Here is a 230,686-nt window from a genome sequence, read left to right as displayed (position 1 = left end):
TATTCGGCTTCGCCGGGGCAGCCCAGCTTGCGGAACTCGGCGCCGGTCGCCACGATGACGACCTTGGCCTTGTAATCGCCCTTGCTGGTGCTAACGACCTTGAACTTGCCGTCTTCCTTGATGCTGTTGACGGTGCAGTCGATCATCTCGGCGTTGAAAGCCTTGGCGTGCTCGACGAACATCTTGCCGATCTCGGGGCCGCTGCTGTGCTTGATGGCGGGATAGTTCTCGATCTCCTCGGTGCGGTTGATCGCGCCGCCCCAGTTGCCCCGCTCCAGCACGACCGTTTTCAGTCCGGCGCGCCGGCAGTAAACGGCCGCAGCCATTCCGGCAGGGCCTCCGCCAATGATGACAACATCTCTTTCTTCCATCTAAAATCTTCCTCTCTGCACGGAGATTTTCCGCTGACGTCAGCGGGTGTAAACAAGAAACATATTCGAGATTATATCAAAGTCAAGAAACGTTTCATTGCGGCAAAACATCGGCAAAACGCCACCCGATCACTCTATCACAACCGGCAATATCGCGCAAGAGAACCGTTTCACGAAAAGCTTTCGGCGCGAGCGCGCGCAGCGCTGCCGTCTGCGCGCCGCCGCCGTACTCGACGCAGAAGAAGCCGCCCGGGCGCAGCACGCGCCCGCAGAGCTCAAAAAGCCAGCGGTACGGCTCCAGCCCGTCGGGACCGCCGTCAAGGGCCAGCCGCGGCTCGTAACGCGAGACTTCGGGCATCAAACGCTCGATTTCGCCGGAAGGGACGTAGGGGGGATTGGACACCACGAGCGAGACCTCGCAACCGGGAATGTCTTCGGGCGCCTCGCTGGCGATCAGGCGGGCGCGAGGAGAGAAGCCGAACTTTTCCAGATTGCGTCGCGCGCAGTGCAGGTCGGCGGGATTTTTTTCCACCATCAGCGCCCGCGCGTTCGGAAAGCGGTTCAGCAGCGCCAGCGCCACGCAGCCGGTGCCTGTGCCCCAGTCGAGGAACGCGCCGCCGTCGAAATTTGCCGCCGCGCATTCCACCAGCAGCTCCGTTTCGGGGCGCGGCACGAGGCAGCCCGCCTCGACGAGCAGCGAAAGGCCGTCGAAATCGCAGCAGCCCAAAATGTATTGCAGCGGCTCGCGCGTCTTGCGCCGGTCGCAGGCCGACAGCGCCGCTTCCGCCACGGCGGCGGGCGCGGCGTCGGGCAGATGAGCGTGGACCCAGGCGCGCCCTTTGCCGGCATAATGAGCGAGGATCAGGTCGGCTTCGAGAAGCGGCGAATCGAGTTCCTTCAGCTCGGCGGCCAAAAGCGCGCGCAGTTCGCCCAGCGTGCCGGGCTTATACACCATCGAGCGCTTCGAGCTTGGCGGCCTGCTCGGCCATGACGAGGGCTTTGATCATCTCGTAAAGGTCGCCGTCCATCATGTATTCGAGCTTGTAAAGCGTCAGGCCGATGCGGTGATCGGTGACGCGGTTCTGCGGATAGTTGTAGGTGCGGATGCGCTCGGAACGGTCGCCGGAGCCGATCATGCCCTTGCGCTCGGCCGATTCGGCGCTGCGCTGCTTCTCCACTTCGGCGTCGTAGAGGCGGGTCTTGAGCACCTGCAGGGCCTTGGCGCGGTTTTTGATCTGCGAGCGCTCGTCCTGGCAGGTGACCACCAGCCCGGTGGGCAGGTGCGTGATGCGCACGGCCGAGTCGGTCATGTTGACGTGCTGGCCGCCGGCGCCGCTGGAACGGTAGGTGTCGATCTTCAGGTCTTCGGGACGGATCTCGATGTCGATGTCGTCGGCGACGGGCATGACGACGACGGTCGCTGCCGAGGTGTGGATGCGTCCGCCCGCTTCGGTGGCGGGGACGCGCTGCACGCGGTGCACGCCGCTCTCGTACTTGAGCTGGCTGTACACGCCGTGGCCGTGGATCTGCAGCACGATCTCCTTGTAGCCGCCGACTTCGGTCTCGTTCTCGTCGACGATCTCGAGCTTCCAGCCCTCGCGCTCGGCATAGCGCGAGTACATGCGGAACAGGTCGGCCGCGAACAGACTGGCTTCGTCGCCGCCGGTGCCGGCGCGGATCTCCATGATGACGTCTTTCTCGTCGTTGGGATCCTTGGGCAGCAGGGCGACGCGCAGCTGCTCCTCGATCTCGGCGAGCAGAGGCTCCTTTTCTTCCAGCTCCATCTTGGCCAGCTCGGCCAGCTCGCGGTCGCCGCCGCCGGCCAGTTCTCTGGCCTCGGCGATCTCATCCCGGACCCGACGGTAGCGGCGATAATCGCCGACGACTTCTTCCAGTTCGGCGTGCTTCTTGCCGAGGTTCTGCATCTCCTTGAGATCGGAGACGACGGCGGGATCGGCCATCTTCCTTTCAAGTTCGACGTAAAGCGCTTCCAGTTCGCGCAGTTTCGGTTCCAGGTTCATTCAGACGGCCTCCGTGCGGTCAGAATCGAATTTCAGATCGAGAGCTTCTTCGAGGGAGCGGATGCCCACTTCCACCTGATCGGCCCCCGGCTCTCTCGTGGTCAGATACTGGAGCGACATGGCCGGCGCCATGAGGCAGCGCCCGGCGCGCCCCAGCCGCGACATGGCGCGGATGAACTCGTAGGACACGCCGACGACCACGGGGATCAGGCAGACGCGCGAGCCGACGCGCCAGACGATGCCGCCGGGGCCCGCCAGGGAAAAGACGACGATGCTGACGATCACGACGATGAGCAGAAACGACGTGCCGCAGCGGGGGTGCAGGCGCGAGCAGCGGCTCACGGACTCCACCGTCATGGGGCGGCAGGACTCGTAGGCGTTGATAGTCTTGTGTTCGGCGCCGTGGTAAGCGAGCACGCGGGCCATGTCCTTCCACAGGCCGATCATGCCCAGATAGGCGACGAACACTCCCCCGCGCACGCAGCCTTCGATCAGGTGGCCGCTCCAGGCCGACAATCCGGCGGCGCGGCGGATCCAGTCGGCGGCGTAAACCGGCAGCACGATGAAGAGCCCGATCACCATAATCGCCGCTACGAGTCCCGTCAGAAACACGTCGCGGGTCGTCATCTCGTCGTCCTCGCCGAGGGAGAGGCTGGCGGACTTGGACAAGGCCCTGAAGCCTTCGCGCAGCATCTCGATCATGTTGAGAAAACCGCGGACGACGGGGATCTTGCCCCAGCCGGTCTTGCTCCAGTTTTTGGCGGGCCAGTGCTCGGTGACGATCTCGCCGTCGGCGCGGCGCACCGCCAATCCCCAGCGGGTGTAGCCCTTCATGAGCACGCCTTCGATGACGGCTTGCCCGCCCACGGGCATGGGAGCGGGACGTCCGTCCTCCGTTTCCGCGGCAAGGGCCGCCATCGAGACGGTCAGCGCCGCGGAAAATTTTTTCGCCGCAGAAAAGGTCACTTTGGCGAGACTCCTTCGAAAACGCCGGCCAGCCACGGTTCCTTCTCCACCAGCAGTTCGGCCATGCGGCGCACCATCTCGCGCACTTCCCACTGCGCGCCGGAGACGAGCACGCGCTTTTCGTAGATGTCGAGCAGCGAACGCAGGTTCAGCGTGGTGACGAAGTTCGTGCAGATGCCGCCGGGCAGCGCGAAGCGCGCGTCTTCCATGGGCGCGCCGGCGGCGACCAGTTCGTCGTAGCCCTTCTGAGCGGCGGCCATGGCGGCCTGGTAAGCGGACAGTCTCGCCGGATCGGCGGCGATCGTGGGCGGCGTGACGTACTCGAACGTCTGCCCGCGCTTCTCCGTGCCTTCGGAGACGTAACGCTGACTCTGCACCGACAGGGAAACGCCGATGCGGTGGCGGCTGTACTGCGCCAGCAGCGTGCGCGACACGCCCGCCACGGCGTAGGTCACGGAGCAGTGCTCCAGCGTGCTGAGATGGCGGGCTTTCAGCAGAAAGTTCACCAGCTTGAGCATTTTGCCCTCGCTCTCGTCGAGTTCGAAAAGCTCCTGCGGCGCCATGGTGCTGTGGCAGGTGCGTCCGGCCGTCCAGATCGTGCGCAGGAAATCGGGCGTCTTGTTGATAATTTTGATCTCCATCGTTCAAAACCTCCTTTGAACGCCGGGCACGAAACGGATGCTCGAACGCCCGGCATATTTATGCGGCAACGCCCCGGCGGGGCGCAAAACGCAGTTGAAAAAAAAACGGGGCGCAGGCCCCGTCTTTTTAGTCCGAACTCTCTTCTCTCTGGCCGTAGTTCATGCCGGCGTACTTTCTGTTGAACTTCTCGAGGCGGCCGGCTTCGGAAACGACGCGGCTCTTCTTGCCCGTGAAGAAGGGATGACAGGCCGAACACACGCCGACCTTGATCTCCGGGACCGTGGCGCGGGTCACGAAATGGTTGCCGCAGGCGCAGGTCACCTGGCATTCAACGTAATTGGGATGGATGTCCTTTTTCATACTTTGTGCACCTCCTAGCGTACAAAGATCTTCCATTTACATTGGTAGAATTTAACACAACTTGAGCTTTCGCGCAAGAGTTGAAAAGTCTCCTCACGGAGGCCGCACCGCGCGAAACGACTCAAATGTGCATGACGCCGACGCTGACGCGCTCGTGGTGGGCGATGGCATGAAAGGCCGCATCGCCGGCGACGGCCACGGCCAGCCATTGAGCATTGCGCACGATGGCGATCTTGGCGCCGACGCTCGTTTCGAGCAGGCCGCAGGGAATGAAAGATTTGAAGGCTTCCTGCGCCGCGTGCATGAGCGCGTGCATTTCCGCGCCGTCCTTGCGCACGACGCCGCTGTTCAGCGCCGCGCCGACCAGAGCACGGCTGGCCTTCGCGGCAAGCTCGCCGGAAATGCCGCCCACTTCGGTGGCCACGCCGCGCCACCCGCAGGCGCTCAGCGCTTCCTTGATGCGGCGCTCTTCGCCGATCCCGTCCGAAAGCGCCAGATAAAGCGCCGCTTTGGCGACGTCGCCCGTACCGTTGATGCGCATGCGCACCGTCACGTCGCAAAGAGGGAGCTCCGGCGCGGCAGAGACCGTTTTATTCTCCGCCGCGCCGCCGCGGCCTTCCGCTTCGGTCTCGGCAGCCCGGCAGCCGACTTCGCCGTCGGCGGGAACCGCCGTTTTCTCGCCGACCACCGCGGTCTCCGCGGAAAAATCCATGGGGGCTTTTTCATCCGGTGTCCTCTTCCCCGTGAAAATCCCGCTCCATTTCATCCATACCCACCCCCTTTCTCGATCCTCTCGAAAAAACGCCGCCGCCCTTTTTCACCGCCGGGAATCCATACGCCGTTTCACCGGCGGAACGCTATTCGGTCTTGAATTCCTTCTCGAACGACTGCCCGGAACTCATCAGCACGCCGACCATCTTCAACTGGTCGACGTTGTCGCAGATGATCTTGATGATACCGGCGATCGGCATGGAAAGCAGCGCCCCCGCCACGCCCCAGAGCCAGCCCCAGAGCAGCAGCGAAACCAGGATCATGACCGGACTGAGATTCATGCTGTCGCCCATCACCTTGGGCGTGATGATGTTGCCGATCGTCACCTGTACCGACAGAATCACGCCGATCGTCATGAAGACCTGCGGCGGGATGCCGAACACAGCGCCGGCCGCCGCAGGATAAAACTGTACGATCGAAATCAGGATCGGCGGCACCGAAGCGACGATCGAACCGACCGTGGGAATGAAGTTCAGGAAGAACGCCAGCACGCCCCACGTCGGCGCGAAATCGACGCCGATCCAGCTCAGCCCCAGCCAGATCAGGATCCCCGTCGCGCCGCTGATCAGCGTCATCACCGAAAGGAAACGACCGATCTGCGTCGAGATCGAATCGAGGATGTTCATGACCTGTCCGCTCTTCTGCGGAAACGCCTTGCGCATTTTATACTCCACGTAGGGACTGCCGAAGAGGATGAACATCAGAAAGACGATCACCATCACCGTTTTGGACAGGATCGTGACGATCGACCCCGACAGCGCGATGATATAGGAACGCAGCGCCCCGCCCCAGTCCACGCCCCGCAGGTAGGTGGCGGTGATGTTGTATTTGGCCGAGAACTGGTTCCAGATGGCGACGAGCTGTTCGTAATAGTTCATGAACTTGTCGGTCGAACCGACGAACAGCTGGCTCAGGAAGCTGCCCGCCTGCGACGTGATGTACAGCAGCAGCGCCAGCAGCAGGAACGTGGTGATTTCGACCGGCACTTTCAGACGCGTCATGAAACGCACTCCCGGCGCCATGATATATGAAATGATCCAGGCGATCACCAGAGGCAAAAAGACGTTCTGCGCCGCCTGCAGGACGACTCCCACGGCGATCACCGTCAGCACGGCGACACAGCCTGTTAAAATCTTCAGGTCTTTCAACTTTCGCACTCCTTCTCAGAAAATCAAAAATCTCCAATCTTTTTCTTATTATATCCACATTCCCCATAAAAAAAAGGACGCCTTTGCGAAAAAGGCGTCCTTTTGAGATTTCCGGAGATATTTCCGGAATCGTCGGGACGAGATTAATCTTCCGTGAAAACGGTCTGCTCGGTCACCGGGGTCTGCAGAGCCTTGAGGGCGCGGGTGACCAGGCGGTAACGGAGCGCGAACTCCTCCTCGGGCTTCAGCGCGGGGTTGCCGAGGGGGTGAGGAATGGCGACCGTGGGGATCAGACGGTTGGCGCCGACGCTCAGGGAGATCGGGACGATCGTCAGCATATGGACCACGGGGACGTCGGCGTTTTCCTCAATAGCTTTGACCATCGTTGCACCGCAACGAGTGCAGGTGCCTCAGGTGGAGGTGAGGATGACCGCGTCGACCTTGCCGTGCAGCTTCTTGCCGATTTCCGTGCCGAAACGCTTGGCGTTGGCGACGCCGGTGCCGTTGCCGACGGTGGTGTAGAAGAAATCGTAGAGCTTGCCGATCTTGTGTTCCTTCTCCAGCTTGCGCATCACGTCGACGGGCAGCACGCGGTCGGGATCCTCGTTGGCGTAGGTCTGATCGTAACCGCCGTGAGCGGTCTGATACTCGCCCTGCTTCAGGTCCTCGACGCCGGCGATGTTGTACTCGCCGTAGTTCTGGGCGCTGGAAGCGGCGATGTGGTCGGGATTGCCAAAGGGCACGATGCCGCCGGAAGTGACGAGCGCGATCGTGGCCTTGCTGACGTCATTGAGGGCCGGCCGGGGCTCGACGCGGTCGAACACGGGCATGGCGTACTCGGTCTCGAACTTCTCGCCCTTGAGTTTGCTGATCAGCATCTTCACGGCGCGCTCGGCGCCGACTTCGTCGTAGAACTTGTTGACGCGCACGCCGCGCTCGATATAGCCCTCTTCCTTGGGCGTGCCGAGCTTTTCGCCCTTCATCTGGCGCAGGATGATGCTGGCCATGACGGGCACGGCCTTGCCCATGCCGCGGGCGCTGTCGGCGGCGCTGACGATGTAGGTGTACTTCTTGTACAGGTCGACGCCGGGGTTCTCGACGTACATGGCGGAAACGGTGGGAATGCCCAGCTTCTCGCCCACGGCCTTGCAGACGGCGCCGCAGGCGGTGCCGTAGCGGCCGGCGTTGAAAGCGGGACCGGCGACGAAGCCGTCGGCGTTGTACTTCTTCATGGCCTCGACCACGAAGTCGGAAGCGGCGTCCATGTTCTCGGCGAAGTAGGAGTCGCCGCAGATGATGGTGGCGACGATTTCGGCGCCGTCCTTCTTGAGGAAATTGTTCAGCGCCATACCGGGGCCGACGACGCCTTCGCGCACTTCAGGCGCGATGTCGGCCTTTTCTTCTCCGCCGATGCCGGCGAAGAACTGGTTGATATAATGAACTACTTTATAAGTCATAAGTTCCCCTCCTTAAGAGTCTGTCCTTGGAAAAAGGGATTCGCGCGTCTTGGCCGCGAACTAGATCGTGTAAGCGCCGTTTTTGGTGAAGCCGACTTCGCTGGTGGCGCCGGTGATGATCTGGATCTCGGCGAAGATGCTGCCGTCCTTCTTCAGCGAGCCGAAGAAACCGCCGGCCATGACGTCGGCGAACTGGGTGTCGCCGATGATTCTGTCCATCGGAGGCAGGGTGATGGTGGCGTTGGCGTTGCCGGCGGTGACGCAGGCGTCGCCTTCGGGGCAGGTGTCGGCCAGAGACTGGGAGGCGCCGTCGCGGTTGGCGTACTCGTCGGTGACGAGGACCGTCTTGATGCCCTTGCGCTCGCACTTCCAGCAGTTCATGACCAGATCGGCGTCGGGGTTGCCGAAGCCTTCCTCGGAAATGACGGCCGCGTCGGCGCCAAGAGTCTGGGCCAGCTTGACGGCGTAGGAGCTGCTGCGCTTCTTGTCGGCCAGCGTCACGTTCTCGTTGGTGATGACGACGCCAATGAAGTTCAGATCCTTGCCGTGGTGCTCGTAAAGGCTCTTGATGATGGGGTTGTTCAGATGCACGTAAGTGCTGTTCTTGTCGCAGGCGGACACGCAGTTGCCGGAGCAGATGGCGCCGTCCATGACTTCGGTGGCGTTGATCACCGAGGGGATGATCTTCTTGGCGTCGACGCCGTAGACGTAGGTGTCGTGAAGCAGTCCCTGGGTCTGCAGCATGTAGATGTAGGCGACCTTGGGCAGTCCGGGATAGGCGGCCAGGGCATCCTTGTAGCAGGGAGCCTCGAACGTCTCGACCTTGTCGGCCTTGAATCCGGCCTTCTTGATCTGCTGGGCGATGAAGACGGCGGCCTTCAGGCCGGCCATGCGGCAGCTCGTCTCGCGGTTGTGGTTCTCGAGCCCCTCGACGGGGTTCAGGACCAGAACGATGTTCTTGGTCTTGGAGAACGGCGTGAATTCGGCGCCGGGGCCGGACATGTCGACGATGCCCTCCTGCGGGGCGATGAGGCGGCCGGTGGTGACCACGGCGGCGCCGTCGAGGACCAGAGTGGAACCTTCGCCGACGGTGTCGACGTCGCCGATCATGCCGGGGAACACCTCATTGGTGCCCTCGATCTTGCAGCGGGGCTCGACAACGTCCTTCACGGGCATGATGCGGGTCTTTTCGCCCGGATGGGCCAGTTCCACATCGACACTGGCGAGACGATCGTCATCCATCAGATGGTCGATGATGGCCTTCTTGTTGATGGTGAGCACTCCGCCTTTGACGGAGAATTCGTCCCCAAACGCGATCTTGTCAATCTTTACCTTATGGAGTTCAAGCTTCAAGATAACTCCTCCCTTCTGAATGTTACCCATGCCCCTCGTCGGGGCACTGATGCCGGAAAAATCCGGCGGCGCGCGGTACCTGTATCGTTAGATCATGGCCAGAAGAGATTCCACGCTCTGCCCAGCGGAGGGAACCGCTCCGTGCCCGGATAAAACGCTAGCGGATCAGATCGTTCTTGAGAAGCGTCTCCTTCATCAGCTCGAAGTCGATCTCGGAACAGTCGGCCGACATCCGGGGCGGCGTCTGCGCCGGAGTCAGCGGGTGGGGATCGTTCGCGTAGACGAGCCCGGCCTCTTCGATCAGGTTGAGGCCGTATTCGTCGAAGCCCGATTTTTCGTCTTTTTTGAGCAACAACGTGCGAAAGGGCTGCTGATGCGGACGAAAGTTGCCGTACAGCGGATGGTTCTGCAGAACCCATCCCTTGTGGATCAGGTCGCGCCCGGCTGCGATGACGTCTCTCCCGGCGCCGGCGACGAACTGCACGGGCAAATCGGCGCGGTCCTTGTAGCGCGGGTTGTTCGTAAGCAAAATAAAGCGACAGGACATCACGCTCACCTCTCTGGTGGTCATGAGTCTCTGTCGTACGATTCGCACGTATATTCAGAGCGGCGTCCGCTCGGGATCCTTTGTGCCTGAGAGTTTCCGCAATGAAAAAACGTTTTGCGTTGCCCCTTCGGCGTCCGACGCTCACAAAACAGGTCGGAATCTCTCTCCCGAATTTCTCTCGCCACGTTCATTTTACAACCAACGAGAAAAATATCAAGTTTTTTACGATCGCTCAGTAATGTTTTTTATGAAAGAACAGTCGATCCAAAAGTACGAGGAATACACCAAAACCGCAAAAAGGCAAATTTATTTTGTGCATTTTAAACAAACGCCTCGAAGAAAGAAATATTCTTACGACATTCTGTCACAACATAAAGATTTACGGCCTTTATTTTTCATTTAAAAATACAAACCCATTCACGACAAAAAACATCCCGCCGCGCCCTCCTCCCCGCGCCGATTTCCACTCCGGAACTCACGCGGCGTCCGATGCAAAAAGCCCGCGCGAAACGCGCGGGCTTTTTCGTTGGGCGAGGTTATTCGCAGAGCTTCTTGACGTTCTCTTCGATCTGCTCGATGGTGACCGTGTCACCGCTGAGACGGGCCACTTCGGCGCCGTTCTTGAAGAACAGGAAGGAAGGAAGGCTCATGACCTTGAGGGCCATGGCGACGCGGCGGCCGCCGGCGATGTTGACCTTGCACAGGTCGACCTTGTCGGCATACTTCTCGGCGAGAGCTTCGACGCTGGGCATCAGGGCAAGGCAATGAGTGCACTTGGGGCCCCAGAAATCCATAAACATGGGTTTGTTTTTGCTGGCTTCGATCGCCGCTTCATACGTCTCTTTCGTAAGTTCGACTGCCATAGTGAATCCACTCCTTGAAAGGTGTTTTTGTCCGCGCAGTTCGTGCGGCTTGTACCGTTTCATTTTAACGCCAGAATCGGTTACGTCAATGACGCAAAATGAATAAGATATAAACGCCTCAAAGTTCAAACATGCAACAAATTGGAAAAACGTTTCGGGCGGGATGCAACTGCCGTGCGGCGAAAGCGTTTCGCCGTTGTATAATTAACGAAGGGTTTTCGAAAAAAAAGGGGGCGGACAGATGTGTCTCGCAGTGCCTCACAGAATTGAAGAGCTTTGCGGCGACGGCAGCGCGATCGCTTCGGCCGGCCCGATCCGCCGTTCGATCCGCGTCGACCTGCTGGACGCGCCGGCCGTGGGGGATCTCGTGCTGGTGCATGCCGGTTTTGCCATCGAAAAAGTCGACGAACGCGACGGCGTGGAACTGGAAGCGCTCTGGGCCGAAATCCGGGAAGGCGCCGGCGATGCGGGGCAGCTTCCTTTCTAGCGCCGCGCGGACGTTGGCGGAGCTGGCCCGGCGCACGGGACCGGTCACGCTAATGGAAGTCTGCGGCACTCATACGGTGTCGATCTTCCGCAGCGGCCTGCGCTCGCTGCTGCCGGAAAACGTCGCGCTGCTTTCCGGCCCCGGCTGCCCGGTCTGCGTCACCGATCAGGCCGACGTCGACCAGGCCATCGCGGCGGCTTCGCTGCCCGGCGTGGCGTTGTGCAGCTACGGCGACATGATCCGCGTGCCGGGACGAGGCGGCTCGCTGCGCGAAGCGGCGGCCCGCGGCGGCGACGTGCGCGTGGTCATGAGCGCCTTGGACGTGATCCCGCTGGCTCTGCGCGAGCCGCAGCGGGAGTTCGTTTTTTTCGCCGTCGGCTTCGAGACGACGACGCCGCAGACGGCCCTGTTTCTTCAAGAAGCGAGGCGTCTCGGCGTCGGCAACGTTTCCGTGCTGGTCGAGCATAAGCGGGTCCTCCCGGCGCTCGAGCTGCTGGCGCAGGATCCGCGGACCGGCGTGAAGGGTTTTCTGCTGCCGGGGCACGTCTCGAGCATCATCGGGCTGGAGCCTTACGGGATCCTGGCCGAAAAGTACCGCCTCGCCTGCGCCGTGGGCGGCTTCGAGGGAGAGCAGATCCTGCTGGCGTTGTGCGCGCTGCTGTCGCAGATCGCGCGCCGGAAGCCGCAGGTCGTCAACGCCTATCCGAGCGGCGTGCGCGATCACGGCAATCCGCGCGCCCGGGCGCTGATCGACGAGTGTTTCACGCCCTGCGACAGCGTCTGGCGCGGCCTGGGCACGATCGGGATGTCGGGGCTGAAACTGCGCGCCCCGTACTCCCGCTGCGACGCCCGCGCCAAGCTGGAGCTGCCGCCCGCCGTCAGCGCGCCCATTCCCGGCTGCCGCTGCGGCGAGGTGCTGCGCGGCCGACTCGCGCCGCCGCAGTGCGCTCTTTTTGGAAAGGCCTGCACGCCGCAGGAGCCCGTCGGCCCCTGCATGGTCTCGTCGGAAGGAAGCTGCGGCGCGTGGTACCGTTACGGCCGCCGGGGAGGAAGACTATGAGCGAACTGATCTCGTTGGGCGAAGGAAGCGGCGGCCGCCTCACGGCCGATCTCATCGCCTCCGTCATAAAGAACTTCGCCGCCTGCGACGGCCAGAAAGGCGGCTGCGAAGACTGCACGTTTATAGAAGGGGACCTGGCCGTCACCACCGACGGCTTCACGGTCTCGCCGCGGTTTTTCCCCGGCGGCGACATGGGGCACCTGGCCGTCTGCGGCGCCACGAACGACCTGGCGGTGCGCGGCGTCAGGCCGCAGTGGCTGACGCTGGGCATGATCATCGAGGAAGGGCTGCCGCGCGCGGAATTGCTGCGCCTCGTGCGGAGCGCCGCCCTCCAGTGCGAAGCCCTCGGCGCCACGCTGGCGGCCGGCGACACGAAAGTGGTGCCTCGCGGCGCCTGTGAAGGCGCGTTTTTCAACGTCACCGCCCTCGGCCATGCCGTCACGCCCCGGCCGCTGGGCATGAACCGCCTGCGTCCCGGCGACGCGCTGATTCTCTCCACCACGCCGGGACGCCACGGCGCGGTCATCGCCGCGCTGCGCTACGGACTCGACCGCGGCGGCCTGGAAAGCGACTGCGCCGCCCTCTGGCCCCTGCTGGCGCCGTTGTTGCCGCTCGAGGGCCTGCGCTGCATGCGCGACTGCACGCGCGGCGGCCTCGGCACCGTGCTCTGCGAGTGGGCCGAAGCCGCGGGCCTCGGCATGGAGATCGAAGAGGAACGCCTCGCGCTCCATCCCTCCGTCGCCGCCATCTGCGACATCCTCGGTTTCGATCCGCTCTACCTCGCCAGCGAAGGCTGCGCCCTGATCGCCTGCGCCCCGGCAGAAACGGAAAATGCGCTCGCGCGGCTCCGCCGCCATCCGCTGGGGCGCGACGCCGCCCTTATCGGCACCGTCACGGCGGAACACGCCGGGCTCGTGGGCATGAAGACCCGGCTCGGCGGCTCCCGCATCGTCGACATGCCCGTCGGCGAGATCCTGCCGCGGATCTGCTGACGAAATTCCCTCCGACGCGCGCCAAAATGAAAAGCGGGCGCCTCCCGAGAAGGCTCCGTCGCGCGGGACGATCTCCGACCGCCGCGCGGCCTGCGCCACCCGCTTTGCGGATCTCTCGAAGTCGTATGAGCAAAAAGACGGCAGATCAGCAAAATTTCAGCGCAATATTTTTGCTGAAATTTTGCTGATCTGTTTGTTTATTTGGCGATTCTATCAGCTAAAACACAATTTTTCTTTGTTTATTCACTTCTATTCGTTGATTTTGTTTGTTCATTTATGATATGATATGTTCATCGGGAGGTGACGTTTCATGTTAAGCGAAGAATTAGTCCAGCTGATCCAGTCGCTCCGCCAACAAAAGGCGGAATCCCGGACCATCGAGGTCAAGGCAGCTCACGACGGCTGTCCGCAAAAACTGTACGGCACGCTGTCCAGCTTCTCCAATCAAGACAGCGGCGGCGTTATCCTTTTCGGACTTGACGAAGCCAAAGAGTTCGCTCCTGTGGGAGTGTACGACCCCCAGGACTTGCAAAAAAAAGTGACCGAACAGTGCCAACAGATGGAACCGCCGGTACGGGCCGTCTTCACCTTCGCCGAAATGGACGGCCTGCCGGTCTGTGCGGCGGAAATCCCCGCCGTCGATCTTTCGGAACGCCCTTGCTATTACAAAGGCACGGGAAGCTTGAAAGGCTCCTTCGTTCGCGTCGGCGACGCAGACCTGCCGATGACGGACTACGAACTGTACAGCTACGAAGCGTTCCGCCGCCGTCTGCATGACGACGAACGCCCCGTCGAACGCGCCACGTTGCAGATGCTGGATCAAAACCAACTCCATCGATATCTTTCACAAAAGCGTTTTGAACGTCCCGGCTTCAGCCAGCTTTCCGAAGCGCAGGCCTATGAAATGCTGAACATCACCCGTGGCGGAGCTCTCACTCTGGCCGCCGTGATGACGTTCGGCCTGTATCCGCAGGGATTCTTCCCTCAACTGGCGATCACCGCTGTGGTCGTTCCCGGTACGCGCATCGGCGACGTCGACGCCGGGCGCGCCCGTTTCATCGACAATAAAAGGATCGAAGGGTCTCTGTCCGCCATGGCGGAAGAAGCTCTCGCTTTCTGCAGCCGCAACATGAAGGTGCGGACCGTCGTCGACGCGCAGACAGGAGAACGGCGCGACGTCCCAGAATACCCGCTCATCGCGATCCGCGAAGCCATCCTCAACGCGCTGATCCACCGCGACTACAGCCTCCATACCGAAGGGACGCCCATACAGATCGACTTTTTCACCGATCGGCTCGAAATCCACAGCCCCGGCGCGCTCTATGGCCGCATGACCGTCGAACAGCTGGGACAGGGGCGGCCCGATCTGCGCAACTCCACGCTGGCAGTCATGGCCGAGACGCTGACGCAGGCCGAGAATCGTTATTCCGGCATCCCCACCATGCGCCGCGAAATGGCGGCCATGGGGCTGCCCGAGCCGGTTTTCGAAAATCGCCGCAACGAATTCGTCGTCACGTTCTACAACCGCAGCCGGAACGATCGGCCTGTCGGCGTAGACGAACTGCCCGACAGCGCGGCGCGCCTGCTCGAATTCTGCCGGATCCCGCGTACCCGTCGCGAGATCGCCGATTTTTTAGGCATAAAAACCGTGTTCTACGTCACGCAGCGTTACATCACGCCGCTGCTTGATGCCCGGCTTCTCGCCATGACGCTTCCCGAAACTCCGAAGAGCCGGAAGCAGAAATTCCGCGCCGCCGTACAAAGATAAATCTCGAGAAACATTAACAAAGAGGACTTCCCGCGCGCGGGGAGTCCTCTTTGTTTGTTACATCAGTCCCTGGATCAGGATCGCCAGGATCAGCAGCGGCAGCACGAACTGAAAATATGGCTTGAAGCGGCGGCTCATCTTGATGCCCGCGCCTTTGTTGCACTCCGCCAGGTATTTGTCGAAGCCCCAGCCCCATTTCGTCACGCAGAACAGCAGATAGATCAGCGACCCCAGCGGCAGCAGCAGATTGCTGACGATAAAGTCCTCGCTGTCGAGCACGTCGCGCGAACCGAGGATGCGCACGTCGCTCCACAGATTGTAGCCCAGCACGCAGGGCACGCTGGTCACGAGCACGAAGGCGCAGTTGAACCACACGGACTTGGTACGCGACCAGCCGAAGTTGTCCATGCAGGCGGCCAGGATGTTTTCGAACACGGTGATCACCGTCGAGAAGCTGGCGAAGGTCATGAACAGGAAGAACAGCGAGCCCCACAAACGGCCCGCCTCCATGTTGATGAAGACCTTGGGCAGCGTGAGGAAGATCAGCGACGGGCCGGCGTCGGGCTGCACGCCGAAGCTGAAGCAGGCGGGAAAGATGATCAGTCCGGCCATGAACGCCACGAAGGTGTCGAGCGCAACGATGCGCACGGCCTCGCCGGTCAGCGTGAACTGATCCGACATGTAGCTGCCGAAGATCTCCATCGAGGCGATGCCGAGGCTGAGCGTGAAGAACGACTGGTTCATGGCCGCCATGATCACGGTGCCGAGCCCGGAAGCCTTCATGCGCTCCACGCTGGGCAACAGATAAAAGCGCGCCCCTTCCCCAGCCCCGGCAGCAGCAGACTGTGCACCGCCAGCACCACGATCAGCGCCAGCAGGCCGAGCATCATCCACTTGGTGACCTTCTCCAGCCCCTTCTGCATCCCCATGGAACAGACCAGAAAGCCGCCGATCACCGTCAGCGCCATGCACAGCGCCATCTCCTCGGGATTGCCGAGCATGCCGCCGAAGACGCCGTTCACCTTCTCGGCCGCCATGCCGTCGAACGTGCCGAAAGTGAACTTGAAGAAGTACGACAGCATCCAGCCGGAAACCGTCGTGTAGTACATCATCAGCAGATAGTTGCCCGCCACGCAGAACCAGCCGTGCACGTGCCATTTGCTGCCGGCCGGCTCCAGCGTCTCGTAGCCCTTGACGGCGCTCTTGCGGCTGCCGCGTCCCACCGCCAGCTCCATCGTCAGCACGGGAATGCCCATACAGATCAAAAACAGCAGGTAGAACAGCACGAAAATGCCGCCGCCGTTCTGCCCCACCAGCCAGGGATACTTCCACACGTTGCCGATGCCGATCGCGCACCCGGCGCTGACCAGGATGAAACCGATCCGCGACTTGAAACTCTCTCGTTCCATACCCTTCACTCCTCAAACGACAAGATCTTCAGAACAGGCGAAAAATTCCGTCTCGCCGTTTTTCTGAAAAGTTAGCGGCATTATAGCACATGTGCCACGTTTTGAGGGGCATTTTTTTCATAATTCAGCACATTGCGAGAATACGACGAAAAAACAGCGGCGATGAACGCCTGCGGAAGGCGGCGCGGTCGGGGCCGTCGGGGGGGCCCCTGGCAAACGCATCCGCAGCCCACGAGGATTTCGCGGGGGGCGAATCCAGCGCCGGCCAAAACCGACCTCAACAAACCTGCCGCCCGCCGTCGGCCTAGAGCTTCGCCGCAGGCCGTCATTTGCTCAGCAGGGCGGCTCCGATAGCGCCGGCAAAGCGGGCGTCCGGGGCCGTCCTCACATCCGCCCGCAACGCCGCGGACAGTTTGCGCACCATCAAAGGGCTTTCGCAGAAGCCGCCCGTGAGGAAGTAAACGCCGGATGCCGCCTTCCGCCCCGCCAGAGTCGCGACCTTGGCGACGACGGAACGGACGGCCCCGCAGGCAATGTCTTCCCGCGGCGTCCCCAAGCCCATCAGGCTGACGATCTCCGACTCCGCGAAGACCGTACACATGGAGGAGATGGTGATTTCCCGCCCGTGTTCCGCCAAGTCGAACAGTTCCGGCATGGTGAGCCCCAGACGGTTGGCCATGATCTCCAGAAATTTTCCCGTCCCAGCGGAGCATTTGTCATTCATGATGAAGTCCGTCACCCGTCCGCCCCGCGTGAGGATAACTTTGGTGTCCTGACCGCCGATGTCGATGACAGCGAGATCCTTTCCGCCAAGGAAACAGGCTCCCCTGCCGTGGCAGGTGATCTCCGTCAGCGTCTCGTCGGCATAGGGGACCGAAACGCGCCCGTACCCCGTGGCCGTAATACGGAGTTCCTCCCGCGCGTAGCCAAGAGAGCGCAGCCAATCCAGGAACTCCGCCGCGGTCTCGCGGCCGTTCCAGCCACTGGGCATGATTTTCCGTTCCAGAATCCGTTCCTTCGCCTCATCCATCACCACGGCCTTGCTGGCCGTGGAGCCGATGTCAATGCCCGCATAACGCACTGCCGTCATCTCCCTTTCACGGCCGGCTCGCCAAGACGACGAGAGACGCCGCCGAACAGACGTCCCGTCATCTTTCCGGCTCTCAATTCGTCATCATCTCGATGAAGGCGCCCAGACGAGTCTCGATCTGACCGCCGTCCGACCGGGAGAAATCGGTATCGACGCGGAGATAGGGAAGTCCAAGCTGCTCGTTGATCGTCCTCCACGTGTGATACGCTTCCACGGCGAAAGTATGGCAGCCCTGGAGGACGATCTCGAGAACCCCGTCGACCTGGTACTCCGAGACCAGATGTTTCAGGTCGTCGAAGCGCCCTTCGTTGGGAGACATCACGGAACAGTTGATCTTCAGATACCGCTCGGCCAGAGCCTCGTAAGGGTCCTTTTCCTCGTCCACCATAAAGCGAAGCGTCCGCGGCCCGGCGCAATGGTCAGAGCAGACGTAGTCCGCCCCCAGATCCTCCAGCCTGCGAATCAGCTTCTCACGCACTCCCGTGTTGGGGCAGCCGGTGACGAGAACGCGCGGACGGTTTTCGGCCCCCTCGCGGATGCGCGACCGGAACTCACGGGTCTTGGCCTCCAGCTTTTCGATAAGGCTGTCATCCGTAAAGTGGAAGTCGGCGGACTCGGAAACCGTAGTCAGTTCATACCCGGAGACCGGGGACGGCTTTACCTTGGCGACCTCGTAAAGGCCGATGAGGGCCTTTCTGACCCGATTGCGGTACACGATGGCGTCGTGCAGCTTCTCCTCGGTGATCCTGACGCCGAAAAGCTTTTCCAGAAAGGAGGCGGTCAGACGAATCTCCTCGGTCCAGGACTCCAGAGCGAGAGCGTGATCCTTGCCCTGCGGCAGCTTCATGACGTGAACGGGTTTGATCTCGCCCAGAAGCTCGTACGTCTTCTTTTTGCCGTCGCAAGTCGTCTCAGCCAGTACGCCGTCGGAAAAATAGAAGAACGGGCATTGCTCGGTCATGGCCAGCCCATAGCTGGACTTGATCAGGGGACACAGTGTTTTTGGTAGCCGCGTTTCCGCCTCCATGATGCCCTGCTCGCTGTTCCCGCAGAGCCCGACCGGAATGGCTCCGACCGCGTGAATCAGCTCGGTCGGCGTATAGGAACAGAACGTTCCCACGACCTTTTTCCCTTTCTTCTTCTCCTCGTAGAGCGCCAAAAACGCGTTTCTCCGCTTTTCATCATAGGTTTCGAAATCTTTCGGCAGCGTCAGCATGCCTCGTGCCCCCCTTGAAATGATTCGGATTCTTGGATTTCCTTACAACAGAACCGGCGCGTTTTTTCCTCACGTTCGCGGCAGACGCCGATTTTCCCCGATGCGGGGCGTCACTCCGTGAACCAGTTGCGCCACCTTCGCATCTCGTATTCCTGCACGTTCCCGCGGCTCAGACGCTCGATGGCCCAGTCCATCCGGCGCAGCAGGAGCGCTTTGTGCTCCGGCAGACGCCCTTTCAGCGGAAAGGCGTTGGTCTTGTGGGTCCCGTCGTAGACGGTCGGTATCTCCAGCAGCGAGAGAAGACGCCGCCCCTCGCCCAGAGCCTCGAGCGGCCGAAGCCGCTTGAACTCGCCCGCGCGCACGCGCTCCGCCAGACGGGCTCCCCTGAACAGTACCAGGTTCACCACCGTCAACTCGAAGGGATGCGCTCCGTTCAGCAGGCTTGCCGTCTCGGCGATGTGCTCGTCGGAAAGAGCCCGTCCCCCCAGCCCCAGGATGACGTAGACTGAATAGCTTATCCCGGCGGCGTCGAGCTTCCTCATGGCCTCGGCGTTCCCGGCACGCCCCACGCCCTTCTCGTGATAGCGGAGCACCCGCTCCGACCCCGACTCGATCCCCAGGCACAGGCGGTCGTATCCGGCCGCGCGCAGGATCTCAAGCTCCTCCGCCGACTTTTTCATCACGTCGTCCGCCCGTGCGAAGCAGGAGACGGACTCGCACTCGGGAAAGGCGCCGCGCAGCTCCCCGGCGATCCACAGCAGTTTCTCCGCGGGCAAACAAAACGGGTTCCCTCCAGACAAAAGACAGCGCCGCACGGGCCGGCGGTCGTATTTGTGGAGAAAACGCAATTTCCCGACCTTGTCCCGTATCTCCGGGCAGGAAAGCTCCCGGTAGGCCAGCCCGTGATTCAGGTCGCAGAAGAGGCAGCGGCCATAGCTGCACCCCACGGTGACGGGAAGCTGCACGGCTCGGGATTCCGCCATCGGCACGTAGTAAAAGGCGCCGTATTCTTCGTAAAGCTCTTTTCTGAACCGCGCCGCAGTCTCGACGAAATCGCGGTCCACGCCGTCAGGCCCCGTGCCCCGGCGGAAGCGATCCGGCATTTGCGCTGCGCTTGACACCGGCGCGCCTCAGGCCACGGAGCCTACGAACTTGCGCACTCTCGGGTTATCGCTGCCGAAGATCTCCCGCGGAGCTCCTTCGAGGGCGATTCCCCCGTTGTCTATGAACAGGACGCGGTCCGAGATCTCCTGCGCGAAACGCATCTCGTGCGTCACGATGAGCATCGTCATGCGATGCTCCGAGGCCAGCTTCCGGATGACTTCCAGCACCTCGTTGACCAATTCGGGATCGAGGGAGGAAGTGGGCTCGTCGAAGAGCATGACCCTAGGCTTGACGGCCATGGCCCTGCCGATGCCGATCCGCTGCTGCTGCCCGCCCGACAGGTGGGCCGGATAGACGTCGCGCTTGTCGAACAGTCCGATGACCTTCAGAATCCTCTCGGCCTCTTCCCTGGCCTCGCCGCAGGGGATCTTCTGCACCTGCGTCATGGGCTCCATGATGTTTTCAAGCGCCGTCTTGTTCCGGAACAGGTTGTAGTTCTGGAAGACCATGGCGGCCTTCCTGCGCAGCGCGTAAACGTCCCTGCGGCGGCTCCGGGCAGCGTCCACGCTGACGCCGTCGATGGCGATCACTCCCGCGGTGGGACGTTCCAGATAGTTGATGCACCGCAGCAGGGTGGATTTGCCCGTTCCCGAAGGGCCGATGATCGAGATGATCTCGCCCTCTGCGACCGAAAGACTGATGTCCTTCAGGACCTCGAGCGCGCCGAAGCTTTTTTTCAGCCCGGAGACCGTCAATATGGGCAGCCGGCTCATCTACCGCCCCTCCTGCACATAGGGCCTGTTCATATGGCGTTCCAGCAGCGACTGCACGTAAGAGACGACGGCGAGGATGACCCAGTAGATGAGCAGCAGGGCAATGAACCCTTCCAGATAACGATAGGTCAGGTTGACCTCGTTTTTGGCACAGGACGTCATGTCCATGACGCCCACGGTGAAGGCCAGCGACGTGGACTTGAACAGGTTGGCGAACGAATTGACCATGCCGGGGACGGCGACGCGCGCCGCCTGAGGCACTACGATGCGGCGGATCGTCTGCCACGGCGTCATGCCGATGGAGATCCCCGCCTCGAACTGCCCTTTGTCGACCGAACTGATGGCACCGCGGATGTTCTCGCCCATATAGGCCGCGAAACTGAGCGAAAGCACGATGACGACTGCCCAGAAGCTGGACAGACTCCTGACGGTCATGGAGATCTGCGCGAAACCGTAATAAAAGACGAAGAGTTGCGCGATAAAGGGCGTGCTGCGAAAAAACGACGTGAACACGACGGAAAACTGCTTCATCACGGGAACGTTGTAGTATCGGACCGCGGCCAGAAAAAAGCCGATCAGCACGGCGAAGATCAGCGAGATGAAGGCCATCGAAACCGTGTTCTTGAATCCCGAAAAGATGATCGTGAACATCCTCAAAAAATAGTCGAACTGGAAAATCATACGCGCTTTCCCTCTTTTCAATCAGCCGACACGATGCGGCAGGCGTCCTTTTTCGGGATGCCTGCCGCATCGTCCGGGAACAATCTTTTACGAAAACGCTACTTCGAATGAGCGGCCTGGTAGTCCCTGGCCGGTTTCGTTTCCATCACGTCCACGCCGAACCACTTCTTGCACAGCTCGGCATAGCTGCCGTCGTCGATCATCTGAGTCAGAGCTTCGTCCGTCAGCTTCAGAAGCGACCGTCCCCGCTCGGTGCGGGCGAACGGATAGGCGTTGACTTCGGTGTAGATAGGATTGTCGAGGTCAACGAACTTCAGCTTGAGCGCGGGATTCCGCTTCAGTTCGTAAGGCAGCTCGATAAACGCGCTGGGGCAGGCGTCGATACGTCCGACCGACACTTCGGAGAAAATGTTCTTATCGGACTCGTACACAAATTTTTTCACCTTGTTGTCGGGATCCAGCGCCGCGACAAACTCGTTCATAGCGCTTCCCTCAGCCAGCGCGATCGTTTTCCCCGCCATATCCTTCCACGATTTGATCTCTTCATTGGATTCGGCCACGGTCAGAAAGTATGGGCTGAAGAAAAACGGCCGCGAAAAGTCATATTTCTGCTGGCGCGCCGGCGTGATGCTGATCTGTTTGGCAACCGTATCGACCCGGCCGAGATCGAGCTCGGCAAAGGTCGCGGGGATGTCGAATCTTAAAAACTCAACCTGATAGCCAAATTTCTTTCCGATCGCTCGCCACAGCTCGATTTCGAAACCAGACCATTCTTTCGCGGCGGCGTCGTACATGGTAAAAGGCGCGTAAGTTCCCGGAGTCGCCACGCGAATTACCTTGTCTCCCGCGGCGAAGGCGGCGTCAAAAGTCATCAGTACGGCAGCCAGCAGGATAGCCAGCAATCTCTTGTTCATAAAAATCATTTCCCTTCTCTGATGTTTATAAAATCCCTGTAATCTTACTGCGCGCGTTTCTGCCGGTATTCCTTCGCCGGCTTCGTCTCCATAACGTCCATCCCGAACCACTTCTTGCACAGCTCGGCATGACTGCCGTCGACGATCATCTGCGAAAGCGCTTCGTCCGTCAGCTTCAAGAGCGCCTGCCCTCGCTCGGTGCGGGCAAACGGGTAGGCGTTGACCTCGGTGTAGATGGGATTGTCGAGATCGACGCTCTTCAGTTTCAAAGCGGGATTTCTCTTCAAATGATAAGGAAGCGTCAGGAACGGATATGGTGTCGCCGTCACGCGCCCCATGGAAACGTCCTGAAGCATGCTGCCGCTGGTCTCGTAAACGGCGCGGCGTACTTTGTTCTCAGGATCGCGTGCGGCGATAAACTCGATCATGGCGTCGCCTTCGCGCAGGGCGATGCTTTTGCCCTCCAGATCCTTCCACGTTTTGACTTCGTCGTTGGATTCGGCCACCGTCAGCGAATACGGACTGAAGAAGTACGGCTGCGTGAAGTCGTATTTCTGCTGCCGCGCCGGCGTGATGCTGACCTGTTTGGCGACGGTGTCCACATGGCCGAGATCCATTTCCGCAAAGCAGGCGGGCATGTCGATGCGCACAAAATCAACCTTGTATCCGATCCGCGCGCCGATGGCGTTCCACATGTCGATCTCAAAGCCCGACAACGTTTTGGTCAGTTCCTCATACATCGTAAACGGCTGATAGGTGCCAGGCGACGCCACGCGGATCACCCGATCCTCCGCAGCGAAGGCGGACGCGCCGAAAAACGTCATAAGAGCGACCGTCAAAACAGCGCTCAGTTTCTTGTTCATGGATATCATTTCCTTTCTTACGACAATAAAACAGCGGCGGTCTTACCGCGCGTTTTTCTGCCGGTACGCCTTCGCCGGCTTCGTCTCCATCACGTCGAGGTCGAACCATTTTTTGCAGAGTTCGGAATAGCTGCCGTCGGCAAGCATTTCCGTCAAAACCTCGTCCGTCAGCTTCAGAAGCGCCTGCCCCCGCTCGGTACGGGCGAACGGATAGGCGTTGACCTCAGTGTAGATGGGGTTGTCGACGTCCACGGACTTGAGCTTCAGCTCGGGATTCTTCTTCAGACGGTAAGGCAGGATCAGGTACGCGAACGGATATGCGTCCACGCGCCCCGTCGCGGTTTCGTGCAGCGCGCTGTTACCCGACTCGTAGATGGCCTTCTTCACTTTATTGTCGGGATCGAGCAGCGCCACAAACTCGTTCATGGCGCTGCCTTCCCGAAGCGCGAGCGTCTTGCCTTCCATATCCTTCCAGGAGGCGATCTCGTCGTTGTCTTCCCTCACAGTCAGGCAGTAAGGACTGAAGAAGAAAGGCTGCGTGAAGTCGTATTTCTGCCGGCGGGCCGGTGTGATGCTGATCTGTTTGGCCACGGTATCCGCTCGTCCCAAGTCCACCTCGGCGAAGGCGGCCGGCGTGTCGATGTGGATAAACTGGATCTGATACCCTATTTTCTCGCCAATCGTTCGCCACAGCTCGATTTCAAAGCCAGACCATTCTCGAGTCAACTCTTCGTACATAGTGAAAGGCGCGTAGTTGCCGGGCGTAGCGACGCGAATCACCCGATCCTCCACGCCGTTTTCCGCGGCGAAGGCCTCCAGCGAAACGCCAAGGACAGAAAACAACATGACGAACACGATTGAAGCGAACTTTTTTTTCACGATCTTTTCCCCTTTATTAATTCATGATATTTATTCCTAACAGGAATTTTAGTTTAAAGCCGTTGGCGTGTCAAGGACGGCGTGGGAAATGTCGGTCCTTTTCAAAACAAAAGACGGCAAGATACGGAAATGCGGGCGAAAGCCGATGGTCCGGCTTTCGCCCGCATTCACGCCGCCAAAAACAAAAAAACGGGCTTTCAGCGCGACTATGCTGAAAGCCCGTGAACATTCTGGCTCCTCGAGCAGGACTTGAACCTGCGACCTAGTGATTAACAGTCACCCGCTCTGCCGACTGAGCTATCGAGGAATTTTATGGAGGCGGCACCCAGATTCGAACTGGGGATAAAGGATTTGCAGTCCTCTGCCTTACCACTTGGCTATGCCGCCGGTCTCTTAACGTCAAAATGGAGCGGAAGACGGGATTTGAACCCGCGACCCCAACCTTGGCAAGGTTGTGCTCTACCCCTGAGCTACTTCCGCATCGGATGGTGGCGAGACCCAGAATCGGACTGGGGACACGGGGATTTTCAGTCCCCTGCTCTACCAACTGAGCTATCTCGCCGTGCAATGGCGGGGCTGAAGAGACTCGAACTCTCGACCTTCGGCGTGACAGGCCGACGCTCTAACCGACTGAGCTACAACCCCTATTGGATGGTGGGCGATACAGGGATCGAACCTGTGACCACCTGCTTGTAAGGCAGGCGCTCTTCCGCTGAGCTAACCGCCCCTGTATGCCGCCTCGCTAGCACGAGGAAGATTCTATCATCATGCTTTGGACCTGTCAAGTTCGGTTTCGCAAAAACCTCGCGCCGCCCGAGCGCGCTCAGCGCTCTCTTTCAGCCAGCAGACGCGCCGCCGCGCCGCCCATGAACGCCTCTTTTTCCCGCTCGTCCAGGCCGCAGCCCCGCAGCCGCGACGCGAAGCGCTCGCGGTCCAGGATCGGCCAGTCGGTGCCGTACAGCATCTTGTCCAGCGCGCCGGCGGCCTTCGCCGCGGCGAGCACGCGCGCGTCGTACAGGAACGGCCAGGCGGCCGTGTCGTACCGGGCGTTTTTGAGCGCAAGTTTCATCTCCGGCATGGTCTCGTACAGCCAGAGGCCGCCGCCGAAGTGGGCGAAGATCACCCTGACGCCGGGATGGTTCAGGCAGAACGCCGCGGCTTCCTTGGGCCCGACGTTGCCCTTGCCGTCGTAGTCGTGCCCCACCGGCTCGGCCGTATGCACGTTGAGCAGCAGCCGGCGCTCCTCCAGCACGGCGGCCAGGCGCCACGTCTGGCGCCGGTCGCCGAGATCGAAGTTCTGCCCCTGCGGAAACAGCTCGCCGATGCCGATCAGCCCGGCGTCGGCGCAGCGCTCCGCCTCGGCGGCAAACCCCCGCGTCAGCGGCGAGACCGAGGCGAAGCCCTTCAACCGCCCCGGATAACGCCGCACGGCGTCGATCACGTAGTCGTTGCAGATCGCGCACAGCCCGGGATCGCGGAACGCGAAGCCGAAGATCCACGACTGCTCGACGCCCGTCTCGTCCATGCGGCGGATCAGCTGATCCGCCGTGCCCCATTTATGGACCCTGTTGTGCGTGAGCAGATCGAAATGCGGCTCCCTTTTCGAAATCAACTCCTGATCCCTGACGAACTGTTCGGGATACACGTGGACGTGCACGTCGATTACCGGTGTCATGACCATTCCTCCTCGCCGTCTCGCCCGCATCATAACAAAAAAAAGGGGATCCCGCCAGCGACGGGGTCCCCTTTTTCAGGCACATTTTTTCGTATCGGGCGATTAAGCGAGCACGACGGTCGCGCCGGTGCCCTCGAACTGCTTGACGAGAGCTTCGGCGTCTTCCTTGGACAGGCCTTCCTTGATCGGTTTGCCGGGGTTCTCGACAAAGTCCTTGGCGTCCTTGAGGCCAAGGCCGGTGACTTCGCGGACGACCTTGATGACCTGGAGTTTCTGGGCGCCGACTTCCTTCAGCACCACGTCGAACTCGGTCTTCTCCTCGGCGGCGGGAGCGGCAGCGCCGGCAGCGGCGCCGCCCGCGGCCATCATCACGGGCGCGGCGGCGGAAACGCCGAACTTCTCTTCAAGGGCCTTCACCAGGTCGGCCAGGTCAAGAACGGACATGCTTTCAATCGCGGAAATGATCTCATCTTTGGTCATAGTAATTTTCCTCCTCGGGAAATTTGTTCAGGCGGCCTCAGGCCGCCGGATTCTCGGATGTGCGCTCTCGGAGCGCGGTCACGCTGCTTTTACGCAGCTTCTTTCTTCTTGTCGGCGATCGCGGACAGCGCGGTCACAAGGCCGCGGGGCAGGCCGGACAGAACCGTAACGAGGCCGCGGAGCGGGCTGGCGATGGAGCCGACCGCCTTGGCGATGAGCTCGTCGCGGGAGGGCATGGCGGCCAGAGCTTTGACGTTGTTGAGGTCCAGCAGTTCCTTCCCCATCACGCCGCCCTTGATGACGAACGCGGCGTTTTCCTTCACTTCGCTGAAATCCTTGATGGCCTTGGCCACGGCGGGGCTGTTGTCGGCGGCGACGACGTAGAGGTTGGGCCCCTTCATCATCTTCACGTCCTTGGCCAGTCCCACTTCGTCGAGAGCGATCTCGGCAAGCCGGTTACGGGCCACTTTCGCCTTGCCGCCGGCAGAGCGGATCGCCTTGCGCAGCGCGGAAGCCTGAGCCACGGTCAGACCGCGGTATTCGGCGACGAAAATCGCCTCGGCGCCGCTGAACAGATCTTTCAGTTCGGCAACCTGATCAACTTTATACTGTGCGGGCAAATCGATTCACCTCCTCAAATAAAAATCTTCCCCGCCTCCGCAGGCAGGGAAGATTGAACGCCACAATACGCGCGCACGGCGCAGCATGAAGTCGTTTTACATTCCGAACCTCGGTGGGCGGCAAACCTTTGTACCCGAAGGTACCCACTGTCTTAAGTTCACAGTTGTGGATTATACCCGAAGGGATAAAAAAAATCAACCCTCGCTTGCGCGAGAGGTTGACGAAGGGCGAAACCTTATTCGGCGGCAGCCGCGCAGATTTTTTCCGCGTCGGCGGCGTCGATGCGCACGCCTACGCCCATGGTCGTGGACAACGTCAGGGACTTCACGTAAGCGCCCTTGACGGCGACGGGGCGGGACTTGAGCACCGCGGCGTAATAGGCCTTGATGTTCTCGAGGATCTTGTCCTTGCCGAAGCTGGCCTTGCCGATGGCGTTGTGCAGGATGCCGAACTTATCGACGCGGTACTCGACGCGGCCGGCCTTGATCTCCTTGACGGTCGAGCCGACGTTGGCCGTGACCGTACCGGCTTTGGCGCTGGGCATCAGCCCGCGGGGGCCGAGCACCTTGCCGAGAGGGCCGATGAACTTCATCATTTCCGGCGTGGCGACGACGGCTTCGAAGTCCATCCAGCCGCCCTTGATCTTGTCGACCAGATCGGTGCTGCCGACGTAATCGGCGCCCGCTTCCTGAGCTTCCACGTTTTTGTCGGTGGAAGTCAGGACGACGACGCGCTTCGTCTTGCCGGTGCCGTTGGGCAGGCCAACGGTGCTGCGCACCTGCTGATCCGCCTGACGGGGATCGACGTTCAGACGGACGTGGATCTCCACGCTCTCGTCGAACTTCGCGTTCGCGGCCGAAAGGGCCAATTCGATGCCCTCTTCGAGGCCGTACGCCTTGAGGGGCTCCAGCTTCTTGAGAAGCTCGGCGCGTCTCTTGCCAATTTTTGCCATTGTTTTTTCCTCCTTGTGGTGATGACGGCTTTCGCCTTCCACGGTACGCCTTGCGGCGGCTACTCGGTGACGTCGACGCCCATCGAACGGGCGGTGCCGGCCACCATCGCGGCGGCGGCGTCCACGTCGTTGGCGTTCATGTCGGGCAGCTTGACCTTGGCGATCTCCATGACCTGGGCCATCGTCAGCTTCGCGACTTTGCTCTTGTTCGGCGCGCCCGATCCTTTTTCGATTCCCGCAGCCTTACGAATCAGCACGCTTGCAGGCGGTGTCTTGAGGATGAAGGAGAAGCTTCTGTCCGCGTAAACGGTCAGCACGGCGGGGATGATCATCCCCGGCTGAGACGCCGTTTTCGCGTTGAACTGCTTCACGAACTCCATGATGTTCACACCGTACTGGCCAAGCGCGGGTCCCACGGGCGGCGCAGGTGTGGCTTTGCCAGCGGGCAGCTGGAGTTTGACCACGCCAATGACTTTCTTTGCCATACTTAAAGACTCCTCTCGCTAATGCGCAGATTTAGTGAAGCCCGCTCCCATCGTACAAGAGACGGCGGCGGACTTATTTATCAGAGCTTTTCCAGCTCTGCATAATCCACTTCGATCTCAGTGTCGTGTCCGAAGACGTTGGCGCTGAATTTTACCTTGCCCTTGCCGGGCGAGATCTCCGTCACGGGGCCCTCCATGCCGGCGAGGGGACCGGCCGACACGCGGACGCGGTCGCCGATCTCGCAGTCGATCTCGACCTTGGGCGCCGGGGCGGCTTCCTTCTCGCCGATCTTGACGAGGATCTCGTCGATCTCGCTGTCGGTGATCGGCAGCGGATGGTTGCCGGCGCCGATGAACCCCGTCACGCCGGGCGTATGACGCACGACATACCACGACTGCTCGTCCATGATCATCTCCACCAGCACGTAACTGGGGAAGAGCTTGTGGGAAATGCGTCGCGACTTTCCATCCTTGACAACGACTCGTTCTTCCGTCGGCACGAGAACGCGGAAGATCTTGTTCTCCATGCCCATCGAAGCAATCCGCTGATCCAGGTTGGCTTTGACCTTGTTTTCATATCCAGAATAGGTCTGGACAGTGAACCATTCATGTTTTTTTCGGTCATAGTAAAAAAGGGACCCGAAAAACATCGGCCCCCTGAACCTCCCTGCAATGGAATTGGATGCCCGGCAAAAAGATCCTATCCAAGAATCTTTGAAAAAACTCCCGTCAGGACCAGATCGACGATTCCGAGATACGTCGCCACAAGGAGCGTTACAAAGATCACGACCAGAGTAGAATACCAGACTTGCTGTTTGCCAGGCCAAGTGATCTTGTTGAGTTCGGCGCGCGCTTCGCGGAGCGTGCTTTTGAGCTTATCCACAACCTTGGCCCCCTATTCTTTTTGTTTTGGTCACAACATAATGGCAGGCCCGGAAGGATTCGAACCTTCAACCCTCGGTTTTGGAGACCGACGCTCTACCAATTGGAGCTACGGACCTGCGACAATCAGGGATTATACACTACTTGCTCTCTTTGTGCAAGGTGTGTTTTCTGCAGTGCTTGCAGTACTTGTTCAGCTGAAGTTTGCCGTTCATGTTCTTCTTGTTGATGAAGGTCACGTAGTTGCGGTTCTTGCATTCAGTGCATGTAAGGCCGATCTCGTCTGCCATGACGTGCACCTCCTCTCAGTGAAAAAAAATTCCGGGAAAAATCCTCCCGCCGCCAGAGCAGGAGGATTTTTTCTTTCAAAGTCCTTTCCTTATAAAAGGCCCAGGGAGATCTACTCGAGGATCTGGGAGACGACGCCGGCGCCGACGGTGTGGCCGCCTTCGCGGATGGCGAAACGAAGGCCTTCGTTCATCGCCACGGGCGCGATCAGGTCCACTTCGAAGGTGCTGTTGTCTCCCGGCATCACCATTTCCACTCCGTCCGGAAGTTTGATGGAGCCGGTCACGTCGGTGGTGCGCACGTAGAACTGGGGTTTGTAGCCGTTGAAGAAGGGGGTGTGACGGCCGCCTTCTTCTTTCTTCAGCACGTACACTTCCGCTTTGAATTTCTTGTGGGGCTGGATGCTCCCGGGTTTCGCCAATACCTGTCCGCGTTCGACTTCGCTCTTGTCGATGCCGCGCAGCAGCGCTCCGACGTTGTCGCCGGCTTCGGCGTCGTCGAGCATTTTGCGGAACATTTCCAAGCTGGTGATGACGACTTTGCGGGTGTCTTTGATGCCGACGATCTCGGCTTCGTCGCCGGGTTTGATCACTCCGCGTTCGACTCGCCCGGTCACGACGGTGCCGCGCCCGGTGATGGTGAAGACGTCTTCGATGGGCATCAGGAAGGGTTTGTCCATTTCACGCACGGGTTCGGGGAGGTAGCTGTCGCACGCGTCAAGGAGGTCCCAGATGGGTTTGCTCCACTTGTCGTCGCGCGCTCCGGTCCCTTCTTCCAGCGCTTTCAGCGCGCTGCCGCGGATGATGGGGATGTCGTCGCCGGGGAAGCCGTATTTGCTCAGCAGTTCGCGCACTTCCATTTCCACGAGGTCGAGGAGTTCGGGGTCGTCGACGAGGTCGATTTTGTTCATGAAGACGATCAGCGCGGGGACGTTGACTTGGCGGGCGAGCAGGACGTGTTCGCGGGTCTGGGGCATGGGCCCGTCGGTGGCCGCGACGACGAGGATGGCTCCGTCCATCTGCGCCGCTCCGGTGATCATGTTCTTGATGTAGTCGGCGTGCCCGGGGCAGTCGATGTGGGCGTAGTGGCGTTTGTCGGTGGTGTACTCGATGTGGGAGATGTTGATGGTGATGCCGCGTTCTTTCTCTTCCGGCGCTTTGTCGATCTGGTCGAATTTGGTCTCTTCCGCGTAGCCTGTCTTCGACAGAACGTGAGAGATCGCCGCCGTCAGCGTCGTCTTGCCGTGGTCGATGTGCCCGATCGTTCCGATGTTCAGATGGGGCTTGCTGCGCTCAAATTTCTCTTTTGCCATTGATGTGGCCTCCCTAAAACTGAAAATTTTCGGGCCCTGCAGGGGCCGCTTATCGAAAATCAAGCCTGCGTCATCTCTCCTGCGACCGCGTCACAAAGGACCGTCGCCGACAGCTTCTTTCTCCGTTCCAGCAGACGACTCCACCGCGATGCGGGCGGAGAGGCCGCAGACGAACGTTCTGCTTTTCGCTCGTCCATACAAGAGTGAACAGGTTCTCTGGAATTTTATCAAAGTGCGCCCGTCTTGTCCACGGCCCAATCTAAAAAAACAGCGTGTCTCACCTGAAGCCTCGCCCCGCGGATCGAATTAAATTCATCATTTTGGCAGAATATTTGATCTTTCATTAAAAATTCATGCGCACTTCACAGCAAAAGATTCTCGCCCAACAAAATTTGACCTTCCCGTCATCGCCGATAAATCAATTAAAAAAAACGAACGGGCCGTTTTCCGCGCACAGCGGCGCCGCGATCCCGGCACAACAGAGGGCGGATTTCGCCGGCGCGTTTCCGCATCGCGATCGAACCGTCCGGAGGACGCGACGGAGAATCGGCCGTCGGGCTCTCTTCATGCAAAATGTTCCACGTGGAACGCACCATCGAAGGCGACCGGCTCTTTCCCGCCGCCTTCATTCCCCTCTTTTTCGCCGCAGCGCCAGCGCCAACAGCGCCCGCGGCCGCCAGACCGGCGGCACCGAATCGAAGAAACCCAGCCTTTCGCCGCCCAGGTAGTAGGCCGCTGCCAGCAGCCCGCCGGCCAGGACCGCCGCGATCCCGTTTTCCCGCAGCGGCCAGAGCGCCACGCACGACAGCGCGAAGGCGAGCGACGGCTTCCACACCGCGCGGGCCGCGTGCTTCAACGCTCCCGGCGCCAACAGCGCCGCATAGACCAGCGCCGAGCCGCCCCACGTCAGCCCCGTCGCCACGCAGAGCCCCGGCGCGCCCCACCGCGGCGCCAGCATCCAGTCCAGAAACGCGTTCAGCGCCAGCGCTCCGTAACTCACGGACAGGATCGTCTTCAGCCTGCCCGCCGCCTGCGCGTAGCGCGACAAGAACTGCCCCCACAGCATCAGCGGCAGACTCCACGCCGCCGCGGCCATGCACGGCGCCGTCAGCGCCACCGCCGCCGCGTCGAAGGCGCCGTAGCCCAGAAAGATCCTCACCAGCGGCCGGCTCAGCGCCGACATCAGCGCCGCCGGCGGAAACATGTAAAGCCAGCCCGTGCACATCACCGCTTTGAGCTGCGCTTGCGGCGTTTCGGGACAAGCCATCAGCGCGCTGACGCGATGCAGATAGATCATCAGCGCCGGCGCGAGCACGCTCTGCGGCAGCGTGTAGATCAGCCCCGCGTAGCTGAGCGCGGAAATGTTTCCCGCCGGCAGCCCCGAGGCGAAATAGCGATCCACCAGCTGATACAGCCCGCTGGCGCCGACGATGCCGACGCAGAGCAGACAATCCGCGCGCAGTTCGCGCAGCGCTTCTTTGCGCGCCGCGCCCGCAGCCCGCCAGGGGAAATCCCCCGTGGCCCGGAACGTGCCCCAGGCCAGAAGCGCCACCACCAAACTGTACATCGCCGGCACGGCGTACACGCCCCAGAAAAAAGACGCCGCCCAGATCGCCGGGATCAGCAGCGCATGCCCCAGCGCCGAGAGAGAGACCGAAAGACTGTACCTCCCCTTGAAATTGTTCCAGACCTCGAAAAAGGGCATCAGCGTCCACGCGCCCCCCCAAGGGATCAGGATCACCAGCATTCGGGCAGCCGTCTTCAGCCGCGGCGGATCGAAACGCCGCGCGAAAAACGCCGCCAGCGGCGACGAAAAAGCCGCCGTCAGCGCCGCCAGCAGCAGCGCGCCGATCAACGCCAGACGAAAGACGCGCGCCATCAGCGCCGCCGCATCCGCCTCCGTCTGCTGCCGCACCAGCCGCGGCAGCAGCGCCGATTCCGTCACATTCTGCACGATCTGGCACAGCAGCGAAAGGATCCCCATGCTGACGTAAAAAGCGTCCATGCCCGCCGATGCGCCGAACAGCCACGCCAGCATCAGCGTGCGCAGATACCCGACCGGTTTCGACAGCGCCCCCACCGTCACCGAAACCAGCGCCCCGGCGCGCGCCTCCTGCGCGCCGCAGAAAAAATCGCGAATCTTGTGCCGCACGGCCATCGTTTCACCTCGCCCGCATCTTCCATTTCAGTAAGCATAACACAAAAAACGACATGGCGCGAAACACAGTTCATCGGCCGGTCGGGATATTCGTTGACGCCGCACGTCAAAGACACTACAATAGACGTACAAAAAAGGAGACGGTCACATGCCCAGACAAAGGCCCGACGTCTCCCTTCACGAAGAAAATCCGAAAAGACCCCGCAGAGCCCAAGGTATAAGGCGGGGCTTTCCGGCAAAAACGACGAAACGACTTCCGAAGCCGGAGGCACAACGCCGATAAGGAGGAATCCCCATGACAACCACCGACAAAATCTTCGATAAAACCCTTTCGCGCCGTTACAAGGCGGGAATCGTCGCTCAGCGGGACAGCAAACTGGACGACGAAAAACGCGCGATTCTTCACAGCATTATAACCGAACGCAAAGACGCTCTCGATGCCCTTGCCAAATATTGAGTGGCTCTCGCCCGAAAGCATCGACGACGTGATCGAATCCCTGCGTTGTCGATACGCAGACGACCCGATCTCCATTATCAATGAAGAACCTATCGAATACGTTCTTCATCTCGAAGCTTTATCGTGCTACTACGATGACGACGTGTACCGTTTGGCAGCGGTGATTTTTCGCTCCATCATACAAGGACACCCGCTGCAGGACGGAAACAAGCGAATGGGAATGTTGCTCGGCACGTACTTTTTAAAGATCAACGGTTATACGCTTACAGCCGGCAACGACGAATTTTTGAACACGGCGCTCGAAATCGCCAGAGGCGAACTTCATCTTCAAGGCATTTATCAATGGCTTCTCAAGCGCGCCCAACCAGGTTAAACGTTCCGACGCGTCACAAAAGCGCGCACAAGATTCCCCATAATGTAAAGAAGCGCTGAAAAAAGACTTCCAGCGCTTCTTTTCATAGGGAGCAGGAGGATAAAAAAGCGGAGCTGCCGAGGCAGCCCCGCTTTTCGCGTTTGCGGAGATTCGACTAGAAAGCAAGGAACGTACGGAAGCGGATCTGGTTGTCGTCGTACTTGAAACCCCACCCGGCATCGTCGCTCACATCGATGTCGTTATAGGCAAGTTCGAAGCGAAGGTTGGGGCTGTACTGGTAGCCGACGCCCACCGTCCACTCCTTAGCATCGCCAACTTTATCCATGTCGTACTTGGCGTAACGCTCAAAGGTATGCCACTTGTCGTTCCACTTCTGCTTAGCGCCGACAAAGATAACGTTCATATCCTGAAGGACAGGATTGGCTTCCAGCATATCCTTTACCCCGGGCGCGACAAACACTTCGTCATTGAAAGCATAAGGCGTATTCTGAAGGACAAAGCCTTCGTCGAACTTGGCGTATTCAACCCACAGAGAGGTGAACTTGAGCGCGTCCTGGCTGACGTCGAGGGCAACCTTCCACGCCTTGGGATCATCAGCATCAGCGTGCGCAGATACCCGACCGGTTTCGACAGCGCCCCCACCGTCACCGAAACCAGCGCCCCGGCGCGCGCCTCCTGCGCGTCGCAGAAAAAAAATCGCGAATCTTGTGCCGCACGGCCATCGTTTCACCTCGCCCGCATCTTCCATTTCGGTAAGCATAACACAAAAAACGACATGGCGCGAAACACAGTTCATCGGCCGGTCGGGATATTCGTTGACGCCGCACGTCAAAGACACTACAAGAGACGTACAAAAAAGGAAACACTATATGCTCCGGACATCTTTCATGCCGACTTTCAATTCAACGTCCTCACTGAAAGCCGGCATGAAAGATGCGGTAAAATGTTCTGTTCGAATGACGCCTATTTCTAATACACAGCATTACGTAGTATTGCACTGCGGTCAAAAAGTGTTATAATTTTCTCGAAAGGAGTGATCTGTATGGCACTCGCCACAATGTCCGTGCGCGTCGACGAGGACACCAAAAAGCAAGTCGAGGCGTTCTGCGCCGACGTCGGCATGAATCCGTCCACCGCCGTCAACCTCTTTTTCAAGGCCATGCTCAGAGAAAACCGCATCCCCTTCGAGATCGAAAGAGATCCCTTTTACGCCCCGGCCAACATGGCGCACCTGCGCCGCAGCGTTGCCCAGGCCGAAGCGGGACGCCTCACCCCCACGAATTGATCGAAGTCGACTGAGCATGCAGAAGACATGGACAGATGAAGCGTGGGGCGATTATCTCTGGTGGCAAAGCCGCGACCGAAAGATTGTCGGGCGCATCAATCAGTTGCTGAAAGACATCGATCGCAACCCCTACGAAGGCATCGGCAAACCGGAACCGCTGAAATACGACCTGCAAAGGTACTGGAGCCGCCGCATCACCGCCGAGCACCGGCTCGTCTACCGCGTCGAAAACGATCATATCGTCGTCATCTCCTGCCGCACGCACTATGCCTGACAATAAATCCGCGCCGTTCCGGGGCAGCGCTGCCCCGGAATGGCGCGGATTTATTGTCGGGCATCAGGCCGGGACGGCGCCGAATTCGACGCCGTCCCGGCATAGGAAAAGCGGAGCTGCCGAGGCAGCCCCGCTTTTTGAGTTTGCGGAGATTCGACTAGAAGGTGAGGTAGGTGCGGAAGCGGATCTGGTTGTTGTCGTAGTTAGGATCGTTCCAACGACCATCCATGTCGGCGTAAGCCAGTTCGAAGTACAGATTGGGGGTGTACTGGTAACCGATGGCAACGCTCCACTCTTTGGCATCGCCAACCGTATCCATATCGTACTTGACGTAACGCTCGACCGTGCTCCACTTGTCGTTCCATTTCTGTTTGGCTTTGACAAAGAGAACGTCGGTGTCCTGAGCGCTCTTGAAGCTCGTATGATCGGGCCAGACGATGTCGCTGAAGCTCCAAGGGCTATTTTCAAGGATAAAGCCCTGATCGATCTTGGCATACTCGACCCACAGAGAGGTGAACTTGAGCACGTCCTGATCGACGACAAGAGCCGCCCTCCAGGCCTTGGGATCGTCGACGCCAGCAACAAGCACACTGTCAGCCGCGATGTCTTCCATGTAGTAAGCACCGCGCAGTTCAAGGCCTTCCATGAACTTGAAACCGAGGTCAGCCCAGTAAGCCTTGTAGTTGGAGTCATCGACATTCTGCCACAGACCATTGACGCTCAACCAGAACTTCTCGCTGAAGTCGAACTTCAGGCGGGCGCCGTAGTACTCGTTGCTGTCGTTAGCAGTATAGACATTATCGCCCTTATGGGAAGCAGCAAAACCCTCGACGGTGAACATGCCGCGGCTGTACTTCAGATCGAAGCCACGATAATGGTCATCCATGAAGAACGTGCTGTTGTCCGCGCCCCAGCCGTTATCGTCTTCCCAGTTCAGCTCGAACTGACCGCCCTTGAGCGTCAGGCCTTCCATGCCCATGAAATCGCGGGCAGTAAGCCACCAGCGGTCGAACGTGTCCTTGTGCCAGCGGGCGTCAAACGTGATGCCGTCGGTCAGATCTTTGTGCAGGAACAGACGGGCGCGGTTGAACTCGAATCCGTCAGTCTTTTTGCCTTTTGTGTCCTCATCCTTATCCCAAGCATTGTAGTCGAAGCGCATCTGTCCGCTGATCTTCCATCCGCCCACGCCCTTTTCAAGAGCGCTCAGGCGGCTGTCGAAGCCGTCCACTTTCACGCCCAAGGCTTCCAGCTCGGGCTGGAATTCCACCACCAGCGCCTTCAGCTTCTCCAGGTCTTCGCCGCTCAGGCCGCCCGCGGCCATCATGCGCGCCACCATCGTCGCGATCTCGTAGCGCGTCATGGCGCGGTTGCCCTTGAACGTCCCGTTCGGATAACCTTCCAGGATGCCCTTCGCGCTCAGCTGCTCCACGGCGTCGTACGCCCAGTGGTTCATCGGCACGTCGCTGAACGGGTTCGCGGCGAACGCGGGCGCGGCTGCGGCCGCCAGCGACGCGGCGGCCACTACGGCGAGCATTTTCTTCATACTCATTCTCAAAACTCCTCCTCGAACGATTTTTTGCGCGCTTCTCGAATTCGGCTTCGCGAGCGGGGAGAAGTCTCTTCGGGAGTTTCCTCGTTGCCTCGCCGCTTCTTCTTCGGCCCGTTTCGCCCAGCTTTTTTCGAGCGATCCTGTTTTCGTCGCAGGATCCTTCCTGCACGCGCCTTAATATTAGCAAAAATTTTTTGTTTTGCAACCCCTCGCCCAACGCCGACGATTTTAGATTTCGATCGTTGATTTTACTGGTATCTTATTACGTTCACCGCAGAGCGTCCGCATTTACAACGTAAACAATACAAAAAACTTCGACAATGTTCTATTTTTTATATCCAATCAAGTAATTACAATGGATTTTATCTCTATGACCTGAACAAAAAAATCCCTTTCGCAAAAATTCTTCACCAAAAATTTTCAGCGACTGGTCCGTATTTTTTTCAGTATTTTGTCCATGGACTGCGGAGAGCTCGTCTCCCGTAATTCCGTTTCTTGATAAAAAGCGTTAACATAGTTTGCAGGGCGCTGCGGGGAGTTCGGCCGCTCAGGACTGCCTCGACCGCTGCGCGGCCCGCGCAGCCCGCTTTGCGAATCTCCCTCGCAGCGCCCTTGCGTTCACCCTTTTAATTGAGAAACAGTATAAAAAAGCCGCCGTCGCGCTCCTCAGCGCGGCGGCGGCTTTTTCCTCTTCAATTGACGCGCCGGTTAAAAGCTCAGCATGGTGCGGAAGCGCACCTGCTTGTTGTCGTAATCCTTCATGTTGACGGCGCCGTCCTGATCGTTGTAGGCCAGTTCAAAATACAGGCCGGGGCTGTATTGGTAGCCGACGCCGACGGTCCACTCGCGCGGCGCCGGCGACAGGCTGTCGACGTCGTAACGGGCATACCGTTCGAACGTGCTCCAGCGCTCGTTCCACTGCTGACGCGCGCCCACGAACCACACGCCGGTATCGCCCGCGAGCGAGAAATTGCGTCTCGCGCCGCGGCGCGGCCAGTCGACGTCGTCGTTGAACGACCAAGGAACGTTGTCGAGGCGGAAGCCCGCGTCGATCTGGGCGTATTCCAGCCAGATGCTGGTGAAGCGCAGTTTTTCCTGGCCGAGGTCGAGAATCACCTTCCAGGCTTTGGGATCGTCGGCCGCCGTGGGAACGCCGTAATAGTCCGCCAGCCCGTCGTTCAGATCCTGCCGGTAATAAGCGCCGCGGAAGGCGATGCCGTCGGAAAGCGCGTATCCCAACCCGGCCCAGTACGTGTTGAAACCGGCGTCGTTCTCGTTGCGCCACAGGCCGTTCAGGCTCAGCCAGGCGCGCTCGCCCAGATTGACCTTGAGGCGGGCGCCGTAATGTTCGTCGCTCGCGTTGGCGGCGTAAACCGAATCGCCGTCGTCGGCGCGCTGCGAGGCGGCGAACGCCGCCAGCTCCACGGCGCCGGCATCTTTCTTCAGGCTGGCGCCGCGATAGGCGGAGCCCATGAAGAACCCGTGGCGGTCATGATAGAGGCGGTCCTCGTCTTCCCAGTCAAGCGCAAATTGTCCGGCCTTGAAGGTCAGCCCCCAGCCGAGGAAATCGGCCGCCGTCACCCAAAAACGGTCGAACGTGCCGTCGCTCCAACGCGCGTCGAAGCCGACCCCGCCGCCAAGATCGCGGTGCAGGTAAAGCCGGGCCTCGTCGAACGTAAAGCCGTCGCTCAGCGCGCCCGAACCGGGCAGATCGTTGTCCCAGGCGTTGTAATCGAACCGCAGGGTCCCGCCGATCTTCCAGCCGCCCAGCCCCTTTTCGAGGGCGCCCAGACGGCCGTCGAGACGGTCGGTCCTCACGCCGAGGGCTTCCAGTTCGGGACGGAATTCGGCCGCGAGATCGTTAAGACGGGCCCGGTCTTCGCCGCTCGCGCCGCCGTTGACCAGCGCGCGGGCCACCATGACGGCGATCTCGTAGCGGCTCATGGCGCGCCCGCCCTTGAACGCGCCGTCGGGATAGCCTTCGAGGATCCCCTTGGCGCCGAGTTCGGCCACGGCGTCATAAGCCCAGTGGCCGGCGGGCACGTCGCCGAACGGCTCGGCGCGCGCGGCGGAAAGCGCCGCCAACGCGAGCGCCGCCGCAAGCAAAAGAGTTCTGCGGATATTCATTTTCGCTTCACCCCGCTTTTCGAAAGACGGAAATTTCCTGCGCCGCGACGGCGGACACGGGAGAAAAAGGCCGGCGGACCGGCCGATCGACGGCATTCGTCACCGCGCGGCCACACGCTCGCGAACCGCGCGCCACTATAATACCATTTTTCGCAGCCGATGGCGAATCGTAGAATCAAAATCAATCATATTTGATTGACCGTTTTGCCAATTCCCGATATGATTGCTACAGACAAAAAATGCGTCTTGGAATAAAAATAGTCTGCAGGAGGAAAAAAGATGAGAATCAAAAGAAATCGATACCTGAACGCGCTCATCCGAAAAAAGACAACGGGCGCGTCAAAATTATTACCGGCATCAGACGCTGCGGCAAGTCTTATCTGCTTTTTGAACTCTATAAGGACTATCTGCTGGAAAACGGCGTTCGGAAAGAGCAGATCATCGAAATGCCGCTCGATGAAATCGAAAATATCCGGTTCCGAAATCCGTTCGAACTCGACGCGCATATCAAAGATAAAATTGCGGACACGTCCCGGCGGCACTACGTTTTTATTGACGAGATACAGTTATGCGCGGAGGTTCCCAATCCGTACGTGGATACCCCCGATGAAAAAGTAACGTTTATCGACACGGTGCTTGGCCTGATGAAGATCAAAAACGTGGACGTCTACGTCACCGGCAGCAACTCCAAAATGCTTTCCAAAGAGGTGCTGACGCAGTTCCGGGACAGAGGCGATGAAATACGGGTGTTTCCGCTGTCCTTTGCCGAGTTCTGTCCGGCATATGAAGAGGTCCGCTCAAGGTCTCCCATTCCGGCTTCGTCATCCTCCTCGTTCTTCGACGCCCGTACCGGGGACGCATGGAGGGATTACTGCACGTACGGCGGCATGCCTTACCTTTTGTCTCTGGAAACGCCGGAAGAAAAGAGTCAGTATCTGAAGAATTTGTTCGAAGAGACCTACATCAAAGACATTATCGAGCGGAACGACATCAGGAACGACAAGGAAATTCTTGAAATTCTGCTGGATTTCGTTTCGTCGGCGATCGGCTCGCTGACGAATCCATCCAAACTGGAAGCTCGCTTCCGTTCGGAAAAAAAGATCAAAGTTTCCCATAACACGATCGCAGGCTATCTCGACTACTTCAGGGAAGCCTACATTCTGGACAGCGCCAAGCGGTATGACATCAAAGGCGCGGGGTATTTCTCCACTCCGCTGAAATACTATTTCACGGATATTGGTCTGAGAAATGCACGGCTGAATTTCAGGCAGATCGAAGAAACTCACATTATGGAGAATATCATTTACAATGAGCTGATCCGCCGCGGATATAACGTCGACGTCGGCGTTGTACAGTATAACAGCCGCAGAAAAACCGAGAAGGGAGAAAAAAGGGCGACGATCCAGCTCGAAGTGGATTTTGTAGTAAACCAGGGGAATCGGAGATATTACATTCAATCAGCCCTCCATATCGACGAACCGCAAAAAAAGGAACAGGAAATCAACTCTCTGAACCGCATCGACGATTCTTTCAGAAAGATCGTTGTGACCAAGGACAATATCATTCCGTGGCATGACGAAAAAGGCATTCTGTACCTCGGCGTGCAGGATTTTCTGCTGAACGAACAGGCAATCGATCTGTAACAACAATTCCTGATCAAAACAATGAATTTCCAGAACGTTCCTGAACGAAAGACAAGGCGAGTGCGCCGGAAATGGCGCGCCGCCTTGTCTTTTTGTCGTCGCGTCTCCGCCCAGCGCAGATCTTCAATGAAACACCTTACACTATTTCTCAATTAAAATGCCGAACTATACTCATTCTCGATATAAAGCGTGCCGTTCCTCCGAGAACGCGAAAAGGCGGCTGCCCGAAAGCAGCCGCCTCTGTTTTTGCAGACACGAATTGGATTTAGAACGTCAGCAGGGTGCGGAAGCGGATGACTTTGTCGTCCGTGATTTTGTCGGCGCCCTTGGTCAGGCCGCTGCCGAAGTCCATGTTGTCGTAGGACAGCTCGAAGTAGAGGTTGGGGGTGTACTGATAGCCGACGCCGACCGCCCACTCTTTGACCTTGTCGCCCGCATCGGGCTTGTACTGGCCGTAACGTCCGAAGGTGCTCCACTTGTCGTTCCACTCCTGCTTGGCGGCGACCAGCCACGCTTCGACGTCGCCCGTGCCGTTCCAGGCATATTCTTCGAAGTAATCGCCCAGCTTGCTGAATGCGTAGGGAAGATTCTGAGCCATAAAGCCGTCGTCGAACTTGACGTACTCGGCCCACAGAGACGTGAACTTGAGCACGTCCTGGCTGACGTCGAGGGCGACCTTCCACGCCTTGGGATCGTCGATGGCGGCGCCGTCGATATCCTGCATGTAATAAGCGCCCTTCAGTTCGAAGCCTTCGGCGAACTTGAAACCGAGGCCGGCCCAGTAGGTTTTGTATTTATCCGTGTCGTCGTTCATCCACAGGCCGTTGACGCTCAGCCAAAGCTTCTCGTTGAAGTTCAGCTTCAGGCGGGCGCCGTAGTACTCGTTGCTGGCGTTGGCATCGTAGATGCTGACGCCGTCATCGCCTATGTTGGAAGCGGCGAAGCCGCTCACCTCGGCCAGGCCGAACGTCTTGCTGAGGCCGAAGCCGCGATAGGGTACCCCATGAACAGGCCGCTGTCTTCGTGTTCGCCGTAGTACAGGCCGTCGTCGTCTTCCCAGTCGATGTCGAACTGACCGGCCTTAAGAGTAAGACCTTCCCAGCCGAGGAAGTCCTCGGCGGTCAGCCAGAAGCGGTCAAAGACGCCGTCGCCGTATTCGGCGTCGAAGCTCAGGCCGTCGGCCAGATCCTTGTGCAGGAACAGGCGCGCGCTGTCGAACTCGAAGCCGTGCTTATTGAGCGTCAGATCGTTGTCGCCGGATACGAAGTCGAACTGCATTTCGCCGCTGATCTTCCATCCGCCCACGCCCTTTTCAAGAGCGCTCAGGCGGCTGTCGAAGCCGTCCACTTTCACGCCCAAGGCTTCCAGCTCGGGCTGGAACTCCACCACCAGCGCCTTCAGCTTCTCCAGGTCTTCGCCGCTCAGGCCGCCCGCGGCCATCATGCGCGCCACCATCGTCGCGATCTCGTAGCGCGTCATGGCGCGGTTGCCCTTGAACGTCCCGTTCGGATAACCTTCCAGGATGCCCTTCGCGCTCAGCTGCTCCACGGCGTCGTACGCCCAGTGGTTCATCGGCACGTCGCTGAACGGATTCGCGGCGAACGCGGGCGCGGCTACGGCCGCCAGCGACGCGGCGGCCACTACGGCGAGCATTTTCTTCATACTCATTCTCAAAACTCCTCCTCGAACGATTTTTTGCGCGCTTCTCGAATTCGGCTTCGCGAGCGGGGGAGAAGTCTCTTCGGGAGTTTCCTCGTTGCCTCGCCGCTTCTTCTTCGGCCCTGTCGCCGCCTCTTTGAAAAGCGAATCCCGTCGCAAAAACAGGATCTAACGCATGATCATTATAGTTAGTCTGTCATAACTAATCAATGCTCGAGAACTTTAAATCCCCTTTTCAAAATAAAGCCATTTCGGCGCAATCAAACAAAAACCACTACGGAGGCCCGTGTCTCCGTAGTGGTTTTGTTTCAAAACATGAAGTTATGAATTAAGCACGCCTCGATAGGATTCGGGAATACACGACAAACAGCTTAAATCGCTTAGATTTCTTTGCGGAGTTCTCAGTTATTCGGCAGTATCACGGAAGGTCCTTTTCGTCTAAGATATTCTTTATGGTTGTATAGATTATTTTCATTTCAAAGGAGCAGATGAAAAAACATGAATATGAAAAAGATTTTCCTTTCCGCCACGCTCGCGCTCGCTCTCGCCGCAGCTTCGGCGGCGGCCGCGCCGCTGGACGCCTTCAAGGGCATGTCCGGTACGATGGACATCGCCGGCGGGACGGCGCACATCCCCGTGATGAAGGAAGCGGCCAAGCGCATCATGGGCGTCAATCCCGAGATCCGCATCACCGTGGCCGGCGGCGGCTCGGGCGTGGGCGTCAAGCAGGCGGGCGAAGGTCTGGTCGCCATCGGCAACACGGGCCGCCCTCTGAAAGAAAAGGAAATCGCCCAGTACGGGCTGAAGACGTTCCCCTTCGCCATCGACGGCGTGGCGGTCGTGATCAATCCCGCCAATCCCGTCGGCGCGCTGACGAAGGAACAGGTGGCGGCGATCTACGCCGGTACGGTCAAGGACTGGTCGGAAGTGGGCGGCACGGCGGGCGCCATCAACGTGTTCGGGCGCGAAGACGGTTCGGGCACGCGCGAAGTGTTCACCGACAAGGTGATCAACAAGGGCGAGCTGGCCCCCGGCGTGAACGTGGTCAACTCCAACGGCGCGATGAAGACGGCCGTCGGCGGCGACGAGCGCGCCATCGGCTACGTGGGCATCGGCCACATCGACGCCTCCGTGAAAGCGCCGACGCTGGACGGCATGACGGCGACGCAGGAGAACGCGGCCGACGGTTCCTACACGGTGGTGCGCGACCTGTTCATGAACACGAAGGGCGAGCCGGAAGGCCTGACGAAGGCGTTCATCGACTACATCTACACCGACGAGGGCGCCGAGATCATCCGCAAAAGCGGCTACATTCCCCTGCCCCGCAAATAACGGGACGCGGGAAAAGTTCTCGCAGCGCACAATTCACGCGGGGAAAGCTTCGGCGCTTTCCCCGCGTCGTCGTATCCATATCGTGACGAGCGTTCCGCCGCTTTTCGCGTCGGGGCGATAAATATTCGGGGCAATAAATAAAGGAAGATGATTCGATGACGGAAAACGGAGCGCCGCTGTGGCTCTCGGCCGCGGCGGCCTGCGTGGGGGCGCTGATGGCGTCGGTGTTCGGCTTTATCATCGTCTGCGCGCTGCAGGCGGCGCTCGGCGGCGACGCGGCGGCGCTGATGGGCGACGCGTGGCGGCCCGACGCCGGGCAGTACGGCATCGCGCCGATGGTCTGGGCGACGCTGGTCCTGTCGCTGTCGGCGCTGGCGCTGTCGTGGTGTCTGTCGCTGGGCTGCGCCTGTTTCATGCGCGGGCTGGCGCCCCGCGGGGCGGCGCGCGCTCTCGGCGCGGTGATCCGCTTCATGACGGCGGTGCCGACGGTGGTGTACGGTTTCGTTTCGGTGTTCCTGCTCGTGCCGCTGGTGCGGCGCTCTCTGGGCGGATCGGGGCTGTGCTGGCTGTCGGCGGGGCTGGTCCTCAGCCTGCAGATCCTGCCGGCGATGACGCTGGTGATCGACGGCGCGCTCCGCGCCATGGAGGAGCGCACGGCGCTGACGACGGCGGCACTCGGGCTGTCGCCCGCGCAGTCGCTGGCGTGGATCGGGCTGCCGGCGTCGCGCCGCGCGCTGCTCAGCGCCGCGACGCTGGGATTCGGCCGGGCCGTGGGCGACACGCTGATCCCGACGATGCTGGCCGGCAACGCCGTGCAGTATGCGCGCACGCCGCTGCAGGCCATGCGGACGCTCTCCGCTCACATTGGTCTGATCACCTCGACGGACGTGACCGGACAGGCGTACCATTCGCTGTTCGCGGCCGGCGGCCTGCTGCTGTTTTTCAGCGCCGCGGCCAGTTTGACGGTGCGTCGCCTGAAGACGCAAAAGGAGAAAAGCGCATGAGGAGCCGGGCGCTGCTGATTCTTTCGTGGGGCGCGGCGCTGATCGTGCCCGCCGCCGTCGGCGCCATGCTGTGGCATCTGTGCGCCGAAGGCGCCCCGGAGCTGGGGCTGGAACTGTTCTTCGGCGACGCGCCGCCGCTAAAGGCGATACTCGGTCAGTTTCCCGTCTGGGACGGCATCTGGCCGGCGGCCGCGGGCACGCTGTCGCTGCTGGCGCTGACGATGGCGCTGGCGTTGCTCCCCGGCGTCGGCTGCGGCGCGTACCTGGCCTGCTTCGCCGGGCCGAAGGCAAAGCGCTGGCTCGGCCTGGCAGTCGATTTGCTGGCGGGCGTGCCGTCGATCGTGATGGGGCTGTTCGGTTTCATGCTGATTTTGGCGCTGCGGCGGCTGTTCGCGCCCGAGGCCACCACGTGCCTGCTGCTGTCGGCGTTCTGTCTGGCGCTGCTGGTGCTGCCGCCGCTGATCATCACGACGCGGACGGTGCTGGAAAGCCTTCCCGACGGACTGCGGCTGACGGGCGAGGCGTTGGGACTGACGCCCTGGCAGACGGCGCGCCATCTGCTGCTGCCCGCGGGCGGACGGGGCATCCTCGGCGGCGTGATGCTGGCGCTGGGACGCGCCGCCGAGGACACGGCGGTGATCATGGTCACGGGGGCGGTCGCCAACGCGGGGCTGCCCGCCGGGTTGACGGCCAAGTACGAGGCGCTGCCGTTCTTCATCTTCTACATCTCGGCGCAGTACGCCGACCAGAACGATCTGCGGCGCGGCTTCGGCGCGGCGCTGGTACTGCTGATCCTCTCGGGCGCGCTGCTGCTGTGCGCCCATGCCCTGCAAAGGAGCCTCGAACGAAAATGGAAAGGAGAGCGCCCATGAGTCTGTGCGCGCGCATCGAAAACCTGAACGTCTGCGCCGGCGCGCAGAACATTCTCAGCGGTCTGTCGCTGGAATGTCCCGACCGGGCGATCACGGTGCTGGTCGGTCGCAGCGGCTCGGGCAAGACGACGCTGCTGCGGTCGCTGAACCGGCTGAACGACTGTTTTCCGGCGCTGCGCACGTCGGGCCGCGTGGAGCTGAAAATCGGCGGCCGCCTGCGGGCCGTCGACGACGCGTCGCTGCCGCTGCCGGAGCTGCGCCGCCGCGCCGGCATGGTCTTTCAGTCGCCCAATCCGCTGCCGTTGAGCGTCGCCCGCAACGTGCTGCTGCCCTTGCAGCTGACGCTGGGGCTAAAGGGAACGGAGGCCGAGGGGCGCATGAAGCAGGCGCTCGAGCAGGTGGGGCTGTGGGAAGAGGTCGCCGGCCGCCTGCATCAGTCCGCGGCATCGCTGTCGGGCGGCCAGCAGCAGCGCCTCTGTCTGGCGCGCACGCTGGCTCTGGAACCCGACGTGCTGCTGCTGGACGAACCGACCGCGTCGCTCGACCGCCGCGCCGCCGAGGTCGTCGAAGATCTGCTGCTGTCGCTGAAAGAACGTTATCCGATCGTGATGGTCTCGCACAGCCTGCTCCAGGCGCGCCGCCTCGCCGACCGCCTCGCCGTGCTGCGCGGCGGCGCGCTGCGCCAAATTTTCGACGCCGCCGAACTGCCCGCGGGCGGCGAAGGCGAGCTGTTCATCGAACGTCTGCTGTAAACAAAAACCGCCACGGAGACACGAAGATACAAAGAAAGGCGGGAAACGGTCGCCGCGCCGCGGCAAAAACATGAGGGAAGCCGGCAGGAGAACAATTTCCTGCCGGCTTCCCTCGTATTTCTATAGTTCATGTTTTTCGCTTTTCTCAGTGTCTCCGTGGCAGCTTTTGTCTTGACCTTCGCCCCTACGCCTCTCAGCCTTCACCGCAGACGGCTTCGGCGACGCGGCGGCAGAAGAGCGCGGCCTTTTCCCGATCCGGCTGCAGCATGGTCAGCGCCGCGGCAGCCACGGGGCGCTTGCCGTCGGGACAGAGGATCCCCGCGTCGTATTCGCTGCCGGGAAACGAAGCGCCGAAATGCGCCAGGCATTTTTCTCCCACGGACGCGAACTTGTCATCGCCCCGAAATTCCGACATCAGCGCCAGCAGGCGCCGGCAACTGGCCTCCGACAGGCCTTCGCGGCCGATCAAACGGCGGAAGAACGCGGCCGCGTCCTCGGCGCAGGTGACGTTGCCCCGCAGCGATTCGTTCTCGCCCACCGGGCGACGGATCTCCGTCTGCGTCATGCCGGCGCGGCGGGCCGCGGCGTTGACCGCTTCCATGCCGAGCGCGCCGATCAGCGCGTTGGCCGCTTCCACGCTGCCGCCGCAGACGTCGCGGGCCGCGTTTTCCCAGCTCATGGAAGCGCCGGGAAGCGGTTCTTCCAGCTTGAGTCCGTCCGCCTCGACGCGCTCGAAAAGATTCCACAGCGCCGGCAGCGCCGCCATCAGCCCGGCGGGCACAAACCGGCCGCCGTTATAGACAAGCTGCAGGTCCGCCGCGCCGTCGTAAACGGCCGCCGCCGGCGCGCCGCCGTCGGCGCCGGCGATCGCCCGCAGAACGCCGCCTTTCCAGTTTTCAGGCATGAAAACTCCTCCTTATGAATGATCCTGCAAGAGTGTAAACGCTCCCGCCGCCGCTGTCAATTTTCCGCGGCGGCTTTTTGGGCTTCCCGCGGTCCTTGCAATTTTTCGCTTTGTGTGTCAAAATATTTGTAGAAGCAAAGAAGTGTTTTTTGCTCGGAATTCACCCGCTGCCGGAGAACGATGCGGCGGCCGTTAATCTTAAGGAGGTCATTCACATGCAGGAAAGAAAAGGCGTCGTCACGATGAAGGGGAATCCGCTCACGCTGGTCGGACCGGAGCTGAAAGTCGGCGACAAGGCGCCCGATTTCATCGTGGTCGACACGGCCATGGCGCCCAAATCGCTGAAGGATTACGAGGGCAAGATCAAGGTGCTCTCCGTGACGCCGTCGCTGGACACGCCCGTCTGCGATCTGCAGGCCACGTGGTTCAACGAGGACACGGCCGAGCTGGGCGACGTGTACGTGCTCAACGTTAGCATGGATCTGCCCTTCGCGTTGAAGCGCTACTGCGCCGCCAAGGGCTTCGACAAGGTGGCGACGCTCTCCGACCACCGCGAGGCGTCGTTCGGCACGGCCTACGGCGTGCTGCTCAAGGAACTGCGCCTGCTGGCCCGCGCCGTGTTCGTGGTCGACCGCGACGACGTGATCCGCTATATCGAAGTGGTGCCCGAGGCCACCAACTCCATCGACTACGACAAGCTGCTGGAGGCCGTCAAGGCGCTGGCGTAAGGACAAAACACGAATACCGCTCCACAAAAACGCCCCTCGAAAGCCGGAACGTTTCCGGCCTTCGAGGGGTATTTTCGCGGCATTTTTCGTGTGCGGCACAAGAAGAAAAGCCTGTCGTGTCACTCTGGTCGACCGAAAGAGCCGCCTTCTCCTGCGCCGCGAAGCGGAAAGCAAGACCGCCGACGACTGCGTCGACAGGACCATCATCGACCTGCTGAAAGATCTGCCGCATAAGAACATCACGCCCGACCGTGGCTGCGAGTTCTCCAACTGCGAACAGATCAACACCGGTCTTGGGGGAATCGAATTCTATTATCCCGAGCCGCATCAACCATGGCAGAGGGGAACGAACGAGAACGCCAACGGGCTTTTGAGGGAATACTTCTCAAGAGGAAGGACGTCACGGATATCCCCGACGAAATTATCCAAATGTATGTCAGCCGCTTCAACACGCGACCTCGTAAATGTCTTGGCTGGAAACCTCCTGATGAGATTTTCCACTCGACTTCGTTGCTCTTAGCTTGAATATTCGCACCGGCGCGTGATATATTTATAGTTAGCTGCAACTAATTCAAATTCGAAAAAGACGAATGGGAGGCGATCGGCACGAAAAATTACGAAGAACTTTCCCGCCGTCATTTCAACAGACAGGCCGCCGTCTACGACGAAAACACCGGCATGTACTATTCCGGCCCGGCCAGGGTCAGCGGCGCCGACGCGCTGGCGTATCTCCGGGAGATACGATACGAATCGCTGCTCGACGTCGGCTGCGGCACGGGCTTTCTTCTCGACGGACTGGCCCGGCAGCGGCGCGCCGTTTACAAGGGGCTTGACATCTCGGAAGGGATGATCGACGTCGCGCGCGGGAAAAAGATCCCCGGCGCGGAATTCGTTTTGGGAAGCGCCGACAAACTGCCCTGGAAGGACGGCGTTTTCGACGTCGTCACGTGCATCCAGAGCTTTCACCATTATCCCTACGCCGACGAGGCCGTGCGGGAAGTTTATCGCGTTTTGAGGCCGGGAGGGCTGTATCTGCTCTCCGACACGGGCGTCGGCGGACTGGGGGCGTGGCTCGACAACCGCATCATTTTCCCGCTGCTGCGAAGCGGCGACTGCCGCAGCGAAAACCGGCACGCCGCCGCGGCGCGCATGGAGCGTCACGGCTTCGCGGTGATCAGAAACGAACGGCTGCGCGGGCTGATCTATACCGTCGTCGGCCGCAAGCCGAAAGCGGATTGACAGGAAGGGGGCGCATTTGTATCATGAAAGCCGATTACAAAAATTGGGTGCCGAAGGGGCTGATCGCGGCGCTGCTGGCCGCGTCGGCGACGGGCGGGCTGTGTTTCGCCGCCTTCGGAGCCGCCGGCTGGGGCGTAGGACGGACGGCCCGGATCGCTTGGACCGTCGCCGCCGGGACGATCTGCGCGCTCTGCGGCCTTCTCGCGGCGCAGTTCATCGTCATGTACCGCGCCTTTTCCTATAATGGCAAACGGCAGCTGGCGCGCCAGATCGTGGAGGGCACGGCGCGGTACGTCGAACTGCCGCCGGGAGGCCGCGGACTGGACGTGGGCTGCGGCAGCGGCGCGCTGACGATCGCCTGCGCCAAGCGCAATCCGCAGGGTTCCATGCTGGGCATCGACCGCTGGGGACGCGAGTACGCCTCGTACAACAAGCCGCTTTGCGAGCGCAACGCGGCGGCCGAGGGCACGAGCAACGTCGGCTTCGCCCGCGGCGACGCGCTGAAGCTGGACTTTCCCGACGAAAGTTTCGACGCCGTGACCAGCAACTACGTGTATCACAACGTGCGCGGCGCCGACAAACGGGAACTGCTTCTGGAAACGCTGCGCGTGCTGAAGAAGGGCGGCGTCTTCGCCATCCACGACCTGATGACGCCGTCGCGCTACGGCGACATGCGGGAGTTCGTCCGCGAACTGAAGCGGCGGGGGTATGAAGAAGTTCAGCTGCTCGACACGACCACAGGCATGTTCATGAGCCCGGCGGAGGCCCGACGTCTGATGCTCACGGGCTCGGCGCTGCTGACGGGAAGAAAATGACGGGAGTGAAATCATCGTGACAAACGCTGTTCACGTGACCGCGGGGCTTTTGATCCCGTTTCTGGGCACGAGCCTGGGCGCGGCCTGCGTCTTCTTCATGAAGGGCAACCTGAGGGAAAACGTGCAGAAGAGCCTTACCGGCTTCGCTGCCGGCGTGATGGTGGCCGCTTCCGTGTGGAGCCTGCTGATCCCGGCCATCGATCTGGCGGCGGACTACGGCCGGGGCGCCGTCGTGCCGTCGGTCGCCGGCTTCTGGCTGGGGATCCTGTTTCTGCTGCTGCTCGACCACGCCATTCCGCACCTGCACCAGTTCAGTGAGGAGGCGGAGGGGCCGCGCAGCCGTCTGGCACGCACGACGATGATGGTTCTGGCGGTGACGATCCACAACGTGCCCGAGGGCATGGCCGTCGGCGTGGTCTACGCCGGCCTGTTGTCGGGCACGGCGAACATCACGCCGATGAGCGCGCTGGCGCTGGCTGTCGGCATCGCCATCCAGAACTTTCCGGAAGGCGCGATCATCTCCATGCCGCTCCACGCCGAAGGGCAGAACAAATGGAAAGCGTTCACGGGCGGCGTGCTCTCCGGCGCCGTCGAGCCGCTGGGCGCGGCCGGCACGCTGCTGGCCATCGGCCTTGTCGTACCGGCCATGCCCTATCTGCTCAGTTTCGCCGCCGGCGCCATGCTCTATGTCGTCGTCGAAGAACTGATCCCGGAGATGTCGCAGGGCCCCCACTCCGACTGCGGCACGCTCTCGTTCGCTCTGGGATTCAGCGTCATGATGGCGCTGGACGTGATGCTGGGGTGAGAACGGCGGCGGGACAAAAAATGCCGCGGAGACGCCAGGCCACGGAGAGACGCGGCAAACGCCGCGTCATCACGCTGATAAAAGCGGGATCGGCCAGCCCGGTTCACCGATCGCGCGTATCGTGTTTTTCCGTTTTTTTTCTGTGCCTCCGTGCTGGCCTTCGTTCCCATCCCCACGCATCGATAAACAGCTCATGATAAATTAATTCAAGAAGCCTCCGGAAAATCCCGCGTTCCTGCGGAACTTCCGGAGGCTTTTTCATGCCGCGCCGGGCGCGGACAGTCGGCTAGCGGCGCGCGGCTTCGAAGCTCAGGTCGGGATAACCGGCGGCGCGGACGGTCACGGCGCTGCGCTCCTTGAAGAGCGGCGCGGAAAGGTCGAGGCGGCCTTCGCCGTCGATGACCTTCGCTTTCTTCGGATTGACCGCTGTGCCGTCGATCGTCAGCTCGCGGACGCAGCGCAGATAGTTCTTGAAATCGTCTTCTCCGCCGACGGGGACGAGGCGTCCGCCTTCCGCGTCCCAAGCGGCGGGCAGCGCGTCGGTCGAGAGCACGAAAATCGCGGTCAGCGTCTCGTACACGCCCTTTTCGTCCGTGATTTTCATCTCGTATTCGCCGGGCTTGTTCTGCGCGGACCAAACGATGCGGCCGTCTGCGGCCGCGCCGCCGTCAAGCGCGCCGGCGTCGTACACGGGAACGTAGTCCCTGGGCAGCTCGCCTTCGATCGCAAACGCCGTGCCGCCGGCCGCGAGCGCGGCGTTCTCCGCCTTCAGACGGCAGCCGGTGAGGACGGGCAGATAAACCTGCGCGTCCACATTGTAGACGGCCTTGTCGGTGATGTAGGTCAGGCCGGTGATCGTCGTGCCGGTCAGGGTCTTGTAGTGCGCGGGGAAGGTGGGATTGACGTCCTTGATGAATTTGGTGTGGCCCACGTTCCAGCCCAGCTCGCGGCCGCCGCGCCAGATGTTCTCCAGGCGGCGCATGCCGTAGTCGCTCTGCGCCGTGCGGACGATCACGCCGTACAGCGTTTCCTTCTCGGGGTCGGTGTCGAAGCCGTCCAGCTTCATCTGGTAGTCGCCGCGCCGGGTCATGGTCCTGACGCTGCCCTTCACGTCCGCGACGGCCACTTCCGGCAGCCCCTGCACCTTGCCGAAGGCGGGCGCGCCGCCGGCAACGCTCATTTCCTTGAAGAACGCGGGAACCTGCGCCAGTTCGGTCCAGGCGTAGCTGCCGAGGGCGAACAATTCGTCGGCCGAAGCGGCGCAAGCAAATCCCTTCAGCGCCGCCTCGTCAGTCTTGACGGGGAACGTCACGCCTTCGATGACCAGCGCTTTGTCGTCGCCGGTGTGGTAGGTGCCTCCGACCAGCTTCGCGTTCCTCGCCTTGGCGACGGTCGCCGAGGTGACCGCATCCACCGGCACGGGGTTCTTCGTCAGTTCCGCCCTGTAAAAATCGTCGTAGGGAACGTTCATCAGCACGAAAACCGGCGCGCTCTCGGCGCTCCCCGCTCCGCACGCCGCCAATGCCAGCGCGGCGATTGCCGCTGTCAGTCCTTTTTTCAACATAGCTCAGCCTCCTTGGATATTGTAGTTAGATAAATCTAACATCAGCGTCATCATAGCATTTCCCGCCGCCGCGTGTCAACGAAAATCCCCATGCTGAAGCCGCCGGCAAATTTTTCTCGGGAAGCGGGCGATATTTCCCGCTCCGCCGCCGAAGACAATGTTTTTCGCGCGCGTTCGGCGGTATAATAATCGCGAAAAGATTCGCGCGCTACGCTTCAAGCGAGAGGAGGCCCGGACAATGACGTACACAAAATATTACGATTCGCCGCTCGGCAGAATGCTCATGGCCGCCGACGGCGCGGCGCTGACGGGGCTGTGGTTCGAGGGGCAGAAACATTTCGCCCGTACGCTGGCGGGACAGCACGCCGAGGGCGACCTGCCCGTGTTCGCCGAAACGGCGGCGTGGCTGGACACGTATTTCGCGGGCCAGAACCCCGGCCCCGTTCCGCCGCTGAGCCTGCACGGCAGCGAATTCCAACTGGCCGTGTGGGACGCGCTCGTGGCCATCCCCTACGGAACCGTCAGGACTTACGGCGACATCACCCGCCGGATCGCTTCGGAACGGGGACTCAGCCATATGTCGGCGCGGGCCGTCGGCGGCGCGGTCGCTCACAATCCCATCTCCGTCATCGTGCCCTGTCACCGCGTCGTCGGCGCCGGCGGCAGCCTGACCGGCTACGCCGGAGGCCTCGCCAGAAAACAGACCCTGCTGCGCCTCGAAGGCGTCGACCTGAGCCGCTTCTTCGTCCCCAAAACGGGAACGGCGCTGTAAAGAGCGATTCGCCAAAACTCGAAAAACGCCGTCAACGGCAGATTTCGCCGCAGACCGTTTCACGCAGAACGGCAAAAGATCGCGCCGCGCTCCCCTGACAAAAGGGGAACGCGGCGCGGCTTTTTGAAAAGACACCTCCGGCATGACGGAGTTCCGCCATGTCATACTATTCTTGATAGAAAGTATAAACATAGTTTTCTGGGCGCTGCGAGGGAGTTCAGTCACTCAGAACTACCTCGACTGCTGCGCAGCTCGCTTTGTGAATTTTCCCCGCAGCACCCTTATGTTCGGCTTTTTAATTGAGAAAATAATATCATTCGGAAGGCATAACGCCTCCCCATATTCGCGGCCTTGCAAAAAGTCCCGAACCTGACGCAGATCCGGGACTTCGATTCTCTCAGGACGAACGTCGTCTAGTCGGCAGCCTTCTTGGCGGCTTCGATTTCTTCGGCCGTGGCGTCGGCGTCGCGCAGATAGCGGCCGATGCCGTTCTGCATGATATCGTCATAGGAAGGCATGTTGGTGATCACGATCTTGCGCTCGCCTTCGGGGCCTTTCGCCAGCATCCGCTGCGCCTCGGCGTCGTCGATCTTCAGCGCCGCACCGGGCTTCAGTTCGCCGAGATCCTTGGGATAACCGCCGTACTCGTTGCGGGCGTCTTCGCCCAGGTCGGAGTAGATCTCCGCCAGAGACAGATCGGTGGCCACGTTGCGGCCGGTGCGCTCGTTCAGAGTGACGCCCTCGCTCTTGTAGTCGACCTTCAGCAGCTTGTCCTCGAGCAGATGGCGGTACACTTCGTCCTTGCCGTTGATGATCAGCTCTTCATAGGTGACGCCGCGGGCGGAACCCTGGCTGGGGTTGGGCGTCTCCGAAAGGAAAGCGATGGCGGGCGTGTAGTCGCCAAGCTCGCGGTGCGAAAATCCGTGCAGCGGGATGGGCGAGATTTCGACGCGCATCCTGATGTTCTGTTCCTCGAGCATCAGCGCCATCTCCGAGGTCAGGTCGATGCCTTTCTGATGCACGCAGATGGCGTTGACCAGAGGCTTTTCGGGCGGAGCTTCGTGATGGTCGATGATCATGTCGGCGCCCTCGTCCCAGCACATGCGGTTGAAAGCGTAGGCGACCTGCTGGGTCAGCAGACCGTGAGGATTGCCGGGATGGGCGCGGTCAAGGTTGCGGATCTCGTCGGCGGCCAGATTCTGCCCCGAGGGATAATGCAGGTACATGTCGGGGTCGGGGAACTGGTCGACGGGGTTGGAACCGCGGTTGCCGTAGCGGAAATAACGGACCTTGCCGCTGGGCGTGGCGATGTGGAAATAGGGCACATGGCCGAGCCCGGGCTCGCAGGTGCTGAAGCCGGAGTTGTTGGAGTGAGGCACCACCATGACCTTGCCCTCGGTGACCACGGCGTTCTCGACGAAGAGAATGGCCGCCAGCAGTCCGCCGGGCTCGGTGGGATGCGTGCCGCCCATGATGATGAAATTTCCGCCGGGCTTGCCGCTGTCGAGGACGTAGACCTTGGAGTCGCCGTTGGTCCCTTTCAGGAAAGGATTGTAATCGCTCAGCATCTTCACGCTGGTGACGCCGGGGCCTCTGTAAATGGGCTCGACGTTGAACTGATGGCGGAATTCCTTGCCGACGGTGAAGATCCCGGCGCCGAGTGCGGCCGCGAGGATCAGTCCGGTGAGGAAATTGCCGCGGCCTTTGTTCGCAGAATTGTTTTCAGACATTTTTCATTCTCCCTCTTGAACCGATCAGTGAAGCAGAAACAGACGCAGAAGGAAAGGAATAAGGAGGATGGCGCAGCCGATCTGCTTGGCAAGGCTTTTCTGGGTGAACAGGTTATAGATGAACAACACCGAGAAGAAGGCGACCATGACCAGATAGGCGTACTTCATGATAATGTACTGGATTGCCATAATGAGAAGACTCCTCTCTTACTTCAGGGGAATGCCCAGACCGCGCAGGAAGACCACGATCTCGTTGGCATAGACCATGACGACAACGCTGATGATCAACGACAGGACGGCGGGGAGAACGCATTTCTTGAGCATCTTGCCCTGATTCTCAAGCCCTACGGCGCGGGCGGCAAACTGCGCGGAAACCGAAGTCGGCGGCAGCAGCGCGCCCACGCACATGATCAGCGTCAGGGCGGAGGTGACCCAGATCGCGTTCTTGTTCGTGAAGGCCATGATCAGCGGGATGCCGAGCACGCCGGCGCAGCCGAAGGGCATCAGCAGACCGCCGACGATGGGCGCGACCACCGCGATGGACAGATAAAGCAGCGGTCCCTTCAATCCGAGGGCGCCAAGCACCGTGGCGCCGCGGGCGCCGGTCAGCCCCATGATCTGAATCATCATGCCGACGGCGGCAAAGAGCGCCATGACCTCGACGGACTCGGACATGGACTGGACGGATACCTTCCAGAAGTTGATCTTCTTTTTGCTGCACAGCAGCGCCATGACGATGCCCATGCAGAACACCAGCGGCGTGCCGGGGTCGATCTGCGGATAGTAACTCTTGACGATCATGTAGCCGATCAGGAACACCAGCGGGAACTGAGGCAGGAATCCCCTCACCGCGGGATCGCCGGGGATCTTGGCGAGAACGGCTTCCCTGTCGACCTTGCCGACCGAGCGGCGGGCGATGTACAGCACCGAGAAAACGGCCAGCGGCAGCGTCAGGATCAGCAGCGGGATCGCAAAGCCCTCGTAAGGCATGTAGACGCCCGTGCCGATCAGCATGGCGGGCACGTTGACGGGCGGCGCCACCATGCCGAACAGCGAGCCGAGAGCGATGATCGCCGCGGCGTCGTCGCGCGAAACGCCGATCTCCAGCAGAATGGGCAGCACGAGCACGCCGGTGCTCAGGACCGACGCGGGGGCCGAACCGGTGAGCATGGCCGGCAGCATGATCAGGATCATGATCAGGACCAGCAGAAGCGTAGGCGACTTGTGGAAGCCGCTGACGATCTCGCGGGTCAGCAGATTCAAGGCTCCGTTCTCCTTGAGGATGCTCATGAAGAGCATGCCGGCCGCCACCGTCAGCATCAGGTTGAGGAACAGCATGGAGCCCTCCATGAAGTGCCTCAGCAGCGACGGCACGGTCTCGCTGTTGCCGACGAAGACGCTGGCGATGGACGTGAAGTAGTCGCGTTTCAGAAGGGGATCGGTCATGCCGCCGACGACGGCCCCTGCGATCGACGCGACGACCAGCAGAACGGCGACGGGGATCTTACGCATGAACGAACCTGCCACCAGGATCGCCAGCATGACTCCCAAAACGATTAACGAATTGGTCATTCTCTTTCGTACCTCCAGAAAGGTAAAACTGTGACTTCGGCCTCGCTGCCCCACGGCAGCACTTTCACGCGCGGAACTTCGAACCGGCCGCCGCGTTCCGTCCGCGACCGCGGACGGAACGCGGCGGACCGTTATTCATTGACGGGATAAATCCTCTTTCCCGGGGAGGAACTTCGCGGGCGGATCATAGAGCCCGCCGGACCACTCCACCAGCTCCATGATGTTCTTGGCGGCCAGGCGGTCGCGGGTCGCCGTAGCCGCGTCGATGCCAAGATCGGCGGGCGTTTTGACGATGCCGAGCTCGCGCATCCGGCGGCGCTCCTCCTCGCTGCCCTGCAGCCCTACGGGGGTCTTGCCGGCGACGCTGCGGATGGCGGCCCGGCGCTCTTCGATGTCGCGGCAACGGTGCAGATACGCGATACCCTGTTCGGTGACGATGTGAGTGAGACCGTCGCCATAGATCATGACGGGCTCGATGGGCAGGTTGGCGTTTTTCATCAGTTTCTCGGCGTCAAGATGTTCCACGAACGCGGGGATTTCCTTGAACTGGCCGGGATTCTTCGTGTCCCTGATCTTGGCGACCGTGTTCAGGATCTGCACGACCAGACGGCGGCCGCGGTGCAGATCGGGCCCGATGGCAGAGGCTTGGGCGCCGACTTCGGCGCCCGCCTTGAGCCATGCGGCCGTCGAGTGACGACGGCCGCGGGAATCGCAGCCCATGTTGGGCGCGCCGCCGAAACCGGCGACCTTCGTCGCCGTGGCCGTGCTGCTGTTGCCGTAAGGATCGATCTGCAGCGTCGCGCCGACGAACGCATCGATGGCGTAATGGCCGGCGACCTGCGACATGCAGCGGTTCGACCTCATCGAGCCGTCGGGACCGATGAAGAACACGTCGGGACGGGCCGCCACGTAACGTTCCATGCCCAGTTCGCCGCCGAAACTGTGGACCGACTTGACCCAGCCCGACTCGATGGCGGGAATCAGCGTCGGATGCGGATTGAGGATCCAGTTCGTGCAGATCTTGCCCTTCAGCCCCAGTTCCTCGCCGTACGTGGGCAGCAGCAGTTCGATGGCCGCGGTGTCGTAGCCGACGCCGTGGTTCAGGTTCTGGATGCCGTATTCGGCGTAAATGCCCTTGATGGTCATCATCGCCGTCAGCACGCGGGCGTCGGTGATCTTGGCGGGATCGCGCGTGAACAGCGGCTCGATGTAGAACGGCCGGGGCGATTTGACGATGAAATCGACGAAATCGGCGGGGATGTCCACGCGCGGCAGCCGGTCCACGATCTCGTTGACCTGGACGACGACGATGCCCTGACGGAACTTGGTGGCCTCGACGATCGTCGGCGTATCTTCGGTGCTGAAACCGGTGTAGAGGTTGCCCTCTCGGTCGGCGGCATCAGCCACGACCAGCGCCACGCGGGGCGTCAGATCGAGGAAATAGCGGCCGTAAAGTTCAAGATAGGTGTGAATGGCCCCGAGATCCAGCTTGCCGGCGCCGAGCAGCTCGGCGATGCGGCCGGACTGAGGCCCGGAGAACGAGAAATCGAGCTTCTTGGCGATGCCCTTTTCGAACACGTCGAGGTGCTCGGGCAGCGTCAGGACCGACTGCACCATGTGCAGATCGTGCACTTTGGCAGGATCGACGGCACACAGGCATTGAGCCAGAAAATCAGCCTGCTTCTGATTGTCGCCTTCGATGTTGACGCGGTCGAAAGGGCGGATAACCGCTTCGAGCAGAGCGACGGCATCCTCCGCCGCGACGACCTTGCCGCTGCCGACGATCTTCGCCGCCGCGGCAAGACGCTCGTCAGTATCGCGCTTGATCGTATCCCAGGTACGGGAAGTATCGTGATTGATCATCATCTGAAGTCTCCTTGAATTTTTTACAGCCCTCCGCTTCTCTTGCGCATTTCACACACAAGAGAGGAGAGCTCGCACAGCGCCGCACTCGGACAGGACGACGGGCTGCGTGATGCGTAATTTTCGGCGTCATGTCGGCAGGAAAGCCGAAAGAGAGCGGGACAGTCTTCCAACGACGCTCGAAGAATCCGCTCCTGCCCCGTTAAAACATCATGACTCACTCCCGCGAAAGAAGAATGAGTCATGACGTTCAGATCTATGCTTCTGTATTACTTGAGCATCTCCGGCATGATCTTGCGGAGGTCGCCGGTCTTCTGAATCGTGTACATGGGAACGTTCTTCTCAGTGCTGAGGTTGGTAAAGTAACCGTCAGCATTGCCGTCCTCACGAACGATCATGAAGTTGGCGTCGCCGGCAAAAGTCAGGAAAGGGGCCGAATTCGGACCGCGGCGGTCGGGGCCGCCGATGTGGAGCGCCACGACGTACGCGTTGTTCTTCTTGGCTTCGGCGATGAGCTCGGTGCAGCGGGCCAGTTCGGAAGGAATGTCCAGACCGGCGGCGCCAAGCCCCTTGCCGCTGCCGCCGAGAACCACGAACAGCGTCTTGTACTTTGTCCAGTCAACGTCTTTGGCAAAAACCGCCATCTCGTAGTCGACCTGATACTTTTTCGTCATCAGCTTCACGGCGTTGGCGTCCTGGCTCTGACCGAAGGGGGTCAAAAGGACGGGCTGCTGAACCGTGGGAAGCGCCGGCTGATCGGCAAAAGCGGCCGCGCCGAAAGCGAGAAAGCTGGCGCAGAGAAGCGCCGCAAGCGTAAATTTCTTCATCGTTGCGAAAATCTCCTTTAACGGATAGATTTGAGCGCCAGGCAAGAGAAACTTACCAGGCGAAGGTGTAGGCGTTTCTGGTGGGATCGGCGCCGACGCTCCAGAAGCCGTTCTCGCGCACGCCAAGGCCGAGAGAACCGGTGTTGGTCACGGGGACCATCTTGTAGCCCATGGCCTTCAGCTCGTCGAGCACCTTGGGATCGACCTGGGTCGGATAGTTGACCATGTAGGAAATCTGCTTGGGATATTTGTTCAAGCTGGCCGTGTCGCCGGCGGCGTCCGTAGCGATGCGGGGAGTCTCGACGGCCGCCTGGGGGCGCATGCCGAACTCGACGACGTTCAGGAATCCCTGGACCTTCGTCTGTTCCTGACGGTCGGCGTTGGGCGTGCCGAAAGCCATGTAAGGTTCGCCGTCCTTCAGAGCGATCGAAGGCGTGATCGTCTGCACGGTGCGCTTGTGAGCCTCGAGCGCGTTGGGCAGATCCATGTCGGGCGAGTACTGGATGCGGCGGTCGTTCATCATGATGCCGTGCACCATCATGCTGGAACCGAAGAAATGGTTGATGGAGTGCGTCACGGCCACGATGTTGCCTTCGGCGTCGCAGACGAACATATGCGTCGTGTCGGGACCCTTCTTCTCGTAGTCGACGAAGTACTTCTGGTCGCCCAGCGGGATCTCGTCGACGGCCTTGTTCATGTCGATCTGCTTGGTCATTTCCTTGGCGAACTCCTTGGTCAGGAGCGCGGCGGGGAACTTGTGGAAGCGGGGATCGGCGCTGAAGCGGTTGCGGTGGTTGATGGCGATCTGCAGAGCCTGGGTGAGGACGTTGATGTAATCCTTGCTGTTGTGCCCCATGGCCTTGAGGTCATAGTTCTCGAGCATGTTGAGCGTCTCGATCAGAACGGTGCCCTGGCTGTTGGGAGGCGTGCAGTACACGTCGATGCCGCGGTAGTTGGTGGTGATGGGCGTGGTCTCCTCGGCATGGAACTCGTTGAAGTCCTCGATGGAGAAATCGCCGCCGTTTTCGTTGTTCCACTTGACGATCTCTTCGGCGACAGGGCCGCGATAGAAGTAGTCGTCGGCCGCCTTGAAGCCGTCGGCAAGCGTCTTGCCTTCGGCCGCCTTGGCCGCCACCTCGCCCATCGTCTTCATCAGATCGGCATAGTCCTTGTTCACATAGACGTCGCCGGCTTTCAGCGCTTTGCCGTTGGGGAAGAACACGGCCTTGGCCTGATCGTTCATGGGGCCGGCGTTCTTCTCGATCATGTTGGCCAGGAAGTCGTCGACGATGATGCCGTTCTCGGCCATGTCGACCACGGGCGCGAGGATGTCCTTCAGGGGCATCGTGCCGTACTTGGCCAGGAACGTCATCCAGCCCGACCACTCGCCGGGGATGTGCATGGAGAAAATGCCCTTGGCGGGAATCTCGGCGTCTCTCTCGAGCTGCTCCTTGGCCTTGTTGGGAGCCCAGCCGGTGCCGTTGAAGCTGAAAACCTTCTTGTCCTTGGCGGAATAACCGATCAGCTGCAGGTCGCCGCCGAAGATGTGACACATCATGACCTCGCTGTAGCTCTGCGCCGCAGCCATGGCCAGCGCCGCGTCGAACGCGGTGCCGCCGGCCTGCAGGATCTTCATGCCGGCCAGTGCCGCGGCGGGACTGCCCGCGTGAGCGACGGCGCGGCCGCTGATCGTGGGACGCGTCTGCTTGTACATCAGATTCGCGCTCGCGCTGCCGGCAAAAACGCTCAGGCCCAGCGCAACTGCTGCCAAAACTTTCTTGTTCATTGTACTTCCCCCTCACAAAGATGAAATACTCTCCTCTGCTCCATCCGGAGCGCCCTTGCTTAAAACTTTATATGCCACGCCCAACATTATCGGGAGGACATACCATAAGGTTATAATAACCTGACGAAATTCTAGCACAGGCCATTCGATAAAATTGTCATTGAAGCTAACTGACACGTTGAGAATCTATTTAAAATACAGCGGCAGTTTAAGAAGGACGGCTCGCTCTTCCCTATTCGCCCCGGACACGCGGTCCATTATAAGCAGACCTCCTTCATGCGTCTAATACATCAGTTATATATCGCTTATGCTTCAAATTTATGATTATGGCTTTGTTTTCGCAAGAAAGGGGCATTTGCGATCTTCGTTTGCCCGTTACAAAATTTTCACGCCGCTCCTTTCATTTACGGTGCGCCGTCAATCAAACCCCTTGATTGCGATGCGCATCACAGCATCATCGTGTTGTACGAAAAAACGTGCTCGCGCCATTCCGTGCCCATGGCGTATTCCCAGAAGAGCCTCATGCCGCCGGTGAAGGAACTGCTTTCGCGCCGCAGCATGTAGACGTAACGCGCCACCTGCAGACGGCGCACCGGCACGACCATGATGTCATGGTTTTCGCGGTTGGCCGCCAGCAGCGAGCGCGCCACAAAACCGACGCCGGCGCCGAGCGTCACCGACGACAGCACGTCGTTGTTGCCCGACACCTGCATGACGACGTTCATCTGCGCCAACGACAGGCCGACGCGGTTCAGCGCCTGGATCAGCAGGCGCATCAGATTGCCCGAGGCGTCGCGCACGATCAACGGCAGGCGTTTCAGTTCGCGCAGCGTAATCGGTCCCGACAGTCCCATGCGGACCGGAGCGATCAAAACAAGCGGATCGTAAAAGAACCGCTCGAAAACGATGCCGTCGTCCTGCGGTCGAGTGCCGGTCACGCCGAGATCGAACTCCCCCTCTTTGAGACGACGCGCCAGTTCGGTGCCTCGAAACGTTTTGACCTGTACCGTAAGCGTAGGGTTCTCCTCGCGGAATTTATTGGTCAGCACAGGCAGGAGCGAGCTGCCCGGCGTCGGCGTGACGCCGATTCTGACGGGCGTCTGCGGCGCATCCGACGACAGCGTGACGGCCGACAGCATGCCCCGATAATCGGCCAGCGCCTTTCGAGCGAACGTGGCAAAGATTTCGCCGGCCGCCGTCGGACGAACGGGACGCCGCTGCCCAGGCGTGCGTTCCAACAGCCTCTGCCCCACTTCCGCCTCCAGCACGTTCAGCGAAGCCGTGATGCTCGGCTGGCTCAGGTGCAGCAGACGGCCGGCGGCAGCAAAAGAACCGCAGCTCAAAATCGTCGCAAAAAGGTGAAGCTGTTCGAATCGCATCTGTCGGCCTCTCTTCTCTCGAAAATTTCTTATTGAAAAAACTTATAACTTCTAAAATCAAGTATACACGCACGGGACGATTTTGCCAGCCTTCAGAAAAATTAAATATATATTTTTTCGATAGGTCATTCGCAAAACGCAAAAAACAGATACCTAGCAAGTCTTTGATTTTACTGGACCGGGCTGATATATTGAGACCGTGAACGAAATGGCGTTCACACATACGAAATTATTCAACAGGGGGACGATCATGATGAAAAAGAGCATCTTAGCAAAAGTTGTGTCTGTCGCCGCGCTGTTCATCACATGCGGTGCGGCCTTCGCCGCCGGCAAATACGACAACTGGCCGGAAAAGGATATTCACATCGTCTACTACACCCGCCCCGGTTCGGGCGGCGACACGTTCCTTCGCAACATGGCCGTCGCCGTCAAGAACAAGCTGAACGGGCACAACATCGTGATCGAGAATCTCATCGATCCTTCCGGCGCCGTGCCTTGGGGGCGTGTGCAGAGAGCGCCCCAGGACGGCTACACGCTGGCCTGCCTGAGCACCACGGTGGTCACCGCCGATCTGATCGGTCATTCGCCCGTCAAATATCCCGACTTCGCCTATGTTTGCGCGCTGGGCAACGATCCTCAGTACGTCTTCACCCGTAAGGACATGCAGTTCGACACGTTGCCCGAGCTGATCGACTACGCGAAAAAGAATCCCGGCAAGCTTAACTGGGGCACCGCGGCACCAACCAGCGCCAGCACGATCTGCTCCGCCGAGATCATCCGCACGACGGGGATCGACGTGAACCGGATCGTTTTCGACACCGGCGGCGACACGCTGGTCAATATTCTCGGCGGTTTCTGCGACGTGGGCGTCGGCGAATACGTCGACATGCGTCCGCAGGTCGAAGCCGGCAACCTCAAGCTGATTGCGTTGCTTGCCAGAGACCGCAACAGCCTCAACGTGCCTACTACCACCGTCGAGAATGGTTTCAACATCGTCTTCGAGCGTCTGCGCGGTCTCGCCGCTCCCGCCGGCACCGATCCCGAACTGGTGGCCCGTATGGCCGAAGTTTTCAAGGCCGCCCTTGACGACGAGAAGTTCAAAAAGTATCTGGCCGACGAGGCTATCGAGGGCAAGTTCGTCGATGGCGCCGCGTTCCTCGCCTCCTATGACGGCGTGGCCGCAACCATCAAAGACAACGAAGCGGCTCTGCGCGGCAAGAAAAATTAGTCTTGTCGAAATTCTGGCAGATTCGCCGCCGCGGCGCGGCGAGTCTGCTCTTTCGTATCGAAATCGACGGTTCGCCGCGATTTTGGGAACTGATTTTTATTTTTCGTTCAAGGAGGAATCCCTTTGAGCAGTTTTCTCAGCAAGGATCGCCTGATCGGCCTCTTTTGCTTCGCCTTTGCCGGTTACGTCTGGTACGAAGCGGGGACGTTCCCCACATCCGACTTCGACGCGGTCGGTCCCACGCTGTATCCGCGTTTTCTCGCCACGGTCATCGGTCTGGCGGCGCTGATCATTTTCCTGAAGGCAAAGCCCGAAAACGCCGCCGGCGCTTCGCGCCCCAAGTACGGATCGTTCCTGTACGTGATCCTGCTTTCCGCCGCCTACGCTACCCTGCTGAATCCGCTCGGTTTTATCCCTACGACGATTCTGTTCCTGCTGTGCATGGTGATTTACTTCGACCCCAGCGAGATGAAGGTCCGGCTGCGCAACGCCGCGCTTTATGCGGTGCTGTTCAGCGTTTTCCTGTATCTCTTCTTCGCCAAACTGCTGGGCGTACTTTTGCCCGGCGGCGTACTTCACGGTCTGCTCGGCTGATTTCAAGGAGGTTTTTCTCATGTTGGCTCTTTTCGGTCAGGGCCTGATGCAGGCCGCGACGCCTCTCAACATCATGTACATCGCTTTCGGCGTCATCTGGGGCATCATCGGCGGCGCCATCCCCGGCATTTCCGCTTCGGTGGCTATGTCGCTGCTGCTGCCGCTTACGTTCGGCATGGACCCCGCGCATTCGCTGCCCATGCTGGCGGCTGTTTACGTGGGAGCGGAGTACGGCGGCTCGATCCCCGCCATTCTGATCAAGACGCCCGGCACGGGCGCCGCGGCGGCCACAGTGCTCGACGGTTACGAGATGCAGCGCAAGGGGCTGGGCGGCAAGGCGCTGTGCATTTCGCTGTATGCCGGTGTGCTTGGCGGCCTGGTTTCCGTCATCATCCTGGTGTTTTCCACGCTGCCGCTGGCGCGTTTCGCTCTGAAGTTCGGACCCAGCCAGTACTTCTGGATGGCCATGATGGGGCTTTCCATCGTCGGCGCCGTGTCCGGCAAGGATCCCATGAAAGGCATCATCTCCGCCGCGTTCGGCCTGTTCCTCGCCATCATCGGCATGGATAAGTTCACGTCGACGCAGCGTTTCACGTTTGGCGTGTTCCGGCTTTCCGAGGGGCTTGACCTGATTCCCGTGCTGGTCGGGCTGTTCGCCCTCAGCGAGGTGTTCCGCCAAATTTTTTCGGGCGAGATTTTCAACGTCATCAAGGACAGGATCAAGATGACCTACCCCAGCAAGAAGGAGCTCGCCGCCGTCACTCCCATCGTTCTGGCCTGCGGCGCCATGGGATCCGTGGTCGGCGCTCTGCCCGGCGCAGGGGCCACGATCGCCTCGTGGATCGGGTATTCCGAGACGAAGATGTTCTGCAAGAACAATGAGACGTTCGGCACTGGCGACATCCGCGGCGTCGCCGCTCCCGAATCGGCCAACAACGCCGTTCCCGCCGGCGGCCTGATTCCGCTGCTGGCGCTCGGCATTCCCGGCTCGAACTCGACGGCTATTCTCATGGTGGGATTCAGCCTGGCGGGCATCTCCTGCGGCCCGATGCTGTTCATCAATCAGCCGCAGGTTCCCTATGGTCTGATGGCCAGCATGTTCGTGGCGCAGATCGTGCTGCTCTTCGTGGGGCTGATGATGCTCCGTCCCTGCGTGTACATCACCTCCATCAAGAAAATTTACCTCACTTCGGCTATCATGTTGTTCGCCTTCATCGGCGCGTTCTCCACGACCAACGACATTTACTCCGTAATTCTCGTGCTGGTCTTCGGCCTGATCGGTTTCGTCATGAAGGAACTGGGGTTCGCGCCGGCGGCCACGGTGCTCGGATTCGTTCTCGGCGAACTGGTGGAGGGCAACCTGCGCCGCACCATGCAGATGTCCCGCGGCTCCATGGATATTTTCTTCGCCGGCGGTCTGAACAAGTTCTTCATCGCTCTGACGATCCTCGGCGTGCTGTTCCCCTACATCTCCAAGTGGATCAGCTCTCGCCGCAAGGCCGCGGCTTAAAGCGGAGGCTTCTACGATGGCAGATTTCGACTTCAGCCACGAAGCTTTTTATGACAATCACACGCACCGTCTGTTTATGGACAGGACATCCGTCACGGCCGAAGAGTTCGCGCTCAATTACTATCACGGCGTGCGTGATGCCGAAGACGACGCGGGGCGTCCCTGCCCGTCCGCCGCGGCGTTCAGTCACATGCCGTACCAGAGCGTCGTACGGACGCTGGTTCACGCCATGTCGCACCGCTTCGGCTGCGAGGAGTCGCTGCAAGGCGTCGTAGCCTTCCGCAACAGCCGCACGAAAACGCCGGAGGACCTGCGCCGCTACACGCGCATGCTCTACGCCGACCAAAAGGTCTGCGGCTGCACGCTCGACTGCGAGCTGCCCATGGGGCACCACGACACGATGTGCTTTCCCTGCCGCGTGAACCGCCTGTTTCAGTACGAAAATGTCTTCAGCGAACAACTTCAAACGGCGGATTCTTACAAAGCGCTGTTGGATCAAGTGCTGCAGAGCATCAACGACGCGGCTCGGCAGGGGTTTGCCGGACTCAAAGGGCATATCGGCGAAAAGTTCGGCGGCATGGCCGTGCGCGACATAACAGCGCAGGATGCGGAAAAATCCTTCGACGCCGCGAAATCCGGCAAAAAGGAAGCCGTCGACACGGTTTATCACGCTATGTTCCCTCATATTCTCACGATCTGTCAGGATTTGAACGTGCCGCTGCATCTTCATTCCGGCAGCACGGGATTCAAAAATCGTACTGACTTCTATCAGGTTGATCCGATCCTGATGGCGCCGTTCCTCAAGGAAAAACGTTTCTTCCACGCAAAAATCGTTTTCCTGCATCAGAGTTTTCCCTTCACGCGCAACGCCGCCATCATGGCCTGCAACTTCCCCAACGTGTACCTCGACCTGAGCCAGACGCTGCCCTGGCAGCCGCTGTTGTTTGCGCGCTGCCTCGAAGACGCGCTTTCGATCACGCCGCACGACAAGATCATGCTCGGCACGGGACAGCACTGGTACGCCGAAATGGTCTGGATCGCCGCTTTCATCGCCAAGAAAGCGCTGACGCGCGTCATGAGGCAGTTCACGGAAGACGGTCTGCTCTCCGAACGTCAGGCAAAAGAAAGCGCCCGCATGGTGCTGAGCGAGAACGCGCTGAAACTCTACGGGCAGAGGGACTGATCCGCGCTTTGCCGCACGCGGCGAAAAAAACAAAAGGCCCTTTCAGATTCGCGACGGAGCCTGAAAGGGCCGATTTTATTTCACATGCATCACATCTGATCGTCCAAGGAGGAATCCCTCTATGTACAGTAAAAAATCACGAGCCGCGGTCTTGCGCGATCTCTTCAGAAACAATCGGGTCGTCGTCGCACCGGCCGCAGGCGACGCGCTTGGCGCCCGCATGGTGGAGGACGCCGGCTTCGAGGCCGTGGTCGTCAGCGGGTCGTCCATGTCCAACCTCGAGCTGGGCAGCGCCGACGTGGGCATCCTCTCCTACGGCGAACTGCGCAACAACTTTCTCAACATCCTCGGCGCTACGACGATCCCGATGATCGTCGACGCCGACACGGGGTACGGCGGCACGCTGCCCATCCGCCGCATGGTGCGCGAGTACGAGGCCATGGACATCGCCGGCATCCAGATCGAGGATCAGGTTTTCCCGAAGATGTGCGCCTATTACAGCAACACGGCCGTGGTCAGCGCCGAGGAAATGGTGGAACGTCTGCGCGCCGTGTTCGCCGCGCGCCTCAATCCCGATTTCTTCGTGATCGCCCGCACCGACGCGGCCAAATCGCTCGGCTTCGACGAGGCGCTGCGCCGCGCCCAGATCTATCGTAACGCCGGAGCGGACATGATCTTCATCACCGTGCCGCCCAAGGCCGAGGACATGAAGCGCATCGCCGCCCTGCCCTTTCCCGTCTGCACGAGCATCGTCGAAGGCACCGTCAACGAGGACTTCACCGTCGACCAGCTGGCGGACATGGGGTTCAAGCTCGTCAAGTTCCCGCAGACGCTGATCCGCGCTTCCATGAAAGCCATGCACGACGCGCTCGCGAGCCTGCGCGAGACCGGCGGCACCAAAGCCTACCGCGACCGCATCGCCACGCAGAAAGAGCGCGGGCTCTACACCCATATCGGCGATTTCAGCGATTTTCAGGCGCGGATCGAGAGAAACAGCTCCTTCACAGTCGAAGAGTAGCGATCGTTCGCCAATGTTCCACGCGGAACACTCCGCATGAAAAACGCCCGACGGCTGCTGAACCGTCGGGCGTTTCGTTATGATCGCCTTGTCTCGTTTTTTTCGTTTTCGCCTTTTTCCGGCGGCCGTCTTCGGCGCGCTTCGCCTAAAAATACGCGGGCACGCTCACCATGTCGCGGCCGATCTCGGCAAGCGTCGCCGCGCCGGTCATGAGCATGGTTCCCGTCAGCTCGGACTGGATTTTTTTCAAATAGATCTCCACGCCCTCGGCTCCGCCGCCGAAGGCCGACATGGTGACGGGGCGTCCGATCAGCACGGCGTCGGCGCCCAGCGCCAGCATTTTGAAGACGTCGACGCCGCTTCTGACGCCGCCGTCGACGAAGACCTTCATGCGGCCGTTCACGGCTTGCGCGATCTCGGGCAGCACTTCCACGGTGGACTGGCCGTGATCGAGCACGCGGCCGCCGTGGTTGGAGACGACGATGCCGTAGCAGCCGGCTTCGAGCGCTTTCAGCGCGCCCTTGACGGACATGATGCCCTTGACGATGAACGGCGTTTTCCCCGCGGCCTCGACGAGAGCGTGAAGATCGGCGACGCTCTTGGGATAGACGGATTCGCCGCGCAGCTTCACGTTGACCAGGCCGGCGGCGTCCACATCCATGGCCACGGCCATCACGCCGGCGGCGACGGCGTCGGCCATGCGCGCAAGCGCCTGCTTCATGGCCCAGGGTTTGATGGTGGGCACGCCCCAGCCGTCCAGCGCCTTGATCGCCTCCAGCGGACCGTAAAAGGCCTCGTCGGGCGAATCGCCGGTGAAGGCGGCGCTGCCGGCGGCGTGCGCCCCTCTGACGACGCGTTCGCCGTTGGCGGCTTCGCCAATGTCGGAGCCGTAGTTGAGTTTCATGCCGCCGATCGGCGCGGCGAACACGGGCATGGCGAACGTGCGTCCGAAGAACTCGCAGCTCGTGTCCTGACCGCGGTCGGCGTAGAGCGTGTCGAGCACGAGCTTCACTTCCGCAAGGGCGGCGACGTTGCGCACGAACGTGGCGCCGGTTCCCTTGCCGCCCACGCCGGGCACCTCGCCGCGGCAGGCGCGCCCGTCGCACACCGGACAGACGCGGCACTTGGCCGCCAGAACTTTGCGCGCCGTTTCCAGCACTTCTTTGTAATCCATCACAAATCCCCCCGCAATCCATAAGATATTGAACAAAAATCCGTTTCCCCGCCGTCATTATACATCACGAGGCAAGCCCCCAAAGGGAGAGGCGTCCACGGTGCAGAAGCGTTCTCGGCATTGCCGGAGAAATCGTTTCCGGCGCACGTCTCCCGCCTTCTTGAAACAGCCACCGTGAAAACTTTTCGACCGCTTCGGGGGCGGTCCTCGGCAAGAGACGGCACAGGCGCTCGAAAACAAATTGAAAATGCCGTGCGCCTTTCTCCGCGCTCTGCCGCGTCAGTTTCCGTTCCGCGCAAACGCCTCTCGAAAGATACCCATTCTATTCCAAAATCATCGCCCACAGCTCGCGCAACCGCTTCTCGAAGCGGGCCGCCGCGCGGGCCGGTTCTTCCCAGCGGGTATCGACGGCACAGCGGATTTTGCGCCAGCGATCGGAAATATCCTCGGGCATGAGAACGTGAAACTCGTAGCTGAGCATGTCGTCGTCGATTTCAAAAACCAACGCCTGTTCGCTCTCGTCCGGCGCCTCGTCGAGAAATTTGCGCCAGATGACGTCGAGCAATCGGTCTTCAGCGGCGCGAAGCTGCGGCATCAGCGTCTTCACGGGGCGCGTCACGTCCGACAGATAAGCTTCGGCCGCATCGTGAAGCAGGCAGGCCAGCCGGACGCGCGCCGAAAGTCCGCGGGCTTCCGCTTCGTATGAACAAGCCAGACTGTGCTGCGCCACCGAGTAAAAGCGCCGCACGTGTCCGTTGCCGCGGCAAATCAGCGACAGGGCGTGGGCGATGTCTTCCGCCAGGATCTGCTCCGGCCGCGGCGCCAGCGGATCGAAATGGATGCCGCCGTACGTCGTTATATAGCTCATGCTTCATTCTCCTTGCACTTATCTTGTGCAGGTCAGTATAACATCTTACGCGCTCCGACTTCAACGACCGGGAGCGAAGTTCGCCGTCGGAACCGGCGACATGACGGCCACCGTCGGCCCTCGCGGGGACGACGTCGCGCTCGGCGTCATCCGCACCATGGACGACTTTCTGACGGCCGGCGCCGTCTCCAGCGGATTCCTCGCCGAAAATCACGTGGTCACGAGGGAATCGCTGCGGCGCGAGCGGCACGGACGACGGCGTTATATGCCGTATCTGTAGTCCTTTTTCCGCGCGATCGCAAAAACGGACGGCTCGGCCGCTCATGAAGAAAATTTCATGAACGGCCGAGCCGTTCTGCGTTCAAGCGTCTTTTTTCACGTCGACAACATGGCTCAGAGGTCTGCCGCGCGTCCAGGCGCGCAGGTTGTCCCCGGCGATGCGCACGATGCGGTTCAGCGTTTCGGGCAGATAAAAGAATCCGGCCACGTGCGGCGTGATGATGACGTTGTCGAACCCCCACAGCTCGTCGCCGGCGGGCAGCGGCTCCGGCTCCGTCACGTCCAAGGCCGCGCCGCCGAGATGCTTGGCGCGCAGCGCCTTTTTCAGCGCTTCCGGGTCGACGGCGCTGCCGCGGCCGACGTTGATGAGGAAAGCGCCTTTTTTCATCAGGCCGAGGCGGCGCTCGTCCATCAGGTGTTCCGTCGCGGCGCCGCCGGGCAGGACCATGGCGACGATATCGGCGCGGGGCAGCAGCCGATCGAGCTCGTCGATGGCGTGCAGTTCGTCGAGATAATCCGGCTTCTCGCCGACGCGGCGGCGCACGCCGAGGACGTGAGCGCCCAGCGCGTGCACCTTGCGCGCGTAAGAGCCGCCGATGTCGCCCAGACCGAGGACGAGGATCGTCGCCCCCTCCACGGAGATGATGCTGCCGCGCGCGCTCCATTCGCGCCGCGTCTGATTGAGGGCGTACTGCTCGAGGCGGCGCACCAGCGCGAACGTCAGCGCCAGCATGTGCTCCGACACGGTCAGCCCGTAAGCGCCCGAAGCGCTGGTGAGCCGGCAGCCCGGGGGAAGCGCGCCGGGCTGCGCGTAGGGATCGGCGCCGGCGGAATTGAGCTGCAGCCATTCGAGCTTCGGCGCGCCTTTGGCCAGTTCCGGCGGCAGGTTGCCGATGACGACGTTCACGTCTTCCAGATCGGTGGCGCTCAGACCGCCTTCCTGATAGACGAACCGGCAGTCGAAATTTCCGCCCCCGGCCCGCTCCTCCAGCCACATCTTGTGTTCTTCCGTGACGGGCATCACGGTGACGAGGATCTTTTTCGTTGTCTTGCTCATTTTGGTCACTCCCTTGATGTGTGCGTGCCGTTTTTTCACTTTGTTGAGGCCGCTGCGGCAGCGGCTTTCCTTCCGCACGCCGAAAACGCCTGCCGACGTTCCAAGATCATTTTAGCAGGAGCGCCCCGCAAAAAGAAGCGCCGCTCAAAAGACGGCAGCATGCAAAATTCCCCTCGCCATAAAGCCCAGTCCATGTGTTATAGTGATGACATCATCACAGCGGTCCATAAGGCCGCGATCCTGCGAACGAGGTGATCCCGATGAGAAAACTGATGATGGCCCTGCTGGCGTTGCTGCTCGTTGCCGCCGGCGGCGCCGCGTGGAAATGGGAGTCCGTCGTCGGCTGGCTGAACACGAGCCGCGCGCGCGTAGACGCCACCGCCGCGGAAAAAGACGTGCTCGGTTCAACCGCCAAAAACGGCAAGAAAATTCTCGTCGCGTATTTCTCCTGGGGCGGCAACACGCGCACGGCAGCCCGCGCCATTCATGAAAAAATCGGCGGCGATATCTTCGAGATCCGCACCGAAACGCCCTACCCCGCCGGTTACAGCGACACCGTGGCTCAGGCCAAAAAGGAAAAAGCCGAAAACATCCGTCCCAAATTGACCGCCTCCGTCCCCGACATCGGAGACTACGACCTGATCCTGCTGGGCTATCCGATCTGGTGGTTCGTGGAGCCGATGCCCATCCGCTCCTTCCTCGACGCCCACAACCTCGATGGCAAAACCATCCTGCCCTTTGCCACCAGCGGCGGCAGTTCGATCCAGAAGAGCGTCGAGAGCCTGCGGGCGTCAGCCCCCAAAGCCGACATCCGCGACGGTCATCTCTGCAACGTGCCAAGCTCCATCGACGCCTGGCTCGAAGACGTCGGAGCGATGACCGGCCGGCGGTAACGACGAAGGGCCGCCGTCCGCGGCAAAAACAGCGCGGACGGCGGCCTGACCTGCACCTGCCCTCGGCCCAACCTCCTGCGCGAAAAACATCCCCCAGTTCCCCGTCTGGTAATATCCAGCGCGGCGCCGCGGAGCAATTCATCAGGTCGATCGCTCGAACCTGGCGACAATCTACCGGCCCGCGTAATGCGCTGCCTCGAGCCGGAATCCCTCTTCAATACAATCTATATACTATCGACGCCTCTGCGGACGAGATCCTCGACTCCTTTGACATCCGCCGCACCAACGCGATGATTGGAGACTTGAACAGCGTCATCCAGGATATCAAGCGCTGCGCGAGGGGGATTCGGTAACCTTGAATATTTCAAGACCATGATCTACCTTGTCTGCGGCAAATTGCAGCCGAACTGCGCCGCTCTGTTTCGACTGGCGCGACGCGTGGATTTCTCAAAAAAGCAGTCTCTTGTCGCAGGAAACGTCCTTCTCGCTTTCTTCTGTTCCCCACTCTGAACCGCGAGGAACCCGCCCAAAAAGACATCGGGGTGTCCCGCACGATGACCGTGCGGACACCCCGATGTCTTTTTGTCCGCGGGATGTTCCACGTGGAACATCCCGTTCGTTCACTCGTTGAACCACTTGTCGCGCAGGGCCTGAAGTTCGCCGTTTTTGTCCATTTCCTCAATGATCCGGCTCACGGCGGCCGTCAGTTCCACATTTTCCTTGGAGATGGCGATCGCCTTGTCGGCGCCGGTAATCTGCTTGTTGAAGGCGATGGTGATCTTGCCGTCGAAATCCTTGGCCTTGACGTAGGCCTTGGCGGCGGGAATGTCCATGAAGGTCGCGTCGACACGCCCCAGCGCCACTTCGCGCACGCACTCGTCGAATTTCTGATACGTCTTGACTTCGACGTTGCCGAGAGCGCGCGCAAAGGTCTCCTGCACAGTGCCGATCTGTACGGCTACGGTCTTGCCGGCCAGATCGTCGGTGCTCTTGGGCTGATAGTCGACGCGAGTGATGAAAGCACTGTAGGAAATCTCGTAAGGCGACGAAAAGCTGACGCGCTTGGCGCGCTCCGGCGTCGCCGAAAGGCCGGCCGAGACCAGGTCGATCTTGTCGGCCATCAGCGACGGAAGCAGCGAATCAAAGGGCATATCGAGCCACTGCAATTTTTTGCCCAGCTTTTTGGCGATGGCTTCGGTCATGTCGATATCAAATCCGACCAAGTCGCCGGACTGCCCATGAAACTCATACGGCGGATAGGCGCCGGACGTGCCGACGATCAGCGTCTCCTTGTCCATTGCCGAAGCGGCGAAAGCCGCCGTGGCGGCCAGAACGGACAAAGCGGCCCCTCCAAGAATACGTTTCCACATGCTGTTACCTCCTAAAATACAGTTTATTTTATCACAGGTTATAAACTAACCTTGAATCAGATCATAATCCATCAAAGTTTATTTGTCAATAGATAATGAATAATTATTTACTTCCGTTTCGAGTCTCGGAGATTCCGGAGCAAAACGTTGAAATCTTCGGCATGAAAGGCGTATCCGTTCGCTGAAAAAAACGATGCGGCGTTGGCGTCCCGCGCTCATTGCGCATGAAACGGCGGACGATAATAAATATAAGTTCATTTATTACATCTCGATGAAAATTCGATATTGACCAGAAAATAAATTATGGTATAGTAACACACGACAATATCAACTCATATTTTAAGACCTGCGGGTCGCACGCGGTGGCCCATGCTCGGCAAAGGAAGGAGGCAAAACGGGATGACGCGTCGGCCGCGACGCAGAACGTCGTCCCGACGGCGAATCGAACGAACGAAGAAAACTGGGCGGCTGGTTCCCGTGCAGGACGGCACATTTGCGCGCCGCCCCAAAAACCACACAGATAGGGAGGAACGATCCATGAAGAAGAGCATCAGAAAAATCGTATTGGCGTACTCAGGCGGCCTCGACACCTCGATCATCATCCCCTGGCTGAAGGAGAACTACGACAATCCCGAGATCATTGCCGTTTCGGGCGACGTCGGACAGGGCGACGAGCTGGAAGGGTTGGAGGAAAAAGCCATCAAAACCGGCGCCGCCAAGTTGATCGTGGCCGACCTCGTCGACGAAATGGTGGACGGGATCATCATCCCGGCGCTGAAGATGGGGGCAAAATACGAAAAGTATCTGCTCGGCACCGCCTTCGCGCGCCCGGTGATCGGCAAGAAGCTCGCCGAGATCGCGCTGGCGGAAGGAGCCGACGCGATCTGCCACGGCGCGACGGGCAAAGGGAACGACCAGGTCCGCTTCGAGCTCGCCATCAAACGTTTCGCGCCGGACATGCCGATCATCGCGCCCTGGCGCGAGTGGGACATCAAATCCCGCGACGAGGAGATCGACTACGCCGAGGCGCATCACGTGCCGCTGCGGATCTCGCGCGAGACGAACTACTCGAAGGACAAGAACCTGTGGCACCTGAGCCACGAGGGCCTCGACCTCGAAGATCCCGCCAACGAGCCGCAATACGACAAGCCGGGGTTCCTCGAGATGAGCGTTTCGCCGATGCAGGCCCCGGACGCGCCGGAATACGTCAGCGTCGACTTCGAGGCCGGCGCGCCGACGGCGTTCAACGGCGAGAAGATGAAGGCGTCGGACATCATCAGGAAGCTGAACGAGGCCGGAGGCAAGAACGGCATCGGCATTACCGACATCGTCGAGAACCGCCTGGTCGGCATGAAGGATCGCGGCATTTACGAGACGCCGGGCGGGAGCATCCTTTATTTTGCGCACGAGCAGCTGGAAATGATCACGGTGGACAAGGACACGCTGCACGTCAAGCAGAAGCTGGCCGTCGATTTCGCCGACCTCATTTACAACGGCAAGTGGTACACGCCGCTGCAGGAGGCGCTGACGGCGTTCGCCGACGAAGCGAACAAATACGTGACCGGCTCGGTCAAACTCAAGCTGTACAAGGGCAACATCATCCCGGCCGGAACGACCTCGCCGTATTCGCTGTATTCCGAAAAGCTGGTCACCTTCGGCGAGAGCGATTACGATCAGGCACAGGCGGCCGGCTTCATCAACCTCTGGGGACTGCCCGTGAAGGTGCAGGCGCTGCGCGAACAGGGCCGTCTGTAGCGTTCCGGGGCCATTGCCGCCGGGCGCGGGGGACAAGATCCGGAGAAAACGCGGATCGGCGCCGAAAAAATTTTCGCCGCCATGTGCCGCGGGCATAGCGGCCTATTGAACAAAGACATTCGACTTCTTCGAATGGAAGCGTATGATCGACTCACGGGTCGGCAAGGCTCGAATTCAGTCGGCACAGGAGGCACCAATGAAAAAACAAACCGCCGGGCGCGGCTGGTACCAGGAGGAAGGCAAAGACCCCGCCGAACTGACGCCCGGCCAGGTCGTCGTCATCCCCCCAAACGTCAAGCACCGGCACGGCGCGGGACGGCTGGTTCTCGCACGTTTCCGTGGAAGTCCCCGGCGAGGAGACAGCCACCGAATGGCTCGAACCGGTCGAGTCGGAACTGTACCGCTCGCGGTGATTTTTTCGCAGTCTGCTTTCGGGCAGGCTGCTTTTTTTAATCCGCCGAGGCTTCTTGACTTTATCATGGTAAAGTGATAACATGCCATTCGTAAATTTTCCCGGAAGGACGGAACGGTTCCCCATGACTTACCTCAGCTCAGAACTTACCGACCGACTTGGCGCGGCTCGGGCGGGAAAAGCGGTGAAAGAATGAACATCGACTCGAATTCCCTCAAGTACGACGAGCGCGCCATTTTCGCGCTGCGCTCGCTTTACTCGAAATACGGCTACTCCTATTACAAAATGAGCAAGTTCGAGGAGTACGATCTGTACGTGCGCAACAAGGATTTCCTCGTCAGCGACAGCGTCATCACCTTTACGGACACGAACGGGCGCCTGATGGCTCTCAAACCCGACGTGACGCTCTCCATCATCCGCCACATCAAAGACGAGCCCGGCGTCGTCCAGAAACTCTTCTACAACGAGAACGTCTACCGCGTCTCGCAGAAGACCCGCACGTTCAAAGAGATCATGCAGGTCGGTCTGGAGTGCGTGGGCGCCATCGACGCGTACTGTATCGGCGAAGTGCTGACGCTCGCCGCCGAAAGTCTGCGCTGCATCTCGCCGCGCTGCGTGCTCGATGTCGCTCATCTTGGCATCATCGCCGCCATCATCGACGACTTCTCCTTTTCCGAAAACGTCCGCCGCGCCGTCCTCAAGTGCATCAACGAAAAAAACGTGCACGAGCTGAGCCTGATCTGCGCTCAGTCCGGCGTCGAGGAGAACAAGGCCGCCGCCCTCCGCCGGCTGGTGTCGCTCTGCGACCGTCCGGCCGCGGCCATGCCGAAGCTGCGCGCCCTGCTGAGCCGTTCCGGCAGCGCGCGGCTTGCCGAACAGCTGGACGAGCTGGAACGCATCGTCGTACAGTTCAAAGGGACTGACCTCGAGGACATGCTGCGCGTGGACTTCTCCGTCGCCAACGACCTCAATTACTACAACGGCATCGTCTTCCGCGGCTTCGTCGAAGGCGTGCCGACGGGCGTCCTTTCCGGCGGCCAGTACGATCGACTCATGCGCAAGATGAAGCACCAGTCGGGCGCTATCGGTTTCGCCATTTATCTGGACCTGCTCGAACGGCTCGACCACGCCGAACGCGCCTACGACGTGGACACGCTCCTTCTCTACGACCGCCGCGACGATCCCCGCGCGCTGCGCGCCGCCGCGGCCAAGCTGACGTCCGGCGGACACAGCGTCATGGCCCAAAAGGAACTGCCCGAGGGCATCAAGTTCAGGCAGCTGATGAGACTTGAAGGGAACGAGGCGAAGCTCCTTGAACATGCTTAACGTGGCACTGCCCAAGGGACGCCTGGGCGAGCGGGTCTACGCCATGTTCGCGCGGGCCGGGCTGGAATGCGGCGGCGTGCTCGAGCCGGGGCGCCGTCTGATTTTCGAAAACCCGCACAAGGGCGTGCGCTACTTCTGGGTCAAGCCCTCCGACGTCGCCATTTACGTGGAGCGGGGAGCAGCCGACCTCGGCGCGGCAGGCAAGGACATCCTGCTCGAAAACGAGCCCGACGTTTACGAGCTGCTCGACCTCCATACCGGCGTCTGCCGCATGGCCGTCGCCGCGCGGGCGGACTTCCGCGACAACCCCGACCGCACGCTGCGCGTCGCCAGCAAGTTCGTGCACATCGCCCAGAACTATTACGCCGCCAAAGGGCGCGACATCGACATCATCCGCATCAACGGCTCGGTGGAGCTGGCGCCGATCCTCGGTCTTTCCGACGTGATCGTCGACATCGTCGAAACGGGCACGACGCTGAAGGAAAACCATCTGCGCGTGCTCGACACGGTCGTGCCCATCAGCGCGCGGCTTATCGCCAACAAGGCGAGCTTCAAATTCAAAAACGGACAGATCTTGGAGATCATGCGGGCCATGACCGCCATGACGGAGGCAGAACAATGATCAGAATATTGAAATGCGGCGAGGTCGCCGACGGGGATATCCTCGCGCGCGCCATCCCCGCCGCGGACGTCGGGGACGTCGTGGCCGAGATCATCGCCGACGTGCGGGAAAACGGCGACGCGGCGCTGAAGAAATACGCCGAGAAATTCGACGGCGCCAGACTCGAGGCGTTGGCGGTGACGCCGGCGGAGATCGAGGCCGCCGTGGCGCAGGTCGCGCCGGAGTTTATCGGCATCCTCGAGAAGGCGGCAGGCAACATCCGCGCCTTTCATTCGCGCCAGCTCAGGAACGGCTTTATCATCAACGACGAGCCAGGCGTCGTCGTCGGCCAGAAGGTTATTCCCATGGACCGCGCCGGCGTTTACGTGCCCGGCGGCACGGCCGCCTACCCTTCGACGGTGCTGATGGATCTCATTCCCGCCAAGATCGCCGGCGTGCGCGAGATCATCATGACGACGCCGCCGCGCCGGGACGGTTCGGTCGATCCCGCCATCCTCGCCGCCGCCCGCGTCGCCGGAGCCGACCGAATCTTCAAGAGCGGCGGCGCTCAGGCCATCGCCGCTTTGGCTTACGGCACGGAAAGCGTGCCGCGCGTGGACAAGATCGTCGGTCCCGGCAACGCGTTCGTCGCCGAAGCGAAGAAACAGGTCTTCGGCGCCGTCTCCATCGACATGATCGCCGGCCCCAGCGAGATTCTCGTCATCGCCGACGGCCAAACCAATCCGCGCTGGTGCGCCGCCGATCTGCTCGCGCAGGCCGAGCACGACACAATGGCCAGCGCCGTGCTGATCACGGATTCCATGGCGCTGGCCCGGGCCGTTCAGGCCGAGATCGAGCGTCAGCTCCCCAAACTGGAGCGGAGCGAGATCGCCCGCGCCGCCATCGAGAACAACGGCAAGATCATCGTCGCCGACACGCTGGCGAAAGCCGTCGAGATCGCCAACGCGATCGCGCCGGAACACCTGGAGCTGTGCGTCGACGCTCCGTTCGACTATCTTGACGGCATCCGTCACGCCGGTTCGGTGTTTCTCGGCCGCCACTGTCCCGAGGCGCTGGGCGATTATTTCGCCGGCCCCAACCACACCCTGCCCACGAGCGGCACGGCGCGTTTTTCAAGCCCGCTGTCGGTGGACGACTTTGTGAAGAAATCGCAGTACATCTATTACACGCGCGACGCTCTGCGCAAAGCGGCGCCGGACGTTGCCGGCTTCGCGCGCCAGGAGGGGCTGACGGGGCACGCCCGCAGCGTCCTGTGCAGAACGGAGGAAAAACAATGAGCCGCTTTTTCAGCAGCAAATACGCCGGGCTGGTTCCCTATGTGCCGGGCGAACAGCCGCGCAGCCAGGAGTTCATCAAGCTGAACACGAACGAATCGCCTTTCCCGCCCTCTTCGCAGGCCCTCCGCGCCGCCGCGGAGGCCGCGCGCCGGCTGAACCTCTACTCCGACCCCGAGTGCCGCGCCTTGAACGCGAAACTGGCCGAGGTCTACCATCTCGCGCCCGAAGAGATCCTGTGCACCAACGGTTCCGACGAGATCCTCAACTTTGCCTTCATGGCCTTCTGCGACGCTGACCATCCCGCCGCCTTCCCCAACGTCACCTACGGTTTTTACAAGGTCTTCGCAGCGCTGAACGGCGTGCCGTACGAGGAGATCCCGCTGCGCGAAGACTTTTCCGTGAACGTGAACAACTACGTCGGTCTGAACAAAACCATCTTCATCGCCAATCCCAACGCTCCCACGGGGCTGGCCCTGCCGCTCGCCGACGTCGAGCGCCTCGTCAAGGGCAATCCCGACAGCGTCGTCGTCGTCGACGAGGCCTATGTCGACTTCGGCGGCGAAAGCGCGCTGCCGCTGATCCACAAGTACGACAATCTGCTCGTGACCATGACGTTTTCCAAGTCGCGCTCCATGGCCGGAGCCCGCCTCGGCTTCGGCGCCGCGTGCAAGGCGCTGATCGCCGACCTGAACGCGGTCAAATACGCCACCAATCCCTACAACGTCAACGGCATGACCATGGCCGCCGGCATCGGCGCGCTGGAAGACGAGGAATACACGCGCGCCAACTGCCGCGCCGTCATGGAGACACGCGAAATCGTCACCGCCGCGCTGCGCGAAATGGGTTTTGAACTCGGCGACTCGAAGGCCAATTTCGTGTTTCCCCGCCACCCCAAAATCGACGGTCGCAAGCTCTACGAGGAACTGCGCGCCCGCGGCATCCTCGTGCGCCATTTCGACGCGCCGCTGCTGGCCCGGCACAACCGCATCACCATCGGCAGCCGCGAGCAGATGAACCGTCTGCTGGACACTCTTGGGACCATTTTGGAGGAATGCTGAATGCGTCAGGCCGAAATCATCCGCCAGACAGCCGAGACCGACATCGTCCTGAGGCTGGAACTCGACGGCACGGGGCAAAGCGAGATCGACAGCGGCGTGGGCTTTCTGGACCACATGCTGACGCTGCTGGCGCGGCACGGCCGTTTCGATCTGAAGCTGACCTGCCGCGGCGACACGAGCGTAGACGACCATCACAGCGTCGAGGACATCGGCATCTGTCTCGGTCGGGCCTTCGCGCAGGCGCTTGGCGAAAAGCGCGGCATCTCGCGCTACGGGTTCTGTATCCTGCCCATGGACGAAGCTCTGATCCTCGCCGCCGTGGATTTTTCCGGGCGTGCGTGCCTCGGTTACGACCTGCCGATCCGTGCGCAAAAGGTCGGCACCTTCGACACCGAGCTGGTGCAGGAATTCTGGCAGGCTTTCGCGCGCTGCGCCGGCTGTTCCCTGCATCTGCGCCGGCTGGCCGGCGGCAACTCGCACCACATCATCGAGGGCGCCTTCAAGGCGGCGGCCCGCAGCCTGCGTCAGGCCGTCGCCATCGAAGCCGATTGCGCCGACGAGATCCCGTCCACCAAGGGGGTGCTCTGAAGTGATCGCCATCGTCGATTACGGCGTGGGCAACCTCTTTTCGCTGCGCAGTTCCTTCGCGGCTCTCGGCGCAGCGGTGACCGTCACCTCCGACGCGGCTGAACTGCGCCGCGCGGAGAAGATCATCCTGCCCGGCGTCGGCGCTTTCGGCGACGCGGCCGAAAAACTGCGCGCCTCGGGGCTCGACCGCCCTCTGCGGGACGAGGCCGCGGCCGGCAAGCCGCTTTTGGGCATCTGTCTGGGCATGCAGCTGTTGTTCGACACAGGTTTCGAGTACGGCAAACACGCCGGGCTCGGCCTGATCCCCGGCGAAGTACGCGCCATCGCCGAAGCGGTCCCGCCGGGACTGAAGATCCCCCACATCGGCTGGAACGCGCTGAGGTTCAGAAAACCGACGCCGCTGTTCAAGTACGTCACGGAAGGCGACTGCGTCTACTTCGTACACTCGTTCGCCGCGCGGGGCTGCGACGATTACGTCACGGCCGAGACCGAATACGGCGCCTGGCTGACAGCGGCGGTCGCGCGGGACAACGTGTTCGGCTGCCAGTTCCACCCCGAAAAGAGCGGCTCCGTCGGCCTCGGCATCCTGCGCGCTTTCTGCGAGCTGGGAGGCCCCTCATGCTGATCTATCCGGCCATCGACCTTTACGCCGGCAAAGCGGTGCGGCTGCAGCGCGGCGATTACGCGCGAATGACCGTCTACAGCGACCGCCCCGAAGCCGTCGCTACCGACTTCGCCGCCCAGGGGGCGAGACAGATCCATCTGGTCGACCTCGAAGGCGCCCGAAGCGGCGGCACGCCCAACCTCGAGACGATCGTCGCCGTCAAAAACGCTTCCGGCCTCTTCTGTCAGGTGGGCGGCGGCATCCGCAGCATGGACGCGATCGCCGCGTATCTGGACGCCGGCGTCGACCGCGTCATCCTCGGCACGGCCGCGGCGACGCAGGCGCATTTCGCGCCCCGGGCCGTCGCACGATACAGCGAGCGCATCGCCGTGGGCGTGGACATCAAAGACGGCTTCGCAGCCGTCAAAGGCTGGACGGAAAAATCGCCGCTGAAAGCCTTCGAGTTCTGTCGGCGCATGCAGTCCGACGGCGTTTCCACGCTGATCTGCACCGACATCTCCCGGGACGGCATGATGCAGGGGACGAACGTGGCGCTGTACAAAACTCTTTCGACCGAACTGAAAATGCGGATCATCGCCTCCGGCGGCGTCTCGTCGCTGGACGACGTCAAGCGGCTGGCCGCGCTGGGGCTGTACGGCGCGATCATCGGCAAGGCCTGTTACACGAGAGCGATTTCCATCGCGGCAGCGATCGAGGTGGCCCAATGATTACCAAACGGATCATCCCTTGTCTCGACGTCAAGGACGGGCGCGTCGTCAAGGGCGTCAACTTTGCGGGCCTTCACGACGTGTCGTCGCCGCCCGATCTGGCGCAATTCTACAGTTCCTGCGGTGCCGACGAGCTGGTGTTTTACGACATCACCGCGTCGTCGGAGGGGCGCAGGCTTTTCACGGAAATCCTGCGCGAGACGGCGCGCCGCGTTTTCATCCCGCTCACCGTCGGCGGCGGCATCAGTGACGTGGCTGACTTCGAACGCGTGCTCTCCTGCGGCGCCGACAAAGTCAGCGTCAACAGCGGCGCCATCGCGCGCCCGCAACTGATCCGCGAAGCGGCGGCACTGTACGGCGACCAGTGCGTCGTGCTCTCCGTCGACGTCAAACGCGTGGACGGCGCTTTTCACGTGTTCGCCCGCGGCGGGCGCGACGATACCGGCATGGACGCCATCGCATGGATCAAGCGCTGCGTCGGCGACGGCGCCGGCGAAGTGGTGGTCAACTCCATCGACACCGACGGCGTGAAAAAGGGATTCGATCTGGAAATGCTCGCCGCCGTCTGCGAAGCCGTATCGGTGCCCGTGATCGCTTCCGGCGGCGCCGGCAGCATCGGCGACTTCATCACGCTGTTCAAAACGTTGCCCCAGGTCGACGCCGGGCTGGCGGCGTCCATCTTCCATTTCGGCGAGGTGAAGATCGCCGACCTCAAGGCGGAAATGGCCCGAAACCGCATTCCCGTCAGGCTTTGACTGAGAAAAGGACGATTGCATGATTTCCATCGACGAACTGAAATTCGACGAAAAGGGATTGATCCCCGCCATCGTGGTCGATGCGGCCACAAAGCGCGTGCTCACGCTGGCCTACATGAACCGCGAGAGCCTGACGATCAGCATGGCCAGGGGGCTGACCTGTTTCTGGAGCCGTTCGCGCCGGCGTCTGTGGCTCAAGGGCGAAAGCAGCGGCAACTACCAGCACATCGTCTCCATCACGGCCGACTGCGACAAGGACGCGCTGCTCGTCATGGTCGATCCCGACGGGCCGGCGTGCCATCTCGGCACGACGTCGTGTTTCGCCAATCCCCTCTGGCGGAGCGAGAGCCGCGGCGAATTCTCGCTGGAAGAGCTGATGCGGCTCATTGCCGCCCGCAAAACCGAGAAGAAGGAAAATTCCTACACCACGTATCTGTTCGAGAAAGGGCTCGACAAGATCCTCAAGAAAGTCGGCGAGGAATCCACCGAGGTGATCATCGCCGCCAAAGCGGAGGACACGAAAGATACCGTCTACGAGATCGCCGACCTCGCCTACCACGTGCTGGTGCTGATGATCCAGGCCGGGATCTCGCTCGACGACGTCATGCATGAGCTCGCCTCGCGGCATGTCATCGACCGCAAGGTAAAGCAGGAGAAAATGACCTCATGATCCGCGAGGACTTTCACGTTCATACGGTTTTCTGCGACGGCGAAGACCGCGCCGAGGCCGTCGTTCAAGCCGCCATCGCCATGGGCATGACGCGGCTGGGCTTTTCCGGCCACGCGCACACGCCCTGCGACGAATCGTACTGCATGTCCGTGGCGGGGACCGCCGCCTATAAAAGCGAGATCGCGTCATTGCGCGAAAAGTACCGGCAGCGGCTGGCCATTTGCTGCGGCATCGAGCAGGATTATTTCGCCGATCTGCCCGCCGGCGACTACGACTATGTCATCGGCTCGGTGCATTATCTGAAGATCGGCGGCGATTATGTGCCCGTTGACGAGAATCCCGAAATTTTTCAGAAGGCCGTCCAAAAATATTTCGACGGCGACTTTTACGCGATGGCCGAACTGTACTATCGGCAGGAAGCCGACGTGGTCAGCCGCACTCACGCCGATTTGATCGGCCATTTCGACCTGATCGGCAAGTTCAACGAGGGCGGAAGATTTTTCGACGAAAATCATCCGCGCTATATAAAAGCCGCCTACGCTGCGCTGGACGCCCTGCTGGAAACGGGACGTCCTTTCGAGGTCAACAGCGGCGCCATCTCCCGCGGCTGGCGTACGACGCCTTATCCGTCGCCGCCGCTGCTGAAACGCATCGCCGCCAAAGGCGGCCGCGTCGTTCTGTCCAGCGACAGCCACCGCGCCGCCACGCTGTGCTACAAGTTCGACGAGTGCGAACGGCTCTGCGAATCCGTGGGACTGAAACCGGAGCGATTCCGTCTTCGGCGGTGAACGGGGAAAAGTCGGCATCGGCCGGAAACGGCTCCTGGGCGCTCCGTACGCAAACGCCGGCGGTCAGACGACCGCCGGCGTTTTTCGTGGGACACTGTTCCACGTGGAACAGCGTCGTTCATCGAATGTCCTTCACTTTTTCCGCCGCTTCCTGCCGCAGCGAAGGCACTTTTGTTTCCCTCCGCTTCTGGCAGCGCGGACAAAACACGCTGGAACGGCCGCCGACGACGGCGCGCTGCAACGCCGCGCCGCAGGCGGGGCAGGGATCGCCGTCGTGTCCGTAAACTTTCAGCAACGGCGTGTTGCGGTATTCCGTGCCGCGTCCGCGCAGAAACTCTTCCGCCGAAACGGCGGTCTGCTCCACGTGAAAACGCATCACCTCTCGGACCGCCCGCGCCAGGCGTTCCCATTCGGGACGGCTCAGCGAGGACGCGGCGCGCGTCGGCCGGATCCGCGCGGCGAAAAGGATTTCGTCGCTGTAAATGTTGCCGATGCCGGCGACGATGCTCTGATCGAGCAAACAGGTCTTGACGGCGCGGCGCGAGGCGCCCAGCCGCTCTTTCAGCCAGACGGGCGTCAAAGCGGCGTCGAAGGGCTCCAGGCCGAGATCGTTCATGCCGGTACAGTCTTTCTCGCCCTTTCGCAGCAGCCAGAAGCGGCCGAAACGGCGCACGTCGGCAAAGCGCAGCTGCAGACGTCCGCTCAGCGAAAAAACGACATGCGTGTGCTTCTCCGCGGGAAATTCCGGCGGCACGGCCAGCAGCCGCCCCGTCATGCGCAGGTGCAACACCATCTCGGCGCCGTCGTCGAGGAAGAAGCGCAGGAATTTGCCGCGCCGTCCCATCCCCGTCACCGCGCGCCCCGTCGCGAGTCTGACGAAATCGTCCGGCGCCGGATGGGCGATCACGTCGCCACGGTTCAGCGCCACTCTTTCGATGCGGCGTCCGCAAATTTGCGGCGCCGTCACGTTCTTTACCGTTTCGACCTCTGGCAGTTCAGGCACGGTCAATCCTCCCGTCCTTCTCGTTCCGGGTTTGCCAAGGCCGCCGCGAGAACGCGCCTGCGCCCTTTCCGTCCCGTTCGAGAAATCGCTGAGATTTTAACACAGATTTGATTTACAATCACTCGTGCAAGTGTTTATAATACAAGTGGGAAATAATATCAATGCCGCACTTCAGGGCTCGGAGGAGGGAACAGACATGAACTTCAAATACAACAAAGCGATATGCCAGAACCTGCGTGAATCGCTGCGCCTGGAGTGGCTGGAAACCAACGGTCTGGGAGATTACGCCTCCAGCTCTATCGTTTCGTGCAACACGCGCCGTTATCACGGGCTTTTTGTCGCCAATCTCGACCGTCCGGCAGGGCGTCACGTGCTGCTGTCGGCGCTGGAAGAATCGCTGCTGCTTGGCGGGCACGAGTTCTTCTTCTCCTGCCGCCAGCATCCCGGCAACTTTTTCCCCAAGGGGCACGAATATTTGCGCGAGGCCGAGATCGGCGCCTGGCCGTTGTTCCGCTACCGCATCGGCGATGTCGTGCTGACGCGCGAGATCGTCATGCCGCACGGCGAACACCGCGTGCTGATCCGCTATTCGCTGGAAGGCGGCGCCGCGCAGGCCAAGCTGAGAATCAAGCCGCTGCTCGCCTACCGGAATTTTCACGCGCTCACGCACGCCAACATGAATCTGCACGTGCGTACCTGGCCGGAGACAGCGGGCTTCAAGGTTGAGCCTTATGACGGGATGCCGCCGCTGTTCATGCAGACCGACGGACGTTTCACGTTTTTGCCGTCGCCCGATTGGTACTACAACGCCGAATACCTGATCGAGCGCGAGCGCGGCTTCCCCTACGCGGAAGACCTGTTTCAGCCCGGCCTGTTCGAGATCGAACTCGCGCCGCAGCGTCCTGTGATCCTCAGCGCCGCGCTGCAGCCAACCGGCAAAGCCGCACGGCTGGCGCGACTCTGGAACGACGAAACGCGGCGCCGCCTCAGCCGCGGCGAGGACAGGAGCCTGACCGCCCATCTCGAGCGGGAGGGCGAAAAATTCCTCATCGACAGCCCGCGCAACGGAAAAACCGTGATCGCCGGCTATCCATGGTTCGACGCCTGGGGGCGCGACACTTTCATCGCTCTGCCGGGGCTGACGTTCTGCGCCGGACGCAGCCAGGAGGGCGTGGACATTCTTGCGGGCGCGGGAGGAGCCATAAAGGACGGTCTGATCCCCAACTGTTACGGCGCCGACGGCGTCCATCACAGTTACAATTCCGCCGACGCCTCGCTCTGGTACGTCTGGGCCGTCCAACAGATGGCCGAGCAGGCCGCCAATGGGCTGCAGCTCGTCAAAAAGCTGTGCTGGCAGCCCATCAAAGAGATCATTGCCGCGTACGCGGACGGACGCGCTCCCCACACGCACATGGATGAAGCGGGACTGCTCCATGTCGGCGCCCCCGACACCCAGCTCACCTGGATGGACGCGTCGGTCGGCGGGCGGCCGGTGACGCCGCGCTGGGGCTGCCCGGTGGAGATCAACGCGCTGTGGTACAACGCCCTCGTTTTTGCCGGCAAGACCGCCGCCGCCCTGGGCGAAACGCCGCCGTGGGACAAAAAGCGTCTTGCGGCGCTGAAAAAGGAATTCCAGCGCCGCTTCTGGAGCGAGGAGCGCGGCTACCTGGCCGACGTGTGGCGCGCGGACGGCGCCGATTGGAGCTTCCGTCCCAACCAGCTTTTTGCCGCCTCGCTGCCCGAACCGGTGCTCGACCGGCCGCTGGCGGCGGAGATGCTGGGGCGGGTACGCACGCTGCTGCTCACGCCGTATGGACTGCGCACCCTGTCGCCCGCCGACGCCAACTACCGATCGCTTTATGAAGGGTCGCCGGAGGAACGCGATTCCGCCTACCATCAGGGCACCGTCTGGCCGTGGCTGCTGGGAGCCTACGGCGATACCCTGCTCTTCGCTTTATGGGATCGGCCGGCGGCCGCCCGGCATCTGCTGGGGACGATCACGCCGCTGTGCACCGCCCATCTGCGCGAGTACGGCGTCGGTTCAGTGGCCGAAATTTTCGACGCCGCGCCGCCGTATCGCCCCAACGGCGCCGTCGCCCAGGCCTGGAGCGTGGCGGAACTGCTGCGCGTCCTGAAAAAGATGCAGCGCGCCGCTCCGGGCGTGTATCGTCGCTGGGAGACGAACCTGCGAGAGGAGGCGAGGTAAATGCGCGTGCTCATGCTTGGCTGGGAATTTCCGCCCGACAAGAGCGGAGGCCTTGGCACCGCCTGTTACGGCATCACGCAGGCGCTGCTGCGGAAAGGCACCGACGTGCTTTTCGTCATGCCGCAGACTCGCCTGACCGAGCACCCCGAGTCGCACGTCAAACTGCGTTCCGCCTCGGGAACCCTGATCCCCGTCGTCTCGCGGAGCGAACCGGAAGCGGGGGGCGCCACGGCCGCACCGGACAGCCATTCTCAAAACGCTGCAAGGCCGCGGCAAAACTGCGGCATCGCGGAGCTTCAGCAGTTTGCCGCGCGGATGGTCGTGCGCGGCATCAGGTCGAGCCTTCGTCCCTACGACAGCGCGGCAAGTTACGAACAACGACTCGCCCGGCACGGCAAAGGCCGCCGAACCTCAAGCGCCGCCGGCGGGAAAAATGAGATCTTCCGCCGCCTCGGGCTGCCGCAGCTTGGCGGGAGCGTTTGGCCCGCCGACGCCGCAGCGGCGGCTTCACAGCCGCAGGACGCGGCCGTCCGCTGGAAGCCGGTCGAAATCCACGGCGGCTACGGGCAGGACCTGATGTCCGAAGTGTACCGCTACAGTCTCGCGGCCGCGCAGATCGCGCGCGAAGAAAAATTCGACGTGATCCACGTGCACGACTGGATGACTTACCCGGCGGGGATCCTCATCAAGCAGATCACCGGCAAGCCGCTGATCACTCACATCCACGCGCTGGAGCACGACCGCAGCGGCGAAAACGTCAATCCCGAGATCGCCCACATCGAGTGGGCCGGCATGACCGCCGCCGATCGTGTGGTCGCCGTAAGCTATTACACCAAGAACAAAGTGATGCGCCTTTACCGGATCCCCGACGAAAAAATCGACGTCGTCCACAACGCCGTCAACCGCAACGAATCGCAGTTGGGCTGGCGAAGCATCCCGCCGCACCGGGAGAAGCGCGTGCTCTTCATGGGCCGCATCACCTATCAGAAAGGGCCCGACTACTTCGTCGAAGCCGCGCGGCTCGTGCACGAGCGCATGCCCGACGTGCACTTCGTCATGGCCGGCAGCGGCGACATGTTCCACCGCATGGTGCGCCGCATCGCCCAGCTGGGGATGGGGACCGCATTCCACTTTCCCGGCTTCCAGTCCGGCGTGAACGTGGAACGGATGTATGCCAGCTGCGACCTCTACGTCATGCCCAGCGTCTCCGAACCTTTCGGCATCGCCCCGCTGGAGGCCATGATCTGCGACACGCCGGTGATCCTTTCGCGTCAGTCCGGCGTCGCCGAAGTGGTGCGCAACGCGCTGAAGGTGGACTTTTGGGACGTTCAGGAAATGGCCAACAAAATCTGCGCCGTGCTTGCCTACCCGAAACTGGCCGAAGCGATGGTGAAGAACAGCCGCGAGGATCTGCGCCGCATCCGCTGGTCTGCCGCCGCCGATCGCCTGAACGCAATGTATCGTGACTGCATCCGGAGGAGTTGAGCGCTATGCCATCGATCTGTTTCTATTTCCAGGTTCATCAGCCGTACCGGCTGCGACACTACAGCTTCTTCGACATCGGGCAGGATCATTTCTACGAGGACGCCGAAGCCAACCGCACGATCCTCGACAAGGTGGCGCAGAAATGTTATCTGCCCATGAACGAACTGCTGCTGAAAATGATCCGCCGCTGGGAAGGGCGCTTCCGCGTCGCGTTTTCGCTCTCCGGCGTGGCCATGGATCAGTTCGAGGAGTACCAGCCGGAGATTCTCGACAGCTTCCGCGCTCTTGTCGACACGGGCTGCGTCGAACTGATCTCGGAGACCTACGCCCACTCTCTGGCCGCGCTGTACGACGCCGACGAGTTCCGCGCGCAGGTCGCGCTGCACGACGAGCTGATCAAAAAGCACTTCGGCGTGACGCCGCGCGTGTTCCGCAACACCGAGCTGATCTACCGCAACGACATCGCGCGCATGGTCGAGGACATGGGCTACGAGGCGATCCTCACCGAAGGCGCCGACCACATCCTCGGCTGGCGCAGTCCCAACTACATGTACCAGCCGTCAAGCTGCACGAAGCTGAAGCTGCTGCTCAAGAACTACCGGCTGTCCGACGACATCGCCTTCCGCTTCTCCAACCGCGGCTGGGACCAGTGGCCGCTCACCGCCGAAAAGTTCGCGGACTGGGCGCACGCCGTCAACGGAGCCGGCGAGCTGATCAATCTCTTCATGGACTACGAGACGTTCGGCGAACACCAATGGGCCGAAACGGGCATCTTCGACTTCATGGAGGCGCTGCCGGCAGCCGTTTTCGCCGATCCAAACTTCGACTTCGTCACGCCCTCGCAGGCGGCCGAGCGTTACTCGCCCATCGCCCGCATCGACGTGCCCAACGCCATCTCCTGGGCCGACGTGGAACGCGACCTCACCGCCTGGATCGGCAACGACATGGAGCGCGACGCCATCGAGACCGTTTACTCGCTCAAGGAAAAAGTCCTGGCCGACGGCGGCGAAGGCATCGTGCGCACCTGGCGGCGGCTGCAGACGTCGGACCATTTCTACTACATGTGCACCAAATGGTTCTCCGACGGCGACGTGCACAAGTATTTCAATCCCTACGGCACGCCCTACGACGCCTACATCAATTACATGAACGTGCTGTCCGACTTCAAAATGACGCTGGACAGCTAAAAATCACGAGAGATCCGAGTAAAGGGGTATTTTATGACGCATAAGGATTCAGCCCAGCTTCCCGCCACGCTCTTCGAAGTCTCATGGGAAGTGTGCAACAAAGTCGGCGGCATTTACACCGTGGTCGCCACCAAGGCCCGGCAGGCCGTGGATCGCTTCGGACAGAACTATTTTCTGCTCGGTCCGGCGCGCGACAAGAACCCGGGATTCATCGAGGCTTCCGCCGAAGGCGAGGAAGGCCGCCTGTGGGAGACGTTCCGACGCGCCGCGGCGCTTCACAATCTGAAATGCCGCTTCGGGCGCTGGGACATCCCCGGTTCGCCCAAAGCGGTCCTGGTGGATTGGAAGGACCGCTACAATCAGAATCAGATCCTTTACGACCTGTGGCGCGACTTCGGCGTCGATTCGCTGACGGGCGCGTGGGACTACGTGGAGCCGGTGATGTTCAGCATGGCCTGCGGCGAGGCGATCGCGGCGTTCTCGCAGGTCATCTCCGACGAGAACGAAGGCGAACGCGCCGTCACCGCCCATTTTCACGAGTGGATGTGCGGCGCCGGCCTGCTCTATCTGAAAAAGCACGCGCCCTCCATTTCCACGGTATTCACCACCCACGCCACCGTGCTGGGACGCTCCATGGCGGGGGCGGGGCGCGACATCTACGCCGAGATGGACCAGATCAACGCAGCGCGCGAAGCCGCCAACTTCAACGTCACCGCCAAATGTTCCATGGAAACGGCCGCCGCGCGCGAAGCCGACTGTTTCACGACGGTCAGCGCCCTCACGGCTCACGAGGCGGCGGCGTTTCTCGGCCGCCGCCCCGACCTGGTGACGCCGAACGGCCTGAGCCTGAGCGCCATTCCCGATTACAGCGGCGACCGTTCCGCGCCCGCCGCCAACAAGAAGAAAATTCTCGCCGCCGTCGCCCGGCTGCTGCGCCGCCCGCTGCCGGAAAACAGCCGCCTGTTCCTTATCTCCGGGCGTTACGAGTTCCGCAACAAAGGCATCGACCTGTTTCTCGACGCCGCCGCGGCGCTGAACCGCTCGCGTTCCGCGGGCGAACCGCCCATCGTCGCCTTGTGCGCCGTCATGAACGGACACAACGGCACCGACGAACGGGCGCTCTCGGGCAATCCCGCCCAGAAACCCGACGACGCGCCCTTCTGGATCACGGCCCATCGGGTGTTCGACAAGGTTCACGACCCGATCCTGAACGCCTGCGCCCGCCTCGGGCTGGACAACCGTCCCGAAAACGCCGTGCAGGTCGTCCTCAATCCCGCCTTGCTGGACGGGCAGGACGGCCTCTTCGGCATGACCTACGACGAGGTGCTGTCGGCTTGCGACGCAGGGATCTTCCCCTCGTGGTACGAGCCGTGGGGCTATACGCCTCAGGAGGCCGCGGCCAATTCCGTGCCGACCGTCACCAGCGATCTGGCGGGCTTCGGCCTGTGGGCGCGCGAACAGGGCGAGAACGAGGGCATCGCCGTCATCGAACGCAGTCACGCGCCTTACGAGGCGACGGTGAAAAAACTGACCTTTTTGATGGGCGAGCTGGCTTCGCTGCCGGAGGAAGCGCTGCTGAAGCGCCGCGCCGCCGCCCGCGCGCTGGCCGAAAAGACCGACTGGTCCACCTTTTATCAGCATTACGACGACGCCTACGCTCTCGCCGCGAATCAGGCCCGCCAGCGCGTGGCCACGCGGCCGGTTTCGCGCATGGACGACGAGATCCTGACGCGCGTTTTCACCGGCACGCCGTCGGTGACGCCGCTGCTGCACGGTTTCACCAGCTCGGTCAAGCTGCCGGACAAGCTGAGCCGCCTCGGCGAACTGGCCCACAATCTCTGGTGGACGTGGCATCCCGAATACGAGCCGCTGTTCCGCCGCGTCGATCCGGCGCTGTGGGACAAAATCGGTCACAATGCCGTCGAACTGCTGGGGAAAACTGATCACAGCCGCTTTGTCGAGCTGGCGCAGAACGAAGGATACGTGCAGCTTTACGGCCGCGCTCTGGAACGATTCGACGCCGACATGAAGGCGCCTTTCGACACGTCGGTCCCCGAATTGACGGCCACGACGCCCGTCGCCTACTTTTCGACCGAGTACGGCATTCACGAAAGTCTGCCCATTTACTCCGGGGGGCTCGGCGTGCTTTCCGGCGATCACCTCAAATCGGCCAGCGACCTGCGCATCCCGCTGGTCGCCGTGGGGCTGCTTTACAAATGCGGTTACTTCCAGCAGAAAATCGCTGCCGACGGCCACCAGACGGCGCTTTATCCGGAGAACAATTTCCGGCTGCTGCCCATCGGCCGCGTCAAAAACGAAAAGACCGGCGAACACCTTTACGTGTCGCTTGACCTGCCGGGGCGCACGCTTTTCGCCCGCGTCTGGAAAGTCCAGGTCGGGCGCGTGCCGCTCTATCTGCTCGACACCGACACGCCCAAGAACACCGAGGAAGACCGCCGCATCACCGAGCGCCTCTACGTGGCCGACCGCGACACACGCATCCGCCAGGAGATCCTGCTCGGCATGGGCGGTCCGCGCGCGCTGGCGGCGCTGGGCTATCATCCGCGCGCCTACCACATGAACGAAGGGCACTCGGCCTTCATGATCCTGGAACGCATCCGCCACCTCTGTCTGACCCGCGGCCTCAGCTTCGCCGCCGCCCGCGAGGTGGTGCGCGGCGACAGCGTCTTCACCACTCACACGCCCGTGGACGCCGGCAACGAACGTTTCTCCGCCGAACTCATGCACCGCTATTTCGACGAGCTGGCGCGGCGCATCGGCGTCAGCCGCGACGAGCTGATGAACCTGGGCACCCGTCCGGGAACGTCCGGCGATTTCGAGCTGACGCTGCTGGCGCTGAACCACGCCATGCGCAGCAACGGCGTCAGCCGCCTCCATGGCGGCGTGTCGCGCGCCATGTGGCAGTTCAACTGGAAAGGCGTGCCCACGGAAGAAATCCCCATCGGCTACATCACAAACGGAGTGCACCTGAACAGCTTTGCGGGGCGCCCCGCGGCGGCGCTGCTCGCAACGGCGGTGGGCGCGGACTGGAGCGCGTTGCCGCCGCAGTCGCCGCAATGGCAAAAAGTGGAACAGATCGCCGACGCCGATTTCTGGCAGGCCAAGCAGGAGCAGAAAAAAGCCCTGTTGGAGCTGCTCAAGAAGACGTCGCCCAAGGCGTTCCACAAGGCCTCTTCCGAATGGCAGCAGCAGCCGCTGGTGATCGGCTTCGCGCGCCGTTTCGCGCCCTACAAACGCGCCACGCTCGTCCTCGCCGATCTGGCGCGGCTGACGAAGATCCTCTCGGATGCCCGGCGTCCCGTGATCCTCGTTTTTTCCGGCAAAGCCCATCCGGCCGACACGCAGGGCAACGACCTGATCCAGAAAGTCGTGCTCGCCAGCCGAAACGAACTCTTCGGCAAACTCTTTTTCATCCCCAACTACAACCTCGACATCGCCAGAATCATGGTGCAGGGCTGCGACGTGTGGCTGAACACGCCGCGCCGCCCCTACGAAGCCAGCGGCACCAGCGGCCAGAAAGCGGCCCCCAACGGCACGCTCAACCTGAGCGTGTCCGACGGCTGGTGGTGCGAAGGCGACAACGGCCTCAACGGCTGGACCATCGGCCCCCGCGTCACCTCCATTCACGACGCGCCCGCCGAACAAAGCGACTACGCCGACGCCGAAAGCCTCTACGCGCTGCTGGAAGACGAAGTGGCGCCGCTCTACTTCGAACGCGCCGGCGACGGCCTCCCCCACGGCTGGATCGCGCGCATGAAAAACAGCGTCGCTACGCTGAGTCCGCAGTACAGCAGCGCCCGCATGGTGCGCCAGTACTTCGAAGAATGCTACCGGCCGGCCGCGCAGCGCCACGTGAAAATGCGCGCCCAAAACCGCCTGCTGCCCCGCACGCTCGCGGCCTGGAAAGCCGACGTCGGAGCGCGCTTCGCCGGCGTGCGCATCGATCAGATCCAGGTTCAGGGCCTCGTGCAGAACGCCGTGGCCTGCACCGATCCGCTCAGCGTCACCGCGTACGTGGTGCCCGGCGCCATGAAACCCGAAGAACTGCAGCTCCAATTCGTGGCCGGACGCAGCGACGAGCGCAACTTCATCGAAAAACCCGACGTGCTCGCGCTCTCCTGCACCGGCAGCGACGACCAGGGGCGCCTCGTCTATCAAGGCGCCTACACCCCCACCCACAACGGCCGCTACCTCTACGGCCTGCGCGTCCTCGCCTACAGCCCCGATCTTGACAACCTGTTCGACACGGGCCTGATCCAGTGGGGCTAACGATCTCTCTTGCCACAGAAGTACAACGGCTGTCTCATCTTCCCATTTGAGAAGATGAGACAGCCGTTGTTGTTATGACAGGTCACGTTCTATGGGATGATATGATGTTTTTTTACAACACCTAGAATCCATAGAACTTTAATATACTGTTTTTAAAAGCCGTTTCATTGTGGCGTACATGCAACAGATTCTGCGCCGCAAGGACTTTTGTCCGGCGCAGTTCCGGCGCGCTGCGCATCTCTTCCATTGCTCTCGCATAATCATCGGCCGATGCATCCTGTCCCACGAGCCAACCGGTTTGATCGTTGATAAAATCGCTGATGCCACCGATGTCGGGCGCAATTGTGGGCAAGCCGGCTGCAGCAGCTTCGAGGAGAACATTGGGCAGGCCGTCATACGCGCTGGTGTAGAGAAAGCAGAAGCACTCTTTGACCGGCAGAGAGACAAAACCACTATATTTTCCGCCAAGAGTGACGTTCGGCAGAGATTTGAAAGAACTGTACAGGTGTCTGTCCTCTTCCGCATACGGTTCACCATAAACGAAGAAATGAGTCTCGGGCATTTTTTGACGATTTCCAGCAAAAGGATGCGCGCCAGAAGAAGCTTCTTGTCCTCGTTGAAAAATCCGTCGGCCGCGTTGCCGAGGTCGACAAAATCCACGCCCTCGGCCAACTGGTTTCGCCATGGTGACGGGCAGGGCAAAGTGCTGATCACAAGGACCTTTTTGCCTTGTCCCGCCAAAGTGTTGGCGAAGTTGATCGTCATCAGATCGGCGCCGCCGGGCACAAGCCACGGCACGAGGTACACTGCATCGTAACGTTGCCCCTTTATGGGATTGTACAAAAGAGCGAAGAGTCGGCCGAGACGGTCGTCCGAAACAAAACGGTATTCATAAAGCGGCGGGTTCACGTCAGGATGAAGCGACGAGTCGAGGCGCGAGATTCTCTTGAGCGCCGCAACGCATTCGGCCATGCTGACGGTGGGGAAAATTTCTGGCGCCGGCTTTTCTGTCTGCGGGACGGCTGGCGACGTCTGGACAGCCGGCGTCGGCCGTTTGTTTCTGACATGTTCTCTGACCGAACGGGCCAGTGCCAGAAAAGACCACGCAAAAGCCTTTGCCGGCGGCTGCAGGTCGTCGGGCAATTTGGAAATCAGTTTTTTAGCCGGCGGCTTAAGAAAAGCGTAGAGCCGTGATTTTCTTCGGGCAGTTTTTACGACATCGGCAAGATCGGCAGAAACGACCGGCTTTCGAGAGGTGTTTTCCGACAGGTTGTCTCGCAAAATGGAGGAGGACAGTTCATGCATTGGCGATTCCAGCTGATCGAACAAACGGCTCGGACGAATCAAAGACTTGCTGGCAGATTCTCTTGCAAGTACTGATCCTTGTCTTTTGCGCCGATAGAACATGAATGTATGCGGAACTGTAACGTGTTCGAATCCGGCGGCTATCGTCTCGGCATTCCAATGCCAATCCTCGTAACCAAAACCGTTTCCAGTTGGCTGGTAAGGGATCTGTATAAATACGTGTCGAGGTGCTATGGTTTGCACGCTGAGAGGATTCTGAGTGAGCAGATCGTATTTTGTGTAATCGCCGTGTCGGATATTTCCAACTCTATACATGTAATACTCGGATTCGAATCCGATATTTATCTCGGCATGCGTGATCAGGCGCGGCTGTGCTTTGCACTGCGCCACTCCTTCATAGACGAGATTTTCAGAATAATAATCATCTCCATCGTGAATGGATATGAATTCTCCCTTGGCAGCCTGTATTCCCTTATTCCGTGACATAGGGGCGCTGCGTTCATGTACGCGTAGGATCTGATCGTCCTTGCGTACGGCGAAGTGCCCGGCGACGACCGCTTCGGTCACGGCATCGGCGTTGTCGAGAACGAGCACCAGCTCGACATGGAGTCCGCGCTTTTCGGCGTAGTCCCGGCACATGCCGATCGAAGTCAGCGTACGGTGCGCCAGATAGCCCTCGCTGTGAAAGGTCACGAGGCAGCTGACGTCGTAGCGATTCTGCGGCCGTGTTTGTTTTGTCGTTTCATTCATCGTCAAGGCTCCTCCGCCGGGCGTTGCCGGCAATGTTCTTCGTGAAGTTTTTCGTACAGTGTTGCTAGTTTTGCCGCTTCAGTGGAAATGTCGTAGCCGGCGGCGGCAAAGAAGCGTCCGGTGTCGGACGTTCTTTCGTGCCGGGGCTGGATCAGGGCGGCCCACTCGGCGGGCGTTTCTTGCAGGCTGATATACTGCGCCAAGCCGGGGACGATGCGGGCTTCTTCTGTGATGTTCGCCGACAAAAGACAGGGCAAGCCCGACGCCTGAGCCTCGAGCGCGGCAAGGGGCAAACCTTCGTAAAGCGAGGGCAGGACGAAAACGTCCATCGCCTGAAGGAGCGCGGGGACGTCGTTTCGCACGCCCAGCCAGAGGACGGCTCCTTCGGGGACGAGTTCGCGGGCCTGGCGGCGAAGGGTTTCATGCAGTTCGCCGTCGCCGATCAGCATCAACACGGCGTTCTTGTGTTTGGCGTAAAACGCGGCAAAGATTTTCAGCAGAAAGGCCTGATTTTTTTGCGGGCACATGCGGCCGATGTGGCCGACCACAAGGCAGTCCGTACCGAGGCCAAGTTCGCCGCGGGCCCGTTCCCGCACCTCGGGGCGGAAACGGTACGGTCCCAGCGGCAAAGCGTTGCGGACCAAATGATAAGGACGTTTGACGCGCCCGTTGCGCGCGCCGAAAAGGAACCTGGCCGCGGCCTCCGAGCAGGCGCAGCGCACGTTGGCGCACAAGGGGATCAGCTTGAAGAGCAGGCTGTTCCTGATCCTCTTCGGGACGGTGTCGCCGCTGCGGGTGTTGTGGCAGTGAACGATGCGCACGGGCACGCCGGCCGCCCGGGCCATGCCCAGATAAAACGGCGCGGCGTTGGGCAGGTGACCGTGGACGATCGCGTACTCGGGATGCTCCGCGTAGAAGCGTCTCAGGAAGCGAAGATAGGGAACAAGCGCGGCGAGACGCAGCGGCGGGGCGACAAAGATCTTCGAGCCGTCTTTTTCGAGTCTGCGTCTGATCCAGAGGTCGGGCTCTTCATGCGCGAGAAAATCGAAGACGATTCGTTTTTTGTCTATTGCGTCGTGATAGCGCAGGACAACGCCGGCAACGCCGCTGTCGGGCGTGAGCTTGTCGACGACCTGAAGGATCCGCAGCGGCCGCGCGCGCATTTCTCCCATGGCGTTTTTCATACCCAATAAAGCGGGAATCATGGCTGAGCCTTCTTTCCGTTCATGAACGCGGCGTACCGGGCGTGGGTCTCCGCGGGGGTGCCGTCGGCCTGGACGCGTCCGCCGTCAATCCAGATGGAGCGGTCGCAGAAGGCTTCGATCTGTCCCAGCGAGTGGGAGACGATGACGATGGTGGCGCCGCGCTCCTTGATCTCGCGCAGGCGGGCGAGACATTTCTCCTGAAAGTTCATGTCGCCGACGGCAAGGATCTCGTCGATCAACAGCACGTCGGCATCGACGTTGATCGCCACGGAAAAGGCGAGGCGCATGTACATGCCCGAAGAATAGGTGCGTATGGGGTTTTCGATGAAGGGTTCCAGTTCCGAAAAGGCGATGATCCGGTCGAGGCGTTTGCCGGTTTCCTTGCGGCCGACGCCGAACATGGCGGCGTTGAGGTAGATGTTCTCGATGCCGTTCATGTCGGGATGAAAGCCGGCGCCCAGCTCGATCAGGCAGGAGACGCGGCCGTTGACGGCGATCGTGCCGCGGTCGGGAAAGAGGATGCGGGAGAGCAGCTTGAGCGTGGTGCTTTTGCCGCAGCCGTTTTCGCCGACGAGGCCGACGGCTTCCCCCTGCTCGATGTCGAACGAAACGTCTTTGAGGACCCAGCGCTCGTCGTAGCGGTTCCTTTTGCGAAAGAGCAGGCGTTCTTTCAACGTTCGATTTCGGTCGTAATAGATCTTGAATCGTTTGGCGACGTCATGGACCTGAATGGCTTTCATCGTTACAGTTCCTCCGCAAAACCGCGCTGCAGTTTTTCAAAGACGTACCAGCCGACGCCCAAAACGAGAACGCCCATCGCGAGCGAGTGCAGCAGCGTGGAGAGTTCCGGCGCTTTGGCGGCGTAAAGGATGTCGCGATAGGCCGTGATGACCGGAGTCATCGGGTTGAGCATGAAAAGCGGCAGGTACCGCCGCGGCACCATGGAGATCGGGTAGAGGACCGGAGTGAGGTACATCCACAGCATGGAAACGATGCCGAGCATGTACTCCAGGTCGCGGCAGTAAACGGTGACGGCCGACGTCAGCAGGGCGACGCCCAGGCAGATGACGTACTCGACGAGCATGACGAACGGGAGGCACAGGAGCGCGCGCAGGTTGAAGCCGACGCCCGATACGGCGACGACGGCAAACACGACGACGAAACAGTAGAGCATGTTGACGAAGCTTGTCGTGACAAAGGCGATGGGCAGGACTTCGCGCGGGAAGTAGATTTTCTTGACCATGCCGCCCTGGGCCAGGACGGAACCGCAGCCGCCGGTGAGCGAGGCGCTGAAGAAAGTCCACGGGATCAGGGCGACGAAAAGGAATAAATAAAACTTGTCGATCCCCGCGCGCATGATGGTTGAAAAGACGATCGTATAGACGATGAGCTGTAAAAGAGGATTCAAAAACGTCCAGGCAAAACCGAAGAAAGAACGTTTGTAGCGTCCGTGAAGATCCCGCCGCACGAGGTTGTAGACCATCTCGCGGTAAGCGTAGATCTCTTTGGCTCTGGCTAGGATTCTCAAATGAGGAAGCCCCTTTCCGTAAACTGATCCTGATTTTCAATTGTGCTTTTTAATTGAAAATCAGGATCGGAACAGTTCCTAATCCGGAAAATCGTTTGGTCCCATGAGCGAAAAAGCGCACGACATAATCCTTACGTTAGCTTTTACATCATAGAACGTTCAACTTGTCACACAAACGTACATTTACAAAAAAAGCCTCCGGAAGGCGGCGGAACGACCACAAAACCTGGTCGTTCCGCCGCCTTCCGGAGGCTTTTTCACTCTATCGAAGGAAACAGTTTTAGTTAGCTGTGCTGTGCTGTGCTGTGCTGTGCTGTGCTGTGCTGTGCTGTGCTGTGCTGTGCTGTGACAGCATAGTGGCCTCGGACATCGTTGTCAACCCCTCAGCGTCATATATTTTCCCGAATCCTATAACCGCGCCTATTCGAAGCTTAACGTGAATAAAGTATAACAAAAATAAACATGAATAACAACTGCCGTTATTTCAATATCAGAGAACTGTGACGTTATCACTGAAAGAAATCCGGCGAACGGTTAAAGTGGAACCACAGCGCAAAAACGCCTTGCATCCAAAGAACGCGCCGGCAGCGGCGCGGCGGATGCGGGGACATTTCCGGAGGAGGAACGAAAACATGTCTGAGAAAAAAGAAGCCGTGCGCGCAGCAAAACTCTTGATCGTCGGGGGAGGTCCCGGCGGCCGCGTGTCGTACATCACAGCCCGCCGTTTCGGCGTGGAACCGGCCGTCATGGTGATGAACGAAGAACCCACCGTCATCTGCAGCCTGCCCTACGGCGTGGGACGCCGCCTGATCCCCGACGGCCCCGAAGCGACGGTCGTCGATCTGTCGCGCGAGAAACGCCTGCCGCCCAACGCCGCGAAAGACGTCGTTTTCGGCTCCGTGACGACAATCGACGCGGCGGCGAAGACCGCGACGGTCGCAGGCCCCGCGGGCGAGACGCAGATCGCCTACGAGAACCTGATCCTCGCTCCCGGCGCCGTCCCCTGGCTGCCGCCGGCGGAAGGGATCTTAAAAGAAAAGGGGGGCGCTTCCGGCCTGATGGTCGCCGTCGGCGACCGGCTCGTCGAGCGTTCGTTCCTCGCCGACGGCGTTTACGTCCTCAGAGGCGCTCAGGACGCTCGCGCTTTGGACGAACTGGCCGCGCGCGTCCAAAAAGTGGCCGTCGTCGGCACGGGAGCCGTCGGCCTGGAGATCATCGAAGCCCTTTCCGACCGCGGCGTCGGCGTCGTCGCCGTAGAAGCTCTGCCGCACGCCGTTTCGGCGCTGGACGCCGACATGGCCGCGGCGGTAGAACGCCGCCTGCGCGAACGGGGCGTCGAACTCCATCTGAACGACGCCGTGCTGAGCTGGACGCCCGGCACGCTGACGCTGCGCAGCGGAGAACTCGCCGCCGACGCGGTCGTCTTCGCTTCGGGCGTGCGCCCGCGCCTCGATTTGGCGCGCGCCATGGGGCTGAAAATCGAGCGCGGCATCGTCGTCGACGCCGCGCAGCGCACCTCGCTGCCTTCGGTATGGGCCGTGGGAGACGCCGCGCAGGTCGCCGACGCGGCGTCGGGGCGCTCCGTTCTGCCGCTGATCGGCACGCTGGCGATGCGCCAGGCCATGACGGCCGTTATGGACATCGCCGGACTGCCCGCGCAGCTTCCGCCTGCGACGCTCTGGGGCGTGAGCGAGATCTTCGGCCTGCACTGGGGCGCCGTGGGCTGGAGCGAAGAAGCGGCCCGCCGCGCCGGATTCAATGTGATCCCGCTTTCCCTGCCGGTGCGCAGCCGAGATCCCTTCATGCCCTCGGGCAAGGACGCCGTTTGGAAGGTCGTTCTCTCCACGGGCGAAGACGAGGGATTCAAGCCCGGCCAGATCCTCGGCTTCCAGATCGTCTCGGCAGGCGACAGCCCCGTCCACCTCGCCGAACGCTTCGTGGACATCGTCGCGCGGCGCGAGACCGTACAGGACCTTTTCGGACATTATTTCATCCACTCCCCCGCGCATAACTCCGTGGACGACCCCTTCCTCGCCCTCATCGCTCTGGCGATGGAGAAAATGCCGCGCCGCTGACGCGGAAATATCCATGCCGCTTCAGTGCCTTCGAATGAAAATCGATCGAACAAAAACACTTGACGAGGGGAAGAATTCTGTTATATACTTTCGACGTAAGAAAAGTATATGAATCCATAGCATACTAAGTAAAAATCCAAAGTTTTTTGCGCCAGTAAAAGTATCTGAGTAAGCAAGTAAAAACAGGCCGCGAGGGCTTGCTTTCACTTGCTTTTATTTTTTCATCGGATGAGGAGAGTGATGCCATGGTAACGTGGGAGAATTTCATGATCCCCGACAACGAAACCGATCTTTGCCGTTTGGTGATTCTCCTTGCCATGACGCCGAATCAGGACGTCGAGAAGGAAATCATCACGCAGTATCAAAAACTTGGCCTGCGCAGCGCCGCGACGATGATTTCGGGGTTCGGCATCGACAGCCAGACGAGCATCGTGCGAAGCGTGGTCAATCTCTGTCTGAATACGAACGTGATCGAACGCAAGAGGTCCCATGTTCATCCGGTCTGCCACTGCGTCCTCGAAACGGCGCAGAGTACCCGCGCTTCCGACGCCATCGGCCAGAACTTCTGTTTCAAAGCGGCCGTCGTGCGGCGCAGGGAAGAGTTCACGCTGTGCTTCTACGGAAACCTGGCCATGCATGAGCTGTCGGGACACAAATCCATCGGCGTCGGCTATCAGATTCTCGGCAATTGATTTTTGCACACAGACAAATGAATACATTTAATACGCAAATGTTTCTTTTCAAATGGCTCTTTCCGAGCGATCGGTAGTCTCTTTATGTAACATCAATCTTTCTAGAGTAGGGGGGAACTTTTTATGTACTATAGCAATAATGTCCACTTTATGTCGGAGCAGCTTGCTACGGTGCGCAATTCGGCTATTAAGGATACGATTGGTGATATTCCAAAAAGCGGTCGCCTTGTGCTCAAAGATGGCTATGTGGTCGATCCCAAGAACAGAATCCAAGATATTCGTGATATTGTCATTGAGGGTGGAGAGGTTGTCAACATCAACGTAGATATTCCAGTCGAAAAAGGGGATATGGTACTTGACTGCGAAGGCTTGTTAGTCGTTCCTGGTTTGATCGATATGCATGTCCACCTTGGAGACTTGTTCGAAGTCTCAACCGCACCTATCTTTAATGCGGCCTGTGATGGCGTTGCTATCGGCCTTTCGCCGGGAGCCGGAAACACTTCGATGTCGCCGTCTCTACTCGGTGCTGAGATCGACAGAGGTCTTCCGATGAACCTTGGGCTCTATCTTGGAGGTGCGAACGTCGCTGGAACCATGATGTCTACGGAAGATTTGATCCGTTATTTTAAGGGTGAGTGCGATGAGGCAACTGTTTACAGTAAGTTCACCCGTAATGCCGTCTCAGGGACGACAGGCAATCTGGTCATGGGCATCAAAGATCATATGGGACACTTCATTATGTCTGACGAAAACATCGACAAGCTCTTTGAAGTCACTTCTCAGGCGCACATGATCTACATGTCTCACACTCAAGATCCTGAACATACTCTGCGCATGGTCAAGTTGTCCAAGGGACGCCCGCTTCATCTCGGGCACGCCAGCGCCCCCGGCTGTGGTACGCATATGGATGGAAAGGAAGCTATGGACATTATTGTCGGCCTCATCAAAGAGAATGAACATGTTTCCGGCGAATTCGTCACTTCCATGATGCGCCCGTCACGTGGTCATCGTGAAGGCTTGCTTATCCAACCCCAAGCTCAAAAAGTCTGTTATGAAGCTCTTGAGAAGGGTATCGTGAAAATTTTGATCTCCGATGGACAAGGCGATGGTTCTATGAAGGGATTCGGCGATACTCGCGACGATGTGCCAGCTATCCTTGAACTCGCAGAGATGGGCGTCCTTTCCCTTATGGATTCTGTTGCAACCATGACAGCCAATCCGGCCGACCAGATTGCCAAATTGACCGCCAATCCGTGGTGGAACACAAAGATCGGCAATCTTGGCGTTGGTGCGTTAGCGAACGTTACCGTCATTAGCAGAGAAAACAAACTTCCCGTGTACACGATCGTCAATGGAACTATCACTTCCTTTGAACATCGTATCGTGCGCCGCGGTAACGGAGCCGGCGGCTGGATGACTAAGTTCGGCATGCTGCGCAACACAGGCGTAGGCGATATGTGCCTCCTCAAGGGATACGGCAAGTGAACTGAAAGAAAACGGAAAGGAGGGAGTGCAGATGCCTGATGCTCCGCAAGTTGAACATCAGCCGAGATGCGGTTCTCCACTGGGGCTGATCATTGTCGTCCTGCTCGGTTTTGCACTTTATTATGGGCTGAACTCAATTCAAGGAGGAACAACGCTTCCTGACTATGACACCGTTATTAAAAATATCCATGGCAAGGGGGAACTGTACTGGTTCTTCATGAACTTTACAGAAGCTAATTTTTTCGCAGGCTTCTGTTCATCGCTCCTTATCATCATCGGAGCAGCGATTGCCTGGGGAGCGGCTCTTAGAGGCTCTGCCTTGGCTGGCTTTGAGATCTGTTATGGCAACGCACGAATTTGGCCATGGGTTTTTGCTTCACAGGTTTTGACGCTTTCGCTCGTCATGTTTGGATTCAACTACATGTCGTTGTTCAAGGAAGACGTCACCTGGATTCCAACCTTTATAGCCATCGTCAATGTTCCTCCAGCTCTAACCCTTATATACGGTCCTGGCATTGTGAGCTTACTTACAACTTCTGTATTGGGAGCTCTTATCTGCACCCCTGTTGCTGTTTGGTTAAGTAAAGTATTTGCTCCATGGAACGTTCCTGGCGTCGTTTCCAACGTTGGAGCAATGGCCATAGCAGGTACTATTGCGGCTTCTGCCTGCCAGGCACTGCCGTGGATGAAGAAAAAGGATATCAGACCAATTACCGTTCCTATCCCGATCCATAACGATACGCAGAGCGCAACTTGGTTGATCCGCCGTACTCTGGCCGACTTTACGGAACCTCTCTTTTATGGCAATGATCTGGCTGGATTTCTTCTATTAATCGGCGTATTCCTCGATACAATGCTGAATCCAGGACTTTCAGTCTACGGTGGAAAATGCATCGGTGCCATTGTCTTGTCTGAAATAATTGCGGGTAGCGTGGGTGTGTTTCTTTATGCCGGCAAGTGGAAGAAAAAAGGCTGGTATGCCACCTACGTCCCCGTCGTAAGTACAGCACCGGCCTGTGTTCTGATGTTCGGCGCCACAATACCTGTAGCGCTTTTCTCCGCAGTGTTAGGAGCAATCCTAGGAGCACCTCTGGCTGAATTTTTCGCCAACAAAATACCCGATTATGTGCCAGGTACGGTAGCAAATGTAACGTCGATGGCAATCACCACTATTATTGTAGCTGTTACGATGCAAATCTTACCGTGGTTTTAGCCAGATACTCAAATAAGACGCTTCTTAAAGACAAAGCTGCGCCTCTGTTTATGTAGAAGCGCAGCTTTGTGCCAAGAAACGGGATATTTTCTTACCCCGTAAGAGAGAGAGATTATTATGGAACCTTTCGATTTTATGGAAGCGACCGTCGCCAAAGTCCACGCCGCCTATTTGGACGATTCGCTGACCTGCCGCGCGCTGTGTGAATATTATCTGAAGCGCATTGAACAGCTGGAGCCGCGGATCAATTCCATCATCTGCGTCAATCCCAAGGCGCTGGAAGAAGCCGACCGCTTCGACGCGTATGTAAAAGAAAGACGCCGGCTTTGCGGAGCGCTTCATGGCATCCCCGTGATGCTGAAAGACAACTTCAACACGACCGACATGCCCACGACGGCGGGAAGCGTCGCGCTGAAGGGCTGGGTGCCGCAAAAAGACGCCCTCGTCACCAAAAGGCTGCGCGAAAGCGGCGCGCTGATCCTCGCCAAGACCAACTTGCACGAGTTCGCCATCTGGGGCGAAACGGTCAGCTCCATCCTCGGCCAGTCGGTCAATCCGTACGATCCGACACGCACGCCCGGCGGCTCTTCCGGCGGTACCGGCGCGACGATCGCCGCCAACATCGGCATCGTCGGCCTGGGCACCGACACGATCAACTCGGTGCGTTCGCCCGCCTCGGCCAACAGCCTTGTAGGCATCCGTCCCACGATCGGCCTGGTTTCGCGGGCCGGCATCGTGCCTTACTCGCTGACGCAGGACACGGCCGGACCGATCTGCCGCACCGTGGAGGACGCGGCGCGGTGCCTCAGCGTCATCGCCGGCTACGACCCCGACGACGCGGAAACGGCGTGGGGCGTCGGCCACGTCGTGGAAGACTACACCAAGTATCTCGACGAAAACGCGCTGCCGGGCAAACGTATCGGCGTGTTGGAAAGTCTTTTCGGCAAGGAAGCCGTCAACCGCTCCACCAACGCCGTCATGAGCGAAGCGATGAAGGTATTCGAGGCCAACGGAGCCACGCTGGTTCCCGTCAGGGACGACATCGACCAGTCATGGCTGACCAGCGAGACGTCCGTCCACCTCGACGATTTTCGCCGCGATCTGGACAGCTATCTCAGGGAACTGCCCGCCGACTGGCCCGTTCACAGCATGAAGGAAATCCTCGACAAAGGGCTGTTCCACCCTTTCTCGGAAAGCAACATGCGTGACGCGATGAAACTCGAAGTCGGTACTCCGCGTTACCTTGAAAAGATGTACAACAAGATCGGGCTCCGCACTCGCGTGCTGAAGATCATGGCCGATCTGCGGCTTGACGCGATGATCTACCCCCACCAGCAGCAGCTGGTCTGCAAATGCGGCGCCAGCCAGCGGCAGCGCAACGGCGTGCTCTGCTCGTCCACGGGGTTCCCTTCGGTCTGCGTGCCGGCGGGATTCGCTCCCGACGAAAACGCGCCGGTCGGCGTTCCCGTCGGCATGGAGATCATCGGCCGCCCATGGAGCGAAGCTCTGCTCATCGCCATCGCCTATGCCTTCGAACAGCATTCGCATTTCCGCAAGCCGCCGGCATTGTAAAGCGACTCCCGCATGTGCTCCTTCGCACGAAGCGCATCGAAAGGCCAGACGGGATTTCAATCACTCTGTAGTACGCATGGACAAAAAGAGCGGGCTTCGACTGAAAAATCAGCCGGAGCCCGCTCTTTTTGCCGCTTGGAATAAAGCGCTTTCGGACACGCTGGCCATACCGCCTCACAACTTCTCAACGGGAAACGGAGGTATCCCGCGTTTTTCTTTTGCGGTCAGCTTGTCTGCTGCTCGGGCAACAACGAAGTCCGCGTGACCAGATGATTTTTGGCAATGAAACCCGACGGGATGCATCCAGTTTCAAAATATGACCGCACCGCTTCCAGCACGCCGCGGACGATCTCGCGTCCCAGCGGCCCGACGCTGGCGGTCATGCGCCCGTCCGCGACGGCGCGGAGCGCTTCGGGGATCAGATCGACGCCGCCGACGGGAAGTTCCAGCCCGCGCGGCGCCAAAACGTCACAGGCGCCGAGCGCCATCAGGTCGTTGGCGCAGAACACGGCGTCCGGCTGCCACGGCAGCAGGCGCTCCATCGCGGCGCGTCCGCCGGCGCGGGTAAAATCGCTTTGCTCCACGCGCACCTCTTCAGCTCCTCCGGCTCGCGCTTCGGCCAGCGCTCCGGCGACGCGGCCGGCACTCTGACGCGCCGCGGCGGGACCGGACACGCAGGCAAAGCGCCGCCGTTTTTTTGCGGCGCGCGTCAGTTCGCGCGCGCAGAGCCGTCCCTGTTCCTCGAAGTCGCAGACGGTCAGGGGCCGATAACAGGCGACGCGCGACGCCAGGACGGGGTCGCTCTTCGGCCCGACGTCGAACAGCGGCGTGTCGCCGGCTTCCGCCGCCGCGGTTGCCAGCGCCGCGCCGTCAAGAGGATTGACGATCAGCGCGTCGAAACCGCGTCCCATCAAAGTTGCGCACAGGCGCGCCTGCGCGTTCGCGTCGCGCGGCGGATCGGGAAAGAAAATCTGCGTTTCGAAGGGAAATTCGGGCAGAAACATCCGATACCAACGAATCTGTTCCTGCCAGAAGGGATTGTCCTGATCGCCGAAGAGGATGCCGACGCGGCGGGACACGCTATTTCCAGCTTTCGAAATTATTGATGTTCTCCGACGTGACCAGCGTGATGGGAATGCCGAGGCGTTCCGGCACGGACAGCCCCTTGCTCAGCTTCAGCGTGTAGATCAGCGCGCCGCGCGTCCAGGCCGCCTGCGAGAACGTCGTCGAGCCCGTCAGACGTCCGGCGGCAATCGCTTCTTTTGCCTGCGGGATGAAGTCTGTGCCGTAGACCATCACGCCCTTGATTCCGGCCACTTCGAACGCGTCGACGGCAGCGAGCGCCATCACGTCGTTAGCGCAGTACAGCCCCTTCAATTCGGGATGCGCCTTGACCATATTCGTGGCGATGTTGTAAGCTTCGTTGCGGTCCCAGTTGCCGGCCTGCACGGCGACGACCTTCATGCCCGCGGCTTCGAAAGCCGCAATCGCGCCCTCGCGGCGCAGGCGGCTCTGCATGGCGCCCGGTTTGCCCTCGATCACCGCCACGGAAGAACCGGCCGGCAGTTTTTTGGCCATGTCTTCGGCGCAGAGGCGTCCCTGCTCGAGGAAGGCGGCGGAGATCCAGCCGTCCATCTTCGCGCCGGCCTGGGCCAGCCCCTCGGCGCTCACGGCAGGACCGGAGCAGACTACGGGGACCTTCTTCTCGTTGGCCTTGAGCACACCCGGTACCAGATTCATGCCGTCCAGCGGCGTGACGATAATGGCGTCGTACTGGCGGGCGATCATCGCCTCGAACAGATCGAGCTGCGCGCGCGGGTCCTTGTCGGTCGCGGGCGCCATCACCTCGACGGCGACGCCCATCTTTTCAGCCCACTCGCCGTAGCGTTCCTTCATCGTCACCCAGTAGGGGTTGGAAAGCGACGTCACCAGCACGCCGACGCGCTCCTTGCCCGTCAGTTCGGGCAGCGGCGCGAGCTGCTCTTCCAGTTTGGCGATGGAAGACAGCACCATCGGGTTCTCCGCCGCGTTCAGAGACGCGGCGAAAGCGCACAGACACAGGAACAGAACGAAAAACTTTTTCATAACGGCACATCCTTCGAAAAAAATATCACGGCGCCAAACGCCGGTAAAACACCGTCCAAAATCAGCCGCGGCGCGCCTCGGAAAGCACGATCGAGACGAGGATGATCACGCCCACCGCCAGCTCCTGATAATACGAAGAGACGCTCCACATCGTCAGCCCGTTTTTGACGAGCGCCAGCAGCACGCCCGCCAGCGCCGTGCCGAAAAGCGCCGCCCGTCCGCCCCGCGGGGCCGTTCCTCCCAACACCGACGTGGCGATGGCGTCGAGGTTCATGGCCGCGCCCGCCAGCGGCTCGGCGCAGTTCAGCCGCGCCGTGATCAGGATCGACGCCACGGCGGCGCAGAGACTGCACGCGCAGAACGTCCCGGTCCGCCAGCGCCGGTCGTTCACACCGCAACGACGCAGCGCCTCGGCGTTGACGCCCAGCGTGCTGACGTACACGCCGCACCGCGTGCCGTAATAGAGGATGAAGATCAGCGCGAACAGCGCCGCGGCAATCAGCACCGACGCCGGCATGCCGCCGATCCGCCCGCGGCCGATCCACGTGAATGCCGGCGGCAGGCCGTACACCGGCGACGCCTGCGTGATCACCAGCGCCAGTCCGGAAAAGACTGACATCGACGTCAGCGTGCCCATGAAGGGATTGACGCCCACGCGCACGATGATCAGCGAGTTCCACAGGCCGACGCCGAGGCCGCACAGCAGCGCCAGCGCGCAGCCCGCCCACGCGGGCGCTCCCGCCTTCATCGCCAGCGCCGTCAGCACGCCCGTCAGCGCCGCGGCGGAACCGACCGACAGATCGGTGACGCCGGACGTGAGGACCAGTGTCATGCCCAGACCGGCGACGACGTTCACCGTGCTCTGGTCGAGGATGTTGCGCAGATTGTCGGCGTCCCAGAAATAGGGCGACGTGGCGCAAAACAGCGCGCCGAAAAGCAGGATCACGCCGGCCAGCGCGAACTGCTGCAGATGTCTTTTCATGAAGGTCATGACAGCGCTCCCGACATCCACCCAGCCAGCTTCAGAGGATCCAGGCCGCGCGCCGGCTCCTCGCGAATCGTCACGCCGCGGCGGAGCACCGTGACGCGGTCGGCGATCTGCAAAATCTGCGGCAGGTTATGACTGATGCACAACAGCGTCAGCCCCTGCTCGCGCAGCTGCGACATGACCTCCAGCAGATGGGACGATTCGCGCAGCCCCATGGCGGCGGTCGGCTCGTCCATGATCAGGACGCGCCCCCCCTGCGCGATGGCCCGCACGACGGCCACGGCCTGGCGCTGACCGCCGGAAAGGGCGCCCACCGGCACGCCGCGCGCGGTGAGGCGGACGGACAGCCGCGCCAGCAGTTTTTCCGCGTCGGCGATCATGCGCGCACGGTCGAGAAAAAATCCCCATTTCAGCGGCTCCGCGCCCAGCCAGATGTTGGCGGCTACGTCCAGATGGTCGACCAGCGCCAGATCCTGATAGACCACGGCCACGCCGAGGGCGCGCGCCAGAGGCACCGTCAGGCGTCCGTAGCGTTTGCCGCCGGTTTCGATCGCGCCGGCGTCGGGCGTCAGCACGCCGGAAAGGCATTTGATCAGCGTCGATTTTCCCGCGCCGTTGTCGCCCACCAACGCCATGATCTCGCCGCGGCGCAGTTTCAACGAGCCGTCCGTCAGCGCCCGCACGTGGCCGAACGACTTTTTCAGCCCCGTCGCCTGCAGCACGATGTCTTCCACGGCGGCCGCCTCCCTTTCCATCGGTGATCGTTCATAAATTATATGAAAAATTTTGATGACGCGTGTCCGTTGATACGAATAATTTTTATCACGAAAAGTGCGAGCGATCCATCCTTATCGAGCAAAAGCCAACGGAGCGAGGCCGAATTTCGCTGACAGAGGAAAAGCAAGTCTCCCGCCACGAAGACGCGGCGAAAAAAAGAAAACGCTCAGCGGCCGGCGATGTTCCACGTGGAACATCGCTTACCCGACTTTTCCAAGGGGAATCGAAGCCAAGCTCAAGCAGCATCAAGAGTAAGCGCGATTTTTTTCAACCGCGAGATCTACGGATAATCCCTCCTGTCGCCTCCCGTGCAGCAAAAGGCAGTCGACAAGCGAGTTTGTTCTTGAGATCGGGATAGGCTTCCATCATATTGACGGGTGCGATTCCAAATATCTGCATCACGGCGTCGGCCGACGCGATGTCCGCGTTCTTTCTCTCCGGCGTGCTGCCGTCGTGTCCCAGTCGAAGGCTGATGGGCGTGCTCCTGGCTCTGCCGCTCAGGACGGTGACGTTCTGCTGGCGCATGAGTTCAACGAGCTTGTGAGGCGAGATGTCTCTGATGCCCTTCATGCGGATGAGGTGACAGGAAAGACGTTCCAGAACCAGCGCAAGGTAACAGACGAGGAAGTGCCCGCGGATGTGTTCCGGCGTCCAGACGAAAACCGGCCTGGCATCGAGGTTGCTCTTGAGTACTCGAAAACATTCCTCGACGCGCCAAAGCCGGCGCAGGTTCGCGAAGATCTCCTGCGGGGAGGCGTCCTTGTTGGAGGTGGCGATGACGTAGAAACCCGCCTGCTTTTTACGCTTTTCGTAGAGAGAGGTGTTCACCTCGTATTCGCCTTTCTTCCCTTTCTTGCTCTTCAGAAACTGTCTTGAGCCGTGTTTCATGGATGTCTCGACGGCTGAGGCTCCCTTCGCGACCAGTTCTTTCCCCTTCGTCCACAATTCCTCCAGAACGTCCAGGTCATGGTGGTGCCGTTTCAGCGACCAAGTGACGATGATGCCTGCGTCACGTTCGGGATCCGCTCTGGCGTCCAGACGCTTCATCTTGAACACGTCCTCGTGGAACCGTTCGCTGTGCTCCCAGTTCTCCTCGGAAAGAACCCGCTCCTTCACGTCCTTTTTCAGCCGACTGATGCTCTGGGCCACGATGTAATCAAAACCCTCTTCCGCAAGGTGCTGCAAGTTGAGCTTGCAGTTGAGCCCGCGATCCGCGACGACCGTGACTTTCCCCAGTCCGGAATTTACCTTGTGCTTCCGGACGACCTGCAGCAGGGTCTTGATCTCCGACGTGTTACCGCGGAACAGCTCATAGTCAAGAGGGATGCCGTCGGCGTCAACGAGCAGTCCCATCACCACCTGCACCTCATTCGTGCGGTTCTCCTTGGACATCCCGCGCGCGCGAAGTTCGTCGGAATCAAAACTCTCGAAGTAAAACGTGGTGCAGTCGTAAAGCGCGACAGTCATCGTTCGCTCGTAGATATCCGCGATCCCCTTGTTGACGTTACGTATCAGGACATCCTTGCTCCCGCTCAGGAGCCCGAGAGTTTCGTAAAGGTCCGCCTGGGTGAGGGAAGAGAAATCGAAGACAAAGTTCCCGCGGTATTCGTGCGTCCGTTTTTTCGAACAAGGCGCCAGAATGCGCAGTGCGGCGAGGAAGAATGCGGCAAGGTCGAAGTCGAACTTGAGTCGGTGATTGCGTCGATACTGTTTGAACCAGACGTCCAGCCCAAGGCGTTCCCATAATCTGCGGTAAAGGGCGATGCCGTAGTTATAAATGCCCGCACAGTCCGGTTTATTGTTGGGTGCACATGTTGCGACCTGATCCTTAAGCGTCTGCGCTTTGAGGCGTTCTGCAAGATCTGCGTTTGCCCTCAACTCAGCAAGATCCGCCTGAATTCTTTCGTCGATGTCCGGCTCTGTGAGGCGGCGTTTGTTCAGGTCGCCGTACGTGCGGATCGTTTTTCCGGAACTGCGTTTGATGAGAGGATTGTAAGTCTCCTCGACGATGGCCGCGTAAAGTCTGCCCTTGTTTTTCATCAGTTTGATTCGGAAACTCATGCTGACCTCCGGGAGGACGATTCCTCAAGGAGTATTATAACATATTAAGCGATTCTTAAGCGTATATTCAAAAGTCATAAAAACTCCCTGCCGAAAGAGTTATTGCAAGTCTTTGCGCTTCTTCGATTTCTAAAAGTCGGGAAAAAAGAAAACGCTCAGCGGCCGGCGATGTTCCACGTGGAACATCGCTTACGCAAAAAGCCTGGCGATCGTTCGACCGTCAGGCTTTCGGCATTGTTCAGCTTGAAGTTCCGCGAGTTCTTCCAGCTTTTTTCGTCTGCTTCGTGCCGTCTCCCCGGCGCGCTTATTTCAGCGTCCAGCAGCCGTTGCGGTCCGGCGCGGTCAGCCCGCGGGAAACGGCGAGGGGCAGTCCGGCGGCCGCGGCGTTTCGCGCGGAAGCGCCGGCGCGGGAGGAACCGAGTTTTTTCGCCGTTTCGCGCAGCAGGTCTTCCTCGGGCAGGGCGATCTGTTCGCGCAGCACTTCGCAAAGGGCGTTGGCCGCCTCCTGCGCGGGCACGTCGGCGGCGTCGCGCCTGGCGCGGCCGGCGCCGCTGACGCGGAATCCCGCGTATGTATCGGGATCCTGCCCGCTGTGCCAGTACCAGACGACGCCCTCGCGCTCGGTCGTTTGCAATTTCATCGACGTCAGCAGTTCGTCGAGGCGCTTCTGCGCGCGCGGCCCGAGGCGGCTCATGCCGAGGCTTTGCAGCAGGCGTCGTGTCAGCAGTTTTGCGGAGATAGGGGCTTCGGTGCGCACGATGGCCTCGACGCGGCCGCGCAATAATTTTTCGTTGCGCGGCTCGGCGAATTCGGCCGTCGTGAGTTTTTTCTCGGGCAACAGCGCGGGGCGGTACGGCCGGCCGGCCGTTCGCGGAGCCGTCGTCGTTTTTTCGGCAGCGGCATCTGTCTGCGGCGAAGGATCCGCCTTTCCTGTGCGCTCCGGTCCGCCGCCATCGGCCGCGACGGCACATTCTGCGGGGATCGCCGCGTCTTCTCCGTTTTCAGCGGCGCGGCGCACGGCCGCTTCGGCTTCGGCCTTCGCGGCTTCCTCCGCGGCGCGGCGTTTGGCTTCGCGCTCTTCGCGGCGGGCGGCGCGGCACGCTTCGATGCGGCGCAGCAGGCGATCGAGCTCGCGCTTCCTGTTGTCCCACCAGTCCATGGTCCAGAGGCGCTCGATCGTCCAGCCCAGGCCCTTCAGCACGCCGATCTGGGAGATCTCGCGCTCGCGCACCATGCGGGCGTCGCGGTACGCGCCGCCGTCGAGCAGAACGCCCAGCAGGTATTCGCCGGGCTGATCGGGATCGACGACGCCGATGTCGACGCGGAATTTGGAATGTCCGACCTGGCGCGCCGTCTCGTAGCCGCATTCGTTCAGCCGCGCGCAGATCTCGGCGGCGACGCCGTCGGGCTCGTGCGGCGCGGCTGTTCCAGCGGCGGAAGCTTTCAACGGCAGATAACCGCTGCGGGCGTATTGGAGGAACGCCTTCAGCGCCGCCACGCCTTCCGAGGCAGTGCGGGTCAGGTCGATCTGCTCCGGTTCCAGCGACGAGAACACCATCATCTCGGCGCGCGAGCGCGACACGGCGACGTTGAGCCGCCGCCAGCCGCCGGCCTGATTGACGGGGCCGAAGTTCATGCTCACGCGCCCTTCGCGGTCGGCGCCAAAGCCGACCGAGAACAGGATCACGTCGCGCTCGTCGCCCTGCACGTTCTCGAGGTTCTTGATGAACAGCGGCTCTTCGGACTCCTGATACCACTTTTCCAGTTCGGGATCTTGGCCGCGGGCCTCTTCGAACAGGTCGTCGACGAGGTTCTGCTGCGAGATGTTGAAGGTGACGACGCCGACGCTTTCGCGGCGCCGCGCCGGGTCCTTGGCGCGGCGGATCACTTCGGCCACGACGGCTTCGGCCTCGGCGCGGTTGGTCCTGGAACCGCCGCGGTCGAACGTGCCGCCGATCTTGACGAAGCTCACCTTCGAAACGCGGTCGTTTGCCGACGGGAACGTGCAGAGTTTGTTCTCGTAGAACCGATTGTTGCTGAAGGCGATCAGGCTTTCGTGGCGGCTGCGGTAGTGCCAGAGCAGGTGCGTTTCCGGCATGCCGAGCGCCAGACAGTCGTCGAGGATGCTGGTGAGGTCGGCCACTTCGGGGTCTTCCTCGCGGTCGTCGAGATTGGTCATGAAAAAACTGGTGGGCGGCATCTGCTTGGGATCGCCGACGATCACGGCGTTCCTTCCGCGGGCCAGCGCGCCGACGGCCTTGCTGGTGGTGAGCTGCGACGCTTCGTCGAAGACGACGAGGTCGAACATCTCGCGCCGCGGGTCGAGATACTGGGCGGCCGAGATCGGGCTCATGAGCATGCAGGGGCACAGGCGCGGCAGCAGGTTGGGCAGCTGTTCGAAGAGGCGTCGGATGCTGAGGTTGCGCCCGCCGGAGCGGATGGCGCGCTGCAAGATGCCCAGTTCGGAGTTCTGCGAGGCTTCGCGCGCGAAGTCGGGGACTCGGGCGGCCAGAACGGCGCAGGCTTCGGCGCTGGCCAGCCGCGACAGCTCGTCGATCAGTCCCTTGATCTGGGCGATTTTTTCACCGAAAACCGCGCCGGAAAAGCGGTTCAGCACGGAATCGCCGTCGACGGCGTCCTCGATGAGGTTGCGCAGGCAGGCTTTGCGGTAGGCGGGCAACGCCTTGTCATGTTCCAGCCCGTTTCGGCAGGCCGAGACGACGGGCCCCAGTCCGGCGTCTTCGGCCTCTTCGCACAGGCTGTTCCAGAGGATCCAGTCGCGCAGAGCGTCGGCGTTGTTGAGCAGGGCGGCGCAGAGGTCTTTCAGCGCCGCGAGCCAGTCGCCGCCGTCGGGAGGATCTTCCGTGCGCAGCAGTTCGTCGAGCGCGCCGCGCGACGTTTCCAGTTCCCGCCAGAGCGCCAGCAGTTCCGCGGCCGCCCGCTGCGATTCGGGATCGGCGGCGTGCCGCTGCCGCAGCGCCGCGCCGCCGTTCAATCCGTCGAGACGGAGCGCGCTTTGCTCGGCCTTTCGAGCCATATCGGCCACGCGCCGCCAGTCCGTGTCCCCGCCGCGGTCGAGCGATTCGAGGCCGGGGGCGTACTCCCGACGAAGCCGGGCGGCGCTCGCCATTTCGGCGCGGTAGGCGTTCAGCCGGTCGAGATCTCCGGGCACATCTTCTTTGCCGCGTTTGAGGAACGCATAGGACGAAATTTTTTTCACAAAGCCCGATTCGGCCAGCAGGCGCGGCAGCAGCCACTTCCGCTGGATTTCGTTCCACTCGCCGCGCAGGGCCTCGCCGTCCTGTTCGAGGAAGGCGGGGCGATACGCCTTGAGCAGTTCGCCGCCGCATTCTCCCGCCGCAAGAGCGTGCCGGGCCATTTCCTGCACGCCGCGCAGATACGCTCCGGCGTCGCCGTCCGCGGCCCAGCGGCGCGGCCATTCCCGCCACTGCGACAGTTCGGCGGCGACGTCGCGGAGTTGTTCGTATTCCTTTTTCAGACGCGGCGCGTCCCGCCCCAGTCGCGCCGCGAAAGACCGCGCCGATTCTTCCAACGCATCGAGGCGCGCCCGATAATCTTCGGCCAGCGACGGCAGTTGGCTGCGCAGGCGCTGCGAATATTCCGTCTCGCCGACGAGGCGCAGCGGATGGCCGCAGGGATGGCCGACCGCGCGCGCCGCGGCGGCAAGGCGGCCAAGCAGCGACTCGTTGCGCTGCAGATCGTTCGCCGTCCAGGCGGAGGTACGCGAATATTCGAGACGGATGCCGGCGTCGTCGGCGTCGGCCAGCGGCTCGTAGGCGTTGATCATCTCGTAAACGGAAAGGCCCGAAGCGCGCTTTTCGTGCAGACGGCGGGGATACTCCGCCAGTTCGGAGCGCAGCCGCGCGGCCTGTTCGGCTTTTTGCGCGTAGATCGGGGTTTTCTGCGCGCGTCCGGCTTCGGCCGCGGCGCGCAGCTGTTCGAGCACGTCTTTTTTGCGGGCTTTGTTGGAATGGAGTTCGAGGCAGAACGGATCGAGCCCCAATTTGCGCAGGCGTTTCTGCACGACCGACAGCGCCGCCATCTTCTCGGCGACGAAGAGCACGGTCTTGCCCTGCGCCAGCGCGTTGACGATCAGTCCCGTGATGGTCTGCGACTTGCCGGTGCCGGGCGGCCCGTGCAGCACGAAGGTCTCGCCCGCGACGGCCGACTTGATGGCGTAAAGCTGCGACGAGTCCACCGGCAGCGGCAGCAGCAGTCCGGCCTCGTCAAGCTCCCGCGGCGCCTCCATGGGCGCGGCTTCCCAGCTCAGTTTGCCGTCCATCAGGCTTCGTACGACTTTGTTCTTTTCGAGATCGTCCATGCGGTTGCGGATGTCGTTCCACATCACGAAGCGCGAGAACGAGAAAATGCCCACGAAGGCCGACTCGACCACGTCCCAGCGTTTCTGCTGCATCACGGCGCGGCGCACGGCGGTGAAGACGCGCACGACGTCGGCGCCGTGTCCGTCGGCCGGCAGCGGGTCGAGGCCGTCGATGACGATGCCGAAATTCTGCTTGAGCATCTCCAGCAGCGTCACGTTCATGACCGGCTCCTCGTCGCGCAGACGCAGGCCGTAGCCCTTGTTGGCGGCCTTGCGCACGATCTCCGCCGGCAGCAGGACCAGCGGCGCGTAACGCGGGCGTTCGCTGCGCTCGGTCTCGTACCAGCGCAGCAGCCCCAGCGATAAATACAGGCTGTTGGCGCCGTTTTCCTCGAGCGAGACTTTGGCGGCGCGGTACAGTTCTTTGACGGCGTGCTGCAGCTCGGTCTCGTTCATCAGCGAGCGCAGCCGCCCGTTCTGGTATTCCGAATGCAGCAGATCCCGGGAAAGCGGCAGCTCCGGCAGCGGTTCCAGGCTGCGCGCCGCCCCCTCGGGAAGACGCCACTCCTGCGGGCGCGGCGAGACGGTGAACTGCCGTCCGTCGGCGAGCGCGTCTTCGAGCTGCGGCAGCGACGCGGCCAGCACGGGGATCAGATTCCTGGAGGCGCGCAGGTTGAGCAGCGTGTTGCGCAGCCCCAGATCGAGCAGCTTGCGTTCCCACTGCAAGATTTTCTTTCCGCGCGCGTCCAGCGGCCGCCGTGCCGCCGGTTGTCCGGCGCTTTCGGGGACGCGCGCCACCATCTCTTCCGGCGCGGCGGTCAGCTCCGCGGCGGAACGGGATTCGGCTTCCACGCGCCAGCCCTGATCGCTCTGCACGCGCAGCGGCAGCGGGCGGATCCCCGCCAGGCGGGCGCGGTGCACGTCGACGACGAGACGCACGGGATCGTCGCCGCCCATTTCCGACGCGGCGGCGGCGCGGGCTTCGTCGAAGGTCAGGCCTTTCCCGGCGGCGGCGCCGGTGCATTCCACCACGGCGATCTCGCCGATGCCGTCGGCCATGCGCTTGCTCACCAGCGACGGATCGTCCTTGACCGCGTCCTGGAAGGTCATCTCCTCCAGCCAGACGCCAGCGAAAATATGATCGTTCTTGAGCAGGAGCAGCGGATACAATCCCGCCGCCTCGAGGCAGGCCGCGTAGAGCAGCGTCAGGTCAAGGCAGGTGCCCATCCGCGTTCCTGTCACCGCGTCGCAGAGGCGCACGCGCTGTCCCGTCGCTTCGAAACTCGACGGCGGCACGGCGTAGACGACGTTCAGCTCCTGAATCGCGCCGTACAGAGCGGCCGCCTGCCGGAGCACGCGGTTGGGATTCTGCGTCTGATACGCGTCAAACGAAGGGCTGCCCGTCCATTCTTCCAGCAGCTTCGAAGCGCGCTTCATGAGTCGGGCGATCTCGGGATGGTTGGGCGTGACGAAGGCCGCCAGCAGCTCGGGATAGTAGCCGCTTCCCTGCCACTCGTCGAAGGCCAGGAAGGTCACTTCTTTCACGACGGAAGCCAGACGGCGCTCTCCCCGCCATACTTCCGCCGTCAGCGTCGTGACGACGCGCTCCGTCAGCTGCGCGAGACGCTCGGCCCTGAGCGTGAGTTTGAGGTCGCCGATCTCCGCGGTCTCGCCGGCCGGAAGCCGCGCGACGCCGAATCTCGCCGGCTCGACGAAATCCTCCGCCGCGAAAAGGCGCACTTCCAGATCTTCCCAATCCGCCTCGCCGTCATTGCTCACGGCGACGCGGCGCACAAGGGGCAGGCCGTTCTGCTGCTGCGCGTAGTTGACGACGGGCGTCAGCTGCACGTCCAGTGTGATTGCCGCCGTTTGTTCGTCCATGGCTCTCTCCTCGTTCGTCAATGAGATGAAAAACTTTCTCTCTTTATAAGCAAAAAGCGCCGAAAAGGCAAGCGCCGCCGAGCGATTCACCCGCCCGCCGCCGAATTTTTCGGCGACGGCCGCCGGCGTCCATAAAACAAAAGAGACCGGTTCGCGCCGGTCTCTTTTGTTTTACTTGCGCCATTTTTCGTACGCCGCTTCGTGGTAGGGCACGGGCACGCCCGTTTCGCGCCCCAGCCGCACCATGCGGCCGATGATGTGATCCAGTTCGGTGCGGGCGGGATCTTTGCCGGCGCTCAGATCGCGGTACAGCGACGTGACCGTGTCGGCCGGCATTTTTTCGAAGGCGTCGGCCAGCTTGTCGGGCAGCGACGCCGGCAAATCCACGCCTTGGGCGGCCGCGACCGCCGTCATCTCGCCGATGACGGCGCGGATCACCTTTTCATGATCGGGGTCGGCCAGGACCTTGCCGGCCGGGCCGTCGTACCAGCAGAACACGCAGCTGTTGCTGCCCATGGTCACGTACTTGTTCCAGCTGGCGCGCACGATGCGATCGGTCACTTTCGTCTCGACGCCCGAGCGGTTCAGCAGCTCCGCCGCCGCGTCGAGCGCGGCCGGGCGCGAACCGTCTTTCATTCCCAGAACGACGCTGCACTGGCCCGCCGTCTGAACCACCACGCCGGGAGCTTCCAGATGGCTGAACACGCGGATCGTGCCGTCGGCCAGCAGGCACGACGGCAGAAGCGGCTCCATCTGCTCGGAAACGACGACACCGTTGAGCAGCGGGACCACCAGCGTCCGCGCCCCGACCATCGGACGCATAGCCGCGCAGGAAGCCTCCAGATCGTAGCCCTTGCAGGCGACGACCAACACGTCCATGACGCCGAGATCGGCCGCGCGCTCCGAGATCCCCGCCGGAACCGCCGTGAAATTTCCCAGCTGGACGGACTCGACTCTCAATCCGCCGCGGCGGATCGTTTCGAGATTTTCGCCGCGAGCACAAAAATACGTTTCCCCGTGGACGCGCGCCAGCGCGCCGCCCACAAAACCGCCGACGCCGCCGATGCCGAACACGCCGACTTTCATCTTCCAGCCTCCCATCTTCATGACCGGCGCGCCAGGCGCCTTTGCCGCGTTTCGGAGCGCGGAATCTCGGTCAGTTCGACGCTTCACCATTGAAAATCGGCGTCAGAACGTGCCCGCCAGTTTATAGATGCCAAACTCCCGGTGTCCCAGCGCTTCCGCTTTGGTTTGCCTGCCGTTGCAGACTTTCACCATCATCTCGAACAATTCTTCGCCGATCTGCGGCAGCGAGGCCCCCTCGGTGATGATGCGACCGGCGTTGATGTCCATGTTGTCGCGCATGCTGCGGAACGTCTCGGCGTTGCCGGTGATTTTGACGACCGGAGCGATCGGGCTCCCCGTGGGCGTGCCGCGTCCTGTGGAGAAAACGACGACCTGCGCGCCGCCGGCAACCATGCCGGTGATGGAATCGATATCCTGCCCCGGCGTATCCATGAAATACAGGCCTCCCTTTCCCTCCGGAATCCGCTCGGCATATTCCAGAGCGCCGGCAAAAGGACGGGTACCGGCCTTGTACATACATCCCAAAGACTTCTCCTCGATGGTGGAGAGTCCGCCTTCCTTGTTTCCCGGGGTAGGCTGGCCGCTGCGAAGATCTTGCCCCAACATGATGGCGCGGTCTTCCACATCCTTGACCATACGCAGGAACTTGCGCCGCTCTTCTTCGTCGGCGAAACGCGCGGCCAGCAGATGTTCGGCCCCGATAACCTCGGTCGTCTCGCTGAGGATCGAGCTGCCGCCCATGTCCACCAGCTTGTCGGAGACATAGCCGATAGAGGGGTTGGAGGCGAGCCCGCTTGTGGGATCGCTGCCTCCGCACTCCATGCCCAAGATGATCTCGCTGATGTCGAACTCCTCGCGAACGTCCGCGGAAATGGCCCGCGCCATATCGGCCGCGATGCGTCCGCCTTCGGCGATGGTCTTCAGCGTACCGCCTTCTTCCTGAATGACGATGGACTGTACGGGTTTGCCCATCGGCTCGATCATGCCGGCCAGATGGCGCGCCTGAATGCCATCGCAGCCCAGCCCCACCACAAGAACCGCCCCGACGTTGGCGTTCATGCCAAAGCCCGCCAGAGCGCGTTCGGTCAGGGCCAGATCGCTGCCGATCTGACAGCAGCCATGTTGGGTGGGGACGCTGACGGCGCCGGGAACCTGGCAGGCGATCTTCTCCGCCGTATCCGCCGCGCAGACCGAGGTCGGCAGCACCAGCAGATAATTGCGAATACCGTGCGGTCCTTGTGCGCGCCTGTATCCCATCAGCTTCATCGTTCATTCCTCCCTTCGGCGTTTCTGTCGCCGCGGCCGCGGGTGCTTTCCAGATTATGCACGTGCACGTAATCGCCCGGATGCAGATCTGTCAGCGCGGTGCCGATGATCTCGCCATATTTGTAGCAATGTTCGCCCTTCTTGATCTCGGCTACCGCCATCTTGTGAAACTGCGGAATGTCGGCCGCGGCCACGTAGGTTGTGCCCTCAAATTCGATTCGTTCGCCCTTTGCCACCGGGCGCAGGCACGTCACCAGATTGTCCCGAGGATTCACGTGAATGACTGCGTTCATGAATGTTTTCCCGCCTTTCTTCCAGAGATGCGCTGCGCGTTCTTTCCCATGCCAAGACTGCCCGGGAAAAACGTTTACCGATCTTCCTGACGGATCGTGCCGTCGGGATTGGTCCCGTATCTTTTGCGCAAACGCCGGTCCAGCAGGTTGCACAACAGCGGGCAAAGGATCGCCGTCACGATGATGGCAGCCGCCACCTGCACGGTGGAGATCGCCTCGACAGCGCCCAGCGAAGGATCGGCGGCGGCAAGGACAGCCGGCGTGCCGACGGCGTTGCCGGCCGTGGTGCCGATCGCCGCACCGCTGGCTTTGCGCTCGCCCATGGCGCGGATAACGAAATACCCCGCCATGCCGGTCAGGGCGGTGCACATCACGCCCAGGACGATGCCCGGCAAACCGCCGCGGACCAGCTGGCTAAAGCTGAGACTTGAACCGAGCGGAAAAGCGAAGAAAGGGATCAGAACCGTCGTACCGCTGGCCAGAAACTTGCGGAGATCTTCGTCAAGGTTGCCCAGGATAAAGCCCAGAACGATGGGGACCAACGCGGCGACGAAGGTCAGGAAGGGGATGTTCGCCAAGCCCGTCAGCCCGAAGGCCAGCATCGTGAAGAAGGGGCCGTCGTTCAGCGAGAGGATGGAAATAGCGCCAACGTCGGTGGAGTCTCCGTACTGCCCCGCCAAAGCGGCGTACAATCCGCCGTTGGAATTCGTGACGGCGGCGACGATGGCCAGCGGAGTCAGGCCCAAAACGCCCGCGGGCCCGGCGAATTTGCCTACGCCCCACCCGATGAACGCGCCGATAAAAAATTTGGAAGCCGTCAAAAGGATCCCCTTCGCCAAAGGCTTACCTGCCTGCCTGACGTCGATCTGCGCCGCATTGCACAGGCAGAACAGAGCGATCAGGGCCGTCGCGCCGCTCTTGAACAGCGCCGTGGTAAAGCCGCCGATCTGAATCGACCTGGGGAACACCGAGTTGACGACGACGCCCAGCAGCAGAGGAACGACCATCAAGCCCCCCGGGATCTTTTGCACTGTTTTCAAAATTTTCATGCTCTTCTCTCCTTGGTAGAAAAATGAAATGCCGAAGCCGCTTCCACGCTCGGCGCTCGAACGTTTCCGCGCCGATAAACCACACGCTCCCCTTATCCCGCAGGATGCGGCACACGCGGCATCTGCCGCCGTCGCCCATCTCCGCGCCGTGCGCGGAACTTTTTTCCGCTCGCAGCCTACGGCGTTGACGCTTCCCTCGTCCGCGCTTACGACGGCTCTTCCCGGCGCCTTTTCGCCTGAGCCAAACGGACAGCGTAGTCAATGGCGTTCACAAGGCTCAGCTCGTTGGCGACGCCCGTTCCCGCGTGACCGAAGGCGGCGCCGTGATCCACCGAGGCGCGGATGATCGGCAGTCCCAGCGTGACGTTCACGCCGGCGACAGCGTTCCACATCTTCTTTCCCCTGTCGTAGACGAAGCCGACCACTTTCAGGGGATATGCCCCTGATCGTGATACATGCAAACGACCATGTCGTACCACCCGCCCAGCGCTTTCGAGAAAACCGTGTCGGGCGGTACCGGGCCGATAGCGTCGATCCCCTCGGCCCGGGCCGACTCGATCGCGGGGATGATCTCTTCGATCTCCTCGCGCCCAAACATGCCGTTTTCTCCGGCATGAGGGTTCAGTCCGGCCACACCTACGCGAGGCTTCTCGATGCCAAGGTCTTTGCATGCCTTGTTCGCGATGCGGATCACGTCGAGGACGCGTTCTCTCTTGACTCGCTCGCAGGCTTCGCGCAACGACACGTGAGTGGAGACATGAACGACGCGCAGGTCGCCGTGAGCCAGCATCATAGTGTACTTTCTCGTGCGGGTGAATTCCGCGTAGATCTCCGTGTGTCCCGAATAATGATGTCCCGCGAGGTTGATCGCTTCCTTGCTGATCGGGTTGGTCACGGTCGCGTCGATATCCCGACTCATGGCCAGCTCGATGGCTTTTTTCACGCACTGAAAAGCGGCTTCGCCCGCCTGAGACTGGACCTTGCCGTAGACGAGGCTGTCCATATCGACTAAATCCAAGGCATGAACGTCTATCGTTCCAAACTCGTATTTTCCGTCGCGCGGCGACGAGACGGCGTTGATCTTCACCTCGGGGTGTCCGGCGATTCTCAGAGCGTCGCTCATGACTTTCACGTCGCCGATAAGCAAAGGGCGGCACCGCTCGTAAACTCGGGAATCGGCCAGGGCCTTTACGGCGATTTCCGGGCCGCAGCCGGCGGGATCGCCCATGGTAATGCCAAGCAGGGGTCTATACATGATCTCACTCCATTTTTTTCAAAGCTGTCGGAAGGGTTGCCGACAGGCCTCCCGAATGTCGTTGGGGGCACGGACGCCTCTGTCGCCGACGCCGGTGGTTCATGCTCGAAGCCACGAGGTCCTAGGACGCGCGGTGCCGCTCAATAAAGTCGGCCACGTTCACGAAGACCTCGCGAGATCCCATTCCCCCCGATTTGGAAACGATCATCACGTCGCCTTCGGGAAGGATGGCGCGGGAAAGCACCACGCCCGATTCGATCTCGCAAAGAGGGCGCATACGCGAACATTCCATGTGGGCCAGCACGCCGCTCAGGATATCCCCGCCGGTCACGGCGAAAACGCCCCTGAGACCGCGGCGGTACAGTCGCCGAACCAGCTCGCCGAGGTGACCGGCCACGGCGCGGCTCTTTTCTTCCAAAGCGACGGAACCCACCCCCTCTTCCGGCGGCGCGCCGTACAAAAGAAGCCGCTTGTTCCGCCCGTAAAGCGTCGCAATATCGTCCAATATCCTGTCGCCCTCGGGGCCTGCAGGAATCCCCTCCTGCATCTGCGACGAGGTGAGCCGATAGGCGTCGAAACCCGAACTGCGCGCGTATTCCAGCTGAGCCGTCGTGATCGGGTTCAGGCTTCCCGAAACCACCAGAAGTCCCTGCGCCTCAAGCGTCACCGGCGGAAGGGGACGACGCAGGCCAAGCAGCTGCGGCAGATGCCCCGCGAACCCGGCGCAGCCAGCCAAAACGGTGGTCTCCCTGATCTCTCCAAGCTGTCTTGCGATGGCCACGCAGGCTTCGTCCGACGAAGCGTCGAAAACGAGAATCTCCCGACGTTCCGCTGCCAAAATCGGCGCTCCCTCCGCCACCGATACCACGGGAAGGGTACTTTGAAGTCCGATGATCTTCGCCACCGACGATTCCCTTACGGGATCGAAGGGATCGCGGCCGAAAACGCTCTCGCTCACGGGGACGCCGTCAATGTACTGAATCCCTCCAAGGGTCAGGCGCTTCAATTTCGGATACGCAGGGACGAACAGAAGGCGCGTCGCTCCGCTGCCGGCCAGAGCGCCTTCCAGCTCTGCCCCGATGTTGCCGCGCAGTGCCGAGTCGGTTTTCTTGTAAATCACGGGAACGCCGCTTTTCACGGCACGTCCGGCGATGTCGCGGACGATCTCGAAGGCCCGCCGCGGATCGATGTGGCGCGATTCCGTGTCGACAACGACGACAGATTCCCTGGCGTCGTCCTTCCAAGCATCGAAGGAGACATCCAGATTGGTCGTCACGTGAGTGTGCGCTCCACATTGAGCCAGCTGTACCCCCGAATCGAGCGCCCCCGTAAAATCGTCGGCCAGTATCAGCAGTCGAAGCATATCGTCAGCTCCCTTCAACGATTCTTTCTCTTGTTTTCGTTTCCTACGCAAAAGCATAAGAAAAAAATATTTCGGAAACAAGAGCGGATATTCTTTTTTCAGTTTCATTATGAAACTCTTTTCGACGATGTGTTTTATTTTGAAACAAGAAGGAAAAACGATCACGGCCTCGCCTGGAATGCGCGCTTTCGCTCGAGCGTTCCGCGCCGCCGCTCAGCCATGCTCATAAAATCGCAGGACCGTTCCGTTTTCGTCCATTTCCGAAATTTGTGTTAGAATAAAACATACTGACCTGGGAGGTGTCGTATTTTGAAAAAGGTTCGTCTGCTCTGTATCGCCCCCTACGAAGGAATGCGCGACGTCATGATGAACATTGCCGCGCGCCGCAGCGACCTGGAGCTCGTGATCCGCGTCGGCGATCTGGCCGACGGCGTCAGAGCCGTTTCGGAGCACCTCGAATCCAGCATCGACGCCATCATCTCACGAGGAGGCACGGCCGAAGAGATCCGCAGGCATTTCTCCATTCCCGCCTGCGAGATCGATCTCTCGGTCTGCGACATCCTGCGGGCCATCCGGCTGGCCCGCAATTTCTCCGACGACTTTGCCATCATGGGCTACCCGAGCATCACAAAAAACGCCTCGTCGCTCTGCGACCTGCTTCAGTACACGACTCCCGTGATCACCATCCACAGCGCCGACGAAGCGCGAGAACAGCTCGAAAAACTCAAAAAGGAAGGGCGCCGAATCGTCGTCGGCGACACGATCACCGCCATCATCGCCCAAAAGCTCGATATGAACGGAATCCTGGTCACCTCAGGCATGGAAAGCATCGAAGACGCGTTCCAAAGGGCGCTGCACCTGCAAAGTTATTACCGCGACCTGCAGGAAAGCAAAAATCTTCTCGATTCCCTGCTCAACAGCCTCAACGACAACCTGATCGTCTTTGGCGACCGCCGGGAACTTTGCTTCTCCACACTGAAGGATATCCCGCAGAAACTTCGTTCCACCTTGGAAAAAAATGTCCCCTCGATTCTTTCCGGAGAGAACCTGCATCTCGTCCGACGCCTTGACGCGCAGCGAGTTTCCATCGAAGGCAAAGCCCTTGTCTCGAGGGAACGGAACTACTGCGTCTACACGCTGACGCGGCAGCCTTACGCGGAACCCTTTGGCAACAAGGCGCTGCGGTGTTACGATCCGGAGGAAGCCCTTCAGACGGCGCCTTTCGAAAATTTTCTCGGCGAGAGCGCGATCATGCAAAAGGTCATTCACCGCATCAACCGCTGCGCCGCCATCGACCAGCCGGTGCTTCTGGTGGGCGAACCCGGGACCGGGAAAGACCGTTTCGCTCACTATATTTACGCTCACAGCAGACGGCGCCGCAGCTCCTTGGTCCGTATCGACTGCAGGATGATGACGGAATCTCACTGGGAGTATCTGCTTGAAAACGAGAACTCCCCGCTCCGCGACAACGGTCTCACCTTTTACATCCGCTGCGTCGAACACATTCCGCCCGAACAGCGCCTGAGGCTGGAAAACTATTTCGGGAACACCGCCGTTGCGTGCCGAAACAAGTTCATCCTTTCCTGTTCTCTCGGCGACGGCTTCACCGAGCGCGACAGCTTCTTCATCTATCTCAGGGAAATCTTTTCCTGCCTTACCGTCGAAATCCCGCCTCTACGACGGCACAGCGGCGACATTCCCACCCTGGTAGGGCTTTACATCAACTCGCTGAACGCCCGGCTTGGCACCCAAGTCGTGGGGTTCACGCCCGAAGCCATGCTGCTGCTCCAAAAGTTTCCCTGGGAGCGGAACATCGACCAGCTCGTCAGAGTGGTGCGCTGTCTCGTGGTCTCCGCCAAGATGTCCTACATTTCCGCCAGCGCGACGGAAGAGGTGCTGGCGGAGGAGCGTCATCAGCTGCTCCCCACCGCTGCGGCCGCTTTTAACCTGAACCGCCCTTTGAACGAGATCGTCAGGGAGATCGTCACGGCAATTTTCGCGCAGGAGAACATGAACCAGACGAAAACCGCCAAACGCCTTGGCATCAGCAGAAGCACCCTGTGGCGGATGCTCAGGTGATCCGGCATAACGCCGCCGCGTTTTGAAGAACGCCGCGGCGGAAATCTCGGATACGATGCCTTCCAGTTTGTCATACTGGTTCTCGATTAAAATGCCAAACGCAAGGGCGCTGCGAGGGAGTTCAGTCGCTCGCAGCGCCCAGTAGACCATGTTAACGCTTTTTATCAAGAAATAGTATCAGCTGCTATATTGTGTCAGGACGGTTCGATTTCTCGAGGCACTATGGAGCACGTTTATTTCATAAGGAACACGCATGCGAAGGCCGGGTTCTTCGCGCCGCTGTTCACCAAATCCGAAGGAGATGAATTGACAATGATCATTTCAGAACGAATCAGCAGCCTGTCCGCGTCCCCCATCAGAAAGCTGACTCCCTACGCCGCCGCGGCAAAGGCCGCAGGCAAGAAAGTCTACCATCTGAACATCGGTCAGCCCGATATCGAAACACCCGCCGGCTTTCTCGAGGCAATCCACCGCTTCGACAAAAAAGTCATCGCCTACGGCGACTCGCACGGCAATCCGCGCCTGCTCGAAGCGATCCGCGCCTATTACCAGAGCTGGAGCATGGATTACGGCACCGAACAGATCACCATCACCAACGGCGGCTCGGAAGCGCTGCTGATCGCCATGATGGCGCTCTGCGATCCCGGCGACGAGATCCTCGTTTTCGAGCCCTTTTACGCCAATTACAACGCGCTTGCCCGGGCGCTCAACATCACCGTTCGTGCCATTACGACGCATGTCGAAAACGGCTATGCGCTGCCGGAAGAAGCGCACGTGGAGCGCAGCATCACGCCGCGCACCAAAGCCATTCTGCTGACCAATCCCGGCAACCCCACGGGGCGCGTCTATACGCCCGCGGAGATGGAACTGATCTCGCGCGTCGTGCGCCGCCACAATCTGGCGCTGATCGCCGACGAAGTGTACCGCGAGTTCGTTTACGGAGCTTCGTACCGCAGCTTCGGCGCCATGCCGGAGCTCGACGAGCATCTCGTGCTCGTCGATTCGCTTTCCAAGCGTTACAGCGCCTGCGGCGCGCGGATCGGCGCGCTGCTGAGCCGCAACAGAGATTTCTGCGTCCAGATCATGAAATACTGCCAGGCCCGCCTGTGCTGTCCCGAGCTGGAACAGATCGGCGCCGCCGCGCTCTACGCCACGCCGAAGAGCTATCTCGACGGCGTCAACGCCGAGTACCGCCGGCGGCGCGACACGCTCCAGCGCGAGCTCGCCAAAATCCCCGGCGTCGCCTGTTCGTCGCCGCAGGGCGCTTTCTACGTGATGATCAAAATGCCCATCGACGACGCCGAAAAGTTTGCGATCTGGCTGCTGGAACACTTCGACTCCCACGGCGAGACCGTCATGTTCGCGCCCGGCAGCGGCTTTTACGCCACGCCCGGCCTCGGCAGGGACGAAGCGCGCCTGGCCTACGTGCTCAACTGCGCCGATCTCACCCGCGCCATCGCCATCCTCGGCGAAGGGTTGAAGGCCTATCCCGGCACGAAACTGCTGGCGTAGACCGCTTCCGTGAAAAGCCGCGCCGGACGCCTGTCACACTTCCATAGAGTACCGCACCTCCCACAACGGCCGCCCGACCGTGACCTGCTGCGCGCGGCCGTCACGGACAAAACCGTTCTTTTCGTAGAATCGCCTTGCTCGGATGTTGTCGCACAGCACCCATATCGTGAGGTGCGAATAGCCAAGGGACTTTAGCCTCTTGATGCAAAATTCCAGTCCGGCCTGGGTGGCCGGAGTTCCCCAGAAATCGGGATGAAAGTAGATCGAGTATATCTCTCCGACGTGATCAGGTTCGTCATCCTCGTGACTTCGGTACAGGGAAGCGACACCGGCGGGACGGCCGTCGACCGTGAACAGATAATATTCTTCCCGCCGGGCGGCAATCGCACGGGCAAATCTCTCCGCCTGCTTGTCCGCGGTAAACGCCGCGACGATTTCGTCGGGGACGATTCCTTTGTACGCCGTCTGCCATGAGCGTGAATGGATCTTTCCCATGGTGAAAGCGTCTTCCGTTTTCGCCATGACGGCCTCGAACTTCATGCGCCTCGCCTCCATTTCATCCTCTCCGTTGCGGCCAGACAAGAGGCGGCCCGCCGACGTGTTCCGGCGGGCCGCCTCTTTGACGTTCGGCATCGAACGTTTCACGCGGGACTTCTCCTAAGAAAAACGTCCTGCGAGCTTTCTCTGCGATCCTCTTTCCGCTTTCGCGGCGTCTCTCGTTTTACCTCCTAGCGCGCCGTTTCGGCCAGGAAATCCGCCGCGAACTGAGCCATCACGGCGCTGCCGCGCTTGAGGACGCTCTCGTCCACGTCGTATTTCTCCTGGTGATTCGTGTAAACGTAGCCCTTTTCCTCGTCGCGGCTGCCGATGAAGCCGAAGATGCAGCGGCATTTTTCGCCGAACCACGAGAAATCTTCGCTGCCCATGATCGTGGGCATGTGCCCGACGCTTTCCTCGCCGTACAGTTTGACTACGGCGTCATGGGCAATGCGGTTCAGCTGTTCGTCCTCGTTGATCACGGGCAGGGTCAGATACTTGTATTCGAGCGTGCCCGCAGCGCCGAAGGCCGAGGCCGTGTCGGCAATGACGCGGCGCATGGCCTCTTCCACCGAGGTATCGGCTTTGAAAGTGCGCACCGTGCCTTCCATTTCCACCTCTCGGGGCACGCAGTTCCAGCGGTCGCCGCCGTGCACCGTGCCCACCGTCAGCACGAGGGGATTGAGCGGGTCGTTCATGCGCGACACGCACTGCTGCAGGTTATTGACGATCGCCGCCGAAACGGTGATGGCGTCGATGCCCAGATGCGGGGCCGAACCGTGGGCCGACACGCCCGTGACGGTGATTTTGAACTGGTGGCAGCAGGCCATGCGATTGCCCGGCGTCACGTCGATCAGCCCGCTCCCCAGCACGCCCCAGATGTGAGCGCCGTAAATGGCCTCGACGCCGTCCAGCGCGTCCTCGGCGAGCATGGCCTTGGCGCCGGTGGCCACTTCTTCGGCGGGCTGGATGATCAGGCGCACGTCTCCGTGCAGCTCGCCTTTCACCTCGTTGAGGATCTGCGCCGCGCCCAGCAGCATGGCCATATGGTTGTCGTGGCCGCACGCATGCATTTTGCCCTCGTTTTTCGAGGCGAACGGCAGACCGGTCTGCTCCTTTACGGGCAGCGCGTCGATGTCGCTGCGCAGCGCCACCGTTTTGCCGGGATGGCCGCCGTGGATCGTGGCCGTCAGACCGCAGCAGTTTTTCAACTCTCTGATGTCGGTGACGCCCATGGCCTCGAGGTCGCGGCGGAGTTGCGCGCGCGTCTCCTTCTCCTCGCCCGACAGTTCCGGGCAGGAATGGTAATAGCGGCGGCGTTCGACGATGTAGGATTCGTACTTGTCGGCAAGAGCTTTGATGTCCATAATACATTTCTCCTTTCAATCGCTTCCGACGCGGAAAGCTGTCAGACCATAGCCTGGCAGCTTTCCGCGCACCTATTGCACTCCGTTTAGAACAGCTTCTCGAAGATCCCAGCCACGAAGACGGACGTGATCGTAACGGTGACGAAGCCGCCGACGATCATGGCCGGCATGAGGATGCCCGACAGGTAATCGTGCTCTTCGTCGTTTTCGGCCAGAGCCCTGCAGATCGACTCGGTGATGACGGCGTTGGGGGGAAAGCCGTACAAGGCGGTCAGCGAAACGGAGAACGCCAGCGGGACGGAGAGCTTGACGATCTTCGCCGCGATGAAGGCAAACAACAGCTGGCCGGAAACGCCGGTAACGATCAGCTGCACCAGGGGCAGGATGATGGACTTGAGCATCTCGGGGGTGCAGTCCTTCAGGCCGTCGAAAATGTACATCATCAGCGCGAACATGACGATGCCGAAGGAGTTGCATTTCGTCAGCGAATTCTCGTCAAGGAAGCCGATCGACGTGAACAGCACGCCGAGCAGCAGGCACCAGATCGCGCCGCTGATCTTGCCGACGGGACCGAAGGAGACGCCGCCCATGACTGTGGCGAGATAGCCGACGATCCCCAGTTTGAGCAGCACCACCACGGCCGAATCGAATTTCTTCGGCACGGAAGGAAGCAACTTGCGGCGCACCGCGGCAGCGGCCAGAACGGCTTGCTCTTCCGTGACGCCGTTGGCGTCGGATTTGCCGGCGCGGAAGTTCCTGATCAAACGGCGCCCTTCGTTCTGGAGGAAGATCGCCGTCAGAGGATAGCCCGCGAAACCCTGTACGCAGTACATGGCGATGGCGAATACGCCGACGGCCGTCATGCCCTTGGCGATGGCCGCCTGCTGCATGATCGAAGCGGCGACGATGCCTCCCGTCAGAGGCGGCAGTCCGGCGATGACGAAGCTGCGATCCATGAACAACGGGCAGACGAAGTAACCGGCGAGGCACATGCCAGCCAGACCGGCCAGCGCCACAACGACGACCTTCCACTGCTCCATCAGCTGTTTGAAGCTGATGATCGTGCCCATGTGCACCAGCAGCAGGAAAATGCCCGTGCTCGCGCCGAAGGGGATCAGCACCGAATCGGTGACCAGATCGTGAGGCACTCCGTGCCAGTACCCCAGCAGCATCAGGCAGGCCGTGACGAAAACCGAGGGAACCCAGGCTTTTGTGATCGTGGAAACCCATTCGCCGATGACGTACATCAGACCGCAGATGGCAAACGCCGCCATGAAATTGTACTTAAAGAACTCAAGCATAATCTCTTCTCGCTCCTTCTCGACACACAAGATTTTGCCGAAAAACCTTTCCGTCCCCCCGGAACAAAAGTTTTTTTCGGAACACATCGCCACAATCAGTCCAAATGGGCCGATTGCCTGTAGATGGAAGTAAGTATACCGTCCGCGAAGAAATTTTGCAAATTTTTTCTGCGCCGCGGACCGCGCTTTTTTTAGCAAAACAAATTTCCCATTTTCCTCCGCAAAATAAAATCCCCGGCGCGAAACGCCGTCGGAACGTTTCGCCCGGGGAAAAGCGCGGCCGCGAGCCCTTCAGCTTCAGCGGAGGATCAAATGAAAAACGGAGAGCGAAGGCGCTCATACTATATTTCTTGATCAAAAAGCTGAACGGAAGGGCGCGGCGAGGGAAAACTCGCAAAGCGGGCTGCGCGGCGGCAAAGATAGTCCTGAGCGACTGAATTCCCTCGCAGCGACCGGCAAATTATGTGAGTACTTTCTACCAGGAACAGCGTATCAGTTCCTGATAACCATCTTCCAGCCCTTGTTGCCGAGCTTCTCGAACGAAAGCACCTCGTGGCCGTCCTCCTGGCAGTAGCGGGGCAAATTGGTCACCGCTTCCGGGCAGGTGAAGGCGATCTCGATCTCTTCCCCCTTCTGGCTGGCCGCGACGGCCTTTTTCAGTTCGATCAGAGGAAGAGGGCAGTCTTTTCCCATGGTGTCAAGCTTGATCATAACAAAAACCTCCCTTTATTTTTTCGTGACGATGGCGTCTTTGTAGAACAGACGCACGCCCGCCCAAATGCCGAGCGTGATGGAAGCGAACGCGACCCACGAGGTCAGCGAAAGGCGCGCCGTGCCGGAAAGCCCGTGACCGACGATGCAGCCGCCGCCGAGCACCGAACCAAAGGCCATCAGCGCTCCGCCAGCCATGGCGCGCAGCAGCGTGGCGCCGTCGGTACCCTTGAGGCTGAACTCGCCGCTGCCATACGTGCAGACAAACGACCCCAGCACGATCCCCAGCACGAAGAACTGCGCCCATTTGACCGCGCCGCCCTCGGTCATGGCCCTCAGCCAACCGGTGACGCCGCCCGTGATGCCCCACGCGCTGGGCGTCCCCGTCATCGTTTTGCTGAACGCGTAGGAGAGCCCCGCGAAAACGCCGATCAGGACAGCCGCTGCGTAGACGCTCCAGATTTTTTCAAAAAACAGATGACGAGCTCCGTGATACTGCGCCGGCAGGACAAAAGGCGGTTTGGCCGTTTTGCGGTCGTAGAAAGCCCAGCCGAGCACCAGCGCCAGACCGAGAACGGCGACCCAGAGCGGGGCGACGGGCAGGGCGGCAAGCAGGCCGTCCTGAACCTTGCCCACGGCCCGGAGTTTGGCCACCAACGGGCTGAGAAATCCCTTCTGGCTGGCCACGCCGACGATCATGAACGAAAACAGCGACATGAAACCGGCAAGACGCCCGTCGCCGACCTTGACCAGGGTCGTCGTGATACAGCCGTTCGCGATCAGGGCCCCCAGACCGAACAGCAGACCGCCGATGACCGTCGCCGCGAGGGGAAACGCCTTGGGTTCGGGCATCGCCAGCACGCCAGCGCGGATCAGCGAGAAATACACCACACTCTGAGTGAAGATGATCAGCAGCATCGAAATCAGGCCGCTGCGCCGCTTTTCCATGTACACGTCGCGCAGGCCGCCCGCAAGGCACATGCGGCTCCTTTTCAGCAGAAAGCCGAATAGAAAACCGGGAATAAGTCCCGCCCACATAAATATCACTCCTCCGATAAAATCAACTCGCGCGTTGGATCCGGCCGCACCTGCCGTTGTCAGGGCGACCACGCCAACGCAGCCCGTTCCCGCCGTTTCGACCGACGTCCCTTCAGAGCGGGAAAAAACGGAAACCGCCCGGGCGGCTTCCGCCTCTTCGGACAGCTCCAGCCTAATAATTATAATCTTTATGCATGATACCAGAGAGCGCAAAAAGTTCAAGCAACATTTTTCAGCATCCCCAACGCCCCCGCCGCCGCGCAGAATAACGGAAAAGAATGAAAACAACCCAATCCATAAACGTTTTCGGCGCAAAAGCTTCCATGCCGCGCCGTCCTTGTGGATTACGCCGTATTTTTGACAGTTTCAGTTAAATAAATCACTGTCATAGGTTTCATGAAAAACACAGCCGGCATTCCGTCGCGCAGCCTTCCCGCTCGTCAGAAAAAGAGCGCGCCCCGAATGTTCCGGGTCCTCTCCGTTCTCGATTGCGGGCTTCATGACCGGACGACAAAAAACTCCCGGCAGAAAACCTGCCGGGAGACGTTCGTTACATCGCCGATTTTAAGTGAAGTCCATCCTGAGTTTTCGTCAAAAAGGGCACAGGTCCTTCGCCCTTTTTAGAGCGTCGAAAACTGCATCAAACCGCCGCATGCTTTTCGCGGCCCGCCCGCCGACGCGGCATTTTCAACGATACTTTTTCGTTGGAAATCAGCGTCAGTTCGCGCCGCCGAGGATCGCTCCGAGCAGCAACATGGCGCCGCCTACAACGAACAGATCGTCGCGGTCGCGATGACGATGATATCTCCGGGGAGGCGGAGGGGGCGGCGGACGGTGCCCGTACGGAGGCGGGGGCGGAGGGGGCGCAGGATGGAATCCCGGACCGCCGGGACGGGGCGGCGGGGGCGCGGGACGGAAGCCCGGACCGCCGGGACGGGGCGGCGGGGGCGCGGGACGGAAGCCCGGACCGCCGGGACGGGGCGGCGGGGGCGCGGGACGGAAGCCCGGACCGCCGGGACGAGGCGGCGGAGGCGCCGGGCGGAAGCCCGGACCGCCGGGGCCTCGGCGCGGAACAGCAATCTGGGATACGGCACTTTTCTTCGAGGCGGCACCGGCTGTTCCCGCCCCGCTCAGGATGACGACAGCCGCAGCGACAAGAACGACGCCGGCCAGTCTTTTCTTATACATGGAAAAACCTCCTTGTCTGCAATAGTTCAGTGTCCGCGGGACACTGGAGAATTAGATTTCGGGAAGTATCAGTCGCCGCTGTTGGCGGCCGCGCCGATCAGCACTCCGAGAAGGAGCATGGCGCCGCCGACTTTCAGCGCGTCGTGGTCGTCGTGATGACGATCACGACGGGGCGGAGGGGAGGAGGATTATAGCCTCCGCGTGCGGGAGGCTGAGGTGCAGGTCGTCCTGGCATCGGACGGTCTGGCCCGGGATGGTTCGTTCCTGAACGATTCGGACCGGGCATCGGTCGGCTGGGAGCGGGCGTAGGACGGCGGGAGCCCGGACGATCCGGCGCAGGTCGCCGACGATCGGGCCCCGGACGGTCAGGCGCAGGCATCGGACGAGGCGGTGCCGGACGATCAGCGCCGCTCCGCGGCGACATGTTTTCTGCTGCGACGTCGCCGCGGACGGCTGCAAAAGTCGCCGCCGGGGACGAGAGGACAAAAGATCCCAAAAGCAGCGAAGCAAACAGAGCGCGTGTGGCTTTCATCAAAACTCATTCCCTTCTTCAGGCGGAGGACACGGACGGATTCTCCGCCCTTCCGTCATCAAACCCCGTCTGCGCGAGAAACGGCATCCTCGGCCGCCGGAGCTTCGGCGGCGGGCGCCGCGGGCGCGTCCTGCCGGGGCACCGGCGACACCATCGTCATGCAAGGGCAGTGGTACATCGGTGTCACGGAGTAAGGCATCATCGGCATCATATAATAATGCGGAACCACCGGCGCCGGGGCGTGCGGACCGAACCCGGGCGCGGCAGGCGCGAGACGGCCGTCGGGGCCGTGTCCCCTGAAACCGCCGCGATGCCGGCGGCCGGCGGGTTTGGGCGCGTTGCCCTCAAGGATCTGCTTCACTTCCCACTCGCGCACCTTGGCGTGCAGTTCCTCGGACTTTTTCAGCATCTCCAGCGCCTTGGCCGAGTCGGGCTTATCCTTGCCAAGCTCGAGGCGGAGGTCTTTCTTCAGGCTTTTCATCTCCGCAAAAGCGTTTTTGATTTCCTCAGGCGCCTTCTCAGAGATACGCCTGTCAGTTTCCCAGCGCTGCATCCGCAGTGGCGGGGGCATGCCGGGACCGCCGTGGATTTCCCGGCCGGGGCGAGGCGGAACAGCCCACGCCGCCGCGCTGCCAAGGATCGCGATCGCCAGACCGCCGAGAACACGATGCGTTTTTTTCATTTTGCATGGCCTCCTGTTATAAATGTCTTTTCATGGAACGCGCCGCAGGGGAACCTCTCTCGCGTTCTCCCTCGAACGTGTCCTGAGTATAATTGAAAAGCGCCCGCCGCGCATTGAAGGATTCATCAATCCTCCGCCTGCGGATTCTCACAGGAAATTTTTGCGCGCTGTCCTTGACGGTTCAAACCCGCTGTCACAAAAGATTGTACAGATTCCCATTCCCAATCCGATTTTCCGGCGATACAATAAGCGCAGTACCGGATAGCGACTCCATCATGAAACGGGAGGTTCTTTCACATGATCTCAATCGTTCTGGCCGACGACCATCCGCTCACCCGCGCCGGGCTGGCGGCGCTCATCAACGAAGAAGAAGGTCTCAATCTGCTCGGCGAGGCGTCCGACGGCAAACAGGCCTGGGAAATGATCGAAAAGCTCAAACCCGACGTGGCCTTGCTCGACATCCGCATGCCGGAAATGGACGGCATCACCGTGGCCCGCAAAGTCAAGGACGCCAAGCTGCCGACGAAGGTCATCATGCTCACGGCCTACAACGCCCAGCCGTACATCGTGGCGGCGCTTTCGGCCGGCGCGCGCGGTTTCATCGTCAAGACGTCGGCGGTCATGGAGCTGACGCAGGCGCTGCAGTCGGTGATCGGCGGCGGCATCTATCTCGATTCCGCCATCGCCAACTCCGTCGACTCCGCGTCGAACGAACTGGAACCGCTCTCGCCGCGCGAGCGTGAAGTGCTGCTGCTTTCGTCCCAGGGATTTCCCGTCAAAGAAGTGGCGGCGAAGCTGTTCATCACCGAACGCACCGTTCAGGCCCATCTCTCCTCCGTCTACGCCAAGTTCGGCGCCAAGAACAAGACCGAGGCCCTGATCATCGCCCTGAAAAACGGCGTGATCCTCGTCGATGAACTGCTTGAAGGGGAACTTCCTTCATGAAGAAACGCCGCTGGCTGCTCCCCGCCATCCTCATGATGATCCTCGTGCCGACGCTGTCCGCGCTGCTTTTTTCCGGTTTCGGCCTTTACCGGCAGCAGCGGGCCATGGCCGGCATGGCGTCGCGCTACGCCCAAAGCCTGGCGCGCAGCATCGTCCGCGAGGAAAGCGGCGCGAGCAACGAATCGCCGCTGCAGCGCCACCGGCGCATGGGGCTGTTCCTGAAAATGCTCACGCTCGGGCCGCCCGTGCCCGGCTGGATCGCCACCGTCGGACCGGGGGGATCAAGCTGCAGGGCTCGCCCGGCAGCAAGATCACGCCCGAGCTGGCGCTCGCCGTCAACCGCGCGTTCGCCAGCGGCGAGATGCAGCTGCTCTCCGTGCAGATCGATCCGCATCCGCCCTCGGCTGCGGCCGTCTATCCTTATCCCGACGGCATCCGCGCCGTCGTCGTCGTCATCTCCAAGTTCCTCGTCCCCGGGCCGATGCGCGATCTCGTCTTCCTGCAGCAGTTCATCACCATCGGCGTCAGCGCGATCGCCCTGATCGGTATCTGGCTTTTGTGGCGCTGGTGCGTGACGCCGCTGCGCCGTCTTGCCGCGCAGGTGGAAACGCTGCACTGGGGGCGGGACGTGCTGCGCGCCGGTTCCCGACCGCCGCTGCCCGAACTGCAGAACATGCAGGAAGCCCTCTCGGAACTGTCGGTCAGCGCCGTCGACCGCGAGACTTTAAAGAAGAACTACGTCGGCGACATCGTGCGCACCCAAGAAGAAGAACGCACCCGCCTCGCCCGCGAGATCCACGACAGCCCGCTGCAGACCGTGGCGTCGCTGATCCAGCGCATTCAGCTCGCGCTGCGCGGCCTGGGCAGGCCCGAGATCGACCGCGAACGCGTCGGCGGACACCTTGCCGCCGCGCAGGAAGCCGCCCTCACCGCCGTACAGGAGATGCGCGACGTCTGCGACCGGCTCTCGCCGCCGTGGCTCAGCCTTGGCGCCATGCGCGCCCTGGAGGAGATTTCCAATCGTCTCAGCCGCATCCACAACGTCGCCGTCACGGCTGCCGTCGAAGGCTGCGTCGACGCGCTCAGCGAAAAGGAGGTGCTGGCGCTGTGCCGCATCGTCCAGGAAGCCGTGGCCAACTCCGCCCGGCACGGGCACGCCGCGGCCGTGGACGTCAAGCTGACTTGCGGCGACGGCTGTCGACTCACCATCGCCGACGACGGCTCCGGCATCGACCGCGAATTCGATCCCGAAGTCCTGCGCGTGCAGGGGCACCGCGGCATCGCCAGCATGAACGAACGCGCCGCGCTGATCGGCGCGTCGTTTTCCATCCGCCCCCGCCCCGAGGGCGGCACGCTGGTCACCGTCGATATCCCCGCCGGACGATGAGCGTGTCTTCAAACAAAAGCCGTCACGGAGAAGCGGCGGAGCGGAGAAAAAATTCAAAAGAATATGATATGGAACGTCCGTACAGAACCGCCCATATGCAGAAAGCCTGCCGATCAAGCGATCGACAGGCTTTCTGCATTACTTTCATTGGAATTTTTCCGGTTCCTTCGTGACCGATCTTCGGGTTCTCCGCGGCGGCCGTCGTTCTCCGCCGCTCACGAACGTTTCTTTTTCGGTTCGAGCACGGTCAGCGGCACCTGCAGGCTGCCTTCGACCACGTAATCGGAGCGGAAGATCCGCATCGAGCCTTCGCGCATTTTGCGGCGGCGGACTTCGCCGGGGAATTCGCTGTGCGTCCCCGAATCATCCTGGCTGACCAGCTCCACGATCACCTCGCAGCTCCGTTCGCGCGTCTGCAGCTCGTACAGCAGCTGCTCGAACGACGACAGACGGCGATCGGTCACCGGCGGCTCGTCGTTCGAATCGTCCGTCGGCGCGGGATTCCCTTGCCGAAGCGCAACCGTGTAGCCGCCCGCCGCATCCTCGGGAACTTTCAGCGTGAAACTGCGGATCACCGGCTGATGACGCCACGGGCGCAGCGTCGCCGTCACCGTCACCGTATCGCCCGGAGCCGCCTCGCTGCGGTCGACGCTGAGACTCTCGATGATCAGCTTGCGGATCTGCGACGAGGCCGACAGCTTGATCTTCAGCCCCACGGGGCTGACGTTTCGATAGGGATTGCCGACCACGTTCGACACCAGCGCCGCAAGCGGCGACACGGCGTCGCTCATCACGTCCTCGTCGGCAACCACCACGTCGTTCACGCTCCAGTCGTCGGGCATGCCGTCGCCCGTGACGGTGACGTCATAACGCACGGTGCCTCCCGACTCGCGCGCCAGCTCGCGGTCCGCCAGTCCCGCAAGCAGCTCCGGCAAGAGCGAGACCACGGCGTGCTCGTCGTTGATCATCTGAAAACGGCGCACCACCGTACGGCGGCTGTCGAGATCTTCGATTTCCACCCGCACCGAGACCGCCGGCGGGAAGCGGCCCAGCCAGCCGGCGATGCCCTCCGGCCGATCCTGCGTCACCGTGCCGACGAGGCGCTGCGACGCCGTCAGCTTGAACGGCGACTCGTAGCTGCCGATGACGCCGTAGACTTCGCTTTTCGCCAACGGGTAGGCCACGGCCCCCCAGTTCTTGAAGCTGTGGCCGAAGGCAATGAAGCGTCCGTCGCGGTCCACGGCCGTCAGCGTGCCGCTGACGTCGAGCGCCACGTCGCCCCAGGCCAGCATCGCCGAAACGGCGTCGCCCGGCTTGAGCGGCTTGGCCTTTTCCGACACCGCCGTATTGTCGCCCGAACCGCCCTCGACCACGCGCATGCCGAGCCGGTCGCCGAGTTTCTTCAGCGCGCGGCGGCTGAGCCCATCCGCCGTCGCGTACATTTTCGCCGTGGTCTCGGCGACCGCCGGCTCCTTATGGGTCAGTTCTTCGGCTTCCGCGGCGGCGATATCCTGCGGCAGCGAGAACTCGAAATCGGGAACCGACTTTTCCTTCATCGCCCGGTGCGCCGGCGTCGGCGCCAAAACGCCGTCCGCTTTCTTCGCGGCGTTCCGCGCGTACTGGTCGTACAGCTCGCTGAACCGCCGTTCCAGCTCGGTATCCTTCTTTTTCGAGAGCAGCGGGCGCACGCTCGCAAGCTTTTGAGCGCGGCTCGGATAATCGAAAAGCTCCATCATCTGTTCGATCGGCGTCACCAACCCCATCTTCGGATCGCCGAAATCCCAGCCGAAGGAAAACGCGCCGATCAGCCGCCCGTTCACGTACACCGGCGAACCGCTCATGCCCGAGGCCATGCCGCCGGCCCTGTCGATGTCCGGACCGGAGGCGCGGATCAGGATCAGCTTCGAGGGGCGGTCTTTCTTGCTGACGACTCCCAGCACTTCGACCGGGAACGATTTGATCCTGCTGCCGGAAAAGACCGTTTTCGCGTACCCTTTCATGCCCGCCCGCACCTGCGCCAGCGGCATGATCGGCTCCGTCGGCGCAAAAGGCTCCGCCGCAGCCGGAACGCACAGCGCCAGCGCCGCGCCCACAACCGCCCAAAATCGTTTCATCGCGCCCACCTCAGATAGGCCAAAATAAAAGGATCGAGCCCCCCGTCGAGCACGCCGCCGACGTTGCCCGTCTCTTCGCCGGTGCGGTGATCCTTGACCAGCGTGTAGGGCTGGAGCACGTAGGAACGGATCTGGCTGCCCCACGTGCTCTCTTTCTTTTCGCCGGCGAGCGCGCTCATCTCCGCCTGCCGCTGCTCGAGCTCCCGCTGGTAAAGTTTCGACTTCAGCACCGACAGGGCCGTAGCTTTGTTCATGTGCTGGCTGCGCTCGTTCTGGCAGCTGACCACGATGCCCGTGGGCAAATGCGTGATGCGCACCGCCGAATCCGTCATGTTGACGTGCTGGCCGCCCGCGCCGCTGGAACGGTACGTGTCGATGCGCAGGTCTTCCGGCGCGATCTCCACGTCCACGTCGTCGGGCAGCTGCGGCGACACGTCCACCGACGCAAAGCTCGTGTGCCGCCGTTTGTTGGTGTCGAACGGCGAGATGCGCACGAGGCGGTGCACGCCGATCTCCGAGCGCAGATAGCCGTAGGCCGTCTCGCCCTGGATCAGCAGCGTCGCGCTCTTGATACCGGCTTCTTCGTCGTGCTGGTAATCGAGCAGCTTCGTCTTGAAACGACGTTCCTCGCACCAGCGCAGGTACATGCGGTACAGCATTTCCGCCCAGTCCTGCGAATCCAGCCCGCCCGAACCGGCGTGCACGCTCAAAATAGCGCTGCAATGGTCGTAGGGGCCCGACAACAGCAGCGCCATCTGCTCGTCTTCGATCTCGCGGCGGAACGCCGCGCTGCGTTCGCCGAACTCGCTCGTCAGTTCGGCGTCTTCGCCGTCGCCCAGCAGCTCGGCAATCGTCTGCAGATCGGCGAATTCCCGTTCGATCTTGTCCCAGCGGGCCAGATCGGCCTCGCGTCGCGACAGCCGGGCCGAAACTTTCTGCGCGTCGGCCCCCGACCAGAAATCGGGCGCGGCCGTTTGGGCGCGCAATTCTTCGCAGTCCTTCCTTATCGCAGGCAGGTCAAAGGCTTTCCTGCAGCTCGGCCTTCAGCGCCTGCAGTTCCTCCATGACCGTGGTGATCGGCATCAATGCCATCGGTTTCATTCCTCCTGAAAAACAGATTTGTCATTTATTATAGCATCCTGCGCCTCGATGCAGAATCCGTTGCCTCTCTTTTGTCTGCATTTTTTACGTATCTCTTCGCCGCGGCGCTTGCCCTTTTGCGCCGACATGGTATAAATAAAACGACGAAGATCCGCCGCCGGCTCGTCGAAGCCGCGCCGCCCCGGCGGACCTGCCCGCTTCGAAACGCGGCGCTTCCAATGATCCCGGTCAATCGAAAACGGGGACTTCACGGAAAGGAATGAAATCATGGTTCACGACATCGGCAAAACCATCATGATCATCGGTCTCGCGCTGTTCGCCGTCGGGGCCGTCGTCCACTTCGGCGGGCGCTTTCTGCCCCTCGGCCGCCTGCCCGGCGACTTTGCCTGGCAGGGCAAGAACTGGTCGATTCATTTCCCGCTCGCCAGCTCAATCGTCGTCAGCGTCGTCCTCACCGTCCTCGCCAACCTCTTCTTCCGCCGCTGAGCCGCCGGGCGACTTTTTGCCGCCGCTGCGGTATAATGGTTATTAAAGAAGTTTTACGACAGGAGCGAAACGAAAATGAGCCTTGACCAACGACTGACCCAACTTTCCCACAGCAGCGGCTGAGCCGCCAAAATAGGTCCGGAGGACCTGGCGAAAGTTTTGGCGGATCTCCCCCGTCCCCACGACGGCCGTATCCTCACCGACTGGGAAGGGGGCGAGGACGCGGCGCTGTGGAAGATCACCGAAGAGCGCGTCGGCATCCTCACGCTCGACTTCATCACGCCGGTCGTCGACGATCCTTACGTGTGGGGGCAGATCGCCGCCGCCAATTCGATCAGCGACGTCTTCGCCATGGGCGGCTCGCCGTTCGTGGCGCTCAACATCGTCGCCTTCCCGCTCAACTGTCTGCCGCTGGACATGCTCAAGCGCCTCATGGAAGGCGGCGCTTCGAAAGTGTCCGAAAGCGGCGCTTTTCTCATGGGCGGGCACAGCGTCGAGGATCAGGAGCCCAAGTACGGGCTCTGCGTCTTCGGCGAAGTGGAACGCGACGCCATGTGGCGCACCACCGGCGCGCATCCCGGCGACGCGCTCGTGCTCACCAAGCCGCTCGGCACGGGCATCATGGCCACCGCCATCAAGGCGGAAATGGCCGATCCCGCGCAGGCGGCGGAGGCCGTGCGCTGGATGACGGCGCTCAACGACCTGCCCCGCCGCATGACGGCCGAGCAGCGCCGCCGCGTCCACGCCGCCACGGACGTCACCGGCTTCGGCCTGGCCGGGCACGCGCTCGACATGGTTTCCGACCACCGCGTCGACCTCGAACTGAGCGTCGAGGCTCTGCCGCTGCTCGACGGCGCGGCCGACCTCGCCCAGATGGGATTGTTTCCCGCCGGCGGTTACCGCAACGAAAAGCTCTATGCGCCGCAGATCGACCGTCTCGAAAAAGTATCGCGCACGTACCGCGACTTCCTCTTCGACACGCAGACTTCCGGCGGCCTGATGATGGCCTGCCCGCCGGAAGACGCCGAAGAAATCGCAGCGCTCGCCAAACGGCACGGTTTCGACCGCGCCGGCGTGATCGGCCGCTTCAAGCCCGGCACGGGGCGCATCGTCTGCGTATGACCATGGGGACAAAGGCTGTCGCGGAGAAGCGGCGCAAAAACGGAGGAAAAGAGACATCGAAAACCGCGAGGGCGGATGACCGGATGTGAATCGGTCATCCGCCCTCGCGGTTTTCGATTTTCGCCGCAAAGCGGCGGCTCCATTTTTCTCTTTGCTTTTCTCCGTGTCTCCGCGGCGGCCTTTGTCCTGCCTTTTCGTTCAACGGCGGCTGAGACGGGAACCGACGTCGAGGAGGACGCGGTGCATGAAAAACAGGATGTCCTCGTTCTTCGGCGGCGCGATGTAAACGGCCCCGAGATGGGCGACCAAGGCGCGGCGGAGCTTGGGATCGGCATCGTGAGCGACGACCACGAGGCGTCCGGCGGCCAGGCCGGCGGCGAGGCTTTCGATGTATTTCGGATTGGAAGCCTGGCTGATCTGACGGATGCGCCGCATTTCCTCCTCGGTCGGAACGCTGACGGTGCAGCCGAAAGCGGCGAAGAAGAGACGATACCGTTCGCTCAGGCAGAGCACCTTCGTGCCCGTCATGAGACGGCGTCCGGTGATCAGCACGGAGCGGAGGCGCGCGTTGAACTCGCCGAGACGGCGCTGGAAGTAGGCATAGCGCGCGGGGACGAGTTCGCTGAGGGCGTTTGCGACCTGCTGCGCGGTGAACGGCATGTTGGCAGGATCGCCGTAAAAGGCGTCGACGTCGCCGCGCTTCACGCCGTCGGGATAAAGATAATGCAGATTGGCGCGGTTTTGCTCGGCGGCGGTCAGATTCTTGCCGCGGCGGCCGGCCGTCATGAACTCGCGATACTGCGCCGGGTCGAGCGCGTAAAGCGGCAGCGCCGCGTTCGCGCTGCCCATGACGGCGGCGCGGCTGACGCGCAGGCGGCCGTTGTCGTCCCAGCTCGCGCCGGATGCAGTGCTCACATAAGGGCCGCCGATAAATTGAAACAGCAGCTCGGTCATCGGATCGAGCGCCAGCACACGCGTTTTTTCCGCGGCGGCGGCCGACAGCGCGCCCAGCAACAGCGCCGCGCCGCAGAGGACGATTCGGAACCGGCGCATGGCTAGGCTTTGGCGCAGATCACGGCGACGTCCTCGCCGTCCAGCTCTTTGACGCGCACGTCCACGATCTCCTGCGACGAGGTGGGCACGGCCTTGCCGAGATAGTCGGGCTGGATCGGCAGCTCGCGATGGCCGCGGTCGATGAGGATCAGCAGCTGCACGCAGGCGGGGCGGCCGATGTCGCCGATGGCTTCCAGCGCGGCGCGGATCGTGCGTCCTGTGTACAGCACGTCGTCGACGAGGATGATGCGGCGGCCATTGACGTCGACGGGAATGGCGGTGCTGTGCACGACAGGCTGGTCGCTGAGCAGCGTGATGTCGTCACGGTACAGCGTGATGTCCAGTTCGCCCAGCGGCAGCTTGACGCCTTCGGAGGCGCGCAGGAACTCGCGCAGCCGTCCGGCCAGATAGACGCCGCGGCGCTGGATGCCGATGATGACGAGGTCGTCGGCGCCGTGGTTGCGTTCGACGATCTCGTTGCCCATGCGGCGCAAGGCGCGCTCCATGTCTTCGGCCGTCATCACGACGGCTTTTTCTTTCAGTTTCAACGCCGCGTCGCCTCCAGTCGTAAAAGGATCGTTTTTCTACTTCGCGTTGAGCCGGCTGCCGGGCTTGACGGGAGGCGTGCCCAGTTCGCGGCACAGCGGGCAGTCGTCGGCTTCCCAGGTGGGGAAAGAGACCTTGAAGAGCGAAACGAGCTCGGCCCCGAGCTGCTGCGCGCCGCCGGAGCGGTCGACGATGCAGGCAGAACCGGCCCAGACGCAGCCGCCGGCGATCATGTGCTCGGCGGTCTCCTTGACGGAGCCGCCCGTGGTGACGACATCCTCGACGGCGACGAAACGTTTGCCGACCGGCATCGGGAAGCGGCGCAGCTTCATTTTGCCTTCCTCACGTTCGCAGAACAAAAATGGAATATCCAGCGCGCGCGCCACCTCATGTCCGATGATCAGCCCCCCCAGCGCCGGCGAGACGATGAAGTCGGGCCTGAACGCGGCGATCCGTTTGGCGATCTCGCCGCCGGCGAACGCCGCGTATTTGGGAAAGCGCAGCAGCATGGCGCACTGCATGTAGTTGCCGCTGTGTCGCCCCGAGGTGAGCTTGAAATGCCCCTCAAGCCACGCTTTGCTCTCGACGAGCATCTCTTTCAGTTTTTCCTGTACCTGAGAATCCGTCATCACTTCCGACATGCCAATCCCTCCTCAATGGATCGGGCGATCTCTTCGACCGCCTTGCGAACGTCGGGCGCTTTGTAGATGGGACGCCCCATGACGATGTAATCGGCGCCGTTGCGGAACGCGTCGGCGGGCGTGGCGACGCGGCTCTGGTCGTCGCCGCCGGCGACGAGGCGCACGCCGGGCACGACCTTGAGCAGCGTCGGCGGCGTCACGGCGCGCACCTCGGGCAGATCGAGCGGCGAGCACACCAGCCCGTCCATGCCGCAGTCTCCGCACAGCCAGGCGCGCTTTTTGATGGCCACGTCCATCGGGCAGCCGGGCGCGACTTCGTCCCAGCTTTTTTCGTCGAAGCTGGTCAGCACGGTGATGCCGAGCAGCTTCATGGTCGAGCCGAGCCGATCGCGGGCGGCGACAGATTCCTCCATCATGCGGCGGCCGCCCGCGGCCTGCAGCGTCAGACAGAAGATGCCAAGGTCGGCCAGCGTCTCCACGGCCAGGCGCACGGTGTTGGGGATGTCGTGCAGCTTCAGGTCGAGAAACAGTTTGAAACCGTGGTCGACGATCTCCTTCAGAAACGGCGCGCCGCCCTGAGCGTAGAGGCGCGGGCCGATCTTGATGGCGTCCACGATTCCCGAAAGGGCGTCCATCGTGCGGCGCGCCTCGCGCAGCGTGTCGAGGTCGAGCGCCGCAAACAGCGGCAAAGATGTGTGTTCGGTCATAAAAGCACTCCTCACGTTGATAGGATCGATCCCGTTTTTTTGACAAAATTTTCGCGTGCTCACGCGCGGCGGGCGCGGCCGATCAGTTCGGCCAGGGAAGCGACGTTCCAGCGCTCCACGGCGGCGAGCAATCCCTCGTGGACGTTTTCAAGCACTTTGAAATCGCCGAACAGCGCCGCTCCGACTTCCACGGCGCTGGCTCCGGCCATGATCATGGCCAGCGCCGAATCGGGGCCGTCCACGCCGCCGCAGCCGATCACTGGAATTTTCACGGCGCCGGCCGCGTCCCAGACGACGCGCAGCGCCAGCGGAAAAACGGCCGGGCCGGAAAGTCCCGCCACACGGCGGCTGAAAACCGGCACCCCGCGCAGCGTGTCGATCGCCATGCCCAGCCAGGTGTTGGCGGTCACGACCGCGCTGGCTCCGGCCGACTCGGCGGCCTTCGCCACCGCAGGAATGTCGGGCGCCTGCGGCGTCAGCTTCACCCACAACGGGCCGTCCCAGCGCCGGCGCGCCATCTCCGTGGCCTGCGCCGTCAGCGCCGGGTCGACGCCCCAGCTCATGCAGCCGTGATCGGTGTTGGGGCAGGAAACGTTCAGTTCCACGCCGTCGACCATGTCCCCGGCTTCGGCGATGCGGTCCATCATGTAAGCCAGATCTTCGGCGCTCTGCATACAGACGTTGAGCATCACGGGCACGCCGCGTTTTTTCAGGTCGGGCAGACGGCAGTCGATGAAGCGGTCGATGCCCTCGTTCTGCAATCCGATGCTGTTGAGAACGCCCGAGGGCGTCTCCCAGATGCGGCAGCCGGGATTACCGGGGCAGGGATCCTTGGTGATGGCTTTGGAACAGATCGCGCCGACGTGGCGCGTCAGGTCGTCCGCCCACATTCCGGCTTCGTAAGCCCACGTGCCCGACGCGATCACGACGGGGACTTTCAGCTTCATGCCGCCGACGTCGAGCGCGAGCGGATCAGAGATGCAGCTCATCCCATTTCACCTCCCTGGCCTGGAACACGGGGCCGTCGATGCAGACGCGCCGCCGTCCCGTCGTGGTGTCGACCACGCAGCCGAAGCAGCCGCCCATGCCGCAGCCCATGCGGCGCTCGAGGCTGACCTGGATGTCGTCGCACTGCGCGCCGTACCGTTCGTACAGCGCTTTCATCATTGGATTGGGGCCGCAGCAGGCCAGCGACACGTCGCTCAGATCCTGCCCTTCCAGTCCGGCGATGGAAAATCCCCTGCGTCCGATCGAACCGTCGTCGCTGTACAAAACCATCTCCGGCGCGCGGGCGCGCACCCAGTCGGCGAAGCTCCGCCACGAGGCGTTGCCGACGCCGAGGAACAGACGGTCGAAACCGTTCAGCTCGCGGCACAGGAACAGCAGCGGCGCGATGCCCAGCGTGCCGGCCACGCCCCAGACTTTTTCGTGCCGGAACGGGGCGAACTGCCCGCCTACGGGCCCGCGCACGGAAAGCGACGCGCCAGGTTCGGCGGCAGCCAGCAGAGCCGTGCCCTGCCCAACGACGCGGAAAAGCGTCTCGATCGTCCCCTTTGCGGGGTCGGCATCGAGGATGCCGAGCGGCCGGCGCAGCAGCGGCGCCGTGGCGGCCGACGTTTTGAGCAGCACGAAATTCCCCGGCCGCGCGTTTTCGGCAATCTCTGGACACGCGAACGTCAAATGCCAGATGTCCGGCGAGATCCGTTCCTTTTCGAGCAGCCGCGAATCGTAATCGCGAATCAATCCAAACTCCCCTCTCGTTGGCGCTTCCCGCGCGGCCGTTTGCACGGCGCGCTTTCATCCCCCCGGCGCGCCGTGCAAACGGCCGCGCGATCGACGGATTTATTGTATCGCAACGGACCGTTTTATACAACCGATTGCACGAAAAGTTCTTCGATCGCAGACGATCCTCCCGCCCAGCACGGTCATCAGGACCGTGCCGCTCAGCGTCCAGCCGTTGAACGGACAGTTGCGCGCCTTCGATTTGAACTTCGCCGCGTCCACGCGCCAGCGGCGTTCGGGATCGAACAGCGTCAGATCGGCCGGCGAGCCGGGCTGAAGATGGACGGGCGGCAGCTTGAAAATCCGCCGCGGCGCGGAGCTCATGCGCTCCACCAGCGAGGAAAGCGAAAATCCACGCTCGCGGCACAATCCGTCGAGGCACAGCCCCAGCGACGTTTCCAGACCGATGATGCCGTTGGGGGCCTTGGCGATGCCGAGGGCTTTTTCGGCCGGCGTGTGCGGCGCGTGATCGGTGGCGACCACGTCGAGCACGCCGCTCATCAGCGCCTCGCGGATCGCCGCCGCGTCGTCGGCCGTGCGCAGCGGCGGGCTCATCTTGGCGTTGGCGCCGCATTCGAGAATCGCCGTTTCGTCGAGGAACATGTGATGCGGCGTGGCCTCGCCGGTAACGGCGACGCCGCGGGCTTTCGCCGCCGCGATGATCTCGACGCCGCGGCGCGAACTGACATGCTGCACGTGCACATGCGCGCCCGTCTTCTCGGCGAAGAACACGTCGCGCATGATCATCAGCTCCTCGGCCAGCGCCGGCGCGCCGGCGAGCCCCAGTTTTTTGGAGATCTCGCCGCGGTTCATGGAGCGGTCGCCTTCGAAGCCGGGAGCCTCGCAGTGAACGCTCACGGGCAGGCCGACGGCGGCCGCTTTTTCCATGGCTTCGTAAAACAGCGGCCCGCTGCCGACGGTGATGCCGTCGTCGGTCAGGCAGACCGCGCCGGCTTCCTTCAACGCTTCGAAGTCGGTCAGTTCTTTGCCGCCCAGCCCCTTGGTGACCGCGCCCCCCGGATAGATGCGGCAGTCCATGGTCCGGTTGCGCTTGATGCAGCTGCGGATCAGCTCGGGCGAATCGACGGCCGGTTTGGTGTTGGCCATCGTCACTACGGCCGTGAAGCCGCCGTTGGCCGCGGCGGCGCAGCCCGTCTCCAATGTTTCCTTTTCGGTCTGGCCGGGATCGCGGAAATGCACGTGCAGATCGACCAGTCCTGGGGCCAGGACTGCGCCGCCGCAGTCGATCTTTTCGGCGTCCGCGGTCGGCAGCAGCTCGGGGCCGAGGGCGGAAACGACGCCGTTTTCGACCAGCAGATCGCCCCGCATGTCCATTTTCAGATCGGGGTCGATCAGGCGCGCTTTTTGAAACAGGATCGGTTTCATGAACAGCCTCCTTATAAAAATATCCCTGGGATTCCGGAGTCTTCGTAAAAAAGTTACCGAACGATGTCTTTCACCGCCTGGAGCAGCACTTCATAGCCGGGACGCACGCGCCGCCAGTCCACCGTTTCGGCCGGGTTGTGGCTGACGCCGTCCTTGCACGGCACGAAAATCAGCGCCGAAGGGATCAGCGTGGCCATGTACATGGCGTCGTGTCCCGCGCCGCTGAGCATGCGCCGGTATTTGACCTGCAAGTCTTTGCAGACGTTTTCGAGGCGGCGCGCCAGCAGGCCGTCCATGGCGACGGGCTTGTCGGCCGAGTAGAGCGTGAAGTTCGCCCTCACGCCGCGTTCGGCGCAGACGCTTCCGACGCGCGCCTTGATCTCGTCGCAGGCGCGGCGGATGCTTTTTTCGACGATGCCGCGCACGTCCACTTTCAGAACGACTCGCCCCGGCACCACGTTCATGGCCCCGGGGAAACACTCGCACACGCCCACGGTGGCGACCGTGCCGAACTCGCTTTCCTCACGTCCGGCGCGCTCCGCGGCGAGGATTATCTCCGCCGCCGCGGCCATGGCGTCGTGGCGCAGGTTCATCGGACAAGCGCCGGAATGGGCCTGTTCGCCGATCACTTCGAGCATGAAACGCGTCGGCGCGGCGATCGCCTCGACGATGCCCACGTCCTCGCCGTTCCAGTCGAGCACCGGCCCCTGTTCGATGTGCAGTTCGAAATAAGAGTGATACGACGCCGGCGCCAGGCAGTCGCGCGGGATCCGCTCGGGCCGCCCGCCGAAATCGCGCAGCGCGTCGAGCAGCGTCACGCCCTGTTTGTCCTTGAAGCGCAGCGTGTCCATCAGCGACAGATTGCCCGTCGCCGCTTTGCTGCCGATCGTCGCCAGCGAAAAGCGGCTCGATTCCTCCGCGGTGAAGACCACCACCGACAGCGAACGCCGCGGATGCGGATTTTCGGCAAGGAGGTCGCGCGCCGCGCCCAGCCCGCAGGCCACGCCGAGCACGCCGTCGTAGCACCCGCCCTCGGGCACAGAATCCAGATGCGAGCCGATCACCACGCCCGGCTGGTCCGCGCTTCCCTCGAAACGTCCCCACAGATTGCAGCAGGCGTCGGTCGTCACCGACATGCCGAGCGATTTCATCTCTTCGATCACGATCTCGCGCGCCTGACGGTCCGCCTCGGTCAGAGCGAGGCGGGAAACGCCCCGCTCGCCGCGCCCGGTCTGCGAGATCGCCGCGACCAGTTCGCGGACGCGCTCGAAACCCGACATTCCCCGCGCTCCCTAACGGCCGTACACCAGCGCCGGCAGGAAGGTTGAAAGCGCCGGCACGTAGGAGATCACCAGCAGACCGACGATCGAGACGATGATGAACTTCGTCACCGCGCCGATGATCTTCGACATCGGCAGCCCGGTCACGCCCGCGGCCACGAACAGGTTCAGTCCGAACGGCGGAGTGAAGTTGCCCAGCGCCAGGTTGGAGACCATGATGATGCCCAGATGCAGCGGGTCGATGCCCATCTGCTGGGCGATCGGGAAGAACAGCGGCGCGAGGATGACGATGGCGGCGATGCCTTCCATGAACATGCCCACGATCAGCAGAATGACGTTGACCATGGCGATGAACGCCCAGGGCGTTTTGATGTTTTCGATGATCGCCGCCGTGACCATCTGCGGGATGCGCGCCACGGTGAGGAACCAGGCGAAGCTCGTGGCCGCGGCGACGAGGATCATCACTTGCGCGCAGGTCACGGCCGAACGCAGACACACGTCGAACAGTTTCGCCCAGGTGATCTCGCGGTAGACCGCCACGCCGACGAACAGCGCGTAAACGGCGGAGATCCCCGCCGCCTCGGTGGGCGTGAACACGCCGCAGTAAATGCCGCCGAGGATGATCACCGGCACCATCAGCGACCAGCCGGCTTCCAGCGTATTGCGGACGATCTCGCCGCGGCTGGAGGGCGCCGAGACCTTGAGATCGTGATGGCGCGCGAAGTACCAGATGTAGACGACCGTCGCCAGCCCGTAGACGATCCCGGCGCTGACGCCCGACATGAACAGCGAGCCCACCGACACGCCCGTGGCAGCCGCGTACATGATCAGCGTCACGCTGGGCGGGATGATCAGCGCCACCGATCCCGACGACGCGATCAGACCGGCGGAGAAATCCTCGGGATAGCCGCTTTCGATCAGCTCGGGATAGAGCACGCGCCCCATGGCGACCACCGTCGCCGGGCTGGAGCCGCAGAGCGCGCCGAAGATCATGCAGGTGCACTGCGTCGTGTAGGCCAGTCCGCCCTTGCGCGCCCCCACGAGGCTGCGCGTCCACTTGAGGATGCGCTTGGAGAGTCCGCCCGTGTCCATCAGATTGGCGGCGAAGATGAAAAACGGCATCGACATCAGCGAGAACTTGTCGAGTCCGCCGAACATGCGCTGCGCCAGCACCATCGGATCGAGTCCCGTGAAGAGCAGCATCGAAACCAGCACGGCCGCCGCCAGAGCGACGAAGATCGGCACGCTGCCGAACAGCAGCGCCAGCAGCGCGCACATCAGAAAGACCGTCATCTAGGCGCCCTCCTTCCCGAAAGCGGCCTGAACGAAACGCAGCGCCATCAGCGCCGATCCCAAAGGCATCGCCAGATAAGGGATCCACATGGGGATTCCCATCGCCGGCGAAGTCTGCTCGAGTTCCACGGTGAACCGCACCAGCTGATAGCTGTACCGGAACAGCGCCGCGCAGAATCCCGCCGCGATCAGATAGACCAGACGCGTCAGCGCGCCGGCCATTTTTTCGGGCAGCACGCCGAGCAGAAAGTCCATGCGGATATGCGCCCCCCGCCGCACGCAGACGCTGCCGCCGATAAAAGTGATCCAGATCATCAGATAGCGGATCAGCTCTTCGGCCCAGCTCGTGCTGGCGCTGAAAACATAGCGCAGCACCACGTTGACGAACAGCACAAGAGCCGTTGTCAGCAGAGCGGCCGCGCAGAAAATCTCCTCAATCCTGCCGAGGAACCTGAGCATTTTTCGATCTCCTCCCAGTTTCATGCAACGCATCATGAATATAAAAACGAAAGGGGCGAACCTCCTGCAGGAGCCGCCCCTTGTTTTTTCGCCGCGCCGGACGCCGCGGGTTATTTGGCCTCGTAAACCGCTTTCAGCAGCTCCGCCTTGGTCGCCGAGCCCTCGACGAACTTGTCGTGCAGCGGCTTACTGACCTCGATGAACTTGGCGCGGTTCTCGTCCGTCAGTTCGCCGACGGCGATCTTGGACTGTTTGATCTGCTCGAGGAATCTGGCCTCGCCCTCTGCCTGCGCCAGGCGTTCCGCCTCGCGGGCGCCGCGTTCGCACTCGACGATCAGCTTCCGTACGTCCTCGCCCTGCTTCTCGAACCAGCGCCTGTTGACGATGAACAGATAACCGAGGAACCCGTGATCGGAGATCGTCAGATAATCCTGCACCTCGTACAGCTTGGCCATGGCGATGGTCTGCAAAGGATTCTCCTGACCGTCGACGATGTTCTGCTGCAGCGCGTTGTACAGCTCGGCGTACTCGATCGGGATCGGATTGGCGCCCCACGACTTGTACTGCTCCACCAGCTGCGGGCTGGGCATGACGCGGATCTTCATGCCCTTCAGATCCTCGGGCGCGTTCACCGGCCTGCCCTTGGTCGTGATCTGTTTGAAACCCGAAGCCCACAAGCCCAGGGTCTTGAAGCCCTTCTTCTCGCAGAAGGCGTAGAACTTCCCGCCGACTTCGCCGTCCATGATGCGGTACAGCTCGTCCTTGTCGGCCCACAGAAACGGGAAGTCGATGACGCTCAGTTCCTCGACGAAAGGCGTCAGCACGGAAGTGGGCTGCACGGACATCTCCAGCGTGCCCATCTGCACCATTTCGGCCTGCTCGCGCATCGAGCCCAGCTGCATCTGCGGGAACACGTCCACGGTGATCCTGCCGCCCGATTTCTCTTCCATCAGCTTTTTGAACGTCTGGGCGCCGACGTCCTCCGGGCTGCCGACAGGCTGGTTGTGACTGAGGCGGACGTTCATCGCCGGGTACTCCGCCGCGGCCAGCGAGGCCGGGGCGATCAGCGCAGCGGCGAGAAACAGACTTGCCAACTTCTTCACGTGCGATCCACTCCTTTGAAGGATAACGAACTTTTCCTCCGCCGCGAAATCTCGGAGGCCGGTCCATTATAGCAAGGCGCCGCGAACCGTGCAATCGGTTTCAGGAAAGGCGAAAGACAAAATCCGCTCCGGCATCCTCCGCGCCCGGCGCTGGAAAAAAATTTCCGCCGCGGTACAATAAACCACGTCATCGCTCTTCATACAAGGAGGTTTTCGCCATGACCCGGACAAACGACGTCCGCCCCGTCGCCGCCGCCGGCGGCGAGTCGCTCGACCTGATCCGCCTGCCGCTGGACGGCCGGCCCGGCTTCGAGGAGTTCCTCGGCGCCTGGCTGCTGCGCGCTCCCGGCGAAACCGCGCTGGTCGACTGCGGCGTGGCCGGTTCCTACGCGCGTCTCAAAAAAGCGCTGGACGACCTGGAAGCCGTGCCCGACCTGCTGCTGCTCACCCACATCCACCTCGACCACTGCGGCGCGGCCGGCTGTCTGTGCCGCGATTACCCGCGGCTGAAAGTGTTCTGCTGCGAGCGCGCCGCCCAACACCTGATCTCGCCGCAAAAGCTCTGGCAGGCCACCGCCGCCACGCTCGGCGAAGCGATGGCCGCCGCTTACCGGCCGCCGCTGCCCGTGCCCGCTTCCGCTCTCGTCGCGCGCAAACAGCTGCCCCCCGCGTGGCGCGTCATCGACACGCCAGGGCACGCCGCTCACCACGTCTCCTTCCTGCGCCGCTGCGCGGGGCGACGCCTCTGCTTCGGCGGCGAAGCGCTCGGCGTCATCCCCGGCGACGGCGCCTCGAGCTGGTTCGCCGACGGCCGGCGGCGGGACGGCATCCGTCCCGCCACGCCGCCCCGCTATGTGCCGGAAATCGGCCGCGAGAGCATGAGAAAGCTCGCCGCCGCCGACTGGGACCTGTTCTGCGCCGGGCACTTCGGCGCTTCGTCCGACCGCACGCTGCCCGAACGGGCGCTGAGACAGAACCTTTTCTGGGAAGAAACGATCGCCCAGGCCCTGCGAGACGGCCTGAGCGAAGACGAAACGGTCGAATTGCTGCGGCGCGAAGACCCCGAACTGGCCAACCTCGTCGCCTATACCGAAAGCGCGCAGAGCCGCGAAGCGTACTTCCTCGGCAACAGCGTGCGCGGCTTCGCGCGCTTTCTGGGCGAGAACGCCTGACGGCCGGGGCATCCGCGGCGCCCGAGAAGACGTGCTTTGCTTTGCCAAACGCAAAAATGGACGGCACACAAAAAATCCCCGGCGGCCGAAAAAAAATGGCCGCCGGGGATTTTTTTGCGTGCCGCATGTCCCGCGCGAAACGCGGACGTCCGCTCCATGCCGACGCGGTCTTCTCCGCGTTCCGGCGCCGGGGCGCCTTTTCGCGGTCACTGTCCGCCAGTCGGCTCCGGGGCTTTGAACGTGCCTTCGGAACGGGAGACGATCAGCGCCGTGGCCGCGTCGCCGGCGATGTTGGGGATCACGCGGGCCATGTTGAGGATGCGGTCGATACCGGCCAGCAGCCCGATCGCTTCCATGGGCAGATGGACCGAGGTGAGCACGATGGTCAGCATCACCAGCCCCGAGCCGGGCACGCCGGCGGTGCCAATGGAAGCCAACGTGGCGGTGAGCATGATCATGACCTGATCGGCGACGGTGAGCGGCACGCCGAAGATCTGGGCCGTGAAGACCACGGCGATGGCTTCGTAGATGGCGGTGCCGTTCATGTTCATGACGGCACCGAAGGGGATCACGAAGTTGGCCGTCTCCTCGTCGACGCCAAGTTTCTTCGTGCATTCGAGGTTGAGCGGGATCGTGGCGACGCTGGAACAGGTGGCGAAGACGAAGGTCATCGCTTCCTTCATCGTTTTCAGGAAACGGAGCGGGCTGACGCGCCCAATCACGCCGGCCATCAGACCGGCCTGAACGACGACCAGATAGAGGAACGAGGCGATGTACATGGCCGCGATCGCCTTGATGTAAGGGATGAGGATATCCGGGCCGTTGGCTCCCACGACTTGCGCCATCAGGCCAAAAACGCCGTAAGGCGTGAACTCGAGCACGATAGTGGTGATCTTTTTCATCGCTTCCTGTCCGGCGCGGAACATGTCGAGCAACGCTTGCCCCTTGGGGCCGATCTTCATCAGCGCGAAGCCCAGCAGCAGCGCAAAGAAAATGATCTGCAGCAGGTTCTGTTTCGACAGGGCCTCGAAAGGATTTTTGGGGATAACGTTGATCAGCGTGTCGAGCATGGAGACCTGTTTCGCCGTCGTCTTCGCCGATTCCTTGGCGAGCTCGATGCTGACGCCCGTGCCGACCTTCATGAGATTGGCGAAGATCAGGCCGATGACGATGGCGAACGCAGTGCTGACAAGGAAGACGACCACCGTCTTCACGCCCATGCGTCCCAGCTTCTTGCCGTCTCCCACGTCGGCGGCCGCACAGACCAGCAGGCAGAGCACCAGCGGCGCCACCACCATGGTCAGCAGGTTGGTGAGGATTGTTCCCAGCGGTTTCAGCACCGCGGCCTGCCTGCCGAAGATCAGCCCCGCGGCGACGCCGAGCGCGAAGCCGATCATGATGCGCGTGAACAGGCTCAGTTTGTTCCACGGTTTAAAGATGAATCCCATTTCTCTTCCCCCTTTAATGAAAAATCAAACGAAGCGGCAGACGTGATCGATCGCGATGTCGGAGAAGCCGTAGGCTTCGGCCTTGGTCATCTTGCCGTTACAGACGTCTCCGATGATCTCAAGGAGCTCCCTGCCGCTTTCCCGATACGTCGTCGTGCCCTTGATGATGCCGCTCAGATCGACGTCCATGTTGTCGTCCATCATCCGATAGGTGCGGGCGTTGGCCGTCACCTTGAGTACGGGCACGATGGCGTTGCCCGTCGGCGTGCCGCGCCCCGTGGTGAAGATCACGGCATTGCAGCCGCCAGCTACCATGGAGGTGACGGAGGAGATGTCGTAACCGGCCGTGTCCATGACGATGGCGCCGTGCTTCGTGGGGCGCTCGGCCTGCGCCAGCACTTCGACGATGGGGCGGGAGCCGCCCTTGCGGATGCAGCCGAGGCTTTTCTCGTCGAGCGTGGAAAGGCCGCCTGCCTTGTTGCCGGGCGTGGGCTGACCGGCGCGGCAGTCCTGCCCCGCCGCCTTGAGGTGTTCTTCGTAACTCCGGCAGATCTCGATGATCTTGTTGTGCAGTTCCGGCGTCGCCGCACGCCGGGCGACGACGTGCTCGGCGCCGATCCATTCGATGGACTCGCTCATGATCGTCGAAGCGCCGAGATCCACGAGCAGGTCGCTGAGCTCGCCCACGGCGGGATTGCTGGCGATGCCCGAGGTAGCGTCGGAGCCGCCGCACTCGATGCCCAGAAGCAGATTCGATATGTCACACCGTTCTTTTTGCTGCATGGCGGCTTCGGCGGCCATGTCGCGCGCGGCGCGGACAGCTTTTTCGATGGTTCTGAGCGTGCCGCCCTCTTCCTGAATGCCGAAAGAAACCACGGGCTTGCTGGTCATTCCCCGGATTTTTTCGCGCAACTGCGCGTGCCCCACCGTCTCGCAGCCAAGGCCAATGATGACGACACCGTAGACGTTGGGATTGCAGGCGAAACCCGTCAGCACTTTCTGCGACATGGCCGTGTTCGCCGCCACGTCGGAACAGCCGGTGTTGAAAATGATGTTCACGGCGCCGCGCACCTGCGACGCGATGATGCGCGCGCTCTCGCTGCCGCAGGCACACGTGGGCAGGATCAACACGTGATTGCGGATGCCCGCGCGCCCCTCCTGGCGTTTGTATCCCCAAAACTGCATCGTTTCCCCCTCCTTATACCATTTCACTGGCGTAGTCTCGCGGCACGCTGAAGATGTTCTCGTGCGAGACCCAGTGCCCTTTCGCGATCGGTACCAAGGTGCGGCCGATCAGCTCGCCGTACTTGATCACTTCGTCCCCCTCGTCCAGCGGGACCAAGGCGACCTTGTGGCAATAGGGAATCGTCTCCTCCGCCGTGAGCGTGCAGAGCTCATCGCCGTGGCGATAAACGACCGGCGCCCCGGCCGGCACCTCTTCGACGCAGGTGACCACGTTGTCTTTCTCATCCATGAGCAAAGCGTTGATGTTCACATTCAATCCCCCCTTGAAAGTCGAATATCTTGCTTGACGTCATCATACGGCGGCGGTAACATAAATTCAATTACTGGAAATTTATTACACCATAAGGAGAATTTATGTTATGAGACAGGAGCTGGAGTACGTCTACGAGGTCTACAAAAGCGGCAGCCTTTCGAAAGCGGCGGAAAAACTGTATATCACGCAGCCGGCGCTGAGCATGGCGATCAAAAAATCGAGTCGTCCATCGGCATGACGCTGTTCGACCGCAAGGTGCGCCCCTTTCAGCTCACCGAAGCCGGCTGGCTTTACATCAACGCGATCACACGCATCAAAAAATCGAGGCGGAACTGACGCAGCGGATCGGCGACATCAACGACCTCCAAACCGGACACGTGCGCATCGGCGGCTCCCACTACATCAACAGCTACATCCTGCCGCCGGTGTTGTCGCGCTACAGCCAGCTTTATCCGGGCATCGCCCTGGAGCTGGTCGAGCACAGTTCGGCCGTCCTCACCAAGATGCTGGAGGAACGCGCCGTAGACCTGACGTTCAGCTGCAACCAACTCTTCATGAAGGACTTCGAGCGTTACCCCATGTTCAGCGATCGCATTCTGCTGGCAGTGCCCCGCGCCCATCCGTTCAACCGCCGATACCGAGCCTTCGCCCTGCCGCCGCGCGGCGTCATGAACGGCCATCATCTGCATGGGGATTGTCCCGCGCTGCCCGCCGAGCGCTGCGGAGAGCTTGAGTTCATCTCGCTGATGCCCGGTAACAATCTTCACGACCGTATGCTGCAAATTTTCGCCGCCGTCGGCGTCAAACCGCGCCTCAAGATTGAGCTGAGTCAGCTCGCCACCACCTATCATCTGGCGGCAGGCGGCTTCGCTGCCGCTTTTGTGAGCGACCGTATGGTCACGGCCGCGGCGACGCCGCTGTGCTTTTACAGGCTCGATTCGCCGCTGGCGACGCGGCAGTTTTACGCGCTCCTGCCCAGCCGCGACTACACAGCCAAAGCGGTGCGGCGCTTTATCCAGCTCGTCGGCGAAGTCCTGCGTCCGAAAGCGCGGGCGTAGGGGCAAAGGCGAGCTCGTTTTCGAACGGCGGAGCGCTCTCAGCGGTTCCCCTTCCGCGAAGGAATGTTCCACGTGGAACATTTTCCGCCTCTCTCCCGGCGGCGACCGCCCGAAAGCGGAAGGTAAATTTTCAGAGTAAATGCAACCTCGTCAAAGTAAATGCGACGGGGTTGCATTTACTTTGACAGGACAAAAGCAGCAAGCAGTCATTACGAACACATAATAACGATCAAGATTGCGCTAACGGAACAAATTCAAGGGGATGAAAAGCTGTTACGAGGAAATTGTCCGAAAAAAGTGCATACAAAAGTGATCCTCAACTGAAAGCAAAATTTTCAGTTCAGAGTTAATGCAATCAAGAAATTAAAAAGGAGCCGTTATTTACCGGCGAGAAGAGTCCGCTTTAAGCAGATATCCTGTGGCGGAATAAGTTCGAGTCCGAGTAAATGCAATACGTCCTCGCCATACAGGTTGATAAAGATCTCTGCAGGAGATTTTCCGTTAAATTTTTTCCTCCCGTATGAGTTTATATGAGACATCATCAGGTTGATATCAGTTTGGGATAAATTGTCGAAAGTTGTTCCCTTGGGAAGGATCCTTCGAATGAGAGTATGATTATTTTCAACCTTCGTTTTTTCCTGCGGTGCTTGTGGATTGCAATAGAACATATATGATTTTCTTTCTCCGTCCGGACCTTTTTCGATAGCCGTCGGATTGGAAAACTCTGTACCGTTGTCAGCAAGAAGGACCTGAAACATGGACTTATAGCGTTTCCTGCCCAGAAGAGTGAAGAGCATTGTAAAAATCTGCTCAACAGATTGAGCAGTATTTTTATCTCTCAAAAAAGCCAGCATAAAGTTGCAGTTTCTTAAGATGACAGTCAGAAGAACTTTTCCTCCTGCGGTGCCAACGACACTGTCGATTTCGGTAATAAGCATGTCCGGATGTTTCTCTGAAAAAGAGAGAAAATCATTGTAGGTACGGCCTTCACGACATTTTTTATCCACCTTCATGTTATTTCTTTTTCCCTTTCTCTTCTTAAAACGGACAGCTCGGGGCAAGTCTATTTTCCGTGCCTCTAAAATACCCGAAAGCAGGAGCCGTCTGGCGGTACTTTCAGAACAGGGAACAGTATCTCGATTATTACGGATAATATGATAGAGAGACTGCCCCTGTTTGATGAGAGGAGAGAAAAAAGAATCAATATCTGCAAGCTCGGCATCGGAGATATTGAAGCCTTCACGAGCCTCATGCAAAGTTTTCTCGTAAGAGTCATTTGCAGATTTAGCAGAATAGATCCGTTTTTTTAAAGTGCAGCGGTGACGGTTGGGGCAGCCGTTACAGACATACGGAGGAACCGAAAGCTGCGGGCAGACCTCCTCCTTAAAGTCAGGACACATCGTATTACATCTTGAGCACCGGAAACACAGTGAACGGCATTTCGGAGAGGTGTTACAAAGGGAAGTAACGGAGCAGTCATACCGGTGAAGGCAGCAGTTTGCTGTCCGGCCATAACAGCCTTTGAAGACAGTCTCTGCATGTTTTCTGATCTCTCTGGAGATCGTACTCGGCGACTTCAGAACTGTTGAGGCAATACTTCTGAGAGATTCTCGCCGGTTGAGGGCGCTTTCAATGGCTTTTCTTTCAGCCAGAGTCAAATGTTTGTTCATGATGATGAACTCCTTTCCGAGATCTGTTGTCTCGTAAGAAAGGTCTTTCATCAATTCAGACTGGGCTTGTTTAAAAAACGTCAAAGTTGCCTAAATCGATCCAATCGCTTAAACTTTTCTCATGGAAGAGAGAAGATATGAACTGACCTCCAGCGAGTGGAATCGAATCAAGAGAATGCTGCCGCCCGAACACCCGAAATCAGGTCAACGTGGACGCCCGGCAAAATACGATAACCGCAGGATCATCAATGGGATTCTGTGGCTTGCCAGAAGTGGAGCGCCATGGAGAGATCTTCCGGAGCGTTACGGCAAATGGCAGGCAGTTTACGCACGTTTCAGGCTGTGGAAACAGCGGGGAATATTCGAGGCGATCTTTGCCGCCCTAAGCGCTGATGCCGACATGGAAAATCTCTCTATCGACTCCACGTCCTGCAAAGTACATCAAAGTGCCAACGGGAGAGGGAAAACCCCGGAAGGGGGAAAAAAGGGGCTCAAGCGATTGGCATGTCCAGAGGCGGCAAGAATACGAAAATTCATGCGATAGTAGATGGTTTAGGCAATCCGCTGGCGCTCCTGCTCAGTCCCGGCAATGACCACGATTCCCGCCATGCCGTGTCCTTGCTCGGGCAAGCGGAAATCAGAGGGAGCAACGTCATCGGCGATAAGGCTTACGGTTCGCAAGCCATCAGAGAGTACATTACTTCTCGGGAGGGAAGTTACACTATCCCGCCGAAGAGCGATAATCCCGAACCGTGGTTTATAGATGAGCATGTTTACAAGGAACGACACTTGGTTGAATGTTTCTTTCAGAAAATCAAATGGTTCCGTAGAATTTTCACCCGCTATGACAAACTTGACGCTTCGTTTTTCGCTTTTGTTCTTGTCGCTGCCAGTGTTATTTTATTGAAATAATACAAGCTGAAATGTTTTTTAAACAAGCCCTAAATGCAAGCTCCTTTTAATTCAGATTTAATGCAACGGGGTACCGGATGTTGCGTTGCATTTACCTTGAAGAATTTCAACCGAAAGCGGAACGCGTCAATTCCGACGGTTCTTATTGACTAACACGCCGCGGTCATGACACAATGGCCGCGGCGTTTTTCCCGCGGGAAAAAGCATCTTCCGTTGTCCCGCCAACGAACATTTCACCTAAAATGTGATAGAGTAAAAACGGGAACGGAGAGGGGCTTCGCGCCTTCGCCCCGGATCCGGGGGAACAAAAACGAAGGGGGTTGCCAGCCATGCTGGAATTGAAAAATATTTCCTTCAGCGTCGCCGAGGACGTCGGCCGGAAGGAGATCATCCACGATCTGAGCCTGAAAGTGGACAACAGAAAATTCGTCGTCGTCACCGGCCCGAACGGCGGCGGCAAATCGACGCTGGCGCGCCTCATCGCCGGCATCGAAAAGCCCACGGGCGGCCGCATTTTTCTCGACGGCGAAGACGTCACCGATAAAAGCGTCACCGAGCGCGCCCGCATGGGCATCGGCTTCGCCTTTCAGCAGCCGGTGCGCTTCAAGGGCTGGAGGTCGTCGACCTGCTGCGTCTGGCCGTCGGCAGAGAACTTCTCGTCAGCGAGGCCTGCGAGTATCTGGCCGAAGTGGGACTGTGCGCGCGCGACTACATCAACCGCGAGGTGAACGCTTCCCTTTCGGGCGGCGAGCTGAAGCGCATCGAGATCGCCACGGTGCTGGCCCGCCGCGCCAAGCTCTCGGTCTTCGACGAGCCGGAAGCGGGAATCGACCTGTGGAGCTTCCAGAATCTGATCCGCATCTTCAAAAAGATGCGCGAGGACATCAAGGACAGTTCGATCGTCATCATCTCCCATCAGGAACGCATCCTCAGCATCGCCGACGAGATCGTCGTGCTGGCGGAGGGACGCATCGAGAAGCAGGGGCCGCGCGCGGAAATTTTCCCCGCGCTGGTCGGCACGGAGTCGGCCGTCGACGTGTGCCACAAGCTGAAACAGGGGGAGGCTTAACCATGGTGCAGCTGGACGAGATCCAAAAACGCCTGCTGGCGGAAGTGGCCGACCTGCACAAGGTCCCGACGGGAGCGTACAACTTCCGCGCCAACGGCCAGCTGGCCGGGCGCAGCAACACCGCCCACATCGAGATCACCTCCAAGGCCGACGGCACGGGGATCGACATCCGCATCGCTCCGGGCACGAAGAACGAGAGCGTGCACATCCCCGTCGTCGTCAGCGCCAGCGGCCTGAAGGAAACGGTCTACAACGACTTTTACGTCGGCGACGGCAGCGACGTGCTCATCGTCGCCGGCTGCGGCATCGACAACTGCGGCCGACAGGACGCCGAACACGACGGCGTGCACCGCTTTTACGTGGGCAAAAACGCCAAAGTCCGCTACGTGGAAAAGCACTACGGTTCCGGCAGCGGCGAGGGCAAGCGCATCCTCAACCCGCAGACGGAAGTTTACATGGAGGACGGCAGCTCCATGGAGATGGAGATGGTGCAGATCAAGGGCGTCGATTCGACGCAGCGCATGACGATCGCCGAGCTGAAAAAGGACGCCCGGCTCGTGGTGCGCGAGCGCCTGATGACGCACGGCGACCAGCAGGCTGTCAGCGGTTACCGAGTTGCGCTGAACGGCGAAGGTTCGAGCGCGGACGTGGTGTCGCGCTCCGTGGCGCGCGACGCGTCGTTTCAGAAGTTCGACGCCTGCATCGTCGGCAACGCGCCGTGCAGCGGGCACACCGAATGCGACTCGATCATCATGGACCGGGGCAAGATCCTCGCCGTGCCCTCGCTGGAAGCCAACAACGTCGACGCGCAGCTCGTCCACGAGGCCGCCATCGGCAAGATCGCCGGCGACCAGATCGTCAAGCTGATGACGCTGGGTCTGAGCGAACAGCAGGCGGAAGAGCAGATCATCAACGGCTTCTTGAAGTAGAACGGTTTGTCTTGACTAACACGAGACGACGGTGTCACAATAACCTCCGTGAGGGAGTAGCACGCGCTCGGGACGGAGCGCAGCACGTCAACATGCTGGCCGTAAAGGTCTGGCGTGCTTTAAACTGCGAGACTCATGTATAACTGCCAAGCTATACATGAGGACGATCGAAAAACGACATCCGGGTATAGCCGAGGCTATGCCCGGATTTTTCGTTTCCGCGGGGACGGGCGATCATTCGGAATGGGGTGGCCGAAGTGAATTTGAATTTCATGTTTGTGCTGAACTGCGCGCTGTTGGGCGTGGGGCTGTCGATGGATGCCTTTTCGGTGTCGATGGTCAACGGGCTGAATGAGCCGCGCATGAGAGCGCGCCGCGGCTGCGCCGTCGCCGGCGTATACGCGTTCTTCCAGGCGCTGATGCCGATGGCGGGCTGGGTCTGCGTGCGCACGATCGTCGAAGTTTTCTGTTCCTTCCGGAAGATCGTGCCGTGGATCGCGCTGATCCTGCTGCTTGGCATCGGCGGCAAGATGGTGTTCGAAGGGCTGCGCGGCGGTCGCGAGGATCGCGCCGCGCTTCGGCTGACGCCCGCCGTGCTGTTTTTGCAGGGGATCGCCACGTCGATCGACGCGCTCTCGGTCGGCTTCACGATCGCCAATTACGACTGCGCCGCGGCGCTGGCGGCCTCGCTGATCATCTCCGCCGTCACGTTCGTGGTCTGCGCGGCGGGACTGCTGATCGGCAAGAGGATCGGCACGGCGCTGTCCGGCCGGGCGACGATCCTCGGCGGCGCGATCCTGATCGGCATCGGCCTCGAGATCTTCGCCGACAGCGTGCTCTAGCGCCGAGACACGGGAATAAAAAATGCCGGAAGCTCGATCGCGAGCCTCCGGCATTTTTTACGGCTGAATTTTTACAGCGCGCGGTACTCCACTTTGCCGTCGATCATGGTCATGACGGGGTGGCAGCGGGTGTCGAGCGGGTTGCCGTTCCACAGCACGAGGTCGGCGTCCTTGCCGGCGTCGATGGAGCCGACGCGATCTTCGATGCCGAGGTGCTCGGCGCTGGACAGCGTGACGCAGCGCAGGGCTTCGGCTTCGGTCAGTCCGGCGCGGGCGGCCAGCGAGGCGGAGACGATCTGTCCGTAAAGCGGGATCACGGGGTGGTCGGTGAGGATGCAGATGTGCACGCCGGCGTCGCGCAGAGCGAGCAGGGTCTCCCAGCCCTGATGGCGCAGTTCGGGCTTGACGGGCACGCCGAAGGTGGGGCCGACGGCGGCCTTGACGTGGTGCGCGGCCAGCCACGGGGCGATGAACTGACCTTCGGTGCAGTGCTCGATGGTGAAGTCGAGGCCGAACTCCTCGGCGATGCGCACGGCGGTGCAGATGTCGTCGGCGCGGTGGCTGTGGACGCTGAGCTTGATCTTGCGGTCGAGCACGAGGGAAAGCGCTTCCATGTCGAGGTTGGTCTCGAAGGCTTCGCCGTCTTTGCGGCACTTTTTCTTTTCCAGATAGTTGCGGGCGTCCTGCAGGGTTTTGCGCATGATGTAGGCGTTGCCCATGCGGGTCGTGGGCGTGCGGTGGCCGTTGTCCTTGTAGACGCGGATCGGGTTTTCGCCGAGAGCGGCTTTCATGCAGGAGGGCGATTTGACGAGCATTTCCTCGACGACGCTGGCCTGCTTGAGCTTGATGATGGCGCCGGTGCCGCCGATGACGTTGGCGCTGCCGGGCAAAGTCTGCACGCAGGTGACGCCGCCTTTTTCGCGCGATTCGGCCACGTTCTTGTCGCGCACGTAGATGGAATCGAGGATGCTCAGCCCGGGCGTGACGGGGTTGGTCATCTCGTTGATGTCGCTCATGCCGTACAGTTCCATCTCTTCGGACGTGGTGATGTGGGTATGGGCGTCGACCAGGCCGGGCGTCAGCGTCAGGCCGCGGGCGTCGATGATCTCCGTGCCTTCGGGAGCGCCGAGGTGTTCGCCGACGCCGGCGATCTTCGTTCCGTCCACGAGCACCGCGCCGTTCTCGATCGGCGCGGCGGAAACGGGCAGCACGCGCGCATTGACAATAAGTTTCATACAAGGACCTCCCCTGAAATTTATAATACGCGTCCCCCTAAAGATTCCCCCAGGGAACGTTCGTCACTACGATCTGCGTCTCGTCGTCGCCGGGATGGAACGTGTCCGGCTCTTCGGCGTAGTACTCGAAAATGAATTCGCCCGAATCCCAGCGAGGGAGCACCGACCACTCTTCGGTACGGAACGCGATGGTCTCGTCGTCGATGCCGCGCAGCGCCGGCGTCATCTCCGCCAGCAAAAAGGCGAAGCGTTCCTTGAACTGGCTCCATTCGATCGTCTCTGTCTGAAGCATGGCGTCTCATCCCTCCCTGCCGGGTCGATCGTGATCCGTTAAAAGGATAGCAGATTTATACACCTTTGCAAGTGAATAAATTCGGTTATAATAGGCGATGCTGCACGAACATTTTGTGCGCTTCGCGCACAGGAAGCGATTTTTTTTAAGGAGGAATTTTTCGGATGAAAAAGTTGTTTGCCGCCGCGGCGGCGCTCTCGGTTCTTCTGGCCGGCTCGGCGTTTGCGGCCGACCAAAACTCCGGCAAAAAGGTGCTGGCCACCGTCGGCGGCGAGACGATCACGCAGGCCGACCTCGACCAGGCCATGAGCGGCTTCGACCCGCAGCAGCGCGCGGCCTATGCTTCGCCGCAGGGCCAGGCGCAGCTGTTGGACAACCTGATTGACTTCAAGGTCTTTTCGCGCTCGGGGCACGAGCAGAAGCTGCAGAACACGGCCAAGTACAAGGAGGCCATGGGCAACCTCGAACAGCGCCTGCTCTTCACTTTGGCCACGGAGAAGATTCTCGACGAAGCCGGCAAGACGCCCGCGACCGACAAGGACGCGCAGAAGTATTACGACGAGCATAAGGAGATCTTCCAGGTCCCCGCGGCGATCCGCGCCTCGCACATCCTGATCCGCGCCGACAAGAACATGCCCGAGAAAGATCGCAAGGCCGCTCAGGAAAAGGCCGCCGATCTGATCCGCGACATCAAAGCCGGCAAGATCACGTTCGAGGACGCCGCCAAGAACAACTCCGCCGACGGCACGCGCAGCCGTGGCGGCGACCTGGGCTATTTCAGCAAGGGACAGATGGTGCCCGAGTTCGAAAAGGCCGCCTTCGCCCTGAAAAAGGGCGAGATGACCGCCAAGCCCGTCAAGACCGATTTCGGCTATCACGTCATCAAGGCCACCGACAGCCGCGACGCCTCGATCCGTCCGTTCGCCGAGGTGAAGGAAGACATCAAGGCCGACCTCCTGCGCCAGAAACAGGTCAAGGCCATCCAAGACGAACGCGACGCGCTGCGCGCCCGCTACGGCGTGAAGATCGCCGCGCCCGAGGCGCCCGCCTCCGGCGACAAAAAGCCCGCCAAGTAATGCGCCTCAAAAAAAGAGAGACTCTGCGGAGCCTCTCTTTTTTTGAGGCGGCACGTTGAGATTTTCGAAAGGGCAGAGTAGAATGGATCAGTTTCCGTATAAAACCACGCTTCGGCCGCTGCGGCCGAAATCGAACGCAGGAAGGGGAGTTTTCTCATGAAGTACGATTTCACGAGCATCATCGACCGCCACGGCCGCGACGCCCTCGCCGTAGACAACCTCGGAGCCGGCATGGCCCCTAATCCGCCCAAACCGGGGTTCGACTCGATCCCGATGTGGATCGCCGACATGAACTTCGCCACCGTGCCCACCGTGCCCGAAGCGATGATCGAGCGCGCGAAACATCCGCTCTACGGTTACTTCGCGCCCAAAAAGGAATATTATCAGTCCATCATCGACTGGCAGGCGAAGCGCAACGGCGTCGCCGGGCTCGAAGCGAAGCACATCGGCTACGAGAACGGCGTGCTCGGCGGCGTGGCCAGCGCGCTGAACGTAATCTGTTCGCGGGGCGGCAACGTGCTGCTCCACTCCCCCACCTACATCGGCTTCACCAACACGCTGAACAACAACGGCTGGCGCATCGTCCACTCGCCGCTGAAGCGCGACGCACAGGGCGTGTGGCGCATGGATTACGCCGACATGGAAAAGAAGATCGTGGAAAACAAGATCCACGCCGCCATCTTCTGCTCGCCCCATAATCCCTGCGGCCGCGTTTGGGAACGCGAAGAGATCGAAAAAGCCATGGAGATCTACCGCAGACACGACGTGTTCGTGATCTCCGACGAGATCTGGTCCGATCTGACGCTCGACGGTTATAAGCACATCCCCACGCAGAGCGTCGGCGACGACGCGCGAAACCGCACCGTCGCGCTCTACGCGCCCAGCAAGACCTTCAACCTCGCCGGCCTGATCGGCAGCTACCACATCATCTACAACGACTGGCTGCGCGAGCGCATCGACAAGGAATCGTCGCTGTCGCACTACAACAGCATGAACGTGCTCTCCATGCACGCGCTGATCGGCGCCTACAAGCCCGAGGGCTACGAGTGGGTGGACGAGCTGCGCCAGGTGCTGACGGAAAACGTGAACTACGCTTACGATTACATCAAAGAGCATTTCGACGGCGTCGATCTGGCCAAACCGCAGGGCACCTACATGCTCTTCATCGACTGCGAGCAGTGGTGCAAAAAGCACGGCAAGACCATCGACGAAGTGCACCGGGCCGGTTCCGACGTGGGCGTGTCCTGGCAGGACGGGCGCATGTTCAACGGCCCGTACAGCATCCGCGTCAACCTGGCGCTGCCGCTGTCGCGCGTCAAGGAAGCCATGGCGCGCCTGGACAAGTACGTCTTCAACGCCCGATAAAACTCGAGCCCGCCTCCTTTTTGCGGAAGCGGGCTTTTTCGTCCGCGCCGGCGCAAGAGTTTTTTCTGCGCGCGGTATGATAACATTGCCTCGGGGCGGAGCTTTTACGGCGGCACATTTCATTCGCGAAAGGAGCGGCCTCCATGCTGAGAGAATTTCTGGCAATGGGCGCGGCCTTCGGTTTTCTCGTCTTCTTCCCGAAGGGGAAGCTGTGGAACGGCACCTCGCTGCTGATCACGGGGCTGATCATGGGACTCGGCGCCGGTCAGTCCCTGCGCGGTATCGCGGAAAACTTTACGAGTATCGTCACCTCGCCGCCGACGATGAAAACCATCGCCGTCATCCTGCAGATCGGCGTTCTCAGCGCGCTGATGAAGCAGTACGACATTCTCGGCCGGCTTGTGGAGGCCTTCAAGGACGTTTTTTCGTCGGCCAAAGCGGTGATCATGATCCTGCCGGCGGCGATCGGCATGGTCTCGGTGCCCGGCGGCGCGGGCATCTCCAGCCCTTTCGTCGACGAATTGGGCGACAGCCTCAGGCTGCCCGTGTTCAAGCGCGCGGCGCTCAACCTGACCTTCCGTCACTGCGCCTTCTTCCTGCTGCCGACGAGCAGCTCGATGATCGTTTTCTCCAACATGGCGCCGCACGTCAGCCTGTACAAGCTGATCGCGCTCAACGTCGTTTTTGTCGCCGGCATGGAGTTCGCGTCTTACCTGCTTTACCTGCGCGGCGCCTCGGCGCCGGTCGCTTCGCGCTCCGGCGGCGGGCATACGCTCCGCGGGCTTGTCAGCATTCTCAAATACATGTCGCCGATCTACGTCATCGTGCTGCTCAACGGTCTGTTCAAGGTGCCCATGTACCTGAGCGCCTTCGCTTCGCTGGCGCTGATTCTGGCCGGTTGGGGGCGGCGCGACGCAAAAGCCTACGCGCGCGCGTTCTGGCAGGGGCTCAGCGGCCAAACTTTCGTGACGATGCTGGGCATCTATTTCATGCAGAACACCGTGCGCGATTTGACCGGCATCATGGCCGCCTTCCAGACCATGTTCGTGCAGTCGTCGGGGTTTCGCGTGCTGTTGGTGATCGCGGCCGCGGCGCTGCTCTTCGGCCTCACCACGGGGCTCAGCTACGTGCCGCTGGGCGTTTTGGTGCCGCTGCTGACGAGCCTGCACCTGCCGCCGACGGAAGAGCTGCTCTACTGCGTTTTCATCTACACCTGGAGCTTCAACGGCTATTTCTTTTCGCCCCTGCATCTGTGCCAGACGCTCACCCTGCAGCAGATGGACTGTTCCGTTTCCGCGCTGGACAAAGGATACCTGCCGCTGATGATCGAGATGGCCGTGGCTCCGTTCGTCATTTTCGGCCTGTACAGAGCGATCCTGCTGTGACCGCCGCGCCCTGAAAGTCCTCCCCGCGGGCACAAAAACGTTCCGCCGGCGGCACAGCGCGCTTTCACGCAGCCCGGCATCTCACTTTTCCAGCCTGGATCGGTTCCCCCTCGGCGGCCGGCAGCGGATACGGCGGATTGTCGCGGCATAAAAATTTTAGAGCGATCGTTATCATCATTTCATTGCGGAGTGGAAAATCATGAACAAGAGAAAAGAAGAGCAGCTGAAACGGATCCTTCAGGCCATCAAGAGCGGAGAGATCGTCAGCGGCGGCAAGCTGCCGACGGAACGAGAACTGGAAAAGCATTTCGGCATGTCGCGGCTGCATATCCGCGAGTGTCTGAACATCCTCGAAGCTTACGGCGTGCTGGAGATTCGCGAACGTCAGGGCATTTTCGTGGAAAGCCACGACGTCAGCGGGGCCTTTCGTTCGCTGGACGACTTTCAGTCGGCCTGGCCGGTCGGACTCTATGACGAAATCTCGGAAGTGCGCAGCCTCGTCGAGGTCCCTGCCGCGCGTTTTGCCGCCCAGCGCCGCAACGAACAGGATCTGGAACATCTTCACGAGGCGCTGACCATGCTGCGCCGTGTCATCGCGCTGGCGCCCCCGGACCGAGGATTGCAGGGCGCGAAATGGAACAGCATCTTCCACAATCTGATCGCCACGGCCGCTCATAACATGGTGCTGCTGCGAATTTACGAAAGCGTCATCGCGCTCTCGCAGAGCACGCTGAACTCGCTGATCCTCGGCGACATCGCCCGCCGCCCGCAGGACATCTGGCCCGATCAGATCATCGACGAGCACGAGAAACTGGCCGATGCCATTTTCCGACAGGACGCGGAAACCGCCGGCAAAATCATGAAACTCCATCTCGAACGGACGTACACCCGCTACAAGCTCAGTTACACCGTGAACCTGGAACGCAAGGACAACGGCTAAACAAAAAATTCCATCCGCCCCGGACGCGCCAATGGCAGGAGCGTCCGGGGCGGACTTTTTTTCAAAGTAAATTGTCGACTGTCAATAGCCAATAAAAATGTCACCATAACTGCTCATTGAAAAAGTCACCCCCTCACACTCCCATCACAGCAAGACATCTCGAAAGAACTCCCCATCGTGCCGCCATAACAACGTCTACGCGAACGTACATTTATCCCGACATGTGCTATGATATCCCTGCCTTTTGACGACGCCACGCCGCCAAGGGTGGTCCGGAGCGGGCTTGTGCGCTTTCACAAGCCCGCTTTTCCGTTTCTTTGCCGATGCCTCATCGGAGTCGACTCGTTTTTGACTTTCAACCTCCTTCATCTCGATCCGTCTGCCCTTGGAAACACCCCAGATCCGCCCGGTCGACGTTTCACGCACCTCAACCGTCGTTTTGGCCATCCCGAGGCAATCGTCCGCCGCCGGAACGTACCGACGACCTCCGTAGGAGATCATGCCGCCGTGATCCGTCCTGCGAGATTCGCGACGCGCAAAGAGAAAATCCAAATCGACTTTTCCTTCCGGCTTCACATAAACGTCCTCTCCCTCAGCCGGATTGACGGCAAACTTCCGATTGTGCCTGGCGATGAGCTTGGGCAAAACCTCGTTGGCCGCCGTGATATCCGAGACGCCAAGCAGCCTCAGCTCCCCGGCAGCCTGTCCTGCATCGTGTTCCAAAGACGTTCGACACGCCCCTTCGCCTCCGGCGTCAAGGCAAAGATCTGCCCGATCCCAAGATCCTTCAGCCCCCGTCCGAAACAACTTAACGGCTCCTCCTTCCCCGCCTCATTCCCTTCATTTTCTTCATTCCCTTCGATCCGATCCTCATCATCCTGCGCCCGTGCCTTTGGAGAGCGGAAAATCGTATGCCGGTCGCTGTAAATCGCCATCGGCAGCCCATACCCCTCGATCCCCATCCCCAGCGCGGCGACATAGCCCGCCATACATTCGTTCTCAGTGAAACAGGCGCCAGTCACGATCCCCGTCGCATCGTCAATATAAGCGTGCAGCGTCGCACGCCCGTTCCCCCTGCCAAACCATTCAAACGACGTGGCGTCAGTCTGCCACAACATCCCCGCGGCCACCTTCCGCGGTCGAGAACGGTGAAGCTTCGGCCGCCGCCGCACACTCTTCTTGCTCCTGATCCCCTCGTCCTTCAGGATGCGGACGACACTCGAACGACTGATCCCGATCCCCTCCCGTTCGTTCAGGCATTCCGCAAAGTGAGAGAAGTTGAAATCGTAATAGACCTCCTCATACGCCTTCAGCACCGACTCCCGAACCTCATCTCCGATCCTGCGCCGAGACGTTCTGCCGCGGTTGCCGTGAACAAGCCCCGCCGCCCCTTGAGCGACGAACCTCTTCTTGATCCTGATGATTTGCCGTTGACAGAGCCCCAGCTTTTCCGCCGCCTCCCTGTTCGTCATGCGTCCGTCGACAAGCGCTCCGATAATCCTGATACGATCCAGTTCCTTTTGTGACAATGTCATTCGCTCCTGTTTCATGAACGGTATTATCTCAGAGTGACATTTTCTTGGAACAGTTATGGGGGACTTTATCACTGAGCAACGACAAAAAGTAAATTGTCGACTTGATTTTTAATATCCATGATGTTACACTGTTTTTGCCTCAGGTAGATCATGGTTAACCAGAAAAACTGACGCTGATTTTCAACGAAAAGCTCTCGATCGTTATTCGGCGAAAGACTGCTTCGCCTCTGAAAAATCATTCCCCGTCGCTCCGCGGGGAGGTTTAAGGCACCACGGTTCAGGTACCTATACTGTTTCTCCATTAAAAGGCCGAGCATAAGGGCGCTGCGAGGGAGAGCCACACAGCGAGCTGCGCAGCACAGTCGAGGGAGTTCTGAGCGGCTGAACTCCCCCGCAGCGCCCGGCAAACGGTGCGAACGCTTTTTATCAAGAAAACAGTATTAATACATCGTGAGGGGGAGATCTTTTGATGAGAAGTGGAAATCGCGTTTTCGGTGCAGCAGTTTTGATCGGCGCGCTGGCAGCGTCCGCTGCTTTTGCCGCTTATCCGAGCAAGCAGATCACCGTTCTGCAGGGATTCAAGGCCGGCGGCGGCAGCGATACGGTCGCTCAGCTGACTCAGCCTTACCTGGAGAAGGTCCTTGGCACGTCGTTCGTCAATCAGTACATCCCGGGAGCCACCGGGGCGATCGCCTGGACGCAGCTGGCCAAGGCGACTCGCAACGACGGTTACACGCTGAGTATCACCAACACGCCCATGCTTCTGACCAACTACATCATGACGCCCGCCATCACCTACAAGGTCGACGAGCTGACGCCCATCGCCAACGTCATCAGCGATCCCGGCATCGTCGTCGTGGCGGCCGACAGTCCCTTCAAGACTTTCGACGATTTCATCGCGGCGGTCAAAGCCAACCCCGGCAAGGTCACCGTCGGCAATTCCGGGGTCGGCGGCGACGATTTCTTCACGACGCTGATCTTCGAAAAAGCTTCAGGGCTGAAAGTCCAGATGGTCCCCTTCGAAGGGGACGGTCCCTCCTGGCAGGCGGCGATGGGCAGGAAGATCGACGTCAGCTTCAACAACATCGGCATCGTCTTCCCTCAGATCAAAGCCGGCAACCTGCGCGCGCTGGCGATCATGGCCGAGAAACGTTACGAGCTGCTCCCCGACGTGCCGACGATGAAGGAAAAAGGCATCGACGTGGTATCCGGCTCTTCGCGCGGCTACAGCGCTCCCGCCGGCATTCCCGAGGAGGCCCGCCACACGCTGATCGAAGCGTTCAAAAAGATGGCCGAGATGCCCGAATTCAAGAAAGCGTGCGCCGACCGCGCTTCCATCATCGACATGAAGTACGGCGACGACTACATGGCCATGCTGAAGAAACAGGAAAAGGATTTCACCGAAATTTGGAACGAAGTGAAGGATCAGTTTCAGAAACACTGAACTTCCACCGAAATGAACCACGAGGCGGTTTCACTTGCTGAAGCCGCCTTTTTTCAAGTGGTATCGCCGAAAAACCGGGGCTGTCCGTTTGTGCGAAGGAGTCTTTTTTCATGTCCTATTTTATGCAACACGTCCTTTTTGCGCTGTTTTCCTTCGGCGTGGGGCTGTTCTTTTTCCTTACAGCCCAGTCCATGCCTGATTCCGCTCGACTGTTTCCGCAGCTGGTGGCGGCGTTGATCTTCCTGCTCAGCTTCGCGATGGCTTTCAATGCGCGGCGCTCGGCCCCTCCATCCGGTGAGAAAGCGCGGATCAACGTCGTGCGCGTGGTCGTTTACTCGCTGATGACCGCCGCTTACATCGCCGTGACGGAAAAGGCGGGATATTTCGTCGCGACGCCTCTTTTCATGATCGTCAGCTATATCTATCTGCGCGCAGCGGGGTTCCTCAAGGCAGCCTTGATCGCCGCGCTGTTCTGCGTTTTCGTCTATCTGCTGTTCGTCCGTTTCCTGAATCTTCCCGTGCCGCTCGGCCTGCTCGAACCACTGCTCGGCGCTTAAGGGAAAAGGAGCGTGTTCGCATGTTTGACAGTATGATTCTCGGTCTGAGCAACATCCTCCAGTGGAACAACATGCTGGCCATGTGCGGCGGCACGGCGCTGGGACTTTTCGTCGGCGCCATGCCCGGCCTTTCGGCTACGATGGCGATCGCGCTGCTGGTCCCCGTGACGTTCGCCATGCCGCCGGAAACAGGCATCACCATGCTGGCGTCGCTTTATATGGGCTCGATGTACGGCGGCTCGATCGCCGCCATTCTGATCCGTACGCCGGGCACGCCTTCGGCGGCGGCCACGGTCATGGACGGCTATCCGATGGCCTCGCGCGGCGAAGCGGGGCACGCTCTCGGCATTTCGCTGTTCGCTTCCTTTGTCGGCGGCGTGGTCAGCAGTATCGCGCTGTTGACAGTAGCGCCCCTGCTGGGACGTGTGGCCGTGATGTTCGGCCCCGTCGAGCTCACTTCGGTGGCCGTGCTGGGCATGACGATCATCGCCTCGCTGTCGCAGGGATCGCCCGTCAAGGGACTGCTCTCAGGGTCGCTCGGCCTGGCGCTGTCCACGGTGGGGATGGACCCCATCACGGGGATCCCGCGCTTCACCATGAACAATATCAACCTGTTCTCGGGCATTCCCTTCACGGTCGCGTTGATCGGCTTGTTTTCCATCCCCCAGGTGCTCCGTCTGATCGAGAAGGACGAGGACAATGCCGAGCGCATCGGGACGATCGAGGACAGCGTCGTGCGTCCCTGGTTCGAGCTGAGGGCGCTGCTGCCGACAATCGTCCGTTCCGGCCTCATCGGCGTGTTCACCGGCATCATCCCCGGCACGGGCGGCGACACGGCCTGCTGGTTCGCTTACAACGAGGTCAAACGCTTTTACAAGCCCGGGCGCAGCAAACACGAATTCGGCGACGGCAACGAATACGGCATCGCCGCGCCGGAATCGGCCAACAACGCCGTGGTCGGCGGCGCTCTCGTGCCCACGATCACGCTGGGGATCCCCGGCAGCTCGGCCACGGCCGTGCTGCTCGGCGGCCTGATGATCCACGGCATCATGCCCGGTCCGACGCTGATGACCGAGTACGCCGGCGTCACCTACACGCTGCTGTGGGCCATCTTGTTTTCGTGCTTCGCCATGTTCGTGGAGGGCCTGTTCTTCACGCGCCTGTGCATCGCGGTGACGAAGATCCACAACCGCATTCTCGCCGTGGCGATCACGATTCTCTGCGTCATCGGCGCTTTCGCCATCAACAACAACTTCTTCGACGTGGGGCTGATGTTCTGTTTCGGCATCCTCGGTTACTTCATGGATAAGCTCAAAATCCCGGTCGCGCCCCTCGTGGTCGGGTTGATTCTCGGCCATATGCTCGACGTCAGCCTGCATCAGGCGCTGCTTATCAGCGGCGGCAGCTGGTCGATTTTCGTCACCAACCCGATCTCCGCCGCGCTGCTGGCGTTGGCGCTGCTTTCTTTGATCCAGTCCACGCCCTGGTATGTCAACTGGAAAAAAGCGCGTCAGAGCAAAAAGGCGGCGTAGCTCAAGACGATCGGACAGATGCGGCCGATTCGAAGTTCTGTTGGCGATGCCGCACCTTTTTTCCGAAGAAACGTTACAGCATAATTGAGGGGGAAAATTTGAAAAATGCTCAGACGCAGTTTGCAGATATCGCCCGCCGACAACGTGAAAACAGTGCTCGAAGACAGTTTCCGAGGCGATACGATCGACACGCCCGACGGACCGTTGACGCTCCTCGACGACGTGGAATTCGCCCACAAGGTGCTGATCAAAGACCTGCACGCCGGCGATCCGGTCATCAAGTACGGCGAGGAGATCGGCCGCGTGAAGGCCGACACGCCCCGCGGCACATGGATCCACACGCACAACATGTCCTGTGAGCGCGGCAGGCGATAGGGGGAACGATCATGACGATCACTTTCAATGGATACCGTCGTTCAGACGGAACGGTGGGCGTACGCAATCATCTGGCCATCATTCCCTCCGTGTTCTGCGCCAATCGCACGGTGGAGCGCATTGCCGCCCAGCTGCCCGGTTCGGTGCCAATCCGCCATGCCGTAGGCTGTTCGCAGGTCGGCCTTGATCTTGAACTGACGGCCCGTACGCTCAAAGCTCTCGGCACGCATCCCAACGTCGGCGCGGTGCTGGTGATTGGCCTCGGCTGCGAGCGTTTTCCGCCGCGCGAGCTGGAGGAAGCCGTGCGCAAGAACGGGCGCCCCGTCGCCTGTTTCGTCATCCAGGAAGAAGGCGGCACGACCAACACGATCAACCGCGCCGTCGAAGCCGGCAGAAAAATGCTCGCCGGTCTGGCCGAACAGCGGCGCGTGCCCTGCCCGCTGAGCGAGCTGTTCGTCGGCACGAAGTGCGGCGGGACCGACGCCACCAGCGGCCTGGCCGCCAATCCCGCCGTCGGCGAAATGGTGGACAAGCTGGTCGCGCAGGGCGGCAGCGCGATCCTCAGCGAGATGAACGAGCTGCTCGGCACCGAGCACATTCTCGCCCGCCGCGCCGTCAGCAAAGAGGTCGCCGATAAAGTTTACAAAGCCATTTACGAGATCGAGGACGTCTTGCGCAGCAGCATCGACATGCGGCTGGGAGCCAAACGCAACCAGCTCATCTCCCCCGGCAACGCCGACGGCGGCGTCAGTTCCATCGTCGAAAAGGCGCTGGGCGGCATGCACAAATCGGGCACCTGCCCCATTGTCGACGTGATCGACTACGCCACGCCGCCCGAGAAGGGCAAGAAAGGCCTGTTCCTGATGAAGTACGAAAGCCACGACGGCGAAGTCACCACCGGCGAGATCGGCTGCGGCGCGCAGATCGTCGCTTTTACCACGGGACGCGGCTCGCCCACGGGACACCCCATCGCCCCGGTCGTCAAGATCACCGGCAACGAAAAAACTTACAAGGCCATGAGCGAAATGTTCGACTTCGACGCGTCGGGCATCATTTCCCGCGGCGATTCGCCCGAAGACACCGGCAGAGCCCTGCTCGACCTCGTCATCCGCGTTGCGGATGGCGAGCGGACACAGGCCGAGAAGACCGGCGACGACAGCCTGATGTGCATCGCCCGTCGTCACGGCTACCACGTCAAGAGCGAAGAGGAAATCATGAATCACTGCCGGGAGGTGTAGCGCCCGTCATACTGATTCTTGATAGAAAGCGTTAACATAGTTTGCTGGGAGTTGCGAGGAAAATTCACAAAGCGAGACCGTCGCCGGCTTTATGCCGGTAGCCGTCTCGCTTTGTTGATCATGATGCGTTGGATCTGTCACAGCAGATCCGAGTGGCATATTCTTTGTGAAAGAAAGGCGGCCGCCTCTCCTCATTTTTTTCATTTCATGATATTCTATGTTAAGCCACATCTGAATATAATATTCAGACTCTATAAATTTCCCAACACTGGAGGATTTCACATGATCTTTGGTCTTCTGAGAGACATCAAGAACGGCGAATACCGCACCATCGCCACGCCCGGCGAGATCTCCACGATCGTCGCCGACGGACATGAGGCACTGGTCCAGAAGGGAGCCGGCGAGCGCGCCGGTTTTGACGATGGCGCCTACGCCAAAGCGGGAGCCGAGATCGTCGACACGATGGAAGAGATTTACGCCCGAGCCGAGTTCGTCACCAAGGTCAAGGAGTTCGAGCCCTGCGAGTACGGTTTGATCCGCGCGGACCAGATCGTCTTCACCTGCATCCATCCGGCCGCTCATCCCGAAGAAGTCGAGGCGCTGCTCAAGAGCGGGTGCATCGCGTTCACCGCCGAGGATTGCCACCGTTACGGCTCGCCCAACTGCGAGGCGGCCGGCAAACAAGGCGCTTTGTTCGGTCTCGAGTCGATGTTGTCGATCAACGGCGGCAAGGGCAAATATGTAGGCGGTCTGGCGGGCGCGCCGGGCATGAACGTCGTCATTCTCGGCGGCGGCATCGTCGGCAAGAGCGCTCTGCAGGTGCTGCACGCCCTTGGCGCCCACTGCACGGTGCTCGACATCAACATCGGCACGCTGCGGGCGATTCAGTTCGAATACGGCGATTCCGTCGACACCGCCTTCTCCACGCGCGAAAACGTCGCCAGACTGCTGCCCGGCACCGACATGATCCTCAACTGTGTCAAATGGCCCAAGGGCTGCAAGGACTATCTCGTCACTCGCGACATGCTCCGCCTCATGGAAAAGGGCTCCGTGCTGGTCGACATCAGCAACGATGACCAGGGCGCCATCGAATCGTTCCACGAGACGACGCACGAGAATCCCCGCTACGTCGAGGAAGGGATCGTTCACTTTTGCGTCAGCAACATTCCCGGCGCCATTGCTCAGTCAACGTCCATCGCCTATGCGGCCTCGGTCATCGGGCACTTCCGCAGCATTCTCAACCGCGGCGTCGCCGAGGCTTGCGCGCGCGACGGTTTCCTGCGCCGCGCCCTGACCTGCTACAAGGGGATGCTGACCCACGAGGAGACCAGCGCGCTGCAGGGCAAGCCATGGATCAGGCCGGAGGACGTCCTCGGCATCGCCGGACGCGAACTCGACCCGGCGCCTCACGCGACGGTCAGCCGCTCGAACAATTTCTACAAGAAAGCATAAGTCTGTTTTTCATTTAAGGAGGCGTTACGATGCAAAACATGGGATTTATTTCCGTCATTCCCTCGCTCCTCGCCGTGGTACTGTGCTTTGTCACGCGCAACACGGTGGTCTCGCTGATGGTCGCCTGCTTTGCCGGCACGCTGCTGGCCGGACAGGGGCTGATGGGGCTGCCCACGTTGCTGAAAACGAGCATGGGGACCACAGGCTTCGCCTGGGTCATGATGCTGAACGTCTTCATCAGTATTCTCGTCGCTTACTTCCAGAAGACGGGGGCCATTCAAGGATTTTCGCGGAAGGTGCACGATTTTCATTTGGGACGCAAGGGCGTGCAGTTGATTTCGTGGCTGCTGGGCCTTTTCGTTTATTTCAGCGATTCCTTCTCGCCGCTGTTCGTCGGCACGGTCATGCGCCGTATTTCCGACAACGCGAAAATCAGCCGCGAAAAGCTGTCCTACATCGCCGACTCCACCTCGGCGCCCGTTTCCGTGCTGGTGCCCATCACCGGCTGGGCAGCTTATTTGAGCGGTCTGGCCGTCGGCGTGGGCTGCATCGTCGACCAGGAGCAGGCCATGAGCCTGTTCGTGAAAGCCGTGCCGTTCAACTTTTACGCGCTGTTTGCCGTGGCCTTCGTATTCCTGATCGGCTCCGGTCTCGTCAAGGATTTCGGGCCGATGAAGAAAGCCGAGCGGCGCGCCATGGACGAAGGCAAGGTCCTGCGCGACGGCGCTCAGCCGCTGATCGGCAAGGAACTGACGGAGATGCCCGCGCAAGAGGGCATAAAGACGCGCGTGTTCCTCAATTTCATCCTGCCGGTGCTGATGATCGTATGCATCGCCGTGGGGACCTACGTCACGCTTCACTCCGCCAAGACCATGGAGGCGTTCCTCGCCGTCGTGATTTTCATGACCGTCAGCATGATGCTGCAGGGCATCCCTCTCAAAGATGTCATCAACACGGCCACCGACGGCGTCAAGGGGGCCGTGCCCGTCGTCATGCTGTTGGCTCTCGCCTATTCGGTCAATGCGCTGAGCAAAACCATGGGGACGGCCAACTACATCGTTTCTTTGGCCCAACAGTTCCTGTCGCCTCATCTGCTGCCCTTCATCATCTTCGTGATCGCGGCGATCATGGCCTTCGCCACGGGAACCTCATGGGGAACGTTCGCGATCTGCATGCCCATTGCGCTGCCGCTGGCCTTCAACTATACGAACAATCAGGTGACGCCGCTCGTTACCGCCTGCTTTGCGGCCGTTGCCGGCGGCGGCGTATTCGGCGATCACTGCTCGCCCCTGTCCGACACAACCGTTCTTTCCTCCGCGGGAGCGGCGGCTGATCACATCGATCACGTCAAGACCCAGCTGCCTTATGCGCTCGTCTGCGCTGCGGCGGCTTCGATCGCTTATCTTTTCGTAGGGTTCTTGATGGTATGATCCCGTCATCGCTCCGTCAAAGCGAGGCCGGTCTCTTGGCTGAGGCCGGCCTTTTTCGTGCCAAACGGTCCGCCGCGCGCAAAATGCCGCCTCTCCCCGTCACACACAACGCCGTTCCGCGCGGCGATCATGGCCGCCCGGCGAAGAAACAAAGCGGTAAATTTTCAGAGTAAATGCAACCTCGTCAAAGTAAATGCGACAGGGTTGCATTTACTTTGACAGGACAAAAGCAGCAAGCAGTCATTACGAACACATAATAACGATCAAGATTGCGCTAACGGAACAAATTCAAGGGGATGAAAAGCTGTTACGAGGAAATTGTCCGAAAAAAGTGCATACAAAAGTGATCCTCAACTGAAAGCAAAATTTTCAGTTCAGAGTTAATGCAATCAAGAAATTAAAAAGGAGCCGTTATTTACCGGCGAGAAGAGTCCGCTTTAAACAGATATCCTGTGGCGGAATAAGTTCGAGTCCGAGTAAATGCAATACATCCTCGCCATACAGGTTGATAAAGATCTCTGCAGGAGATTTTCCGTTAAATTTTTTCCTCCCGTATGAGTTTATATGAGACATCATCAGGTTGATATCAGTTTGGGATAAATTGTCGAAAGTTGTTCCCTTGGGAAGGATCCTTCGAATGAGAGTATGATTATTTTCAACCTTCGGTTTTTCCTGCGGTGCTTGTGGATTGCAATAGAACATATATGATTTTCTTTCTCCGTCCAGACCTTTTTCGATAGCCGTCGGATTGGAAAACTCTGTACCGTTGTCAGCAAGAAGGACCTGAAACATGGACTTATAGCGTTTCCTGCCCAGAAGAGTGAAGAGCATTGTAAAAATCTGCTCAACAGATTGAGCAGTATTTTTATCTCTCAAAAAAGCCAGCATAAAGTTGCAGTTTCTTAAGATGACAGTCAGAAGAACTTTTCCTCCTGTGGTGCCAACGACACTGTCGATTTCGGTAATAAGCATGTCCGGATGTTTCTCCGAAAAAGAGAGAAAATCATTGTAGGTACGGCCTTCACGACATTTTTTATCCACCTTCATGTTATTTCTTTTTCCCTTTCTCTTCTTAAAACGGACAGCTCGGGGCAAGTCTATTTTCCGTGCCTCTAAAATACCCGAAAGCAGGAGCCGTCTGGCGGTACTTTCAGAACAGGGAACAGTATCTCGATTATTACGGATAATATGATAGAGAGACTGCCCCTGTTTGATGAGAGGAGAGAAAAAAGAATCAATATCTGCAAGCTCGGCATCGGAGATATTGAAGCCTTCACGAGCCTCATGCAAAGTTTTCTCGTAAGAGTCATTTGCAGATTTAGCAGAATAGATCCGTTTTTTTAAAGTGCAGCGGTGACGGTTGGGGCAGCCGTTACAGACATACGGAGGAACCGAAAGCTGCGGGCAGACCTCCTCCTTAAAGTCAGGACACATCGTATTACATCTTGAGCACCGGAAACACAGTGAACGGCATTTCGGAGAGGTGTTACAAAGGGAAGTAACGGAGCAGTCATACCGGTGAAGGCAGCAGTTTACTGTCCGGCCATAACAGCCTTTGAAGACAGTCTCTGCATGTTTTCTGATCTCTCTGGAGATCGTACTCGGCGACTTCAGAACCGTTGAGGCAATACTTCTGAGAGATTCTCGCCGGTTGAGGGCGCTTTCAATGGCTTTTCTTTCAGCCAGAGTCAAATGTTTGTTCATGATGATGAACTCCTTTCCGAGATCTGTTGTCTCGTAAGAAAGGTCTTTCATCAATTCAGACTAAATGCAAGCTCCTTTTAATTCAGATTTAATGCAACGGGGTACCGGATGTTGCGTTGCATTTACCTTGAAGAATTTCAGAAGAAACAAAGCGGCGCCGACGTTCGGGGAAAAAGCGCTTTTTTCGCCTCGCGTGTGTTATGATATGAATGTTCTGAAAGACTTCTTGCATCTGTCTTTCATCAATCCACCATTGAGGAGTGGCTTTCATGAATGGTTCCATCGCTGCAAAATTCAAGAAGTCCATCATGTTCCTCTTCAAGATCCTGATCGTCGTCACCGCCGTCGGACTTTACATCGGCGGCTTCAAAATCTGGTACGAAGCGCCGCGCCTGATGTTCAAGGACAATTACGTCGTCGGCGTAGTCTACCTGTTGGTGTTCTATACTCTCAGTTATTCATACGGGGCTTACCGTATCGGTATCCTGCGCCTGCGCGAGCTGATCTATTCCTTCTCGCTGGCGCTGGCCATCGCCAATTTCACGGGATACTCGCAGCTGAGCCTCATGCTGCACCGTTTCATCGCGGTGGGGCCGATGATATTGCTCACGTGCGCGCAAGTTCTGGCGGGAACGCTGCTTTACGTCGCCGCCAACGCCGTTTATTTCGCCATCAATCCCGCCCGCGACGCGCTGGCCATCCTCGCCAATCCCGAAGACGACGAGCGCGTGCTGAGGAAATTCCTCAGCGAGAGCAAACGCTATCGCATCGTCCAGTACTGCCACGAGAGCGACGGGGATGCGGCGGTGCAGAGCGCCATGGACGGGCAGCCGCTGGTGCTCATGCTCGGGCACGGGCGGCCGGAGTTCCGCAGCATGGTGATCCGTCACTGCTACGAGACGGACAAACGTCTGCTCATGGTCCCCAACGTGGACGAGATCTTCGTCCACAGCGCCGTACGCTGCCAGATCGACGATATCCCCGCCTTCCTGTTCCGCGGACATCAAATGAGCAGCGAGCAGAAGCTCATCAAGCGCGCTATCGACGTCGCCGGTTCGGCCGCGGCGCTGATCGCGCTCAGCCCGCTGATGCTGATCGCCGCGCTGTCGGTCCGTCTGCACGACGGCGGTCCGGCGCTCTATCGGCAGACGCGCGTCACCGAGGGCGGGCAGCCGTTCCAGCTGTACAAGTTCCGCACTATGGTGCAGAACGCCGAGTCCAACGGCGCCGAGATGGCTTCCAACCACGACGGCCGCATCACTCCCGTGGGACGCTGGCTGCGCATGCTGCGCATCGACGAGCTGCCGCAGCTGTTCAACATCCTCAAGGGCGACATGTCTCTCGTCGGCCCGCGGCCGGAACGTCCCGAGCTGATCGAGCAGTACTGCCGCCAATACCCGGAGTTTCGCTACCGTCTCAAGGTCAAATCCGGCCTGACGGGCTATGCGCAGGTATTCGGCCGCTACAACACGCTGTTCGAGGACAAGCTCAAGCTGGATCTGCTCTACATCCAGCATTTCTCGCTGATTTTCGATTTCTATTTGATGATCTCCACCGTCAAGGTGCTCTTCATGCCGTCAAGTTCGGCGGGCGTCGAGGAAAAAGATCCCGGCGGCAAATGAGCATAACGAGACAAGGCCCGGCGCCGGAAAAATTTTCCGGCGCCGGGCCTTGTCTCGTTATGTAATCGCAATCGGTTCCCGGCGCTCCTACATTTTTCTCAGCGCGCTGACTACCGCTTCGATGGATTCAAGAGCGTCCTCGGGCAATTCGTCGACGCCCCCGCCGGCGGTCTCGCGGCTGGCAACGAAGCGGGCGCGGTCTTTCATGCGGGCCATGAAGGCGGCGCGGTATTTTTCGTCGTTCAGATCCATCTCGAAGCCTTTCACCGGCAGATACTCGATGCCGGGCAGCCCCGTCGGCTCGAATTTCGCCGTGCCGTCGACGACGGCTTCGAGCGCGGCGAACGTGTCTTCCTTCGTCACCTTTTTGCCCATGAAGTCGCCGGTGTTGAGAACGTAACAGTCGACGCCGTCTTCGATGAGCGCCTTGAAACGCTCGAAATCCATGGACAGCGGATAGGTACGGAACGGATTGGCGTAGCTTTCGATCACCAGGGCGTCGGGATCGACGCCCTGGGCCAGCTGTTCGGCCGAGGTGCGCTTCGTGGCCAGCGTGGCCCCCATCGTCGCGGCCAGCGAGGCGCCGGTGAGCTTGAGCATCGGCGGCAGCGTCGGGTCCTTCATCAGCCAGCAGATGGCGTTGAGCGGCTCGTCGATGCGGTCCACGCGGTTGGCCGTCCACAAACGCGACTTGACGGCGCGGCCGTTGCCGTTGCGCACGTCCTCGGTGACGGCTATCGTTTTGCCGGCGGCGTCGCGCGTGACGCCGCAGTTCTGTACCGTCAGCAGGTATTTGTTGGCCTCGCAGCCGATCGGGTAATCCTGCAGCTTGTCGAAGTAGGTCGGCTCCATGGCGATAGCGTACTTTTCCCTGACGTTGACGACGAACGCGTCGTCGTGCAGTACCATGATGTCGTACTTGCCGCCGTGAGTCGCGTGGGTGATGGTCGACTTGCCGGAGCCGGAAAGGCCGAACACGGCCAGCACGAACTTTTCGCCGTCGCGGCGCGTGAAGCGCTTCAGGCCGCCGTGACAGGAGGCGTAGCCGTGGCGCGCGGCCGTGCCCCAGCCGAGCGTCAGCGTGCCTTTTTTGAACTCGCCGAAGTAGCGCATGCCGAGAATGGCCGCGCAGTTCTGCTCCGGCGAGAAGAAGGCCAGCCCGAGCGGAAAGTCGGGATGCGTCCAGTACGGATCGGAATAGACGAGGATGTCGCCTTCGCCGGGAATGACGCGGCTGCCGGCGTAGAATTTTTTCACTTCGTCGGTCATGAACTGGAAATTCAGCATCCAGCTCAGCAAGTTGTTCTCGAATCCTTCGGGGATCAGAAGGCGGGCGCGGACGGTGAAGTCCGTGTCAAGCCCGACCACCGTCTCGGCTTCGTAAAAACGGCGGAAGCGCCCCTGATAAACGGCTTCCCGCACGATCTTGCACAGTCCGGCCGTGTCCACTCCGGGCGTACCGACGATGCGTCGGGCGGCCGCAGCGCGGCCGACGACGGCGCCGTCGTCGAACATCAGCACGTTGGCGCCCTTCGGCAGCCCCTGCGCCTCCGGCTGATACACGGGCATACCGGTCAGCTCCAGCGTGCCGGGGCTGTTTTTGGCCAGCTCATAAGCCTGGGCGACGCTTTCGATCTTCGTGACGTTGTTGCCGTAAAACGGCGTTTCGACAATGGCGCGCACGGGCAAAGCGTTGATTTTTTTGAAGAGTTCCGCGTTTTCGAAGTGCTCCAGTTCAACCATAAGATTCAGTTCTCCTCTTTTCCGTCATCTGCACATCTGCGGCTATAAGAATCTCTTGCATCATCCGGTGCGTCTGCTTGCGATAACGCAGAACTTCTTCCGTGTTTCACGAGTTTATAAAAAAATGCCGGGACAGTCAATTAAAATCTTATATTTCAACTATATTTTTACAAACATTCTGCTCATCTATCTTTCTGCACTCTCCCCTCAAATTTCACCCCAACGGGTGATGTCTTTTCTTTCTTTTATCAGTATGTTATATTTAAACAAAATTCCTGCAAGGGATCGTTCCGCGCGGTCCGACAGAACCAAATATTGTTGTTTTCGCTAATGCGTCCGGATATCTTTGCCGTTATGCTTTTTACAAAGCAACAAAATTTGCGTTGAAGGAAGTCTTCGTCATGAAACGGTTCTGCCGCACCACCGCTTTTTTCCTGATCCTGCTGACGCTGGTCGTCGCCTTTGCGCTTCTCGGAGCGGTCGCGGGCCGGGCGCAGCTTCTCAACACCATGTGTTTTTAAAGCCTTAATTTTGGGGAGGTATCCATTATGAACCGCAAAGTCCTTCGTTTCACCCTCGCCGCGCTGGCGGTGCTGACGCTGGCGGTCACGGCCGTCGCGGCGCCGCTGCGGAAGAACCGGGCCATCGCCGTCATCCTTTACGACGTCGAGCCCGGCACGCGCTATACGTCGCTGTCCAGCTGGAACTACTACGGCGGCATGAGCTATACGCACTACGCCTCGGCCGCCCGCGGCGCCGCCCTGGCAACGGAGACGATCCGCAGCGCGCTGGTGAGAAACGGCTACAAAGTCGTCAGCGACCAGATCACCGCCCGCATCGTCAAGGCTCAGCCCAAACAACCCGGCCCCGGCGCCGTCAAGAAGATCAGCCGCGCGCACGGCGTCAGCCAGTACGTCGACGGCACCGTGGAAGTGCTGGACACGATCCGCAACGAGTTCGGCATGTACACCGGCTCGGCCGTCGTCATGGTGCACGTTTACGATTCCACGGGACGCACGATCTTCTCCGATTCCGCCATGGGCAAGGAAGTCGGCGCCACGCCTGACGAGTCCGAGATCAAAGCCGTCAGGAAAGCGGCCGAGGAACTTGCCGAGAAAATCACCGGCGTGCCCGCCAACCCCAACGTCACCGACGGGGGCTTCTACGTCTTCGTCAGAGGAGCGCGCGACCTCAAATCCGTACAAAGCGTGGTCACCGCCTGCAAGACGGTTTACGGCGTCACCTCCGCCCGCACCGGGCGGTTTGACGGCGACTGGGCCCAGCTGACCGTGTTCGGCAACTTCGACCTCAAGGAACTGCAGAAGGCCATCGTCGACAAAGTGCCTTACGCCCGCATCAACGACATCACCGACAGCACCATGTACGTCGACATCTATTAGACCGAAGGGAGCTCCCAGACCATGAAAAAATCGCTCAAAATCCTGCTGGCGTTTTGCGCCGCTCTGTGCCTCGCCGTTCCGTCTCTTGCGGCCTATACCATCTCCGTCGAGACCTTCCGCAACAGTTCCGGCCGCCACGTGCCCGTCGATTCCATCATGGACATGATGATCACCGAGCTCGTCAACAGCGGCACCTTCCAGGTCGTCGAGCGCGACCGTCTCGACGTGATCGCCCGCGAGCAGCGCATGGGGCAGTCCGGCCTGATCGACAGCAACACCGCCTCGCGCACCGGACGTCTTGCCGGCGCTCAGTACATGATGACCGGCGCCGTGACCAAATACAGCGCCAGCGACACCGCCGGCGGCGGCATTATCGGCGGCGGCAGCAGCCTGATCGGCGGCCTGATCAACACCAACACCGCCTACGTTACGCTCGACGTCAGGATCGTCGACACCACGACCGGCGCCATCGTTTACGCGGGGCGCGCCGAGGGCGCCGGCACCAACGTCCTCGGCGGACTGCTGAGCCGCTACGGCGGTTTCGGTACCGGCCGCAGCGGCGGACAGCTGGCTACCGCCACTCACAAGGCCATTACCAAAGTGATCGCCAATCTCCGCGCCGCTATCGGCGCCGGCGCCGCGCCCGGCAGCGCCGAAGGGTTCCACGTGCTTGAAGCCAAGGGCGTCCGCAACGTCACCATCGACGCCGGCACGGCCACCGGCAGCGCCCGCAAGGGCCAGTATTACGCCGTGTACCGCGAGGGCGAAGCGATCCGCGACCTTCACGGCAACGTACTTGACGCGGAACATTACTATGTCGCCGTGATCCAGATCATCGACGCCCGTCCCCAGTATTCCAAGGCCAAGATCGTCCGCGGCGGCGGGCTCAGACGCGGCGACGGCATCGAGCCGATCCGCAAGCCCGACGACGTCAAGCTCGACTACGAATAAGTTCTTTCCGGTCCATCACAACCTGCGCTCCACCCCAGAGCGCAGGTTGTTTTATTACTCCAAGGAGGATTATCGATGAAAGGAATCAAAACGCTGTGCGCCGCCGCGTTTCTGATGACAAGCGTTCTGCTTTCGCCCGCCGCGGCCGTGATCCGCATCGGCGTGGACCGTTTCAGGTCGGGAGCGCCGGGAGTCTCGTCGGACGTCGCCGACGCGCTCACGGAAATGTTCATCACCGAACTTTCCAATTCCGGATCGTTCCAGGTCTACGAGCGCACCGCCCTCGAAAAAGTGGCCCGCGAGCAGAGGCTTTCCATGTCGGGACTGGTGTCCGAATCGACGCTCGTCAAAGTCGGGCGTCTCGCCGGCGTGGAATGGATCATCACCGGCGCCGTCACCCAGTTCGACGAACAACAGACCGGCGGCGTGCTGCCCATCCACAACTTCGGCCTGGCCGTCGGCAGCAACGTCGGCACTGTCACGCTCGACGTCCGCACCATCGACACCACCACCGGCGCCATCACCGCCGCTCTGCGTCAGACCGGCGCGGCCAGCCGCGCCATCGCCGGCGCCGTGTACGAAGGTACCGTGATCGGCACGACGCAGTACGGCGGCGTCGGTTCGCAGGCCGCCATGAAAGCCGTCAAGCGCGTTGTGCGCGAACTGGAACGCCGCATCGGCGGCGTCGCCTATCACGTCATCAAAGTCACGCCGCAGCGCGCTCTCATCGACATGGGCTCCGCCAAGGGCGCGGCCAAAGGCCAGCTCTACGGCGTCTACGAAGAGGGCGAACCGATCCGCGCCATCGACGGCTCCATCATCGACGCCGAAAAAGTCTATCACGCCCTCGTCAAAGTCGTCGAAGTCAAGCCGAACTACAGCCTCTGCGCCTACGTGAAAGGCAAGGGCGGCCCCGCTTCCATCCGCACCGGCGACCTGCTCGACGAGATCGACCCCGGCGAGAGCGCGCGCAGTCTGCCCGTCACCGCCGAACGTCTCGTCCCCGACGCGCCCGCTCCCGTGATTGCCGGCAGCGAAGCTCCGCCCGAACCGACGGTCCCCGACGCACCTCCGCTTCCCCAAAGCGACAAGACCGGCAAGGCCTCCGTACCGGGGCAATATGCCGACGAAGGCGGTCCCGTCTTCAAAGACAATCCGCCCGTAAATGTGAACAGCTGCACGGATGACCGACTGTTCACTGCCTACAACATGCCGGCCAACCGCCTCTCGAATCTGCGCATCATCTACCGCAACGGGCAGAGATCCTACAAGGCGGGGCAGTACCGCAGCGCTTACTCCATGTTCAACCGCAGCGCCCGCGAGAACAGCTTCGACCTGCTCAACACCTACTGGGCCGGCATGTCGGCGCTGAAATGCGGCGACAAGAAGAACGCCCGCAAATGTTTCGACGCCGTTCTCGCCATCAACCCCAATTACCAGCCTGCACAAAAAGCTCTCAAACACCTCATGTAATGCGGATTGCCGATGAAACTTTTTCATCGAGAATCAGCATCGCTTCTCGCGGACGCGTTTCTGCGCCCGCGTTTTGAGCTTTCCCGTTCATCGTCATATACCAGCCGATCACGTCGCCGGCGCTGGGATCGAACCAGCCCGATTTATCGATCCTGACGCCGCTGGCACAAATCTCCGTATAATCGTTCCGGGACTCTTGACCTGAAGGGCGCTCAAACCTTTATAATGAGCCACCAGAGGCAGGGCCACGCACAAAGGCCTTTCCGGCAGATGTCTCATTATGAAAGGAGATTCCAAATATGAAAAACCTGTACGCGCTGATGATCGGTCTGTCCGCGCTGGCGGCCCTCTGGGCGCTGCCCGCGGCGGCGAAACCGACGAAGGAGAAGACGCTGATCGTTTTCTATTCGTGGGGCGGCAACACGCGCGGCATCGCCCGCGCCATCCAGAAAAAGACGGGGGCCGACATTTTCGAGATCGAGCTGGTCAAGCCCTACTCCGACGACTACAACACCGTGCTGAAGGAAGCGCAGCGCGACCAGCGCGCCCAGGCCCGGCCGGAGATCAAGGGCAAAGTGACCGACATGGCGAAGTACGACACGATCCTGCTCGGCTATCCCAACTGGTGGGCGTCGATCCCCATGCCGGTCGCCACGTTCCTCGAAAGTTACGACTTCGCCGGCAAAACGGTGTCGCCTTTTTGCAGCAACGGCGGCGGCCGGCTCGGCCAGAGCGTCTCCGCCATCACCAAGCTGATCCCCGCGGCCGTCGTGCAGAATCCGCTTTCCATCTACTACGACGGCGGCTCCTCGCTGAGCGCCGACCTCGACGCCTGGCTGGAGAAGAACGGATTTTAGGCGAGCGCCATGAAAAGCACGCTGATCCTGCTGGTCCTCCTGGCGCTGAGCGCGAGAACCGCGCTGGCGGCGCCGCAAGACGAAATGATCCTGATCACAGGCGGCACGTTCATCATGGGCAGCCCCGAGGGCGAGCCGTGGCGCGAGAACGACGAACGCCAGCATCACGTGACGGTGAGCGACTTTTATCTCGGCCGCCGCGAGGTCACTCAGGAGGAATACAAGGCGCTGACGGGCGCAAATCCCAGCCGCCACACCCGCGGTGAAAAACTGCCCGTGGAGAACGTCAGCTGGTACGACGCCGTGAAGTTCTGCAACCTGAAGAGCACCGCGGAAGGGCTGACGCCCGCTTACGCGATCGACGGCGAAAACGTGACCTGGAACCGCGACGCGAACGGCTACCGCCTGCCCACGGAGGCGGAATGGGAATACGCCTGCCGCGCCGGCGGCGCCGGGCCGTTCAGCATCGAGCCGTCGCCGTCCTGGACCGACGCCAACTACTACGGCCACTATCCCTACAACATCGAGCAGAACTATTTCGATACGGGAAAACTCGACGTGAAGCCGGGCACTTACCGCGGCGATTCCATCCCCGTGGGCAGCTTCAAGCCCAACGCGTTCGGCCTTTTAATTAAGAAATAGTATAAAACGAGGAACGGGTGTGCGGAGAGTATCTTTCCCCGCGCAAACGAAAACGTTCCGTCTGAAACATTTCCAACGGCAAAGGCCGGCGAGCACGCTCGCCGGCCTTTGCCGTTGCTCTTGAGTTTTCTCTGCCCGTACCTGATTCAGAAGTACAGCTCGTACTCCTGCGGCGTCGGGGCGTTGTAGATGTAGGCGGCTTCCTCGCGCTTGACCTTGATCCACTGCTCGACGAGCTGCTCGGGGAAGACGGGGCGCAGATAGGCGTGATCCTTTTCCAAGCCGTCGAGCACGGCGTTCAGGTTGAGCGGGAAGATCTTTTCCTGAAGGATCTCGGCGCTGTTCATGCCGAGCGCCACGGGATCGAGCTGGGCGGCGATGCCGTCGCAGCCGGCCATGACCATGCCGGCCAGCATAAAGTAAACGTTGGCCGAGGCGTCGCCGGGCCGGTACTCCACGCGCGTGCTGTCCTTCTTGAGATAGCTGGGGATGCGCACGGCGGCGCAGCGCGAGCCCTTGGCAAACGTGGCGCTGACGGGCGCTTCGAAGCCGGGCACGAGGCGGCGGTAACTGTTGGTGCTTGGATTGGTGAACGCCAGCAGGCTGCCCGTCTGGCTGTGGGTCAGCAGTCCCGCCGTGTAGGAAAGCGCCAGCGGCGACAGATTGGCGACGCCGTCGCCGGGGAACAGGCTTTTGCCGTCGCGGGTCAAGAATTGGTGCACGTGCATGCCGCTGCCGGAAACCTTGTTCATCGGCTTGGGCATGAACGTGGCGAAGATGCCCATCTCGCGGGCCACGGTGCGGATGATCCACTTGGCCAGCGTCACGTCGTCGGCCGTCTTCTCCATCGACGTGAATTCCAGCTCGATCTCCAGCTGGCCGGCGGCCACCTCGTGATGATGATACTTCACCGGCACGCCGGCGATCCCCATCAGCTCCACCGTCGTGTCGCGGAAATCGCGGTAGCGGTCCTCGGGCGAGACGCGGTGATAGCCGTCGAACAGGCCGAAGCGCGGCGCGCTGCTGAAATCGTCGCCCAGCCCCTCGGCGGTGGCGACTCTGTAGCCGACGCGGTTGGGCTGGATCGTGTACTCCACCTGATCGAACGCGTAATATTCCAGCTCCACCAGCATTTTGGCGTCGTCGGCGATCTTCTTGTCGCGCAGGTACCTGGCGGCGTTTCTGACGACGTTGCGAGGATACTGCTCGAAGGGGATACGTTCGTCGGTGGCGGAGACCACGTCGCAGAACACGTGCACGGTGTTGAATTCGCCGCGCCGTTCCAGCAGCGCCCGCCCCATGTCGGGAACGGCCACCATGTCGGAATTGCTGACTTTGGCGTAGCCGTAGTTGGAGCCGTCGAAACCGATGCCGTCGCGCAAAACCTTTTCGGTCGCGTACTCGCGGGGCAGCGTTACCGAGCGCAGGTTGCCCCTCAGGTCGATCATCATCAGGTTCAGAAAGTTCACTTTCGACCAATCGCCGTTAAACGTGCTCAGATTCATGACTATCGCTCCTTTTCATCTTTCTCCGCTTTTCGGCCTGGCCGCGGCCAGCCTTCAGCAAAAATCCCGCCGGAGGTTCCCTCCGACACGTCACTTTATAAAAAATTAATAACTATCAATCAACGCCAAATTATCATAAAGGACGATTCACGTCATTAATAAAAAATGACCAATTTTTCTGTTTTAATGTACCGTATTACTGCAAAAACGATCACTTTTTCGCAGGTGATTTCTTTTGAACGGCAGCTTCGAACAAAAAAAGTCCCGCATCGCTTTTCAGGCGTTTTATGCCTGCACGTCCTGCGCGATAAAAAAGCGCTCCGCGAGTTTCTCATTCCCTGCGAGAAACTTCCCGGAGCGCTTTCTGCATATTCTTTAAATGAACTGTCCCAAAGGACTTCCCCGCGCCGACGCGAAATCTATTCGGGCAGCCCGCCCCTGTCGCCCCAGGCAAGAACAATGCGTTCGGCCAGTTCGCCGGCACGGCGCAGGTCGTCGAGCACGATCCGTTCGGAAACGCCGTGGTTGCCGCTGTACCCCGTGGCGACGCCGACGACGCCGATCCCGGCGGCGTTGAAAACGTTGGCGTCCATGCCTCCGCCGCCGCCGTTGACCTGCGCCTCCGCGCCCATGCCGCGCAGGGCGGCCAGCGCCGCCTGGATCACCGGAGCGTCCTCGTCGAAGCTGAAACTTTCGTATTGCGGCGTCACCGTCGTCGTGACCGCGGCGCCGGTTCCCGCGGCCGCCTCCCGGCAGTGCTTCTCGAAATATTCCACGTAGGCGGACAGAGCCGCGTCGTTGCGGCTGCGCATTTCACCCCGGCAGACGGCGTAGGACTGGACGATGTTGGTGACTTTGGTGCCGCAGTCCAGCACGGCGAAGTTGGCCGTGCTCTCGGGATCGAGACGGCCGTCGCGGATCGTCGCGAGGATTTTCGCCAGCGCCGTCACGGCGTTGACGCCCTCTTCGGGACAGTTGCCGGCGTGCGCCGCTTTTCCCGTCACCTCGACCGTCAGGCTCACCTGCCCCGGAGCGGCGCAGACCACGCGCCCCAGCCGACCGGGCGAGTCGAACGCGTAGCCGACTTTGGCGCGCAGCCGCCTTGTGTCGAAAGCCTTGCTCCCCAGAAGCCCCGCTTCCTCCCCCACGGTGAAGAGATATTCCACGCGCGGGAACTTTCGTCCGCAGGCCTGCAGACGGCGGACGCTGTCGATCAGCGCCGCCACGCCCGACAGATCGTCAGCCGCCAAAATCGTCGTGCCGTCGGAAACGATCAGGCCGTCTTTGATCTGCGGCTTGATCCCCTGCCCGTTGGCGACCCGGTCCATGTGGGCGTTGAGCAGAATCGAGCCGGGCAGCCCGCCGTCGAGCACCGCCAGCACGTTGCCCGCGTTGCCGCCGAAACCGGCCCCCGCGTCATCCTCCTCGACCGCCAGCCCCAGCGCCCCGAGTTTGCCCTTTACCGCGTCGGCCACGCCGCGTTCATTCCCCGACGCCGCGTCGATCTGCACCAGCTCGAGAAAATCCTCAACGATGTCTTTCATCTATAGAGCTCCCCCTTCTCTGCCATCTTGTCACCGGCTCCTGTGGAATGTCGCAGTCTGCTCTGCCTGTTAACAGGCCTACAGTGTCCTGCTCATATTGTAGCACTGTACGAAGGCAGTTCTTCCTATTTAATACTCACATCACTAAAATTTTAAAATATACATTATACAGCTTGACAAAGCTCGATGAAAGAAATAACATGTCCACAAGAGAGATACGCAATATATCGTGTATTTTTGAGATGGTTATTTATATCGAAAGGGCAGGTAGATATCAATGGACAAGAACAGCGACAAGTACATCCGGGACGTCGACGCCGAGATCGCCGACATCATTATCGAAGAGTACCGCCGCCAGAACCACCAGATCGAGCTGATCGCCTCCGAGAACTTCACCTCGCGCGCCGTCATGGCGGCGATGGGCTCCGTGCTCACCAACAAGTACGCCGAAGGCTACCCCGCCAAACGCTACTACGGCGGCTGCGAAGTCGTCGATAAGGCCGAAAACCTCGCCCGCGACCGCGCCAAGAAACTCTTCGGCTGCGACCACGTCAACGTCCAGCCCCACGCCGGCAGCCAGGCCAACATGGCCGTCTACTTCTCCCAGCTCCAGCCCGGCGACACCATCCTGGCCATGAACCTCACCGATGGCGGACACCTCACCCACGGCTCCCCCGTCAACTTCTCCGGCAGACTCTACAACGTCGTCCCCTACGGCGTCAGCCGCGACACCGAGACCATCGACTTCGACCAGGTGCGCGAGCTTGCCCGCAAGCATCATCCCAAGATGATCGTCTGCGGCGCCAGCGCCTACCCCCGCATCATCGACGCGTCGAAATTCCGCGAGATCGCCGACGAAGTCGGGGCCCTCGTCATGTTCGACATCGCCCACATCGCCGGCCTCGTCGCCGCCGGAGTCCATCCCAATCCCGTGCCCTACTGCGACTTCGTCACCACCACCACCCACAAGACCCTGCGCGGCCCCCGCGGCGGCATGGTCATGTGCAAAGAACAGTACGCCAAGAAACTCGACTCCGCCATCTTCCCCGGCATGCAGGGCGGCCCCCTCATGCACATCATCGCCGCCAAAGCCGTCGCCTTCGCCGAAGCCCTCAGACCCGAGTTCAAGACCTACCAGCAGAACATCGTCGGCAACTGCAAACACCTTGCCGAAAAGATGATGGAGAAAGGCTTCCGCCTCGTCTCCGGCGGCACCGACAACCACCTGATCCTCGTCGACCTGACCAGCAAAGGCGTGACCGGCAAACAGGCGCAGATCGCGCTCGACCAGGCCGGCATCACCGTCAACCGCAACACCATCCCGTTCGAGACCCTGAGCCCGATGGTGACCAGCGGCGTGCGCATCGGTACGGCGGCGGCGACCACGCGCGGCTTCGGCCGCGAGGAAATGGAGAAGATCGCCGGCTGGATCGACCGCGTCGTCACCCACATCGACGACGAAGCGGAGATCGGGAAAGTCCGCGCCGAGATCACCGAACTCTGCGAGGCGAAACCGCTCTATCCCGGGCTGTACTAAAACACCGTCCTCAATAAAAACAAATCGTAAGCGCGGTATAGTACAGTCTCTTTAATAGACTCCGCAATTTTATGGACAAACGCATGGTTTATGAAGGTAGAAATTATGAATACAGAAAAAATCAAGGAAGCTGCCGCAAAATATGAAAAAGACATGACGGCATTTCTTAGAAGAATAGTGAAACATCCAGGGGAAAGTTCAGAAGAAAAGCCCCACGCAACAGTCATAGCAGAAGAAATGAGGAAACTGTCTTTTGACAGAGTTGAAACAGATCCCATGGGCAATGTCCTAGGTTATATGGGAACAGGAAATAGACTTATCGCCTTTGACGCACACATCGATACCGTCGGCATAGGTAATATAACAAACTGGGATTTTAGCCCGTACGACGGATACGAAAACGAGACAGAAATCGGTGGAAGAGGCGTATCGGATCAATTAGGAGGGATTGTAAGCGCGGTTTACGGAGCCAAAATCATGAAAGAGCTGGGAATTCTGAACAACGACTTCTCCGTTTTAGTAACAGGCTCCGTTCAGGAAGAGGACTGCGATGGGCTTTGCTGGGAATACATTATCAAAGAAGACGGCATAAAGCCTGAGTTTGTAGTGTCTACCGAACCCACAGACGGAGGTATATACAGAGGCCAGCGCGGACGTATGGAGATACGCGTAGACGTGAAAGGTATTTCATGCCATGGCTCGGCACCTGAAAGAGGCGACAACGCCATATATAAGATGGCAGATATTTTACAAGATATCAGAGCGCTTAACGAAAATGGGTTCTCTGCCGGAGATAAGATCAAGGGTCTCGCGAAAATGCTCGACAGCAGGTACAACGCGGATTATGCCGAAGCAAGCTTTTTAGGGAAGGGAACGATTACCGTATCGGAAATTTTTTTCACCTCTCCAAGCCGATGCGCCGTAGCTGACTCCTGCTCCATATCGCTGGACAGGCGCATGACTGCCGGCGAGACATGGGAAAGCTGTTTGGCCGAGATAAGGACGTTGCCCGCGGTTAAAAAATACGGGGATGATGTAAAGGTCAGCATGTATCAATATGCCCGAGCGTCTTACACAGGGCTTACATATCCCATAGAGAGCTATTTCCCCACGTGGATACTTCCAAGAGATCATAAGCTTACTCTCGCCATGGAACAAGCGCACAAAGAGCTTTATGGAAACGACAGGACTTCCCCCCAGACTCAGAAAAGCGTACGTGCGGGACGCCCCCTTGTGGATAAATGGACTTTTTCAACAAACGGAGTGTCCATCATGGGAAGAAATCATATTCCCGTTATAGGATTCGGCCCCGGCAGCGAGGCTCAAGCCCACGCTCCCAATGAAATCACCTGGAAACAGGATCTAGTAACATGCGCCGCTTTGTACGCTATGCTACCGCTTACGTATTTCAAATAAGAGAACGGAGACAAAACTGATATGTACCCAGAATCCTGGACACATTGATTACTGCTCGGACGAGCGAGATATGGATGCTATCCTGTATTGGGCCTAAGACGAAGAGGGAGGAAAAATATGTATAAAGAAAATATTGGTGGGAAGAAAAAATTTACCATGCCTCATATCTTTATTATCCTTTATGCCATCATACTGCTTGTAGGACTTCTGAGCTACGTACTGCCTGCGGGGGTATATGACAGAGTCGCAGACGCGACCACGGGAAGAATGATTATTAACCCCACATCCTATCATGTGGTCAAATCGAACCCTACGGGCGTTATGGATCTGCTTGAAGCGTTTCCTAACGGTTTCGTTGACGCGGGATATGTGGTTGTTCTTACATTCTGCGTATGCGGCGGATTCTACGTTGTCAACCAGAGCGGAGCCATAGGAGGCGCCATATCATGGTTGACCAAAAAGATGAAAAATCGCGGCATATGGATAATTCCAATACTCATGATCACTTTCGCTGCCATAGACTGTTTTATTGGTATGTGCGAGTTATGCATGGTCTATGTGCCGATCATACTTCCGCTCATGCTGGCGCTGGGATTTGACTCCATGACGGCTTGCGCCACCGCGCTTTGCGGTTCCGCCATCGGATTCACGTCAGCTATAGCAAATCCGTTCACAACCATCATCGGTCAAAAAATCGCAGGTCTCCCGTTGCTGTCGGGCTGGCAACTCAGACTTATCTCTCTTATAGTTGTCGGGATTGCGGGCATAGTTTACGTAATGTCATACGCAACCAAGGTAAAAAAAGATCCTACGTCTTCCATCATGTATGAAGAAGACCTCGTTCTCAGAAAAGAACTTGAAACAGCATCAAATCAAGAAAAAAAGATGACAGGCAGGCAAAAACTTGCCGGCATCGCCGCTCTTGTCATGTTCGTCATCATGGTATACGGCGTGTTCCAATGGGGCTGGGATACGCCTGAAATCGGCGGCATCTTCATGGGAATGGCCATGGTATCAGGCCTTATTTCGGGCATGAGACCCAACGAGATCTGCTCCACGTTCCTGAACGGATGCCAGCAGGTTCTTTTGGGAGCCTTGATCGTCGGACTTTCCAGAGGTGTATCTGTCGTCATGAGCAGCGCCCAGATTACAGATACCATCATACACAATCTGGCAACTGTGCTTCAAAACCTGCCGGCAAGCGTTACATCCGTGGGTATGCTCATCGTGCAGACCATCATGAACTTCCTTATCCCCTCAGGTTCGGGGCAGACCGTCGTCACCATGCCCATCATGGCTCCTCTTTCGGATCTGGTCGGAGTTACAAGGCAAACGGCTGTTCTCGCTCTTCAGTATGGCGACGGTTTCTCGAACATTTTCTATCCCGTGTCAGGATATTTTATGGCGACTCTGGCTCTCGGGCACGTTCCTTATGGAAAATGGATGAAGAAGATGGCTCCTCTGTTTATCATATGGACGGTGTTAGCCGCCGCATTCATGGTTATCGCTCAGCTTATTAAGTGGGGACCATTCTAAATGAATGACGGGTCCCGGATAAAAAAGATCGTAGACGAGATAGCGCGGGACATTATTGATTTTGCCGTAAAGCTCGTACAAACAAAATCCATGACTTGTTCCGAGGAATCCGTCGCGGAGCTCGTTGCGAGCAAAATGCATAGTCTCGGCTACGATAAAGTAAACGTAGATCCCTATGGCAACGTGATCGGACAGTTAGGAAGTGGGAAGAACATATTATTCTTTGATTCCCACATGGACACCGTCGCGGTAAACGACGGACCAAAATGGAAGTACCCTCCGTTTGGCGGCGAAATCCATGACGGCAAGATCTATGGGCGAGGAGCGGTGGACATGAAGTGTCCATTGGCAGCGTCTGTGTACGGCGGATATATAGCCAAGCAAATAGGAATTCCTGATAACGTCGCCGTCGTGGTATCCGCCTCCTGTATGGAGGAAGATTACGACGGAGAGGCCGTGAGAGAGTATTTTAGTTGGTCGTCTCTCAAACCCAATGCCGTGGTCATTTGTGAACCGACTGACCTAAAGATAGCTACAGGCCATCGGGGAAGAGCTCTTATAGAGATCAACATGCCCGGAAAGGGGTGTCACGCCAGCGCTCCGAGAAACGGCATCAATCCTGTGTACTTGCTGGCTCCCGTAATAAAAAGAGTCGAGCAGCTTTGCACTGATTTGGCGGCACAGAAAAATGCAAGCAGCGAGTGCGGCTCGGTCGCGATATCAAACATATACTGCAATACAGCCTCCAATAATTCCGTTCCCATGGACGCGACAATAATACTTGACCGCAGACTTGTCACAGGCGAAGACAAAAAGTTTATAGAAAAGGAAATGGACAGCCTTGTAGCGGGAACGCCGGCTGCATGGAAGTACAGTGATATTCCAAGCACCAGTTGGACAGGCATGAATTTCATGTTCCACTCGTTTCTTCCGGCATGGGATATAGACGAGAACAGCAGCCTCGTCAAAGCCGCCGCGGAAGCGTACAAGTCGATCCGGAAATCAGAACCGGTCCTTTTCCACATGGGCGCCTGTACAAACGGAGTTACTACGGCCGGTATGCTCGGACTTCCCACAATCGTATTCGGTCCCGGAGACATAAGCATGGCTCACGCGACAGACGAATGCTGCGATATACAGAGCATGCTCGACGCATGCTGCATGTACGCTCAAATAGCTGTGCAAGGCAAATTCTAGGGGCTTATCAATTCTTTGGAAGAAAACTTAGCCGGTTTTTCCAAAGCAGCGCCAGTCAAGAGTCTCTTCAAGAAAAGCAACTCTCGGCATTATGTTTTAATTTCATTAAATAAAAGGAGACCAGCTATTAAAAGTCAAGTAGGAAATTCGAGCTCATGCCCGAAGTATTTCTAGCCGGTTGCCCGCGTGAAAAAGCCAAAGCGCCCCTGAAAACGGCATATTGGACAGAACTCAGACAAAACAAGCACGCGAACGAGCTCACACGGAAGCGACACGAGCAGGGAACCCCGCGGGAACAGGATCATTCTATGCCCTGGCGGCGTACCTCGTAAGGTTTGTTGGCTTTCAGAACAGCGTAAATCGTATAAAGCAGTTTTCTCGACACAGCCCCCAATGCAGTCCCATGCGCTTTCCCCTCACCGCGCTTCTTTTCGTAGAACGCTTTGAAGACAGGATCGCATCTGACTGCTATCAGCGCCGACATCCAGACAGCTCGTCTCAGGTAGGGGGATCCTTTCTTGGACAAGCGGTTGTGCTGGCCGACATAGTTCCCCGATTGAAACGAAGTCGGATCGATCCCGGCAAAGGCGACGAGTTTCTTGGGATTGGAGAAACGACTGATATCGCCGATCTCACCGAGGATCACGGCGCCCGTCGCCGGCCCCACGCCGGGGACAGTGAGGATGACAGAGCTAAACTTCCTCAGCTGCCGGGCGATCTTCTTGTCGATCTCATCGATCTGCTTCTCCGTGAATTCGATCTGTTCGATGAGAATCCTGATTTGAAAGGCAAAGGCATCCGAACACAGAGTCAGGCCGACCGAACGCGCCGCCAGAGACTTGAGCTCACGGGCTTTGTCAGTACCGTGCCGGCCCCGGCTGGTTTTTCTGAGCAAAGCGGCCAGCGATTTCGTGTTCACGTCGACCACCTGTTCCGGAGTGCCGTACGTCTTGAGAAATGCCTTTGAACTCTCGCCAAAGACGTTGGAGAACAAGGCAGCATACTCCGGAAACACCTGATCCAGAACGGTGACGACCTGTCGCTTGTAGTCGGCGCAGGAGTCCTTGAGCGACTCTCTGAAACGGGCCAGATTGCGCAGCGCCATGATATCTTCATCAGCCAGATGAGTTTCGCTGAACGAGCCGAAACGGATCACCTCAGCCACCAGAAAGCAGTCGACCGCATCCGTTTTCTGCTTCCGGATGTGGAAGTTCCTCAGACTGTCGGATTGGATCGGGTTGATCACATGCAGAGCAAAACCCTGCTCCCGCAGAAAGGAGTAGAGCGCGAGCCAGTAATGACCGGTCGCCTCCATGCCGATACAGAAAGCCTCCCGCTCGGGAAGACTCTGTTCGAGAAAGAGCAGAAGCTGCTGAAAGCCCTCCTGCGCATTGGCGAAACGCAGCGACTTGCCGACGTGGCTGCCGTCCTCCCTGATAAGCCCTGCTTCGTGATTGTTCTTCCCGATGTCAATACCAAGATAGTACATGAGTCACCTCACCACAACGTATTTGCAGGTGAATTCTCACGCTTCCTGCGGCTCACAACCTCCTTGGACAGACGGAGAAGACTTTCGGTCTCAACATCCAGCTCATTCGTGAACTGCCGCAAGAGGTGAGGCGCCACTCTCCTTTACGAGGAAATGTCCCCAAGGAAACAAACGGCGACGCTCACACTGCATGCTGACATTATCGCAGATTGTTCCGTTCAATAATCTGTCAACAAGTGCGACTACATTATTCTAGGAGGAATCACTATGGTCAGAACGTGTTTTGTGAGAAAGGCACTCGCCGCAGCAGCTGTCGTTATGATTTTGGGCGCCGGCACGGCTTCCGCCGCTCCGGAGTATAAGTGGCGTTTTGGGCAGACCTCGGTCCGTGCCTCGCAGGGCAAGTCCTACAAACTTTTCTGTGAGTTAATCAAGAAATACAGCAACGGCCGTATCGAAGTCGAGTTTTTCCCCGACAATCAGCTCGGGACTCTCAATGAGATCTTCCACGCCGTGCAGGACGGCGAAATCGAGATGTGCGGTTTCGCTCCTTACGTCAATCTCGTTCCCGGCGGCATGTTCAACTGGATGCCGTGGACCGTCGAATCGTGGGAAGAGTGCAAGATGGCTTTCTCGCGCCCCGACGGATGTCTCTACGTGCCTCTCGAGGAGGCCATGAAGGAAGTCGGCGTTCACATTCTGTTCACCGTTTCGCAGGGCTCCTACGGCATCGGCAACAGCGTGCGCCCGATCAAAACGCCGGCTGATTTCAAGAATCTGAAAATGCGTGTTTCTTCGTCGCTCGGCTGCGTCCGCGGCCTGCAGAACATGGCCGAGGGAACGGGTATGACCGTCGAAACCGTGCCGTGGGGCGATCTTTACCACGCCCTGGCGAAGGGCGTGGTCGACGGCTGCTGGGATATGTGGCCTTCGCTCGTGGAGGAGCGTCACTGCGAGGTCATGAAGTATTACACGTCTCTGGATTGGATGTGGGACGCCAATCAAGTCGTCATCAACGCCGAACTTTGGGCGAAGCTGCCCGACGATCTCAAAGCCGCGATCCGGAAGGCGGCCGACGAAGCCGAAGCCGATCAGTACGCCATCCAAATCGCCGAAGAGGACAATTTCAAAGAGTTCCTCAAGAAGCAGCCGAACTTCGAAATTTACTATCCGACCGAGGCGGAGCGCGCCGAGTTCCGCAACTGCGCCCGCAATCTCGACAACTGGAACGATCTTTGCAAGCCGTGGCTCGACAAGCACTTCCCCGGTCAGGATATGACCGTGAAGATTCTCGACCAGCTCCGAATCAATCGCGAAAAAGTATTAGCCGACAAGGCCGCAGCTGCAAAGTAACGATCAGTCTCACAAGGGGGCGGCCCGAAAGCCGTCCCCTTTTTTGAAGCAAGATCTCTGTGACAGAAAAGGCGGTGCATTATGAAAAAACTCTTTTCTTTCCTGCAGAAAACCGAATTCTTTCTCGGCTCTCTCGGGCTCCTGCTGGCCATAATCCTCACGTTCTGTCAGGTGGTAAACCGCTACTGGCTCCATTTCGAAATCATGTGGATCAGCGACGCGGCGCTGTACATCTTTATTTTCACTATTTATGTGGCGATTTCCTACGGAGCCGCCGTGAAGACGCACATCGCCGTCGACATCCTTCCCGACGTCTTGTGCAAGGACAGCCGGGCGAAACGCGCTCTGTTCGACATGGCGAAGAGCGCCGTCACCGTCGCGATGATCCTGGCCATGTGGAGCCCCACGCTGCGCGTCGTCAAACGCGCCTGGAAGCATCCCGAGTTCGCCACGCTGGTGCGCTGGTTCAACACGAGCTGGCTCGTGTATGCCATGGGCGTCATGATCGTGTTGAGCGTTCTTCATTACGGCTGGCATGTCTGCGAGGATATTTTCGAGCTGCAAAAACTCCGTTGGGAAAAAGAGGTGAAGGAGTAATGTTCGATCTCGGCACTTCCACAACTCTCGTTACGTTCCTCGTCGGTATCGTCGCGGGGCTGCCCATCGGCTGGGTTTTCATCGGCGCGACCGCCCTCGGCGTCATTCTCGGCGGCGGCACGATGACCTTCATCGCCAACTCCTTTTTCCATTCGCTCGACTCCTCGACGGTCATGGCCATTGCCTTTTTCGTTTTTTCCGGCGCTCTCATCGGCGAGGCCGGGCTGGCGGACCGCATCGTCAATTTTTCTTACGCGCTGGTCGGGCGCCTCAAGGGCGGCCTGACGGCCGTCGGCATCGTCGCCACGCTGTTCATGGGGGCGCTTACGGGGTCTTCAGTTCCCTGTATCGCCGCGCTGATTCCCCTGCTTGTTCCCAAACTGGAAAAATTCGGTTACAGCCGCGTCTACACGACGGCGCTGCTCTGCTCGTCCAGCTATCTGGGATATCTGATTCCGCCCAGCGTGCCGGCCATGATCTATTGTCTGCTGGCCGGACAATCGGTCGGCGCGCTGTTCCTTTCCACCGTCTTTCCCGGTCTGCTGCTGGCTCTCGGCTACTGCATCCTCAATTACCTTTACGTCGACAAATACACATCCTCCAGCGTTGAAGTCCCGGAGCTGCCCAAGACTTTTATCGCTTCCGTCAAACAGGTGTGCCGCACCGGCTGGGTAGCCCTGCCGGCGCTGGGCTGTCCGGCGCTGATTTTGATCGGCATTTACGGCGGCATCTTTACGCCCAACGAAGCCGGCGGCATCGCGGCTATTTACTGTCTGCTGGTCGGCTGGTTCGCTTACCGCGAACTGACCTGGAAGCGCCTGAAAAAAGCCTTATCCAGCACGGTCGGAACGTTCGGCATGACCACGCTGCTGTTGGCTGGCGGCACGGTTCTGACCCGTTACCTGACCCGGCAGGGCGTGGCTCAGCAGGTGGCGTCGGCCATGCTTTCGATGTTTTCGAGCAAGTACATGATTTTGCTCATGCTCAACGTATTCCTGCTCTTCCTCGGCATGTTCCTCGACGGTATTCCCATTCTCATTCTGGTCGTGCCGCTGGTGCTGCCCCTGATGACGGAACTGGGAGTCAACCTGGTCCACCTCGGCGCGATCATGGTGGTCAACGTCGGCATCGGTGTGATGACGCCGCCGTTCGCCATGTCGATCTTCGTCGGGTCGCGTCTGTCGGAAATCTCCGCGGCCGACCTGACGAAAGCGATGCTGCCTTTCCTGTTCTACGTTTCCATCCCCGTCCTGCTGCTGACAACGTATTTCCCTTTCCTGTCGTGCTGGCTGCCCGAGCTGCTTCTGGGCGCGAACGTCGTCGGCGCGTGGTAAACGGACGGCGGAAGCTTTAACTCACGTTCGAGAGAGTCTTGATTTAAATTTTTTGAGGAGGGAAGGCAATGACGTACGATCTGTTGCTCAAAAACGGCATGTGCTATGCCGGCGACGGCAAGGAAGGCTTTCGCGCCGACGTGGCAGTCAAAGACGGCAAAATTGCCGCCGTCGGCAGCGTTCAGGCCGAGGCACGCCGCACGATCGACGCCGCGGGGCTGGCGGTGGCTCCCGGTTTTATCGACACGCACAGTCACTCCGACCTGGTGGCTCTGGTCGAACCCGAAATCACCAATAAAACGACTCAGGGCGTCACGACGGACATCATCGGTCAGGACGGGATGTCGCTGGCTCCCGTCGTGCCGGAATTTCTGTCTTCATGGGAAAAGACGATGGCCGGGCTGGAGGGACAGTACCCGGTCGACTGGAAATGGCGCTCCGCCGAAGACTATCTGAAACGCCTCGACGCGATGCCGCTGGGGCCCAATCTCGCCTACCTGGCGCCGACGGGCAATATCCGCATGTGCGTAATGGGTCTTGAGAACCGCCCCGCCACGGCCAGCGAGATCGACATGATGAAGGATCTGCTGGAAAAATGCATCGGCGCGGGCGCGGTCGGCCTCTCCACAGGGCTCATCTACCCTCCCAGCAACTATATGACGGAAGATGAGATCGCCGCGGTCACCAGCGTCCTGACCAAATACAATTTGCCGTTCGTCATTCACCAGCGCAGCGAAGCCGACGACATCCTCAACTCGATGGACGAAGTGTTCCGCATCAGCCGCAAGTCGGGCTGCCCCATTCATTTCTCGCATTTCAAAGTCTGCGGCATGAAGAATGCCCATCTCTTCGACGCCGTCATGAAAAAGCTCGACGAAGGGGAAAAAGATATCCAGCTTTCGTTCGACCAGTACCCTTACGCCGCCGGCAGCACCACGTTCAGCGTCATTCTGCCGCCGTGGGCCCACGACGGAGGCGCGGAAAAATGTCTTGCCCGTCTCGCCGACAAGGACGCCCGCGCGCGCATGAAGGCCGACATCGCCAAGGGGATCCCCGGCTGGGACAATTTCGTCGATTTCGCCGGCATGGAAAACATTTTCGTGACGTTCGTGAAGACGCCGAAGAACGCCGACCTGGTCGGCAAGAATATGATCGAGATCGGCCAGATCCGCGGCAAAGATCCCTTCGACGCCTCGTTCGATTTGCTGCTCGAAGAGGAACTGGCGGTCGGCCTGGTGGACTTTTACGGACTGGAAGAGCACGTCGAGGCCATCATAGCGCATCGTCTCCAAAATCCTTGCACCGACGGCATTCTCGGCGCCCGTCCGCATCCGCGCGTATACGGTTCGTTCTCGCGCATTCTCGGTCGTTACGTGCGCGAGCGCAAACTGATGACGCTGCCCGAAGCGATCCGCAAGATGACCTCCCGTCCCGCCTCCATCTTCAAGCTGAAAGAGCGCGGTTTACTCAGGGAAGGCTATGCCGCCGACATCGCCATTTTCGATCCCGAGACGGTGGCCGACAAAGCGACTTATACCGATCCCATGCAGTACTCCGCCGGAATTCCATACGTCGTCGTCAACGGCCGGCTGGTTGTCGACGGCAATCAAGTCGTCAAGGGGAAAGCGGGCAAAGTGCTGCGATTCGATAAGGAGTGATTTTTTTCAGGCGATAGCGACGGAGCGTTCCATTCGCGCGTAACAAGTCCGGCGTCTTTCGTATTTCATCACAAGCCAAGAAGGAGGCAAGCGATCATGTCGAAATTTTTAAACTGGCTGGCCGGCGAGCTTTGGGGCTGGCCCATGATGATTCTCATTTTCCTGTGCGGTCTGATTTTCGGTTTGGGGACGAGATTTTTTCAAATCCGCAAGCTTCCTTACGTCCTCAAAGAAACGCTCGGCAAGTGCTTCAGAAAGGACGCGCTCGAAGGCGAAGGCACGATCACGCCGCTGCAGGCCGTTTCTTCGGCTCTCGCCGGATGTATCGGCAACGGCAATATCGCCGGAGTGGCGACCGCGATCGCGACCGGCGGTCCGGGAGCCGTTTTCTGGATGTGGATCATGGGCCTTTTCGGCATGATGACGAAATTCGTCGAGGTCGTTCTGGCCGTTCATTTCCGCGAGCAAACGGAGAGCGGCGCCTTTTACGGCGGCCCGATGTACTACATCGAAAAGGGCATGGGTAAAAGATGGAAGCCGCTCGCCATGTTCTACGGCGTGATGATGATCGTCGGGGCCCTCGGCACCGCCGTATGGGTCCAGCCTCACACGATGGCTTCGGCCCTCAAGAGCACTTTCGGTATCCCGCCCCTGGCCACCGTCGTCTGCGCTGTCATTCTCACCGCGCTCGTATGCTTCGGCGGTTTCAAACGCATCGGGCGTTTCGCCGAAAGTATCATGCCTTACTTTGTCGTCGTCTATACCGTATTTTCGCTCGGGGTTATTTTTACGAACATTGCGCGACTGCCCGAAGTGGTCGGCATGATCTTCAAGTACGCTTTCAACCCCCATGCGGCCGTCGGCGGTTTTGCCGGAGGCACGATGATCCTCGCCGTCCGGTACGGCGCGGCGCGAGGCGTTTTCTCCAACGAAGCCGGACTGGGAACGGCTTCGATGGTTCACGCCACGTCGATCACCAGGCACCCCTGCCAGCAGGGTCTGTACGGCATCGTCGAAGTTTTCGTCGATACGATCGTGATGTGTTCGATGACCGCGTTCGTTATCCTGCTTTCGGCTCCCGACGTGTGGAGCGGCGGTTTGAACGGCATCGCCCTTACCATCTCCGCATTCGATACGCTGTACGGAAAATTCGGCGCGTGGATCGTCTCCATATCCGTCATGCTCGCGGCTCTCACGACGATGATCGGCTACTACTTCGAATACAAGACGTCCGTCGTTTATGTCTTCGGCGAAAAAAATATGGGAATCTTCAACGTTTTCTGGCTGATCCCGCCGTTCGTCGCCGTGACGCAGGACGTCGATCTGGTCTGGACGATCGTCGACATTTCAACCGGCATCGAAGGCATCCCCAACATGATCGCCATGCTTGCGCTCGCGCCTATATTTTTCAAGGTTTACAAGCAATGGACTAAGGACAACAACTTATAGCCAGACTCAATAATTACGCAGAAAAACCGAAACCATTCATTAAACGTTCAAGGAGGCTTTTCCCGATGAGTGAAAAATGGCAGGACGAATTGGTCGAACTGGTTCGCGGCATGATTCGCTGTCCCAGTCTTTCCGGGCACGAGGACAAAATCGCCGATTTTGTCGAAAACGCGATGAAGCGCTTCGGCTTCGACTCCACCGAACGCGACCGTTACGGCAACGTTTCGGGGCGCATGGTATTCGGCAAAGGCGGCAAAAAGCTGCTCTTCGAAGGCCACATGGATCACGTCGACATCGCCGACCGCTCCAAATGGACTCACGATCCTTTCGCGGCCGAGATCGTCGGCGGGCGCATGTACGGCCGCGGCACGAGCGACATGAAGGGCAATCTGGGCGCCGCAATCATGGCGGCCAGACTGCTCAAAGAAAATCATGCCGAACTTAACGGAGAACTGATCGTCTGCGGCGGCGTGCACGAAGAATGCTTCGAGGGCGTCGCTTCCGAGGAACTGGGGATCCGCTGGAAGCCCGACTGCGTGATCATCGGCGAGGCTTCGTCGCTGAATCTGAAACGCGGCCAGCGCGGCCGCGCCGAAGTGGTTCTGGAGACTCTGGGGAAATCCGCCCACTCGTCCAATCCCGAGGTCGGCCTTAACGCCGTAAAGACGATGGCGCCGCTTCTGACCGCCATCGAGCGCGATTTCAAGCCTAAAGAGCAGCCTGTGCTCGGCAAAGGCATTCTCGAACTGACCGACATCATTTCCTCCCCTTATCCCGGCGCCAGCGTCGTGCCCGAAAAGTGCCGCGTCACGTACGACCGGCGTCTGCTCGTGGGAGAAACCGACGCCGAGGTGCTGAAGCAGATTCAGGACATCGTCGACGCGCAGAAGAAGCTCGATCCCCGTCTGGACGCCAGAGTTTATCTGGCTACCGGCACGGAAAAGTGCTACACCGGCGAGACGATCTCCGCGACGCGCTACGCGCCCGGTTGGCTGTTCCCCGAAGACAACTGGTTCGTCGCGGCGGCGCTGGAAGGGCTGAGGAACGCCGGATTGAATCCGGAATTCTCCCATTACGCTTTCTGCACCAACGGCAGCTATTACGCCGGCAAGGCGGGGATCCCCACCGTCGGCTTCGGCGGCTCGCTCGAATCGCTGGCCCACGTGGTCGACGAATACATCGAGATCGACCAGCTCTGCAAGGCCTGCGAAGGCTATCAGGGCATCGTCCGCGCCGTTCTTCGCTAGAGGCACGTCATGGCTTTCTACACGCTCAAATGCGCCCTCTGCGGGCGCGAATTCCCCGCCGAAAGCACGTTGAAAACGTGTCCCGACTGCGGGATCCACGGCACTATGCACGTGCTGTACGACTACGACGAAGTGAAAAAACAGATCGACCGCACCTCTCTGGCGGCGGATCCGCGTTTCAGTCTTTGGCGCTACGAAGCCCTGCTTCCGATGCGGAAAAATTCGCGCCGCCCCACGCTTCAGGTCGGCTGGACGCCGCTCTACGATATGCCCCAGATCGCGTCCGAATACGACGTCGGGCAGCTTCTGATCAAGGACGACGGACGCAATCCCACGGCTTCGCTCAAAGACCGCGCCAGCGCCGTCGCCGTAACGCTCGCCGCGGAGCTAAACCGCGACGTTCTCGCCTGCGCGTCGACGGGCAACGCCGCCAGTTCGCTCGCGGGTTTCGCCGCCAACATGGGATTGAAAAGCGTGATCTTCGTTCCGGAAACGGCGCCAGTCGCCAAAGTGACGCAGCTGCTCGTGTTCGGCGCACGGGTGTTCCTCGTCAAGGGAGATTACGCCGCAGCGGTGCGGCTGGCGATCGAGGCCATCGAACATTACGGCTGGTACGACCGCAACTGCGCGATCAACCCGTTCCTCGTCGAAGGGAAAAAGACCTGCGCGATGGAGATCGCGGAACAGTGCGACTGGGACGTCCCCGACAAAGTTTTCGTCTCCGTCGGCGACGGCTGCATCGTCAGTTCGACGTACAAGGGTTTTTACGATCTGTACAAGATCGGCGTCATCGACCATATTCCTCAGATCATCGGCGTTCAGGCGGAGGGCGCCTGCCCGATCCACAGGGCGATTCAGGAGGGCGCCGATAAAGTCGTATTCGGCCCCTCGCACACGATTGCCGACAGCATCGACGTGGGCGCGCCGCACAACTGGGCGAAAGCGCTTCACGCGATCCGCGCTTCTCATGGGAATACGACCGCCGTCAGCGACGCCGAGATCCTTTCCGCCGTCGCCGAACTGCCGCGAAAAAGCGGCGTGTTCGCCGAGCCCGCGGGAGCGACGGCCTACGCCGGTTTCGTCAAATTCGCTCGCGAAAGACGTCTCAAGGCGTCGGACCGCGTCGCCGTGATCATTTCAGGCAACGGCCTCAAAGACGTCGCCTCGGCGCAGAAAGCGGTTCCGCCGGCTGCAAAAGTCGCCCCAAACATGGAGGAACTGATAAAAATTCTCGGCTGACGGCGTTTTTGCCCAAACGACTCATCCGCGGCATTTTTATACGCTTCGGCGTTCCCCCCAATTTTATTTATTAAGGAGAGACTCAAAATGTACGACCAAATCAACCTGCTCGTCGACAAGGAAAGACGAAAGAACGGCATCGAGCGCGCCAAATCGCGGCATATCCTCATCCCCACTTTCCGCCAGATGAAAAACCCCGACAAGGAGACGCCGGCGAAAGTCAAGGAAGGACTGAAAGAAACCGGCTTGTGGGACGTCAATCCGCTGAACCTGTTCCGCATCACCTGGAAGAACGAGCCCAAAACTTCCGGCGGGCTCTACGGCGGCGTCAACTTCATCGAGTTTCCCAGCTCGCTGACGGGAGTGAAGGCGCGCATTTTCGCTCTCGTCGGCAAATGGTTCCCCACCGGGGCCCACAAAGTCGGCGCAAGTTTCGGCTGCCTTGTACCCCGTCTTGTCACGGGACAGTTCGATCCAACCCGCGATTGGGCCGTCTGGCCTTCGACGGGCAACTATTGCCGCGGCGGTGCGTACAACTCCCAGCTGCTCGGCTGCCGCTCCATCGCCATCCTCCCCGAAGGCATGAGCAAGGAACGCTTCGACTGGCTCCGCACCGTAGCCGGCGAGATCATCGCCACGCCCGGCACGGAGAGCAACGTCAAAGAAATTTACGACAAAGTCCATGAACTGCGCTCGACCCGCGACGACGTGGTGATCTTCAACCAGTTCGAGGAGTTCGGCAATTATCTGTGGCATTACGAAGTTACGGGCGGCGCGCTCGAAGAAGTGGCGAAAGGCTGCATGCGCCCGGGCGACCGCCTCGCCGCGGCCGTTTACACGACCGGCTCCGCCGGGACGATCGCCAGCGGCGACTATCTGAAACAGATCTGGCCCGGCATGAAGATCGTCGCCAGCGAAGCGCTGCAATGCCCCACCTTGCTGCGCAACGGCTGGGGGGCACACCGCATCGAAGGCATCGGCGACAAACACGTGCCCTGGGTACACAACGTGCGCAACACGGACATGGTCACCGCCATCGACGATAACGACTGCATGGCACTGATCCGCCTGTTCAACGAACCTGCCGGTCGCGAATTCCTCCGCCGCGCGGGAGTGCCCGCGGCCCTTACGGAACAGTTGGATCTGCTGGGCATTTCCGGCGTCGCTAATTTGCTGAGCGCGATCAAGGCCGCCAAGTACTACGAAATGGACGAGCACGACGTCGTTTTCACCATTCTTACCGACTCGATGGAAATGTACGGCTCGCGCCTGCAGGAACTCGAAGCGGAATTCGGGGCGTACGGCGCCGTTAACGCCGAAGTCGACTTCGCGAGCCGCCTGCACGGGCAAAAAAGCGATAATGCGCTGGAGCTCACCTATCCCGAACGCCTGCGCGTCCATAACCTGAAGTACTACACATGGATCGAGCAGCAGGGCAAAACCAGCGAAGAACTGCATAGCCAGTGGTACGACGCCGACAATTACTGGGGCGAGATCCGTACCATGGCTCCGAAGATCGACAAACTCATCGAAGAATTCAACGTCGCGACGGGACTGAATTAATCGCTCCGCCCGAAACGGCGGGCCGCGGATGGAAAAGGCCGAAAGCCTCCGCTCCGCGTCCCGCCGTTTTTATTTGAAGAAACGTTTCTCCCAAACATTACGAACTTTTATTTTTTGCCCTGTGATTTTACAAAGGTATTTTGTGTATCTTGTCCGTAAAAATGTTATACTTGTTTCTGTTGCATATCGTATATAAATCCTCTACGAAGCGGCAAAAAGCGCGCCGCGGGATCAGGGCGAGCGGTACAGCACAAAATTCAACGACAGCCAGGGAAAAAACAATGCCTATTCCTCAGAGAAAACAAAAATTCATACGCGAGAGCGCCAAAGAGAAAATCTACAGGACCCTCCAAAGCTGGATCGTCAACGGCACCATGAAGCCCGGGGAACGCATCAGCGATCAGGAAATCGCCGAGTATTTCGACGTCAGCCGCACGCCGGTGCGCGAAGCGCTACAGCGTTTGTCGGAGCAGGGACTGGTGTATGTCGAGCCGTCGAAGGGGACGCACGTCTCCCCGCTCGACGAAAACAACACGTTCACGATCTACGAAGCGCTGGCGCTGCTTTCAGGCTGCGCGGCGCGGCTCGCCTGCCAGAAGCAGAAAAACGGCGACATACAAAAACTGCGTGAATTGAACGCCGTTTTTCAGAAAGCTATCGAAGCGGGAGAAAATCAGAAACTTGCCACCTTCGACAATCAATTCCACGGATATCTTTTGGAGATGGCTGACAACGCTTACATCTCTGATATAATATACACGTTGACGCTTCACGCCAACCGCTGCGAAAATCTGTATTTTGAGAGAGGCCCCGACAAGATGGCGTCCGTACGCGAGCACAACGCCATCATCGACGCCATCGAAGCGCACGAGCCGGAGGCAAGCGGCCGTTACGCCGAAGAAAACTGGCTCGGCTTTTACCACCGGCGTCTCGCCAAGATACTGTAAGCGCCCCGCGTTTCGGCTTGAAGCTTTACGAGCGGTAAAGAAACATAATTACGGCGTCGCACGATCAGACGGCCGTAAAATTCATTCAGAAGGGTTGGGGTTCACATGTCCTACACGTCCGATATCGAGATCGCGCAGTCAACGCCTATGCTTCCGATCGAGGAAGTCGCCCGCGGCGCGGGGATCGACGGGAAGTATCTGGAGTTCTATGGCCGCGCCAAAGCCAAGATCGATTACGTCAATCTGCTGAAAGACTGCCCGCGCCCCGATGGCAAACTGGTGCTGGTCACGGCTATCACGCCGACGCCCGCCGGCGAAGGCAAGACGACGACCACGGTCGGCCTGGCCGACGGCCTGCGCAAGATCGGCAAGAACGTGATGGTGGCGCTGCGCGAGCCTTCGCTCGGGCCCGTCTTCGGCGTCAAGGGCGGCGCGGCCGGCGGCGGCTACGCCCAGGTCGTGCCCATGGAAGACATCAATCTGCACTTCACGGGCGATTTTCACGCCATCGGCGCGGCCAACAACCTTCTGGCCGCCATGCTCGACAACCACATCCAGCAGGGCAATTCTCTCGACGTCGACACGCGCCGCATCATCTGGCGGCGCTGCGTCGACATGAACGACCGCCAGCTGCGCAGCATCGTCTGCGGCCTTGGCGGCAAAGCCAACGGCGTGCCGCGCGAGGACGGCTTCGACATCACCGTCGCTTCCGAGGTCATGGCGGTTTTCTGCCTCGCGTCCGGCATCGACGACCTCAAATCCCGCCTGGCGCGCATCATCGTCGCCTACAGCCGCAGCGGCAAGCCCGTCACGGCCGGCGACCTGCACGCTCAGGGCGCCATGGCGGCGCTGCTGGTGGAAGCGCTCAAGCCCAATCTGGTGCAGACGCTGGAGCACACGCCCGCCTTCATCCACGGCGGCCCGTTCGCCAACATCGCTCACGGCTGCAATTCCGTCATGGCCACGCGCCTGGCGCTGAAGATGGGCGACTACGCGATCACGGAGGCCGGATTCGGCGCCGACCTGGGCGCGGAAAAGTTCCTCGACATCAAGTGCCGCTTCGCCGGGCTCAAGCCCTCGGCCGTGGTGGTCGTCGCCACGGTGCGCGCGCTCAAGCATCACGGCGGCGTCGCCAAGGCCGAGCTGAACGACGAGAATCTGGCCGCGCTCGAAAAGGGGCTGCCCAACCTGCTGCAGCACGTGGAGAACATCACCAAGGTCTACAAGCTGCCCGCCGTGGTGGCGATCAACCGTTTCCCCACCGACAGCGAGGCCGAGCTGAAACTCATCGCCGACAAATGCCGCGAGCTGGGCGTCAACGTGGCCCTGTCGGAAGTCTGGGGCAAGGGCGGCGACGGCGGCGTGGAGCTGGCCAGGGAAGTGGTGCGCCTCTGCGAGCTGCCCAACGACTTTAGCTACGCCTACGACCTCGACATGACCATCGAGCAGAAGCTCGACGCCATCGTCAAAAAGATCTACCGCGGCGACGGCGTCGTCCTTACGGCTAACGCCTGCAAGCAGATGAAGCAGCTGGAAGAACTGGGCTTCGGTAATCTGCCCATCTGCATGGCCAAGACGCAGTATAGCTTCTCCGACGATCCCACGCTGCTGGGCGCGCCCCGCGGTTTCGAAGTCACCGTGCGCAACCTCAAGGTCAGCGCCGGCGCGGGCTTCATCGTGGCGCTGACGGGCGAGATCATGACCATGCCCGGGCTGCCCAAGATCCCCGCCGCCGAGCGCATCGACGTCGATTCCGACGGCAAGATCTCGGGGCTGTTCTAAAAAAATCGGGCGGACTGCGTGAAACAGTCCGCCTTTTTTCAAACGCGCCGCGCCGGCACGAAAATGTTCCACGTGGAAATCCATCGCGCCGAGCCAGTCGATACCTGACGTCAAATTATATGTTCCTTTTCAAATTCGAATGACCGCGAAAAAAAGGAGAACTCGTCCCATGAAGATGACCGAAAAATCCTGCTCCGATTTCGTCGCCGTCCTCGCCACCAAAGCGCCCGTGCCCGGCGGCGGCGGCGCGTCCGCGCTCTGCGGCGCGATCGGAACCGCGCTGGGCAACATGGTGGGCAGCCTCACCGTCGGCAAGAAGAAGTACGCCGCCGTCGAGGAGGAGATCAAAAGCCTGCAGGCCAAATGCGACGCACTGCAGGCCGACCTGCTGGCGTTGGTGGAACAGGACGCCGAGGTCTTCGCGCCGCTGGCCGCCGCTTACGGCCTGCCCAAAGACACGGAAGAACAGCGGGCGGAGAAAGACCGCGTCATGGAAGCGGCGCTGGGCGCCGCCTGCGGCGTGCCGCTGCGGATCATGGAGAAATGCTGCGAAGCCATCGGCCTGATGGCCGTCTTCGCCGAAAAGGGTTCGCGCCTGGCCGTCAGCGACGCCGGCGTGGGCGCGGCCCTGTGCCGCGCGGCGCTCGAAGGCGCGGCGCTGAACGTGTTCATCAACACCAAAGCCATGAAAGACCGCGCCAACGCCGCCGCCATCGACGCCCGCGCCGAAAAGATGCTGGCCGGCAGCCGCGGCCGCGCCGACAAAATCTACGAAACCGTCATGAATTCCCTGCGCGCCTGACGCGCCTGTCTCAAAAACAACGGCAACCACGGAGGAACGAAGAAGTGGAGGGCAGACAGGGTGAAGCGCAAAAAAGCAGAGGACGTTTTTTGAACGCCCCTTCAGCGAAGCAGGATATTTGCGAAATCCTTCAAATCCTTTCGCAGAGCGTTCTGGAAATCCCGTTGTCCTGTTTTCCGTTTCGCCGCTCCGCCGCTTCTCCGCGGCTGCTTTCGTTCTCCGATTTCAATCAGGAAAGGCATGTGATTTTTATGGCTCAGATCCTGGACGGCAAGGCCGTGGCCGCCGCCCTCACCGCGCAGCTCAAAAACGACGTGCAGAAGCTCAAAGACCGCGGCGTTTCCCCCTGCCTCGCCATCGTGCGCATGGGCGAACGCGGCGACGACCTCGCCTACGAGCGAGGAGCGACCAAGCGCGCCGCGACCGTGGGACTGGAAGTGAAACAGTTCGCGCTGCCCGCCGAAGCTTCGCAGGACGAACTGCTGGAAGTCATCGCCAAAATCAACGCCGACGCTTCGATCCACGGCTGCCTGATCTTCATGCCGCTGCCGAAGCACATCGACGAAGCGGTCGTGCGCGCGGCGCTGGCCCCCGAAAAGGACGTGGACGGCATCACCGCCGCGTCGCAGGCTGGCGTTTATTCCGGCAAGGCCGTGGGCTTTCCTCCCTGCACGCCATCCGCCTGCATGGAGATCCTCAGGCATTACCGGATCGAACTGAAAGGCGCGAACGCCGTCGTCTTCGGGCGCAGCCTCGTCGTCGGCCGCCCGCTGGCGATGATGCTGCTGGCGCAGAACGCCACCGTGACCATCTGCCACACCAAGACCCGCGACGCCGCCGCCGTCGCCCGCGGCGCCGACGTGCTGCTGGCCGCCGTGGGGCACGCGGGAGCCGTCGGCGAGGCGTTCGTCACTCCCGATCAGGTGCTGATCGACGTGGGCATCAACGTGAACGCCGAGGGCAAGCTCTGCGGCGACGTCGCCCCCGAAGCGGCGCAGAAGGCCCGCGCCTCCACGCCCGTGCCCGGCGGCGTCGGCTCCGTCACCACCACCGTGCTCGCCAAGCACGTGATCGAAGCGGCGCAGCGGACGCTCGAATAATCAAAAATCTTCGCCAACACAAATCGGCCGGGATCCCCAACGATCCCGGCCGATTTTTTCATCTCGCCGTATCCCGCTCGTCCGCGCGAGCCGCCCTCACCGCTGCGGGACGGTCCCGCGCAGGGCGTCGAGGCGGGATTCTTTTTCCTTCCGGTCGAGGCGCTGCAGGGCTTCGACCGCGCGTTTGCTGCCGGCGTCGCGGGCAAGCTGGTAATATTGGCGCGCTTTGGCAAAATCGGCTTCGACGCCGCGTCCTTCTTCATAAGCGCTGCCGAGGTACCAGGCGGCAAGCGCGTGCCCCTGATTGGCCGCCTGTTCGAACCAGCTGATGGCCGCGGAGGGTTCGCCCTCGGGGCTGTAGCTGTAGAGCAGCCCGAGATTGAACTGCGCAGCGGCGGAGCCGCTCTCGGCGGCGGCCTGCAGCCAGCGCTGCGCCACGTCGAAGGAACGCTTCACCACAACGCCTTCGGAATAAAGCGTGCCCAGCAGGTTCTGAGCGGGGGCGTAACCCAATTTGGCGGATTCTTCCAGCCATTTGAGCGCCTCGTCGGCATCTTTCCAGGTGCCGATGCCACGCAGCCGCATCAGGCCGAGGTTGTACTGCGCCTGCGCGCTGCCGCCTTCGGCGGCAGCCGTGTACCAGCGGAAAGCCTCGCGTTCGTCCTTGTCCACGCCCGAACCGGCGGCGTACATGGCGGCCACGTTGCACTGCGCCAGTTCGCTGCCCTGCCGGGCGGCGGCGAGGTACCAGCGGAACGACTCCTGCAGATTGACCGAATAACCGTAGTCGCCGCGCTTCATGATGCCGGCCAGACGGATCTGCGCGTTGGCGTCGCCGCGTTCGGCGGCGCGCCGGTAATGGATGACGGCGCTGCGGATGTCGCGCTCTCCCAGCTGTCCCTGCTCGTACAGCAGTCCCAGCGTATACTCGGCGGGGACGTAGCCGGCTTCCGCCGCCCGGTCGATCATTGCCGCGGCGGCGCGGATCTCGCTGTCCTTTTCGGCCGCGTCGAGACGGAACAGGCCCATGGCGCACATCGCCGCGGGATGCCCCTGTTCGGCGGCGGCGTTGTACCACTTGACGGCGCGGACCAGATCGGGCGCGTGCCAGCGATCGTCGGAGTAGCATTGGGCCAGCGCGAACTGGGCGTCGGCGGAGCCGCTCTCGGCGGCTCTCTCGTAATATTTCAGAGCCTGCTCCATTTTTTCCCGGTCGGTGTCGGATTTGAGCTGCTCCCCCATGATGAACTGCGCGCGCGGATTGCCGTGTTCGGCGGCTTCGCGGTAAAGGCGCAGGGCTTCGCCGCGGTTGGCGGCGACGATCTTGCCCTCCATGTAAAACGTTGCCAGGGCGGTCATCGCTTCCGATTCGCCCATTTCGGCCGCTCTTTTCAGCTTGGCCAAACCGGCCTGTTCGTTCTTCTCGGTGCCGAGGCCGTAGATCTCCATGCGTCCCAGATTGTACAGGGCTTCGCCGTTGCCGCCTTCGGCGCCGAGCGCGTAAAGACGGTAAGCGTCCGTATAAGACTGCGCGATGCCGTTCCCCTTTTCGGTCAAGCGCCCCAGCTCGTTGCATCCGGCGGGATCGCCGGCATCGGCGGCCATTTTGTAGTAGCGCGCTGCGGCCGCCGGATCCTTTTTCACGGTCTTGCCTTTTTCGCTCATGCGTCCCAACAGGACGTAGGCGCCCCACGAGCCGTTTTTGCCCGCCTTCAGCAGCAGTTCGGAAGCTTCGGCGCCTTTGCCTTCGTCCAGAGCGAGGCGTCCCAGCTCGTACATGGAGGGGGCGTAATCCGCCTTGGCCGCCAGCCCGTGCAGTCTTTTGGCTTCATCCACGCGGCCGCGTTTTTTTTCCATGTCGGCGGCCACGTAATAGGCGGCCGCATCGCCCTTGGCCGCGGCTTTTTTCAGCAGTTCCAGACCGGCGGCCGCTTCCGCGGCGGATCCGCGTTCGCCCAGCGCCGCGCCGTAAACGGTCATGGCCCAGAGCTGTTCGCCTTCGGCGCATTTTTTCACGTATTCGAGCGCGTCTCCGCCCTTCCCTTCCTGAAGAAGCACCTGATAATATTCCTGACAGGCCATGGGAATGTTCTTCTCGATGGCGGCCTCGAGCATTTCCATGGCCTCGCCGGGATGGGCCTCGCGCTCCGGATGCGCGTGCATGAGTTCGTAGAGGGCGTACATGGCGTACGGTTCGCCGGCGGCGGCGGCCATACGGTACCAGCGCATGCCGACCGCGAAATCTTCGGCGACGCCGCTGCCCATCGTGTACATATAGCCGAGAGCCGTCATGGCCTGGGGCGATCCCTTTTCGGCGTTGGCCTGAAAAATGCGGTAGGCCAGCTCGTAATCCTTGGAGCTCCACGCCTGGATGCCTTCGTTGAAAGTCGCCGGTTCGCCGGCTTCGGGCGACTGATCGCCGAGGGCCACCGGAGTTTTATCCCCGCTCGCGGGCGAGGGTGCGCCCCACGCGGCCGCGCTCCACAAAAACACGGCCAGGATCAGGAGCGGCCACCTTTTCATTGCATTTTTCGTCATTCAGAGAGCCTCGTTTCACTCAGTCTTTTCGTCCGTTCCCACTTCGCGGCAGCGGCGGGGCCTCGTTTTTTTCCCGCCACCGCCGTTATTCCGGGTTCATTTTATCTCATTGAACAGCGTCGGTCAAAATTTTGCCCGCGGACGCCAAACAAAAAAAGGGAGCCGCGCGCCGCGGTCCCCTTGTGCTTTTTGGATCTGCGCGCCTTTTGCGGCGTCGTCCTTTTTTCGCGCTATTTCGCGGCCGCCTGCACCGCGTCGCTGAAGCCCATCCACATGCCGATGGGGACCGTGATCAGGATCGAGAGCACGACGCGCTCGAACCAGATCACAAGGATATCGCGGATCTTCAGCGGGATGTCGGTGCCCATGATGCAGGGGATGCTGGCCGAGAAGAACAGGATCTCGGAGATGCTGACCACGGCGATGACGAACTTGAGCAGCATCGTGCCGGAGCCCTTGATCAGGATCGCGGGCAGGAACATCTCCGGCAGGCAGATCGCCGCCGCCTTGCCGCCGAGCACGGGCTGCGCCACGCCGAAGACCTTGAAGAACGGGTAGAAGACGTAGCCGAACCAGTCGAACACCGGCGTGAATTCCGCCAGCCAGAGCCCCAGCAGCCCCACCGAAGTGATCGCGGGGATCACGGCGAAAGCCATTTTCAAACCGGCCCACAGATTGTCGCCGCAAAGTTTGAACACGTTGGGCTGGGCGGCGGCCGTGCGGATGCCGATCTGCCAGGCGCGTTCGAGGCGGCCGCCCTCGAGGCGAGGCTCGGGCGCCGCCGCGCCGTCGAAATACGTGTCGGGGATCGAGCACAGCGGCCAGAGACGCGCCGTGATCGCCGTGACGATAAACGTCACCAGCATGGCCACGAAGAAATACGGCGTCCAGTGATCCATCAGCCCCAGCGTGCGCGCCACGACCAGCAGGAACGTCATCGAGACCGTCGAGAATCCCGTGGCGATGACGGCCGCCTCGCGGGCCGTGTAGCGGTTGGATCGGTACACGCCGTTGGTGATGATCAGGGCGATGGAATAGCTGCCCACGAACGAGGCCACCGCGTCGATGGCCGAACGCCCCGGCGTGCGGAACAGCGGACGCATGACGCAGTCGACCAGCACGCCGATGAACTCCATCAGGCCGTAGCTGGCCAAAAAGGCGAGGAACACCGAACCGATGGGGATCACCAGCCCGACCGGGATCGCCAGCTTGTCGAACAGGAACGGGCCGATGTCGCCGCGCCACAGCCAGGCGTTGCTCCGCCACAGGCCGAAGTACATGATCGTGCCGATCACGGCGCCGCAGATTTTGGCTATCGACATGAAAATGTCCATGCCGTTTTTGTTCCACGTGCCTTTGATAAAGGGCATCGCCGCGCCGACGTACATGACCGCGAGGATAAAGATCTTCACGGCCGGCATCGCGCGGCTCTGCAGCGAGCTGACGATGAAATCGACCGGCACGCTCTTCAGGTTCGGGCTCAGCCACTCGAGTTTGAAGAAAAACATGAACAGGCCGAACAAACTGAAAACGACGAACTTCCATAAAGCCGAACTGCGGGGCGCTGCGTTTTCGGACATTCGAACACCACAACCTTTCGTAAAATCGCCTGAGGCCGGATGCCTCCTGCGGCAAAAAACGGGAACCATCTTCCCGTTTTTTTAACTTCGCTCACGCGTTTATTATACGTTTTAGGCGCAAAAAAATCAATATCATCGTTAATTTCTCTTGTTTCTTTGCCGGATTCGCTTTCGGCGACGCGGCAGCCGTACGAACTGCGCGCGGCGCATCTCCGTCCCGCGGGAAGAAACCGGCCGTATTGACTTTGTCAGGCGCGAATGAGATACTCATAGTGTCTAAATAACTTTGTTGATGACAAATTGATTTTCGACCGCGCAGGCGCCGTTTTGCGCAGACGATCAAACAGGAGGCGAACCGATGAGAAACGAAAAATTTGCGGGCGAGATCCCCGTCACGCCGGCCTTTGAACGGGCCGTCCATAAGATCGTGGCGGCCATTCCCAGAGGGAAAGTCGCCACCTACGGTCAGGTCGCGGAAATGGCGGGAATGCCCGGCGCCGCCCGCGAGGCGGGACACGTGATGTCCCGCGTCAGAGCGGAACAGGATCTCCCCTGCCACAGAGTCGTGAACAAGACGGGAACGCTGGCGCCCGACTTCGCCTTCGGCGGGCGGGAGCGGCAGCGCAGTATGCTGGAAGCGGAAGGCGTCACGTTCCTCGCCGACGGCCGCATCGACATGTCGCGGCATCAATGGGGCCGCGGCGAACAGCTGACGCTGTTTCCGTAAAGGACCGTCAGGCGTCGCGTACGAATAGCGCGGGGAAAAAGGAGGGGGACCATGACACAAGCGGCCGTAAAGACGCCCATACAAAGGACCGTCATCCACGTCGACATGGACGCGTTCTACGCCGCAGTCGAGATCCGCGACAACCCGGCCCTGAAAGGCCGGCCGCTGATCATCGGCGCGCTGCCCGACGAGCGCGGCGTCGTCGCCACGTGCAGCTACGAAGCGCGCCGGTTCGGCGTGCGTTCGGCCATGAACATCAAGGAAGCGTACCGGCGCTGCCCGCGGGGGATCTTCATGCACCCCAACCGGGAAAAGTACCGCCGGGCTTCGGCCCGGCTGCACGCCATCTGGAGTTCTTACGCCGACGCCGCCGAATACGTGGCGCTCGACGAAGGCTATCTCGACGTCACCCGTTCCGCGCGCCGGTTCGGCGGCGCCCGGCGCGTCGCCCGCCTCATCAAGGAGCGCACGAGGGCCGAAACCGGCCTGACCTGCTCCGTCGGCATCGGCTACTCGAAAACGTCCGCCAAGCTCGCCAGCGAGGAAAAGAAGCCCGACGGCTACTTCGAGATCCTCACGCCGCAGGATTTCATCGACCTCATCGTCGACCGCGACATCACCGTGCTCTACGGCGTCGGCGCCAGGACCGCGGAAAAACTCTACCACGCCGGCATCCACACCGTGCGCGACGTCCAGAACAACCGCGAACGGCTCGCCGCCCTGCTCGGAGACAAAACCGGACGGCACCTCGCCGAACTGTCCCTCGGCATCGACGACCGCCCCGTCACTCCCGCCGACACCGCCGACGCCAAGTCCGTCAGCCGCGAAGTCACGTTCCAGAAAGACACCTCGCATTTCGGCTACCTGCGCGACGTGCTCCTGCTGCTGTCGTTCGACCTGGGCGGCAGGCTGCGCGCGCTCGGCCTCAACGGGCGCACCGTCACGATCAAGGCGACCTACTGGAACATGAAGACCGTCACACGCTCCCGCAGCGGCGAAAGCGTCGACCATCCCTACGAGATCTATCAGGCGGCCTCGGCCCTGCTCGCCGGGATCGAGAAGAGCGCCGTGCGCCTGATCGGCGTCGGCCTCCAGAACCTCAGCGAAACGTACGCGCGCCAGCTCACCTTCGATACTCTCGGCGGCGAACGCGAACGCCGGCACGCCGAATGCCTCCGCGCCCGCCTGCTGGACCTGCAGCGCCGTTACCGCGTGGACCTGCGCCCGGCGCTGCAGGACGAGACCGGAGAACTTCTGTACCACGTCATCGACCTGATGCAGACCCGCGTCTTCCCGACGACGCCCAACGGGGCATGAAAAAGTTCCGCGGCACACCGTTGGGTCGGTGTGCCGCGGAACTTTTTCATGCCCCGTTTTCTCTCGGCGTTTCGACCGCCCGCTTTATAAATGCAGCGCGCCGGCCGCCGCGTCGGATCTCAGCGTCTTGAGAATGGCGAGGGCGACCTCGAAGATCGCCGCATTTTTCAGGCTGCGCGGATCGAGACGGGTCAGTCTGTGGATGCGGCGCAGCTTGTACTGCACGGTATTCTTGTGCAGACAAAGCTCTTTCGCAGCGGCCTGAATCGAACCGTTGCAGCGAAAATAGACGGGCAGGAAATCCATGATTTCGCCGCAGTCGCGCTCGGAACACCCGCGAAAAAGGCGCGCGATGAAATCCCGGCGCGCTTTGAGGGGCATTTCGCCGGCGATAAATTCGATATCGACGCCGTTATAAAAGGCGCAGCGCTCCCCATTCTGCACCGCGGCCCGAAGCGCCTTGCCGGCGCGATCGTAAGCGCCGCGCACGTGCCGGCAGTCGACAGGCTCGGCGTCGATGCCGATGAAAGAGCGAAAACCGCAGCGCTCCACGTTTTCATAGACGCGGCCGGCCATCTCGCGCAGCCGCTCCTCGTCGACGGGAGATACGAAACAGACATAACGGAAAGGCAGTTTGTAGTAAAAACCTCCCGTCGCCTCCCGCACGACCTGCCGGACCGCCTCCTCGACGCGACCGAGGCGCTCCTGCTCTTCCGCCGCGCCGCGCTGCTCCAGCGCGACGACAAAAATCTGAAACGGCTTGCGGATGTCGATGCCGAGCTCGAGCCCGCGCTCGACGAAACGCTCGCCGACCAACTCTGCGGACGAGAAAAGCCATTCCTCCATGAACTGGCTCCACATGGCGGCGCGAAGCTGCTTCTGACGCTCGCCCCAGGAATCCAGCAGCAGGATCTCGGTCATCTTCTTGATGATCTGGCTGTATTGCTGCACCTCGTTCCCTTTGCCGGTGATGCCGATCACGCCCACCGTCGCGCCTTCGAAGCAGACGGGCAGGTTGATGCCCCTGCGGGCGCCCGGATATTCGCCGTCGCCGCTCACGACGAGCTCGCCGAGCCCCTGCCGAAGCAGTTCGCGCGCGCCGCCGTGGAACGTGCCGAGCCGTTCCGGATCGGTGCTGGCGATGATGATGCCTTGCTCGTCCATCATGTTGACGTCGTGTCCGATGATGGAACTCATTTCGGTGACGATGCGCATGGCGCTGTCGCGAGAGATGTTCATCTTACAGAGTCCTCCTCCGTTTGCGAGGCGCGCGCCCCCCGCGTCCTCCAGGACGCGCGTCGGGACGCGAAAACGCGTCTTGAAAAAACGCCTGCACAAGAACGGGATGTTTTTCATAACAGTATTATACATAAAATTTTATTTTACAAGACATGGCAATGGCGTACGACTTTTTTATAATCGTTTTACGGAATTCGAATACCCCGGCTTGAAGGAGACGATCAGCGTGAAGATTGTGGTGGCGCCGGATTCATTCAAGGGATGCTGCACGGCTGCGGCAGCTTCGCGCGCGTTCGCGCAAGGGATCGCGACCGTTTTTCCGCAAGCCGAGGTCGTGCGTCTGCCCGCGGCCGACGGCGGCGAGGGCACGGCCGCCGCGCTGCTGTCGGCGCTGGGCGGCGCGAAGAAAACGGCGAACGTTACAGGCCCCTTGGGCGAACCGGCCGCAGCCGAGTTTGCGATCCTGCCCGACGGGACGGCCGTCATCGAGACGGCGGCGGCTTCGGGGCTGCCGCTGGTACCGCGTCAAAGGCTGGATCCGCTGCTCGCCACAAGCCGCGGCACGGGAGAACTGATCCGGGCGGCGCTGGACGAGGGCTGCCGGAAATTTCTGATCGGCCTCGGCGGCTCGGCGACGAACGACGCGGGCATGGGCATGGCGCAAGCCTTGGGCGTTTCGTTTTCCGACGCCGCGGGGCGCGAACTCGGCCCCGGCGGCGCCGGGCTGGAGCGGCTGGACCGCATCGACGCGTCGCGCCTCGATGCGCGGCTGGCGGGATGCCGCTTCACGGCGGCCTGCGACGTGAGAAACCCGCTCTGCGGACCGGACGGCGCGTCGACGGTCTACGGGCCGCAAAAGGGCGCGACGCCCGAGATGATCGCGCGGCTTGACGCGGCGCTGTATCGTTTCGCGCAGACCGCGCGGCGCGACCTGGGGCGCGACGTACTGGACGTTCCCGGCTGCGGCGCGGCCGGCGGACTGGGAGCGGCGCTGGTCCTGTTCTGCGGCGCCCGGATCCAGCCGGGTATCGACACCGTGCTCGACCTGATCCATTTTGACGCGCACATGAGCGGCTGCGATCTGGTGATCACCGGCGAAGGCAGCATCGACGGGCAGTCAGCATACGGCAAAGTGCCCGTCGGCGTGGCCCGGAGAGCCAAACGTCACGGGCGGATCCCCGTGGCGGCCGTCGTCGGCGCCATGAAACCGGGCGCAGAAAAAGTATACGACCACGGCATCGACGTGATCATGCCGGCGGCGACAGGCCCAATGACGCTCGACGAGTCGATCGCCCGCGCCCCGGAATTGCTGTCCGGCGCGGCGGAACGGCTGATGCGCATCGTCAGAATGATGTTAAAACACGTCCACCTAAGCACAGAACAATGAGGTGACATCAGTGAACTTTTTAAGAAAAATCCATATGCCAGTTGCCTTCTATCTGCTCTTGGTCAGCGTTGTACTTTCGCTGGCAACGGGATACGGAGTGCCGTATCGGCAGTTAATCGAAGGTGAGTTTGGTTATTTGAATATTGTCGTGGTCATCCTGACAGGTGTAATGTTCCTCCGCGTTTATGAAGCTAGTGGCGCAATTGACCTGTTGATGCAGCGCTTGGCCCGTATGATGGACCGTCATCCGTCGTTTTTCCTGTTTACTGTCATGGCGCTGCTCTATATACCTGGTATGTTTACCGGTTTAGGAGTTCCAGCCGTGTTGATCATTGGCGGGCTGGCCTATCCATTGCTGATAGAAATGGGCTTCGTTCCTGAAAAAGCGGTGGCTTTTATATCTCTCGGCGCCATGCTGGGCAGCGTTACCGGGCCGCTCAATATCCCTGTTATGATCATTGCCTGTGCGATTAACATGCCTTATGAAGGGTTTGGACTCGTTCTGCCAGCAATTACAATTCCATTGGGAATCATGATCGTATTGTGTATGGGGACTAAGATAGCACGCCGTTTTAAAACATCTGAGAATCATAAGTTGACGAACAATCCGCTCTCTAGTGTTCTAAAACCTGTTGTATACCTCCCCATCTTTGTACTCCTTCTGCTAATTGGCCTGCCCCGTGCATTCCCCAGACAGGTTCCCGACCTTGGCACACCGTTGGCGTTCACAACAGCCATGTTATGTGTGTTACTGACAGGACATGTCAAAGGCATGGGGACGGTGTTGCTCAGATCGATCGACAATCCCGTGCTCGACACAGCGGCACTGCTCCTTAGCGTCGGTGTTCTGGTGCAGATCGCAACGTTGACCGGCATCAAAGGTGACATCATCACCTCTTGTATGAGCCTGCCGCCAGTTGGTATTTATCTGGTTCTGCTGGTTGCGCTGCCGTTGTTGGGCGGTGCGGTTTCCATGCTAGGCGGTGCAGCGCTGTTTGGACTGCCGTTGGTTCTGGCTCTGCTGGGACATAACACGATCGTGGTTACGGCCGGCTGCTCGGTACTGTGTGCTTTGAGCCAGCTTATTCCGCCCACAGCCATCGTAAGCAAGGTCGCCGGTGAAGTGCTGGGGGTCAATGATTACGGCAAGATCTTGCATTCCATGATGCCGTATATCATCATGATCGCTCTGTTCTCGCTGCTTTTCGTGATTTTTTCCAACACGATTGCTCGTGTATTCGTATAGGTGGTGGTTTGAAAATGGGCATTTATAATGGAATCACATGGTGCTACCGTCTCATTTTCATCCTGATAGCTATGCTGTTCGCCGTTAATATCTTCAGGCATAATTCGATGACGAAAAAAATTCTCGGTGTCATCATTCTATTGCCATTGTTGCTGCGCCTGTTCAACATCAAATAGGTGGCGGAGACCATGGATAAAAGAATCTTTTCCTCCGACAATCTCATCAAATCGCTCTGCGCATTTGCCATTCTTGGCGGACTGTTCGTCGGCAGTCGGAAGGTCTTCATTGAATCGCGACAACAGTTCCCTATTTATCCCAGCGCTGCTCTGACTCGTATCGCCCGTCTCAGCGAATATTTCGACGACGTCCGAGGGACGACAGCCGACGGTGAGGTTTATGTGTTCGACAGCGGCATGCCCGGCGCTTCTATGCTAATCCTCGGCGGCACACATAACGACGAGCCTTCAGGTCACGTCGCCGCAATTGTGATGATTGAAAATCTTCGCGTGAAAAAAGGGCGCGTTTTTATCGTGCCACGCGCCAATCCCAGCGGTCTGACACATACGACGCCACTGGAAGGTTTCCTCGACCGCTATTACGTTGATACACCGAACGGCAAACGCTGGTTCAAGTTCGGTTCGCGCTACACCAACCCCATCTACCAGTGGCCAGACCCCGATATTTTTGTACATCACCAGTCGTTGCAGAGCATGGCTGGCGAAGAATCGCGCAATCTGAACCGCTGCTGGCCCGGCCGTCCAGACGGTACCTATACGGAAAAGCTCGCATACGCTTATATGGAACTGATGCGCAAGGAAAAAATTGATCTTGCCGCCGACTTTCACGAAGCGCCGTTGGAATATTTCTTAATCAACGCTATCTGCTATCCCGAGAAGAGCAACAAAGTGGCGTTGGGAGCCGAATTCAACCTCTCCATGGAAGATCTGCAGTACACCATGGAGGCCTCTCCAGGCAACCTTCATGGATTCTTTCATCGCGAAGTTGGCGATTACTCCCCCACAACCATGCCGTTCCTGATGGAAACTCCCAATCCGTCACAGGGTCGTTTCCATGGCAAAATGACAAACGACTTGATCGTAACCGGTCAGGATATAAACTATATCAAAGCCGGCAAACTGGGACGCCTGTTCGTTGATATGGATGAAAATGGTTGGCCATTGTCGTTGCGCGTCGCGCGTCAGATCAAGAGCGCTGAAGAAATTATCAATTCCTTTAATGAGCTTTATCCAGATCGCGCCATTGAAGCAGAGAGCATTCCGTCGTACAGAGCAGTTGTGGAAAAAGGTGTGGGAGCCTTCCTTCACGCACCAGAGAAATAAAATGATATTGTTAAGGAGGAATCATTGTGAAAACGCTGAAAGTTGCCATTTTTGTTCTTCTGACCATAATGCTCATGACAGGCTCCGCTCTTGCACAGAATACCTTTGAGGCACCTGTGCTCATCACGTCAGCCGGTCAAAGCATCGAAGCGGCCACCGTAAATTTTCACTTTGAAAAGGCCAACATCAAGACCATTTTAGAAAATCTAGCCAAGCCCGCCAAGCTCGAAGGCATTAAAACTCTCGTCGTCGTTCCCGGACACAGCCTGAAAGGCCTCGGTAGCGCTGGTATCGACGAAACGTCCGAGCTGGCTCGCGTCAACGATCTGATCGAAGCCGCCCACACCGCCGGCATCCCCATCATTTGCGTCCACATTGGAGGCAAGGCCCGACGCGGGACCACCTCGCAACCTTTCATCGAAGCGAGTATGAAATACGCGGCCACCTGCATCGTTTATGACGCTGGCAATGAGGATGGTTATTTCACTGATACCTGTGCAAAGAATAACATTCCGTTGATCACTATGCCCAAGGCCGCCTTCCTCGCAAAGAACCTAAAAAAGCTGTTTCCCAACCAATAAATTCGCAAAAACCAGGTGCAGTACAGGCACCGCTGCAATACGCACTCGGTGCCTTCAGGTAAAAAGCTTTAAACGTTGTTCAATTCATGAAAGGAGAATGTTCTATGCGTAACGGACTCAGAAAGTTAAGTGTTGCTATGGCTATTGTTTCTCTGGTTGCTAGTGTGGCCGCAGCATGTGACATGGTTGTCGTTACCCCCAAGGGTAGCGCTGACGGCAACATGATGTGGGCCAAGAATAGCAATCGGAACAACGAAGAGTGCATGACCTTCAAGTTCCATCAAGGTGGCAATCATGCCGTCGGCGAGACCGTCAAAGTCAGCCACTGCGAAATCCCCCAAGCTCCTGTTACTTACTCCGTGATTGGCGCTGAACCCTACTGGGGCTGGGGTGGCGAGATCGAAATGAATGAAAAAGGCGTCTGTTGCGGAAACGAATTGATCCTTACCAAAGACCCTGTTCATCATGAGGAAGAGGGTATGAATGGCCATGACCTGAACCGGCTTGCTGTTGAGCGCGGCGCCACCGCTTATGAAGCTATGCATGTCATCATTGACATGATCGAAAAATACGGTCAGGGAGGCAATGCTAATCCTCCCAGCGCTTCCGACCTGTACGTATACTGGAATTCCTTCCTGATTGTTGATCCTCATGAGGCCTGGGTGCTTGAGACCTCAGACCGCCGCTGGATCGCCCGCAAGATCGATCCTAATGAAGGTGTTTTCGCCCTCACCAACATGTGCTCCATCGGCGCTGTTTACGATGAGTGCAGCGAGGACCTGATCCAGCATGCCATCGACAAGGGCTGGCATGCCGCTGGCGACGAATTCAACTTCTTCAAAGTTTACAGCCAGATCAACCCTCGCCCCAATTTTGAGACTAAAGGCCGCCGTGCTTATGACATGCTTGCCAAGAAAATGGGTAAGATCGTCCCCTCAGACATCATGGAAGTTATGAGAGACAACAAACTGGCCGGTTCGTTCCTCGAATCGCGTTTCGGCATGGCCAAGGTCACTCGCGCCCTCAGCGAGCATATGATCGGCAACAGCATTGCCGGCAGCGCCGTCGTTCAGATGCGCACGAATCCCGAGATTCCTGAAGCGATGCGTACTCTGATCTGGGCCGCCATGGCTTCGCCAGACTGCTCCGGTTATCGTCCGTTCTACTTTTGCGCCAAAGTTCCTGAAGAGCTTTCCATTGGCGAAAATACCTACGACATCAAGTCGCCCTGGTGGTGCTTCGATATGCTCGATCGCATGGCCCGCGCCAACGAAGATTGCTACTTCGACGTGCTCAAGGCTATCTGGACGCCTTACGAAAACCGCATGTTCAACGAGAACAAGATGATGGAAAAGCAGGCTATCAAATTGTTCGACGCAGGTAAAGACGAGGAAGCAAAAAAACTTATCAGCGACTTCGTCCAAACTTACTGTGACAAGAGCTGGGACATCGCCAAGGGACTTCAGGGCGTGTTCAAGGAACTCAACAAGGTCGTCCCTGGCCCCAAGGTCAACCTGATTGATCCTGAAGGCGTCAGCAACAAAAACGCCAAGGTCGTGCTGTTCCAGTAACATCCACATGTTGCACTGATTCTTGAAGGATGCAGGCTCGAAGACAAGACGGCCGAAACGCGAAAGGAAAATTCCCTTCGCGTTTCGGCCGTCTTATCGTCCGCACCAAACGTCGGCGTTCGATTTTTCAGTCCGGCCGCCGCGGCGCGGACGCTTTCGGTCAGTCGCGTTTTCTCGGCGGGCAGGGGACGTTGTAGACGACGGCGGTGAGGACGGGGATGACGATCAGGGTCAGGATGGTGCTCACGGTGAGCCCGGCCATGATGGTGACGGCCATGGGGCCGAACATCAGGTCCCAGATCAGCGGGACCATGCCGAGCACGGTAGTGAGCGCCGACATGGCGACGGGGCGCAGGCGTCCGACGCCGTCCACGACGATGGCTTCGTAGCGGTCGCGCCCGGCGGCGAAATCGGCGCTGACCTGATCGAGCAGCACGATCGAGTTCTTGGCCAGCATCCCCACAAGGCTGAGCAGGCCGACGATGGCCAGAAAGCTCATGTTCATGCCGGCCAGCCACAGTCCGGGGACGACGCCGATGAGGATCAGCGGCAGCACGCCGAAGATGATCAGCGGCTGGCGGAAGCCGTTGAACAGGAACACCATGATCGTGAACATGATCAGCAGCGCGGGCAGAAAGGCCACCTTCATGCCGCCGATGGCGTCGTCGGAAAGTTCCTTCTCGCCGCCCCATTCCAGCGAGTAACCCACGGGCAGCTCGATGGCCTCGATCGGGGCGCGCACGCGTTCCAGCATGGCGTCGGCGTTATGCCCCAGCTTGACCTCGCTGGCCACGGTGAGCACGCGGCTGCGGTTGCGGCGCATGACGATGTTGTCCTCGTAATCCACGTCGAGGGACGAGATCACGGTGCCCAGCGGCACGGTGGCGTTCGCGGCCGGCGCCCAGACGGGTAGCGATTTGATCCGGTCGATCTGGTTGCGCTGCTCCGGCACGAGGGCCGCCATGATCGCCAGCGTTTTGTCGCCGTCGCGGAACGCGCCGATCGGCAGCCCCGTGGTGGCGATGAGCAGAGCCTGATTGAGCTGCGGGCGCGTCAGGCCGAGATTCTGCATCTGATCCTTGAGCACGCGCGGATGGATCACTTCCACAGGCTGGCGCCAGTCGATGCGCGCGAAATTGTGGCTGGGATCGGCCTCGACGATGCGCAGCGCCTGTTCGCCCAAATCGCGCAGTACGGCCGGATCCTCGCCGTAAAAGCGGGCTTCGAGTTTCGGCGCCATGCCGCTGCCCTTGGAGAAGAGCTTGCACACGCCCGTCAGCTGCGGCATTTCCTCGTCGAGACGTTTCTGCGTCCGCAGCAGCATGGCGCGGGTGTCTTCGGGATCTTTCATCTCCACCAGCAACTGCGCGTAGGCTGTGTCGGGATCGGGCGGCGAATAGGTGAGCATGAAGCGCAGACTGCCGCCGCCGATGAAACCGGTGACGTTTTTCACGTTGGGCTGCGAGCGCAAAAACCGCTCCAGATCCATGGCGGCGGAACGCTGCGCCGCCAGCGACGCGCCCTCGTCGCTCCACAGATCGACGGTGTAGTAGACCGTGTTGGCGTCCGGGAAGAACGACGTGTCAAGGCGCGCCAGACCCCAGCAGGAGAGCGCGAACAGCGCCGCCGTCAGCGCCATGGAGATGAAACGATGGCGCAGGCAGCTCTCGAGCAGGGCTCGGTAGGCGCGGAACAGCGGCCGGTCGTAAGGGTCGTCCTTCTGCGGCGACGGCTTGAGCATGAGCTGTCCGAAGACGGGCGTCACGGTCAGCGCCGCGCCCCAGCTCAACATCATGGAGATGCCCACGACCTGCAGCAGCGAGCGGCAGAACTCGCCCGTGCTGTCCTGCGACAGGCCGATGGGGGCGAAGGCCAGCACGGCGATGAAGGTGCCGCCCAGCATGGCCCATTTGGAGCCTTCTACGGCCTGATCGGCGGCGTCTTCGGCGTTCATGCCGCGCTCCACGCCGACGAGCATGCCCTCGGAAACGACGATGGCGTTGTCCACCAGCGAGCCGAGCGCGATAATCAGCGAGGCCAGCGAGACGATCTGCAAAAAGATGCCGCAGGCGTTCATGATCGCGAACGTGCCCGCCACGGTGAGCAGTAGCACGGCGCCGATGATCAGCCCGGTACGCATGCCCATGAACACGAGCAGCACGCCGACGACGATGGCCAGCGACTCGATCAGGTTGACGATGAAATTCTGCACCGAGCGCGTCACCTGGTCGGACTGCATGTAGATCTCGTTCAGCTCCATGCCGATCGGGCGGTGCACTTCCAGCTCGCGCAGGCGCCTCGAAACGCCCTCGCCCATCGTCACGACGTTGCCGCCGGTGACCGTGGCGATGCCGATGCCCAGCGCCGGACGGCCGTTGAAACGCATCATGAAACTCTGCGGATCGACGAAATCGCGGCGCACCGTCGCCACCTCGCGCAGGCGGATCAGCTGCCCGCCGACGCCGCCGATGACGAGATCGCCGATGTCGTCCACCGACATGATGGCGCCCGTCGGCGAGACGCGCACAAAGCGGTCGCCGAGCGTCGTCGTGCCCAGAGCCGAAAGCGT

The 230,686-nt window shown here is 60.4% G+C and carries 205 protein-coding genes, 7 tRNA genes, 1 riboswitch and 1 other annotated feature (2 of these 214 cut by a window edge); of the genes, 100 read left to right on the top strand and 112 right to left on the bottom strand.

Features of this window, described 5'->3' with window-relative positions:
• The 12 genes from RAH42_RS03480 to RAH42_RS03425 all read right to left on the bottom strand — a co-directional run.
• Positions 1 to 371, bottom strand: partial view of an FAD-dependent oxidoreductase gene (locus tag RAH42_RS03480; protein WP_078016883.1) — the 5' portion only. 553 nt of this gene lie to the left of the window's left edge; the window shows 371 of its 924 coding nt (coding positions 1–371); its start codon is at positions 369 to 371; its stop codon lies off the left edge, out of view.
• A 94-nt stretch (positions 372 to 465) separates the two neighbouring features.
• Positions 466 to 1,326, bottom strand: coding sequence for a peptide chain release factor N(5)-glutamine methyltransferase (prmC, locus tag RAH42_RS03475; protein WP_317539977.1), 861 nt, complete (start codon positions 1,324 to 1,326; stop codon positions 466 to 468).
• Positions 1,316 to 2,392, bottom strand: a complete 1,077-nt coding sequence (gene prfA / locus RAH42_RS03470) for a peptide chain release factor 1 (RefSeq protein ID WP_120372287.1) — start codon at positions 2,390 to 2,392, stop codon at positions 1,316 to 1,318. Before prfA ends, prmC begins: the two co-directional genes overlap by 11 nt.
• The gene (locus RAH42_RS03465; protein ID WP_317539976.1) at positions 2,393 to 3,358 is read right to left on the bottom strand and encodes a DUF1385 domain-containing protein; all 966 of its coding nucleotides are present in this window, start codon (positions 3,356 to 3,358) and stop codon (positions 2,393 to 2,395) included. It abuts the gene before it with no gap.
• On the bottom strand, positions 3,355 to 3,999 hold the full coding sequence (gene thyX / locus RAH42_RS03460; protein ID WP_078016879.1) for an FAD-dependent thymidylate synthase: 645 nt from the start codon (positions 3,997 to 3,999) through the stop codon (positions 3,355 to 3,357). Before thyX ends, RAH42_RS03465 begins: the two co-directional genes overlap by 4 nt.
• Positions 4,000 to 4,126: 127 nt before the next feature.
• The gene (gene rpmE, locus RAH42_RS03455) at positions 4,127 to 4,360 is read right to left on the bottom strand and encodes a 50S ribosomal protein L31 (RefSeq protein WP_078016878.1); all 234 of its coding nucleotides are present in this window, start codon (positions 4,358 to 4,360) and stop codon (positions 4,127 to 4,129) included.
• Positions 4,361 to 4,481: 121 nt separating this feature from the next.
• Positions 4,482 to 5,126 (bottom strand): HutP family protein, encoded by a 645-nt coding sequence (locus tag RAH42_RS03450; RefSeq protein WP_317539975.1) that lies wholly within the window; start codon positions 5,124 to 5,126, stop codon positions 4,482 to 4,484.
• A gap of 91 nt (positions 5,127 to 5,217) precedes the next feature.
• A complete protein-coding gene (locus RAH42_RS03445; RefSeq protein WP_233543542.1) occupies positions 5,218 to 6,288 on the bottom strand; it encodes an AI-2E family transporter in 1,071 nt (356 codons plus the stop codon).
• Between the two features lie 134 nt (positions 6,289 to 6,422).
• Complete coding sequence (gene grdB, locus RAH42_RS03440; protein ID WP_296428759.1) at positions 6,423 to 7,736, bottom strand: glycine reductase complex selenoprotein B; 1,314 nt, start codon at positions 7,734 to 7,736, stop codon at positions 6,423 to 6,425.
• 60 nt (positions 7,737 to 7,796) lie between these two features.
• Positions 7,797 to 9,089 (bottom strand): glycine/sarcosine/betaine reductase component B subunit, encoded by a 1,293-nt coding sequence (locus RAH42_RS03435; protein WP_296428760.1) that lies wholly within the window; start codon positions 9,087 to 9,089, stop codon positions 7,797 to 7,799.
• Positions 9,090 to 9,246: 157 nt separating this feature from the next.
• Entirely contained in the window at positions 9,247 to 9,636 is a 390-nt protein-coding gene (locus tag RAH42_RS03430; protein WP_296428761.1) for a GrdX family protein, read from the bottom strand.
• Positions 9,637 to 9,699: 63 nt separating this feature from the next.
• Positions 9,700 to 9,814, bottom strand: a riboswitch (glycine riboswitch).
• 358 nt (positions 9,815 to 10,172) lie between these two features.
• Entirely contained in the window at positions 10,173 to 10,499 is a 327-nt protein-coding gene (locus RAH42_RS03425) for a thioredoxin family protein (RefSeq protein WP_078016873.1), read from the bottom strand.
• Positions 10,500 to 10,740: 241 nt separating this feature from the next.
• On the opposite strand from RAH42_RS03425, the gene RAH42_RS03420 reads away from it, so the two are divergent.
• The 4 genes from RAH42_RS03420 (at position 10,741) to RAH42_RS03405 (ending at position 14,806) form a co-directional block, all read left to right on the top strand.
• A complete protein-coding gene (locus tag RAH42_RS03420; protein ID WP_317539974.1) occupies positions 10,741 to 10,986 on the top strand; it encodes a HypC/HybG/HupF family hydrogenase formation chaperone in 246 nt (81 codons plus the stop codon).
• A complete protein-coding gene (gene hypD, locus RAH42_RS03415; protein WP_317539973.1) occupies positions 10,964 to 12,046 on the top strand; it encodes a hydrogenase formation protein HypD in 1,083 nt (360 codons plus the stop codon). The genes RAH42_RS03420 and hypD overlap by 23 nt, the downstream gene beginning before the upstream one ends.
• Positions 12,043 to 13,038, top strand: coding sequence for a hydrogenase expression/formation protein HypE (hypE, locus tag RAH42_RS03410; RefSeq protein ID WP_296428763.1), 996 nt, complete (start codon positions 12,043 to 12,045; stop codon positions 13,036 to 13,038). The genes hypD and hypE overlap by 4 nt, the downstream gene beginning before the upstream one ends.
• Positions 13,039 to 13,348: 310 nt before the next feature.
• Positions 13,349 to 14,806, top strand: coding sequence for an ATP-binding protein (locus tag RAH42_RS03405; RefSeq protein ID WP_317539972.1), 1,458 nt, complete (start codon positions 13,349 to 13,351; stop codon positions 14,804 to 14,806).
• A 57-nt stretch (positions 14,807 to 14,863) separates the two neighbouring features.
• Here the strand turns inward: RAH42_RS03405 and RAH42_RS03400 are convergent, their stop codons facing one another.
• From RAH42_RS03400 to RAH42_RS03270, 27 genes are all read right to left on the bottom strand, one after another.
• Positions 14,864 to 15,598 carry a sodium-dependent transporter gene (locus RAH42_RS03400; protein ID WP_317540240.1) on the bottom strand — a complete coding sequence of 245 codons (735 nt, stop codon included), beginning with the start codon at positions 15,596 to 15,598 and terminating at the stop codon, positions 14,864 to 14,866.
• Positions 15,586 to 16,215, bottom strand: coding sequence for a hypothetical protein (locus tag RAH42_RS03395; protein ID WP_317539971.1), 630 nt, complete (start codon positions 16,213 to 16,215; stop codon positions 15,586 to 15,588). The genes RAH42_RS03400 and RAH42_RS03395 overlap by 13 nt, the downstream gene beginning before the upstream one ends.
• Before the next feature lie 325 nt (positions 16,216 to 16,540).
• Positions 16,541 to 17,305, bottom strand: coding sequence for an acyl-CoA dehydratase activase (locus RAH42_RS03390; RefSeq protein ID WP_296428793.1), 765 nt, complete (start codon positions 17,303 to 17,305; stop codon positions 16,541 to 16,543).
• 73 nt (positions 17,306 to 17,378) lie between these two features.
• A complete protein-coding gene (locus RAH42_RS03385; RefSeq protein WP_317539970.1) occupies positions 17,379 to 18,521 on the bottom strand; it encodes a double-cubane-cluster-containing anaerobic reductase in 1,143 nt (380 codons plus the stop codon).
• 110 nt (positions 18,522 to 18,631) lie between these two features.
• Entirely contained in the window at positions 18,632 to 19,624 is a 993-nt protein-coding gene (locus RAH42_RS03380) for a radical SAM protein (protein WP_296428791.1), read from the bottom strand.
• A 27-nt stretch (positions 19,625 to 19,651) separates the two neighbouring features.
• Positions 19,652 to 20,398: an amino acid ABC transporter ATP-binding protein gene (locus tag RAH42_RS03375; RefSeq protein ID WP_317539969.1), complete on the bottom strand. Its 747-nt coding sequence runs from the start codon at positions 20,396 to 20,398 to the stop codon at positions 19,652 to 19,654.
• Positions 20,399 to 21,079: an amino acid ABC transporter permease gene (locus RAH42_RS03370; RefSeq protein ID WP_317539968.1), complete on the bottom strand. Its 681-nt coding sequence runs from the start codon at positions 21,077 to 21,079 to the stop codon at positions 20,399 to 20,401.
• Positions 21,080 to 21,177: 98 nt separating this feature from the next.
• The gene (locus tag RAH42_RS03365) at positions 21,178 to 21,993 is read right to left on the bottom strand and encodes a transporter substrate-binding domain-containing protein (RefSeq protein ID WP_317539967.1); all 816 of its coding nucleotides are present in this window, start codon (positions 21,991 to 21,993) and stop codon (positions 21,178 to 21,180) included.
• A gap of 44 nt (positions 21,994 to 22,037) precedes the next feature.
• Positions 22,038 to 22,856 (bottom strand): transporter substrate-binding domain-containing protein, encoded by an 819-nt coding sequence (locus RAH42_RS03360; protein ID WP_317539966.1) that lies wholly within the window; start codon positions 22,854 to 22,856, stop codon positions 22,038 to 22,040.
• 42 nt (positions 22,857 to 22,898) lie between these two features.
• Positions 22,899 to 23,735 carry a transporter substrate-binding domain-containing protein gene (locus tag RAH42_RS03355; protein WP_317539965.1) on the bottom strand — a complete coding sequence of 279 codons (837 nt, stop codon included), beginning with the start codon at positions 23,733 to 23,735 and terminating at the stop codon, positions 22,899 to 22,901.
• Positions 23,736 to 23,966: 231 nt separating this feature from the next.
• Positions 23,967 to 24,042: transfer RNA gene (locus RAH42_RS03350), tRNA-Asn, on the bottom strand.
• Positions 24,043 to 24,048: 6 nt separating this feature from the next.
• Positions 24,049 to 24,122: transfer RNA gene (locus tag RAH42_RS03345), tRNA-Cys, on the bottom strand.
• Positions 24,123 to 24,140: 18 nt separating this feature from the next.
• Positions 24,141 to 24,215, bottom strand: a tRNA-Gly gene (locus RAH42_RS03340).
• Positions 24,216 to 24,221: 6 nt separating this feature from the next.
• Positions 24,222 to 24,297: transfer RNA gene (locus RAH42_RS03335), tRNA-Phe, on the bottom strand.
• A gap of 6 nt (positions 24,298 to 24,303) precedes the next feature.
• Positions 24,304 to 24,380 (bottom strand) — tRNA-Asp (locus RAH42_RS03330).
• A gap of 7 nt (positions 24,381 to 24,387) precedes the next feature.
• Positions 24,388 to 24,462: transfer RNA gene (locus RAH42_RS03325), tRNA-Val, on the bottom strand.
• A 96-nt stretch (positions 24,463 to 24,558) separates the two neighbouring features.
• The gene (locus RAH42_RS03320; RefSeq protein WP_296428789.1) at positions 24,559 to 25,410 is read right to left on the bottom strand and encodes an amidohydrolase family protein; all 852 of its coding nucleotides are present in this window, start codon (positions 25,408 to 25,410) and stop codon (positions 24,559 to 24,561) included.
• A gap of 102 nt (positions 25,411 to 25,512) precedes the next feature.
• Positions 25,513 to 25,890 (bottom strand): 50S ribosomal protein L7/L12, encoded by a 378-nt coding sequence (gene rplL / locus RAH42_RS03315; RefSeq protein WP_078016866.1) that lies wholly within the window; start codon positions 25,888 to 25,890, stop codon positions 25,513 to 25,515.
• Positions 25,891 to 25,979: 89 nt separating this feature from the next.
• The gene (rplJ, locus tag RAH42_RS03310; RefSeq protein WP_078016865.1) at positions 25,980 to 26,510 is read right to left on the bottom strand and encodes a 50S ribosomal protein L10; all 531 of its coding nucleotides are present in this window, start codon (positions 26,508 to 26,510) and stop codon (positions 25,980 to 25,982) included.
• 10 nt (positions 26,511 to 26,520) lie between these two features.
• Positions 26,521 to 26,685, bottom strand: a sequence feature (ribosomal protein L10 leader region).
• A gap of 61 nt (positions 26,686 to 26,746) precedes the next feature.
• On the bottom strand, positions 26,747 to 27,463 hold the full coding sequence (rplA, locus tag RAH42_RS03305) for a 50S ribosomal protein L1 (RefSeq protein ID WP_078016864.1): 717 nt from the start codon (positions 27,461 to 27,463) through the stop codon (positions 26,747 to 26,749).
• A 59-nt stretch (positions 27,464 to 27,522) separates the two neighbouring features.
• Positions 27,523 to 27,948: a 50S ribosomal protein L11 gene (gene rplK, locus RAH42_RS03300; protein WP_078016863.1), complete on the bottom strand. Its 426-nt coding sequence runs from the start codon at positions 27,946 to 27,948 to the stop codon at positions 27,523 to 27,525.
• An 80-nt stretch (positions 27,949 to 28,028) separates the two neighbouring features.
• A complete protein-coding gene (nusG, locus tag RAH42_RS03295) occupies positions 28,029 to 28,598 on the bottom strand; it encodes a transcription termination/antitermination protein NusG (protein WP_317539964.1) in 570 nt (189 codons plus the stop codon).
• Positions 28,599 to 28,648: 50 nt separating this feature from the next.
• The gene (gene secE, locus RAH42_RS03290) at positions 28,649 to 28,831 is read right to left on the bottom strand and encodes a preprotein translocase subunit SecE (RefSeq protein WP_078016861.1); all 183 of its coding nucleotides are present in this window, start codon (positions 28,829 to 28,831) and stop codon (positions 28,649 to 28,651) included.
• Positions 28,832 to 28,872: 41 nt separating this feature from the next.
• Positions 28,873 to 28,949: transfer RNA gene (locus RAH42_RS03285), tRNA-Trp, on the bottom strand.
• 21 nt (positions 28,950 to 28,970) lie between these two features.
• Positions 28,971 to 29,120: a 50S ribosomal protein L33 gene (rpmG, locus tag RAH42_RS03280; protein ID WP_078016860.1), complete on the bottom strand. Its 150-nt coding sequence runs from the start codon at positions 29,118 to 29,120 to the stop codon at positions 28,971 to 28,973.
• A gap of 110 nt (positions 29,121 to 29,230) precedes the next feature.
• Positions 29,231 to 30,430, bottom strand: a complete 1,200-nt coding sequence (tuf, locus tag RAH42_RS03275) for an elongation factor Tu (protein WP_078017178.1) — start codon at positions 30,428 to 30,430, stop codon at positions 29,231 to 29,233.
• A 625-nt stretch (positions 30,431 to 31,055) separates the two neighbouring features.
• A complete protein-coding gene (locus RAH42_RS03270) occupies positions 31,056 to 32,588 on the bottom strand; it encodes a lipid II flippase MurJ (RefSeq protein ID WP_120373171.1) in 1,533 nt (510 codons plus the stop codon).
• A gap of 295 nt (positions 32,589 to 32,883) precedes the next feature.
• On the opposite strand from RAH42_RS03270, the gene RAH42_RS03265 reads away from it, so the two are divergent.
• Both RAH42_RS03265 and RAH42_RS03260 read left to right on the top strand, forming a co-directional pair.
• The gene (locus RAH42_RS03265; protein WP_009164375.1) at positions 32,884 to 33,045 is read left to right on the top strand and encodes a hypothetical protein; all 162 of its coding nucleotides are present in this window, start codon (positions 32,884 to 32,886) and stop codon (positions 33,043 to 33,045) included.
• Positions 33,026 to 33,418: a type II toxin-antitoxin system death-on-curing family toxin gene (locus RAH42_RS03260; protein WP_078015576.1), complete on the top strand. Its 393-nt coding sequence runs from the start codon at positions 33,026 to 33,028 to the stop codon at positions 33,416 to 33,418. The genes RAH42_RS03265 and RAH42_RS03260 overlap by 20 nt, the downstream gene beginning before the upstream one ends.
• Before the next feature lie 154 nt (positions 33,419 to 33,572).
• On the opposite strand, the gene RAH42_RS03255 is transcribed toward RAH42_RS03260, so the two are convergent.
• Positions 33,573 to 34,178: a hypothetical protein gene (locus tag RAH42_RS03255; RefSeq protein WP_078015577.1), complete on the bottom strand. Its 606-nt coding sequence runs from the start codon at positions 34,176 to 34,178 to the stop codon at positions 33,573 to 33,575.
• 282 nt (positions 34,179 to 34,460) lie between these two features.
• On the opposite strand from RAH42_RS03255, the gene RAH42_RS03250 reads away from it, so the two are divergent.
• Together RAH42_RS03250 and RAH42_RS03245 are read left to right on the top strand one after the other, a co-directional pair.
• On the top strand, positions 34,461 to 34,703 hold the full coding sequence (locus tag RAH42_RS03250) for a type II toxin-antitoxin system RelB/DinJ family antitoxin (RefSeq protein WP_317539963.1): 243 nt from the start codon (positions 34,461 to 34,463) through the stop codon (positions 34,701 to 34,703).
• A 16-nt stretch (positions 34,704 to 34,719) separates the two neighbouring features.
• Positions 34,720 to 34,977 carry a Txe/YoeB family addiction module toxin gene (locus RAH42_RS03245; RefSeq protein ID WP_078015579.1) on the top strand — a complete coding sequence of 86 codons (258 nt, stop codon included), beginning with the start codon at positions 34,720 to 34,722 and terminating at the stop codon, positions 34,975 to 34,977.
• Between the two features lie 157 nt (positions 34,978 to 35,134).
• Here RAH42_RS03245 and RAH42_RS03240 read toward each other — a convergent pair whose 3' ends face one another.
• The gene (locus RAH42_RS03240) at positions 35,135 to 36,526 is read right to left on the bottom strand and encodes an S-layer homology domain-containing protein (protein WP_078015580.1); all 1,392 of its coding nucleotides are present in this window, start codon (positions 36,524 to 36,526) and stop codon (positions 35,135 to 35,137) included.
• 708 nt (positions 36,527 to 37,234) lie between these two features.
• Positions 37,235 to 38,653 (bottom strand): S-layer homology domain-containing protein, encoded by a 1,419-nt coding sequence (locus RAH42_RS03235; RefSeq protein ID WP_120373167.1) that lies wholly within the window; start codon positions 38,651 to 38,653, stop codon positions 37,235 to 37,237.
• Between the two features lie 239 nt (positions 38,654 to 38,892).
• Between RAH42_RS03235 and RAH42_RS03230 the strand changes: the two genes are divergently transcribed.
• Positions 38,893 to 40,296, top strand: a complete 1,404-nt coding sequence (locus RAH42_RS03230) for an ATP-binding protein (protein WP_317539962.1) — start codon at positions 38,893 to 38,895, stop codon at positions 40,294 to 40,296.
• Positions 40,297 to 40,561: 265 nt separating this feature from the next.
• Here the strand turns inward: RAH42_RS03230 and RAH42_RS03225 are convergent, their stop codons facing one another.
• A complete protein-coding gene (locus RAH42_RS03225; protein ID WP_317539961.1) occupies positions 40,562 to 41,248 on the bottom strand; it encodes a hypothetical protein in 687 nt (228 codons plus the stop codon).
• On the bottom strand, positions 41,245 to 41,964 hold the full coding sequence (locus tag RAH42_RS03220; RefSeq protein WP_317539960.1) for an S-layer homology domain-containing protein: 720 nt from the start codon (positions 41,962 to 41,964) through the stop codon (positions 41,245 to 41,247). The genes RAH42_RS03225 and RAH42_RS03220 overlap by 4 nt, the downstream gene beginning before the upstream one ends.
• Before the next feature lie 495 nt (positions 41,965 to 42,459).
• Here RAH42_RS03220 and RAH42_RS03215 point away from each other — a divergent pair, with 495 nt between their 5' ends.
• From RAH42_RS03215 to RAH42_RS03200, 4 genes are all read left to right on the top strand, one after another.
• Positions 42,460 to 43,287, top strand: a complete 828-nt coding sequence (locus tag RAH42_RS03215; RefSeq protein ID WP_317539959.1) for a phosphate ABC transporter substrate-binding protein — start codon at positions 42,460 to 42,462, stop codon at positions 43,285 to 43,287.
• 155 nt (positions 43,288 to 43,442) lie between these two features.
• Positions 43,443 to 44,291, top strand: a complete 849-nt coding sequence (locus RAH42_RS03210; RefSeq protein ID WP_317539958.1) for an ABC transporter permease subunit — start codon at positions 43,443 to 43,445, stop codon at positions 44,289 to 44,291.
• The gene (locus RAH42_RS03205; RefSeq protein WP_317539957.1) at positions 44,288 to 45,163 is read left to right on the top strand and encodes an ABC transporter permease subunit; all 876 of its coding nucleotides are present in this window, start codon (positions 44,288 to 44,290) and stop codon (positions 45,161 to 45,163) included. The genes RAH42_RS03210 and RAH42_RS03205 overlap by 4 nt, the downstream gene beginning before the upstream one ends.
• A complete protein-coding gene (locus RAH42_RS03200) occupies positions 45,160 to 45,915 on the top strand; it encodes a phosphate ABC transporter ATP-binding protein (RefSeq protein WP_078015584.1) in 756 nt (251 codons plus the stop codon). The genes RAH42_RS03205 and RAH42_RS03200 overlap by 4 nt, the downstream gene beginning before the upstream one ends.
• A gap of 193 nt (positions 45,916 to 46,108) precedes the next feature.
• Here the strand turns inward: RAH42_RS03200 and RAH42_RS03195 are convergent, their stop codons facing one another.
• Positions 46,109 to 46,819: a serine hydrolase gene (locus RAH42_RS03195; RefSeq protein ID WP_078015585.1), complete on the bottom strand. Its 711-nt coding sequence runs from the start codon at positions 46,817 to 46,819 to the stop codon at positions 46,109 to 46,111.
• Positions 46,820 to 47,034: 215 nt separating this feature from the next.
• Between RAH42_RS03195 and tpx the strand changes: the two genes are divergently transcribed.
• The 4 genes from tpx (at position 47,035) to RAH42_RS03175 (ending at position 50,406) form a co-directional block, all read left to right on the top strand.
• On the top strand, positions 47,035 to 47,547 hold the full coding sequence (gene tpx / locus RAH42_RS03190; protein WP_296426084.1) for a thiol peroxidase: 513 nt from the start codon (positions 47,035 to 47,037) through the stop codon (positions 47,545 to 47,547).
• 678 nt (positions 47,548 to 48,225) lie between these two features.
• Positions 48,226 to 48,786: a class I SAM-dependent methyltransferase gene (locus tag RAH42_RS03185; RefSeq protein WP_199674692.1), complete on the top strand. Its 561-nt coding sequence runs from the start codon at positions 48,226 to 48,228 to the stop codon at positions 48,784 to 48,786.
• A 23-nt stretch (positions 48,787 to 48,809) separates the two neighbouring features.
• Positions 48,810 to 49,601: a class I SAM-dependent methyltransferase gene (locus RAH42_RS03180; protein ID WP_078015589.1), complete on the top strand. Its 792-nt coding sequence runs from the start codon at positions 48,810 to 48,812 to the stop codon at positions 49,599 to 49,601.
• A gap of 16 nt (positions 49,602 to 49,617) precedes the next feature.
• Complete coding sequence (locus RAH42_RS03175) at positions 49,618 to 50,406, top strand: ZIP family metal transporter (RefSeq protein ID WP_120372173.1); 789 nt, start codon at positions 49,618 to 49,620, stop codon at positions 50,404 to 50,406.
• A gap of 286 nt (positions 50,407 to 50,692) precedes the next feature.
• Here RAH42_RS03175 and RAH42_RS03170 read toward each other — a convergent pair whose 3' ends face one another.
• Positions 50,693 to 51,970 carry a hemoblobin-interacting domain-containing protein gene (locus RAH42_RS03170; protein WP_317539956.1) on the bottom strand — a complete coding sequence of 426 codons (1,278 nt, stop codon included), beginning with the start codon at positions 51,968 to 51,970 and terminating at the stop codon, positions 50,693 to 50,695.
• 238 nt (positions 51,971 to 52,208) lie between these two features.
• Between RAH42_RS03170 and RAH42_RS03165 the strand changes: the two genes are divergently transcribed.
• Positions 52,209 to 52,742, top strand: a complete 534-nt coding sequence (locus tag RAH42_RS03165) for a methylated-DNA--[protein]-cysteine S-methyltransferase (RefSeq protein ID WP_078015592.1) — start codon at positions 52,209 to 52,211, stop codon at positions 52,740 to 52,742.
• Positions 52,743 to 53,155: 413 nt separating this feature from the next.
• Here the strand turns inward: RAH42_RS03165 and RAH42_RS03160 are convergent, their stop codons facing one another.
• The 7 genes from RAH42_RS03160 to RAH42_RS03130 form a co-directional block, all read right to left on the bottom strand.
• Positions 53,156 to 54,472, bottom strand: coding sequence for a hypothetical protein (locus RAH42_RS03160; RefSeq protein WP_078015593.1), 1,317 nt, complete (start codon positions 54,470 to 54,472; stop codon positions 53,156 to 53,158).
• A 24-nt stretch (positions 54,473 to 54,496) separates the two neighbouring features.
• Positions 54,497 to 54,661, bottom strand: a complete 165-nt coding sequence (locus RAH42_RS03155) for a hypothetical protein (protein ID WP_158606266.1) — start codon at positions 54,659 to 54,661, stop codon at positions 54,497 to 54,499.
• 18 nt (positions 54,662 to 54,679) lie between these two features.
• A complete protein-coding gene (locus tag RAH42_RS03150; RefSeq protein ID WP_078015594.1) occupies positions 54,680 to 56,044 on the bottom strand; it encodes a TRAP transporter large permease subunit in 1,365 nt (454 codons plus the stop codon).
• Between the two features lie 135 nt (positions 56,045 to 56,179).
• The gene (mdcA, locus tag RAH42_RS03145) at positions 56,180 to 57,907 is read right to left on the bottom strand and encodes a malonate decarboxylase subunit alpha (RefSeq protein ID WP_317539955.1); all 1,728 of its coding nucleotides are present in this window, start codon (positions 57,905 to 57,907) and stop codon (positions 56,180 to 56,182) included.
• A 269-nt stretch (positions 57,908 to 58,176) separates the two neighbouring features.
• Positions 58,177 to 58,734, bottom strand: coding sequence for a DUF6305 family protein (locus tag RAH42_RS03140; protein WP_078015595.1), 558 nt, complete (start codon positions 58,732 to 58,734; stop codon positions 58,177 to 58,179).
• A gap of 52 nt (positions 58,735 to 58,786) precedes the next feature.
• A complete protein-coding gene (locus RAH42_RS03135; RefSeq protein ID WP_078015596.1) occupies positions 58,787 to 60,520 on the bottom strand; it encodes a gamma-glutamyltransferase in 1,734 nt (577 codons plus the stop codon).
• 446 nt (positions 60,521 to 60,966) lie between these two features.
• Entirely contained in the window at positions 60,967 to 61,899 is a 933-nt protein-coding gene (locus RAH42_RS03130; protein WP_078015597.1) for a LysR family transcriptional regulator, read from the bottom strand.
• Positions 61,900 to 62,152: 253 nt separating this feature from the next.
• Here RAH42_RS03130 and RAH42_RS03125 point away from each other — a divergent pair, with 253 nt between their 5' ends.
• The 5 genes from RAH42_RS03125 to RAH42_RS03105 all read left to right on the top strand — a co-directional run bounded on the left by RAH42_RS03125 (position 62,153) and on the right by RAH42_RS03105 (position 67,432).
• Positions 62,153 to 63,127, top strand: coding sequence for a tripartite tricarboxylate transporter substrate binding protein (locus RAH42_RS03125; RefSeq protein ID WP_317539954.1), 975 nt, complete (start codon positions 62,153 to 62,155; stop codon positions 63,125 to 63,127).
• A 123-nt stretch (positions 63,128 to 63,250) separates the two neighbouring features.
• Positions 63,251 to 63,721: a tripartite tricarboxylate transporter TctB family protein gene (locus RAH42_RS03120; RefSeq protein ID WP_168169983.1), complete on the top strand. Its 471-nt coding sequence runs from the start codon at positions 63,251 to 63,253 to the stop codon at positions 63,719 to 63,721.
• Between the two features lie 19 nt (positions 63,722 to 63,740).
• Complete coding sequence (locus tag RAH42_RS03115; protein WP_317539953.1) at positions 63,741 to 65,231, top strand: tripartite tricarboxylate transporter permease; 1,491 nt, start codon at positions 63,741 to 63,743, stop codon at positions 65,229 to 65,231.
• A 16-nt stretch (positions 65,232 to 65,247) separates the two neighbouring features.
• A complete protein-coding gene (locus RAH42_RS03110) occupies positions 65,248 to 66,414 on the top strand; it encodes an amidohydrolase family protein (RefSeq protein ID WP_078015601.1) in 1,167 nt (388 codons plus the stop codon).
• A gap of 121 nt (positions 66,415 to 66,535) precedes the next feature.
• On the top strand, positions 66,536 to 67,432 hold the full coding sequence (locus RAH42_RS03105) for an isocitrate lyase/PEP mutase family protein (RefSeq protein ID WP_078015602.1): 897 nt from the start codon (positions 66,536 to 66,538) through the stop codon (positions 67,430 to 67,432).
• A gap of 145 nt (positions 67,433 to 67,577) precedes the next feature.
• Here the strand turns inward: RAH42_RS03105 and RAH42_RS03100 are convergent, their stop codons facing one another.
• Both RAH42_RS03100 and RAH42_RS03095 read right to left on the bottom strand, forming a co-directional pair.
• Positions 67,578 to 68,606: an alpha-hydroxy-acid oxidizing protein gene (locus RAH42_RS03100; protein ID WP_317539952.1), complete on the bottom strand. Its 1,029-nt coding sequence runs from the start codon at positions 68,604 to 68,606 to the stop codon at positions 67,578 to 67,580.
• Between the two features lie 322 nt (positions 68,607 to 68,928).
• Complete coding sequence (locus RAH42_RS03095) at positions 68,929 to 69,474, bottom strand: phosphohydrolase (protein WP_078015604.1); 546 nt, start codon at positions 69,472 to 69,474, stop codon at positions 68,929 to 68,931.
• Between RAH42_RS03095 and RAH42_RS03090 the strand changes: the two genes are divergently transcribed.
• Complete coding sequence (locus RAH42_RS03090) at positions 69,473 to 69,754, top strand: hypothetical protein (protein WP_317539951.1); 282 nt, start codon at positions 69,473 to 69,475, stop codon at positions 69,752 to 69,754. The two genes, RAH42_RS03095 and RAH42_RS03090, sit on opposite strands and share 2 nt — an antisense overlap.
• A gap of 81 nt (positions 69,755 to 69,835) precedes the next feature.
• Here the strand turns inward: RAH42_RS03090 and RAH42_RS03085 are convergent, their stop codons facing one another.
• A complete protein-coding gene (locus RAH42_RS03085; RefSeq protein ID WP_078015674.1) occupies positions 69,836 to 70,810 on the bottom strand; it encodes a D-2-hydroxyacid dehydrogenase in 975 nt (324 codons plus the stop codon).
• A 260-nt stretch (positions 70,811 to 71,070) separates the two neighbouring features.
• Between RAH42_RS03085 and RAH42_RS03080 the strand changes: the two genes are divergently transcribed.
• Positions 71,071 to 71,703, top strand: coding sequence for a flavodoxin (locus RAH42_RS03080; protein ID WP_078015605.1), 633 nt, complete (start codon positions 71,071 to 71,073; stop codon positions 71,701 to 71,703).
• 620 nt (positions 71,704 to 72,323) lie between these two features.
• On the opposite strand, the gene RAH42_RS03075 is transcribed toward RAH42_RS03080, so the two are convergent.
• Entirely contained in the window at positions 72,324 to 73,073 is a 750-nt protein-coding gene (locus tag RAH42_RS03075) for a transporter substrate-binding domain-containing protein (protein WP_317539950.1), read from the bottom strand.
• Between the two features lie 537 nt (positions 73,074 to 73,610).
• Here RAH42_RS03075 and RAH42_RS03070 point away from each other — a divergent pair.
• From RAH42_RS03070 to RAH42_RS03015, 12 genes are all read left to right on the top strand, one after another.
• Complete coding sequence (locus RAH42_RS03070) at positions 73,611 to 74,828, top strand: argininosuccinate synthase (RefSeq protein ID WP_078015607.1); 1,218 nt, start codon at positions 73,611 to 73,613, stop codon at positions 74,826 to 74,828.
• Positions 74,829 to 74,970: 142 nt separating this feature from the next.
• The gene (locus RAH42_RS03065) at positions 74,971 to 75,318 is read left to right on the top strand and encodes a hypothetical protein (protein ID WP_205948259.1); all 348 of its coding nucleotides are present in this window, start codon (positions 74,971 to 74,973) and stop codon (positions 75,316 to 75,318) included.
• Between the two features lie 114 nt (positions 75,319 to 75,432).
• Positions 75,433 to 76,566 (top strand): ATP phosphoribosyltransferase regulatory subunit, encoded by a 1,134-nt coding sequence (locus RAH42_RS03060; protein WP_302295097.1) that lies wholly within the window; start codon positions 75,433 to 75,435, stop codon positions 76,564 to 76,566.
• Positions 76,559 to 77,188 carry an ATP phosphoribosyltransferase gene (gene hisG / locus RAH42_RS03055; protein ID WP_302295116.1) on the top strand — a complete coding sequence of 210 codons (630 nt, stop codon included), beginning with the start codon at positions 76,559 to 76,561 and terminating at the stop codon, positions 77,186 to 77,188. Before RAH42_RS03060 ends, hisG begins: the two co-directional genes overlap by 8 nt.
• Entirely contained in the window at positions 77,185 to 78,465 is a 1,281-nt protein-coding gene (gene hisD, locus RAH42_RS03050; protein WP_317539949.1) for a histidinol dehydrogenase, read from the top strand. The genes hisG and hisD overlap by 4 nt, the downstream gene beginning before the upstream one ends.
• A complete protein-coding gene (gene hisC, locus RAH42_RS03045) occupies positions 78,462 to 79,523 on the top strand; it encodes a histidinol-phosphate transaminase (protein WP_317539948.1) in 1,062 nt (353 codons plus the stop codon). Before hisD ends, hisC begins: the two co-directional genes overlap by 4 nt.
• Positions 79,524 to 80,111 (top strand): imidazoleglycerol-phosphate dehydratase HisB, encoded by a 588-nt coding sequence (gene hisB, locus RAH42_RS03040; protein WP_317539947.1) that lies wholly within the window; start codon positions 79,524 to 79,526, stop codon positions 80,109 to 80,111.
• A gap of 1 nt (position 80,112) precedes the next feature.
• A complete protein-coding gene (hisH, locus tag RAH42_RS03035; protein WP_317539946.1) occupies positions 80,113 to 80,736 on the top strand; it encodes an imidazole glycerol phosphate synthase subunit HisH in 624 nt (207 codons plus the stop codon).
• The gene (gene hisA, locus RAH42_RS03030) at positions 80,730 to 81,443 is read left to right on the top strand and encodes a 1-(5-phosphoribosyl)-5-[(5-phosphoribosylamino)methylideneamino]imidazole-4-carboxamide isomerase (RefSeq protein ID WP_308559565.1); all 714 of its coding nucleotides are present in this window, start codon (positions 80,730 to 80,732) and stop codon (positions 81,441 to 81,443) included. The genes hisH and hisA overlap by 7 nt, the downstream gene beginning before the upstream one ends.
• Positions 81,440 to 82,198 (top strand): imidazole glycerol phosphate synthase subunit HisF, encoded by a 759-nt coding sequence (hisF, locus tag RAH42_RS03025; RefSeq protein WP_308559567.1) that lies wholly within the window; start codon positions 81,440 to 81,442, stop codon positions 82,196 to 82,198. The genes hisA and hisF overlap by 4 nt, the downstream gene beginning before the upstream one ends.
• Positions 82,199 to 82,217: 19 nt before the next feature.
• The gene (gene hisIE / locus RAH42_RS03020) at positions 82,218 to 82,868 is read left to right on the top strand and encodes a bifunctional phosphoribosyl-AMP cyclohydrolase/phosphoribosyl-ATP diphosphatase HisIE (protein WP_308559569.1); all 651 of its coding nucleotides are present in this window, start codon (positions 82,218 to 82,220) and stop codon (positions 82,866 to 82,868) included.
• Positions 82,865 to 83,656 carry a histidinol-phosphatase gene (locus RAH42_RS03015; RefSeq protein ID WP_317539945.1) on the top strand — a complete coding sequence of 264 codons (792 nt, stop codon included), beginning with the start codon at positions 82,865 to 82,867 and terminating at the stop codon, positions 83,654 to 83,656. The genes hisIE and RAH42_RS03015 overlap by 4 nt, the downstream gene beginning before the upstream one ends.
• 118 nt (positions 83,657 to 83,774) lie before the next feature.
• On the opposite strand, the gene mutM is transcribed toward RAH42_RS03015, so the two are convergent.
• Entirely contained in the window at positions 83,775 to 84,659 is an 885-nt protein-coding gene (mutM, locus tag RAH42_RS03010) for a bifunctional DNA-formamidopyrimidine glycosylase/DNA-(apurinic or apyrimidinic site) lyase (RefSeq protein ID WP_317539944.1), read from the bottom strand.
• 196 nt (positions 84,660 to 84,855) lie between these two features.
• Here mutM and RAH42_RS03005 point away from each other — a divergent pair, with 196 nt between their 5' ends.
• The 4 genes from RAH42_RS03005 to glgP are packed head-to-tail and all read left to right on the top strand — an operon-like array spanning position 84,856 to position 93,827.
• Positions 84,856 to 86,865: an amylo-alpha-1,6-glucosidase gene (locus tag RAH42_RS03005; RefSeq protein ID WP_317539943.1), complete on the top strand. Its 2,010-nt coding sequence runs from the start codon at positions 84,856 to 84,858 to the stop codon at positions 86,863 to 86,865.
• Positions 86,866 to 88,350 (top strand): glycosyltransferase family 4 protein, encoded by a 1,485-nt coding sequence (locus tag RAH42_RS03000; RefSeq protein WP_078015620.1) that lies wholly within the window; start codon positions 86,866 to 86,868, stop codon positions 88,348 to 88,350. It abuts the gene before it with no gap.
• A 5-nt stretch (positions 88,351 to 88,355) separates the two neighbouring features.
• Positions 88,356 to 89,537, top strand: coding sequence for a glycoside hydrolase family 57 protein (locus RAH42_RS02995; RefSeq protein ID WP_078015621.1), 1,182 nt, complete (start codon positions 88,356 to 88,358; stop codon positions 89,535 to 89,537).
• A 33-nt stretch (positions 89,538 to 89,570) separates the two neighbouring features.
• Entirely contained in the window at positions 89,571 to 93,827 is a 4,257-nt protein-coding gene (gene glgP, locus RAH42_RS02990; RefSeq protein WP_317539942.1) for an alpha-glucan family phosphorylase, read from the top strand.
• A 138-nt stretch (positions 93,828 to 93,965) separates the two neighbouring features.
• Here glgP and RAH42_RS02985 read toward each other — a convergent pair whose 3' ends face one another.
• From RAH42_RS02985 to RAH42_RS02970, 4 genes are read right to left on the bottom strand one after another with little or no spacing between them, the layout of a single operon-like run.
• Entirely contained in the window at positions 93,966 to 95,882 is a 1,917-nt protein-coding gene (locus RAH42_RS02985; protein ID WP_317539941.1) for a glycosyltransferase, read from the bottom strand.
• Between the two features lie 2 nt (positions 95,883 to 95,884).
• Positions 95,885 to 97,087 (bottom strand): glycosyltransferase, encoded by a 1,203-nt coding sequence (locus RAH42_RS02980; RefSeq protein ID WP_317539940.1) that lies wholly within the window; start codon positions 97,085 to 97,087, stop codon positions 95,885 to 95,887.
• Entirely contained in the window at positions 97,084 to 97,827 is a 744-nt protein-coding gene (locus RAH42_RS02975; RefSeq protein ID WP_317539939.1) for an ABC transporter ATP-binding protein, read from the bottom strand. Before RAH42_RS02975 ends, RAH42_RS02980 begins: the two co-directional genes overlap by 4 nt.
• A gap of 2 nt (positions 97,828 to 97,829) precedes the next feature.
• The gene (locus tag RAH42_RS02970; protein ID WP_240496110.1) at positions 97,830 to 98,615 is read right to left on the bottom strand and encodes an ABC transporter permease; all 786 of its coding nucleotides are present in this window, start codon (positions 98,613 to 98,615) and stop codon (positions 97,830 to 97,832) included.
• A 632-nt stretch (positions 98,616 to 99,247) separates the two neighbouring features.
• Between RAH42_RS02970 and RAH42_RS02965 the strand changes: the two genes are divergently transcribed.
• From RAH42_RS02965 to RAH42_RS02945, 5 genes are all read left to right on the top strand, one after another.
• Positions 99,248 to 100,690 carry an NAD(P)/FAD-dependent oxidoreductase gene (locus RAH42_RS02965; protein WP_317539938.1) on the top strand — a complete coding sequence of 481 codons (1,443 nt, stop codon included), beginning with the start codon at positions 99,248 to 99,250 and terminating at the stop codon, positions 100,688 to 100,690.
• A 245-nt stretch (positions 100,691 to 100,935) separates the two neighbouring features.
• Positions 100,936 to 101,382: a HutP family protein gene (locus RAH42_RS02960; protein WP_317539937.1), complete on the top strand. Its 447-nt coding sequence runs from the start codon at positions 100,936 to 100,938 to the stop codon at positions 101,380 to 101,382.
• Between the two features lie 123 nt (positions 101,383 to 101,505).
• Positions 101,506 to 102,867, top strand: a complete 1,362-nt coding sequence (locus RAH42_RS02955; RefSeq protein ID WP_078015629.1) for an amidohydrolase family protein — start codon at positions 101,506 to 101,508, stop codon at positions 102,865 to 102,867.
• A 31-nt stretch (positions 102,868 to 102,898) separates the two neighbouring features.
• Positions 102,899 to 104,080: a hypothetical protein gene (locus RAH42_RS02950; RefSeq protein WP_078015630.1), complete on the top strand. Its 1,182-nt coding sequence runs from the start codon at positions 102,899 to 102,901 to the stop codon at positions 104,078 to 104,080.
• Positions 104,081 to 104,197: 117 nt separating this feature from the next.
• A complete protein-coding gene (locus tag RAH42_RS02945; protein ID WP_078015631.1) occupies positions 104,198 to 105,652 on the top strand; it encodes an amidase family protein in 1,455 nt (484 codons plus the stop codon).
• Positions 105,653 to 105,876: 224 nt separating this feature from the next.
• Here RAH42_RS02945 and RAH42_RS02940 read toward each other — a convergent pair whose 3' ends face one another.
• From RAH42_RS02940 to RAH42_RS02885, 13 genes are all read right to left on the bottom strand, one after another.
• Complete coding sequence (locus RAH42_RS02940; protein WP_317539936.1) at positions 105,877 to 106,731, bottom strand: sugar ABC transporter substrate-binding protein; 855 nt, start codon at positions 106,729 to 106,731, stop codon at positions 105,877 to 105,879.
• A gap of 1 nt (position 106,732) precedes the next feature.
• The gene (locus RAH42_RS02935; RefSeq protein WP_078015633.1) at positions 106,733 to 107,737 is read right to left on the bottom strand and encodes a substrate-binding domain-containing protein; all 1,005 of its coding nucleotides are present in this window, start codon (positions 107,735 to 107,737) and stop codon (positions 106,733 to 106,735) included.
• Positions 107,738 to 107,798: 61 nt separating this feature from the next.
• A complete protein-coding gene (locus RAH42_RS02930) occupies positions 107,799 to 108,728 on the bottom strand; it encodes an ABC transporter permease (protein ID WP_317539935.1) in 930 nt (309 codons plus the stop codon).
• On the bottom strand, positions 108,725 to 109,459 hold the full coding sequence (locus tag RAH42_RS02925; protein ID WP_317539934.1) for an ATP-binding cassette domain-containing protein: 735 nt from the start codon (positions 109,457 to 109,459) through the stop codon (positions 108,725 to 108,727). Before RAH42_RS02925 ends, RAH42_RS02930 begins: the two co-directional genes overlap by 4 nt.
• 310 nt (positions 109,460 to 109,769) lie before the next feature.
• The gene (locus RAH42_RS02920) at positions 109,770 to 111,563 is read right to left on the bottom strand and encodes an IS1634 family transposase (protein ID WP_317539261.1); all 1,794 of its coding nucleotides are present in this window, start codon (positions 111,561 to 111,563) and stop codon (positions 109,770 to 109,772) included.
• Positions 111,564 to 111,867: 304 nt separating this feature from the next.
• Positions 111,868 to 117,786 (bottom strand): DUF3320 domain-containing protein, encoded by a 5,919-nt coding sequence (locus RAH42_RS02915; protein ID WP_317539933.1) that lies wholly within the window; start codon positions 117,784 to 117,786, stop codon positions 111,868 to 111,870.
• A gap of 171 nt (positions 117,787 to 117,957) precedes the next feature.
• A complete protein-coding gene (locus RAH42_RS02910) occupies positions 117,958 to 118,893 on the bottom strand; it encodes a 2-dehydropantoate 2-reductase (RefSeq protein WP_317539932.1) in 936 nt (311 codons plus the stop codon).
• Positions 118,894 to 118,974: 81 nt separating this feature from the next.
• Positions 118,975 to 120,138: a UxaA family hydrolase gene (locus RAH42_RS02905; RefSeq protein WP_317539931.1), complete on the bottom strand. Its 1,164-nt coding sequence runs from the start codon at positions 120,136 to 120,138 to the stop codon at positions 118,975 to 118,977.
• Positions 120,135 to 120,431 (bottom strand): UxaA family hydrolase, encoded by a 297-nt coding sequence (locus tag RAH42_RS02900; protein ID WP_078015639.1) that lies wholly within the window; start codon positions 120,429 to 120,431, stop codon positions 120,135 to 120,137. Before RAH42_RS02900 ends, RAH42_RS02905 begins: the two co-directional genes overlap by 4 nt.
• A 74-nt stretch (positions 120,432 to 120,505) precedes the next feature.
• Positions 120,506 to 121,480 carry a 2-keto-3-deoxygluconate permease gene (locus RAH42_RS02895; RefSeq protein ID WP_317539930.1) on the bottom strand — a complete coding sequence of 325 codons (975 nt, stop codon included), beginning with the start codon at positions 121,478 to 121,480 and terminating at the stop codon, positions 120,506 to 120,508.
• Positions 121,481 to 121,686: 206 nt separating this feature from the next.
• On the bottom strand, positions 121,687 to 121,905 hold the full coding sequence (locus RAH42_RS13220) for a 4-hydroxythreonine-4-phosphate dehydrogenase PdxA (RefSeq protein ID WP_343228915.1): 219 nt from the start codon (positions 121,903 to 121,905) through the stop codon (positions 121,687 to 121,689).
• 2 nt (positions 121,906 to 121,907) lie between these two features.
• Positions 121,908 to 122,735: a 4-hydroxythreonine-4-phosphate dehydrogenase PdxA gene (locus RAH42_RS02890; RefSeq protein ID WP_343228914.1), complete on the bottom strand. Its 828-nt coding sequence runs from the start codon at positions 122,733 to 122,735 to the stop codon at positions 121,908 to 121,910.
• A 121-nt stretch (positions 122,736 to 122,856) separates the two neighbouring features.
• The gene (locus RAH42_RS02885; RefSeq protein WP_168169989.1) at positions 122,857 to 124,098 is read right to left on the bottom strand and encodes a four-carbon acid sugar kinase family protein; all 1,242 of its coding nucleotides are present in this window, start codon (positions 124,096 to 124,098) and stop codon (positions 122,857 to 122,859) included.
• 309 nt (positions 124,099 to 124,407) lie between these two features.
• Here RAH42_RS02885 and RAH42_RS02880 point away from each other — a divergent pair, with 309 nt between their 5' ends.
• Both RAH42_RS02880 and RAH42_RS02875 read left to right on the top strand, forming a co-directional pair.
• A complete protein-coding gene (locus RAH42_RS02880; protein WP_317539929.1) occupies positions 124,408 to 126,177 on the top strand; it encodes a PrpR N-terminal domain-containing protein in 1,770 nt (589 codons plus the stop codon).
• Between the two features lie 312 nt (positions 126,178 to 126,489).
• A complete protein-coding gene (locus RAH42_RS02875) occupies positions 126,490 to 127,689 on the top strand; it encodes a pyridoxal phosphate-dependent aminotransferase (protein WP_296428886.1) in 1,200 nt (399 codons plus the stop codon).
• A gap of 33 nt (positions 127,690 to 127,722) precedes the next feature.
• Here the strand turns inward: RAH42_RS02875 and RAH42_RS02870 are convergent, their stop codons facing one another.
• The 7 genes from RAH42_RS02870 to RAH42_RS02840 all read right to left on the bottom strand — a co-directional run bounded on the left by RAH42_RS02870 (position 127,723) and on the right by RAH42_RS02840 (position 135,045).
• Positions 127,723 to 128,334: a GNAT family N-acetyltransferase gene (locus RAH42_RS02870; RefSeq protein WP_317539928.1), complete on the bottom strand. Its 612-nt coding sequence runs from the start codon at positions 128,332 to 128,334 to the stop codon at positions 127,723 to 127,725.
• A gap of 83 nt (positions 128,335 to 128,417) precedes the next feature.
• Positions 128,418 to 129,593, bottom strand: a complete 1,176-nt coding sequence (locus RAH42_RS02865; RefSeq protein ID WP_317539927.1) for an amidohydrolase — start codon at positions 129,591 to 129,593, stop codon at positions 128,418 to 128,420.
• An 86-nt stretch (positions 129,594 to 129,679) separates the two neighbouring features.
• Positions 129,680 to 130,894 (bottom strand): hypothetical protein, encoded by a 1,215-nt coding sequence (locus tag RAH42_RS02860; RefSeq protein WP_296428409.1) that lies wholly within the window; start codon positions 130,892 to 130,894, stop codon positions 129,680 to 129,682.
• Between the two features lie 492 nt (positions 130,895 to 131,386).
• Positions 131,387 to 131,605 (bottom strand): sulfurtransferase TusA family protein, encoded by a 219-nt coding sequence (locus tag RAH42_RS02855; protein ID WP_296428411.1) that lies wholly within the window; start codon positions 131,603 to 131,605, stop codon positions 131,387 to 131,389.
• Positions 131,606 to 131,620: 15 nt separating this feature from the next.
• Positions 131,621 to 132,643 carry a YeeE/YedE family protein gene (locus RAH42_RS02850; RefSeq protein WP_317539926.1) on the bottom strand — a complete coding sequence of 341 codons (1,023 nt, stop codon included), beginning with the start codon at positions 132,641 to 132,643 and terminating at the stop codon, positions 131,621 to 131,623.
• 717 nt (positions 132,644 to 133,360) lie between these two features.
• Positions 133,361 to 133,831 (bottom strand): hypothetical protein, encoded by a 471-nt coding sequence (locus tag RAH42_RS02845; RefSeq protein ID WP_317539925.1) that lies wholly within the window; start codon positions 133,829 to 133,831, stop codon positions 133,361 to 133,363.
• 590 nt (positions 133,832 to 134,421) lie between these two features.
• The gene (locus RAH42_RS02840; RefSeq protein ID WP_317539924.1) at positions 134,422 to 135,045 is read right to left on the bottom strand and encodes a hypothetical protein; all 624 of its coding nucleotides are present in this window, start codon (positions 135,043 to 135,045) and stop codon (positions 134,422 to 134,424) included.
• Positions 135,046 to 135,342: 297 nt separating this feature from the next.
• On the opposite strand from RAH42_RS02840, the gene RAH42_RS02835 reads away from it, so the two are divergent.
• Complete coding sequence (locus tag RAH42_RS02835) at positions 135,343 to 135,990, top strand: response regulator transcription factor (RefSeq protein ID WP_078015650.1); 648 nt, start codon at positions 135,343 to 135,345, stop codon at positions 135,988 to 135,990.
• A gap of 361 nt (positions 135,991 to 136,351) precedes the next feature.
• Complete coding sequence (locus RAH42_RS02830; protein ID WP_317539923.1) at positions 136,352 to 137,377, top strand: ATP-binding protein; 1,026 nt, start codon at positions 136,352 to 136,354, stop codon at positions 137,375 to 137,377.
• A 215-nt stretch (positions 137,378 to 137,592) separates the two neighbouring features.
• Here the strand turns inward: RAH42_RS02830 and RAH42_RS02825 are convergent, their stop codons facing one another.
• A complete protein-coding gene (locus tag RAH42_RS02825) occupies positions 137,593 to 139,491 on the bottom strand; it encodes a SpoIVB peptidase S55 domain-containing protein (RefSeq protein WP_317539922.1) in 1,899 nt (632 codons plus the stop codon).
• Positions 139,488 to 140,583, bottom strand: a protein-coding gene (gene prfB / locus RAH42_RS02820) for a peptide chain release factor 2 (protein ID WP_317539921.1) whose coding sequence is annotated in 2 segments (ribosomal slippage) — positions 139,488 to 140,510 and positions 140,512 to 140,583 — 1,095 coding nt in all. Because the reading frame shifts where the segments join, the coding sequence is not laid out codon by codon here. Before prfB ends, RAH42_RS02825 begins: the two co-directional genes overlap by 4 nt.
• A gap of 276 nt (positions 140,584 to 140,859) precedes the next feature.
• Here prfB and RAH42_RS02815 point away from each other — a divergent pair.
• Both RAH42_RS02815 and selD read left to right on the top strand, forming a co-directional pair.
• Positions 140,860 to 141,078 (top strand): DUF2905 domain-containing protein, encoded by a 219-nt coding sequence (locus tag RAH42_RS02815; RefSeq protein WP_296426097.1) that lies wholly within the window; start codon positions 140,860 to 140,862, stop codon positions 141,076 to 141,078.
• Between the two features lie 75 nt (positions 141,079 to 141,153).
• Positions 141,154 to 142,200, top strand: a complete 1,047-nt coding sequence (gene selD / locus RAH42_RS02810) for a selenide, water dikinase SelD (protein WP_296426099.1) — start codon at positions 141,154 to 141,156, stop codon at positions 142,198 to 142,200.
• 198 nt (positions 142,201 to 142,398) lie between these two features.
• On the opposite strand, the gene RAH42_RS02805 is transcribed toward selD, so the two are convergent.
• The 11 genes from RAH42_RS02805 to RAH42_RS02755 all read right to left on the bottom strand — a co-directional run bounded on the left by RAH42_RS02805 (position 142,399) and on the right by RAH42_RS02755 (position 152,450).
• Positions 142,399 to 143,253 (bottom strand): hypothetical protein, encoded by an 855-nt coding sequence (locus tag RAH42_RS02805; protein ID WP_296426101.1) that lies wholly within the window; start codon positions 143,251 to 143,253, stop codon positions 142,399 to 142,401.
• A 2-nt stretch (positions 143,254 to 143,255) separates the two neighbouring features.
• On the bottom strand, positions 143,256 to 143,801 hold the full coding sequence (gene pyrR / locus RAH42_RS02800; protein ID WP_078015657.1) for a bifunctional pyr operon transcriptional regulator/uracil phosphoribosyltransferase PyrR: 546 nt from the start codon (positions 143,799 to 143,801) through the stop codon (positions 143,256 to 143,258).
• Positions 143,802 to 143,837: 36 nt separating this feature from the next.
• A complete protein-coding gene (gene pyrE, locus RAH42_RS02795; RefSeq protein WP_296426103.1) occupies positions 143,838 to 144,440 on the bottom strand; it encodes an orotate phosphoribosyltransferase in 603 nt (200 codons plus the stop codon).
• Positions 144,428 to 145,147, bottom strand: a complete 720-nt coding sequence (gene pyrF, locus RAH42_RS02790) for an orotidine-5'-phosphate decarboxylase (protein ID WP_296426104.1) — start codon at positions 145,145 to 145,147, stop codon at positions 144,428 to 144,430. Before pyrF ends, pyrE begins: the two co-directional genes overlap by 13 nt.
• A 59-nt stretch (positions 145,148 to 145,206) precedes the next feature.
• Positions 145,207 to 146,136 (bottom strand): dihydroorotate dehydrogenase, encoded by a 930-nt coding sequence (locus tag RAH42_RS02785; RefSeq protein ID WP_296426106.1) that lies wholly within the window; start codon positions 146,134 to 146,136, stop codon positions 145,207 to 145,209.
• Positions 146,120 to 146,890 (bottom strand): FAD-binding oxidoreductase, encoded by a 771-nt coding sequence (locus tag RAH42_RS02780; protein ID WP_317539920.1) that lies wholly within the window; start codon positions 146,888 to 146,890, stop codon positions 146,120 to 146,122. Before RAH42_RS02780 ends, RAH42_RS02785 begins: the two co-directional genes overlap by 17 nt.
• A gap of 99 nt (positions 146,891 to 146,989) precedes the next feature.
• Positions 146,990 to 148,315, bottom strand: coding sequence for a dihydroorotase (locus RAH42_RS02775; protein ID WP_317539919.1), 1,326 nt, complete (start codon positions 148,313 to 148,315; stop codon positions 146,990 to 146,992).
• A gap of 53 nt (positions 148,316 to 148,368) precedes the next feature.
• Entirely contained in the window at positions 148,369 to 149,595 is a 1,227-nt protein-coding gene (locus RAH42_RS02770) for a Zn-dependent hydrolase (protein WP_317539918.1), read from the bottom strand.
• Between the two features lie 12 nt (positions 149,596 to 149,607).
• Positions 149,608 to 150,888 (bottom strand): TRAP transporter large permease subunit, encoded by a 1,281-nt coding sequence (locus RAH42_RS02765; protein ID WP_120371846.1) that lies wholly within the window; start codon positions 150,886 to 150,888, stop codon positions 149,608 to 149,610.
• Positions 150,889 to 151,347: a TRAP transporter small permease gene (locus tag RAH42_RS02760; protein WP_296428517.1), complete on the bottom strand. Its 459-nt coding sequence runs from the start codon at positions 151,345 to 151,347 to the stop codon at positions 150,889 to 150,891. It lies immediately after the preceding gene.
• Positions 151,348 to 151,457: 110 nt separating this feature from the next.
• The gene (locus RAH42_RS02755) at positions 151,458 to 152,450 is read right to left on the bottom strand and encodes a TRAP transporter substrate-binding protein (protein ID WP_296428515.1); all 993 of its coding nucleotides are present in this window, start codon (positions 152,448 to 152,450) and stop codon (positions 151,458 to 151,460) included.
• 218 nt (positions 152,451 to 152,668) lie between these two features.
• Here RAH42_RS02755 and RAH42_RS02750 point away from each other — a divergent pair, with 218 nt between their 5' ends.
• A complete protein-coding gene (locus RAH42_RS02750) occupies positions 152,669 to 153,622 on the top strand; it encodes an MBL fold metallo-hydrolase (RefSeq protein ID WP_317539917.1) in 954 nt (317 codons plus the stop codon).
• A 206-nt stretch (positions 153,623 to 153,828) separates the two neighbouring features.
• On the opposite strand, the gene RAH42_RS02745 is transcribed toward RAH42_RS02750, so the two are convergent.
• The 3 genes from RAH42_RS02745 to RAH42_RS02735 are packed head-to-tail and all read right to left on the bottom strand — an operon-like array spanning position 153,829 to position 156,565.
• Positions 153,829 to 155,070, bottom strand: a complete 1,242-nt coding sequence (locus RAH42_RS02745) for a dicarboxylate/amino acid:cation symporter (protein WP_078015667.1) — start codon at positions 155,068 to 155,070, stop codon at positions 153,829 to 153,831.
• A gap of 24 nt (positions 155,071 to 155,094) precedes the next feature.
• Positions 155,095 to 156,255, bottom strand: coding sequence for a UxaA family hydrolase (locus RAH42_RS02740; protein ID WP_078015668.1), 1,161 nt, complete (start codon positions 156,253 to 156,255; stop codon positions 155,095 to 155,097).
• Positions 156,256 to 156,268: 13 nt separating this feature from the next.
• Complete coding sequence (locus RAH42_RS02735) at positions 156,269 to 156,565, bottom strand: UxaA family hydrolase (protein ID WP_078015669.1); 297 nt, start codon at positions 156,563 to 156,565, stop codon at positions 156,269 to 156,271.
• 109 nt (positions 156,566 to 156,674) lie between these two features.
• Here RAH42_RS02735 and RAH42_RS02730 point away from each other — a divergent pair, with 109 nt between their 5' ends.
• Positions 156,675 to 156,806, top strand: coding sequence for a LysR family transcriptional regulator (locus tag RAH42_RS02730; RefSeq protein WP_317539916.1), 132 nt, complete (start codon positions 156,675 to 156,677; stop codon positions 156,804 to 156,806).
• 82 nt (positions 156,807 to 156,888) lie between these two features.
• A complete protein-coding gene (locus tag RAH42_RS02725) occupies positions 156,889 to 157,626 on the top strand; it encodes a LysR family transcriptional regulator substrate-binding protein (RefSeq protein WP_343228917.1) in 738 nt (245 codons plus the stop codon).
• A gap of 377 nt (positions 157,627 to 158,003) precedes the next feature.
• Here RAH42_RS02725 and RAH42_RS02720 read toward each other — a convergent pair whose 3' ends face one another.
• A complete protein-coding gene (locus tag RAH42_RS02720) occupies positions 158,004 to 159,026 on the bottom strand; it encodes an IS30 family transposase (protein ID WP_317539115.1) in 1,023 nt (340 codons plus the stop codon).
• A gap of 391 nt (positions 159,027 to 159,417) precedes the next feature.
• On the opposite strand from RAH42_RS02720, the gene RAH42_RS02715 reads away from it, so the two are divergent.
• From RAH42_RS02715 to RAH42_RS02695, 5 genes are all read left to right on the top strand, one after another.
• A protein-coding gene (locus tag RAH42_RS02715) for an IS5 family transposase (RefSeq protein WP_317539161.1) occupies positions 159,418 to 160,208 on the top strand; the annotation gives its coding sequence in 2 pieces (ribosomal slippage) (positions 159,418 to 159,786 and positions 159,789 to 160,208; 789 coding nt in all).
• A 329-nt stretch (positions 160,209 to 160,537) separates the two neighbouring features.
• The gene (locus RAH42_RS02710; RefSeq protein WP_317539914.1) at positions 160,538 to 160,936 is read left to right on the top strand and encodes an ATP-binding cassette domain-containing protein; all 399 of its coding nucleotides are present in this window, start codon (positions 160,538 to 160,540) and stop codon (positions 160,934 to 160,936) included.
• Positions 160,897 to 161,277, top strand: a complete 381-nt coding sequence (locus tag RAH42_RS02705; RefSeq protein ID WP_317539913.1) for an ATP-binding cassette domain-containing protein — start codon at positions 160,897 to 160,899, stop codon at positions 161,275 to 161,277. Before RAH42_RS02710 ends, RAH42_RS02705 begins: the two co-directional genes overlap by 40 nt.
• Before the next feature lie 2 nt (positions 161,278 to 161,279).
• Entirely contained in the window at positions 161,280 to 162,206 is a 927-nt protein-coding gene (locus RAH42_RS02700) for a SufD family Fe-S cluster assembly protein (RefSeq protein WP_078017125.1), read from the top strand.
• Between the two features lie 257 nt (positions 162,207 to 162,463).
• Complete coding sequence (locus RAH42_RS02695; RefSeq protein ID WP_168170127.1) at positions 162,464 to 163,048, top strand: manganese efflux pump; 585 nt, start codon at positions 162,464 to 162,466, stop codon at positions 163,046 to 163,048.
• Positions 163,049 to 163,119: 71 nt separating this feature from the next.
• On the opposite strand, the gene RAH42_RS02690 is transcribed toward RAH42_RS02695, so the two are convergent.
• Positions 163,120 to 164,283 carry an amidohydrolase gene (locus RAH42_RS02690; protein ID WP_078017126.1) on the bottom strand — a complete coding sequence of 388 codons (1,164 nt, stop codon included), beginning with the start codon at positions 164,281 to 164,283 and terminating at the stop codon, positions 163,120 to 163,122.
• A 37-nt stretch (positions 164,284 to 164,320) separates the two neighbouring features.
• Positions 164,321 to 164,575 carry a hypothetical protein gene (locus RAH42_RS02685; protein WP_078017127.1) on the bottom strand — a complete coding sequence of 85 codons (255 nt, stop codon included), beginning with the start codon at positions 164,573 to 164,575 and terminating at the stop codon, positions 164,321 to 164,323.
• Between the two features lie 164 nt (positions 164,576 to 164,739).
• Between RAH42_RS02685 and RAH42_RS02680 the strand changes: the two genes are divergently transcribed.
• The 4 genes from RAH42_RS02680 (at position 164,740) to RAH42_RS02665 (ending at position 169,341) form a co-directional block, all read left to right on the top strand.
• The gene (locus RAH42_RS02680; protein WP_317539912.1) at positions 164,740 to 165,651 is read left to right on the top strand and encodes a peptidylprolyl isomerase; all 912 of its coding nucleotides are present in this window, start codon (positions 164,740 to 164,742) and stop codon (positions 165,649 to 165,651) included.
• Positions 165,652 to 165,807: 156 nt separating this feature from the next.
• A complete protein-coding gene (locus RAH42_RS02675; protein WP_078017129.1) occupies positions 165,808 to 167,016 on the top strand; it encodes an aminotransferase class I/II-fold pyridoxal phosphate-dependent enzyme in 1,209 nt (402 codons plus the stop codon).
• A gap of 143 nt (positions 167,017 to 167,159) precedes the next feature.
• The gene (locus tag RAH42_RS02670) at positions 167,160 to 168,401 is read left to right on the top strand and encodes a DUF401 family protein (protein WP_078017130.1); all 1,242 of its coding nucleotides are present in this window, start codon (positions 167,160 to 167,162) and stop codon (positions 168,399 to 168,401) included.
• Positions 168,402 to 168,600: 199 nt separating this feature from the next.
• Positions 168,601 to 169,341: an FCD domain-containing protein gene (locus tag RAH42_RS02665; RefSeq protein ID WP_078017131.1), complete on the top strand. Its 741-nt coding sequence runs from the start codon at positions 168,601 to 168,603 to the stop codon at positions 169,339 to 169,341.
• A 195-nt stretch (positions 169,342 to 169,536) separates the two neighbouring features.
• On the opposite strand, the gene RAH42_RS02660 is transcribed toward RAH42_RS02665, so the two are convergent.
• Positions 169,537 to 170,064, bottom strand: coding sequence for a hypothetical protein (locus tag RAH42_RS02660; protein ID WP_317539911.1), 528 nt, complete (start codon positions 170,062 to 170,064; stop codon positions 169,537 to 169,539).
• A complete protein-coding gene (locus RAH42_RS02655; protein ID WP_317539910.1) occupies positions 170,028 to 170,891 on the bottom strand; it encodes an ISNCY family transposase in 864 nt (287 codons plus the stop codon). Before RAH42_RS02655 ends, RAH42_RS02660 begins: the two co-directional genes overlap by 37 nt.
• Before the next feature lie 454 nt (positions 170,892 to 171,345).
• On the opposite strand from RAH42_RS02655, the gene RAH42_RS02650 reads away from it, so the two are divergent.
• The 7 genes from RAH42_RS02650 (at position 171,346) to RAH42_RS02620 (ending at position 178,904) form a co-directional block, all read left to right on the top strand.
• On the top strand, positions 171,346 to 172,320 hold the full coding sequence (locus RAH42_RS02650; RefSeq protein ID WP_078017155.1) for a tripartite tricarboxylate transporter substrate binding protein: 975 nt from the start codon (positions 171,346 to 171,348) through the stop codon (positions 172,318 to 172,320).
• A 110-nt stretch (positions 172,321 to 172,430) separates the two neighbouring features.
• A complete protein-coding gene (locus RAH42_RS02645) occupies positions 172,431 to 172,877 on the top strand; it encodes a tripartite tricarboxylate transporter TctB family protein (RefSeq protein WP_078017154.1) in 447 nt (148 codons plus the stop codon).
• Between the two features lie 20 nt (positions 172,878 to 172,897).
• Positions 172,898 to 174,409, top strand: coding sequence for a tripartite tricarboxylate transporter permease (locus tag RAH42_RS02640; protein ID WP_317539909.1), 1,512 nt, complete (start codon positions 172,898 to 172,900; stop codon positions 174,407 to 174,409).
• Positions 174,410 to 174,514: 105 nt separating this feature from the next.
• Positions 174,515 to 174,784 (top strand): UxaA family hydrolase, encoded by a 270-nt coding sequence (locus RAH42_RS02635; RefSeq protein ID WP_009163624.1) that lies wholly within the window; start codon positions 174,515 to 174,517, stop codon positions 174,782 to 174,784.
• A gap of 11 nt (positions 174,785 to 174,795) precedes the next feature.
• Positions 174,796 to 176,022 (top strand): UxaA family hydrolase, encoded by a 1,227-nt coding sequence (locus tag RAH42_RS02630; RefSeq protein ID WP_078017152.1) that lies wholly within the window; start codon positions 174,796 to 174,798, stop codon positions 176,020 to 176,022.
• A gap of 282 nt (positions 176,023 to 176,304) precedes the next feature.
• Entirely contained in the window at positions 176,305 to 177,474 is a 1,170-nt protein-coding gene (locus tag RAH42_RS02625; RefSeq protein ID WP_317539908.1) for a hypothetical protein, read from the top strand.
• Between the two features lie 29 nt (positions 177,475 to 177,503).
• Positions 177,504 to 178,904 carry a Na+/H+ antiporter NhaC family protein gene (locus RAH42_RS02620; RefSeq protein ID WP_078017150.1) on the top strand — a complete coding sequence of 467 codons (1,401 nt, stop codon included), beginning with the start codon at positions 177,504 to 177,506 and terminating at the stop codon, positions 178,902 to 178,904.
• 411 nt (positions 178,905 to 179,315) lie between these two features.
• Here the strand turns inward: RAH42_RS02620 and RAH42_RS02615 are convergent, their stop codons facing one another.
• A complete protein-coding gene (locus RAH42_RS02615) occupies positions 179,316 to 180,338 on the bottom strand; it encodes an IS30 family transposase (RefSeq protein WP_317539907.1) in 1,023 nt (340 codons plus the stop codon).
• 539 nt (positions 180,339 to 180,877) lie between these two features.
• Between RAH42_RS02615 and RAH42_RS02610 the strand changes: the two genes are divergently transcribed.
• On the top strand, positions 180,878 to 182,230 hold the full coding sequence (locus RAH42_RS02610) for a sugar transferase (RefSeq protein WP_078017167.1): 1,353 nt from the start codon (positions 180,878 to 180,880) through the stop codon (positions 182,228 to 182,230).
• A gap of 87 nt (positions 182,231 to 182,317) precedes the next feature.
• Here RAH42_RS02610 and RAH42_RS02605 read toward each other — a convergent pair whose 3' ends face one another.
• Positions 182,318 to 183,973, bottom strand: a complete 1,656-nt coding sequence (locus tag RAH42_RS02605) for a phosphoenolpyruvate carboxykinase (ATP) (RefSeq protein WP_120371830.1) — start codon at positions 183,971 to 183,973, stop codon at positions 182,318 to 182,320.
• A 548-nt stretch (positions 183,974 to 184,521) separates the two neighbouring features.
• Between RAH42_RS02605 and RAH42_RS02600 the strand changes: the two genes are divergently transcribed.
• The 5 genes from RAH42_RS02600 (at position 184,522) to RAH42_RS02580 (ending at position 189,296) form a co-directional block, all read left to right on the top strand.
• Positions 184,522 to 185,373, top strand: a complete 852-nt coding sequence (locus RAH42_RS02600) for a hypothetical protein (RefSeq protein ID WP_078017165.1) — start codon at positions 184,522 to 184,524, stop codon at positions 185,371 to 185,373.
• 21 nt (positions 185,374 to 185,394) lie between these two features.
• Positions 185,395 to 186,324 carry a CsgG/HfaB family protein gene (locus tag RAH42_RS02595; RefSeq protein WP_078017164.1) on the top strand — a complete coding sequence of 310 codons (930 nt, stop codon included), beginning with the start codon at positions 185,395 to 185,397 and terminating at the stop codon, positions 186,322 to 186,324.
• A gap of 75 nt (positions 186,325 to 186,399) precedes the next feature.
• On the top strand, positions 186,400 to 187,797 hold the full coding sequence (locus tag RAH42_RS02590; RefSeq protein ID WP_317539906.1) for a CsgG/HfaB family protein: 1,398 nt from the start codon (positions 186,400 to 186,402) through the stop codon (positions 187,795 to 187,797).
• Between the two features lie 299 nt (positions 187,798 to 188,096).
• Positions 188,097 to 188,654 carry a flavodoxin gene (locus tag RAH42_RS02585; RefSeq protein ID WP_078017172.1) on the top strand — a complete coding sequence of 186 codons (558 nt, stop codon included), beginning with the start codon at positions 188,097 to 188,099 and terminating at the stop codon, positions 188,652 to 188,654.
• Positions 188,655 to 188,663: 9 nt separating this feature from the next.
• Positions 188,664 to 189,296, top strand: a complete 633-nt coding sequence (locus RAH42_RS02580) for an SUMF1/EgtB/PvdO family nonheme iron enzyme (RefSeq protein ID WP_317539905.1) — start codon at positions 188,664 to 188,666, stop codon at positions 189,294 to 189,296.
• Positions 189,297 to 189,442: 146 nt separating this feature from the next.
• Here RAH42_RS02580 and RAH42_RS02575 read toward each other — a convergent pair whose 3' ends face one another.
• Entirely contained in the window at positions 189,443 to 190,801 is a 1,359-nt protein-coding gene (locus tag RAH42_RS02575; protein ID WP_317539904.1) for a glutamine synthetase beta-grasp domain-containing protein, read from the bottom strand.
• Positions 190,802 to 191,220: 419 nt separating this feature from the next.
• Positions 191,221 to 192,345: a M20/M25/M40 family metallo-hydrolase gene (locus tag RAH42_RS02570; protein ID WP_317539903.1), complete on the bottom strand. Its 1,125-nt coding sequence runs from the start codon at positions 192,343 to 192,345 to the stop codon at positions 191,221 to 191,223.
• Between the two features lie 277 nt (positions 192,346 to 192,622).
• Here RAH42_RS02570 and glyA point away from each other — a divergent pair, with 277 nt between their 5' ends.
• From glyA to RAH42_RS02550, 4 genes are all read left to right on the top strand, one after another.
• Positions 192,623 to 193,882 (top strand): serine hydroxymethyltransferase, encoded by a 1,260-nt coding sequence (glyA, locus tag RAH42_RS02565; RefSeq protein ID WP_317539823.1) that lies wholly within the window; start codon positions 192,623 to 192,625, stop codon positions 193,880 to 193,882.
• A 105-nt stretch (positions 193,883 to 193,987) separates the two neighbouring features.
• A complete protein-coding gene (locus RAH42_RS02560; RefSeq protein WP_317540239.1) occupies positions 193,988 to 195,298 on the top strand; it encodes a YgeY family selenium metabolism-linked hydrolase in 1,311 nt (436 codons plus the stop codon).
• 117 nt (positions 195,299 to 195,415) lie between these two features.
• Positions 195,416 to 196,834 carry a TIGR00366 family protein gene (locus tag RAH42_RS02555; RefSeq protein WP_317539902.1) on the top strand — a complete coding sequence of 473 codons (1,419 nt, stop codon included), beginning with the start codon at positions 195,416 to 195,418 and terminating at the stop codon, positions 196,832 to 196,834.
• Positions 196,835 to 198,031, top strand: a complete 1,197-nt coding sequence (locus RAH42_RS02550; protein ID WP_317539901.1) for a YgeY family selenium metabolism-linked hydrolase — start codon at positions 196,835 to 196,837, stop codon at positions 198,029 to 198,031.
• A 301-nt stretch (positions 198,032 to 198,332) separates the two neighbouring features.
• Here the strand turns inward: RAH42_RS02550 and RAH42_RS02545 are convergent, their stop codons facing one another.
• Complete coding sequence (locus RAH42_RS02545; protein WP_317539900.1) at positions 198,333 to 199,520, bottom strand: IS110 family transposase; 1,188 nt, start codon at positions 199,518 to 199,520, stop codon at positions 198,333 to 198,335.
• Positions 199,521 to 199,787: 267 nt separating this feature from the next.
• On the opposite strand from RAH42_RS02545, the gene RAH42_RS02540 reads away from it, so the two are divergent.
• The 12 genes from RAH42_RS02540 to RAH42_RS02485 all read left to right on the top strand — a co-directional run bounded on the left by RAH42_RS02540 (position 199,788) and on the right by RAH42_RS02485 (position 214,591).
• The gene (locus RAH42_RS02540; protein WP_317539899.1) at positions 199,788 to 200,873 is read left to right on the top strand and encodes a TRAP transporter substrate-binding protein; all 1,086 of its coding nucleotides are present in this window, start codon (positions 199,788 to 199,790) and stop codon (positions 200,871 to 200,873) included.
• An 81-nt stretch (positions 200,874 to 200,954) separates the two neighbouring features.
• On the top strand, positions 200,955 to 201,470 hold the full coding sequence (locus RAH42_RS02535) for a TRAP transporter small permease (protein WP_009165964.1): 516 nt from the start codon (positions 200,955 to 200,957) through the stop codon (positions 201,468 to 201,470).
• Positions 201,470 to 202,804 (top strand): TRAP transporter large permease, encoded by a 1,335-nt coding sequence (locus RAH42_RS02530; protein ID WP_009165965.1) that lies wholly within the window; start codon positions 201,470 to 201,472, stop codon positions 202,802 to 202,804. The genes RAH42_RS02535 and RAH42_RS02530 overlap by 1 nt, the downstream gene beginning before the upstream one ends.
• 68 nt (positions 202,805 to 202,872) lie before the next feature.
• Positions 202,873 to 204,462 (top strand): D-aminoacylase, encoded by a 1,590-nt coding sequence (locus tag RAH42_RS02525; RefSeq protein WP_317539898.1) that lies wholly within the window; start codon positions 202,873 to 202,875, stop codon positions 204,460 to 204,462.
• Positions 204,463 to 204,558: 96 nt separating this feature from the next.
• Positions 204,559 to 205,911: a sodium:alanine symporter family protein gene (locus RAH42_RS02520; RefSeq protein WP_317539897.1), complete on the top strand. Its 1,353-nt coding sequence runs from the start codon at positions 204,559 to 204,561 to the stop codon at positions 205,909 to 205,911.
• A gap of 65 nt (positions 205,912 to 205,976) precedes the next feature.
• Positions 205,977 to 207,158, top strand: coding sequence for a YgeY family selenium metabolism-linked hydrolase (locus tag RAH42_RS02515; protein WP_078015682.1), 1,182 nt, complete (start codon positions 205,977 to 205,979; stop codon positions 207,156 to 207,158).
• Between the two features lie 9 nt (positions 207,159 to 207,167).
• Positions 207,168 to 208,397: a threonine synthase gene (thrC, locus tag RAH42_RS02510; protein ID WP_078015683.1), complete on the top strand. Its 1,230-nt coding sequence runs from the start codon at positions 207,168 to 207,170 to the stop codon at positions 208,395 to 208,397.
• 87 nt (positions 208,398 to 208,484) lie between these two features.
• Entirely contained in the window at positions 208,485 to 209,960 is a 1,476-nt protein-coding gene (locus RAH42_RS02505) for a pyridoxal-phosphate dependent enzyme (protein ID WP_078015684.1), read from the top strand.
• A gap of 281 nt (positions 209,961 to 210,241) precedes the next feature.
• Positions 210,242 to 210,907, top strand: coding sequence for a GntR family transcriptional regulator (locus RAH42_RS02500; RefSeq protein ID WP_009165972.1), 666 nt, complete (start codon positions 210,242 to 210,244; stop codon positions 210,905 to 210,907).
• A gap of 105 nt (positions 210,908 to 211,012) precedes the next feature.
• Positions 211,013 to 212,689, top strand: a complete 1,677-nt coding sequence (locus tag RAH42_RS02495; RefSeq protein WP_317539896.1) for a formate--tetrahydrofolate ligase — start codon at positions 211,013 to 211,015, stop codon at positions 212,687 to 212,689.
• A 169-nt stretch (positions 212,690 to 212,858) separates the two neighbouring features.
• Positions 212,859 to 213,491 (top strand): cyclodeaminase/cyclohydrolase family protein, encoded by a 633-nt coding sequence (locus RAH42_RS02490; RefSeq protein ID WP_317539895.1) that lies wholly within the window; start codon positions 212,859 to 212,861, stop codon positions 213,489 to 213,491.
• Between the two features lie 251 nt (positions 213,492 to 213,742).
• Positions 213,743 to 214,591, top strand: coding sequence for a bifunctional 5,10-methylenetetrahydrofolate dehydrogenase/5,10-methenyltetrahydrofolate cyclohydrolase (locus RAH42_RS02485; RefSeq protein ID WP_120372895.1), 849 nt, complete (start codon positions 213,743 to 213,745; stop codon positions 214,589 to 214,591).
• Positions 214,592 to 214,687: 96 nt separating this feature from the next.
• On the opposite strand, the gene RAH42_RS02480 is transcribed toward RAH42_RS02485, so the two are convergent.
• Complete coding sequence (locus RAH42_RS02480) at positions 214,688 to 217,129, bottom strand: hypothetical protein (protein ID WP_317539894.1); 2,442 nt, start codon at positions 217,127 to 217,129, stop codon at positions 214,688 to 214,690.
• Positions 217,130 to 217,359: 230 nt separating this feature from the next.
• Positions 217,360 to 218,709 carry a YjiH family protein gene (locus tag RAH42_RS02475; RefSeq protein WP_317539893.1) on the bottom strand — a complete coding sequence of 450 codons (1,350 nt, stop codon included), beginning with the start codon at positions 218,707 to 218,709 and terminating at the stop codon, positions 217,360 to 217,362.
• 358 nt (positions 218,710 to 219,067) lie between these two features.
• Here RAH42_RS02475 and RAH42_RS02470 point away from each other — a divergent pair, with 358 nt between their 5' ends.
• Together RAH42_RS02470 and dinB are read left to right on the top strand one after the other, a co-directional pair.
• On the top strand, positions 219,068 to 219,436 hold the full coding sequence (locus RAH42_RS02470) for an MGMT family protein (RefSeq protein ID WP_317539892.1): 369 nt from the start codon (positions 219,068 to 219,070) through the stop codon (positions 219,434 to 219,436).
• 51 nt (positions 219,437 to 219,487) lie between these two features.
• The gene (dinB, locus tag RAH42_RS02465) at positions 219,488 to 220,753 is read left to right on the top strand and encodes a DNA polymerase IV (protein WP_317539891.1); all 1,266 of its coding nucleotides are present in this window, start codon (positions 219,488 to 219,490) and stop codon (positions 220,751 to 220,753) included.
• 84 nt (positions 220,754 to 220,837) lie between these two features.
• Here dinB and RAH42_RS02460 read toward each other — a convergent pair whose 3' ends face one another.
• Positions 220,838 to 221,992: a sugar diacid recognition domain-containing protein gene (locus RAH42_RS02460; protein WP_317539890.1), complete on the bottom strand. Its 1,155-nt coding sequence runs from the start codon at positions 221,990 to 221,992 to the stop codon at positions 220,838 to 220,840.
• A gap of 226 nt (positions 221,993 to 222,218) precedes the next feature.
• Between RAH42_RS02460 and RAH42_RS02455 the strand changes: the two genes are divergently transcribed.
• The 5 genes from RAH42_RS02455 (at position 222,219) to RAH42_RS02435 (ending at position 228,117) form a co-directional block, all read left to right on the top strand.
• Positions 222,219 to 223,379, top strand: a complete 1,161-nt coding sequence (locus RAH42_RS02455) for a glycerate kinase (RefSeq protein WP_317539889.1) — start codon at positions 222,219 to 222,221, stop codon at positions 223,377 to 223,379.
• A gap of 10 nt (positions 223,380 to 223,389) precedes the next feature.
• Positions 223,390 to 224,625 carry a hypothetical protein gene (locus tag RAH42_RS02450; protein WP_317539888.1) on the top strand — a complete coding sequence of 412 codons (1,236 nt, stop codon included), beginning with the start codon at positions 223,390 to 223,392 and terminating at the stop codon, positions 224,623 to 224,625.
• A 188-nt stretch (positions 224,626 to 224,813) separates the two neighbouring features.
• Positions 224,814 to 225,965: a succinylglutamate desuccinylase/aspartoacylase family protein gene (locus tag RAH42_RS02445; protein WP_317539887.1), complete on the top strand. Its 1,152-nt coding sequence runs from the start codon at positions 224,814 to 224,816 to the stop codon at positions 225,963 to 225,965.
• Between the two features lie 26 nt (positions 225,966 to 225,991).
• Positions 225,992 to 226,546: a DUF6305 family protein gene (locus tag RAH42_RS02440; RefSeq protein WP_317539886.1), complete on the top strand. Its 555-nt coding sequence runs from the start codon at positions 225,992 to 225,994 to the stop codon at positions 226,544 to 226,546.
• A gap of 104 nt (positions 226,547 to 226,650) precedes the next feature.
• A complete protein-coding gene (locus RAH42_RS02435; RefSeq protein ID WP_317539885.1) occupies positions 226,651 to 228,117 on the top strand; it encodes a C69 family dipeptidase in 1,467 nt (488 codons plus the stop codon).
• A 160-nt stretch (positions 228,118 to 228,277) separates the two neighbouring features.
• On the opposite strand, the gene RAH42_RS02430 is transcribed toward RAH42_RS02435, so the two are convergent.
• On the bottom strand, positions 228,278 to 230,686 hold the 3' portion of the coding sequence (locus RAH42_RS02430) for an efflux RND transporter permease subunit (protein ID WP_317539884.1). It continues 633 nt past the right edge of the window; 2,409 of the gene's 3,042 nt are visible here — the last part of the coding sequence; the start codon falls outside the window, past its right edge; its stop codon occupies positions 228,278 to 228,280.

The sequence above is a fragment of the Pyramidobacter sp. YE332 genome (assembly GCF_033060595.1).
Taxonomy (GTDB): domain Bacteria; phylum Synergistota; class Synergistia; order Synergistales; family Dethiosulfovibrionaceae; genus Pyramidobacter.
The sequence above is the reverse complement of the archived record's forward strand: the minus strand, read 5'-3'. Positions and strand labels throughout refer to the sequence as shown.

Coding starts and splice junctions, on each gene's coding strand:
- RAH42_RS02555 (WP_317539902.1), top strand. CDS start 195,416: ATGTATAAAGAAAATATTGGTGGGAAGAAAAAATTTACCATGCCTCAT.
- RAH42_RS02490 (WP_317539895.1), top strand. CDS start 212,859: ATGAAGATGACCGAAAAATCCTGCTCCGATTTCGTCGCCGTCCTCGCC.
- RAH42_RS02480 (WP_317539894.1), bottom strand. CDS start 217,129: ATGACGAAAAATGCAATGAAAAGGTGGCCGCTCCTGATCCTGGCCGTG.
- RAH42_RS03235 (WP_120373167.1), bottom strand. CDS start 38,653: ATGAATATCCGCAGAACTCTTTTGCTTGCGGCGGCGCTCGCGTTGGCG.
- RAH42_RS03250 (WP_317539963.1), top strand. CDS start 34,461: ATGGCACTCGCCACAATGTCCGTGCGCGTCGACGAGGACACCAAAAAG.
- RAH42_RS03065 (WP_205948259.1), top strand. CDS start 74,971: ATGATCGACTCACGGGTCGGCAAGGCTCGAATTCAGTCGGCACAGGAG.
- RAH42_RS03105 (WP_078015602.1), top strand. CDS start 66,536: ATGTACAGTAAAAAATCACGAGCCGCGGTCTTGCGCGATCTCTTCAGA.
- RAH42_RS02500 (WP_009165972.1), top strand. CDS start 210,242: ATGCCTATTCCTCAGAGAAAACAAAAATTCATACGCGAGAGCGCCAAA.
- RAH42_RS02945 (WP_078015631.1), top strand. CDS start 104,198: ATGGAACCTTTCGATTTTATGGAAGCGACCGTCGCCAAAGTCCACGCC.
- RAH42_RS02845 (WP_317539925.1), bottom strand. CDS start 133,831: ATGTATAAGAAAAGACTGGCCGGCGTCGTTCTTGTCGCTGCGGCTGTC.
- hisD (WP_317539949.1), top strand. CDS start 77,185: ATGATCAGAATATTGAAATGCGGCGAGGTCGCCGACGGGGATATCCTC.
- RAH42_RS02745 (WP_078015667.1), bottom strand. CDS start 155,070: ATGGGATTCATCTTTAAACCGTGGAACAAACTGAGCCTGTTCACGCGC.
- RAH42_RS03160 (WP_078015593.1), bottom strand. CDS start 54,472: ATGTCTGAAAACAATTCTGCGAACAAAGGCCGCGGCAATTTCCTCACC.
- RAH42_RS02525 (WP_317539898.1), top strand. CDS start 202,873: ATGACGTACGATCTGTTGCTCAAAAACGGCATGTGCTATGCCGGCGAC.
- tpx (WP_296426084.1), top strand. CDS start 47,035: ATGCAGGAAAGAAAAGGCGTCGTCACGATGAAGGGGAATCCGCTCACG.
- glyA (WP_317539823.1), top strand. CDS start 192,623: ATGGACAAGAACAGCGACAAGTACATCCGGGACGTCGACGCCGAGATC.
- RAH42_RS02515 (WP_078015682.1), top strand. CDS start 205,977: ATGAGTGAAAAATGGCAGGACGAATTGGTCGAACTGGTTCGCGGCATG.
- rplL (WP_078016866.1), bottom strand. CDS start 25,890: ATGACCAAAGATGAGATCATTTCCGCGATTGAAAGCATGTCCGTTCTT.
- RAH42_RS03140 (WP_078015595.1), bottom strand. CDS start 58,734: ATGAAGAAATTTACGCTTGCGGCGCTTCTCTGCGCCAGCTTTCTCGCT.
- RAH42_RS02730 (WP_317539916.1), top strand. CDS start 156,675: ATGAGACAGGAGCTGGAGTACGTCTACGAGGTCTACAAAAGCGGCAGC.
- RAH42_RS02685 (WP_078017127.1), bottom strand. CDS start 164,575: ATGCTTCAGACAGAGACGATCGAATGGAGCCAGTTCAAGGAACGCTTC.
- RAH42_RS03240 (WP_078015580.1), bottom strand. CDS start 36,526: ATGAGTATGAAGAAAATGCTCGCCGTAGTGGCCGCCGCGTCGCTGGCG.
- RAH42_RS02850 (WP_317539926.1), bottom strand. CDS start 132,643: ATGTGGGCGGGACTTATTCCCGGTTTTCTATTCGGCTTTCTGCTGAAA.
- prmC (WP_317539977.1), bottom strand. CDS start 1,326: ATGGTGTATAAGCCCGGCACGCTGGGCGAACTGCGCGCGCTTTTGGCC.
- RAH42_RS02700 (WP_078017125.1), top strand. CDS start 161,280: ATGGTGCAGCTGGACGAGATCCAAAAACGCCTGCTGGCGGAAGTGGCC.
- RAH42_RS03075 (WP_317539950.1), bottom strand. CDS start 73,073: ATGTGGAAACGTATTCTTGGAGGGGCCGCTTTGTCCGTTCTGGCCGCC.
- RAH42_RS02955 (WP_078015629.1), top strand. CDS start 101,506: ATGTACTATAGCAATAATGTCCACTTTATGTCGGAGCAGCTTGCTACG.
- RAH42_RS03245 (WP_078015579.1), top strand. CDS start 34,720: ATGCAGAAGACATGGACAGATGAAGCGTGGGGCGATTATCTCTGGTGG.
- RAH42_RS03090 (WP_317539951.1), top strand. CDS start 69,473: ATGCTTCATTCTCCTTGCACTTATCTTGTGCAGGTCAGTATAACATCT.
- RAH42_RS02855 (WP_296428411.1), bottom strand. CDS start 131,605: ATGATCAAGCTTGACACCATGGGAAAAGACTGCCCTCTTCCTCTGATC.
- hisC (WP_317539948.1), top strand. CDS start 78,462: ATGAGCCGCTTTTTCAGCAGCAAATACGCCGGGCTGGTTCCCTATGTG.
- RAH42_RS02760 (WP_296428517.1), bottom strand. CDS start 151,347: ATGCTCAGGTTCCTCGGCAGGATTGAGGAGATTTTCTGCGCGGCCGCT.
- RAH42_RS03110 (WP_078015601.1), top strand. CDS start 65,248: ATGGCAGATTTCGACTTCAGCCACGAAGCTTTTTATGACAATCACACG.
- RAH42_RS03085 (WP_078015674.1), bottom strand. CDS start 70,810: ATGAGCAAGACAACGAAAAAGATCCTCGTCACCGTGATGCCCGTCACG.
- RAH42_RS02655 (WP_317539910.1), bottom strand. CDS start 170,891: ATGAAACAGGAGCGAATGACATTGTCACAAAAGGAACTGGATCGTATC.
- RAH42_RS03005 (WP_317539943.1), top strand. CDS start 84,856: ATGAACTTCAAATACAACAAAGCGATATGCCAGAACCTGCGTGAATCG.
- RAH42_RS03425 (WP_078016873.1), bottom strand. CDS start 10,499: ATGGCAGTCGAACTTACGAAAGAGACGTATGAAGCGGCGATCGAAGCC.
- RAH42_RS02615 (WP_317539907.1), bottom strand. CDS start 180,338: ATGTGTCCTGACTTTAAGGAGGAGGTCTGCCCGCAGCTTTCGGTTCCT.
- RAH42_RS02610 (WP_078017167.1), top strand. CDS start 180,878: ATGAATGGTTCCATCGCTGCAAAATTCAAGAAGTCCATCATGTTCCTC.
- RAH42_RS02930 (WP_317539935.1), bottom strand. CDS start 108,728: ATGACCTTCATGAAAAGACATCTGCAGCAGTTCGCGCTGGCCGGCGTG.
- RAH42_RS02535 (WP_009165964.1), top strand. CDS start 200,955: ATGAAAAAACTCTTTTCTTTCCTGCAGAAAACCGAATTCTTTCTCGGC.
- RAH42_RS02885 (WP_168169989.1), bottom strand. CDS start 124,098: ATGCTTCGACTGCTGATACTGGCCGACGATTTTACGGGGGCGCTCGAT.
- RAH42_RS03015 (WP_317539945.1), top strand. CDS start 82,865: ATGATCCGCGAGGACTTTCACGTTCATACGGTTTTCTGCGACGGCGAA.
- RAH42_RS03270 (WP_120373171.1), bottom strand. CDS start 32,588: ATGGCCGTGCGGCACAAGATTCGCGATTTTTTCTGCGGCGCGCAGGAG.
- RAH42_RS03260 (WP_078015576.1), top strand. CDS start 33,026: ATGCCCTTGCCAAATATTGAGTGGCTCTCGCCCGAAAGCATCGACGAC.
- RAH42_RS02630 (WP_078017152.1), top strand. CDS start 174,796: ATGACGATCACTTTCAATGGATACCGTCGTTCAGACGGAACGGTGGGC.
- RAH42_RS02835 (WP_078015650.1), top strand. CDS start 135,343: ATGATCTCAATCGTTCTGGCCGACGACCATCCGCTCACCCGCGCCGGG.
- pyrE (WP_296426103.1), bottom strand. CDS start 144,440: ATGTCGGAAGTGATGACGGATTCTCAGGTACAGGAAAAACTGAAAGAG.
- RAH42_RS02815 (WP_296426097.1), top strand. CDS start 140,860: ATGGTTCACGACATCGGCAAAACCATCATGATCATCGGTCTCGCGCTG.
- RAH42_RS02750 (WP_317539917.1), top strand. CDS start 152,669: ATGACCCGGACAAACGACGTCCGCCCCGTCGCCGCCGCCGGCGGCGAG.
- RAH42_RS02805 (WP_296426101.1), bottom strand. CDS start 143,253: ATGCGCCGGTTCCGAATCGTCCTCTGCGGCGCGGCGCTGTTGCTGGGC.
- pyrF (WP_296426104.1), bottom strand. CDS start 145,147: ATGACCGAACACACATCTTTGCCGCTGTTTGCGGCGCTCGACCTCGAC.
- RAH42_RS02575 (WP_317539904.1), bottom strand. CDS start 190,801: ATGAATCTGAGCACGTTTAACGGCGATTGGTCGAAAGTGAACTTTCTG.
- RAH42_RS02470 (WP_317539892.1), top strand. CDS start 219,068: ATGAGAAACGAAAAATTTGCGGGCGAGATCCCCGTCACGCCGGCCTTT.
- RAH42_RS03195 (WP_078015585.1), bottom strand. CDS start 46,819: ATGCCTGAAAACTGGAAAGGCGGCGTTCTGCGGGCGATCGCCGGCGCC.
- RAH42_RS03130 (WP_078015597.1), bottom strand. CDS start 61,899: ATGCGATTCGAACAGCTTCACCTTTTTGCGACGATTTTGAGCTGCGGT.
- RAH42_RS03220 (WP_317539960.1), bottom strand. CDS start 41,964: ATGAGTATGAAGAAAATGCTCGCCGTAGTGGCCGCCGCGTCGCTGGCG.
- RAH42_RS02600 (WP_078017165.1), top strand. CDS start 184,522: ATGAACCGCAAAGTCCTTCGTTTCACCCTCGCCGCGCTGGCGGTGCTG.
- RAH42_RS02445 (WP_317539887.1), top strand. CDS start 224,814: ATGGATAAAAGAATCTTTTCCTCCGACAATCTCATCAAATCGCTCTGC.
- rpmG (WP_078016860.1), bottom strand. CDS start 29,120: ATGGCAGACGAGATCGGCCTTACATGCACTGAATGCAAGAACCGCAAC.
- RAH42_RS02710 (WP_317539914.1), top strand. CDS start 160,538: ATGCTGGAATTGAAAAATATTTCCTTCAGCGTCGCCGAGGACGTCGGC.
- RAH42_RS03405 (WP_317539972.1), top strand. CDS start 13,349: ATGTTAAGCGAAGAATTAGTCCAGCTGATCCAGTCGCTCCGCCAACAA.
- hypD (WP_317539973.1), top strand. CDS start 10,964: ATGCGGGGCAGCTTCCTTTCTAGCGCCGCGCGGACGTTGGCGGAGCTG.
- RAH42_RS02460 (WP_317539890.1), bottom strand. CDS start 221,992: ATGAACATCTCTCGCGACAGCGCCATGCGCATCGTCACCGAAATGAGT.
- RAH42_RS02935 (WP_078015633.1), bottom strand. CDS start 107,737: ATGAAAAAGTTTTTCGTTCTGTTCCTGTGTCTGTGCGCTTTCGCCGCG.
- RAH42_RS03385 (WP_317539970.1), bottom strand. CDS start 18,521: ATGCTGACGCTGCCGAAAGATTTCGAAACCTATGATGAAAAGCGGAGA.
- RAH42_RS03095 (WP_078015604.1), bottom strand. CDS start 69,474: ATGAGCTATATAACGACGTACGGCGGCATCCATTTCGATCCGCTGGCG.
- RAH42_RS03380 (WP_296428791.1), bottom strand. CDS start 19,624: ATGCCGGATCGCTTCCGCCGGGGCACGGGGCCTGACGGCGTGGACCGC.
- RAH42_RS03255 (WP_078015577.1), bottom strand. CDS start 34,178: ATGCTTACCGAAATGGAAGATGCGGGCGAGGTGAAACGATGGCCGTGC.
- RAH42_RS03000 (WP_078015620.1), top strand. CDS start 86,866: ATGCGCGTGCTCATGCTTGGCTGGGAATTTCCGCCCGACAAGAGCGGA.
- RAH42_RS02485 (WP_120372895.1), top strand. CDS start 213,743: ATGGCTCAGATCCTGGACGGCAAGGCCGTGGCCGCCGCCCTCACCGCG.
- RAH42_RS02975 (WP_317539939.1), bottom strand. CDS start 97,827: ATGAAAGCCATTCAGGTCCATGACGTCGCCAAACGATTCAAGATCTAT.
- RAH42_RS03185 (WP_199674692.1), top strand. CDS start 48,226: ATGTACTATTCCGGCCCGGCCAGGGTCAGCGGCGCCGACGCGCTGGCG.
- rplK (WP_078016863.1), bottom strand. CDS start 27,948: ATGGCAAAGAAAGTCATTGGCGTGGTCAAACTCCAGCTGCCCGCTGGC.
- RAH42_RS02920 (WP_317539261.1), bottom strand. CDS start 111,563: ATGAGTTTCCGAATCAAACTGATGAAAAACAAGGGCAGACTTTACGCG.
- RAH42_RS03395 (WP_317539971.1), bottom strand. CDS start 16,215: ATGGAACGAGAGAGTTTCAAGTCGCGGATCGGTTTCATCCTGGTCAGC.
- RAH42_RS02895 (WP_317539930.1), bottom strand. CDS start 121,480: ATGAAAATTTTGAAAACAGTGCAAAAGATCCCGGGGGGCTTGATGGTC.
- RAH42_RS02910 (WP_317539932.1), bottom strand. CDS start 118,893: ATGAAGATGGGAGGCTGGAAGATGAAAGTCGGCGTGTTCGGCATCGGC.
- RAH42_RS03135 (WP_078015596.1), bottom strand. CDS start 60,520: ATGAACAAGAAAGTTTTGGCAGCAGTTGCGCTGGGCCTGAGCGTTTTT.
- RAH42_RS02640 (WP_317539909.1), top strand. CDS start 172,898: ATGTTTGACAGTATGATTCTCGGTCTGAGCAACATCCTCCAGTGGAAC.
- RAH42_RS02520 (WP_317539897.1), top strand. CDS start 204,559: ATGTCGAAATTTTTAAACTGGCTGGCCGGCGAGCTTTGGGGCTGGCCC.
- hisF (WP_308559567.1), top strand. CDS start 81,440: ATGATTACCAAACGGATCATCCCTTGTCTCGACGTCAAGGACGGGCGC.
- RAH42_RS02985 (WP_317539941.1), bottom strand. CDS start 95,882: ATGAATGAAACGACAAAACAAACACGGCCGCAGAATCGCTACGACGTC.
- RAH42_RS02690 (WP_078017126.1), bottom strand. CDS start 164,283: ATGAAACTTATTGTCAATGCGCGCGTGCTGCCCGTTTCCGCCGCGCCG.
- RAH42_RS03365 (WP_317539967.1), bottom strand. CDS start 21,993: ATGAACAAGAGATTGCTGGCTATCCTGCTGGCTGCCGTACTGATGACT.
- RAH42_RS03320 (WP_296428789.1), bottom strand. CDS start 25,410: ATGACACCGGTAATCGACGTGCACGTCCACGTGTATCCCGAACAGTTC.
- RAH42_RS02665 (WP_078017131.1), top strand. CDS start 168,601: ATGAACAAGAGAAAAGAAGAGCAGCTGAAACGGATCCTTCAGGCCATC.
- glgP (WP_317539942.1), top strand. CDS start 89,571: ATGACGCATAAGGATTCAGCCCAGCTTCCCGCCACGCTCTTCGAAGTC.
- RAH42_RS02765 (WP_120371846.1), bottom strand. CDS start 150,888: ATGACGGTCTTTCTGATGTGCGCGCTGCTGGCGCTGCTGTTCGGCAGC.
- RAH42_RS03150 (WP_078015594.1), bottom strand. CDS start 56,044: ATGACCAATTCGTTAATCGTTTTGGGAGTCATGCTGGCGATCCTGGTG.
- RAH42_RS03215 (WP_317539959.1), top strand. CDS start 42,460: ATGAAAAAGATTTTCCTTTCCGCCACGCTCGCGCTCGCTCTCGCCGCA.
- RAH42_RS02720 (WP_317539115.1), bottom strand. CDS start 159,026: ATGTGTCCTGACTTTAAGGAGGAGGTCTGCCCGCAGCTTTCGGTTCCT.
- RAH42_RS02905 (WP_317539931.1), bottom strand. CDS start 120,138: ATGAAGCTGATGGGATACAGGCGCGCACAAGGACCGCACGGTATTCGC.
- RAH42_RS02770 (WP_317539918.1), bottom strand. CDS start 149,595: ATGTCGGGTTTCGAGCGCGTCCGCGAACTGGTCGCGGCGATCTCGCAG.
- RAH42_RS02840 (WP_317539924.1), bottom strand. CDS start 135,045: ATGAAAAAAACGCATCGTGTTCTCGGCGGTCTGGCGATCGCGATCCTT.
- RAH42_RS03420 (WP_317539974.1), top strand. CDS start 10,741: ATGTGTCTCGCAGTGCCTCACAGAATTGAAGAGCTTTGCGGCGACGGC.
- hisIE (WP_308559569.1), top strand. CDS start 82,218: ATGATTTCCATCGACGAACTGAAATTCGACGAAAAGGGATTGATCCCC.
- RAH42_RS03180 (WP_078015589.1), top strand. CDS start 48,810: ATGAAAGCCGATTACAAAAATTGGGTGCCGAAGGGGCTGATCGCGGCG.
- rplA (WP_078016864.1), bottom strand. CDS start 27,463: ATGGCAAAAATTGGCAAGAGACGCGCCGAGCTTCTCAAGAAGCTGGAG.
- RAH42_RS02645 (WP_078017154.1), top strand. CDS start 172,431: ATGTCCTATTTTATGCAACACGTCCTTTTTGCGCTGTTTTCCTTCGGC.
- RAH42_RS02890 (WP_343228914.1), bottom strand. CDS start 122,735: ATGTATAGACCCCTGCTTGGCATTACCATGGGCGATCCCGCCGGCTGC.
- RAH42_RS02595 (WP_078017164.1), top strand. CDS start 185,395: ATGAAAAAATCGCTCAAAATCCTGCTGGCGTTTTGCGCCGCTCTGTGC.
- RAH42_RS02965 (WP_317539938.1), top strand. CDS start 99,248: ATGTCTGAGAAAAAAGAAGCCGTGCGCGCAGCAAAACTCTTGATCGTC.
- RAH42_RS03265 (WP_009164375.1), top strand. CDS start 32,884: ATGACAACCACCGACAAAATCTTCGATAAAACCCTTTCGCGCCGTTAC.
- RAH42_RS02825 (WP_317539922.1), bottom strand. CDS start 139,491: ATGAAACGATTTTGGGCGGTTGTGGGCGCGGCGCTGGCGCTGTGCGTT.
- RAH42_RS03200 (WP_078015584.1), top strand. CDS start 45,160: ATGAGTCTGTGCGCGCGCATCGAAAACCTGAACGTCTGCGCCGGCGCG.
- RAH42_RS02605 (WP_120371830.1), bottom strand. CDS start 183,973: ATGGTTGAACTGGAGCACTTCGAAAACGCGGAACTCTTCAAAAAAATC.
- RAH42_RS02980 (WP_317539940.1), bottom strand. CDS start 97,087: ATGATTCCCGCTTTATTGGGTATGAAAAACGCCATGGGAGAAATGCGC.
- RAH42_RS03390 (WP_296428793.1), bottom strand. CDS start 17,305: ATGACGGCAGTGCGTTATGCGGGCATTGACATCGGCTCCACGGCCAGC.
- RAH42_RS02635 (WP_009163624.1), top strand. CDS start 174,515: ATGCTCAGACGCAGTTTGCAGATATCGCCCGCCGACAACGTGAAAACA.
- hisB (WP_317539947.1), top strand. CDS start 79,524: ATGCGTCAGGCCGAAATCATCCGCCAGACAGCCGAGACCGACATCGTC.
- RAH42_RS02775 (WP_317539919.1), bottom strand. CDS start 148,315: ATGAAACCGATCCTGTTTCAAAAAGCGCGCCTGATCGACCCCGATCTG.
- RAH42_RS02960 (WP_317539937.1), top strand. CDS start 100,936: ATGGTAACGTGGGAGAATTTCATGATCCCCGACAACGAAACCGATCTT.
- RAH42_RS03360 (WP_317539966.1), bottom strand. CDS start 22,856: ATGAACAAGAAACTGAGCGCTGTTTTGACGGTCGCTCTTATGACGTTT.
- RAH42_RS02530 (WP_009165965.1), top strand. CDS start 201,470: ATGTTCGATCTCGGCACTTCCACAACTCTCGTTACGTTCCTCGTCGGT.
- RAH42_RS02495 (WP_317539896.1), top strand. CDS start 211,013: ATGTCCTACACGTCCGATATCGAGATCGCGCAGTCAACGCCTATGCTT.
- RAH42_RS03125 (WP_317539954.1), top strand. CDS start 62,153: ATGAAAAAGAGCATCTTAGCAAAAGTTGTGTCTGTCGCCGCGCTGTTC.
- RAH42_RS03370 (WP_317539968.1), bottom strand. CDS start 21,079: ATGATTTTCCAGTTCGACTATTTTTTGAGGATGTTCACGATCATCTTT.
- RAH42_RS03155 (WP_158606266.1), bottom strand. CDS start 54,661: ATGGCAATCCAGTACATTATCATGAAGTACGCCTATCTGGTCATGGTC.
- RAH42_RS02435 (WP_317539885.1), top strand. CDS start 226,651: ATGCGTAACGGACTCAGAAAGTTAAGTGTTGCTATGGCTATTGTTTCT.
- tuf (WP_078017178.1), bottom strand. CDS start 30,430: ATGGCAAAAGAGAAATTTGAGCGCAGCAAGCCCCATCTGAACATCGGA.
- RAH42_RS02785 (WP_296426106.1), bottom strand. CDS start 146,136: ATGAGCTGCATCTCTGATCCGCTCGCGCTCGACGTCGGCGGCATGAAG.
- RAH42_RS02650 (WP_078017155.1), top strand. CDS start 171,346: ATGAGAAGTGGAAATCGCGTTTTCGGTGCAGCAGTTTTGATCGGCGCG.
- RAH42_RS02580 (WP_317539905.1), top strand. CDS start 188,664: ATGAAAAGCACGCTGATCCTGCTGGTCCTCCTGGCGCTGAGCGCGAGA.
- RAH42_RS03375 (WP_317539969.1), bottom strand. CDS start 20,398: ATGAGCCGGCTGCCCATATTGACGGTCTCCGGGCTGAAAAAAAGCTTC.
- RAH42_RS03450 (WP_317539975.1), bottom strand. CDS start 5,126: ATGAAATGGAGCGGGATTTTCACGGGGAAGAGGACACCGGATGAAAAA.
- RAH42_RS02540 (WP_317539899.1), top strand. CDS start 199,788: ATGGTCAGAACGTGTTTTGTGAGAAAGGCACTCGCCGCAGCAGCTGTC.
- RAH42_RS02550 (WP_317539901.1), top strand. CDS start 196,835: ATGAATGACGGGTCCCGGATAAAAAAGATCGTAGACGAGATAGCGCGG.
- RAH42_RS03060 (WP_302295097.1), top strand. CDS start 75,433: ATGAACATCGACTCGAATTCCCTCAAGTACGACGAGCGCGCCATTTTC.
- RAH42_RS02585 (WP_078017172.1), top strand. CDS start 188,097: ATGAAAAACCTGTACGCGCTGATGATCGGTCTGTCCGCGCTGGCGGCC.
- prfA (WP_120372287.1), bottom strand. CDS start 2,392: ATGAACCTGGAACCGAAACTGCGCGAACTGGAAGCGCTTTACGTCGAA.
- RAH42_RS02505 (WP_078015684.1), top strand. CDS start 208,485: ATGTACGACCAAATCAACCTGCTCGTCGACAAGGAAAGACGAAAGAAC.
- RAH42_RS03170 (WP_317539956.1), bottom strand. CDS start 51,970: ATGTTGAAAAAAGGACTGACAGCGGCAATCGCCGCGCTGGCATTGGCG.
- RAH42_RS02670 (WP_078017130.1), top strand. CDS start 167,160: ATGCTGAGAGAATTTCTGGCAATGGGCGCGGCCTTCGGTTTTCTCGTC.
- RAH42_RS03115 (WP_317539953.1), top strand. CDS start 63,741: ATGTTGGCTCTTTTCGGTCAGGGCCTGATGCAGGCCGCGACGCCTCTC.
- RAH42_RS02560 (WP_317540239.1), top strand. CDS start 193,988: ATGAATACAGAAAAAATCAAGGAAGCTGCCGCAAAATATGAAAAAGAC.
- RAH42_RS02680 (WP_317539912.1), top strand. CDS start 164,740: ATGAAAAAGTTGTTTGCCGCCGCGGCGGCGCTCTCGGTTCTTCTGGCC.
- RAH42_RS03205 (WP_317539957.1), top strand. CDS start 44,288: ATGAGGAGCCGGGCGCTGCTGATTCTTTCGTGGGGCGCGGCGCTGATC.
- hypE (WP_296428763.1), top strand. CDS start 12,043: ATGAGCGAACTGATCTCGTTGGGCGAAGGAAGCGGCGGCCGCCTCACG.
- RAH42_RS03100 (WP_317539952.1), bottom strand. CDS start 68,606: ATGGATTACAAAGAAGTGCTGGAAACGGCGCGCAAAGTTCTGGCGGCC.
- RAH42_RS02620 (WP_078017150.1), top strand. CDS start 177,504: ATGCAAAACATGGGATTTATTTCCGTCATTCCCTCGCTCCTCGCCGTG.
- RAH42_RS02475 (WP_317539893.1), bottom strand. CDS start 218,709: ATGTCCGAAAACGCAGCGCCCCGCAGTTCGGCTTTATGGAAGTTCGTC.
- RAH42_RS02915 (WP_317539933.1), bottom strand. CDS start 117,786: ATGGACGAACAAACGGCGGCAATCACACTGGACGTGCAGCTGACGCCC.
- RAH42_RS03070 (WP_078015607.1), top strand. CDS start 73,611: ATGAAGAAGAGCATCAGAAAAATCGTATTGGCGTACTCAGGCGGCCTC.
- hisG (WP_302295116.1), top strand. CDS start 76,559: ATGCTTAACGTGGCACTGCCCAAGGGACGCCTGGGCGAGCGGGTCTAC.
- RAH42_RS02860 (WP_296428409.1), bottom strand. CDS start 130,894: ATGCTTGAGTTCTTTAAGTACAATTTCATGGCGGCGTTTGCCATCTGC.
- RAH42_RS02625 (WP_317539908.1), top strand. CDS start 176,305: ATGATCTTTGGTCTTCTGAGAGACATCAAGAACGGCGAATACCGCACC.
- RAH42_RS02900 (WP_078015639.1), bottom strand. CDS start 120,431: ATGAACGCAGTCATTCACGTGAATCCTCGGGACAATCTGGTGACGTGC.
- RAH42_RS03210 (WP_317539958.1), top strand. CDS start 43,443: ATGACGGAAAACGGAGCGCCGCTGTGGCTCTCGGCCGCGGCGGCCTGC.
- RAH42_RS02865 (WP_317539927.1), bottom strand. CDS start 129,593: ATGGACATCAAAGCTCTTGCCGACAAGTACGAATCCTACATCGTCGAA.
- thyX (WP_078016879.1), bottom strand. CDS start 3,999: ATGGAGATCAAAATTATCAACAAGACGCCCGATTTCCTGCGCACGATC.
- RAH42_RS02740 (WP_078015668.1), bottom strand. CDS start 156,255: ATGCAGTTTTGGGGATACAAACGCCAGGAGGGGCGCGCGGGCATCCGC.
- RAH42_RS02950 (WP_078015630.1), top strand. CDS start 102,899: ATGCCTGATGCTCCGCAAGTTGAACATCAGCCGAGATGCGGTTCTCCA.
- RAH42_RS02675 (WP_078017129.1), top strand. CDS start 165,808: ATGAAGTACGATTTCACGAGCATCATCGACCGCCACGGCCGCGACGCC.
- RAH42_RS02875 (WP_296428886.1), top strand. CDS start 126,490: ATGATCATTTCAGAACGAATCAGCAGCCTGTCCGCGTCCCCCATCAGA.
- thrC (WP_078015683.1), top strand. CDS start 207,168: ATGGCTTTCTACACGCTCAAATGCGCCCTCTGCGGGCGCGAATTCCCC.
- nusG (WP_317539964.1), bottom strand. CDS start 28,598: ATGTTTTTCGGGTCCCTTTTTTACTATGACCGAAAAAAACATGAATGG.
- RAH42_RS03230 (WP_317539962.1), top strand. CDS start 38,893: ATGCGTCTTGGAATAAAAATAGTCTGCAGGAGGAAAAAAGATGAGAAT.
- RAH42_RS03165 (WP_078015592.1), top strand. CDS start 52,209: ATGACGTACACAAAATATTACGATTCGCCGCTCGGCAGAATGCTCATG.
- RAH42_RS02590 (WP_317539906.1), top strand. CDS start 186,400: ATGAAAGGAATCAAAACGCTGTGCGCCGCCGCGTTTCTGATGACAAGC.
- RAH42_RS02570 (WP_317539903.1), bottom strand. CDS start 192,345: ATGAAAGACATCGTTGAGGATTTTCTCGAGCTGGTGCAGATCGACGCG.
- RAH42_RS03080 (WP_078015605.1), top strand. CDS start 71,071: ATGAGAAAACTGATGATGGCCCTGCTGGCGTTGCTGCTCGTTGCCGCC.
- RAH42_RS02995 (WP_078015621.1), top strand. CDS start 88,356: ATGCCATCGATCTGTTTCTATTTCCAGGTTCATCAGCCGTACCGGCTG.
- dinB (WP_317539891.1), top strand. CDS start 219,488: ATGACACAAGCGGCCGTAAAGACGCCCATACAAAGGACCGTCATCCAC.
- RAH42_RS02830 (WP_317539923.1), top strand. CDS start 136,352: ATGCAGCTGCTCTCCGTGCAGATCGATCCGCATCCGCCCTCGGCTGCG.
- hisA (WP_308559565.1), top strand. CDS start 80,730: ATGCTGATCTATCCGGCCATCGACCTTTACGCCGGCAAAGCGGTGCGG.
- rpmE (WP_078016878.1), bottom strand. CDS start 4,360: ATGAAAAAGGACATCCATCCCAATTACGTTGAATGCCAGGTGACCTGC.
- RAH42_RS03430 (WP_296428761.1), bottom strand. CDS start 9,636: ATGTCCTGTCGCTTTATTTTGCTTACGAACAACCCGCGCTACAAGGAC.
- RAH42_RS02545 (WP_317539900.1), bottom strand. CDS start 199,520: ATGTACTATCTTGGTATTGACATCGGGAAGAACAATCACGAAGCAGGG.
- mdcA (WP_317539955.1), bottom strand. CDS start 57,907: ATGATCAATCACGATACTTCCCGTACCTGGGATACGATCAAGCGCGAT.